General features: G+C 62.5%; 211 protein-coding genes, 2 tRNA genes and 1 pseudogene (1 of these 214 cut by a window edge). 108 read left to right on the top strand and 106 right to left on the bottom strand.

Annotation, left to right across the window (positions count from 1 at the left end; genetic code table 11):
- Both SU48_RS03785 and SU48_RS13900 read left to right on the top strand, forming a co-directional pair.
- Positions 1–835, top strand: the 3' portion of a protein-coding gene (locus SU48_RS03785; RefSeq protein ID WP_231881672.1) for a CAP domain-containing protein. The gene continues 224 nt to the left of window position 1, outside the view; 835 of the gene's 1,059 nt are visible here — the last part of the coding sequence; its start codon lies off the left edge, out of view; the stop codon is at positions 833–835.
- 113 nt (positions 836–948) lie between these two features.
- The gene (locus tag SU48_RS13900; protein ID WP_231881671.1) at positions 949–1,971 is read left to right on the top strand and encodes a CAP domain-containing protein; all 1,023 of its coding nucleotides are present in this window, start codon (positions 949–951) and stop codon (positions 1,969–1,971) included.
- A gap of 39 nt (positions 1,972–2,010) precedes the next feature.
- Here SU48_RS13900 and SU48_RS03775 read toward each other — a convergent pair whose 3' ends face one another.
- Positions 2,011–3,246 carry a sensor histidine kinase gene (locus SU48_RS03775; protein ID WP_231881670.1) on the bottom strand — a complete coding sequence of 412 codons (1,236 nt, stop codon included), beginning with the start codon at positions 3,244–3,246 and terminating at the stop codon, positions 2,011–2,013.
- Positions 3,247–3,272: 26 nt separating this feature from the next.
- On the bottom strand, positions 3,273–3,956 hold the full coding sequence (locus SU48_RS03770) for a hypothetical protein (protein ID WP_231881669.1): 684 nt from the start codon (positions 3,954–3,956) through the stop codon (positions 3,273–3,275).
- Positions 3,957–4,240: 284 nt separating this feature from the next.
- On the opposite strand from SU48_RS03770, the gene SU48_RS03765 reads away from it, so the two are divergent.
- The 5 genes from SU48_RS03765 (at position 4,241) to SU48_RS03745 (ending at position 9,679) form a co-directional block, all read left to right on the top strand.
- Positions 4,241–5,149, top strand: coding sequence for a DUF4384 domain-containing protein (locus SU48_RS03765; protein ID WP_064014088.1), 909 nt, complete (start codon positions 4,241–4,243; stop codon positions 5,147–5,149).
- Positions 5,150–5,623: 474 nt separating this feature from the next.
- Positions 5,624–6,760 (top strand): pyruvate dehydrogenase (acetyl-transferring) E1 component subunit alpha, encoded by a 1,137-nt coding sequence (gene pdhA, locus SU48_RS03760; protein ID WP_064014087.1) that lies wholly within the window; start codon positions 5,624–5,626, stop codon positions 6,758–6,760.
- Between the two features lie 118 nt (positions 6,761–6,878).
- Complete coding sequence (locus SU48_RS03755; protein WP_064014086.1) at positions 6,879–7,892, top strand: alpha-ketoacid dehydrogenase subunit beta; 1,014 nt, start codon at positions 6,879–6,881, stop codon at positions 7,890–7,892.
- Between the two features lie 31 nt (positions 7,893–7,923).
- Positions 7,924–8,424 carry a hypothetical protein gene (locus SU48_RS03750; protein WP_064014085.1) on the top strand — a complete coding sequence of 167 codons (501 nt, stop codon included), beginning with the start codon at positions 7,924–7,926 and terminating at the stop codon, positions 8,422–8,424.
- A gap of 193 nt (positions 8,425–8,617) precedes the next feature.
- Entirely contained in the window at positions 8,618–9,679 is a 1,062-nt protein-coding gene (locus tag SU48_RS03745; protein WP_082869650.1) for a C39 family peptidase, read from the top strand.
- A gap of 124 nt (positions 9,680–9,803) precedes the next feature.
- Here SU48_RS03745 and yidC read toward each other — a convergent pair whose 3' ends face one another.
- From yidC to SU48_RS03700, 9 genes are all read right to left on the bottom strand, one after another.
- A complete protein-coding gene (gene yidC, locus SU48_RS03740) occupies positions 9,804–11,438 on the bottom strand; it encodes a membrane protein insertase YidC (RefSeq protein ID WP_064014084.1) in 1,635 nt (544 codons plus the stop codon).
- Positions 11,435–11,788, bottom strand: coding sequence for a membrane protein insertion efficiency factor YidD (gene yidD / locus SU48_RS03735; RefSeq protein WP_456236269.1), 354 nt, complete (start codon positions 11,786–11,788; stop codon positions 11,435–11,437). The genes yidC and yidD overlap by 4 nt, the downstream gene beginning before the upstream one ends.
- A gap of 10 nt (positions 11,789–11,798) precedes the next feature.
- A complete protein-coding gene (gene rnpA, locus SU48_RS03730) occupies positions 11,799–12,275 on the bottom strand; it encodes a ribonuclease P protein component (RefSeq protein WP_064014083.1) in 477 nt (158 codons plus the stop codon).
- 52 nt (positions 12,276–12,327) lie between these two features.
- A complete protein-coding gene (gene rpmH / locus SU48_RS03725) occupies positions 12,328–12,471 on the bottom strand; it encodes a 50S ribosomal protein L34 (protein WP_019010814.1) in 144 nt (47 codons plus the stop codon).
- A 394-nt stretch (positions 12,472–12,865) separates the two neighbouring features.
- Positions 12,866–13,459 carry an antibiotic biosynthesis monooxygenase gene (locus SU48_RS03720; protein ID WP_064014082.1) on the bottom strand — a complete coding sequence of 198 codons (594 nt, stop codon included), beginning with the start codon at positions 13,457–13,459 and terminating at the stop codon, positions 12,866–12,868.
- Positions 13,456–14,385 carry a drug/metabolite exporter YedA gene (gene yedA, locus SU48_RS03715; protein WP_064014081.1) on the bottom strand — a complete coding sequence of 310 codons (930 nt, stop codon included), beginning with the start codon at positions 14,383–14,385 and terminating at the stop codon, positions 13,456–13,458. Before yedA ends, SU48_RS03720 begins: the two co-directional genes overlap by 4 nt.
- 231 nt (positions 14,386–14,616) lie before the next feature.
- Positions 14,617–15,939, bottom strand: a complete 1,323-nt coding sequence (gene hisD, locus SU48_RS03710; protein ID WP_064014080.1) for a histidinol dehydrogenase — start codon at positions 15,937–15,939, stop codon at positions 14,617–14,619.
- A 234-nt stretch (positions 15,940–16,173) separates the two neighbouring features.
- Positions 16,174–16,833, bottom strand: coding sequence for a DUF3108 domain-containing protein (locus SU48_RS03705; RefSeq protein WP_231881668.1), 660 nt, complete (start codon positions 16,831–16,833; stop codon positions 16,174–16,176).
- Positions 16,815–17,993 (bottom strand): phosphopentomutase, encoded by a 1,179-nt coding sequence (locus tag SU48_RS03700; RefSeq protein WP_064014079.1) that lies wholly within the window; start codon positions 17,991–17,993, stop codon positions 16,815–16,817. Before SU48_RS03700 ends, SU48_RS03705 begins: the two co-directional genes overlap by 19 nt.
- A gap of 172 nt (positions 17,994–18,165) precedes the next feature.
- On the opposite strand from SU48_RS03700, the gene lptB reads away from it, so the two are divergent.
- Together lptB and SU48_RS03690 are read left to right on the top strand one after the other, a co-directional pair.
- Positions 18,166–18,933 (top strand): LPS export ABC transporter ATP-binding protein, encoded by a 768-nt coding sequence (gene lptB, locus SU48_RS03695; protein WP_064015816.1) that lies wholly within the window; start codon positions 18,166–18,168, stop codon positions 18,931–18,933.
- Positions 18,934–18,945: 12 nt separating this feature from the next.
- A complete protein-coding gene (locus SU48_RS03690; protein WP_064014078.1) occupies positions 18,946–20,886 on the top strand; it encodes a DUF3084 domain-containing protein in 1,941 nt (646 codons plus the stop codon).
- A gap of 279 nt (positions 20,887–21,165) precedes the next feature.
- On the opposite strand, the gene SU48_RS03685 is transcribed toward SU48_RS03690, so the two are convergent.
- The 9 genes from SU48_RS03685 to mutS all read right to left on the bottom strand — a co-directional run bounded on the left by SU48_RS03685 (position 21,166) and on the right by mutS (position 30,613).
- Entirely contained in the window at positions 21,166–22,224 is a 1,059-nt protein-coding gene (locus tag SU48_RS03685) for a M42 family metallopeptidase (protein WP_231881667.1), read from the bottom strand.
- A 234-nt stretch (positions 22,225–22,458) separates the two neighbouring features.
- Complete coding sequence (rpmE, locus tag SU48_RS03680; protein WP_019010823.1) at positions 22,459–22,680, bottom strand: 50S ribosomal protein L31; 222 nt, start codon at positions 22,678–22,680, stop codon at positions 22,459–22,461.
- Between the two features lie 98 nt (positions 22,681–22,778).
- Entirely contained in the window at positions 22,779–23,960 is a 1,182-nt protein-coding gene (locus SU48_RS03675; RefSeq protein ID WP_064014076.1) for an amidohydrolase family protein, read from the bottom strand.
- Positions 23,961–24,053: 93 nt separating this feature from the next.
- On the bottom strand, positions 24,054–24,788 hold the full coding sequence (locus tag SU48_RS03670; protein ID WP_064014075.1) for a sporulation protein: 735 nt from the start codon (positions 24,786–24,788) through the stop codon (positions 24,054–24,056).
- A 117-nt stretch (positions 24,789–24,905) separates the two neighbouring features.
- Positions 24,906–25,661: a polyphosphate--glucose phosphotransferase gene (gene ppgK / locus SU48_RS03665; RefSeq protein ID WP_064014074.1), complete on the bottom strand. Its 756-nt coding sequence runs from the start codon at positions 25,659–25,661 to the stop codon at positions 24,906–24,908.
- Between the two features lie 330 nt (positions 25,662–25,991).
- Entirely contained in the window at positions 25,992–26,354 is a 363-nt protein-coding gene (gene rplT, locus SU48_RS03660; RefSeq protein ID WP_064014073.1) for a 50S ribosomal protein L20, read from the bottom strand.
- 5 nt (positions 26,355–26,359) lie between these two features.
- Entirely contained in the window at positions 26,360–26,560 is a 201-nt protein-coding gene (gene rpmI / locus SU48_RS03655) for a 50S ribosomal protein L35 (RefSeq protein WP_019010828.1), read from the bottom strand.
- A gap of 258 nt (positions 26,561–26,818) precedes the next feature.
- A complete protein-coding gene (locus tag SU48_RS03650; RefSeq protein ID WP_064014072.1) occupies positions 26,819–27,838 on the bottom strand; it encodes a TerC family protein in 1,020 nt (339 codons plus the stop codon).
- A gap of 270 nt (positions 27,839–28,108) precedes the next feature.
- Entirely contained in the window at positions 28,109–30,613 is a 2,505-nt protein-coding gene (mutS, locus tag SU48_RS03645; RefSeq protein WP_064015815.1) for a DNA mismatch repair protein MutS, read from the bottom strand.
- Between the two features lie 332 nt (positions 30,614–30,945).
- Between mutS and SU48_RS13895 the strand changes: the two genes are divergently transcribed.
- The 6 genes from SU48_RS13895 (at position 30,946) to SU48_RS03615 (ending at position 35,085) form a co-directional block, all read left to right on the top strand.
- Complete coding sequence (locus SU48_RS13895) at positions 30,946–31,632, top strand: DUF2726 domain-containing protein (protein WP_231881666.1); 687 nt, start codon at positions 30,946–30,948, stop codon at positions 31,630–31,632.
- A gap of 108 nt (positions 31,633–31,740) precedes the next feature.
- Positions 31,741–32,379, top strand: a complete 639-nt coding sequence (locus tag SU48_RS03635; protein WP_231881665.1) for an MSMEG_1061 family FMN-dependent PPOX-type flavoprotein — start codon at positions 31,741–31,743, stop codon at positions 32,377–32,379.
- Between the two features lie 144 nt (positions 32,380–32,523).
- Positions 32,524–33,306 (top strand): CHAD domain-containing protein, encoded by a 783-nt coding sequence (locus tag SU48_RS03630; RefSeq protein WP_064014071.1) that lies wholly within the window; start codon positions 32,524–32,526, stop codon positions 33,304–33,306.
- Positions 33,307–33,696: 390 nt separating this feature from the next.
- A complete protein-coding gene (locus SU48_RS03625) occupies positions 33,697–34,062 on the top strand; it encodes a 4a-hydroxytetrahydrobiopterin dehydratase (protein WP_082869649.1) in 366 nt (121 codons plus the stop codon).
- Entirely contained in the window at positions 34,059–34,532 is a 474-nt protein-coding gene (locus SU48_RS03620) for an acyl-CoA thioesterase (RefSeq protein ID WP_064014070.1), read from the top strand. The genes SU48_RS03625 and SU48_RS03620 overlap by 4 nt, the downstream gene beginning before the upstream one ends.
- A gap of 217 nt (positions 34,533–34,749) precedes the next feature.
- Positions 34,750–35,085, top strand: a complete 336-nt coding sequence (locus tag SU48_RS03615) for a hypothetical protein (RefSeq protein ID WP_064014069.1) — start codon at positions 34,750–34,752, stop codon at positions 35,083–35,085.
- A 4-nt stretch (positions 35,086–35,089) separates the two neighbouring features.
- Here the strand turns inward: SU48_RS03615 and SU48_RS03610 are convergent, their stop codons facing one another.
- Complete coding sequence (locus SU48_RS03610) at positions 35,090–35,722, bottom strand: DUF3885 domain-containing protein (protein ID WP_064014068.1); 633 nt, start codon at positions 35,720–35,722, stop codon at positions 35,090–35,092.
- Between the two features lie 133 nt (positions 35,723–35,855).
- Between SU48_RS03610 and mutL the strand changes: the two genes are divergently transcribed.
- On the top strand, positions 35,856–37,508 hold the full coding sequence (gene mutL, locus SU48_RS03605; RefSeq protein ID WP_064014067.1) for a DNA mismatch repair endonuclease MutL: 1,653 nt from the start codon (positions 35,856–35,858) through the stop codon (positions 37,506–37,508).
- Between the two features lies 1 nt (position 37,509).
- On the opposite strand, the gene SU48_RS03600 is transcribed toward mutL, so the two are convergent.
- Together SU48_RS03600 and SU48_RS03595 are read right to left on the bottom strand one after the other, a co-directional pair.
- The gene (locus SU48_RS03600; RefSeq protein ID WP_064014066.1) at positions 37,510–38,706 is read right to left on the bottom strand and encodes a phosphotransferase; all 1,197 of its coding nucleotides are present in this window, start codon (positions 38,704–38,706) and stop codon (positions 37,510–37,512) included.
- Positions 38,707–38,753: 47 nt separating this feature from the next.
- Positions 38,754–39,236 (bottom strand): hypothetical protein, encoded by a 483-nt coding sequence (locus SU48_RS03595; protein WP_064014065.1) that lies wholly within the window; start codon positions 39,234–39,236, stop codon positions 38,754–38,756.
- A 76-nt stretch (positions 39,237–39,312) separates the two neighbouring features.
- Here SU48_RS03595 and gltX point away from each other — a divergent pair, with 76 nt between their 5' ends.
- Together gltX and SU48_RS03585 are read left to right on the top strand one after the other, a co-directional pair.
- Positions 39,313–40,770 (top strand): glutamate--tRNA ligase, encoded by a 1,458-nt coding sequence (gene gltX, locus SU48_RS03590; protein ID WP_064014064.1) that lies wholly within the window; start codon positions 39,313–39,315, stop codon positions 40,768–40,770.
- A gap of 49 nt (positions 40,771–40,819) precedes the next feature.
- Positions 40,820–41,068 carry a hypothetical protein gene (locus SU48_RS03585; RefSeq protein ID WP_064014063.1) on the top strand — a complete coding sequence of 83 codons (249 nt, stop codon included), beginning with the start codon at positions 40,820–40,822 and terminating at the stop codon, positions 41,066–41,068.
- Between the two features lie 131 nt (positions 41,069–41,199).
- Here SU48_RS03585 and SU48_RS13890 read toward each other — a convergent pair.
- A protein-coding gene (locus tag SU48_RS13890; protein ID WP_157451070.1) for an IS630 family transposase occupies positions 41,200–42,305 on the bottom strand; the annotation gives its coding sequence in 2 pieces (ribosomal slippage) (positions 41,200–41,891 and positions 41,891–42,305; 1,107 coding nt in all).
- 192 nt (positions 42,306–42,497) lie between these two features.
- Here SU48_RS13890 and SU48_RS03570 point away from each other — a divergent pair.
- Positions 42,498–42,935, top strand: coding sequence for a cobalamin B12-binding domain-containing protein (locus tag SU48_RS03570; protein ID WP_064014061.1), 438 nt, complete (start codon positions 42,498–42,500; stop codon positions 42,933–42,935).
- 17 nt (positions 42,936–42,952) lie between these two features.
- On the top strand, positions 42,953–44,125 hold the full coding sequence (locus tag SU48_RS03565; protein ID WP_064014060.1) for an MFS transporter: 1,173 nt from the start codon (positions 42,953–42,955) through the stop codon (positions 44,123–44,125).
- A 92-nt stretch (positions 44,126–44,217) separates the two neighbouring features.
- Here the strand turns inward: SU48_RS03565 and SU48_RS03560 are convergent.
- Positions 44,218–44,307, bottom strand: a tRNA-Ser gene (locus tag SU48_RS03560).
- Positions 44,308–44,391: 84 nt separating this feature from the next.
- On the bottom strand, positions 44,392–44,721 hold the full coding sequence (gene tatA, locus SU48_RS03555; RefSeq protein ID WP_064014059.1) for a twin-arginine translocase TatA/TatE family subunit: 330 nt from the start codon (positions 44,719–44,721) through the stop codon (positions 44,392–44,394).
- Positions 44,722–44,920: 199 nt separating this feature from the next.
- Between tatA and SU48_RS03550 the strand changes: the two genes are divergently transcribed.
- Positions 44,921–45,475 carry a DUF2721 domain-containing protein gene (locus SU48_RS03550; RefSeq protein ID WP_064014058.1) on the top strand — a complete coding sequence of 185 codons (555 nt, stop codon included), beginning with the start codon at positions 44,921–44,923 and terminating at the stop codon, positions 45,473–45,475.
- A 204-nt stretch (positions 45,476–45,679) separates the two neighbouring features.
- Here the strand turns inward: SU48_RS03550 and rpoC are convergent, their stop codons facing one another.
- On the bottom strand, positions 45,680–50,326 hold the full coding sequence (gene rpoC / locus SU48_RS03545; protein WP_064014057.1) for a DNA-directed RNA polymerase subunit beta': 4,647 nt from the start codon (positions 50,324–50,326) through the stop codon (positions 45,680–45,682).
- Positions 50,327–50,532: 206 nt separating this feature from the next.
- Entirely contained in the window at positions 50,533–53,979 is a 3,447-nt protein-coding gene (gene rpoB / locus SU48_RS03540) for a DNA-directed RNA polymerase subunit beta (protein ID WP_064014056.1), read from the bottom strand.
- A gap of 363 nt (positions 53,980–54,342) precedes the next feature.
- Between rpoB and SU48_RS03535 the strand changes: the two genes are divergently transcribed.
- Positions 54,343–55,134, top strand: a complete 792-nt coding sequence (locus SU48_RS03535; protein ID WP_064014055.1) for a tetratricopeptide repeat protein — start codon at positions 54,343–54,345, stop codon at positions 55,132–55,134.
- A gap of 80 nt (positions 55,135–55,214) precedes the next feature.
- On the opposite strand, the gene SU48_RS03530 is transcribed toward SU48_RS03535, so the two are convergent.
- The 9 genes from SU48_RS03530 to SU48_RS03490 form a co-directional block, all read right to left on the bottom strand.
- Positions 55,215–55,475, bottom strand: coding sequence for a cold-shock protein (locus SU48_RS03530; protein ID WP_019012057.1), 261 nt, complete (start codon positions 55,473–55,475; stop codon positions 55,215–55,217).
- A gap of 299 nt (positions 55,476–55,774) precedes the next feature.
- Entirely contained in the window at positions 55,775–56,137 is a 363-nt protein-coding gene (rplL, locus tag SU48_RS03525; protein ID WP_064014054.1) for a 50S ribosomal protein L7/L12, read from the bottom strand.
- A gap of 81 nt (positions 56,138–56,218) precedes the next feature.
- Complete coding sequence (gene rplJ, locus SU48_RS03520) at positions 56,219–56,791, bottom strand: 50S ribosomal protein L10 (RefSeq protein WP_231881664.1); 573 nt, start codon at positions 56,789–56,791, stop codon at positions 56,219–56,221.
- 197 nt (positions 56,792–56,988) lie between these two features.
- Positions 56,989–57,681 (bottom strand): 50S ribosomal protein L1, encoded by a 693-nt coding sequence (rplA, locus tag SU48_RS03515; protein ID WP_064014052.1) that lies wholly within the window; start codon positions 57,679–57,681, stop codon positions 56,989–56,991.
- The gene (rplK, locus tag SU48_RS03510; RefSeq protein WP_064014051.1) at positions 57,674–58,108 is read right to left on the bottom strand and encodes a 50S ribosomal protein L11; all 435 of its coding nucleotides are present in this window, start codon (positions 58,106–58,108) and stop codon (positions 57,674–57,676) included. Before rplK ends, rplA begins: the two co-directional genes overlap by 8 nt.
- 187 nt (positions 58,109–58,295) lie before the next feature.
- Positions 58,296–58,868, bottom strand: coding sequence for a transcription termination/antitermination protein NusG (gene nusG, locus SU48_RS03505; protein ID WP_064014050.1), 573 nt, complete (start codon positions 58,866–58,868; stop codon positions 58,296–58,298).
- Between the two features lie 10 nt (positions 58,869–58,878).
- Positions 58,879–59,058, bottom strand: a complete 180-nt coding sequence (gene secE / locus SU48_RS03500) for a preprotein translocase subunit SecE (RefSeq protein WP_064014049.1) — start codon at positions 59,056–59,058, stop codon at positions 58,879–58,881.
- Between the two features lie 81 nt (positions 59,059–59,139).
- Positions 59,140–59,307, bottom strand: a complete 168-nt coding sequence (gene rpmG, locus SU48_RS03495; RefSeq protein WP_019012050.1) for a 50S ribosomal protein L33 — start codon at positions 59,305–59,307, stop codon at positions 59,140–59,142.
- A 346-nt stretch (positions 59,308–59,653) separates the two neighbouring features.
- A complete protein-coding gene (locus SU48_RS03490; protein ID WP_064014048.1) occupies positions 59,654–60,841 on the bottom strand; it encodes an aminotransferase class V-fold PLP-dependent enzyme in 1,188 nt (395 codons plus the stop codon).
- A gap of 48 nt (positions 60,842–60,889) precedes the next feature.
- On the opposite strand from SU48_RS03490, the gene SU48_RS03485 reads away from it, so the two are divergent.
- The 8 genes from SU48_RS03485 (at position 60,890) to SU48_RS03450 (ending at position 72,494) form a co-directional block, all read left to right on the top strand.
- A complete protein-coding gene (locus SU48_RS03485) occupies positions 60,890–62,284 on the top strand; it encodes an FAD-dependent oxidoreductase (protein ID WP_064014047.1) in 1,395 nt (464 codons plus the stop codon).
- 129 nt (positions 62,285–62,413) lie between these two features.
- Positions 62,414–63,214 carry a hypothetical protein gene (locus SU48_RS03480; protein WP_064014046.1) on the top strand — a complete coding sequence of 267 codons (801 nt, stop codon included), beginning with the start codon at positions 62,414–62,416 and terminating at the stop codon, positions 63,212–63,214.
- Complete coding sequence (locus tag SU48_RS03475) at positions 63,214–66,699, top strand: ExeM/NucH family extracellular endonuclease (RefSeq protein ID WP_082869648.1); 3,486 nt, start codon at positions 63,214–63,216, stop codon at positions 66,697–66,699. Before SU48_RS03480 ends, SU48_RS03475 begins: the two co-directional genes overlap by 1 nt.
- A 91-nt stretch (positions 66,700–66,790) precedes the next feature.
- Positions 66,791–67,474: an SDR family oxidoreductase gene (locus SU48_RS03470; RefSeq protein ID WP_064014045.1), complete on the top strand. Its 684-nt coding sequence runs from the start codon at positions 66,791–66,793 to the stop codon at positions 67,472–67,474.
- Entirely contained in the window at positions 67,471–68,127 is a 657-nt protein-coding gene (locus SU48_RS03465) for an HAD family hydrolase (protein ID WP_064014044.1), read from the top strand. Before SU48_RS03470 ends, SU48_RS03465 begins: the two co-directional genes overlap by 4 nt.
- Before the next feature lie 399 nt (positions 68,128–68,526).
- The gene (gene hrpB, locus SU48_RS03460) at positions 68,527–71,043 is read left to right on the top strand and encodes an ATP-dependent helicase HrpB (RefSeq protein WP_064014043.1); all 2,517 of its coding nucleotides are present in this window, start codon (positions 68,527–68,529) and stop codon (positions 71,041–71,043) included.
- Positions 71,044–71,694, top strand: coding sequence for a class I SAM-dependent methyltransferase (locus SU48_RS03455; RefSeq protein ID WP_064014042.1), 651 nt, complete (start codon positions 71,044–71,046; stop codon positions 71,692–71,694).
- Positions 71,695–71,720: 26 nt separating this feature from the next.
- Complete coding sequence (locus SU48_RS03450) at positions 71,721–72,494, top strand: class I SAM-dependent methyltransferase (protein ID WP_064014041.1); 774 nt, start codon at positions 71,721–71,723, stop codon at positions 72,492–72,494.
- Positions 72,495–72,641: 147 nt separating this feature from the next.
- On the opposite strand, the gene ddrA is transcribed toward SU48_RS03450, so the two are convergent.
- From ddrA to SU48_RS03435, 3 genes are all read right to left on the bottom strand, one after another.
- The gene (ddrA, locus tag SU48_RS03445; RefSeq protein WP_064014040.1) at positions 72,642–73,241 is read right to left on the bottom strand and encodes a single-stranded DNA-binding protein DdrA; all 600 of its coding nucleotides are present in this window, start codon (positions 73,239–73,241) and stop codon (positions 72,642–72,644) included.
- A gap of 187 nt (positions 73,242–73,428) precedes the next feature.
- Positions 73,429–74,295, bottom strand: a complete 867-nt coding sequence (locus SU48_RS03440) for a serine protease (RefSeq protein WP_064014039.1) — start codon at positions 74,293–74,295, stop codon at positions 73,429–73,431.
- Positions 74,296–74,449: 154 nt separating this feature from the next.
- Positions 74,450–76,033: a S8 family peptidase gene (locus tag SU48_RS03435; RefSeq protein ID WP_064014038.1), complete on the bottom strand. Its 1,584-nt coding sequence runs from the start codon at positions 76,031–76,033 to the stop codon at positions 74,450–74,452.
- Positions 76,034–76,941: 908 nt separating this feature from the next.
- On the opposite strand from SU48_RS03435, the gene SU48_RS03430 reads away from it, so the two are divergent.
- From SU48_RS03430 to trpD, 8 genes are all read left to right on the top strand, one after another.
- Positions 76,942–77,400, top strand: a complete 459-nt coding sequence (locus tag SU48_RS03430; RefSeq protein ID WP_231881663.1) for a TetR/AcrR family transcriptional regulator — start codon at positions 76,942–76,944, stop codon at positions 77,398–77,400.
- Positions 77,401–77,628: 228 nt separating this feature from the next.
- A complete protein-coding gene (hisB, locus tag SU48_RS03425) occupies positions 77,629–78,255 on the top strand; it encodes an imidazoleglycerol-phosphate dehydratase HisB (protein WP_064014036.1) in 627 nt (208 codons plus the stop codon).
- Positions 78,252–78,884 (top strand): imidazole glycerol phosphate synthase subunit HisH, encoded by a 633-nt coding sequence (hisH, locus tag SU48_RS03420; RefSeq protein ID WP_064014035.1) that lies wholly within the window; start codon positions 78,252–78,254, stop codon positions 78,882–78,884. Before hisB ends, hisH begins: the two co-directional genes overlap by 4 nt.
- Positions 78,885–78,973: 89 nt before the next feature.
- Positions 78,974–80,956: a 1,4-alpha-glucan branching enzyme gene (locus SU48_RS03415; RefSeq protein ID WP_064014034.1), complete on the top strand. Its 1,983-nt coding sequence runs from the start codon at positions 78,974–78,976 to the stop codon at positions 80,954–80,956.
- The gene (locus tag SU48_RS03410; protein ID WP_064014033.1) at positions 80,943–81,224 is read left to right on the top strand and encodes a hypothetical protein; all 282 of its coding nucleotides are present in this window, start codon (positions 80,943–80,945) and stop codon (positions 81,222–81,224) included. The genes SU48_RS03415 and SU48_RS03410 overlap by 14 nt, the downstream gene beginning before the upstream one ends.
- A 217-nt stretch (positions 81,225–81,441) precedes the next feature.
- A complete protein-coding gene (gene trpE / locus SU48_RS03405) occupies positions 81,442–82,875 on the top strand; it encodes an anthranilate synthase component I (RefSeq protein ID WP_064014032.1) in 1,434 nt (477 codons plus the stop codon).
- Positions 82,876–82,997: 122 nt separating this feature from the next.
- Entirely contained in the window at positions 82,998–83,621 is a 624-nt protein-coding gene (locus SU48_RS03400) for an anthranilate synthase component II (RefSeq protein WP_231881662.1), read from the top strand.
- Positions 83,622–83,667: 46 nt separating this feature from the next.
- On the top strand, positions 83,668–84,684 hold the full coding sequence (trpD, locus tag SU48_RS03395) for an anthranilate phosphoribosyltransferase (RefSeq protein WP_064014031.1): 1,017 nt from the start codon (positions 83,668–83,670) through the stop codon (positions 84,682–84,684).
- Positions 84,685–84,706: 22 nt separating this feature from the next.
- Here trpD and SU48_RS03390 read toward each other — a convergent pair whose 3' ends face one another.
- Together SU48_RS03390 and SU48_RS03385 are read right to left on the bottom strand one after the other, a co-directional pair.
- Positions 84,707–85,216 (bottom strand): endonuclease V, encoded by a 510-nt coding sequence (locus SU48_RS03390; RefSeq protein WP_064015809.1) that lies wholly within the window; start codon positions 85,214–85,216, stop codon positions 84,707–84,709.
- 130 nt (positions 85,217–85,346) lie between these two features.
- Positions 85,347–85,808: an Lrp/AsnC family transcriptional regulator gene (locus SU48_RS03385; protein ID WP_064014030.1), complete on the bottom strand. Its 462-nt coding sequence runs from the start codon at positions 85,806–85,808 to the stop codon at positions 85,347–85,349.
- Positions 85,809–85,988: 180 nt separating this feature from the next.
- Here SU48_RS03385 and SU48_RS03380 point away from each other — a divergent pair, with 180 nt between their 5' ends.
- The 5 genes from SU48_RS03380 (at position 85,989) to SU48_RS03360 (ending at position 90,656) form a co-directional block, all read left to right on the top strand.
- Complete coding sequence (locus tag SU48_RS03380; RefSeq protein WP_064014029.1) at positions 85,989–87,407, top strand: KamA family radical SAM protein; 1,419 nt, start codon at positions 85,989–85,991, stop codon at positions 87,405–87,407.
- A 14-nt stretch (positions 87,408–87,421) separates the two neighbouring features.
- Positions 87,422–87,919, top strand: a complete 498-nt coding sequence (locus SU48_RS03375; RefSeq protein ID WP_064014028.1) for a DUF4274 domain-containing protein — start codon at positions 87,422–87,424, stop codon at positions 87,917–87,919.
- 5 nt (positions 87,920–87,924) lie between these two features.
- The gene (locus SU48_RS03370) at positions 87,925–89,301 is read left to right on the top strand and encodes an acetyl ornithine aminotransferase family protein (RefSeq protein WP_064014027.1); all 1,377 of its coding nucleotides are present in this window, start codon (positions 87,925–87,927) and stop codon (positions 89,299–89,301) included.
- A gap of 258 nt (positions 89,302–89,559) precedes the next feature.
- Positions 89,560–90,075 carry a Panacea domain-containing protein gene (locus SU48_RS03365; RefSeq protein WP_064014026.1) on the top strand — a complete coding sequence of 172 codons (516 nt, stop codon included), beginning with the start codon at positions 89,560–89,562 and terminating at the stop codon, positions 90,073–90,075.
- Between the two features lie 191 nt (positions 90,076–90,266).
- Positions 90,267–90,656: a hypothetical protein gene (locus SU48_RS03360; RefSeq protein WP_064014025.1), complete on the top strand. Its 390-nt coding sequence runs from the start codon at positions 90,267–90,269 to the stop codon at positions 90,654–90,656.
- 2 nt (positions 90,657–90,658) lie between these two features.
- Here the strand turns inward: SU48_RS03360 and SU48_RS03355 are convergent, their stop codons facing one another.
- The 8 genes from SU48_RS03355 to SU48_RS03320 form a co-directional block, all read right to left on the bottom strand.
- Positions 90,659–91,534: an aminoglycoside phosphotransferase family protein gene (locus SU48_RS03355; RefSeq protein WP_197474680.1), complete on the bottom strand. Its 876-nt coding sequence runs from the start codon at positions 91,532–91,534 to the stop codon at positions 90,659–90,661.
- 77 nt (positions 91,535–91,611) lie between these two features.
- Positions 91,612–93,237: a phosphoglycerate dehydrogenase gene (gene serA / locus SU48_RS03350; RefSeq protein WP_064014024.1), complete on the bottom strand. Its 1,626-nt coding sequence runs from the start codon at positions 93,235–93,237 to the stop codon at positions 91,612–91,614.
- A 181-nt stretch (positions 93,238–93,418) separates the two neighbouring features.
- Complete coding sequence (locus SU48_RS03345; protein WP_064014023.1) at positions 93,419–94,315, bottom strand: aminoglycoside phosphotransferase family protein; 897 nt, start codon at positions 94,313–94,315, stop codon at positions 93,419–93,421.
- Between the two features lie 22 nt (positions 94,316–94,337).
- Positions 94,338–94,985: a leucyl/phenylalanyl-tRNA--protein transferase gene (aat, locus tag SU48_RS03340; RefSeq protein ID WP_064014022.1), complete on the bottom strand. Its 648-nt coding sequence runs from the start codon at positions 94,983–94,985 to the stop codon at positions 94,338–94,340.
- A 222-nt stretch (positions 94,986–95,207) separates the two neighbouring features.
- Complete coding sequence (locus SU48_RS03335) at positions 95,208–95,639, bottom strand: PaaI family thioesterase (RefSeq protein ID WP_064014021.1); 432 nt, start codon at positions 95,637–95,639, stop codon at positions 95,208–95,210.
- A 381-nt stretch (positions 95,640–96,020) separates the two neighbouring features.
- Positions 96,021–96,815: a nitroreductase family protein gene (locus tag SU48_RS03330; RefSeq protein WP_064014020.1), complete on the bottom strand. Its 795-nt coding sequence runs from the start codon at positions 96,813–96,815 to the stop codon at positions 96,021–96,023.
- A gap of 105 nt (positions 96,816–96,920) precedes the next feature.
- Positions 96,921–97,388, bottom strand: a complete 468-nt coding sequence (locus tag SU48_RS03325; protein WP_064014019.1) for a DM13 domain-containing protein — start codon at positions 97,386–97,388, stop codon at positions 96,921–96,923.
- A gap of 60 nt (positions 97,389–97,448) precedes the next feature.
- Positions 97,449–98,030, bottom strand: a complete 582-nt coding sequence (locus SU48_RS03320; RefSeq protein WP_082869643.1) for a YceI family protein — start codon at positions 98,028–98,030, stop codon at positions 97,449–97,451.
- A 233-nt stretch (positions 98,031–98,263) separates the two neighbouring features.
- On the opposite strand from SU48_RS03320, the gene SU48_RS03315 reads away from it, so the two are divergent.
- Positions 98,264–98,926: an RNA polymerase sigma factor gene (locus SU48_RS03315; RefSeq protein WP_082869642.1), complete on the top strand. Its 663-nt coding sequence runs from the start codon at positions 98,264–98,266 to the stop codon at positions 98,924–98,926.
- Positions 98,923–100,146: a zf-HC2 domain-containing protein gene (locus tag SU48_RS03310; protein WP_064014016.1), complete on the top strand. Its 1,224-nt coding sequence runs from the start codon at positions 98,923–98,925 to the stop codon at positions 100,144–100,146. The genes SU48_RS03315 and SU48_RS03310 overlap by 4 nt, the downstream gene beginning before the upstream one ends.
- 348 nt (positions 100,147–100,494) lie before the next feature.
- Here the strand turns inward: SU48_RS03310 and SU48_RS03305 are convergent, their stop codons facing one another.
- Positions 100,495–103,938: a DEAD/DEAH box helicase gene (locus tag SU48_RS03305; protein WP_064014015.1), complete on the bottom strand. Its 3,444-nt coding sequence runs from the start codon at positions 103,936–103,938 to the stop codon at positions 100,495–100,497.
- A gap of 381 nt (positions 103,939–104,319) precedes the next feature.
- On the opposite strand from SU48_RS03305, the gene SU48_RS03295 reads away from it, so the two are divergent.
- Both SU48_RS03295 and SU48_RS03290 read left to right on the top strand, forming a co-directional pair.
- The gene (locus SU48_RS03295) at positions 104,320–105,162 is read left to right on the top strand and encodes a hypothetical protein (protein WP_064014013.1); all 843 of its coding nucleotides are present in this window, start codon (positions 104,320–104,322) and stop codon (positions 105,160–105,162) included.
- A gap of 95 nt (positions 105,163–105,257) precedes the next feature.
- On the top strand, positions 105,258–106,763 hold the full coding sequence (locus tag SU48_RS03290) for an alpha/beta hydrolase (protein WP_064014012.1): 1,506 nt from the start codon (positions 105,258–105,260) through the stop codon (positions 106,761–106,763).
- Positions 106,764–106,976: 213 nt separating this feature from the next.
- Here SU48_RS03290 and SU48_RS03285 read toward each other — a convergent pair whose 3' ends face one another.
- The gene (locus tag SU48_RS03285) at positions 106,977–107,885 is read right to left on the bottom strand and encodes a lactate/malate family dehydrogenase (protein WP_064014011.1); all 909 of its coding nucleotides are present in this window, start codon (positions 107,883–107,885) and stop codon (positions 106,977–106,979) included.
- A 116-nt stretch (positions 107,886–108,001) separates the two neighbouring features.
- Positions 108,002–109,525, bottom strand: a complete 1,524-nt coding sequence (locus SU48_RS03280; RefSeq protein WP_064014010.1) for a glycine--tRNA ligase — start codon at positions 109,523–109,525, stop codon at positions 108,002–108,004.
- 564 nt (positions 109,526–110,089) lie between these two features.
- Here SU48_RS03280 and SU48_RS03275 point away from each other — a divergent pair.
- Positions 110,090–110,674 carry a QcrA and Rieske domain-containing protein gene (locus SU48_RS03275; protein WP_064014009.1) on the top strand — a complete coding sequence of 195 codons (585 nt, stop codon included), beginning with the start codon at positions 110,090–110,092 and terminating at the stop codon, positions 110,672–110,674.
- Positions 110,675–110,684: 10 nt separating this feature from the next.
- On the opposite strand, the gene SU48_RS03270 is transcribed toward SU48_RS03275, so the two are convergent.
- The 4 genes from SU48_RS03270 to SU48_RS03255 all read right to left on the bottom strand — a co-directional run bounded on the left by SU48_RS03270 (position 110,685) and on the right by SU48_RS03255 (position 115,479).
- Complete coding sequence (locus SU48_RS03270; RefSeq protein WP_064014008.1) at positions 110,685–111,506, bottom strand: metallophosphoesterase; 822 nt, start codon at positions 111,504–111,506, stop codon at positions 110,685–110,687.
- 121 nt (positions 111,507–111,627) lie between these two features.
- On the bottom strand, positions 111,628–112,209 hold the full coding sequence (locus tag SU48_RS03265; protein WP_064014007.1) for a YcjF family protein: 582 nt from the start codon (positions 112,207–112,209) through the stop codon (positions 111,628–111,630).
- Between the two features lie 297 nt (positions 112,210–112,506).
- Positions 112,507–113,979, bottom strand: coding sequence for a cysteine--tRNA ligase (gene cysS, locus SU48_RS03260; RefSeq protein ID WP_064014006.1), 1,473 nt, complete (start codon positions 113,977–113,979; stop codon positions 112,507–112,509).
- A 480-nt stretch (positions 113,980–114,459) separates the two neighbouring features.
- Positions 114,460–115,479 carry a LysR family transcriptional regulator gene (locus tag SU48_RS03255; protein WP_082869641.1) on the bottom strand — a complete coding sequence of 340 codons (1,020 nt, stop codon included), beginning with the start codon at positions 115,477–115,479 and terminating at the stop codon, positions 114,460–114,462.
- Positions 115,480–115,605: 126 nt separating this feature from the next.
- On the opposite strand from SU48_RS03255, the gene SU48_RS03250 reads away from it, so the two are divergent.
- Positions 115,606–115,923, top strand: coding sequence for a hypothetical protein (locus tag SU48_RS03250; RefSeq protein ID WP_064014005.1), 318 nt, complete (start codon positions 115,606–115,608; stop codon positions 115,921–115,923).
- 86 nt (positions 115,924–116,009) lie between these two features.
- Here SU48_RS03250 and SU48_RS03245 read toward each other — a convergent pair whose 3' ends face one another.
- Genes SU48_RS03245 through hspR form a run of 3 tightly spaced genes read right to left on the bottom strand, consistent with a single transcriptional unit; the run spans position 116,010 to position 118,148 of the window.
- Positions 116,010–116,849 (bottom strand): metallophosphoesterase, encoded by an 840-nt coding sequence (locus SU48_RS03245; protein ID WP_064014004.1) that lies wholly within the window; start codon positions 116,847–116,849, stop codon positions 116,010–116,012.
- Entirely contained in the window at positions 116,842–117,399 is a 558-nt protein-coding gene (locus SU48_RS03240; protein ID WP_064014003.1) for an NUDIX domain-containing protein, read from the bottom strand. The genes SU48_RS03245 and SU48_RS03240 overlap by 8 nt, the downstream gene beginning before the upstream one ends.
- A complete protein-coding gene (gene hspR, locus SU48_RS03235; RefSeq protein WP_064014002.1) occupies positions 117,399–118,148 on the bottom strand; it encodes a heat shock protein transcriptional repressor HspR, fused homodimer type in 750 nt (249 codons plus the stop codon). The genes SU48_RS03240 and hspR overlap by 1 nt, the downstream gene beginning before the upstream one ends.
- Before the next feature lie 293 nt (positions 118,149–118,441).
- Here hspR and SU48_RS03230 point away from each other — a divergent pair, with 293 nt between their 5' ends.
- From SU48_RS03230 to SU48_RS03220, 3 genes are all read left to right on the top strand, one after another.
- Positions 118,442–119,869, top strand: a complete 1,428-nt coding sequence (locus SU48_RS03230; protein ID WP_064014001.1) for a dipeptidase — start codon at positions 118,442–118,444, stop codon at positions 119,867–119,869.
- Positions 119,870–119,969: 100 nt separating this feature from the next.
- On the top strand, positions 119,970–120,545 hold the full coding sequence (gene purN / locus SU48_RS03225) for a phosphoribosylglycinamide formyltransferase (protein WP_064014000.1): 576 nt from the start codon (positions 119,970–119,972) through the stop codon (positions 120,543–120,545).
- A 94-nt stretch (positions 120,546–120,639) separates the two neighbouring features.
- The gene (locus SU48_RS03220; protein ID WP_064013999.1) at positions 120,640–121,116 is read left to right on the top strand and encodes a hypothetical protein; all 477 of its coding nucleotides are present in this window, start codon (positions 120,640–120,642) and stop codon (positions 121,114–121,116) included.
- Between the two features lie 224 nt (positions 121,117–121,340).
- On the opposite strand, the gene SU48_RS03215 is transcribed toward SU48_RS03220, so the two are convergent.
- On the bottom strand, positions 121,341–121,505 hold the full coding sequence (locus tag SU48_RS03215) for a hypothetical protein (RefSeq protein ID WP_157451067.1): 165 nt from the start codon (positions 121,503–121,505) through the stop codon (positions 121,341–121,343).
- A gap of 31 nt (positions 121,506–121,536) precedes the next feature.
- Here SU48_RS03215 and SU48_RS03210 point away from each other — a divergent pair, with 31 nt between their 5' ends.
- From SU48_RS03210 to SU48_RS03190, 5 genes are all read left to right on the top strand, one after another.
- Positions 121,537–122,097: a DUF402 domain-containing protein gene (locus SU48_RS03210; protein WP_064013997.1), complete on the top strand. Its 561-nt coding sequence runs from the start codon at positions 121,537–121,539 to the stop codon at positions 122,095–122,097.
- Positions 122,098–122,197: 100 nt separating this feature from the next.
- A complete protein-coding gene (locus tag SU48_RS03205) occupies positions 122,198–122,716 on the top strand; it encodes a DUF4442 domain-containing protein (protein WP_064013996.1) in 519 nt (172 codons plus the stop codon).
- Between the two features lie 137 nt (positions 122,717–122,853).
- The gene (locus tag SU48_RS03200; RefSeq protein ID WP_064013995.1) at positions 122,854–124,353 is read left to right on the top strand and encodes a YifB family Mg chelatase-like AAA ATPase; all 1,500 of its coding nucleotides are present in this window, start codon (positions 122,854–122,856) and stop codon (positions 124,351–124,353) included.
- 197 nt (positions 124,354–124,550) lie between these two features.
- Positions 124,551–125,651, top strand: coding sequence for a PQQ-dependent sugar dehydrogenase (locus SU48_RS03195; RefSeq protein ID WP_064013994.1), 1,101 nt, complete (start codon positions 124,551–124,553; stop codon positions 125,649–125,651).
- A 49-nt stretch (positions 125,652–125,700) separates the two neighbouring features.
- On the top strand, positions 125,701–126,732 hold the full coding sequence (locus tag SU48_RS03190; protein WP_064013993.1) for a hypothetical protein: 1,032 nt from the start codon (positions 125,701–125,703) through the stop codon (positions 126,730–126,732).
- A 36-nt stretch (positions 126,733–126,768) separates the two neighbouring features.
- Here the strand turns inward: SU48_RS03190 and SU48_RS03185 are convergent, their stop codons facing one another.
- Together SU48_RS03185 and SU48_RS03180 are read right to left on the bottom strand one after the other, a co-directional pair.
- The gene (locus tag SU48_RS03185) at positions 126,769–127,302 is read right to left on the bottom strand and encodes a mismatch-specific DNA-glycosylase (RefSeq protein WP_064013992.1); all 534 of its coding nucleotides are present in this window, start codon (positions 127,300–127,302) and stop codon (positions 126,769–126,771) included.
- A gap of 150 nt (positions 127,303–127,452) precedes the next feature.
- Positions 127,453–128,046 (bottom strand): sulfite oxidase-like oxidoreductase, encoded by a 594-nt coding sequence (locus tag SU48_RS03180; protein WP_064013991.1) that lies wholly within the window; start codon positions 128,044–128,046, stop codon positions 127,453–127,455.
- Positions 128,047–128,329: 283 nt separating this feature from the next.
- Here SU48_RS03180 and SU48_RS03175 point away from each other — a divergent pair, with 283 nt between their 5' ends.
- From SU48_RS03175 to aroQ, 14 genes are all read left to right on the top strand, one after another.
- Positions 128,330–129,250 carry a DUF4032 domain-containing protein gene (locus tag SU48_RS03175; RefSeq protein ID WP_064013990.1) on the top strand — a complete coding sequence of 307 codons (921 nt, stop codon included), beginning with the start codon at positions 128,330–128,332 and terminating at the stop codon, positions 129,248–129,250.
- Between the two features lie 176 nt (positions 129,251–129,426).
- On the top strand, positions 129,427–129,762 hold the full coding sequence (locus tag SU48_RS03170; RefSeq protein ID WP_026299144.1) for an Asp23/Gls24 family envelope stress response protein: 336 nt from the start codon (positions 129,427–129,429) through the stop codon (positions 129,760–129,762).
- Between the two features lie 4 nt (positions 129,763–129,766).
- Positions 129,767–131,386: a DAK2 domain-containing protein gene (locus tag SU48_RS03165; RefSeq protein WP_197474679.1), complete on the top strand. Its 1,620-nt coding sequence runs from the start codon at positions 129,767–129,769 to the stop codon at positions 131,384–131,386.
- Between the two features lie 343 nt (positions 131,387–131,729).
- Complete coding sequence (murF, locus tag SU48_RS03160; protein ID WP_064013989.1) at positions 131,730–133,013, top strand: UDP-N-acetylmuramoyl-tripeptide--D-alanyl-D-alanine ligase; 1,284 nt, start codon at positions 131,730–131,732, stop codon at positions 133,011–133,013.
- Between the two features lie 223 nt (positions 133,014–133,236).
- Positions 133,237–133,968, top strand: a complete 732-nt coding sequence (locus tag SU48_RS03155) for a hypothetical protein (RefSeq protein ID WP_064013988.1) — start codon at positions 133,237–133,239, stop codon at positions 133,966–133,968.
- Between the two features lie 482 nt (positions 133,969–134,450).
- Entirely contained in the window at positions 134,451–135,629 is a 1,179-nt protein-coding gene (gene pilM / locus SU48_RS03150; RefSeq protein ID WP_064013987.1) for a type IV pilus assembly protein PilM, read from the top strand.
- On the top strand, positions 135,622–136,311 hold the full coding sequence (locus SU48_RS03145; protein WP_064013986.1) for a hypothetical protein: 690 nt from the start codon (positions 135,622–135,624) through the stop codon (positions 136,309–136,311). The genes pilM and SU48_RS03145 overlap by 8 nt, the downstream gene beginning before the upstream one ends.
- Positions 136,308–136,961 (top strand): type IV pilus inner membrane component PilO, encoded by a 654-nt coding sequence (locus SU48_RS03140; protein WP_064013985.1) that lies wholly within the window; start codon positions 136,308–136,310, stop codon positions 136,959–136,961. Before SU48_RS03145 ends, SU48_RS03140 begins: the two co-directional genes overlap by 4 nt.
- Positions 136,958–138,463, top strand: a complete 1,506-nt coding sequence (locus SU48_RS03135; protein ID WP_064013984.1) for a hypothetical protein — start codon at positions 136,958–136,960, stop codon at positions 138,461–138,463. Before SU48_RS03140 ends, SU48_RS03135 begins: the two co-directional genes overlap by 4 nt.
- A 3-nt stretch (positions 138,464–138,466) precedes the next feature.
- Positions 138,467–140,683: a type II secretion system protein GspD gene (locus SU48_RS03130; protein WP_064013983.1), complete on the top strand. Its 2,217-nt coding sequence runs from the start codon at positions 138,467–138,469 to the stop codon at positions 140,681–140,683.
- A 162-nt stretch (positions 140,684–140,845) separates the two neighbouring features.
- Positions 140,846–141,994, top strand: coding sequence for a chorismate synthase (gene aroC, locus SU48_RS03125; protein WP_064013982.1), 1,149 nt, complete (start codon positions 140,846–140,848; stop codon positions 141,992–141,994).
- A 171-nt stretch (positions 141,995–142,165) separates the two neighbouring features.
- Positions 142,166–142,936 (top strand): shikimate kinase, encoded by a 771-nt coding sequence (locus SU48_RS03120; RefSeq protein WP_407919265.1) that lies wholly within the window; start codon positions 142,166–142,168, stop codon positions 142,934–142,936.
- Complete coding sequence (aroB, locus tag SU48_RS03115; protein WP_064013980.1) at positions 142,923–144,026, top strand: 3-dehydroquinate synthase; 1,104 nt, start codon at positions 142,923–142,925, stop codon at positions 144,024–144,026. Before SU48_RS03120 ends, aroB begins: the two co-directional genes overlap by 14 nt.
- A 136-nt stretch (positions 144,027–144,162) precedes the next feature.
- A complete protein-coding gene (gene aroQ / locus SU48_RS03110) occupies positions 144,163–144,594 on the top strand; it encodes a type II 3-dehydroquinate dehydratase (protein WP_019011128.1) in 432 nt (143 codons plus the stop codon).
- A gap of 3 nt (positions 144,595–144,597) precedes the next feature.
- Here aroQ and SU48_RS03105 read toward each other — a convergent pair whose 3' ends face one another.
- Both SU48_RS03105 and SU48_RS03100 read right to left on the bottom strand, forming a co-directional pair.
- Positions 144,598–145,005, bottom strand: a complete 408-nt coding sequence (locus tag SU48_RS03105; protein WP_064013979.1) for a hypothetical protein — start codon at positions 145,003–145,005, stop codon at positions 144,598–144,600.
- A gap of 83 nt (positions 145,006–145,088) precedes the next feature.
- Positions 145,089–146,315, bottom strand: a complete 1,227-nt coding sequence (locus SU48_RS03100; protein ID WP_064013978.1) for a hypothetical protein — start codon at positions 146,313–146,315, stop codon at positions 145,089–145,091.
- 293 nt (positions 146,316–146,608) lie between these two features.
- Between SU48_RS03100 and rplM the strand changes: the two genes are divergently transcribed.
- Together rplM and rpsI are read left to right on the top strand one after the other, a co-directional pair.
- Entirely contained in the window at positions 146,609–147,034 is a 426-nt protein-coding gene (gene rplM, locus SU48_RS03095; RefSeq protein ID WP_064013977.1) for a 50S ribosomal protein L13, read from the top strand.
- Positions 147,035–147,036: 2 nt separating this feature from the next.
- Positions 147,037–147,438 carry a 30S ribosomal protein S9 gene (rpsI, locus tag SU48_RS03090; protein ID WP_019011124.1) on the top strand — a complete coding sequence of 134 codons (402 nt, stop codon included), beginning with the start codon at positions 147,037–147,039 and terminating at the stop codon, positions 147,436–147,438.
- A 116-nt stretch (positions 147,439–147,554) separates the two neighbouring features.
- Here rpsI and SU48_RS03085 read toward each other — a convergent pair whose 3' ends face one another.
- Genes SU48_RS03085 through SU48_RS03075 form a run of 3 tightly spaced genes read right to left on the bottom strand, consistent with a single transcriptional unit; the run spans position 147,555 to position 149,570 of the window.
- Positions 147,555–148,157, bottom strand: coding sequence for a hypothetical protein (locus SU48_RS03085; RefSeq protein ID WP_064013976.1), 603 nt, complete (start codon positions 148,155–148,157; stop codon positions 147,555–147,557).
- 2 nt (positions 148,158–148,159) lie between these two features.
- Positions 148,160–148,636, bottom strand: coding sequence for an NfeD family protein (locus SU48_RS03080; protein WP_064013975.1), 477 nt, complete (start codon positions 148,634–148,636; stop codon positions 148,160–148,162).
- A 4-nt stretch (positions 148,637–148,640) separates the two neighbouring features.
- Entirely contained in the window at positions 148,641–149,570 is a 930-nt protein-coding gene (locus tag SU48_RS03075) for an SPFH domain-containing protein (protein ID WP_064013974.1), read from the bottom strand.
- A gap of 62 nt (positions 149,571–149,632) precedes the next feature.
- Here SU48_RS03075 and SU48_RS03070 point away from each other — a divergent pair, with 62 nt between their 5' ends.
- A complete protein-coding gene (locus SU48_RS03070; protein WP_064013973.1) occupies positions 149,633–151,099 on the top strand; it encodes an ATP-binding cassette domain-containing protein in 1,467 nt (488 codons plus the stop codon).
- A 264-nt stretch (positions 151,100–151,363) separates the two neighbouring features.
- On the opposite strand, the gene SU48_RS03065 is transcribed toward SU48_RS03070, so the two are convergent.
- Both SU48_RS03065 and SU48_RS03060 read right to left on the bottom strand, forming a co-directional pair.
- Positions 151,364–152,188: an HAD-IIB family hydrolase gene (locus SU48_RS03065; RefSeq protein ID WP_064013972.1), complete on the bottom strand. Its 825-nt coding sequence runs from the start codon at positions 152,186–152,188 to the stop codon at positions 151,364–151,366.
- Positions 152,189–152,375: 187 nt separating this feature from the next.
- Positions 152,376–152,567, bottom strand: coding sequence for a hypothetical protein (locus SU48_RS03060; RefSeq protein ID WP_157451065.1), 192 nt, complete (start codon positions 152,565–152,567; stop codon positions 152,376–152,378).
- A gap of 246 nt (positions 152,568–152,813) precedes the next feature.
- Between SU48_RS03060 and SU48_RS03055 the strand changes: the two genes are divergently transcribed.
- From SU48_RS03055 to SU48_RS03035, 5 genes are all read left to right on the top strand, one after another.
- Positions 152,814–154,688 carry a circularly permuted type 2 ATP-grasp protein gene (locus SU48_RS03055; RefSeq protein ID WP_064013970.1) on the top strand — a complete coding sequence of 625 codons (1,875 nt, stop codon included), beginning with the start codon at positions 152,814–152,816 and terminating at the stop codon, positions 154,686–154,688.
- Entirely contained in the window at positions 154,688–155,635 is a 948-nt protein-coding gene (locus SU48_RS03050) for an alpha-E domain-containing protein (RefSeq protein ID WP_064013969.1), read from the top strand. Before SU48_RS03055 ends, SU48_RS03050 begins: the two co-directional genes overlap by 1 nt.
- Before the next feature lie 238 nt (positions 155,636–155,873).
- Positions 155,874–156,698 (top strand): transglutaminase family protein, encoded by an 825-nt coding sequence (locus SU48_RS03045; RefSeq protein WP_064013968.1) that lies wholly within the window; start codon positions 155,874–155,876, stop codon positions 156,696–156,698.
- A 117-nt stretch (positions 156,699–156,815) separates the two neighbouring features.
- Positions 156,816–157,016, top strand: a complete 201-nt coding sequence (locus SU48_RS03040; protein WP_064013967.1) for a hypothetical protein — start codon at positions 156,816–156,818, stop codon at positions 157,014–157,016.
- 206 nt (positions 157,017–157,222) lie between these two features.
- Positions 157,223–157,307 (top strand) — tRNA-Leu (locus SU48_RS03035).
- Positions 157,308–157,437: 130 nt separating this feature from the next.
- On the opposite strand, the gene SU48_RS03030 is transcribed toward SU48_RS03035, so the two are convergent.
- Positions 157,438–158,583: a glycosyltransferase family 4 protein gene (locus tag SU48_RS03030; protein WP_064013966.1), complete on the bottom strand. Its 1,146-nt coding sequence runs from the start codon at positions 158,581–158,583 to the stop codon at positions 157,438–157,440.
- A 67-nt stretch (positions 158,584–158,650) separates the two neighbouring features.
- Here SU48_RS03030 and hisA point away from each other — a divergent pair, with 67 nt between their 5' ends.
- Both hisA and SU48_RS03020 read left to right on the top strand, forming a co-directional pair.
- Positions 158,651–159,397 (top strand): 1-(5-phosphoribosyl)-5-[(5-phosphoribosylamino)methylideneamino]imidazole-4-carboxamide isomerase, encoded by a 747-nt coding sequence (gene hisA / locus SU48_RS03025; protein WP_157451063.1) that lies wholly within the window; start codon positions 158,651–158,653, stop codon positions 159,395–159,397.
- A 346-nt stretch (positions 159,398–159,743) separates the two neighbouring features.
- Entirely contained in the window at positions 159,744–160,919 is a 1,176-nt protein-coding gene (locus tag SU48_RS03020; protein ID WP_082869639.1) for a GGDEF domain-containing protein, read from the top strand.
- A gap of 142 nt (positions 160,920–161,061) precedes the next feature.
- Here SU48_RS03020 and SU48_RS03015 read toward each other — a convergent pair whose 3' ends face one another.
- Complete coding sequence (locus SU48_RS03015) at positions 161,062–161,340, bottom strand: DUF427 domain-containing protein (RefSeq protein ID WP_064015805.1); 279 nt, start codon at positions 161,338–161,340, stop codon at positions 161,062–161,064.
- A 95-nt stretch (positions 161,341–161,435) separates the two neighbouring features.
- On the opposite strand from SU48_RS03015, the gene SU48_RS03010 reads away from it, so the two are divergent.
- A complete protein-coding gene (locus tag SU48_RS03010) occupies positions 161,436–164,525 on the top strand; it encodes an alpha-amylase family glycosyl hydrolase (RefSeq protein ID WP_064013963.1) in 3,090 nt (1,029 codons plus the stop codon).
- A 68-nt stretch (positions 164,526–164,593) separates the two neighbouring features.
- On the opposite strand, the gene SU48_RS03005 is transcribed toward SU48_RS03010, so the two are convergent.
- From SU48_RS03005 to SU48_RS02980, 6 genes are all read right to left on the bottom strand, one after another.
- Positions 164,594–165,493: an ABC transporter substrate-binding protein gene (locus SU48_RS03005; protein ID WP_064015804.1), complete on the bottom strand. Its 900-nt coding sequence runs from the start codon at positions 165,491–165,493 to the stop codon at positions 164,594–164,596.
- Positions 165,490–166,344 (bottom strand): type III pantothenate kinase, encoded by an 855-nt coding sequence (locus SU48_RS03000; RefSeq protein WP_064013962.1) that lies wholly within the window; start codon positions 166,342–166,344, stop codon positions 165,490–165,492. The genes SU48_RS03005 and SU48_RS03000 overlap by 4 nt, the downstream gene beginning before the upstream one ends.
- A gap of 403 nt (positions 166,345–166,747) precedes the next feature.
- The gene (locus tag SU48_RS02995; RefSeq protein WP_064015803.1) at positions 166,748–167,566 is read right to left on the bottom strand and encodes a hypothetical protein; all 819 of its coding nucleotides are present in this window, start codon (positions 167,564–167,566) and stop codon (positions 166,748–166,750) included.
- A gap of 69 nt (positions 167,567–167,635) precedes the next feature.
- On the bottom strand, positions 167,636–170,011 hold the full coding sequence (locus tag SU48_RS02990; RefSeq protein WP_064013961.1) for a hypothetical protein: 2,376 nt from the start codon (positions 170,009–170,011) through the stop codon (positions 167,636–167,638).
- Positions 170,012–170,015: 4 nt separating this feature from the next.
- Positions 170,016–170,435, bottom strand: a complete 420-nt coding sequence (locus tag SU48_RS02985) for an ExbD/TolR family protein (protein ID WP_064013960.1) — start codon at positions 170,433–170,435, stop codon at positions 170,016–170,018.
- Positions 170,432–171,142, bottom strand: a complete 711-nt coding sequence (locus SU48_RS02980) for a MotA/TolQ/ExbB proton channel family protein (protein WP_064013959.1) — start codon at positions 171,140–171,142, stop codon at positions 170,432–170,434. The genes SU48_RS02985 and SU48_RS02980 overlap by 4 nt, the downstream gene beginning before the upstream one ends.
- Before the next feature lie 284 nt (positions 171,143–171,426).
- On the opposite strand from SU48_RS02980, the gene sufC reads away from it, so the two are divergent.
- Genes sufC through sufD form a run of 7 tightly spaced genes read left to right on the top strand, consistent with a single transcriptional unit; the run spans position 171,427 to position 176,466 of the window.
- Positions 171,427–172,182, top strand: coding sequence for a Fe-S cluster assembly ATPase SufC (sufC, locus tag SU48_RS02975; protein WP_064013958.1), 756 nt, complete (start codon positions 171,427–171,429; stop codon positions 172,180–172,182).
- Positions 172,179–172,538, top strand: coding sequence for a DUF4377 domain-containing protein (locus tag SU48_RS13885; protein ID WP_082869638.1), 360 nt, complete (start codon positions 172,179–172,181; stop codon positions 172,536–172,538). The genes sufC and SU48_RS13885 overlap by 4 nt, the downstream gene beginning before the upstream one ends.
- A gap of 11 nt (positions 172,539–172,549) precedes the next feature.
- On the top strand, positions 172,550–173,956 hold the full coding sequence (gene sufB / locus SU48_RS02970; protein ID WP_064013957.1) for a Fe-S cluster assembly protein SufB: 1,407 nt from the start codon (positions 172,550–172,552) through the stop codon (positions 173,954–173,956).
- 1 nt (position 173,957) lies between these two features.
- Entirely contained in the window at positions 173,958–174,452 is a 495-nt protein-coding gene (locus SU48_RS14095) for a hypothetical protein (protein ID WP_157451062.1), read from the top strand.
- Positions 174,439–174,699, top strand: coding sequence for a cupin domain-containing protein (locus tag SU48_RS02965; RefSeq protein WP_197474678.1), 261 nt, complete (start codon positions 174,439–174,441; stop codon positions 174,697–174,699). The genes SU48_RS14095 and SU48_RS02965 overlap by 14 nt, the downstream gene beginning before the upstream one ends.
- Before the next feature lie 7 nt (positions 174,700–174,706).
- Positions 174,707–175,063 (top strand): VOC family protein, encoded by a 357-nt coding sequence (locus SU48_RS02960; protein WP_064013956.1) that lies wholly within the window; start codon positions 174,707–174,709, stop codon positions 175,061–175,063.
- A 44-nt stretch (positions 175,064–175,107) separates the two neighbouring features.
- Complete coding sequence (gene sufD, locus SU48_RS02955; RefSeq protein WP_064013955.1) at positions 175,108–176,466, top strand: Fe-S cluster assembly protein SufD; 1,359 nt, start codon at positions 175,108–175,110, stop codon at positions 176,464–176,466.
- A 94-nt stretch (positions 176,467–176,560) separates the two neighbouring features.
- On the opposite strand, the gene SU48_RS02950 is transcribed toward sufD, so the two are convergent.
- The 9 genes and pseudogenes from SU48_RS02950 to SU48_RS02925 form a co-directional block, all read right to left on the bottom strand.
- Positions 176,561–177,103: a DUF4142 domain-containing protein gene (locus SU48_RS02950; protein WP_064013954.1), complete on the bottom strand. Its 543-nt coding sequence runs from the start codon at positions 177,101–177,103 to the stop codon at positions 176,561–176,563.
- 194 nt (positions 177,104–177,297) lie between these two features.
- Positions 177,298–178,620 (bottom strand): annotated as a pseudogene (sthA, locus tag SU48_RS14090) (Si-specific NAD(P)(+) transhydrogenase); the annotation flags it as partial.
- 27 nt (positions 178,621–178,647) lie between these two features.
- The gene (locus SU48_RS14270; protein WP_197474677.1) at positions 178,648–180,411 is read right to left on the bottom strand and encodes a recombinase family protein; all 1,764 of its coding nucleotides are present in this window, start codon (positions 180,409–180,411) and stop codon (positions 178,648–178,650) included.
- A gap of 910 nt (positions 180,412–181,321) precedes the next feature.
- Positions 181,322–181,516 (bottom strand): hypothetical protein, encoded by a 195-nt coding sequence (locus SU48_RS14080; RefSeq protein ID WP_157451061.1) that lies wholly within the window; start codon positions 181,514–181,516, stop codon positions 181,322–181,324.
- Positions 181,517–181,631: 115 nt separating this feature from the next.
- Positions 181,632–183,119: a hypothetical protein gene (locus SU48_RS14075; protein ID WP_157451060.1), complete on the bottom strand. Its 1,488-nt coding sequence runs from the start codon at positions 183,117–183,119 to the stop codon at positions 181,632–181,634.
- 6 nt (positions 183,120–183,125) lie between these two features.
- Positions 183,126–183,242 (bottom strand): hypothetical protein, encoded by a 117-nt coding sequence (locus tag SU48_RS14460; RefSeq protein ID WP_407919268.1) that lies wholly within the window; start codon positions 183,240–183,242, stop codon positions 183,126–183,128.
- A 497-nt stretch (positions 183,243–183,739) separates the two neighbouring features.
- Positions 183,740–183,934, bottom strand: coding sequence for an FAD-dependent oxidoreductase (locus tag SU48_RS02935; protein WP_064013951.1), 195 nt, complete (start codon positions 183,932–183,934; stop codon positions 183,740–183,742).
- 124 nt (positions 183,935–184,058) lie between these two features.
- Positions 184,059–184,361 carry a putative quinol monooxygenase gene (locus tag SU48_RS02930; RefSeq protein ID WP_064013950.1) on the bottom strand — a complete coding sequence of 101 codons (303 nt, stop codon included), beginning with the start codon at positions 184,359–184,361 and terminating at the stop codon, positions 184,059–184,061.
- 222 nt (positions 184,362–184,583) lie between these two features.
- Positions 184,584–185,282, bottom strand: a complete 699-nt coding sequence (locus SU48_RS02925) for a 50S ribosomal protein L25/general stress protein Ctc (protein ID WP_064013949.1) — start codon at positions 185,280–185,282, stop codon at positions 184,584–184,586.
- A 338-nt stretch (positions 185,283–185,620) separates the two neighbouring features.
- Between SU48_RS02925 and efp the strand changes: the two genes are divergently transcribed.
- From efp to accC, 3 genes are all read left to right on the top strand, one after another.
- Positions 185,621–186,178: an elongation factor P gene (gene efp / locus SU48_RS02920; protein WP_064013948.1), complete on the top strand. Its 558-nt coding sequence runs from the start codon at positions 185,621–185,623 to the stop codon at positions 186,176–186,178.
- A gap of 260 nt (positions 186,179–186,438) precedes the next feature.
- The gene (gene accB, locus SU48_RS02915) at positions 186,439–186,981 is read left to right on the top strand and encodes an acetyl-CoA carboxylase biotin carboxyl carrier protein (RefSeq protein ID WP_064013947.1); all 543 of its coding nucleotides are present in this window, start codon (positions 186,439–186,441) and stop codon (positions 186,979–186,981) included.
- Between the two features lie 91 nt (positions 186,982–187,072).
- On the top strand, positions 187,073–188,410 hold the full coding sequence (gene accC, locus SU48_RS02910; RefSeq protein WP_064013946.1) for an acetyl-CoA carboxylase biotin carboxylase subunit: 1,338 nt from the start codon (positions 187,073–187,075) through the stop codon (positions 188,408–188,410).
- 80 nt (positions 188,411–188,490) lie between these two features.
- Here accC and SU48_RS02905 read toward each other — a convergent pair whose 3' ends face one another.
- The 3 genes from SU48_RS02905 to SU48_RS02895 all read right to left on the bottom strand — a co-directional run bounded on the left by SU48_RS02905 (position 188,491) and on the right by SU48_RS02895 (position 190,402).
- On the bottom strand, positions 188,491–188,679 hold the full coding sequence (locus tag SU48_RS02905) for a hypothetical protein (protein WP_064013945.1): 189 nt from the start codon (positions 188,677–188,679) through the stop codon (positions 188,491–188,493).
- A gap of 228 nt (positions 188,680–188,907) precedes the next feature.
- On the bottom strand, positions 188,908–189,969 hold the full coding sequence (locus SU48_RS02900; RefSeq protein WP_064013944.1) for an aminopeptidase: 1,062 nt from the start codon (positions 189,967–189,969) through the stop codon (positions 188,908–188,910).
- 124 nt (positions 189,970–190,093) lie between these two features.
- Complete coding sequence (locus SU48_RS02895; RefSeq protein ID WP_064013943.1) at positions 190,094–190,402, bottom strand: hypothetical protein; 309 nt, start codon at positions 190,400–190,402, stop codon at positions 190,094–190,096.
- Positions 190,403–190,587: 185 nt separating this feature from the next.
- Between SU48_RS02895 and SU48_RS02890 the strand changes: the two genes are divergently transcribed.
- Positions 190,588–191,373, top strand: coding sequence for an exodeoxyribonuclease III (locus SU48_RS02890; protein WP_064013942.1), 786 nt, complete (start codon positions 190,588–190,590; stop codon positions 191,371–191,373).
- Positions 191,374–191,775: 402 nt separating this feature from the next.
- Positions 191,776–195,906, top strand: coding sequence for a ribonuclease R (rnr, locus tag SU48_RS02885; RefSeq protein WP_064013941.1), 4,131 nt, complete (start codon positions 191,776–191,778; stop codon positions 195,904–195,906).
- Positions 195,907–196,026: 120 nt separating this feature from the next.
- Here rnr and SU48_RS02880 read toward each other — a convergent pair whose 3' ends face one another.
- Together SU48_RS02880 and SU48_RS02875 are read right to left on the bottom strand one after the other, a co-directional pair.
- The gene (locus SU48_RS02880) at positions 196,027–197,130 is read right to left on the bottom strand and encodes an App1 family protein (protein ID WP_064015802.1); all 1,104 of its coding nucleotides are present in this window, start codon (positions 197,128–197,130) and stop codon (positions 196,027–196,029) included.
- Positions 197,131–197,338: 208 nt separating this feature from the next.
- Complete coding sequence (locus SU48_RS02875; protein WP_064013940.1) at positions 197,339–198,103, bottom strand: SDR family NAD(P)-dependent oxidoreductase; 765 nt, start codon at positions 198,101–198,103, stop codon at positions 197,339–197,341.
- A 101-nt stretch (positions 198,104–198,204) separates the two neighbouring features.
- Between SU48_RS02875 and SU48_RS02870 the strand changes: the two genes are divergently transcribed.
- A complete protein-coding gene (locus tag SU48_RS02870; RefSeq protein WP_082869636.1) occupies positions 198,205–199,515 on the top strand; it encodes a S8 family serine peptidase in 1,311 nt (436 codons plus the stop codon).
- A 290-nt stretch (positions 199,516–199,805) separates the two neighbouring features.
- A complete protein-coding gene (locus SU48_RS14265; RefSeq protein WP_197474676.1) occupies positions 199,806–199,976 on the top strand; it encodes a hypothetical protein in 171 nt (56 codons plus the stop codon).
- Positions 199,977–200,010: 34 nt separating this feature from the next.
- On the opposite strand, the gene SU48_RS02865 is transcribed toward SU48_RS14265, so the two are convergent.
- The 3 genes from SU48_RS02865 to rraA all read right to left on the bottom strand — a co-directional run bounded on the left by SU48_RS02865 (position 200,011) and on the right by rraA (position 201,810).
- Positions 200,011–200,847 (bottom strand): hypothetical protein, encoded by an 837-nt coding sequence (locus tag SU48_RS02865; RefSeq protein WP_064013939.1) that lies wholly within the window; start codon positions 200,845–200,847, stop codon positions 200,011–200,013.
- Between the two features lie 10 nt (positions 200,848–200,857).
- A complete protein-coding gene (locus tag SU48_RS02860; protein WP_064013938.1) occupies positions 200,858–201,241 on the bottom strand; it encodes a YbaN family protein in 384 nt (127 codons plus the stop codon).
- Between the two features lie 80 nt (positions 201,242–201,321).
- On the bottom strand, positions 201,322–201,810 hold the full coding sequence (gene rraA / locus SU48_RS02855; RefSeq protein WP_064013937.1) for a ribonuclease E activity regulator RraA: 489 nt from the start codon (positions 201,808–201,810) through the stop codon (positions 201,322–201,324).
- Positions 201,811–202,259: 449 nt separating this feature from the next.
- Here rraA and SU48_RS02850 point away from each other — a divergent pair, with 449 nt between their 5' ends.
- The 6 genes from SU48_RS02850 (at position 202,260) to SU48_RS02825 (ending at position 210,339) form a co-directional block, all read left to right on the top strand.
- Positions 202,260–203,240, top strand: coding sequence for a LacI family DNA-binding transcriptional regulator (locus SU48_RS02850; RefSeq protein ID WP_064013936.1), 981 nt, complete (start codon positions 202,260–202,262; stop codon positions 203,238–203,240).
- Positions 203,237–204,466, top strand: coding sequence for an extracellular solute-binding protein (locus SU48_RS02845; protein WP_064013935.1), 1,230 nt, complete (start codon positions 203,237–203,239; stop codon positions 204,464–204,466). Before SU48_RS02850 ends, SU48_RS02845 begins: the two co-directional genes overlap by 4 nt.
- Before the next feature lie 130 nt (positions 204,467–204,596).
- The gene (locus SU48_RS02840; protein WP_082869635.1) at positions 204,597–205,739 is read left to right on the top strand and encodes a carbohydrate ABC transporter permease; all 1,143 of its coding nucleotides are present in this window, start codon (positions 204,597–204,599) and stop codon (positions 205,737–205,739) included.
- A 177-nt stretch (positions 205,740–205,916) separates the two neighbouring features.
- On the top strand, positions 205,917–207,446 hold the full coding sequence (locus tag SU48_RS02835) for a carbohydrate ABC transporter permease (RefSeq protein WP_064013934.1): 1,530 nt from the start codon (positions 205,917–205,919) through the stop codon (positions 207,444–207,446).
- Between the two features lie 241 nt (positions 207,447–207,687).
- Entirely contained in the window at positions 207,688–209,574 is a 1,887-nt protein-coding gene (locus SU48_RS02830) for an amylo-alpha-1,6-glucosidase (RefSeq protein ID WP_064013933.1), read from the top strand.
- Between the two features lie 102 nt (positions 209,575–209,676).
- Complete coding sequence (locus SU48_RS02825) at positions 209,677–210,339, top strand: hypothetical protein (protein ID WP_064013932.1); 663 nt, start codon at positions 209,677–209,679, stop codon at positions 210,337–210,339.
- A 107-nt stretch (positions 210,340–210,446) separates the two neighbouring features.
- Here the strand turns inward: SU48_RS02825 and SU48_RS02820 are convergent, their stop codons facing one another.
- From SU48_RS02820 to SU48_RS02770, 10 genes are all read right to left on the bottom strand, one after another.
- Positions 210,447–211,376 (bottom strand): ABC transporter permease, encoded by a 930-nt coding sequence (locus tag SU48_RS02820; protein ID WP_064013931.1) that lies wholly within the window; start codon positions 211,374–211,376, stop codon positions 210,447–210,449.
- Entirely contained in the window at positions 211,369–212,352 is a 984-nt protein-coding gene (locus SU48_RS02815; protein WP_064013930.1) for an ABC transporter ATP-binding protein, read from the bottom strand. Before SU48_RS02815 ends, SU48_RS02820 begins: the two co-directional genes overlap by 8 nt.
- 79 nt (positions 212,353–212,431) lie before the next feature.
- Positions 212,432–213,091 (bottom strand): hypothetical protein, encoded by a 660-nt coding sequence (locus tag SU48_RS14065; protein WP_157451058.1) that lies wholly within the window; start codon positions 213,089–213,091, stop codon positions 212,432–212,434.
- Between the two features lie 86 nt (positions 213,092–213,177).
- Entirely contained in the window at positions 213,178–214,122 is a 945-nt protein-coding gene (locus SU48_RS02805; protein ID WP_064013928.1) for an aldo/keto reductase family protein, read from the bottom strand.
- A gap of 57 nt (positions 214,123–214,179) precedes the next feature.
- Positions 214,180–214,776 carry a YdeI/OmpD-associated family protein gene (locus SU48_RS02800; RefSeq protein WP_064013927.1) on the bottom strand — a complete coding sequence of 199 codons (597 nt, stop codon included), beginning with the start codon at positions 214,774–214,776 and terminating at the stop codon, positions 214,180–214,182.
- 38 nt (positions 214,777–214,814) lie between these two features.
- Positions 214,815–215,702, bottom strand: coding sequence for an SDR family oxidoreductase (locus tag SU48_RS02795; RefSeq protein WP_064013926.1), 888 nt, complete (start codon positions 215,700–215,702; stop codon positions 214,815–214,817).
- Between the two features lie 566 nt (positions 215,703–216,268).
- A complete protein-coding gene (locus SU48_RS02785; RefSeq protein ID WP_231881660.1) occupies positions 216,269–217,282 on the bottom strand; it encodes a 3-oxoacyl-ACP synthase III family protein in 1,014 nt (337 codons plus the stop codon).
- A 144-nt stretch (positions 217,283–217,426) separates the two neighbouring features.
- Positions 217,427–218,764, bottom strand: a complete 1,338-nt coding sequence (locus SU48_RS02780; RefSeq protein WP_064013924.1) for a F390 synthetase-related protein — start codon at positions 218,762–218,764, stop codon at positions 217,427–217,429.
- Positions 218,761–219,624 (bottom strand): MBL fold metallo-hydrolase, encoded by an 864-nt coding sequence (locus SU48_RS02775; protein WP_064013923.1) that lies wholly within the window; start codon positions 219,622–219,624, stop codon positions 218,761–218,763. The genes SU48_RS02780 and SU48_RS02775 overlap by 4 nt, the downstream gene beginning before the upstream one ends.
- Positions 219,617–220,600, bottom strand: a complete 984-nt coding sequence (locus SU48_RS02770; protein ID WP_064013922.1) for an NAD-dependent epimerase/dehydratase family protein — start codon at positions 220,598–220,600, stop codon at positions 219,617–219,619. Before SU48_RS02770 ends, SU48_RS02775 begins: the two co-directional genes overlap by 8 nt.
- 89 nt (positions 220,601–220,689) lie before the next feature.
- Between SU48_RS02770 and SU48_RS02765 the strand changes: the two genes are divergently transcribed.
- The 5 genes from SU48_RS02765 (at position 220,690) to SU48_RS02745 (ending at position 225,484) form a co-directional block, all read left to right on the top strand.
- The gene (locus SU48_RS02765) at positions 220,690–221,160 is read left to right on the top strand and encodes a (4Fe-4S)-binding protein (RefSeq protein WP_064013921.1); all 471 of its coding nucleotides are present in this window, start codon (positions 220,690–220,692) and stop codon (positions 221,158–221,160) included.
- 600 nt (positions 221,161–221,760) lie between these two features.
- Positions 221,761–222,543: a hypothetical protein gene (locus tag SU48_RS02760; protein ID WP_064013920.1), complete on the top strand. Its 783-nt coding sequence runs from the start codon at positions 221,761–221,763 to the stop codon at positions 222,541–222,543.
- Positions 222,544–222,583: 40 nt separating this feature from the next.
- On the top strand, positions 222,584–223,402 hold the full coding sequence (locus tag SU48_RS02755; RefSeq protein ID WP_064013919.1) for a bacteriorhodopsin: 819 nt from the start codon (positions 222,584–222,586) through the stop codon (positions 223,400–223,402).
- A 209-nt stretch (positions 223,403–223,611) separates the two neighbouring features.
- The gene (locus tag SU48_RS02750; protein WP_064013918.1) at positions 223,612–224,925 is read left to right on the top strand and encodes a thymidine phosphorylase; all 1,314 of its coding nucleotides are present in this window, start codon (positions 223,612–223,614) and stop codon (positions 224,923–224,925) included.
- Between the two features lie 79 nt (positions 224,926–225,004).
- Positions 225,005–225,484: a hypothetical protein gene (locus tag SU48_RS02745; RefSeq protein WP_064013917.1), complete on the top strand. Its 480-nt coding sequence runs from the start codon at positions 225,005–225,007 to the stop codon at positions 225,482–225,484.
- Between the two features lie 169 nt (positions 225,485–225,653).
- Here the strand turns inward: SU48_RS02745 and SU48_RS02740 are convergent, their stop codons facing one another.
- Positions 225,654–226,301, bottom strand: a complete 648-nt coding sequence (locus SU48_RS02740) for a CAP domain-containing protein (protein ID WP_064013916.1) — start codon at positions 226,299–226,301, stop codon at positions 225,654–225,656.
- A 173-nt stretch (positions 226,302–226,474) separates the two neighbouring features.
- On the opposite strand from SU48_RS02740, the gene SU48_RS02735 reads away from it, so the two are divergent.
- A complete protein-coding gene (locus SU48_RS02735) occupies positions 226,475–227,323 on the top strand; it encodes an enoyl-CoA hydratase/isomerase family protein (protein WP_064013915.1) in 849 nt (282 codons plus the stop codon).
- Positions 227,324–227,429 lie beyond the last annotated feature (106 nt).

The raw sequence follows: 227,429 nt of genomic DNA, 5'->3' as shown, positions 1-227,429 counted from the left end.
CGTACCGGGCGGCTACCGCGTGGCGTGGGACTACGGCGACGGGCAAGGCGGCGCGGGCGCAGAGGTGCGGCACACCTATTACCGGGCCGGAAGCTACACCGTGAGAACCCAGATTCTGGATGGGCAAGGGCGCGTGGTCAGCACGGCCACCGGGCAACTGGACGTGCAGAGCAGCGGCGCGGAGCGGGCCGAAGTGACCCTGCTGCTGGGGGCCGGAGAAGTCCGCGTGAGTACGGCGGGCAGCGTGGCTTACGCCCCCGGCACACCCAGCATTCTGGTCAATGGCCGTGAAGTCGGGCCAAAAGCAGTGGCGCTGGCCGCCGGACAACACCGCGTCACCGTGCGCGTGCCCGGCAGCAGCGGAATACTGGAGCGCAGCCTCAGCTTTACGATGGCCCCACTGGGCGGCAGCGTTCCTTACGACGCCGAGGTCTTGCGCCTGACCAACCGCGCCCGCCAACGCGGCTGGAACTGCGTCACCTTGCGGGAAGGTGGCCCGGCCTTGCCTCCACTGGCCCGCAATTCACAGCTTGATCTGGCTGCCACCGCCCAGTCGGCGGGCATGGCCCTCGCCGGATATTTTGATCACCAGAGCGCTCTGGACGGCAGCACCCCGTTTCGCCGGGTACAAGCCACCGGCATGAAGCCCCGCAGCAGCGCCGAAAACATTGCCGCCGGGCAAGATTCCCCCGAAGAAGTGGTGGACAGTTGGCTCCGCAGTCCCGGCCACTGCCGCAACATCATGGGCGACTTCAGTTCTATTGGCCTGAGCTACGTGACCCGGCCCGGTACCAAATACAAACGCTACTGGACGCAGGTCTTTGCCCGGCTGTAGGGGCAAGCTGCCGTTTGAAAAACCCGCGCTGCTCCTCCAGCGCTCAAATCAGGCTTAATGACCAGTCTGCAACATATGACGTGTTTTCAGGGTTCTCATACTATTCTTCATGAATGAAGTTGATGCCGCACGTTGGAACAGGCCAGAGCTGGGGAAAAACGGTCTGCGCTTTAGGGGTACTGCTGCTGGCGGGGCATGTCGTGGGCCTTCAAAGGTCTCCCACACCGCCTCCCCTGGCATTGAGTACCAGCTATGCCGACAGTGAGTTCCGTGCGCCGTTTGCCCTGACGTTAAAAGCCAGCGTGCCCGAAGGCCACCGAGTGCAGTGGGAGTTTGGAGATGGACGCACCGCCACCGAACTGGAAGTGCAGCACATTTACTATCAGCCCGGCGTGTACACCTACAGGGTCAAGAGTTTCGATGGGCACGGCAAGCCAGGGCAAACGATCAGCCGAACCGTGACCATCCAGAGCAGCGGCGCAGAGCGGGCCGAAGTGACTCTGCTGCTGGGGGCCGGGCGGGTGCGGATCAGCACGCTCGGCAGCGTCGCCTACGCGCCCGGCACGCCGCGCCTGCACATCAATGACCGGGAGATTTCTCCGCAGTTCGTGTCTGTTCCCGACGGCCCACACCGCGTCAGCGTGAGTATTCCCGGCAGTGCGGGTTTGCTGGAGCGCACCCTGAGTTTTACGATGGCTCCACTGTACGGCAGCAGTGACTTTGAACAGGAGGTGCTGGAACTGACCAATGCGGCCCGTGCAGGCGGCTGGAACTGTGACACCCAGCAAAGTGGCGGGCCTGCCTTGCCCCCGCTGACGCGCAACACACAGCTAGACATTGCCGCCACCGCGCAGTCGGCGGGCATGGCCCTCGCCGGATACTTTTCGCACGACAGCACGCTGGACGGCAGCACGCCTCTGCGCCGTGTGCAGGCCACCGGAATCAGCGTCAGGCGGGTCGCAGAGAACATCGCGGCTGGTCAAGCCACCCCCAGCAGCGTCATAGACTCTTGGCTGTTCAGTCAAGATCACTGCGCCGACATCATGGGGGAGTTCACCCTGATCGGCCTGAGCTACGTGAATAGGCCCGACACCAATGAAAAAACATACTGGACGCAGGTGTTTGGCCGCCCTTGAGTTGGTTTTCTGCCCGTCTGCTGTGGCCAACCCCTCTTGCTAAGCCCCCGGCTCGGCCAGCAGCGGCGTCCCGAAGCGCACGCGCACCAGCGTTCCCGCGCCGTCTTCGGGGGTGTGCAGGGTCACGTCGCCGCCGTGGGCACGGGCGTAACGGCGCACCAGCGACAGCCCCAGCCCATGCCCCTCGGTCAAGCCTCTTGGGCCGCGCTCGTAAGGCAAAAACACCTGTTCACGCAGTTCCGGGGCAATGCCGGGGCCAAAGTCGCGCACGTCTAGTTCGGGTTGGCCGCTCCGTTCGCCCAGCGTCAGTTCCACTGGCCCGTTCGTGTATTTCAGGGCGTTTTCCACCAGATTTTCGATGACCTGCCGGGTTCGGTTCACGTCCACAGGCCAGATCAGCGGCACGTCGGGCACCTGAGCGGTCACGCGGCCCCCGGCTTCGGCGGCGCGGCGCACCAGCGGGCGGAGATCGGTTCGCATGACCTTCAAGGTCACGTCCAGATACAGGTCGTTCAGGCGGGTCAGGTCGGCGCGGCTGGCCAGTTGCGTGGCGCTGTCTTCGATCAGGGCGAGTAGATGTTGACGCTGTTCAGGCGTATCGGCGTGGCGCATCAGGTCGCTGGCCAGCATCAGCTTTTGCAGCGGGCGGCGTAGTTCGTGGCTGGCTAAATTCAGGGCCTCGCGTTGGCGGGCTTCGCGCAGGCTGCGGCGTTCGCGCTCGGTGCGCCACAGCCACAGCGCCCGCACGGTCAGCAGCATACTCAGCAGGCCCGTGACGACGGCAGCCCCGATCAGGGCAAAGCGCATGTCCGAAAAGGCTCTAAAGTACGCAACGCCCGTTTCCTGCCCAAAATTGTTGGCCTGAGAATTCAGCAAAATGGCTTCGGCTCCGGCAGCCGCCACCGATTCGGGCGTGTCTTCCTGAAGCAGGCGGTTCACTGTCGCCAACCTCGCGTCGCCGTAGCTTTCTACCCTCGCCAACGAAGTGAACTGGCCGGGATTCCCCGCGCTAGATAAGGCCCGGTCACGGACATCAGGCAATTCCTCGGCAGGCTGCGCCGGGTCTAGGCGGGCCACCTGATAGTTCAAAATTTCTTGCACCAACCCCTGATAGGCGTAGGGAGACCAGCCGTTGTCGTTTTCCAGCAACTTGGTGTAGGCAGGCCGCGTGACCAGCGTCAGCAGCAGCACAGTCAGCAGGGCGGGCAGGGCCGCCAACAGCACTTCCCGCGCCGTGACCGTGCGGGACACCCGCTGTGCATAGGCCGGGGCCACGCCTCCCTGTGGTGGCTGGGCGCGGCTCATGGGGCGGGCGAAATTTTGGCGGCGTACCAAACCCAATAGCGCGAGTACAGCCGGGCCGGAAACTGCGTGGCATTGGCCGGAAGCACGATGGTCAGCGGGCCTTTTTGCAGCACCGGAATGGGCTTGCTGCCTGCCGTATGCGCCAACATGATGGGGGTATTCAGGTAGTCTCCGGCCCGGATGATGACCATAAAACCGTTGCTGGCATACACGCGCAGGTCTTTGCCCGCAAAGCCGCCCAGCCGCGCCAGATCGCGCAGGGGCACGCCCTCGTAGGTAAAAGTGCGGTTGAGTTGAGGCTGCTCGGTGGTGTAGCGCATAGTCGGCAAGGCCAGCAACTGTGCGCGCGTCAGCTTCAGGCTGCGGCCCGGACTTTCCAGCGTCAGCAGTACCCGTTCGCCGGGTCTGGCAGCAGGCAGCGCGGCCTTGCCGGGGCGCAGATACCGGAAGCTGCGCGGCGAGGGGCTGGCGCTCGGTAGCGCCGGAATGGACGCGGCCTGACGGGATGCAGGCAACGCAGGCACGCTCTGGGAGAAGGCTCCCGGCCCCATCCCGAACACGCCAACAGTCAGCAAGAACGCCGCCGCGCCGCGCCGCAGAAGCTGAGGATTCAGAAAGCGGCGTATCCGGCTTACCACAACATGGGCCATCTGGGTAAGGCCGGGTTCATGGCGGGTCACTTGAGCAGTCTAGAGGATCGCTTACACAAAAACGTCAACTTGGTTACGTGGTAAATACATTCTGGTCAGTTAAAAGAGCGTGGCTTGACCGAATTGCTTTCTGACCGGGTGGATAGTTTAGAAGACAGGCCGTTCGAGTGTGCTGCTTACTGTCCAGCTTGCAGCACTTGGCATACCAGATAGACAGAGAAGAGCCCGTCATCTGATGTGCCGATGAGAAGAACATCATGATTGAAGGGCGCGCAGGTCAGGCCCAAGTCACGCGGGGCCGTCAAGATAGACGCATGAAGAACAAACTGACCCTCACTGCTGGAGTGACCCTCAGCGCCCTGCTGGCTGCCGCGACGCTCGGCACTGTTCAGGCCGCGCCCCAGATCAGCGCCCAGAGCATCATCGTGAATCCGGTGCCCACCACGGTGAATGTGCGCGTGTGGACAGACCGCGACGCCAGCGGCACGCAGACCCCCAACTACTACCCAGGCGAGAACATTCGCCTGTACGCCAGCGTGTCTCAGGATTCGTATGTGTACCTGTTCAATATTGATCCGCAGGGCCAAGTCGATCTGATTTTGCCCAACGGCTACGCAGGCGGCGCGAACTTTCTGAAGGCCAACACGGTCAAGGTGTTCCCCAGCAACGGCGACGCCTATACCTTTACGATTGCCGCGCCCTACGGCCTGAACAGGGTCTTGGCAGTGGCCAGCAAGACGGCCCTGAACATCGACCAGATCGCCAAAGTGCGGGCAGGTCAGAACAGCTTTGCGCCCGTGAGTCCCGCAGCGCAGGGGCCAGAGCGCTTGGCACAGGCCCTCAGCATCGTGGTGAACCCGGTGCCCCAGAATACGTGGGATTCGGCTACCGCCTTCTATAACGTCGCTCAGGGCAACGTGGCCCCGGTTCGTCCCGCGCCCATTCAGCCCGTGCAGCCCGCTCCGGTTCGCCCCGTCCCGGTTCAGCCTGTGCAACCCGGCTACAGCATCGGCATCACCAAAACCACCTTCAGCAGCAACCGCAGCTTGGGCGACGTGAACAACGAGTACGTGAACCGTCTGCGGAATGAAGGCTTCGTATTGGTCAGCAGCCGCCAGACCGGGAACCACATCCGCAGCGAATTCAAGAGCAACCGGGGCACCGCCAGCCTTGAAGTGAAGCAGCGTGGCAACCGCTTCGACGTAACGATTACCCGCCGCTAAACCTTCTTCAACCCAGTCCGCCGCTTTCCTGCTATGCAGGGGCGGCGGGTTTTTTTTGGTGTGTGTGGACGGTGAAGCAAGGGCGTCTAAGGGCCTGAGAAAAGGTTGCTTAGGCTTTGGCTTTTGTTCCGGGGACAACTCCAGATCGTGGGGCAGCGTCAGCGACGGACTTTCTTAGACGCTTAGACCTTTTGACCCTTAGACCCTAAGACCCAGCAAACGCAACAAACCCCTCCCCAAACGGGCGTTAGGCAGGTCTGGTAGGCTAGACCTCTCAAGCGTTTCAACCAGTCGCAATCCGGGTCACAGAGGGGATGGAATGACCGTTCAGGCACACAACTTGACCGAATTGGCGGTGTTGAGCACACGCCCAAGCTCCAGCACGCGCCTGATGAACCAGCGCCGCGCTCCCTGAGTCGGCCCCGGAGCCTGCCTGTTTGCTGCTTCTTGCCTCTCCCCTTTTCAGGAGTTCCTATGACCAACCTCTCCCCTTCCGACACTGCCGCCTCTGATACTGCTGCGCCCACGCCGGACGCTTTGGCCGACTTTCCCCGGCACGCGCCCGCCACCGACATTCCTTTTCAGTTGCTCGCGCCAGACGGCACCGCGCCCAACCCCGACGCCCTGCCCGATCCTCAGATTCGCCTGAGCCTGTACCGCCACATGCGCCGAATCCGGCACTTCGATGAGCGCGGCTGGGTGCTGTACCGCACGGGACGGCTGGGTGTATTTCCACCGTTTAAGGGCATGGAAGGCAGTCAAGTGGGCACGGCGGCGGCCCTGACTTCTGACGATTGGCTGTTTCCGACCTACCGCGATACGGGCGCGGCCCTGACGCTGGGCCTGCCGATTGCCCGCACGCTGGCCTACTGGCGCACCAGCCCGCACGGGTGGCACATGCCGGAAAATCTGAAAGTCTTGCCCTTTTACATCCCGATTGCCACGCAGTACCCGCACGCGGTGGGCGCAGCCTTGGCCGAGCAGCGCAAGGGAACGAAGAATGTGGCGATGGCCTACATCGGAGACGGGGGCAGCAGCGAGGGCGACTTTCACGAGGCGCTGAATTTTGCGGGCGCACTGAACGCGCCGTGCATCTTTATTTTGCAGAACAACGGCTGGGCCATCAGCGTGCCCACCCGCACCCAGACCCGCGCCGTGAACTTGGCCCGCCGCGCCGATGGCTACGGCATTCCCGGTGTGCGCGTAGACGGCAACGATGTGCTGGCGACCTATCAGGTGACGGTGGAAGCGGTGGCCCGCGCCCGCGCCGGACAGGGGCCAACCCTGATCGAAACCGTGACCTACCGGATTGCCGCGCACACGGTGGCCGACGATCCCACCCGCTACCGCACCGACGCCGATACCGCAGGCTGGGCCGAAAAAGACCCGATTACGCGCCTGCGCCTTCATCTGCTGGCCGAAGGGATTTTGACCGAAGAGAGCGACGCCGCCCTGCTGAAAGAGATTGCCGAGGAGTTTGAAGCCGCGCTGAACGAGGCCGACACCTACCCGGAACCCGAACCCGCCGAGATTCTGGATCATGTGTTTGCCGAGCCGACGCCGCAGCTAGTGGCGCAGCGGGCCGAGATTCTGCGTGAGGTAGGGGAATGAGGGGCGAGCGTAGAGGGTGGATCGTGGATCGTAGAAAAAGCGTCCAGAACGTCCAATCTTTTGCCTTTCAGCCCACGATCTACCTCCCACGATCCACCTTCCAAACCGAGGTTTCCGCATGACCGCCACCCAGACTCCTCCCGCTACTTCCTCCACCACCCGGACGATGGTGGCCGCCATCAACGACGCGCTCGCCATCGCCCTAGAGCGCGACCCCACGACCTACCTGTTTGGCGAGGACGTGGGCGTCATGGGCGGCGTATTCCGCGCCTCGGACGGCTTGCAGGCGCGGTTCGGCACAGACCGGGTGTTCGATACCCCGCTGGCCGAGGCGAGCATCGTAGGCATGGGCATCGGCATGGGACTGGCGGGGCTGCGGCCTATTGCCGAGATTCAGTTCGCGGGCTTCATGTACCCGGCGCTCGATCAAATCTTGTCGCATCTGGGCCGTTACCGCCACCGCACCCGCAGCCGCTACAGCCTGCCGATGGTCATTCGTGCGCCCTACGGCGGCGGCGTGCATACTCCAGAGCAGCACGCCGACAGCCCCGAAGCGATTTTGGCGCACGTGCCGGGCGTGAAAGTGGTGATTCCCAGCACGCCTACCGACGCCAAAGGCCTCCTTCTGGCCGCCATAGAAGACCCTGATCCGGTGTTTTTCTTGGAAGCCATCAAGCTGTACCGCAGCACCAAAGAAAGCGTGCCAGACGGCCATTACACCATTCCGCTGGGCAAAGCTCGGGTGGTGACGGAAGGCGACGACGTGACGGTCATCACTTACGGCGGCATGGTAGAAGTCAGTGTGAAGGCCGCCGAAGCTGCCCGCGCTCACGGCATCGGCGTAGAAGTCATCGACCTGCGAACGCTGGTGCCGATGGACTTGGAAACGGTGCTGAATTCGGTGGCGAAGACGGGCCGCGCCGTCGTCGTGACTGAAGCGCCCCGCACCGGCGGCTTTCACTCCGAAATCAGCGCCAACATTGCTGAACACGCCATAGACAGCCTCCGCGCACCGATCCTGCGCGTGACTGGCTATGACGCACCTTACCCACCGTTTACCGCCATCGAGGACGTGTACCGCCCGAACGCGCTGCGGGTGGCGCGGGCCATTCGGACGGTGATGGGGTACTGATTTGGGATGTGTCAAGAATCAGAATAGGGCTATGCAGTCCAAACCGTTAGATATTGACGTGTACACGCAGCTTTACCGGCTCGATCCATTCAATGTGATGATTTTGCAGGGCTTGGTGGGATGTGCCGTTTATTCTCACCACCACCATGATTTTGAGCTAGGACAGATAACCAAGTTAGTGCTCACAGAAGGCTGGATAGGAAGTGAAGCAACGCTGAATAGGTCACACCGACTCATTCAACGCGCCTTCTCAGGGCGGTTGAAGGGCGCAGACGATGCTTGTGCGCGCCTGATTTCTTCAGCAGTAGACGGCTACCAGCGCCGTAGTTGCGACGAAGGAGACGAAGATTTACCGATCATGTGGGGCATCCAGTGGTTAGAGCAAATCGGCATGGCTGCACACAAAAATCGGGTAGAGATGAATCAAAACATGTTGGCACTTATTTATGAGTTTGAATCGGCTATTTTCGCAGATGTCCCATTGGCTCGTGAGACACAGCGGGCAATCTTAAGTCACATGCCTGCAAAGTAGATTGAACTGCGTTACTCATCGCTCAACTGAATAGTTCAAGCGAAGTAAAAAGCTGGCATGATTTAGAGGCGTTACTTAGTGTACAAACATAAGGGCCAAGAACAGGGTAGAAAAGAAAAATAGGTTTCATCTTCCCGCCTCACCCTCGCAAAACCCACAATCCCACCCCCCCAGACCTGAAACGATAGAGAGCATGAGCCTCCGCTCTCTGTCCTCTTTGCTGCTGCTGACCTGCTCCGGTTTGGCGGGGGCGGCTTCTGCGCTGTCCTCCTCTTCCCTGCCCCCATTTGCCAGCGTGCCCAGCATCCGGCACGAATACCAACGCCTGAACAACTGCGGCCCGGTCACGGTGGGCATGGCCCTGAGTCGCTGGGGCGGCACGCTGACGCAGTATCAGATTGCGCCGGTGCTAAAGCCCAACGGCGGGGACGTGAACGTGACGCCGCCCGAGTTGGCTGCATTTGCCCGCAAGCAGGGGATGCAAACGCACTTGGCAGTCAATGGGAGCCGCGCCCTGCTGAAGCGCCTGTTGGCCGCCGGATTCCCCGTGATCGTGGAAACGTGGTTTGTGACGGCAGACAGCGGCGGCATGGGCCATTACCGCATCCTCAACGGCTACGACGATACCAAACAAAAATTCACGGCACTGGATTCCTACTTGGGCAAACTGAGTTTTACCTATGCCCAGTTGGACGAACTGTGGCGGGCCTTCGGGCGCACGTACTTGGTGGTCTCGCCGCCGGAGCGTGAGGAAGAGTTGCGCGGCTTGCTGGGCTTCCGGGCCGATCCGGTGCTGGCAAAACGGGAAGCCTTGCGGGTGGCGGTGGCCGAAGCAGGCCGCAAGAATGACGCGATTGCGTGGCTGAACGTGGGCAATGCACGGCTGGCCTTGGGTGACTCTCGCGGCGCAGTGCGGGCCTACGATCAGGCTTTTGCCAGCCGCCCCGATGCCACGCTTGATCCCACTCGGCCTGCGCGCACGGTGGGCGGTTTGCCTTGGCGCACGCTCTGGTATTCCTTCGGGCCGCTGGAGGCCTACACCCGCACGGGCCGCACCGCCGATGTGCTGCGCCTGACAAACGCCGTGCTGCAAGACGCCCCCGCCCACGAAGAAGCCCTGTATTGGCGGGGCCGCGCGTTGGCCGCACAGGGTCAGAGCGCCAAAGCCAAAGCCGCCTACCGCGAGGCGCTGAGGGTTAGGCCCTCGTTCGCGGCGGCGCGGGTGGCGTTGGCAGGACTGAACGCGGGAACGTAGATCGTGGAGGGTGGATCGTGGTCTGGCCGTTTCCACGTTCTACGATCCACCCTCCACTCTATGAAACAGCCAAAAGAACGCCGCCCCGACCTATATTGTCGGGGCGGTTCTTTATCGTGCTGCCTTACTTCTTAGGTGCGTCTATCGTCTTAGCGACTTTGGCCGGACGCATCGGCGTTTTCTGTACCACTGTCGTCCCGATGCTGGCGGTTTCCTTCTCGACTTGCTTGTTGATCAGGATTTGCTGACCAATACCGATCAGGGTGCTGAAGATAATGTAGATCGTCACGCCTGCGGGGAAGGTCAGGGCGAAATACAGGAAGATAAGGTAGATGAAGGCCTGTTGGCGGAACATCGCCGGGTTCTTGCGGGTCATCACGTACAACTGGCCGATGTTCACGATCAGGTAGATCAGGGCCAAGATGTACAGCGGATCGGGAATGGCGAGGTCAGGCAGCCACAGGAAGCCGCTGTCGAACTCGAAGTTACGGATGGTCGACCACAGCGCGATGAGGACAGGGAACGGCACGAAGGTACTGAAGCAGCCCGCCGGATTGAAGTTGTAATCGCGGTAGACCTGCTGCATTTCCTGCTGCATCGCCCGCTGCGAGTCGGGGTCTTTGCGGTCTTTGTACTTGTCCTGCACTTCCTTGATCTTGGGCTGCATGACCTGCATCCGGGCGGTGGTGCGGCCCTGCGCCTGCATCAGCGGCCACATCACGAGGCGCAGCAGGACGGTCAGCAGGATCAGCACGAGGCCCCAGTTGGGCAGCACCTTGTACATGGCTTCCATCAGCTTGACGATCCACAGGCTGATCTGACCGAAGATATTGGGGGCGAACAGGCCAGGCAAAGTGGTGTAGCCGCTCTGGTACAGGTGAATCAGTTCGTTGCGGCCACCGAAGACTTCCACGGTGCTGGCGGCGGGCAGGGTCACGCTGAGCAGCGACTGTGCGCCGCCAGTCAGGGTAGCGTCGGCGTTGGTTCCGGCCTGCGGGCGCACGATCAGGGCGTGGGCGTTCTGGCCGGGGCCGAAGGTGCCGCCCACTTCCTGAATCGCGGCGTACTGGATGTTTTGCACGGTGGTGGTGCCGCTGCCCTGCACGCTGGCCGGTTGGCCCCCCACAGGCACGGCCTGCACGCGGGGATTGGCCGCTTTGGCAAGGCCGGGGAACAGCATGGTCACGCGCTCCGGGCCGCCCGTCACGGTGGTTTTTACATCCACCTTGAAGGAGCGGGGCCGCAGCGTCACCGTTTTGGTCACGGTTGCGCCGCCCTGCGTGTAGCGGAACACGGCGTCCTGACGGTTCTGGGGCAGGCTCTGCGTCAGTTGCGGCGCGGTGGCCTCGGCGGGTTGGGCTGGGTCAAGTGGCCCACCGGTGAGCGCAAACGCCCGGCGGTCTGCGGGGAAGGCAGCGGCTCCCTCGCCCTGCACGCTGGGTTGCCCCACCAGATTCATGATGCTGCGCTGCGCTTTCAGGGCCGTGAAATCGTACTTGCCAGTGCTGTCTTTTTTGATGAACGGCGTGCCCGCGTACAACTTGACGTACCAGCCGATGACCTCGCCCCGGTCGTTGAAGACCACGTCTTGAAGGTTGCTGGTGGCAATAAATTCGTCGCCGGGAAGGCCGTCGAAATCGGCCCTGATCCATTCGGGCTTGATCGCGTTGTTGAAGGAAGGAAGCGGGCCAGTAGTACCGCATCCGGTCAGGAGCAGCAAACCTACGGCAGTCAGCGGAAGCAGATGTTTTGGTTTCATGGTTTGGGTTTTCCAGCGGTGGGATGGGCCGGGTCAGCCGCAGGGGTGCGGGCCGCCGAGCCGAGATGGGCCGGGAATGAACTCGGCACCGGGTCGAAGCCGCCCGGCACCAATGGATTGCAGCGCATGACCCGCCACGCGGCCAGCCACCCGCCCCGCACGGCCCCGAAGCGTTCAATCGCCTCTAGAGCGTACTGCGAACAGGTCGGTACAAAGCGGCAAGTGGGTACGGGTTTCAGCGGAGAGAGCTTGCGCTGATAGCCGCGCACCACGCGCACCATGCCCCGCGCCACCAGCCCCGGAGAGGGAACGCGGGCGGCGGGAGCAGAGGTTGGCGCGGTCTGTTTCATGCGGCCTGCTTCATACGGAGGGGTCGCCCGGAGTCACAGCTTGGATCACAGGGACAGGTACGGGCTGAGGGCGGCCAGAGTTCCCGCCCTTTTGCCCGCCCGCGCCTTTTTTGACCCGGCCCGGTGCTTTGGCGAGGCTCCGGATCAGGGCGGCTTGCAGCGCCGGAAACGTGGCCGTGAGGACGCCCGGATTGGGCAGCAAAATAGCCCGGCAAGGCGGCAGGCCCCCCGGCAGGGTTCGCAGCGCCTCACGCACCCGGCGGCGGGCACGGTTGCGGTCTACAGCGCGTTTCAAGGTTTTTTTGGAGATAACCACACCGATGATGGCGCGGGGCTGCCACGTTTCGCCGTGTCGGGGGCGGTACTCGGTGAGGCGCAGGGTAAACAGCGGATCGCGCACCGCCACCCCATGCTGGCGCACTTTACGGAACTCCCGGTCACCACGTAAAGAATCCAGCGCCACCGGACGGCGGGGCCGTTCCTGCATGGCGCTGGACTGATCGGGCGTGACGATAGACGCTTCCTGTACGGGGAGGCGCTTACTCGTCAGCGACGGTGAGTTGCTGGCGGCCCTTCGCACGGCGGCGTGCGAGGATGTTGCGGCCAGCTTTGGTCTTCATGCGGGCGCGGAAGCCGTGGGTCTTGGCCCGTTTGCGGACATTGGGTTGGTAGGTACGCTTCATGCTGCTCTCTCCTTCGTTCGCGGCGGACGGGAGGATTCACGCCCCCGCACCGCTGCTGGCTGTCCCGCTGGGTTCCGGCGGTCTGCTCTCGCGACTGCCTTTCGCCTGCGGCCCTGCCCAGGCCTGTTCGGCCCGCGATCTTGCGCCCCCTCTAGAGGGCAAACTCTGGGAGTGTAGCACGGGGGGCGGCGGGCAGAAAAGGGGGAGCGAGTCCGGTTTCATAGGGGCGCTGTCTAAGGGTCTAAATGTCTAGGGTTCAAGGTGGCGGGGCGGGTTTGCTGCTGAATGTCCCCTCACGCCCCGAGGGAGAGGGGCAAATAAGCGCCAGCGATTGCCCTTGCTTAGACCCTTTGCCCCTCAACCCTTAGACCAAGCCCCCAGAACCCCCAGCCTCCTACCGCCGCAGCCACCCCGCCGCCCAGCGCGTCACCACGGGCATCACCAGATACGTCATGGCCGGAACCACCAGTACCATTTGGGGCAAGGCACGCAGCGGCGCGGGCCAGTGGCCGACAACGGGCGCGAGCAGCAAGCCGAGGCCCACGCTGACCGGATACAGGGCGGCCAACGTGAGCAGTGCCATTTTCCAGCGGGGCGGTTGGCGCAGGTTGGGCGCGGCGGGCGGCGTGAACCAGAACTCTAGGCCGGGTTGTTTTTCAAAGCTGACCTGTCCGTCTACGAGGGCATTCACGCGGGTCAGCCACTCGGCGCGTTCGGGCGAGAGTTCCCATTCGGCGGCGGCGTTCACGGTGTCGAAGCGGGCAATCAGGGTGTATTCGCGCTCGCCGGGAGGTGGACGAATAATGCCAGTTCCCCGGTGTCCCGGCACGCGGGCCAGCAGCGCCCCACCCTCGGTCAGCAGGGTTTCGTATTCAGCCTCGCGCCCCGGCAGAATGCGGCGGCGCACCACCAGACTCACGGGGTCGGTGGGGGCCATCTCGCGCAGGGTCAGGCGGGCCGAATTCGGGTCAGCATCGGGAGCGGTCATGGAGCGGCGGCCTCTGGCCCTGTCTGAGAAGGCATTTTCTTGGGCCACGCCACCAGCATCACCCCAGCCAGAATCACGCCCAACGCCACCCAGCCCAGCGCCCCCAAGGTTTCTCCGCCCAGCCCCACGCCCAGCAGCACGGCCACCACCGGATTCACGTAAGCGTAACTGGTGGCGAGCGCGGGCCGCGTGTGGGCCACCAAATACATGTAGGCGCTGTAAGCCACGAGGCTTCCAAAAATGGTCAGGTACGCCAGCGCCCACAGGCTGGCCGAGGTCGGCGTGCCCCATTGTTCGCCCATCAGCAGGCTGAAGCCGAACAGCAGCACGCCGCCCGTGACCATCTCGGCGGCGCTGCCCATCAGACCGGGGGGCAGCGGCAGGTGGCGTGACCACTGGCTGCCGAACGTCCAGCACAGCGGGGCCAAAATGAGCAGCAGGGCGGCCAGCGGCGTGGCCTGCAATTCGCCCACGTTCAGCAGGGCAATGCCCAGCAGCCCCACGCCGATGCCCAGCCATTCGCGCCCGCCTGTACGCTCGCCCCACAGCCGCGCAAACAGGGCCGCGAACAAGGGGGAAACGGCAATGACCATCGCGGCCACGCTGGAACTGGCGTCGCGTTCGGCCAGCGTGACGAGGCCTGTGCCGCCGCCCAGCAGCAGTAGCCCCACCACCGCACTCGCCCCCCACTGCCGCGCTGTGGGCATGGGCGCACCCCGCAGGCGCAGGAAGGCGAACAAGATGACACCCGCCACCAGAAAGCGGATGCCCAACATGCCCAGCGGCGGCAGGCTGCCAATGGCAATTTTGATGCCGAAATAGGTGCTGCCCCACACCACATACACGATGCCCAGCGCCAGCAGCACGGCGGGAGTCAGGCGGGCAGCGGGGGCGGAAGCAGCGGCGGAAGACACGCGGGAAAGCATACGCCTGCGCGGGGGCCGGGGTCTGAGGATGTGGGACGGTGGGGGTTTTGGGTGGTGTGGCAGCGGTCTAAGGGGCCGAGTCTAAGGGGCGAGGGTCAAAGGGTTTAAGAAAGGGCAAGGGCAATCGCCTTGCTCACTACTCCCGTGAAGGCAGAGAGCAACACCCACCCAAAACCGCCGTCAATCTGCACCTTAGACCCTAGACCTTTAGACCCTTAGAGTCCCCCATCTTCAAACTTCCTCAGCCACTAGCCTGCTTTCAATAGCCCGTGCGTGTGCTTCCAGCCCTTCGGCGCGGGCAAGTAAGGCGGCGGCGGGGCCGATGCGGTGCAGGGTGGCCTCGTTTACGCCGATCACGCTGATGATGTTTTGAAAGTCGCGCACATTGACCGGACTCATGAAGCGGGCCGTGCCGCCAGTCGGCATAACGTGGCTGGGGCCTGCCACATAGTCACCCAAGGCTTCCATGCTCGCTTCCCCGATAAACACGCCACCCGCCCGCTGCACGCGCCCCAGCAGGCTCCACGGGTCGCGGGTCAGCAGACAGAGGTGTTCGGGGGCGTACAGGTTGGCGAGGTCGAGAGCTTCGTGCAGGTCGGCGGCCAAAATGACCTTCATGCGGGCCTGCACGCTATCCCGCGCCCAAGTGCGGTTGGGTTCGGGCAGGTTCTCCAGTTGGCCGCCCAGTTCGGCCTGTACCCGAATAAGAAGGTCACGGCTGGTGGACACCAACACGGGTTCCGCGCCATTGTGTTCGGCCTGTGCCAGCAGATCGGCGGCCACGTAGCGGGCGTCGGCGCTGTCGTCGGCCACCACCAGCGTCTCCGTCGGCCCCGGCAGGCTTTCTATTCCGGTCTGGCCGTACACCAACCGCTTGGCAATCACCACGAAGAGGTTGCCGGGGCCAGCAATCTTGTCTACAGCGGGCAAGGTGGCCGTGCCATATGCCAGAGCCGCAATCGCCTGAGCGCCGCCCACACGCACAATCCGGGTCAGGCCCAATTCGCGGGCGGCCACCAGAATGGCCGGGTGAATCTGGCCGCCCGCGGCAGGCGGCGTGGCAATCACGATTTCGGGCACGCCTGCCACCTGCGCGGGCACAGCGGTATGAATCAGGGTGCTGATCAGCGGCGCGAGGCCCCCCGGCACGTACACGCCCACCCGTCCTAGCGGGCGAATCAGTTGGCCCAGTGCCCCGCCTTCATCGTGGTTGAGGAAGCCGTGCGCGGGCTGCTGCATATAGAAGGCACGCACGCGGGCAATCGCCAGCCGAATTGCAGCGTGGAGGTCGGCGTCTACCGTCGCGTCGGCCAGTTCCTCGGCACTCACTTCCAAGTGTTCGGGGCGCACCCCGTCCAGCCGTTCTGTCCAGTCGCGCAGGGCATCGTCGCCGCGTGCCCGCACATCGGCAATGATTCGCTCCACGACTTGCGTGGGCGTCAGCGCCTCGCCAAACGTGCTTGCTATGCGGGCCAGAACACTGTCAGGCACAGGAATATCGTTGAAGGTGCGGGTCAGGGCGGCGCGGGCGTCGGGGCCTTGAAGGACTTGCATGGTTGCTCCTGCGGAGGTCTAGGGGTCTGAGGGTCTAAGGTCCAGATGTACGGCGGCGGCGGGCGGGGGTGGATCGTGGGAAAGACAGGCAGAGAGCTGAGGCATTGCAGAACTAGGCAGGAGGGTGGATCAATGAGCAACGCAAATGCCCTTCCACACCACCCAAAACCCTACCGCCCCAGCACCTTAGACCCTAGACCTTTAGTCCCTTAGACACCACACTCTCAGACGCCTCTACCCCGCCCGCCGCCGCCGACGTTCCGGCTGGGCCTGCCGCCTCGCTTGGGGCAAATTGGCTTCGACTGGGCCAAAATCGGTGGGCTGAATCAGGCGCAGCAGGCGGTGAGGCGCGTCTTGCTCCACGTACACGTAAGCGTGGCCGGGGCGCAGCAGATACACATGCGCGGGCGTACCGTTCACGTCGCTGCCCTGCGCCGGGTGAAGGGTCTGCACATGCACCCGGCCCCCGGTCAGCCGTTGGGGCGGGACGTCCTGCCCGTGTTGGCCGCGCAGCCACAGCAGTAAGCTCACCGGGTCATGGTGGTCGCCAATCAGCGGGGCCGTGACCTCGTCTTTGCCCTGCCTCAGCGTCAACACGCCGCTTTTGCGGTCAAAGGTCGTTTCGAAACTGGGTTTGCCGCGCCCATCGCCCTCGCTGTAGCTGTGGCTGGCAAAAGTGCGGGCGTGCATTCGGCTGCTCTGCACACGCCGCACTTCGGGCAGCACGCCGCCGAAGTTGGTTTCTACGCGGGCGATCAGGGCGCTGCGTTCGGGGTGAACCGTCCACGTCTGCTCTCCGGCGTAGCGCCCGCCCAACGTTAGCGTCAGGGCGAACGATTCAGCCCCGATCTGGAAAGGCTCTTGGCCCGGATCGTTTATGCGATCTGCGTCCAAAAGCTCTCACCCGGCCCGTCCCAACCAGCGCCCAGCGCGTGTGCGGCGGTGGCCCCCACATCGGCAAACGTGGCCCGCTCGCCCAGATTCACTGCGCCTATGCCGGGGCGGTAGGCCAGCAGCATGCCGTATTCGCGGGTATGGTCGGTGCCGCGCCACGTGGGGTCGTTCCCGTGATCGGAAATGATGACCAGTGCGCCGTCTGCGGGTACGGCGGCCAGAATGTCGGGCAGCGCGGCGTCGAAATCGCCCAGACAGGCGCTGTATCCGGCAGGATCGCGGCGGTGGCCGTATTTGGCGTCGAAGTCCACCAGATTGGTGTAGATCAGGCCAGACGTGCCTTCTTCTGTGGCCTGTTTCATGCGGGCCAGCGTTTTGCGGATGCCATCGGGGTTGTCGTCGGTGTGAATCTCTTCGGTAAAGCCCTGATGCGCGTAGATGTCGGGGATTTTGCCGATGCCGATGACGGCCTGCCCAGCGGCCTTCAGGCTGTCCAGCACGGTCGGCGGCGGCAACAGACTGAAGTCTTTACGGTGTTCGCCTGCCCGCTCGAAGGGATGCTCGCCCCGGAAAGGCCGCGCGATCACGCGGGCCACTGCATACGGCCCCTGCAAAATCTCACGGGCGGCACGGCACCACTCATACAGCGTTTCCAGCGGCACCACGTCTTCATGCGCGGCAATTTGAAACACGCTGTCGCCGCTGGTATACACGATGGGATTCCCGGTGCGGCGGTGTTCCTCGCCGTAATCGCGGATCACGTCGGTGCCACTGTACGGCTTGTTGCACAGGTGCCCGCGCCCGGTGGCGGCGTTGAAGGCGTCCATCACGGCGGGCGGAAAGCCGTCGGGGAAGATCTGGAAAGCGTGTTCAAGCTGCACGCCCATAAATTCCCAGTGCCCGGTGCTGGTGTCCTTGCCGGGGCTGACTTCCAGCATTCGGCCATAAGCGCCCTGTACAACAGTCTCGGCGGGGATGGTCTGCGGACTGGTAGCAACGGTGGGAATGTGGCCCAGTCCCAGCCCAGCCAAATTGGGCAAGTGAACAGGCGCGGCGGCCAGCGTGTGATTCAGGGTGTGTGCGCCCACGTCGCCAAAGCTGGCGGCATCGGGCAATTCGCCCACGCCCACGGAATCCAGAACGATGATGGTGAGGAGCATGCGGGCAGTCTAACGGCACGGCGGATCGTGGATCGTGGACTGTAGGAAAAGACCTGACCACGATCCACGTTCCAGACTCCACCCACCCCTATCGTCACCCCTCTCACGGGCGGCGCGGAGGGCGCGTGGTACGCTTCCAAGCGTGACGCTGCCCGCTTCTTCCCCGCCTGCCATGCCCGACGCCACCCTTGCCAATCCCCCTGCAGGGTTGGGACGGCCTGAGTTGGTGGCAACCGGACTGTCCAAAAGTTATGGACGGCGGGCGGTGGTGCGGGGCGTGGATTTCCGGGTGCGGCCCGGCGAAATCGTGGCGCTGTTCGGCCCCAACGGTGCGGGCAAGACCACCACGTTTTACATGCTGGTGGGCTTTATTCGCCCCGGCGGTGGCAGCATTACCCTCGGAGAACGCGACGTGACGCGCCTGCCCATGCACGAACGGGCACGGCTGGGACTTGGCTATCTGCCGCAGGAACCCAGTGCTTTCCGGAAGCTAACCGCCCGCGATAATTTGTTGGCGATTCTGGAATATGGCCCGCTGTCCCGCGCCGAGCAGGAAGCCCGCGCCGATTCGCTGCTGGCCGAATTTGGGCTGACGCACTTGGCGGGCAGCTTCGCCTACCAACTGTCGGGCGGCGAGCGGCGGCGGCTGGAACTGGCCCGCGCACTCACCACTGATCCCGATTATCTGCTACTGGACGAACCCTTCACGGGCGTAGACCCCAAGAGCATCCGCGAGATTCAGCGCCTGATCCGCGAGCTGCGTGACCGCCGGGGCATCGGCGTGTTTATTACTGACCACAACGTGCGCGAAACCATTGCTCTGACCGATAGGGTGTACCTGATGTTTGACGGAGAAGTGAAATTTGAGGGCACGCCGCAGGAATTCGCGCAAGACGAAGACGCCCGCCGCCATTATTTGGGCGACGATTTCGAGCTGTAAGCGGAGACTGCGATGCTGTGGCTGTTTTTGCCCTTTGTAGTGATCTTGTCGGGCGTAGTGGCCTACGCCGCCGACACGATTGCCAAAAAAGCCGGGCGCAAGCATCTGCGCTGGTTCGGGTTGCGGCCCAAAACCACCGCGCTGATCGTGGCCGTGCTGTCGGGCATGGGCATCAGCGCGGCCAGTCTCGCGGCGTTCTTGGTACTCAATTCCAGCGCCATCAATACCATCGCTCAGGCCGATCAACTGCGCCCGCAACTGGACGCCCTGAAAACCGAGATTCTGAGTGTGCAGGACGACCTCAAAACCGCACAAATTGGCCGCGACACCGCCCAGCGCGAGGCCGAGGCGTTGCGGGCGCAGCAGCAAGCCGCCCTGACCGATCTTCAGGCCGCACGCAGCAATCTGAAAGACGCCCGCACGGCTCAGCAGCGCCTTCAGACCGAAGCTGCTGCGTTGCAGGACAAAGTAGAGGCGTTGACTACTCTGCGAACCGAACTGGAAGCCCGCGCCGTCAGATCGCGCACGCTGCTCACGGCATCCGAGGCGGCGCTGGCTTCCAGTCAGGCCCGTGCAGAGGCGCTGGACAGCCAAGTCATCGACCTGGATACCCGTTCGGCACTGGCAGAACAAGAAGCTAAGCTGGCCCAGAACCGCGCCGCCGCCGCACAGACCCAGACGGAAGCCGCCCAACTCCAGACTGAAGCGGCACAGGCTCGAACCGTACAGGCGCAGGCGCAGGCCGCCGCCGCACGGGCACAGGCCAACGCCGCACAGGCGCAGGCACGGGCTGCCCAAGCTCAGGTGGTGGCCGTCGCCGCACAAGTGGCGCAGGCCGGGGCGCAGGTGCGGCAGGCGCAGGCCAAGGTGCGGCAGGCCGAAGCGCAGGCCAAAGCCGCTCAGGCCAAGGCGCAGCAAGCTGAGGCGCAGGTGGAGCAGACCCGTGGCCTCGCCGCACAGTTGGGGATGCAGGTGCGCCAACTGGAAGCTGACCGCGCCGCAGCCACCAAAGAACGCAATGCCGCCGTTGCTGCCCGCACACAGGCCGAAGCCCAACTCTCCAGCACCCAGAAAGAAAGTGCCCGCCTACTGGCTGAGCGCGACAGGATTGCCTCGGAACGTGACCTCACGGCAAAGGAGCGCGACCAAGCCGCACTGCAACGCGACCGCGCCGCCACCGAACGGGCCAAAGCCGTGCAGGAGCGTCAGCAGGCCACAGCCGAACGTGACCGCGTGCGGGCCGAAGTGACCACGCTCCGCAGCCAACAAGCACAGTTGCGAACCGCCAACGAAGCCTTATCCAAGGATCTGGCAACCGCCCGCGCCACGCTGGGGCAGCTGCAAGACGAATTTTCCAGCGCCCGTAACGAGTTGAGTGCCAGCCGAAACACCGATCTCGCCTTTCCGCGCAACGACCTCGTGTATGCGGGCGTGGTGCCGGGCGTGCGGAACCTCGACGCCTTTTTGCTGGCCGCCGCCAACGCGGCCCAGAGCCGAGGCGCGAAGGGAACCCCCGCCGCCCGCCTGAATCCTGCGGCCCGCGCCGCACTGGAAACCAAACTGCGTGGCCTGAACGCCAGCACCTTCGTTCAGTGCCGCGCCGCCAGCAATGCAGTCGTGGGCTTTTCCGTAGACCTGACCTGCGACGCCCGCCCCAACAGCGTGCTGTACCGCAGCGGCGAGGGCATCCGGCGGGTGAACCTAACCCTCAGCGCCGACACCCGCAGTCTTCAGGCCCAGATCAGCGAGGCCGTGCAGGACGCCGTGCTTGACCTGACTACACGCGGTGTGCCCAGCGAGTACATCAACAATCTGGGGCTGGACGTGAACGAGTTCGTAGACCTGATTACGCGCCTGAACGCCAAAACAGGCCCCACCGCCACCCTGACCATCGCCGCCCGCGACGACGTACGCCCCGGCAGCCGGGTGGACTTGTACGCGATTTTGCCGTAACAGACGGGCTTTACTCAGTTCGTACCGCTGAATCAAGTCTCTAGGAGAACGCGATAGAGAATCGGAAGGCGAGTTGAATCTGGCCGCCTCGCCCTACTCCCGCTGTATCCCATCAAGAGCCTTTCCGGAAATATAAGCCGAGTCACGCAAGATGCGTTCAGGACGAGGTGTTTGCTCCCTCACCCTTGAGGGGGGAGCGCTGGGGAGGGGGTGGACGAAGCGCCCTCCCAGCGCGGCTTAGTGGCTAACCCCCTTCACTTTCCGGAGAGGTTTTAAGCCTTAGCCCAAATAAGCTACCAGCAAATCTATCCCCGCCCGCAAGTCGTCCTCATGCACGGCTTCGACGATGGTATGGATGTAGCGAGTCGGCAGGCTGAGGGTCACACTGGGCACGCCCGCCCGCGATTTTTGGATGGCTGCGCCGTCTGTGCCGCCCAGTGCCAGCACTTCCAGTTGGTAGCGGATGCCCTCGCGCTCGGCCAAATCCACCAGTTCATCCACCAGCCAGCGGGTAGAGATCATGGTGGAATCGAAGACCTTGATGCCGATGCCGTCGCCGAGGCGGGTTACGGCTTCTTCGGGGGCGACTCCGGGGGTGTCTACGGCCAACGTCACGTCCAGCCCGATGCCCAGCGTCGGCTCTATGCCGTAGGCAGCCACAATCGCCCCGCGCAGCCCCACTTCTTCCTGAACACTGAACACGGCCACCACGTCATGGCGGGGCCTCTTGTCTCTAAACTGGCGCAAGACCTCTAGTTGCATAAACACGCTGGCGCGGTCATCCATCGCCTTGCCCACCGTCAGTTTGCCCACCTGCCGCGCCGTCTGATCCAGCGTCACCATGTCGCCAATTCGCACGCGCCGCTTCACTTCTTCGGCGTCTAGGCCCAAGTCCACAAAAAACTCTTTGACTTCGGGAATCTTCTTGCGTTCCTCGGCACTGGCGATATGCACGGGCTTGCCGCCGGGGGTCAGAATGCCGGGCAGTGCGCCGCCCCGCGTATTCACGGTCACGTTGCGGGCAAACAGGTTGCGGGTATCGAAGCCGCCGAGCGCCTGCACGCGCACAAAGCCTCGCTCATCCACGAAGCGCACCAAGAAGCCGATTTCGTCCATGTGGGCGCTGAGCATCACGCGCTGGCGGGGGCTGTCCGACTTTTTGGCTTTGCGTCCGGCGCGGGTGGCGATGATGTTGCCCAGAGCGTCCACCCGCACGTCGTCGGCCAGTCCCTCCAGTTCGCGCAGCACGAAGTCGCGCACGGCTTCCTCGTTGCCGGGCACGCCGTTCAGATCAGAAAGCTGATGCAAAAGTTCCAGCCGCAGTTGAGTTGTAGGCACGCGGCCCAGCATAGTCGGTGCACTGTGCCGGATGTCTTTATGAGCGGGACACTTAGAGCAGTTCTCCGAATGGAGCCACCGAAAAAAGAGACTTTCGCTGGCTCCATTCTCCGTCCTGCTCGGTAAAATTCACTCGCTTCGCTCGGTCATTATGATGACAAATGCTGTAGGCAGGCCATGACCAAAAAACCGCCCCACCGGTGAAGGCAGGGCGATTTCCATAAAGCTTTTGATTTACTTCTTTTTGGCGGTGCGGTAGCTGTCACCGAAGCGCTTGTTGAACTTGTCGACGCGGCCTTCGGTGTCAAGGAAGCGCTCTTCGCCCGTCCAGAAGGGATGCACGCCGCTCCACACATCTACGTGGATTTCCGGCTTGGTGGACAGGGTTTCCATGATGACTTTGCCCTGAAAAATGATTTTGGTGGGAACGGCCTTGGGGTGGATATCTTTCTTCATGAGGTGCCTCCTCCGTTACGTCGACGTGCGTAACGGGCAACTCTAGAACTGTAGCACAAAGCAGCGCGGCGCAGTGCCGGAAACTCAGTGTTGGCTCTTCAGGCCCAAACGAAGGCGTCTTGCCATAGTGCCCCCCGCCGAATGAAGGGGAGCGGCGTTCCAGTGACGCGGTGACCGCCCTTGACGGCTGCCCGCACAATGAGGCGGGGGTCAAGGTGGGGATAGAGCGTGCGGGCAAACGCCACGTCGTCTCGCACGTCCAAGCTGCCGCCACTGGCGACGGAATCGGTGCCGAGGGCGATTTCTACGCCCGCCGCCGCAAACGTCGACCACGGAAACACCCCGCATTCCAAATGGGTGTTGCTACGCGGGCAAGTGACCACGGCGCAGCCTGCGCGGGCGGTGCGGGCAATATCGTCGGGCGTCACGTTCACCATATGCACCAGCGTGGGGCGGGCGGCCAATACGCCGAGTTCATCGAGGTAACGCACGGGCGTCAGGTCGGCTTCAGGGGCGCGTCCGATGACTTCGGCAAAGGTAGCGGGGTACGGAAAGCGGGTCATGCTGTCCCAGATGGGGCCGCCGCCCGTGCGGAACAGTTCCACTTCGGCGGGGTGTTCGGCCACATGGATTTGCAGGGGCAAGCCCTCGCCCGCCGCGTAGTCGGCCAGCAGACGCAGCAGGCGGTGGCTGACCGTAAACGGCGTGTGGGGCGACAAACCGAGGCGGGGGCCGCCGGGACGCTCCAGCTTGCGGTGGCTTTCGATGACTTCCCGAGCCGCGCTGAATACTTCGTCGGCCCGTTCTGGAAAGGGGCTGAGAACCTCGTAATAGAGGACTCCAGAGAGGTCTGTGCGGGCCAAAAGCGGAGCCAACAGGTCTTGCCCATGTGACCAAACGATGTCACCCACCGCGCCCGCGCCCAAAGCTCTCAGGGTGTCGGCCCCGGCCAGAGCGCCCGCCAAGCCGCGTTTGTCTCGCTGGCCCATCGCCACTTCGGGAATCCAGCGAAAATAGGGTAGGGCGCGGAAGTCGTAGGCGCTCATATCGAGGTGCGTGTGGGCGTTCACGGGCGGCGGCGCGATGACGCTTCCAGCCCGGCTCTCGCGGGCGTGCGGAAAGTTGCCGCGCAAGGTGTTGGGGTGGCCTGTGGCCGCAATCACGCCGCCTGACACCACCACGCCGCCCGGCGACTGTGCGCCGCCCATGCCCGTATACAGGATGTCGCAGGTCAGCAGTTCGGGGGTGTGGGCAGACTGGGAGGCGGCAGGATCAGACATGCCCGCTATTGTGCCGCGTCGTAGTGCTCAGTACAGCGGGGCAGACAAAAGGCCGGACAGCCCTTAAGCGCGTCCGGCCACCAGCACCAGCTTTTAGCTCATGCGCTTGATTCGGCCTTCCAGCTCGTGGGCCACGGCGTCCGGCCCCTGCCGCAGCAGATGACCCGGCACGTTCCAGCGGTCTTTGCTCTCGAACTCGCTGGTAAACAGGCTCGCCACACCCGTCGCGCGGCGGTCAACTTCCAGAATCACATCTAAGCCGTCACCGTTGGGGAACATCATCAGTTCCAGTTCGGTCAGTTTGTACTGTCCATGCGGGGGCCTGAAGCTGAGTTCCTGTGCAATCCGCCCGTGCGAATACTCGACTTCACTTTTGGCAAGGCTGAAGCCGAGGCGCTGCGCCGCGCTGATCAGGGTTTCCATGCCCGCGCTGGGCAAAATGGTCAGTTGGTCGTTGTCGCTGGGGTCGGACGCTCCGGCGATATCGGCGTCGGTGACCAGCCAGACCGACGTGCCGGGCAGGGTCAGGGGCGTGCCTGCCGGAACCACCACACTGAAGGGGAATTCCTGCGTCTCGCCGGGCCGGATGACGAAATTGCCGGTGATGGGCTGGGTAAACAGCGTGTGGTTCACGTAGGAATCGTCGTGGCGGTAGCGGGTGGCGATGCCCAGATTGATGCGCTCGATGGTCTGCTCCACCGCGCCGCCTTTGACGACCACCACGCCCGTCAGGGGGTCACCGATCCGCACTGCCCGGTCTCGCAACTGTGCATCCACTTTTGCCGCACCTACGCCCACCGACGCCATCATTTTCTTCAGGAATCCCATACTTCCCCCTTACGCGGCAGGCGTGAGCAAAGTTCCCACCCTGCTTGACCGCCTGAGTTGTCGCCGCCAGTTCAGCTTAAGCGATTTCTCAGAATGGGGCGGCTTAAGATTGTCGGCTTAAGATTTGGCATCCGTTCGGCGCTCGGCGATCATGGCCGCGCCCACGATTCCGGCGTCGTTCAGCAGGGCAGCAGGCACGAATTTGCTGCGCTCCAGCACCAGCGCCGCTTCCCATTTGTCGGCCTTCTTGCTCACGCCGCCGCCGATGATGAACAGGTCAGGCGAAAACAGCAGTTCCAGATGTTGCAGGTATTTGCTGACGCGGGCGGCCCACTGCTTCCAGTTCAGGTCGTCGCGTTCACGGGCGCGGTCAGAGGCCCACGTTTCGGCGTGTTTGTCGCGCAGCCACAGATGACCGAGTTCGGTATTGGGCACCAGCACGCCGTCATGAATCAGGGCGCTGCCGATGCCTGTGCCGAAGGTCAGCACCAACACTGTGCCCGCCACGCCTGCGCCCGCGCCGAATTTAGCCTCGGCCAAGCCTGCGGCGTCGGCGTCGTTGATCAGGGTCACGTTCTGGCCGGTGGCCTCGGTAAAGAGCTTGTCGGCGTCCAGCCCGATCCAGCCCTTGTCTACGTTGGCCGCGCTGAGTGTTACGCCATGCTGCACGATGCCGGGAAAGGTGACACCCACCGCGCCCTTATGCCCGAAGTGCCGCACCAGTTCAGCCACCACCGCCTTCACGTCGTCGGGCCGTGCGCCTTCGGGTGTGGCGATCCGGTGCCGCTCTGCCGTCAGTTTGCCTGTCGCCGTGTCTACTGGAGCGCCCTTGATGCCGCTTCCGCCGATATCGATGCCGAGAATGACCGCCATACCGCACAGCGTACAGGCTCGGCGGGGGAAAGGGGCGACGGAGCGGGACTGTGGGGGGCAGGTCTAAGGGGGCAGTGTCTCAGGGCGGCGGCAGTCTAAGGGTCTAAAGGTCTAGGGTCTAAGGTGCTGGGGCGGGTTCGCTGCTGAATTGCCCATCTGCTCCACAGCTTCTCAAGCCGTCCCGCTACTAGTGCAAGGGCTGTTAAGGGGGTGAATGAGCGCCAGCGATTGCCCTTCCTTAGACCCTTAGACGCCTTTTCCCCTCCAGTTCAACACAACAAAGCCGCCCCTCCAATCGGAAAGGCGGCCCTGCTTGTTCCTGCTCTGGAGTTACTTGTTGTTGCGGGCAGCCTGCGACGCGTCGACCAGTGCCTTGAAGGCGGCGGGTTCGCGGGCGGCGATGTCGGCCAGTACCTTGCGGTTCAGGTCGATTCCGGCCAGTTTCAGGCCGTTGATGAAGTGCGAGTAGTTCATGCCGTGCAGACGTGCGCCTGCGTTGATGCGCTGAATCCACAGGCGGCGGAAGTCGCGCTTCTTGTTGCGGCGATCGCGGAACTCGTAGGTTGCGGCGTTCAGCAGCGTTTGGAAGGCATTACGGTAGGTCTTGGAGCGGGTGCCCCAGAACCCCTTGGCCCGCTTGAGCACCTTTTTATGGCGGCGGCGACGAACAGTACCGGTCTTGACGCGTGGCAACTAAATCACTTCCCCTTCGGCAGCGCGAGCTTCATGCGTGCCCACTCGCTCTTGGCGAGAACGAAACCCTTGCCCTTGCCGCGAATGGTGTCGCCGCTCTTGCCGGTGTTCTGGTGGCGTTTGCCACTCTTGAACGCCATGACCTTGCCCGTACCCGTGATTTTCACACGGCGGGTGGCGCTCTTTTTGGTCTTCATCTTAGGCATGTACTTGCTCCTGTAGCCCGGAAACTCCGCGCACTGCGTCACCTGAGAGGTTGGCTGCTGTCGGGTCGCCGTCTGGGGGCGAGGGCCGTTTCTTCGCCGGGTGCGCTACAGCATCTGCAACACGACTCTGACGGAAACAGTTGGCCGCCCTGTCCCACTTGGCCGACTTGAGAGTATACAGGGCGGCGGGGCAGGGGGGCAAGTGCCCGTTCCCTGCCCCGCCGCCCCGAATCTCTTGCTCAGAGGAAAAAACTCAGATCAGACTGCCGTTTTCGGCCCTTCTCCACGCGTCTTCCAGAGGCTGACCAGAATGCCGCCGACCAGAATGCTGATCGTCACAGCGAGGCTGATGGCGGGATCCATCTTGCCGTAGAACTGGTTGTAGAAGATTTTACCGCCGATGAAGACCAGCACCAACGCCAGCGCGGGCTTGAGGGCGGCGAAGCGGTGGACGAGGGCGGCGAGGGCGAAGTACAGCGCACGCAGACCGAGAATGGCGAAAATGTTGCTGGTGTACACGATGAACGGGTCTTGGGTGATGGCGAACACGGCGGGAATGGAATCTACCGCGAAGATCACGTCTGCGGCTTCCACGATCAGGAGGGCGATCAGGAGCGGCGTAGCATGCAGGCGCATCTTTCCGGCGGCGTCGGGCAAGCGGGTCAGGAACTTCTGGCCGTCCAGCTTGGGGCTGATGGGCACAAAGCGCCGCAGCACACGCACCATGAAGTGATTGGAGAGGTCAGGGGTTTCGGACTCACTCTCTTTGGTAAACAGCAACTTGATGCCCGTGAGCAGCAGGAACGCGCCGAAAATCCACATGATCCAGTCGAACTGCGTGACCAGTGCCGTGCCCAAGCCGATCATGATGCCGCGCAGCACGATGACGCCGAGGATGCCCCAGAAGAGGACGCGGTGTTGCAGGTGGCGCGGAATGGCGAGCGCACCGAAGATGACGCTGATGACGAACACGTTGTCGAGCGCGAGGGCTTTTTCTACGGCGAAAGCAGTCAAGTACTGCATTCCGCTCGTCGCGCCCAGCTCGTACCACACCCAAGCGCCGTACAGGAGTGCCACACCGATATAGAACACACTGAGCTTGAGGCTGGCTTTCACGCCGATTTCTTGCGGATGCTCTGCGCCGCTGGCGGTGGCCTTCTTGACGCGGCGTTTGCCTAGTACGCCCAAGTCGAAGGCCAGCAGAGAAACCACCAACGTCATAAAGACCAGCCACATCCACGCGGGCTTGCCCAACCACAGTTCATATAAGAATTCCATCAGTGACACTCCTTATAGGGAGCGCCACACGGGAGGCCGAATGAAACGTCAGCGAGGGAGAAATCTCGCCAGACATCGACGGACAGGAAACCGTGTAGCGATCCTGTCCGGGTCTGGCCTTTACTGCACGTGACGGAGCAATGCTATTGCTCGTAATGACGTCCACGCACTCCCTACTTCTACTGTTTGGAACCAATAGGCATAGGGCGGTTACTCCCCCGGAGTTGAGAACAGTGAATCATTTAGTGAGGAACAGGTGTGTATCCCAGCTTACGTTACAGCCTCGCTCGGTCTAGACTCCATTTTCCCGCCCACCAGCGCCCGTTGCCAGCCGTGCAGCACCTCTAGCGCCTGCATGGGCGTCAGGCGGCTGAGGTCGAGTGTCGCCAGTTCGCGGGTCAGCTTCTGGTCGTCCCCCTGCGTGTTCAGCGCGGTCAGCAGACGGGCGGCGCGGGCGGTCACGGGGGCGGGGAGTCCGGCAAGGCGGGCCACTTCTACGCCGTAGCTCTGGCGGGCCGCGCCGGGAATGACCTGATGATAAAAGGTGAGGCCGCCCGCATCGGCGTCTTCTTCGGCGGCCACATGCAAATTGATCAAGCCGGGATGGTCGGTTTCCAGCCGGGTCAGTTCGAAGTAATGGGTGGCAAACAGCGTGTGGGCACGGGTGGAATGTAGATGCTCCAGCGCTGCCTGTGCAATGGCGAGGCCGTCGAGCGTACTCGTGCCGCGCCCCACTTCATCCAGAATGATCAGGCTGCGGGGCGTGGCGGCGTGCAGAATGGCGGCCAACTCGCTCATTTCCACCATAAAGGTGGAGCGGCCCCCGGCGAGGTCGTCGCTGGCCCCGATGCGGGTATGAATGGCGTCGTACACGGGAAGCTCGGCGCGGTCTGCGGGCACGAAGGAGCCGATCTGATGCAGCAGCGCACACAGCGCCACCGTGCGGAGGTAGGTACTTTTGCCCGCCATATTCGGCCCGGTCAGAATCTGTGTGTGGCGCGTATCGTCGAGCGTCACGTCGTTGGGCACGAAGCTTCCCCGCGCACTCAGTTCCACCACCGGATGCCGCGCCTGCACAATTTCCGCAAAGCCCGACACGGTTTCGGGACGCGTCCAGCCGCGTTCCACAGCAATTTCAGCGAGGGCAGACAGCACATCCAAGTCGGCGGCAGCTCCGGCAGCTTCCAGCAGCGCGTCGGCGTGCATGGCGAGGCCGTCGCGCAGATCGGTAAAGACCTCTTGCTCTAGGCGTCCGGCAGCGCCTTCCAGCCGCGCAATCTCGCGTTCGTGGTCGCGCAGGTCGGGGCGGGTAAAGCGGGCGCGGTCTTTGAGGGTGGCAATCTGGCGGTAATCGGAGGGCACCTTGCCCAGATGCGCCGACGTGACTTCCAGAAAGTAGCCGAACACGTTGTTGAAGCCGACTTTCAGGCTGCCGATGCCCGTGCGCTCGCGCTCCGAGAGTTCCAGCATGGCGATCCATTCGCGGTGCGCCAAAGCCTCAGCTTTTAACTTATCCAGTTCGGGATGAAAGCCCTCGCGGATCAGGCCGCCGTCGCCTGCCCGAATCGGTGGGTCTTCGACCAGCGCGGCGCGAATTTGCAGCACCACTTCCGGCAGCCCGTTCACGCGGGCACGCACGCCGCCCAACAACCCCTCGTGGCCGTCCAGCAGGCGGGCGGCGTCGGGGAGCAGGTCAAGGGTGCGGGCCAGAGACGCCACTTCGCGTGGGGTGGCGCGGCGGGTGGCGACACGGGCAGCCAAACGCTCCAGGTCGTGAGCGCGGTACAGCAGGGCACGCACCGCGTTTCGCAAATCTGCTGCTCTGGTCAGGGTTTCCACGGCGTCCAGCCGCGCCCGCACGCTCAGTTCGTCCAGCAGCGGCGCACGCAGCCACGCCCGCAGCCTGCGCCGCCCGCCCGCCGTGCGCGTTTCGCTCAGCACGTCCATCAGGGTCATGCCCTGCGGAGCCTGCGGCACAAAGATTTCCAGCGCCCGTGCCGCCGTGTCGGGCAGACGCATGTGTGCCCCCGGCTCGAACCGCAGTACTCGCCGCACCATCTCTAGGCGGCCCTGTTGCGTGGCCCGTGCATAGCCCAGCACCGCGCCGCAAGCCCGCACCAGCGCGGCATTGTTGAGGGTTCCGGGCACTTCGCCCAGCACGGTGTGCAGCTCGTGGCGGGCCGCCGCTTCCTCGAAGTTGCCGGGCGACAGCATGGCCGGAAAGCGGGCCTGAAAATCAGCCATCAGTGCGGCGTTTCCGGCCAGTTCGGGGGCCAGCAGCACCTCCCGCGCCCGCCAGCGCCCCAGTTCGTCATACAGCACCGAGCGGGTATGAAAGGCGGCGCAGCGGAACTCGCCTGTAGAAATGTCGAGCAGGGCCAGCGCGTAGCCGTCGCCCGTTGCCACCGCCGCCAAATAGTTTTCGTCGGCAGTCAGGTGGCGTTCCTCAGTCACGGTGCCGGGGGTCAGCAGTTGCGTCACCTTGCGGTCTACGAGTGCGCCGCCCGGTTCCTCGATCTGATCGGCCACCGCCACGCGCACGCCCGCCTGCAACAGCCGTTCCACGTTGTTGTCGAGTGTCCTGAGCGGGATTCCGGCCATCGGGGTAGAAAAGTCGCGGCTGCTTTTGTGCGTCAGCGCGATGCCCAGAAGCCGCGAGAGGCGTTCGGCGTCCTCGCCAAAGGTTTCGTAAAAATCGCCGCACTGAAACAGCAGCAGCGCGTTGGGCAGTTGCGCTTCGACCTCATCGCGCATCTGTACGTATTGCGTCAGCATCGGCGGCAATGGGCCATGACCCGTGCCCTTCAGCACGCCCTGCGGAACTTCTCTGGGACTCACCCGCCTAGTTTACGTCCACAGCAGATTGAGACGGGAGCAGAGGGCACGTTACGGAGAGGTGATGCGCCCGCACCCGCGCTCCCCGCACACCAGAGAGTGAATCTCTCCCCACCTCGGCCCACGCGACTTTTCCGGACACACAAAACTCCACTATCTTCAGCGTTCAATAATCACAAGGGTGACTCCAACACCACTTTGCCAGAAAATCCACCCTTATCTGGCCCGCTGACAGAGGCCTGTCAGAGCGTGGAGGCCATGCTGGACAGCATATGAGCCTGCTGATGATTTTGCTTGTGGTGGGTGCAGCGCTGGTGGTGTTGGCCGTGATGATGGCGGCGCGGGCCAAGCGCACCCAAAGCCCGACATCTGCTGGTGCTGCCCAGCGTTCTGCGTCTGCCCCGGCCAAACAGCGTTCGGCCAAACAGTTGCCGCAGGGCCAAGTCCGCTTTTCCACTGCCGAGGCCGAGCGCCAACAGCAACTCCGCGAGCAAGAGGAAGCCGCCAGCGTCCACCCTTCGCATGTTCCGGGCGGCATTCCCGAATCTTTGCCCATCAAGCTCAAGGGGTACTTTTTCAGCAAGAGTGAACTGGCCTTTTTTCAGACGCTGGAAGGCGCGTTGCCGCAGGGCTTCCGGGTGTTCCCCAATGTGCGCCTGAACGACTTGTTCCTGATCACTGCGCCCCCGCACCAGCGGCAGGGCACCTACGCCCGGTTGCGCGACAAGCACGTGGATTTTCTGATCGTGGCCCTGCCCGATTTCCGGCCCGTGTGCGCCATAGAACTGGACGGGGCCAGCCATGACCAGCCCCAGCAGCAGTACCGCGACGCCGTGAAGGACGTGGCTTTCCGTAGTGCGGGCCTGCCCCTCCTTCGCCTACGGGCCGAGGGCAACCATACCCGCCAGAGCGTGCAAAAGCTGCTGGAAGGGTACGTGAGACAGCGCACGGTGGCGTAGAGTTCGTCTCATTTCCCTGCCCGCCTACACGTCAGGCGGGCAGTTTTTTGGGCGTTCGAATATTGAGCCGCTGGCCCGTTGAACTCCGGTGCTTGAACTACAGTGAAGATGAACGCCGCTTTCACCTTCTCCCCCGCCGAGGTTCCCATGACTGTACCCGCCGACCCCCACGCCGTTCTGAGTATCAGCGCCCTAGAAAGCCTGTATCCGGCCCCCAATGCCAGCGTTTCCCTGAAGGTGATAGACCACATAGATGACGGGCTGCGCGACAGTTTGGCCCTGTCTCCGCTGTGTTTTCTGGCGACGGCTAGTGCGGCGGGCCACCTCGATTGCTCGCCGCGCGGCGACCCCGCCGGAACGCTGCAAGTGCCCGACCCATACACCCTGCTGCTGCCTGACCGCCCCGGCAACAACCGCCTCGACAGCCTGCGAAATATCGTGGAAAACCCGGAAGTGGGGCTGATTTTCCTGCTTCCCGGCGTGAATGAAGTGGTGCGGGTCAATGGCCGCGCCCGCCTCAGCACCGATCCCGAGTTGCTGGGGCGCTTTGAGGTGTCAGGCAAATTGCCCCGCTTGGTCATTTCCATCGCCGTGCGTGAGGCGTTTATGCACTGCCCCCGTGCCTTTTCTGCCGCCGAACTCTGGAACCCAGAGCGGCATCTGACGCCCCAGCAGCGGCCCGATTTCGTCTCTATTTTTAAGGAGCATGTGGCGCGGAATGCCGCTCTCACAGGCCAAACGCCTTGACGCTGAAGCTGAGATAGCTAGATTCATCAACCCCTGAAACAACACTTCCGGCCCTGTGCGGGGTGCTGACCAGACAGTAGGCTGAGACTGGCCTTCCCCTGCACCACCTGTCCTCACCGGGGAGCCAGAGGAGACCGACTTCAGATGGCCGCACCCTCAGACCAACTGCCAGAACAACAACGCAAGAAGTCCGGCACCAAAAAAACACCCGGCGAACGCCTGAGCAAGTTGCTGCCCGCCGTGCAGGACGGCGATCCCAAAGCCATTCACGAGGCCCGCAAACTGACGCGCAAGGTGGCCGCAGAACTGGCCTTATCTGACGCGCCCAAGAAAGTACGGCGGGCTTGGCGGGACTTGCGCCGCGCCGTGGCCCCCATCCGTGACCGGGACGCGGCGGGTGAGCATGTGCGGGCTGCCCTAGAGGAGCTGAACGCCTCCGCAGCCGAGATCGCGGCGTTCGAGCAGGGCTGGCAGGACAAGCGGGCCGAAGCTTTGGCGGCTCTGCAGTTGCCCAAGCTCATCAAGGATGTGCCGCGCCCGAAGCACTTTAAGCGCAAGGTGCGGGCAGCGTTGGCCGAGCAGAGCGCAGACATTCTGGAAGCCGCCCCCAAGGTGCTTCGGGCCAGAAAAACGGAAACTTGGCACGAATGGCGCAAGACGCTGAAGCACTACCGCTACACGCTGGAGTTGCTGGAGCCTGCGCCGAGCGCCCTCACCGACGTGCTGGACGGACTGGGCCGCCTGCAAGACGCCGAGGTGGTGCTGGACATCCTGACCGGAGAAACGTGGTTGCCCCATTCTCAGAACGCCCTGATAACGCGGGAAAAGAAGGCGCGGCAAGAATCTCAGCGGCAAGTCAGGCAGGCTTGGCCCGCGCTGGAAGCTTTTTTGCACAGCAGACTTCAAACGGGGAAAGCCAGCGGCTAATCCAGAAACCAACAAGCAGGCCCACTTCTTTGTAGAGAAGTAGGCCTGCTCAATCTAAACCTGATGATTATTCGTCGCAGCCCAGTGCCCGCAACAAGTCCAACTCAGTAATAGGAGGCAAGACCTTCTTGACGGGCACAGGACGAGGACGGCGGCCAAACAGGCGAGAAAGGAATGCAGTCATAGGCACCTCGTTAGATGGCGAGAGAAGCGATGGGGTGCAAAAGCACAAGTAAACTGATGGACGACTGATCTTATCCTAAGCTCTCTTCATGAGAAGTGGGTCTATATTACATAGTCCTGACCTGTGTCTAGGAGGAGGTAGCCCCTCCGGTTGAACCGTGTTTCAATCCTGCGCTGCGTGCCTTGCCGCGCTTTACCATGCCGGGTATGGCTTACGACCCCCGAATGGCGTTTGATCCCGAACGCAAGATGACCGATGGAGATGTGCAAGACCTGAAGCCCGACGGCTGGTGGGGCGGCGAAGGCACGCTTTTCCGTGACGTGACCTTCGAGAGCTATGGGGAAGGCGTGGAGTTTGCCGTGCAGGTGGCTGCACTAGCCGAGGCGCAAAACCATCACCCAGACATCACCATTCATTACCGCCGCGTGAAACTGAGCTACTTTACCCACGATGCAGGCGGCGTGACGATGGCCGACATAGAGGGGGCGCGGGCGGTCAATGGATTGATAGAGGCCCTCGGCCAAGGCGACCAGAACAGTACCGATCAGAACAAAGGTGCCGCCGCCGGGTGAAGCTCTCCATTCCTGACGCCGACGTGCTGTGGGACGCCCTGCCCGACTCGCGCAAGCACGCCCTGACCGTTACCGTTGCGCCGGGCGACTTGGATGACTTGTCGCACGTGAACAATACGGTGTATCTGGCGTGGTGCGAACAGGCCGCCCGTGCCCACGCCCTGCGCCTCGATATGGGCACCGACGCCCTGATCGCGCTGGGAGCCGTGCCAGTGGCCCGCCAACATGTCATCGATTACCACAAGCCCGCCCTGCTCGGAGACCGCGTGCGGATTCGCACTGCCCTGACCACCTCGGTAGGGGTGCGGAGCGTGCGGGCCTACACGCTAGACCGCCTGAATGACGGCGACGCGGAAGATACCAACGGGGTGAGGCTGGCCGAATGTCAGACGACGTGGGTGTGGGTCGACCCCGTGAGCGGCAGGCCCAAACGCACGCCGCCGGAAGTGATGGAGCGCTTCGGGTTTTAGTTGGCTGGGGCTGGTCTGAGGGTGCTGTGTCTGAGGGCCAAGGGGCTAAGAAACTAAGAAGGGCGGTGGTGAGGTGCTTCAGCAGCAAGCTATGCTACCCGCCATCTCACCCAATCTTTCCCTCTGACCCTTGACCCCCAGACTGTTTTCAAGTCCCAGCCAAACGGCCAACATCCCTGCTTAGACTCTTAGACCCTCGACCCTTAGACTGCCCCACATGACCGACAATGCTCCTCAGACAGACAAGCCCGCTGGCAAAACCATCGACGCCAATGACCGCGCCCGCCTCGACCAGATTTTTATGCAGGTCATTTTGGACGTGCAGGCGCAGGCCCAGCAAACGCAACCTGCACAGGCCAGCAATTTGGCGGCCATGTTCCACAAAGAACTGGTCACCGACGCGCTTCAGGGCTGCGCCATGCTGATTGCCGGGTGGAATCAGGGTGTGATTGACGAAGCGGGGCTGACGCGCAGTGCCAAAGCTTTGCGCGGGCTGGAGTTGCCCGAACTGGCGGCACGGCTAGAACGGCTGCGGCAGATAGACGAGGCGTAACGATCTACAAGTCACCGAACACCTTGTCCATCCGTTCGCGGTCATGGTCAAGCAAATTGGCGTTGAACGTCTTGTGCAGGCCAGCCAGCACAGAAGCTTGTGGGGCGATCACATCCATTCCGCGATCATCGTAAGGGTGGGCCAGCAGACGCCGCGACACATCGGCAACGTAAAGACTGCACTGAAGTCGGGGGCGAATGCCTAACTCTGATGCCAAGACGCCCCACAGCAATAAGGGCAAGTCGTCCCGCTGAATCTCGAACAAGACAAAGACCCGGTTGAAGATGCCGCCTTCCTCGTCCGAATGCGGCAGGCAGACTTGCTGATGGTTGCCGGGGAGAAGGACTCCACAAGCCTTCAACGCACGCCTGAATCTGCGGCGCTCGCTTACTGTCGGCCCTGAATTTTCGCTGAAATACGACAGTGCAACGATCAGGCGCGGCGAAGTGCCGAAAGCCTGAGCCAGTATTGTTCGGGAGAGATCATAGGCCCGCGTGAACATCCTGATGTATGGGCCGCCCCGCGACAATTCAAAGCGGAGCGCATAAGGTTGCTTGTAAAACAAGCCGAAGGCCAAAGCTTCTGCTCCAAAGACATTTTGAATTTGCGTCCAATAGTCAGTGACTTCTTCTTTCACTTCTGCCGGAGTGTAGCCATTTGACAGGAGCAGAGTCAACAAATAACCAGAGATTCACATAGGACAGGCTGCACTCAAACCCCACCCCAAACGACATTCCCGCCCGCCGCCGCACTCTAGACTGCCCTTATTCATGACCATTCGCGTGCTGCCGCCCCATATTGCCCGCCTGATCGCTGCGGGAGAGGTGGTGTCGCGCCCGCTGGACGTGGTGCGCGAACTGATCGAGAATGCGCTGGACGCCGGAGCCAGCCGACTAGAAATCGAGATTGAGGGCGGCGGCTTGGGGCTGGTGCGGGTGCGCGACAACGGCGCGGGGATTGCCGCAGACGGCGCGGCACTGGCAGCGGTGCGGCACGCGACGAGCAAGCTGGAACCCGACGCAGACGCTGTAGAACGTGTGACGACTTTAGGCTTCCGGGGCGAAGCATTGTGGGCGGCGGCCCAAGCGGGCGAACTGCATCTGGTGTCGCGTCCGGCGGCGCAGGTGGGCGCGTCCGAGGTGCAGGCGCAGGGTGAGGACGTGACGGTGCGGCGAACCTCGGCCCCAGCAGGCACCACGGTCACGGTGCGCCGCCTGTTTGCCCGCCTGCCTGCTCGCCTGCGAACCCAAGCCCCCGCTGCCGCCGAAGCGCGGGAAATGACTGTGCTGGTGGGCCGCTACGTGCTGCATCATCCCGGCCTGCACTGGCGATTGACCGTAGACGAGGAAGCCCGCCTGACCCACGCGCCCAGCGATCACCGGGGCGCGGTAGCCAGCGTGTATGGCCCACTGAACGCCAACCGCGTGCTGAGGGTGCAGGCAGACGGCATTTGCGGCGTGATTTCCGGCCCCGAACTGACCCGCGCTCGCCGTGACCGAATGCATTTTTCGGTGAACGGGCGGCCTATCGTGGCCCCGCCAGAACTGGAAAAAGCCGTGCTGGAAGGCTACGCCGAGTTGCTGCCTGCGGGCGTGGCCCCCCTGACGGTGCTGGACATACAGGTAGCGCCCGAAGACCACAATCCCAACGTGCATCCGGCCAAACAGGTGGTGGCGTTGGCCGATCTGGCGGGGGTGGCGGCGCGGGTGCGGTCAGCCGTACAGACTGCGCTGGCAACGCATCCTTTGGCACAGGCCCGCCTTGCCCCGGCCCTGAGTTTACCCACGCCGCCGCACACGCCCCGCGAACGGGCCAACTTTCCGGCGTTGCGGTTGTCGGGGGTGTTTCAGGGCTTGTACCTGCTGGCCGAGGGCGAGGGCGATTTGTGGGTGATAGACGCCCACGCCGCCCACGAACGCGCCCTGTACGAACAATTTGCCCGCGAACTGGGAGCCGCGCCGCCGCTGGAATTGCCAGAGCCGGAGTTGCTGCACCTGACGCCCGAACAGATGGCCCGCCTAGCGGAACGCGGTGCGGAGTTGCGCGGTTGGGGCCTGACTATCGAAGACTTCGGCGCGGGATTGGCCCGCTTACGGACGCTGCCCGCCACCCTCGCCGCGCTGCCTGTGCCCCGGCTGCATCAGCAAATCATAGACAGTGCGCTGGGCGACCACCCTGACCCCCGGCGCGACGTGCTGGCGCGGCTGGCCTGTGCCCCGGCCCTGAAAGCCGGAATGCTGACCCTAGAGCGTGGCGAAGCGGTACTGGCCGCCTTGAACGCCTGCGAGCAACCGTGGAGTTGCCCGCACGGACGCCCGACGACGCTGCGCATGTCGGAGCGTGAATTGGCTCACGCCTTTGGACGGCGAGGCACGCGGGATGTGGCGCGGGGGCGGGACGAGGCGGAACGGGTGGGGCGCTAGGTCAGTGGGTGAGCGTAGGCAATCGTTGAATTTCCCCCGCTGCCAAACCCAAATAGTAGGGCACATACTGAGGCCGCCAATTCGGAACCGTACCCTGCCAGTCACGAAACTGGGCGTCGTACAGCACGGCTCGGTGCAGCAGGGCCAGCGGGATGCTTTGGGCCAGAAGTTCCGAGGCATCCGGACACCCTAAAGCGTGTAGATAGGCCTCACATAATCGGGATTCTAGGTCTGGATAAGCGATTCTGATAGGCAAGTTTGCCCGCGCTGGGTGCAGGGCAAAGGCCAGAAACCAGCCCGCATCCATAAACGGGTGGGCCGCACTTGCCGCCTCGCTCCAGTCGAACCAGAGGCTTGCGCCTGCGCTGGCTAAAGCATTGCGCGGGTGGGCATCGCCGTGTGCGGGCAAATTGGGGAGGCCGTGTGCCGCCAACGCCCCAAAGCTGGCGCGAATAGCGGGCCGCGCCGCTTGCAGGGTGGCGATTTTTTCAGGTTTCAACCCCCAAGCGGTCAGCGTAGGCGTGTCGGACAAGAAGGCGTCTACGCGCTGCGCCATGTCCAGCAAGGGAAAAGTGGGGCAGCCTAACGCCGCCAGAGCCGGGGCATCGGCGGTGGTGTGAAAGCGGGCCAATTGGTGCAGGGCTGCCATCCAAGCTTCTAGCTCTCCCACGCCGTCCAGCAGGATTCCACCGGAGCGCGTGACCAGCGTATTTGTTGCGGCATCGGCGTGCAGCACGGGCGGAAGCAGGGCTGGGTGCTGCTGCGCCAGATGAGCAGTAACAGCCACCTCACGCGGCTGGGCGCTGACTTTGAGAAACACGGAATCACTTGACGGAGCCGCCTCGACTACCGTCCCCAAATCGTTGCTGGACAGCAGCTTGAGCGGGCCAGCAACAGACAGGCCATGCTCGCTCAGCACGCCTTCCAGTCTGGCCTTCAGGGTAGAAAACCAGCCCGGACGCTGCCATTCCCGCGCACCGGGCAAGGGTGGCACAGCGGCCACTTCCCACGCCAATCCACTAGGAACAACGTCAGACAAAGCTTGCAAGCGGGCCGTACCCTCTAGGCCAAAGCTGAGGCCGCCGTCGTGCAGCAACCATGTTTCTAGGTTCCACTCGGCGCGGATCAGAGCGGGCAAATCGGCCTGCGCTCCAGCAGATAGCAACGGCCAAGCGCCCGCCTGCCGCAGCACCCGCACGCCGTCTGGGTGCCAGACGATCAGGGGCGTGGGGTTATTGGGCGAGCTTATTTCCGGGCCAGTTCTAGGCTGCCGCTGTTGAACTGCACCCGCTCATAGGTTTTGCTCCCGGCATTGCAGACGCTGTGATTGACGTAGCCTGTGGCCCCCGCCCCGCTATAGCGGCTACCCCGGATGAAGGTGGCTTCAATCACGTACCTGTTGGTAAATCCTCCCTCGCAGACGCTGCCGCTGCCCAATTCGGCGGTCATATCGGCGGTAACGGGGCTGGCGTTGTACACGCTGCGGGTGCCCACCACATTAAAGGTTTCTCCTGTATCACGGCTCTTGACCGTGCCCGTCACGCGCAGGTCTTTTTCTACGACAGTCACGTCCAGCAGGGCGCTTTTACCGTCGCTGCCCACGATCCGCCCCACGTAGTCGCCGCTGATGTCGATGTTGGCTTCGTTGGGAATGCTGCCGTAATTGCAGGAAGCGAGGGCCAGAGCGGGCAGCAACAGGGCGGGCAACAGACGGCGCGAAATAGGCATACGGTCATGCTAAACCATGTGGCCCCGGTGTGTTGCCGCATCTGTGCCGCATTCCCAGAGGCCGTATCCTAAGCGAATGTCTGACCCGCTTTCCCCTGCACCCACACGCCCCGTCGTGACCCGAATCGCGCCCAGCCCCACGGGTGACCCGCACGTGGGCACGGCTTATATCGGGCTGTTCAATTACACGTTGGCCCAGCAAGCAGGCGGGAAGTTCATTCTGCGAATAGAAGATACAGACCGCAACCGCCTCGTACCGGGCAGCGAAAAACGGATTTTTACCATGATGCAGTGGCTGGGCCTCACGCCCGATGAAAGCCCCTTGCAGGGCGGCCCCAACGGGCCTTACCGCCAATCCGAGCGGTTTGACCTCTACAGCGACTATGCGCGGCAACTCGTGGCGTCGGGCGCGGCCTACTACGCCTTCGAAACCTCGGAAGAATTGACGGCCCTCCGCGACGCAGCGCAAGCTGAAGGCCACATCATCGCCGTGCCCTCCCGCGAGCTTGACCCGCAAGAAGCGCAGCAGCGCCTAGACGCCGGAGCCGAGGCTGTGATCCGCCTGAAAGTGCCGCACGACGGCGAAACGGTGGTCAGCGACGTGCTCCGCAAGCCGATTGCCTTTCAGAACCGCGAAATTGACGACAAGGTGCTGCTGAAGGCCGACGGCTACCCGACCTATCACCTCGCCAACGTGGTGGATGACCGCCTGATGGGCGTGACCCATGTGGTGCGGGCCGAAGAATGGATCACGTCCACGCCCATTCACGTGCTGCTGTACCGCGCCTTCGGCTGGCCGGAACCCGTGTTCGCGCATATGCCGCTGCTGAGGAACGCCGACAAATCCAAGATCAGCAAGCGCAAAAATCCGACGAGCGTGGAGTGGTACCAACAGCAAGGCTACTTGCCGGGGGCCATGCTGAATTTCCTCGCCACGATGGGCTGGACGCACCCGGACGGCCTAGAAGTGTTCGATCTGGCCGAGTTTCAGCGCGTGTTCCGGCTGGAAGACGTGACGCTGGGCGGCCCGGTCTTTGATCTGGCGAAGCTGAACTGGCTGAATGGCAAATACCTGCGCGAAGTGCTGAGTGAGGACGAAGTGGCCCGCCGCCTCTACGCCTATCTGCAAGACCAGAAACACGAGTTGCCCCTCGACGATTACTTCCGCGCTGTGGTCACGATGCTGATTCCGCGCATGGAAGTCTTCTCTGAGTTTCTGGACAAGACCGGGTACTTCTGGACGGAAGACTATCCGGTCAACGAGAAGGCGCAGAAGGCCATAGACGACGCCCGCCCGCTGCTGCCCGAACTGGCCTCGCGCCTGAAGAACTTGCCTACCTTCGACGCCGCGAGCATCAAGGCCGCGTTCGGCACCTTTGCCGAAGAACAAGGCCTGAAATTGGGCAAAGTGATGCCGCCCGTGCGTGCAGCGGTGGCTGGAACGATGGAAAGCCCGGACTTGCTGTCGGTGCTGGAAACGCTGGGCCGGGAGCGCGTGGTGGCGCGAATAGAACGTGCGGCGCGGCCTGCATGAGCGTCACTACTGGCCCGAACACGTTGCATTCCCGTTCTGGAGGAGAAGTATGGTTGCCAATAGCAGTGGAGTGAGTTTGGAACGCCTCGCCGTGAAGGTGCTGCTGAAGCTTCAGGCCGAGCCGGGGCAATGGACAGCCCGCAGTTTGGCCCGCGAATTGGGCGAAACCGCCAACCGCGTGAACCGAATCGTGCTGGCGATAGAAGCCGAAAGGGGTGTGGAGCGGGACGGCAAATACGGGAATCTGCGGGTGCTGGGTGCTGGCGCGGTGCGGGCAGACGGCGCTAGGGAAGTCTAAGAGTCAAAGGGTCTGAGGGTCTAAGGTAAAGATCGGGCGGGGTGACGGGGGTCTGGGGCGCGTGTGGCAAAGCTTATGCACCAGCTCAAGCGCCTACTAGTGGACAGCCACAGGCATGTCTGTAGTTATTCTCACGCTGGGTAGTGCCGTCCGAGCTTCTCCCGCGCAGCTGGTGTTGAGAATTGCCAGTTCACGCGCACCGCCCGCGCATTGCGGTCGGTTTCCCAGGCATGTATCTCACGCTCGACGGCCTCTTTGCTGGCCAGACGTTGCCCAAGACACTGACGTTGCAGGGCCGACCATTCGAGTTCGGCCATGTTCAGCCAAGACGCATGTTTTGGCGTGTGTACCCACTCAAATCGACGAGTCAATTGCCGGGCTTCCTCTGCCGGAAGATGTTGATATAACGCCGCTGGGCTGTGTGTCGACAGCTGATCCAGGACGAGTGTGATCTTCTCTGCCTCGGGATAGTGTACCTCCAGGCTCTGGAGTTGCGCTGCGAACTCCGCATTTCCTCGTCGCTCGGTCACCGTGACCGTACGTTGACCCGTCAGGGGTTCGAAGGCCACGAAGAAATTCACCGTGCCGCACCGCTTGTATTCATGATCCACCCGTGCCGGGAATCCCGGCACGGGTGGCAATGGCTCACGGACATGATCAAGCAGCTGGTAGGATTTTTCATCGAAGCAGATGACCGGCCGCGAAGCGTCGTAGGGCTGAGCATACGTGTCCAGCACAGCTTCCATGCGCCAGACGAAGTCCGCGCCTACCTGAGCGACACACCAACTTTGAACTTGCCACGGTTTGAGCGCGTTTTTTTCAGTGTGCGCCGCACCGTCTCGTCACTAATACTGTCCACCACGCCTAAGGTCACCAGACGATCAGCCAAGAGCTGCATCGTCCACTTCTCCCGACCCTCAGGAGTCGAGCAGACTTCGGCAATCAGGATCGCCGTCTGCTGAGGATCCAGTTTCGGGGGCTGCTTAGGACGCTCTTTTTCGTACAGGGCAGCCTGCAGGCCGCCCTCAGCGTACTTCTTGCGAATGGATGCCACAGTCGCAGCATTGACGCCCTGACGCTGGGCCACCTCCTGATCGAGGAGCCCTTGCTCGCTCAGCAACAGCAGACGTGCGCGGGTCATGACCCGCGCACTGTGCACGCCTTTGCGCGTCATGTCCGTCAGCTGTTGCCGCTCATCGTCACTCAGCTTCACAACCCACTGCTTCTGTCGTCCCATTCCTGAGTCTAACCCATGTCATGCCTGTGGCTGTCCACTAGTCGCCCTTCTTAAACCCTTCGACCCTTGACCCTTAGACCAACGCCACCACCGCCCCCCTTCCCCCAGCTCGTCCTCTACAATGCAGCCAAACGCTCGTTAGGCAGACCGCTAGGAAGGCTACGACAGGGAGACATGATGGACGGGGAGACAATGGACACAGCACAGACGACAGACCGCCGGATTCGGGTTCTCATTGCCAAACCCGGCATGGACGGCCATGACCGGGGCGCGAAAGTGGTGGCGCGGGCGCTGCGGGACGCGGGCATGGAAGTGGTGTATACCGGGCTGCGCCAGACCGCCGAAATGATCGTGAACGCCGCCGTGCAGGAAGACGTGGACGCTATCGGCCTCAGTGTGTTGTCGGGCGCACACATGCACTATTTCCGCGAGGTCATGGCCCTGCTGCGCGAGAAGGACGCCACCGACATCATCGTGTTCGGGGGCGGCATCATTCCCGATCAGGATTTGCCCACGCTGAAGGAGTTGGGCGTAGGCCGCGTGTTCACGCCGGGAGCCAGCACCGAGGACGCCGCCACTTACCTGAAAACGGCGGTGGCCGAGCGTTGGCAAGCGCAGGGCGAAGCTTAGATGCTCCAGCTCAGGCCATGAGCGCCACCAGCGTCCACACCACCCGCGCCGATTATTTGCGTTTGGCCCCGCTGTACACGGCTCAGGCGCTCGCTACGGGCGCGACCACCGTCAGCACCGTCCTTGCCAGCCTCGTCATGAGCGGGCTGGGCAGCGAACATCTGGCGGGCCTGCCCAGCACCCTGATCAGTGCGGCGGCAGCGCTCTCGGCAGGCGCGTTCGGGGCGCTGATGCTGCGTTCTGGGCGTCGCCTCGGTCTGGGGCTGGCCTTTGCGCTGGGGGCAGCGGGCGCGGTGGTGGGTTTTGCGGGAGCGCGGGCGGGCGTCGTGCCACTGTTCCTGCTGGGCGCGGTCATGATGGGCGGGGCGCAAGGCGGCTACCAACAGGCCCGCTACGCCGCCGCCGAAAGCGTGCCCGAATCGCGGCGCGGCACGGCTCTGGGTGCCCTGATGCTGATGAGCGTGCTGGGTTCATTCCTGATGACGGGCGCGTCTGGGCTGGTGGAAGGCATCGGCGCAGGGCTGGGCGTGAGTGCCGAAGTGGGCGGCTGGCTGATGGGCGGCCTGCTGCTGGCCGGAGCCGCCGTGCTGATGGTGTTCTGGAAACCGCTGGTGGCTCCAGTGAGTTCTGTTGCGGCGGCTGCCGTGCGCCTGCCCCTCCGCGCCGCGATGTCTACGCCGGGCGTGCGTTCTACAGCGCTGGCCGTCGCCACAGCACAGGGCGTGATGGTCACCCTCATGAGCTTGACGCCGCTGCGGGCGCACCATGAGGGCATGGATCACACCGGAATCGCCGTGCTGATTTCGGGCCACATTCTGGGCATGTTCGGCTTCGGCTGGCTGACTGGGCCGCTCATCGACCGCTTTGGGCTGCGGCTGGGCTACATCGGCGGCTCGGTGCTGCTGGTGGCGGCGGCGCTCACGGCTCCTCTGGCGGGTTCGGCGTGGCTGGGGGCCAGCATGTTCCTGCTCGGCCTCGGCTGGAATCTGGCATTTGTCAGCGGCTCCAAAGCCCTGACCCGTTTTCCCGCCGTGCAGGGCGTCACCGATGGGCTGGGTTACGTCGCGGCGGGCACAGGAACGCTGCTGGGCGGCTTCGTCATTGCCCGTGCAGGTTTTCCGGCCCTTGCCTATGCCTGCGCGGTGCTGGCCCTCCTGCCGCTGGTGAGTGCGTGGCGGGTACGGCGGTAACAATGGACGAACAACCCAAGCAGCAGGGCCGCACTCCCCTAAAGGTTTGCGGCCCTGCTGTTGTTCCCACTTACTTCTTAGGCAAGCTCTTTTGGCGGAACGGGAGAGATTCGAACTCTCGAACAGGTTGCCCCGTTACACACTTTCCAGGCGTGCTCCTTCAACCACTCGGACACCGTTCCAGCGCACGCCAATCTAGCGGAGGCGCGGCCAAAAATCAAATGCAGCGTAAGGTGGCTGGCGGGGACAAACAGCTTAAGCGTGTGCTAGACGTGTTCGGGCGCTTTTTCGGTGGCGGTGGGGGTGACGGCCTGCGCGGGCTGAGGCACTGCGCTTTGGGGCGTAACTTCCTTCGCCATGACCACACCGGGCGTCACGGCAGAGGCAACGATGGTCTGCACAGGCGCGGGGGCCACCGATTGGGCAGGGTCACGCATACTGCCTTCAAACTCTTCTTTCAGGCCAGCGGTGCCTTTGCGGAATTCGCGGATGCCTGCGCCTAGGCTTTTGCCCAGTTCGGGCAGCTTGCGGGGGCCAAACACCAGCAGGGCGATCAGTAAAATAACGAGGATTTCTCCGGGGCCGATATTGGGCATACTAGGTACCTCCAAGGCGGGGATAAGGCGGGTAGACGGCGTCGCGCCCCTATCTTACGCCGCACCTCGCCCTCTTAAACGCGGCATGGGTGATAATTTGCCCGCCATTTCAGAGGTTAAGGGGGCAGTGTCAGAGAGATGTCTGAGTGGCAGAGTCCGGATACCTGTCCCGCCGCTCGCCAGCCCTTAGGCTAGAGGCATGGCCGACCCCAGCCTCAACGTCCTGACCGCTATGATTACGCCCGCTGTGCTGATCAGCGGCGCGGGAACCCTGCTGATGAGCACCAGCGCCCGCCTAGGCCGCAGCACTGACCGAGTGCGGGCGCTTACAGCCCGCTTCAAGTTTCTGGTGAGCGAGGAAGGGCAACGGGAGCCGCTGGCCCGCGACGAAAAACGCATGATCATCGAGCAATTGCCGCGCCTGACCCGCCGCACGCGCTATATCCAGCGGTCTATGCAGGCATTTTATCTGGCCGTCACGCTGCTCGTGTGTACCAGCATCCTCATCGGCGCAGGCAGCCTCGGCAAGTTCGACACTGGTCTGGTGCCCATCCTGCTCGCCATTTTGGGCGCAGGCGGGCTGGCCTACGGGGCGCTGCTGCTCAGCTATGAAGCCACTCTGAGTGCCATCACCACCCGGCAGGAAATGCGCTTTTTGGAGAAACTGGGGGCACATTACGCTGGGCTGTACGACGAGGCGGCAGAATTGAAGGCCGAGGGACGGGGGGCAGAAGTCGAAGGGTCGAGGGTCTAAGGGTCAAGGAGAAGATTAGAACGTTGGCTAGCGCTTTTTGCCCTCGCCCCCAGCCAGAGAATGAGCGCCAGCGATTGCCTGCGCCTTTCCTTAGACCCTTCGACCACCCCCCCCAGAACGCCCACCACTCAACATCCCCAAACCAAAAAAGCCCCCACCCGTCTCCGAGTGGGGGTCTTCTCTCCTAACCTAAATGTTGAGGCTTTAGCCGTTGAAGCTGATGGTCGGCGTGCTGGTGGGGCGAGTGTCGTCGTAACGCTGGGTTCCGGTGACGGCGTCGGGGCTGACGCTGCCTTCGCCGTATTTTTCCAGCGTGCGCTCGTCGGCCACCTGCATTTCGCGCACGGTACGGAGGCCCGTTCCGGCGGGAATCAGTTTGCCCAAGATCACGTTTTCCTTCAGGCCGATCAGTTCGTCGACCTGACCCTTCATGGAGGCTTCGGTGAGGACGTGGGTGGTGTGCTGGAAGCTGGCGGCGCTGAGCCACGACTTGGTGGTCAGGCTGCTCTTGGTGATGCCGAGCAGCACGGGCTTCCACGAGCTGGGGGTCTGGCCTTCGGTGAGGGCGTCGTTGGCCTGATCGACTTCCCAACGCTCCACAGTTTGGCCTTCGAGCAGTTCGGTAGAACCGCCGTCGATGACTTCGACCCAGCGCAGCATTTGCCGCACGATGATTTCGATGTGCTTGTCGTGCACCTTCACGCCCTGAGAGCGGTACACGCGCTGCACTTCTTCCACGAGGTAGTGCTGCGCCGCGCCGCTGTCTTTGTAGAGCAGCAAGTCGTGGGGGTTGACTGCGCCGCGAGTCATGGCCTGTCCGGCTTCCACGCGGTCGCCGTCCTTCACGATCAGGCGCAGAGTCTTGGGCACTTTGGTCGCGGTCTTGGCCGAGTACTGGTCGTCGTCGGCTTCGATCTTGATCATGTAGCGCTCTTCTTCTTCCTCGATCCGCACCAAGCCGTCACGGTCGGCCACAACCGCCTGCGTCTTGGGCTTGCGGGCCTCGAACAACTCAATCACGCGGGGCAGACCCATCGTGATGTCGCCGCCGCCTGCCACGCCGCCGGTGTGGAAGGTACGCATCGTCAGCTGGGTGCCGGGTTCGCCGATAGACTCTGCGGCCACCACGCCCACAGCTTCGCCCATGCTCACGGGCTTGGCCTGAGACAAATCGTAGCCGTAGCACTTCTGGCACACGCCAGCTTTCACGCGGCAGTTCAGAGGAGTACGGACATACACGCTTTCCAGAGCGCGGGCCTGCTTGGCGATCAGCTTCACGTCTTCGAGGTTCAGCATTTCGCCGGAAGGCACCACGCGGCCATCTTCGAGGGTCACATCGGCGGTCAGGGTGCGGCCATAGATGCTGGTTTCGATTTCGCTGGCCTTGCGCGAACGCCATTCGCCGGTGCGGTCATCGGTGGCCCCGAGGAAGATTTCGGTGTAATCCGTGCTTCCGCAGTCCACGTCACGTACCACGACTTCGTGGGCCACATCGACCAGTTTGCGGGTCAGGTAACCGGAATCGGCGGTACGCAGCGCGGTATCGGCCCCGCCCTTACGGGCACCGTGCGTGCTGATGAAGTACTCGGCCACCGTCAGACCCTCACGGAAGCTGGCCTTGATCGGCACTTCGATGGTGCTGCCGTCCGGGCGGGCCATCAAGCCGCGCATGCCTGCCAACTGACGAATCTGCTGGGGATTCCCACGCGCACCCGACTGGCTCATGATCCAGAGGGGATTGAAGGGGTAGTTCTGCGAGAAGTTTTCGAACACCGCGTTCTTCACTTCGTCGGTGGTGTCGTTCCAGAGCTGCACGACCTGCTTGTAGCGCTCCTCGTGGGTCATAAAGCCGAACTCGTAGTTCTGCTCGATTTCCTTGAGTTTCAGGTCGGCGGCGGCCAGCAGCGCGGGCTTGCTGGGCGGCAGCACGATGTCGTCGATGCCGATGGTGATGCCCGAAGTCGTGGACAGCTTGAAGCCGCTGTCTTTCAGACCGTCGAGCAGGCCCGCCGTCGCTTCGATGCCGAGGTGCTTGAAGCAGGCCATGACCATGTCTTTCAGGGCGTCTTTTTCGTAGGTGGTATCCAGATCCACCAGCGTATCGACGAGGCTGGCCTGATTGCCCAGAGCCTCCTGCACTATCCGGCGGAAGCTGACGCGGCCCGCGCTGGTTTCGTACATCTTGCCGTTCAGGCGAATCAGGACGTGATCCTGATTGTCGATGGTGCCGCGCTCGACGGCCATGATGGCTTCATCAGGGCTGGAGAACACGTAGCGCAGGCGTCCGGGGCTGGTTTCCTTGCCGCGCAGCATCACGGGGCTGTTCAGGCTCAGAATGCCGCTGTCGAAGGCCGCCAGCACGTCTTGCTCGCTGCCGTACTCGGTGCCCGCGCCGGGAATATCGCGGCGAAGCTGGGTCAGCGTGAAAATACCGAGGATGATGTCGCGGCTGGGCTTCACGTTCGGCTCGCCGTTGGCGGGCGAGAGCAGGTTGTGCGAGCTGAGCATCTGAATGCGGGCTTCGGCCTGCGCCTGTGCGCTCAGGGGGACGTGAATCGCCATCTGATCGCCGTCGAAATCGGCGTTGAAGGCTTCACAGACGAGCGGGTGCAGTTGGATGGACTGGCCTTCCACCAACACAGGCTCGAAGGCCTGAATGCCGAGGCGGTGAAGCGTCGGCGCACGGTTAAGCAGCACGACCTTATCTTCAATCACTTCTTCGAGGGCGTCCCACACGCTGTCGCGGGTGTCGCGGTAGCGCTCCAGCATCTTGCGGGCCTGCTTGATGTTGGTCACTTCGCCCTTCTCTTCCAGCACCTTAAACAAGAAGGGCTTGAAGAGTTCGAGGGCCATGCGCTTGGGCACACCGCACTGGTGCAGGCGGAGTTGCGGGCCGACCACGATGACCGAACGGCCCGAGTAGTCCACGCGCTTGCCCAAGAGGTTCTGACGGAAGCGTCCCTGCTTGCCGCCGAGCAGATCGGTCAGCGAGCGCAGGCTGCGGTCAGAGCCAGGGTTGGTCACGGGGCTGCCGCGCCGTCCGTTGTCGATCAGGGCGTCTACGGCTTCCTGAAGCATCCGCTTTTCGTTGCGGATGATCATGTCGGGTGCGCCCTGTCCGATCAGCTTCTTGAGGCGGTTGTTGCGGTTGATCAGGCGGCGGTAGAGGTCGTTCAGGTCGGACGTAGCAAAGCGTCCACCGTCGACTTGCACCATCGGGCGCAGGTCTGGCGGCATCACCGGAACCGTGTTCAGGATCATCCACGAGGGGTGGTTGCCGCTGCGCTTAAAGGCACGGGTGACTTCCAACCGTTTACGGGCCTTGGCACGCTTGTGACGGCTCGAATCCTTCATCATCTCGCCGAGTTCGGCTTCCAGAATGTCGAGGTCGAGTTCGTCCAGCAGTTCCTTCACGGCTTCCGCGCCCATCTTGGCTTCGAAATCGTAGGACTCGATCACGCGGACTTGCTTGCGAACGAGATCGATTTCGATGCGGCCCGAAATCTCGGAGCGCAGGTTGCCGCTGTCGGCCAGCTCGTCGCCGGGTTCCACGCGGTCACCGATGACCACCAGGGGTTCATCGTTGTAGGGGTAGACCTTGGCTTTGCTGACGATCACACTGGCGGGCGCGTGCAGGGTGATGACCCCGGCGGCCTCGGCTATGATCTCTTCTTCCTTGTCAATCGCGCCGACGACTTTCTGGCCCTTCTTGACTTCGCTGCCGTCGCCGACCAGCACGTGCATGGTGGGGTTGATCGGGTACTCGGCGCGGCGCATCCAGTGGGCCGTGACCGTCACGTCGCCCTTCTTCTTGGGGAAGGTGACGGCGCTCAGGCGGCTGTCGCGGCTGACGCGCAGGCGGCTTCCGGCGCTGGCATCGGCCAACGTGGCACCTGCTTCTACAATCTCACCCTGCGCGACCTGCACGTTCATGCCGTGAGGCAGGTACACACGGGCCAACACTTCGCCCAGCGGCGCGGCGGCCACTTCTTCTTCCTCGTCCTCACTGGGTTCGGGGGCGTCCACGCTGGCGCGGATGTCCACCATGACCGAATCTTCACCGAGGTCGTGCAGGAAGGCGGTGCCGTCTACAGGAGCCGTGATGGTGATGTCGGCTTCCAGTTCGGCCAGAATTTCTCCGGCGCGGAAGGCGTCTTGCTCTACCAACACGTCGGCGGGCAGGGGCAAGGAGGCTTCGACTTCTTCGCTGTACGCGATTTCGGCGCGGCGAGGGAAGCGGTACTGGGCGAGGCCGTCCATCTTGGCGACCACGTTGCCGCCTAGAATCTGTCCGCGCGTCACGTACTCGCCGTCACGGATGACGGCTTCTTGTCCGCCGGGAATGGCGTAGGTTTCCTGACGGCCAAAGCGCAGTTCGCGGTATTCGTCGTCGGTCAGCAGTTCGCCGCGCTTCAGGGGCCGCCCGTCTTTCTGGGCGTTCAGGGGCTGGGTCACGAGGAAAGAGCTGAAGTACAACACTTTCTCCAACTGTCCGGCGCTCAGGTCAAGCAGGGTGCCAATCTTGCTGGGCGTGTCCTTCACGTACCAGATGTGCGCGGCGGGTGTCGCCAGATCGATGTGGCCCATGCGGTAGCGGCGCACCTTGCTGGACGTCACTTCTACACCGCAACGCTCGCAGACTTTGCCTTCGTAACGCTGGCGCTTGTATTTCCCGCAGGCGCACTCGTAATCCTTGATCGGCCCAAAGATTCGCTCGTCGAACAGACCTTCGCGTTCGGGCTTGAGGGTGCGGTAGTTGATGGTTTCGGGCTTTTCGACTTCGCCAAAGCTCCATTCCCGAATCTTCGCGGGGCTGGCGATGGCAATGCGTACCTTGCTGAAATCTTTCAAAGCAGTAGCTCCTGTGGTGGGAGGCGTGGTGGTGTGGCTTGTTCGGCTGGGGCGCGGTCTGAGGGTCTGGTCTCTAAAGTGGTGGGGCGATAGGGATTGTGGGTGAACCCCCCCGTTGCTCCGCAACGCCCCCCCTTAAAGGGGGAGGACAAACCCGTTGTCGTTTTGCCGTTCTTAGACCCTCGATCCTTAGACGCTCTGTCCGCTCAGCGCTTGGGCATCATGCCTTCAAAGATGTCCACGTTCTTGTCGTAGGAGTCGAGCACTTCGACGTCCAGACCGAGCGAGTGGAGTTCTTTGACCAGCACTTTGAAGGATTCGGGAATGGTGCTGCCCGACACTTCTTCGCCCTTCACGATGCTCTGGTAGGCGGCGTCGCGTCCGTCGATGTCGTCGGACTTGATGGTCAGCATTTCCTGAAGGGTGTGCGCCGCGCCGTAAGCTTCCAGCGCCCACACTTCCATTTCCCCGAAGCGCTGTCCGCCGAACTGCGCCTTGCCGCCCAGTGGTTGCTGGGTAATCAGGCTGTAAGGGCCAGTGGAGCGGGCGTGCAACTTGTCTTCCACCATGTGGTACAGCTTCATCACGTACATGGTGCCGACCACGACCGGGCCGCTGATCGCTTCGCCGCTGCGTCCGTCATACAGCACGCTCTTGCCGGTGCGGGCCAGTTGCATCTGTGCGCCGTCGTAATCGCCGTTGGGCGAGTTGATGACGCCGGTTTTGCCCGCACGATCCAGCACTTTCTGCTCGCGGGAATCGAGTTCGAAGCCCTCATCCTTGCGAACCTGCAGGCGTTCGGCGGCGGCCACTTCCAGCATTTCCTTGATGGTCGCTTCGGTCACCGAGTCGAATACGGGCGTTTCGAACTTCTGGCCGGTCAGACGGGCCACTTCACCGAGGTGGGTTTCCAGAATCTGGCCGAGGTTCATGCGCGAGGGCACGCCCAGCGGGTTGAACACCAGATCGACGGGGGTGCCGTCTTCAAGGTAGGGCATGTCTTCGGGGGGCAGAATCTTGGAGACCACACCCTTGTTGCCGTGACGGTTGGCCACCTTGTCGCCCACCTGCAACTGACGTTTCTGGGCCACGTACACGCGCACCATCTCGCGCACGCCCGGCTTCAGGTCGACGCCTTCGTCGCCCCGGCGGAAGCGCACGGTCTTGACGACGATGCCGCCCTGACCGGACTGCACGCGCAACGAGGTGTCTTTCACTTCACGCGCTTTTTCACCGAAGATGGAGCGCAGGAGGCGTTCTTCGGGGGTAGGCTCGGATTCACCCTTGAAGGAGGTCTTGCCCACCAGAATGTCGCCGGGTTTGACTTCGGCACCCACGCGCACGATGCCGTCTTCGTCGAGGTCGCGCAGGGCAGCCTCAGACAATCCCGGAATGTCGCGGGTGATCTTCTCTGGCCCCAGCTTGGTATCGCGGGCTTCGATTTCGTCTTTCTCGATGTGAACCGAGGTGTAGAAATCCTTGCGAATGAGGCCCTCGTTGATGCAGATGGCGTCTTCGAAGTTGAAGCCGTCGAAGGGCATGATGGCGATGGTGATGTTCTGGCCCAGCGCGAGGCGGCCCAAATCGGAGGCGGGGCCGTCAGCGATGACCTGTCCGGCCTTCACTTCGTCGCCCGTGTCTACGATGGGGTGCTGATCGAGGTTGGTGCCTTGGTTGGAGCGGGTAAAGCGCACGAGTTCGAAGGTACGGACGTTGCCCTTGACCATTCCGGCTTCGGCAGAGTCCTCGCTGAGCGTGACCTGAATCACGCGGGCGTCCACGTAGCTCACGCGGCCCGTCACGTCGCTGACCACGCTGGTTCCGGAGTCGGTGACCACGCGGGTTTCCACGCCTGTGCCCACGGCGGGGCTGTCGGCACGCACCAGCGGCACGGCCTGAGACTGCATGTTCGATCCCATGAGGGCGCGGTTGGCGTCATCGTGCTCTAGGAACGGAATAAGCGAGGTGTTGATGGACACGATCTGCTTGGGCGAAACGTCCATGAAATCGACGTCTTCATGCTCGTAGTAGGTCGGGTCGCCTTTCTTACGCGCCAGCACACGCTCTTCTGCAAAGGTGCCGTCGGTATTCAGCGCGGTGTTGGCCTGCGCGATCACGTAGCGGTCTTCGATGTCGGCTGTCATGTAGATCACTTCGTCGCTGACGACGCCGTGATTCACCTTGCGGTAAGGAGCCTGAATAAAGCCGAGGCTGTTCACTTTGGCGTAGCTGGACAGCGAGGAGATCAGACCGATGTTCGCGCCTTCCGGCGTTTCGATGGGGCAGATGCGCCCGTAGTGCGTGCGGTGAACGTCGCGGACGTCGAAGCCTGCGCGTTCACGGGTCAACCCGCCTGGCCCCAGTGCGGAGATTCGGCGCTTGTGGCGCAAATCGGACAGCGGGTTGGTCTGATCCTTAAACTGGCTCAGCTGGCTGCGTCCAAAGAACTCGCGCATGGCGGCCACGATGGGACGGTTGTTGACCAGCTTGGTGGGAGTCGCGGCGTCGGGGTTGCCGAGCAGCATCCGCTCGCGCACACCACGCGCCATGCGGCCCATGCCCACGCGCAGTTGGTCGGCCAGCAGTTCGCCCACCGTCCGCACCCGGCGGTTGCCGAGGTGATCGATGTCGTCTTCGGCCACAGGCACTTCCAGCGCGCCTTCTTCGATCTTGACGGTCTCTAGGCCCTGCTGAAGCGCCAGCAGATAACGGATGGTGTCTACCAGCCCAGCGTCGCTGAACTTGCCGTCCACGAAGGTCAGCAAGGTGCGCTCGGGACGGTTGACGCCCAGCTTGGTGTTCATCTTGAAGCGGCCCGGCTCGCCCAAATCGTAGCGGCGGGGGTCGGCCAAGAGGCCGTAGAGGTACTGAATCGCCTTGTCGCGCTTCGGTGGATCGCCGGGACGCAGCACGGTAAACAGGCGCAGCATGGCCTCGTCGGCCCCCATGCCCGCGCTCTTGTCTTCGGGCAGTTCCAAGTTGGGGTCAAATTCGGTAAACAGCGCCTTCAGGCTGGCGTCGTCGTAGCCCAGCACCCGCAGCAGCATGGCAACGGGGAATTTGCGCTTGTTGACCTTCATTTCCAGCACGCCGCCGTTGGATTCGAGTTCGATCCAGGGGCCGCGCTTGGGCATCGGAATGATCGCGCCCGTGTACATCTTCTTGATGCCCTTGTAGGAGCTGGTGAAGTACACGCCGGGGCTGCGGTGAATCTGCGAAATGACCACGCGGTCTGCGCCGTTGATGACGAACGAGCCGTCGGCGGTCATCAGGGGCAGGTCGCCGAGGAAGACTTGGTCTTCTTTGATCAGGCCGCTGTCTTTGTGGATCAGTTGCAGCTTGGCGTACATCGGGGCCTGATAGGTCAAATCTTTTTCGCGGCACTCTTCGGGCGTGTAGGGCACGTCTCCGAGGCGGTATTCCAAGAAATCGAGAACGAGGCCCGTGCTGCGGCCTTTTTCGGTTTCGTCGATGGGGAACACTTCGCGGAACGCACTTTGCAGGCCCACGTTGTCGCGGGCGTCCGGTGCGCGGTCTGCTTGCAGGAACGCCTCAAAAGAGTTCCTCTGCACTTCGGTGAGATCAGGAAGCGGGATCACTTCGGTGATTTCACCAAAGCGTTCGATGCGGGGCTTCTTACCAATAAAACTCATGCACACCTCGCGGGGCACCCTGATGAACCTTTGCCGTGTTCCGGGGCAGAGAACAGCGCAAACGGGACAGCAACCCTCTGCTTAAACTCGCTGCGGTTGCGTCCCAAACGATCAAATGAGTTGTGAAGTCCAGCCGGTTGCTGCCGTGCTGATTGGCACATCACTCCCGTCCAACCCATCATGGTCGGCCACAGAAGAATATAGGCTATTCAAAAGCGGCTGTCAAGGGGAGGGGTTGGGAAGAAGCTGGTCTAAGGATCTAAGAACCGCTCTCGATTCTGCTCAGAGCTTCTGCCCCCTCCCACTTTCAGACCAGCCTCATTTCAAGACAAGTGACTCACCCACCTTCTGTACAGTGGGGGCATGAATGTCGGTTCCATCTTCAACCAAGCGCCGTGGCTGTTTACCCTGTTCTACGCGCTCAATATCCTGTTTCTGATCCATGCCATCGCCACCCGGCGCGGCGTGATCTGGATAGCCGTCTTGGGGTTCAGCCTGTTCGTCGGTGGATTTTTGGGGCCACTGATCTACTTTTTCTTGGAGTTTTTGCCGACGTTGCGTGGCAGTCGGCGGGCGGCTACCAACGTGCTGCAAAGCGGCCTAGAGGCCATCAAGCCGCTGGATACCCGCATTCGGGAGGCGCAGGAAGAACTTGCAGAAAGCGATACGCTGGCCCACCGCGCCGATTTGGCCGGGTTGCTGGCCCGTGCAGGCCGCAACGACGAAGCGCAGGCTACGCTCAATCCGCTGCTGGCGGGCATCTATGCCGATGATCCGGTGGTGCTGCTGACCAGCGCCGAATTGGATTTGGCACGCGGCAACCCCGCCGACGCCGAAGCCCGCCTGACCCGCGTAGACCTCCGAACCAGTGCCGCCACCCGCACGCGCACGCTGACGTTGCTGGCCCAAGCGCAGGAGAAACAAGGCAAAGTGGCCGAAGCCGATGCCACCTACCAACAGGCCATGACCGCCGCCACCACCGAGGAACCCCGCGCCCGCTACGCCGCTTTTTTGGTCACTCAAGGCCGCCGCGAGGAAGCCGCGCAAGTGCTGGAAGCCCTCGCCAAAACAGAACGCCGCGCCACCAATCTGTATAAGCGTCAGGAGCGCGAGTGGTTTGCCTTGGCTGCCGAGTTGCGGCGGAACTTGAAGTAGATTCTCGCTTCCCCAATAGCAAAATCCCCCGGCCTTTCAGCTGGGGGATCAACATTTAAAATGTCAGAGGGTGTTTGGGATTACCAGCGGTCGTCGCGGCGAGGACGATCGCTGAACGCAGGTGCGGGGGCAGCCTTCGTCACTACGATGTTCTTGGCCTGGGGGCCTTTGCCGCGCTGGCCCTCTTCGACTTCAAATTCCACTTCGTCGCCTTCGTTCAGCTTTTTAAAGCCGCTGCTCTGGATGGCGCTGAAGTGCGCGAACACGTCGGGGCTGCCGGGTGTTTCGATGAAGCCAAAGCCTTTCTCTGCGTTAAACCATTTCACTTTACCTGTAGCCATCTGATACTCTCCTTGCTGCTTCCAGCATTCTCAACCCAGCGGTGTCGGGCGTGCCAAGAGCTTTTCCTGACCTGCCGTCTCAAAAGACCCACCGGAGTAGAACCCGTGAAGAATAGTGTGCCTTCCGGTCACAAAAAGTAGCGTAGGCTACATTGATCAGCATCGCGCCGAAGGGCGTCAGAATTGGGCGGCACAGAGAAAAGTCATAGGGCAAAATAGGAACCCCCAACCACTTGGGCTGGGGGCTGCACTCCCGGTGATGCTCTTAAAACTGATACTGCTAGAGCTAGTTTAGAAGATTACTTGAGTTCGACGCGTGCGCCAGCTGCTTCGAGCTGGGCCTTGATCTTCTCAGCTTCTTCCTTGGGCAGGCCTTCCTTCAGTGCGCCGCCCTTCTCGCTCATGTCCTTCGCTTCCTTCAGGCCGAGGCCCGTGATGGCGCGGATTTCCTTAATGACGTTGATCTTGCTGGAACCGGCGTCGATTAGGATGACGTCGAATTCGGTCTTCTCTTCAACGACGGCGACGGGGCCAGTGGCGGGGCCAGAAGCCACAGCTGCGGTAACGCCCCAAGTTTCCTTCAGGCCGTCGATCAGGTCAGCGAGTTCCATGATGGTGAGGGTGCCCAGTTGGTCGATAAGTGCCTGTTTGTCGTATGCCATGATGTCTTCCTCCGAATATTGGTTTTGGTGGTGCTTGTTAAGCGGGTGCAGAAGCTGGGGTCAAGACGCGCCGGAGCGGTCTTAGACGCTGGCTTCGGGCGCGCTGTCGTCTGCTGGGGCGCTGGCTTCGGCAACAACTGCATCTGCACTGCTGTCCGCAGGAGCGCCCTCTTCGAGCTTGGCTTTGTAAGCTTCCAGAATTCCGACGAAGCTCGACAGGTGGCTGGACAGCACACCCACGAACTCGGACTGAAGGCTCTGCTTGCTGCCGAGGCTGGCAAGGCGCTCGATGACTTTCACATCGACGCGGTTGCCTTCCACGAGGCCGCCTTTCATGGCGGGAATGCCTTTGTCGTTGGCTTTGGCGGCGTCGCTGAGGGTCTTGGCGACGCCAGCGGGGTCTTCATGGGCCAGAACGAGGGCACTGGGGCCTTTCAGGGCGTCGGCAAAGTCACGGCCACCATCCTGAAGGGCGATGTTGATCAGGGTGTTCTTGGCAACGATGAGCTGCCCACCCTTTTCGCGGATGTCTTTACGCAGTTTGCTCAGTTGCCCTGCGGTCAGGCCTTGGTAATCGACGACGTAAAACGTGTCGACGCCCGAAAGGCTGCCCCGAAGGCTGCTGAGGTTCTGCTGGTTTTTTTCGTTCGCCACGCGGTGAACCTCCTTTGTGTCGAACAAGTCCGGGTGCGGTAACTGCGCCCTGACAACTCGGCGGGATGTTTAAACTTGGCAAGAGTCCCCGCTGTCACGGAAGCCGGTCTAACGGTGATGCTGTTAAAAGGTGCAGAAGCGCACCGGGGTGCTGAAGTCAGCGGGGGCAGAGGCCAGAGCCTAGACCCCCGAAAAAGTTACGCCGTGGTGAGCGACAGGGGAATGCTCGGCCCCATCGTGCTGGTCAGGAAGGCGCTCCGAACGAAGACGCCTTTCGCACTGCTGGGCTTGGCGGCTTCAACGGCCTGAATTAGGGCTGCATAGTTGGCCGTCAGGTTGGCCGGATCGAAGCTGGCCTTGCCGATAGGCGCGTGAACCACGCCCGTCTTGTCGTTGCGGAACTCGATGCGTCCGGCTTTCAGACCGCGCACCATGCCCGTGACGTCGGGGCCGACGGTGCCGCTCTTGGGGTTGGGCAAGAGGCCACGGGGCCCCAGCAACCGCGCGAGCTTCTGGCCGACTTGGGCCATCATGTCAGGCGTGGCAACAACGGAGTCGAACTCCATAAAGCCGCCCGCGATGCGCTCGATCAGGTCTTCGCTGCCGACGACATCTGCGCCAGCGGCTTCGGCCAACGCCACGTTTTCACCCTTGGTGATCACGGCCACGCGCACTGTGCGGCCCGTACCGTGAGGCAGGGCAACCGTTCCGCGCACGTTCTGATCGCTCTTGCGGGGATCAATGCCGAGGCGGAAGTGGATTTCCACGGTTTCGTCGAACTTCGCGGTGGCGATGTCCTTGACCAGTGCGGCAGCTTCGTCGATGGTGTACTGCTTGTTGCGGTCAACCTTTTCGGTCAACGCGCGGTACCGCTTACCGTGCTTAGGCATTCGGGGCCCCCTCGATGGTCACGCCCATAGAGCGTGCCGTGCCTGCCACGGTGTACGCGGCGGCCTCGATGCTGCCTGCGTTCAGGTCGGGCATCTTGGTTTTGGCGATTTCCAGCACCTGATCCCAGTTCAGTTTGCCGACTTTGGCTTTGTTGGGGGTCGGGCTGCCCTTGGAGAGCCCTGCGGCCTTGCGGATCAGGTAGCTCATGGGGGGGGTCTTGGTGATGAACGTGAAGGAGCGGTCTGCGTAGATCGTGATCTCGACGGGGATGATCGCGTCACCCTTGTCGGCGGTCATCGCATTGAACGCCTTCGTAAATTCCATGATGTTCGCGCCGTACTGACCGAGCGCGGGGCCGACGGGCGGGGCGGGTGTCGCCTTACCTGCCGGGAGTTGGAGTTTCACCATTCCGGTAATTTTCTTCATGTCTTGCCTCCTTAGCTCCCCCAGAACGCACCAACAGGTGGCGGTGGGGTGCTGACGCTAAGTTCTGCCTGCCCGGTTGAGGGCTTCACCCTTTAAGGATGAATTGGCAGCAACTTTTTGATTTTACCGCCTTTTGCCCCCGTTTGCCTAGTCCCTAGTGGGAAGACAACCGCGGGGCAACGGGGCCTTACTTACTGACCTGCGCGAAATCGAGTTCGACAGGCGTTTCGCGGCCAAAGATGCTGACGAGCACCTTGACCTTGGCCTGCGGAGCATTGACTTCACTGATGATGCCGCTGAAGTCGGCAAAAGGGCCGCCCGTGACCCGAACCATATCGCCGGGTTTGAGGCTGACCTTGATGCGCGGGGCTTCTTCGACGACGGGCTGAGCAGCCACGCCTACCGAGGCCAACAGGCGCTGAACCTCATCGTGGGACAGGGGCACGGGGCGCGTGGCGGTACCGACGAACCCGGTCACGCCGTTGGTGCCGCGCACCACTTCCCAAGACTCGCCCAGTTCGCCGGGTGCGTCATCGTCTTCTACATCCATCTGCACGAACACATAGCCCGGAAACAGCTTGCGCTTGACGGTTTCTTTCTTGCCGCCTTCGCGCAGTTCTACGGCTTCCTCACTGGGTTGCAACACCTGAAAAATCTTGGTGTAGTACATGCCCAGCTTTTTGGCCCGATCCATCAGCTGGTCTTGCACGCGGTCTTCCTGACCCACGTAGGTATGCACGGCGTACCATTCAATACTCATGTCAGCCGCCTTATGGGAGGAGCGCACGAACGGCAAAGCCGAACACGCGATCCATGAAAAACACGATCAGGGTGAGTGCCACGACGAAGATCAGCACGGCCTGCGTGCCTTCCAGCACTTGCTGGCGGGTGGGCCACGTCACGCGGGACAATTCCGCGCGGGCGTCCCGGAAGTACTGAATCAAGTTCATGCGTTCACCTGCGCCTAGAAGAAAGAAAGCCGACCCGGTGGAGCCGCCGAACCCAGATACGGGCAAGGCGGCCCCAGCAGATCAGACTTTCTTCTCCTTGAAGACGACGTGCTTTTTGGCAACGGGGTCGTACTTACGCAGTTCCAGTTTGGTCTGCGTGGTGCGGCGGTTCTTGGTGGTCGTGTAGTAAAAGCCTGTTCCAGCGGTGCTTTCCATCTTCACGATAATACGGGGGCCGTCTTTCGCCATGTTCAAACTCCTTTCGCGGGGGAGGGCGCATGCACCCTGGAACCCTGCTCCCAGCACTCCGCTGCTGCGGGAAAACCGTTGGGGCCGCCCCTTCCATTCTGGTCAGGTGTCCTCTGGTTATGCTGGTAAAGAACCCGCCTTCTGGCGGGCAACATTCCAAGTATAGAGATACAGGGGGCGGGTGTCTAGGGTTGGGTCACGTTTTTGCAGCCGAGTTTGCGTGTAAACCCCCCCGTTGCTGGCGCAACGTCCCCCCTTAGAGGTGGGGACAACTGCTTTTGCGCTCCCCTTGAGGGGGGCTGGCTGCGAAGCAGACTGGGGGGTTTACACGCGATTCCACTCTCCCTTAAACCCGCAGTGCCGCCCAAGCCGCCCCCACCGCTGCGCCGCGCTCCACCTTGACACCTAAGCTGGCAAAGCATTCTTCCATTATTCCGGCAATGCCCAGCGCGTCGTAGCGGTCTGCGTAGCCCATCGTGGACACCCGGAACACGGTGTCTTCGTGCGGAGCCTGACCGGGCAGAGCGCGTTGCCCCATTTCGGCCAAGCGGGCGGAGACTTGGCGGCCCGTGATTCCGGCGGGCGGGGTCAGAACAGCAACGGCGGGGCTGGTGCGGGCAGCCCAAGCAGGCGCACCCAGCGCGGTTCCGGCAGCGATCAGGGCGTCGGCTTGGCGGCGTTTTTCGGCCCACAGCACGTCCAATGGTACGCACAGCAAGCGCTCCAGCGACAGCGAAAGCGCATAAATAAGGTTGATGGCGGGCGTCTGGGGCGTGCTGCCCGCCTTTTGCCCGGTCAATTCGCGGTGCATATCGAGGTAAAACCCACGCGGCGTGTTCTTGATCAGGCGGGTCTGGACTTCAGGGGAAAACAGCACGAAGCCGAGGCCGGGGGGCGTGGCCGTTCCCTTCTGGCTGCCCGACACGATCACGTCTACGCCCCACGCTGCCGGGCGCAACTCGGCCACGCCGTAGCTGGTGATGCAGTCGGCGATGATGATCAGGTCAGGGTTCCCCGCGCGGGCCGCCTGCGAAATGGCCGCCAGATCGTGCAGCGCCCCGGTGCTGGTTTCGCTGTGGGTGATCAGCAGCGTGTGGGCATCTTTGGCGGCGTCGGCCACTTCCTCTGGATCGAGAACTTCGCCCCAAGGCTTTCCCACGATCTGCGCGTCGTACCCCAGCCGCCCAGCCATTTCGCCCCAGCGTTCGCTGAATTTTCCGGCCTGCGCGTTCACGACTTTGGCCCCTTCCGGCACCAGACTGACCAAAGCGCCCTCGAAGGCTCCGGTGCCGCTGCTGGTGGTGATCACGGCGTCGTAGGGATCGCCCAGCAGTTGGGTCAGCTTGGCGCGGGCTTCCATCAGTTTTTCGATGCCCGCCGCTGCCCGGTGGTGCATCTGGGGCTGGGCCAATTCCAGCAGCACGCGGGGGTCAACCTCGACTGGGCCGGGCGCGATCAGGCGTTCCCGGTTGAGGGGGATATAGGCGGGCAGGTCAGCCGTGGTCAAACCGGGGCGGGCAGCGGTATCGGTCATAGGTGCATGGTAACGGTGCGGCAGGCGCGGCGCGGTAGCCTGCTTTGCATGGGCGCAAAATCAGCGGCGGGCAGCACGGGCAGAATCGTGATCATCGGCGGCGTGGCGGCGGGCATGAGTGCAGCCAGCCGCGCCAAACGCTTCGATCCGGGAGCGGAAGTGGTGGTCTTCGAGCGCGGCGACTACATCAGCTACGGCGCGTGCGGCCTGCCGTATGTGATCGGCGGAGAAGTTGAGGACTTTGACGACTTGATCGCCCGGACGCCGGAACGGATGCGCGGCCAAGGCATCGGCATTCGCACCGGGCATGAAGTGACGGGCGTGGACGCGAAAGCTGGCACCGTGACCGTGCTAGACCGCGCCGCCGGACGCACCACCACGGAACCCTTTGACCGCCTCTTGATCGCCACCGGAGTCCGCGCCGTGCGCCCCGACTGGGCACACACCACGTTAAGCGGCGTGCATGTGCTGCGCGACATTCCAGACGGACAGGCGATAGAGGCCAGTTTGCAGGGAAAGGACGGCAAAGCGCCCAAACGCGCCTGCATCGTCGGCGGCGGCTATATCGGGCTGGAGATGGCCGAAGCCCTGCACGCACGCGGCCTGAATGTGGTGCTGCTGGAAAAGGGGCCGGAAGTGGCGGGGCGAATGCTGGATACCCAGTTGCAACGCCGCGTGCGGGCAGAGTTGGAAGCTAAGGGCGTGGATGTGCGCTGTGGGACGGCAGTGGAGGGCCTGACCGGAGAAGGACACGTGACGGGTGTGCAGACCTCGAAGGGATTGGTGCGGGCTGATCTGGTGATCGTGGCAGTCGGTGTGAAACCCAATACGGAACTGGTAAAAGCGGCGGGCGCACGACTCGGCAAAACCGGCGCGGTGGCGGTGAATATTCGGCAGGAAACCAGCGTTCCGGGCATCTACGCGGCGGGCGACAACTCCGAAAGCCTGCACCGGGTCACGCGGCGCAAGGTGCATATTCCGCTGGGCCTCACCGCCAACCGCATGGGCCGCGTGGCAGGCGTGAATATGGCAGGCGGAGACGCCACTTTTCCCGGCATCGTGGGCACGGCCATTTTCAAAGTCTTCGAGTTGGGCGCGGCCCGCACTGGCTTAACACAGGCCGAAGCCGATGCGCTGGGATTGAAGGCCGTGAGTGTAGATGTAGACAGCACCGACCACGCCGGGTATTACGGCGATTCGCGCCCGATTCATGTGCGCCTGACCGCCGAAGTGGGCAGTGGTCGACTGCTAGGCGTGCAACTGGTCAGCCCGCGCCACATCAGCGTGAAGCGGGTAGACGTGGTGGCCGCCCTGCTGCACCGCCGCAGCACCGTTCAGCATCTCTTTGATACCGACCTTGCCTACGCCCCGCCCTTTTCTGGTGTGTGGGACGTCTTGCTGGTGGCCGCCGACAAATTGAACCGCAAGATCAAAACGGCTTAGACTCAGCCCTCAACCCATAAGCACCCGCTCAAGAACACTGAACTTCACACCCAGCATTAACATTCCTGACATTTCGCGTTTAGAATTGGGTGCTTCAACTCCAACTCACTGCTGTTTCCTAAGGACGCTATGAAACGAACCCTGTTGACCCTCACCTTGCTGGCGGGCCTCGTGGCCTGCACGCCCGACCCTACACCCCTTCCCGAACCCACACCTACGCCGAGCGGCACCGCGCCCATCGTGGCCCTGACCATCAACGGCATCGGCACGCAACTTCTGGGCAGCAGCCTGAACGTGGTCAGCGGCAACTTGACCGCGCAGGACACGGCGAACCTGACTTTTACGCTGGACAGTGTTCACACGTTCACTGCCACCGTGAACGGGCAAGATACGCGCCACTTCCACGCGGCCTACCGGGTGGGCAACGTGGGCAGCACGCCGCTGGCCTTCGTGCCCGTGAGCCTGTCGGACGATGCCAAAGTGGACGGCATGGGCAGCCCCCTGACCGAAGGCAACACGCCCTACACGCTGATTCGGCTGTTTAACGGCACCTCTGCGCCTGCCTACGCCTCATCGCTGACGCTGGGCCAGCCCAAGACTTTTAATGCGGCCACAGGCTTGGTAGAAGACGTGACCACTCCCGGCGCGAGCCTATACAACGACGTTTCCCTGACCACCACAGGCGCGAAGAGTCCGGCGGGAACGGTGGCGGGCTACCCAGCGGGCAGCTTTGCCGCAGGCACCTACACCGGAAAAGCCTTCGTCACGCAGGGCACGGGCGCGACCCGGCCCCTGAATGTGGGCCTGACCCTCAACCGCACCGCCCACCCCGGCGCTGAACCCTTTTCCGTCACGCTGCTGCTGGCCGCCGTAGAAACGGCACCGAGCGCCGCCACCCCCCTGACCCTGCCCACACGGAGCGAACAATAATGTCCAGTCCTCTCTTCAGCAACCGCCTGATTCTTGCCGGACTGTTGGCCCTGACCGCCTGCGGCCAACCCAGCGTGCAAGCTCCCAACGCCAACCAACCCGGTGCCAATCAGACCGCCCGCACCGCACCCGCCAACCTCGGCACCTACGAACTGCGCGTGACGGACGCCACCTCTGCCACGCCCACCATCAGCGTGCAGGCCGTAAAGGGACTCACTCCGCAGGCCACCGCCGTCACCGATCTCCTGTACACGCCCCTGTCGGCGGGCACCCTGACCGATGAGGCCAACCGGGTGCGCTACCTGCGGGCTTCCTTCCGGGTGAAAAACACTGGAACCGCCACGCTGACGGCCCCCACCTTCGTGCCTGTAGACACGGCGGGCGGCGACGCCACCAATACGGCCACCGTCTCCTCTACCCCGTTTAAGGACGTGAAGCGGTTCGACGGCTCCCCCGTCCCCGACACCCGCGCCGCCGCCCTGAAACCCGACACGGGCCGCGAACTGACCTACGTGGGCGGCGTGCCCACCTTCGCGCCTGACCCCAAAGCGACGCCGCTGGTGACCGGGCTGAATACAGGGGACTTGGCCGTGACCCTGCCCGCTGGCCTGCAAGTGGCGGGCGTGGCGCATCAGGGCTGGCAGAGTCTGTCCACTCTCGCGCCCGGAGCCGAAACGGTGGTGACCTTTGCCACCCAAATTCCGATGGCCGCCACCGCCGCCGAAGACCCGTTTGCCTTCAGTCTCGTGTTCAGCGCCACCGACAACCCCGGCACCATTGCCCTCAACAACATCGGAGCCGTGCAGGGCAGCACCCCCAGCGGCAACGCCCCCAGCCCGCTGACCGGAGCCGTGACCGTAGAAGGCGTGGTGACCAGCAATCTGGTGGCCGGAACCTTGCGCGGCTTTTTTGTGCAGGAAGAAGGGATAGACGCCGACAACGACGCCCAGACCAGCGACGGCGTGTTCATCTTCTGCGGTTCTACGGGTGGCAATTGCCCCACCCTGACCACCGGAGACCGCGTGCGCGTGACCGGAAACGTGAGCGAATTCGTGACTGCCACGCAGATCAGCCCCGCCAGTGCGGCTGCCGTGACTGTGCTGGCGAATGGAACCGCCCTGCCCGCACCCCAGACCCTCACTCTGCCTCTCCCCTTCTCGGAGCGCGAACGCTTCGAGGGGATGCTGGTGACGGTCAGCGGCACCGTGACCAACAATTTCACGCTGGGACGTGGCGGCAGCTTCGATCTGGCCGACGAGCGCCTGTACACCTTCAGCCAGATCAACGCGCCCAGTGTGGCGGGACTGGCCGCATTCAATGCCAACCTGCCCAACCGCTTTATTCGGATCGACGACGGCACGCGGGCGCAGAACCCCAACCCGCTGATTTTCGGGCGCGGCAACCAACCCCTCAGCGCGGCCAACACCCTGCGCGGCGGCGATACGGCCACCGCCACAGGCGTGCTGAGCTACAGCAACGACGGCTGGACGGGCAGCGGCAGCATCGACACTTACCGCATTCACGCCACCGCCGCCAGCACCACCATTACCGCCACCAACCCGCGCCAGCCCGTGCCCGAAGCGGTGGGCGGCAGCCTGCGCGTGGGCAGCATGAACGTGCTGAACTACTTCACCACGCTGCTGACCACCAATACGGGCTGCACCCCCAACGGCACAGGCAGCACGGCACGCGGGGCCAACAACTGCGACGAGTTCCTGCGCCAGCGGGCCAAAACCGTAGATTCGATTCGCAAACTGAACGCCGATGTGCTGGGCATTCTGGAAATGCAGAACGACTACGCCAAGGGTGCCAACAGCAGCCTCGCCAATCTGGTGAATGCGCTGAACGACCCGGCCACGGGCGGCACGGCGGGCACTTACGCCTACATCAATTCGGCGGCCAACATCGGCACCGACGCGATTACGGTTGCCATGATCTACAAACCCGCCGCCGTAACCCCGGTGGGCAATCTGGCGATTCTGGACAGCACTTTCGACCCGGCCTATATCGACACCTGCAACCGCCCCACGCTGGCGCAGACCTTCCAGAGCAACGCGAACGGCGGGCGCTTTACCGCGGCGATGGCTCACCTGAAAAGTAAGGGCAGCCCCTGCGCGGGCGACACCGATCAGTTGGACGGTCAGGGGGCCAGCAACGCCACACGCCTTGCCGCCGCCGCCGTCATCACCAAATGGTTGGAAACCAACCCCACCGGTGTGGCCGACGCAGACCGCATCCTGTTGGGCGACTTGAACGCCTACCGGATGGAAGACCCGATCATGCGCCTGTTGCGTGGGGCCGACAATACGGCAGGCAACGCCGACGATCTGGTCAGCGTATTTGGCCCCGAAAGCTACTCGTACCAGTTCGACGGCACGTGGGGCAGCCTCGATCACGCCATCGTGAGCCAGAGCCTGAACGGGCAACTGACGGGCAAGACCAAGTGGCACATCAACGCCGACGAACCCGTGATTCTGGACTACAACACGGAATTCAAGGCTGCCGATCAGCAGGCATCCTTCTTCGCACCCGACGCCTTCCGCAGCAGCGACCATGACCCCGTGCTGGTGGGCCTGAACCTGACGGCAGACGCGCCCATCAGCACGCCGATTGCCAGCCTGACCCTGACCCCGGAAACGGGCAACGCCACCGTGACCGTGGGCGGAAGCGTGACCCAGAGCTTTACCGCCAGCAACGTGAACGCCAGCGGCCCCATCACCCTGACCGTGACGCCTAACAGCGGCGCACCCGCCATCGTGACCGTGCCCGCCACCGTCGCCAGCGGCGCAGCCTTCAACGCCACTGTTTCGGCCCCGGCTGGCACGGCCCCCGGCAGCTACCAGTACACCATCACCGCCCGCAACGGCGCACTCAGCGACAGCAGCACCCTGAACGTGACCGTGAACCCAGCAGCGGCAGTGGCAGGCGGCGCACTCGTGATTCGGCAGGTCTACGGCGCGGGCGGCAACGGCGGCGCAACCTTCCTCAGCGACTTCGTGGAGTTGTTCAACCGCAGCAAGCAGCCTGTGAGTACGGCAGGAATGAGCGTGCAGTACGCTTCGGCGGCAGGCACGTTCGCGGCGACGGCCACCGCTTCCATCGCCCTGCCCACCTTCAACGTGCAGCCCGGCCAATCCTTCCTGATCCGCATGTCGGACGGCACAGGCCCCGCGGCGGCCCTGCCCACGCCCGACGCCAACTTCACGGGTACGGGCATTCTGATGTCGGGCACCAACGGCAAAATCGCGCTGGTAGCCAACGCCGCAGCGATTACCGGACTGGCCGATCCCGACGTGCTGGACTTCGTGGGCTACGGCAGCGCCAACGCCTTTGAAGGCGCTGCTGCGGCTCCGGCTCTGAGCAACACCACTGCCGCCACCCGTGCCGGAAACGGCTGCACCGACGCCAATAACAACGCCAGCGATTTTACGGCGGCGGCCCCTACGCCCCGCAACAGCGCAAGTGCAGTGACTCCTTGCCCCTGAGCCTTAAACTCTAACCTCTGACCGCCGCTTCCCTGAATGGGTGCGGCGGTTTTGCTGTGCCTCCACCCGCCAAGTGCGCTAGCGTCTGCCCATGACCCAACCCGTGACCCTCATCACCGGTGCCACTGGCGGCATCGGCGCAGCGCTCGCCCGCGCTTTGGCTGGCGCACACGACCTGATTCTGGTGGGGCGTGACCCAGCCAAACTGGACACGTTGCAGGCAGAAGTGGGCGGCGAAACATTGACCCTTGATCTGACGCGGCCCGAAACGTTTGCGGGGGCTTTGGCTGGATTGGGCCGCGTGACTAACCTGATTCACAACGCCGGAATGGTGGAATTGGGCGCGGTGGCCGAGCAGAATTACGCGGTGTGGACGCACACCCTGACCGTGAACGTGGTGGCCCCCGCCGAACTGACCCGGCTGCTGCTGGCGCGTGTGCGGGCAGAGCGCGGCACGGTTCTGTTCGTGAACAGCGGCGCGGGACTGCGGGCGGGCGCAGAGTGGGCCAGTTACGCCGCCAGCAAGCACGCCCTGAAAGCCTTGGCCGACGCCCTGCGCGACGAGGAAGCGCCCCACGACGTGCGCGTCACCAGCCTCTATCCGGGCCGCACCGCCACCGAAATGCAGCGCAAGGTGCGCGGGCAGGAAGGCGCAACGTATGACCCTACCGCCTTCGTACAGGCCGAAACGGTGGCCGACGCTATCTGCTCTGTGCTGAACTTGCCGCGTGACGCCACCATCCCTGATCTCAGCATTCGTCCGGGGCCGCGTTGACTCCAGTACGCGCCGTTCTGTTCGATCTGGACGGCACCTTGCATGACCGAAACGCCACCGTGCAAAGCTGGCTGAGCGGGCATATGGAACGGTTTGGTCTGCCTGCTGGGTATGCAGAAAGGTTCACCGAGTTGGACGATTTTGGGTACAGAGCTAAGCGGGAAGTTTTCCCAGATTTGATCGGGGAATTTGGCTTACTGCACGACTCCGAGCAGTTATTCCAAGATTTTGCCACCCATTTCCTGACTGCTCCTGCCCTCATGCCATACGCGGTAAACGCACTGGACGAGTTGCGAGCGGCTGGAATCCGAATAGGCGTCGTCACCAACGGCTGGAAGGACGTACAGACCGCCTGTTTGGAAGGCTGCGGTCTCCGGCCCCTTGTCGATGATGTCGTGATCAGCAAGGAAGTGGGCCTGAGCAAACCTGACCCCCGCATCTACACGCTGGCGCTGGAACGGCTGGGCGTGTCGGCGGCGGAAACTTGGTTTGTAGGCGACTCGCCCAAAAATGACGTGTGGAGGCCACAGCAAGTGGGGATGCGAGCAGCCTTCCTGCCCACCGGACACGCGCTGAATGGGGAAACGCCGGATGCGGTGCTGCGCGATTTGCGGGACGTTCTAAGGCTAGAGGGGCTGCCTGTTCCGATATAGAAAACGGCCCAACTGCTGACAGGCAGAAGGGCCGCTGAATATCGGAATTTAGGCACACGCAACCGGAGCGCGAGAGGGCTTAGTTCAGGGCTGTCAGAACCGCCGCCAAGCCCATCAGCAGAGTGCCTACCGCTGCTATGATCGCAGCAACGTCACTCGGCTTGATTGGCTTGCGCGGGCGTTTTGGTGTAACCTTACGGTGTTGAGCCATAAGGAAATCACCTCCTTTTCTGAAGCGCCCGGATCGCAACTCCGGGCGCTTTCACGTCCGTGTTGTACCCGCTCTTGCCCCGGTTGTCATGCGCCGCGTCCCTTGCAGGACGCCGTGAGTGTACACGCTTTTGCTGAACAGGCGTTCCATTCCTCTGCCCGCCCACCCGCGCTAGCATGCCTGCCGAAATGTCTGCTTCTCTCCTGCCGCCCACCGACTTGCCCATTGCCGAAGTGATTCCGGCGGTGCGGGCGGCGCTGCACCATACGGCATTGGTGGTGGTGCAGGCTCCCCCCGGCGCGGGCAAAAGCACGGCGCTGCCGCTGGCTCTGCTTGATGAATCTTGGCTGGCAGGCCAAACCATCGTGATGCTTCAGCCCCGGCGGGTGGCGGCGCGGGCGGTAGCGTCCCGCATGGCCGAAACCTTGGGTGAGGAAGTAGGCCAGAGCGTGGGCTACCGCGTGCGCTTCGAGTCGCGGGTGTCGGCGGCCACCCGAATAGAGGTTGTGACTGAGGGCATTCTGACCCGCCGATTGCAGCGCGATCCTGAACTGGCGGGCGTGGGATTGGTCATTCTGGACGAATTCCACGAACGCAGCCTGAACGCTGATTTGGCGCTGGCCTTACTGCGGGAAGTGCAGGGCGCACTGCGCGACGACCTGCGCGTGCTGGTCATGAGTGCCACCCTGAATGCTGACCTGCCCTCACGCCTGAATGCCCCGCTGATCGAGAGCGCGGGGCGGGCCTACCCGGTGGAGGTGCGCTACCTGAGTGCCGACCCGGTGGGGCGGGTAGAAGACGCGGTGGCGCGGGCCGTGCGCTCGGCGCTGGAGGCCGACCCCGGCGACATTCTGGCCTTCTTGCCGGGCGTGCGCGAGATTCGGGGGGCGGCGGGGCAACTGGCCGATCTGGAAGCAGCGGGAACCGTAGTGTTGCCCCTCTACGGCGACCTACCTTTAACCGCGCAACGGCGGGCGCTCCTGCCTGATCCGAGTGGGCGGCGCAAAGTGGTTCTCGCCACGTCTATTGCCGAAACCAGCCTGACCATTGCGGGCGTGCGGGTGGTCATAGACGGTGGGCAGAGCCGCACCCAGCGCTTCGATCCGGCATCGGGGCTGTCGCGCATGGTCACGGGGCGGGTCACGCGGGACAGCGCCACGCAGCGTGCAGGACGGGCCGGACGCACCGCGCCGGGGGTGGCCTACCGCCTCTGGAGCGAGCGCACGCACGCCCTGTTGCCCGCCGCCAGCCTGCCCGAAGTGCTGGAAGCCGACCTCGCCCCGCTGACGCTGGAATTGGCGCAGTGGGGCACGCCCGACCCGGCCACCCTGCACTGGCTGGACGTGCCGCCCGCACCGCGTGTGGCCCTCGCCCGCACGCTGCTGCACGATCTGGACGCACTGGATGACGCCGGACGGGTGACGACAGCGGGAGCAAGATTGCTGGACTTCCCCACGCATCCCCGCTTGGCGCACCTGCTCAACGGGGCCGAAGATGGAGCATTGGCCGCCGACGTGGCCGCCCTACTGGAAGAACGCGACCCGTTGCCCCCCGGTTCTGGGGCCGATCTGACAGACCGGGTGGCGGCACTGCGGGCGTGGCGACGTAGCGAGCGCACCGCAGCCGACGTGGCCGTGCTGGAGCGGGTGGAACGCCTCTCTAAGCAGTGGCGCACGCTGCTGAAAGTGCGGCCTGATCTTACTCCCCCGGACGGCTACGACGTGGGCGCGTTGGTGGCACTGGCTTACCCGGAGCGGGCGGCACTGGCGCGGGAGGACGGACGCGGGCGGTTTTTGCTGGCAGGTGGACAGGGCGCGGCGCTGCCCGAAGGAGACCCGTTGGCCGGGGCTTCAGCGTTGGCAGTGGCGCATCTGGACGCCACACCCGGCGCAGCAGCCAAATACTCAGGCAGTGCGGAAGGCCGGATTTTTCTGGCGGCCCCATTAGGCCGCGCCGCACTAGAGGCCCGCGCCGAAGCCGCCGACGTGGTGCGTTGGGATTCCCGCACGGGCACGCTGCTGGCTGAGCGGCAACAGCGGGTAGGCGCGTTGGTGCTGAGTAGCCAACCCCTGCGTGAGTTGCCCACCGGGGCGCGGGTGGGCGCATTGGCCGGAGCCATCCGCACCGAGGGATTGCATCTGCTGAATTTCTCGCCAGAAGCCGCGCAACTTCGCGCCCGTGTGGAATCGGTACGGCACTGGCGGCCTGATGACGGTTGGCCCGATTTGTCTGATACGGCGCTGCTGGACACACTGGACACGTGGCTTGGGCCGCACCTCGGCAATGCCCGCAGCCGGGAAGATCTGGGACGCATTCACCTGCTGCCCTCCTTGCAAGCCCTCTTGCCTTGGCCGCTGCCCGCGCAACTGGACGAATTGGCCCCCACGCACCTGAGCGTGCCCACCGGGAGCCGCATCCGGCTGGACTACCGCCCCGGCGATGCGCCCATTTTGGCGGTGAAGTTGCAGGAATTGTTTGGGCTGGCCGAGACGCCCACCGTGAATGGGGGCCGGACGCCCGTGCTGCTGCATCTGCTGTCGCCCGCCGGACGGCCTGTGCAGGTCACGCAGGATTTGCGCTCGTTCTGGAATTCCAGCTATTTCGAGGTTCGCAAGGACTTACGGGGACGCTATCCCAAGCACCCTTGGCCCGACGATCCTTGGACACACGCGCCGATGAAAGGCACCAAAAAACGGGGCGTGTAGGTGCGGGTCTGGGCCTCCATTGCCGCCGCCCTCTACGGCCCAGTCGCGTGGCGGCGGGCGGCAGACTTGGCGGGCCGAATCGCGCCGCATCCCGTTGGCGGGCAGGTGCTCGATATGGGCGCGGGCTCCGGCCACACCGCCGCGCTGCTGAGGCTCTGGCACGGCTTTCAGGTCACGCTGCTGGATGTGCCGCCCCACCCCGGCGCATTCGGGCAACGCTGGATCGCCCAACCGATTGCCGCGCTGCTGGCGCAAAAGTACAGCCTGCCGCGCCACAGCTATGACGGCCACACCGTTCCTTTCCCCGATGACAGCTTCGACACCGTGCTGCTGGCCTTCGTGCTGCACCATTGCCCTGACCCGGAGCGGGTCTTGCGTGAAGCTGTACGCGTGTCACGGGGGCGCGTGCTGGTGTTAGAAGACACGGGCAGCCAGTCACATTGGGTCGACGCCCTGATGAATCTGGAATGGGGGCACCCGCAGCAGGAGCGCACGCGGGCGGAATGGCTGGCGCTGTTTGCCGAATGCGGCCTCAGCGTGCAGCACGAGGAGGGCTGGATTTCGCATTACGGCGTGCGGGTGGCGCATACGCTGTTTGTGCTGGAGAAGTTGGACAGCAAAATCCATTCCTTTGTTCCTCTCAAAAACTAGGCTTTGCCAATGCTTATGCTGTTGCAGTGATCCAAAATCCCTTTCAAAGTGCTGATGGAGCCAAACGGTACGCGGCTGGACGGCCTTACCTCCACCCGCTGTTTATGGAGCGGCTAACTCCTTGGCTGAGTGAAGAGGCACGGGGAAAAGGCGGAGTCGGAGCGGATATCGCCTGCGGCACGGGCTTATCCAGCGTGGCTTTGGCAGAGGTAGTGAATCAAGTCTGGGCCTTTGACCTGTCGTCATCCATGCTGGCCGAGGCCGCCGAGCATGCACGGATCAAGTATGCACAGGCTCCCGCCGAGGAATTGCCGCTCGACGCAAACAGCGTGGATGTCATCACAGTGGCGCAGGGCATCCACTGGTTTGACCGTCCCGCTTTCTTTGCAGAGGCCCGCCGTATCCTGAGACGCGGCGGCGTCCTGTGCGTGTACGACATGTTTTTTCTGGGACACTCGACAGGAGAACCGTTGTTCAATCTGTGGGTAAAACAGCACTACAACACCCGTTATCCTGCCCCGGCACGCTGGCCCTACACCTTGGATGAAGCGCAGGCCACAGCAGAGGGCTTCAGTTTTTGGGAAGAAGAGTTCAAACACGACTTGCCAATGAACCGCACCCAACTCGTGTCCTATCTCCTGACCCAGAGCAACACGATTGCTGCTAGCGACGAAGGCCGGGAAGCATCAGAACAGATTGCCGAGTGGCTTGACCGAGAGTTGCTCCGCTTCCTGCCAGACGAAAAAAATGGGTTCATCAGCTTTGGGGGAATCATCAGAGTGTTGAAGTACCAGAGCTAATAAAAAAACCCGCCCACCGAATACACGGCAAGCGGGGCTATTTTTCTTCCGACTGTTACAGCATCCGGGCAATCGCGCCGCCCAGCAGCATCAGACCCAGCACGGCCAGCATGACCAGTCCGGTCTGGCGGGGCGTGGGAGGCAGGTTCACGCGGCCTGTCCGGTGCCCTGACCGGGGTGAATGCTGCCCAGCGCGGCTTTCAGGTGCTTATACACTTCGCGCTGAAGGTCGAGGTCTTCGGGCAACTCGTAGCGCAGTTGCTCCATCGCCTGCACCAAGTGCGCTCCGCCGGGGCTGCGTTCGTGGTCAGGGCGTGCCCATTCGGGCAGTTCGGGCGGGGTCACGGGTTCGCGCCTCGCGTCGTTCCAGTCGGCCCAGACTTTGGGCAGGTCGTACAGGTAACGGCCAATGCCGAAGTGCACGGCGCAGCGCTTCAGGGCGTCGCTGCTGGCGGCCTTCAGCGTGCCGAGGTCGCCTTCCGGGGCCTCTCCGATGTCCTCACGAATGACGCCCAACACGGTCAGGCGGCCCTTCACGGTGGGGCGGGCGGCCCCGGCGATGACTTCGATTTCAAATGTCCACCCATCGGGGCAGATGGCGTCGAGGCGGTCTTGTACGGCGCGGGCGTCCACGTGGGCGAGCATCAGGGCGCGGGTGCGGTCTTTGGTAAAGGCCTGAGGTTTCCACGCCACCACATGAGCGGGAAACGGGGCTTGGAGTCGTTTCTGAACATCGCTCAGCTTCATACATTTAGTTTATAACAGAATGTGATTATGGTCAAGACATAACGCGGCGGCGTGACTTCCAATTCCACACATCCAGTCTTCACGTTCGGAAGGCTACCGAAACAGAAAGCAGGAGGCGGGATTCAGGCGCACCCACACGCCAAATCCCGCCTCCTGCTTTGCCGATGTACCCAACAGTTCTCTGTGCTTACTGAGCGGCAATTCCTGTTTGCTGGGCGATCCAGTTGATGTAGCCGTTGACGCGGGTATACACGCCGTAGCCTCGGCACTCGACTGGGCCGTAGCTGACCACGCCCAGTACGTACATTTTGCCGTTGTAGGGCGCGGCAAGGGGGCCGCCGCTGTCGCCGTTGCAGGAGTCGCGGCCCGCCGAGTATTTGCCGCAAATGGTGTTGCCAGGGCGCGTGCCGCAGTCGCTCCCTGTGGGCGTAATCGGAATAGTCACTTCACGGAGGGCGCGGGGGCTGGACGCGCCCGTTTCCGTCTTGCCCCACCCACTGACCGTGGCCGACTTGCCGTTCACGTCCAGCACACTCTCGGCGGCGTTGCCGGGCAAGGCGGCGGGCTGCACCGTGCTGCCCAACACGAAAGCGCTGCTGACCTTGATGAGCGCGATGTCGTAGGCGTCGCTGCTGGCGGAGCGTCCGGGATACAAGATGATGCGCGAAGCCGACTTGAGTTGCCCGCTGCTGGTGGTCAGGTCATTGATTCCGGCCCGCACCCGCATGCTGGCCGTCGATTGGCCCTCGACACAGTGAGCGGCGGTCAGCACCCAGTCTTTGCTGATGAGGACGCCCCCGCACCAGCCGCCCGCCAACGAACTGGAAGGCGTAACGCTGACCTGATAGGGCCGAGTGGACACGCTGGTGACCGTGCCATACACGATTTGGGGCTGAAGCCCTGAAAAGGCCAATTCGGTGCCCGTTACAGTTTGTGATTCGGCGGGCGCGTCTAGGGCCACGGCGGGAACCACGCTGGCCGTGTTGCAGGCCGTCAGAGCCAAGGAGCCGAGGGCGATGAGGGAAATCAGGCGGGGCAACGTGGGACGGATCATGGGTTCTCCTGATGCTTGGGGTGGCAGGGTTAAGGGGATGCTGGGCTGAGCAACACTCGCGCGGCTGCCCGGCCCATGCTTTTCGGTACGAACATGCACAGAGCTGCAAGTCGAACGGGCTGACTGTGCGCTTCTCTGTCAGCCCGCCTCAGCTTTACTTGGTTTCTACCAGCGTGTAATTGCCGCTGCCGCTGTAGGCGTACACTTCCCAGCGGTAGGTGCCGCTGCCCGCCGCGTAGCTGATGGCTTCGGTGCTGCTGCTGCCCTCGCTGCTGGCCACATCGGCCCACGCACTGCCGTTGTATTTTTGCAGGAACAGGTCGAAATCGGTGCCGCTGGCCGCGCTCAGGTTGCCCTTGAGGGTGCCGCCCGCGTAGCTGAAGCCGCCCGTGCCTGGTTTGTAGCTGCTGGTGCGGTTGCTGACGCTGCCTGTGTAGGTGGTGGTCGTGCCGGTGGGCGGAGGCGTGGTGCCGCCCGTTCCCGTAAACAGCAGGCGGTTGGGGCTGCCCGTGCCCGCACCCGTGACCTTGTTGGGGGTGCTGGCGCTGATCAGGCTAGACGTGATGGCGCTGCTGCTGCCACTGGGCGTGCCTTGCAGCAGCAGGGCTACCGCTCCAGCCACATGCGGGCTGGCCATGCTGGTGCCGCTGATGGTATTGGTGGCGGTGGTGCTGCCGATCCACGTGCTGGTGATGTCGCTGCCGGGCGCAAAAATATCGACGCAGGAGCCGAAGTTGCTGAAAGAACTGCGGGCGTCGGTGCGGGTGGTGGAACCTACCGTGATGGCGCTGGCGGCACGTGCAGGGCTGACGTTGCAGGCGTTCTGGTTCTCGTTTCCGGCGGCCACCACCATCACGAGGTTGCGCGAGGAAGCCGAGTTCACGGCGTCGTCTACGGCTTGGCTCGCGCCCCCGCCGAGGCTCATGTTGGCAACGGCTGGCCCGGTCTTGTTACTTACAGCCCAGTTGATGCCCGCGATGACGCCCGAATTGCTGCCGCTGCCAGCGCAGTCCAGCACTTTCACGGCCACGAGTTTCACGGCCTTAGCCACGCCCCAAGTTGCGCTGCCTACCGTTCCGGCCACGTGTGTGCCGTGTCCCTGACAATCCGAGTTGTTGCCGTCGCCGGTGGTATTGGTGCCCCACACTGCCCGCCCGCCAAAATTGGTATGCCCGATATTGATGCCCGTATCGATGATGTAGGCCGTGACGCCGCTGCCGGTGGGCGTGTAGCTGTAGCTGCCGTTCAGGGGCAGGTCACGCTGATCGATGCGGTCAAGGCCCCACGTCGCGCCCGTCTGGGTGGCGTTGGCCCGCATCACGCCGTCCTGCTCGATGTATTTCACGCGGGGATCAGCCCGCAACGTCTGGAGGTTCTGGGCGCTCAGCTTGCCCGCAAAGCCCTCGATGGCCTGCGTGTACACCTGCTGTACCGTCACGCCCTGCGGATCGAGTGACAAGGCACGAATCAGGCTTCCGGCATTCTGGGCGCTCAGGCCTTGGGCACTTAGGCCGCTGACGCTGCCCTCACTCATCACCACGATGTACTGGCCGGGAATGGCGTCTGGGTTGGCCGTGCCGAGCAGGGGCGCTTCGATACGGGCCGCACGGTCAGGGCCAGCGGCCTGCGCTGCATCAGGCGCGGCGAGTGCAGTTTCGGTGGGCTGGGAACCGCAGGAGGCGAGCAAAAGGGTGAGTGCCAAGGTACCAGCCGAAACAATAGGGGTCAGACGTGCCATCACAAAACCTCCAAAAGGTAGATGGAATGCGGGTGGAACCGTTGAATTATGCCGACGCGGGAGGTCTATCACGTTTAGAATTGGCCGACTGTTACAAACAGCTAGACAACTTAACAAACGTAACCTGTGACATTTCATATGAAGCGTTATGTCCAGAAAGAGGAGTCAAATATAAGGAAGTATCGGTTATAATTGGCGTAAGAAAATTAGTCGAGAGCAGAGTACGCAGGGTTGTGATGAAGCTGTGATGCATAAAATCCGATAAAGTAAGACAGAGGCTTGATGTTTTGTAATAGGAACAAATTCTTATACAGTTGGCGTAAGTGTGTGCTTTTACACTGGGCCAAGGCTTTTGAGAGCAGATAGGCAAATCGTTCCATTCATTGTAGCGGGCCGCACATTTTTGAATCGATATAGCTCGGCAATCGCAGTGGTTCTTCTGTCGAAGGTCGGCGCATTGCCCAGTTCAGTATAAATATCTATGTGGAATATTTCACTGGCATGGTTTCGTAAAGTTGTCAAGATGAGAGAGGCCAGTTACAACTGTTGTGCTGTAAAGAATGCTTCATGAACGGTCTACTAGTTGTTCGATGTAGGTCAGCTTCAGGCTTGTGACCCTGAAAAGTAAGGACGTACCAGTCAGTTTCAGTACCGAGCGTTCTAATAGGACGGCGCGGGGCTGTATCTGACGCGAAGTGCATTACAGTCACTAGATCGCTGAAAACTGACCATCCCGATCCTTGATTGTGTGAAATTTCCTACTGGCGATGAAGTTCTGATCTAAATTTGACTTCATCTACATGGTATAGCTATTTTCGATTTCAAGGCGCAGAATTGACCCATAGAACTAAGTCACCCATTGTTCAGCTGAAAAAATGAAATGCTGTTCAGCAGAAAGGCGGTCTAATATGAAAATATCCGATGTCATGACAGAAGAACGCTCCAAACGTACCCGCGCCCGTTCTCCACAGGCCAAAGCCGCCATGCGAACTCGCCTTCTCGACGCGACACTTGCCTCGCTGCATCACGCTGAGGGCTGGAGTGTCAACGCCGCCGCCCGTGAAGCAGGCCTGAGCAAAGGCACGGTGTACTTGTATTTCGACAACGCCGCCGCGCTGTATATTGCCCTGCTGAAAGAAGTGATCGAAAACCGAGACAATACTCAAGAAGCCGCGCTGGTGCTGCGTCATGCCCACGTGCTGGCCGATGCCAGTGAGGACGAGCGCCAAGAGGCGGCCCGCCTCGTGCAGATTCTGGAGTCGCGCCTGACTGGGCAGCCTGCCCCTGACGACGGCAACTGGCCCGCCTGCGCCGCGCTGATCGGCAGCACCATATTCAAAGAAAGCGGCCTGCGCGAACTGTCCTAAGTACCCTAGCGCCAGCATCAGCCAAATTGTCTTCGGGCAGTTTGGCTGATTCCATATCAGGCTCGCCGCAACACAGAGTATGTGTCATGCAAGAAATGTGGCCCCCTCGCTCTGCGAAGCCCTCGGCCACAAAGGGCGAGGGAAACACACCCCTTTCTTCTCTCCAATGCTCAGAGCTGTCCATGTTTCGGCCCGCACACGCTCCCCGTTCCGCCGTAGCATAGAGGTATGAGCCACCCGGCCACCCCCACTCCTTCCTCCAGCGCTTCTGGCCGCAGGGGCAGCATCAACCGCCGCACCAGCGAAACCGACATCACGGTCAACCTTGATCTGGACAGTGTTTCTTATCCGCCGCCCGCCACCGGGCACGGGTTTTTTGACCATATGCTGGACGCTCTGGCGCGGCATTCCCGCATCGGGCTGACTGTTCAGGCCACCGGAGACCTGCACATTGAGCCTCACCACCTGATCGAGGACACCGGGATTACCTTGGGGCAGGCGTTGGCGCAGGCCCTTGGAGACCGCAAAGGCATCGAGCGCTACGGCAGCGCCTTCGTGCCGATGGACGAAACACTGGCTCATGTGGTGCTGGACTTGTCGGGCCGCGCCCACCTCGCCTTCGAACCCGAAACGCTGGACGTGTGGGGCACGGCGGGCGGTATGAGCCACTACCATCTGCGGGAGTTTTTGCGGGGGTTTTGCAACCACGCCGGGGCCAACCTGCATGTGCGCGTGCTGGCAGGCCGTGAGGCGCACCACGTGATAGAGGCGATTATGAAAGCCTTTGCCCGTGCCTTGCGCGACGCTGTACAGGTCACGTCGGACGGAGTGGCGAGTACGAAAGGAAGCCTATGAGTGACCAACCAGAAGTTTTGCTCCTCGACTACGGCGCAGGTAACGTTCGCAGCGCTGCCAAAGCTCTGGCACGGGCTGGAATGCGCGTGCGGGTCAGCGCCGATCCCGCCGACGTGCCGGGAGCGCGGGCGGTGGTGGTGCCCGGACAAGGCCACTTCCGGCAAGTGATGGAGGCCTTCGAGAGCAGCGGATTCCACGCCCCCGTGATGGCCGCCGCGCACGCGGGCACACCCATTTTGGGCATCTGCGTGGGCATGCAAATGCTGCTCACTGATTCCGAGGAAGCGCCGGGCGTGGCGGGCCTGAACCTGATTCCCGGCACAGTTCGCAAATTTGAGGCCGTGCCCGAGCGCAAAGTGCCGCAGATGGGCTGGAACTCGATGCGGAGCGTGGGCGACAGCGCCCTGCTGCGCGGGTTACCTGCTCCGGCTCACGCCTACTTTGTGCATAGCTATTACGTGCCCGCCACCGTGCGGGTCGATCACGGCGCACTGACCGACTACGGCGTGCCGTTTTGGGCGGCGTTCAGCGTGGGCAATCTGCACGCCACGCAATTCCACCCCGAAAAAAGCGGGGCGGTAGGACTGGCGATTCTGGAACGCTTCCGGCGCAATGTGCTGGAAAACTGAACGGGGGGCACCTCCATAAAGTCTTCATAACTGCCGGACGTATGCACGCCGCATCTTCTGGAGAGGGGGCTTCCCGCTAAACTCCCTCTATGAGCCAAATCCTGCCCCTCGATCATGCCCATCTTCAAAAGCTGGTGACCTCCGATCTGGTGCGCCCCGATCAGATGTTGGGGGCACACCAAGTCACCGAAAACGGCGTGGCGGGCGTGCGCTTCGGCGTGTGGGCACCGAACGCCCAGCATGTGAGTGTGGTGGGCGATTTCAACGGCTGGAACGGCTTCGACAACGCCATGCAGCGCCTTGATTTCGGCTTCTGGAGCGCGTTCGTGCCCGCCGCCCTGCACGGCCAACGCTACAAGTACCGCGTGACCGGGGCCAGCGGCCTCACCGAAGACAAGATGGATCCTTACGGCACCTTTTTTGAAGTACGCCCCAGCACCAGCTCGATTGTTTGGGATCAGCCTTTCGACTGGACAGACGGCGCGTGGATGGAGAACCGCACCCAGAATTTTGACCGCCCGGTGAGTGTGTACGAGGTTCACGCGCCCTCGTGGGCCAAGCGCGACGACGGCTGGTTCCTGAATTACCGCGATTTTGCCCACCGCCTCGGTGAATACGCCAGCTATATGGGTTATACGCACGTGGAACTCTTGGGCGTCATGGAGCATCCGTTCGACGGCTCGTGGGGCTATCAGGTCACGGGGTATTACGCGCCCACCAGCCGCATGGGCAGCCCCGAAGACTTCAAATACCTCGTGGATCACCTGCACGGGCTGAATATCGGCGTGATTCTGGACTGGGTGCCAGGCCATTTTCCCACCGATGTGGCGGGCCTCGCCAATTTCGACGGCGGGCCATTGTTCGAGTACGCCGATCCGCGCAAGGGCTACCACAACGACTGGAACACCCTGATCTTCGATTATGGACGCAACGAAGTCGTGATGTTCCTGGTGGGCAGCGCCCTGAAATGGCTGCAAGACTTCCATGTGGACGGCCTGCGGGTAGACGCGGTGGCTTCTATGCTGTATCTGGACTTTTCGCGCACCGAATGGATTCCTAACATTCACGGAGGCCGCGAAAACCTAGAAGCGATTGCCTTCCTCAAGCGCTTGAACGAAGTGACGCACCACTTGGCCCCCGGTTGCATGATCATTGCCGAAGAAAGCACCAGCTTTCCGGGCGTCACCACGCCTTCTCCGCACGGATTGGGCTTCGATTACAAGTGGGCGATGGGCTGGATGAACGACACGCTGCGTTACTTTGAAGAAGACCCGTTGTGGCGCAAGTACCACCACCACGCCCTGACTTTCTTCAATGCTTACCGCACCAGTGAAAACTATGTGCTGGCCATCAGCCACGACGAAGTGGTGCATCTGAAGAAGTCGCTGGTGGCGAAAATGCCCGGCGACTGGTACATGCAGCGGGCCAATTACCGCGCCTTTTTGGCGATGATGTGGACGACTCCGGGCAAGAAACTGCTGTTTATGGGACAGGAATTTGCTCAGCCCACCGAATGGAACCATGATGCAGGCCTGCCCTGGTATCTGGCCGATGTACCCGATCACCGGGGCATCATGAATCTGGTGCGCCGCCTGAACGAACTGTACGTGGGCCGCACCGACTGGCACGCGGGCGATACGCTGGACGAAGGGTTGCAGTGGATCAGCGCCGATGACGTGGAAAACAGCGTATACGCCTATGTTCGCCGCGATCCGGGCAGCGGGGCGTGGTCTCTGGTGGTGGCGAACATGACGCCCGTGTACCGCGACCTGTACCCGGTGGGCGTGCCCGAAGCCGGGGAATACCGCGTGCTGCTGAGTACCGATGACGGCGAATACGGCGGCTTCGGCACGCAGCAACCCGACCTGAGCGCTAAAGCCGAAGCGTGGAACGGCCAGAGCCACCATCTGCGCCTGAGCCTGCCGCCTACGAGCGTGCTGGTGCTCGAACCCGTGGAAGCTGCCGCCGTGACGACCACTGCCCTGAAAAGCAGGGGCGCGGTGCAAAAAGCCGTAGATATCGAAGCCATGCTGCCCAAATCCTTGCAGGTCACCTCCATTGAACCCGTCTGAGCCACCGCCCACACCCTCACGCCCCGACGCCCTAACCGTCGCCAGTTTCGTGCTGCTGGGGCTGGTGGCTTTTGCGCTGCTGCTTCCGCTGCTGGGCGGCCCCACGCCCAGCCCTTATCTGGTCATCGTGCTTCTGATCGGACGCTTGGGCGTGCAGTTTCTCCGCTCGCGCCGTAACCCCGACCTGCGCCGTCCGGCCAGTTGGGCCTTCGACGTGATCCTGATTGGATTGCTGTTTTACGTGGCTTCTAATCAGCCGGGGGGATGAGCGTTTTGGGGATGGGCAACGTGCCCAAACACGCCTTCCCGCTCTGGCCCTCGCCGCGCTACTATGCACCCATGACCGTACTCGGTGCGTGGTGGTGGCCCAGCTCTGCTTGGGCTTAAGCCGCGCTGTCCTTTTTTGCCGACTGCAACGCGCCCAAGTGGAGATCAATCCACTGGGCGCGTTCTCTGTTGATCCTTTCCCCCATCCAAGGAGCCCTATGACTGCACCTTCCGTCCCTGCCCCACGCACCGCCCTGACTGTGGCCGTGCGCGAACTGAATGCCGATCTGGACACCCCCGTGACCGCCTACTTGAAGGTAGCGCAGGGCGAGCGCGTCAGCTTTTTGCTGGAGAGTGTGGAGGCGGGCGAGAAACTGGGCCGCTATTCATTTATTGGCGTGGGCGAAAGCGGGCGCTTTGAGTACCATGCCGGACAGGTGAAGAGTACGGGCGCATTTGGTGACTACGAGGGCGCGGAGGCTGATCCGCTGGCCCGCCTGTACCATTCGGTGACGCGACCCGTGACCATTCCCGCCGGACTCCCTGCCCTGATCGGCGGCGCGGTGGGCTATGCTTCTTACGACATCGTCCGGGCCTACGAACGCCTGCCCGACACCAACCCCGACGAATTGCAAGTGCCCGACGTCCTGTTTATAGCGCCGCGTGGCATGGTGATTTATGACCACTTGCGGCACCGTTTGTTGGCAGTGGCAACAGCTGAGGCGCAGGAAGAGGCCGAAGCGCAGGCCGACGCCCTCTCGGTGAAGCTGCGTGGGCCGCTGCCCGCCGAGATTCCCGGTACGGAAGCCACCCAAGCCCCCCAGTTTTCCAGCAACTTCACGCCGCAGGGGTACATGGACGCCGTAGAGCAGGCGTTGGAATACATCCGCGCCGGAGACATCTTTCAGGTGGTGCCCTCGCAACGGTTTAGCGCTGACCTGACCGTGCATCCCTTCGCACTGTACCGGGCGCTGCGCCGCGTGAATCCCAGCCCCTACTTAGGCTATTTGGCGCTTGGAGACGTGACCCTTGTGGCCAGCAGCCCCGAAAGCCTGCTCAGAAGCGACGGCCAAACCATCATCACGCGGCCCATCGCGGGTACGCGGGTACGCGGCCAAACCGACGAGCAGGACGCCGCCCTCGCCGCCGAGTTGCTGGCCGACGAAAAGGAACGCGCCGAACACCTGATGCTGGTGGACTTGGGCCGCAACGACATTGGCCGCGTCAGCACTTACGGCAGCGTGCGCGTGCAGAACGCCTTTTCTATCGAGAAGTACAGCCATGTGATGCACATCGTATCTACCGTAACGGGGCAGCTCCGCGAAGGCCAAACCCCGCTGAACGCGCTTGCCAGCGTGCTGCCGATGGGCACCGTGTCGGGCGCACCCAAAATCCGGGCCATGCAAATTATCGACGAACTCGAACCCACCCGGCGCGGGCCGTATGGCGGTTCTTTCGGCTACATCGCCTTCGACGGCAGTTTGGATATGGCCCTGACCCTCAGAACGATGGTCATTGCGGGCGGCAAAGTGCATATTCAGGCCGGAGCCGGAATCGTGGCCGACAGCGATCCCGCCAGCGAAGAGCAGGAAACGCGCAGCAAAGCGGCGGCACTGATGCGGGCGGTGGAAATGGCAGCAGGTGGGCTGTGAGTGGGTTGTCCCTGACTGCTTCTGATTGACCTCAGTGCCTCACGCGTCCCGCCCCTCAGAGGCTTAGACCGCTTCTGCCTCACGCTTCACTCCTCTAGCCTTCCCTCTCAGGAGACCCCACTGTGACTTCTTCTCTCCCTGCCATCCGTGTCTTGCTGATAGATAATTACGACTCTTTTACCTACAACCTCGTGCAGTATTTCGGCGAACTGGGCTGCCAACTGACCGTGTGGCGCAACGATGAATTTACGCTGGAGCAGGTGCGGGCGCTGAACCCGGATGCCATCGTGGTGTCGCCGGGGCCATGTACGCCGCTGGAAGCAGGCCTGAGCGTGAACGTGATCCGCGAACTGGGGCCAAGCGTGCCGATGTTGGGCGTGTGCCTCGGTCATCAAAGCATTGGCGAGGCATTTGGGGCGACGGTGGGGCGGGCCATCTTACCCGTGCACGGCAAAACCAGCCCCGTGCAGCACGACGGCTCCGGCCTGTTCGCGGGGCTGGAAAACGGCGTGACGGTGACCCGCTATCACTCGCTCGTGGTGCGCGACTTACCGCCCGAATTGGTGGCGACGGCGTGGACGCAAGACCCGCAGGAACAGATCGTGATGGCGCTGCGTCACCGGGACTTTCCTGTGTACGGCGTGCAATTTCACCCCGAAAGCATTGCTACGGAAGGCGGTATGGCGATGCTGGGCAACTTTTTGGACGTGGTGCGGGAACACCGAGCGGCTAAGGTGGGGGCATGATCTCGGACTGTGCAGGAGCTTGCGCCCCCACTCCATCGGAGTTGTTATGATTCATACCCGCTTGATGAACGGCGAGCAACTGACGCAGGAGGAAGCGGCGGGCTTTATGCGCGAGGTGATGGCGGGCGACGTGAGTGGCGTGCGGTTGGCGGCGGCGTTGGCGGCCTTGCGCGTGCGGGGCGAAACACCCGCCGAAATTGCCGGGTTTGCACAGGCCATGCGGGAAAGTGCCGTGCGCGTGAACGTGATCCCGCGTGAAGTCTTGCTGGATGTGGTGGGCACGGGCGGCGACGGGGCGCATACCTTCAATATCAGTACCACGACGGCTTTTGTGGTGGCGGGCGCGGGCGTACCCGTCGCTAAGCACGGCAACCGGGCCGCCAGCAGCCGCGCCGGAAGTGCCGATGTGCTGGAGTCGCTGGGCGTGAATCTGGATGCCGGGCCAGACGTGATTGCCGAGGCCGTGAATACGCTAGGCGTGGGCTTCATGTTCGCCCGTAACTATCACCCGGCCCTGAGACACGCCGCGCCCGTTCGCGCTGATCTGGCGGCCCGCACGGTGTTCAACATTTTGGGGCCGCTGTCTAATCCCGCTGGGGCCACCCATTTAGTCGTCGGGGTGTACAGCCCCACCCTCACCCGCCCGATGGCCGAAGTGTTGCGGCTCCTCGGAACAAAAGGCGCGATGATCGTGAACGGGAGCGGGCTGGATGAATTCACGGTCAGCGGCCCCAATACTCTGACCACGCTGCACGGCGGCGAACTGACCGATTCGGTGCTGCATCCCGAAGAGGTGGGCGTGAGCCTGCACCCCAAAGAGGCGATTGTAGGCGGCAATCCTGCCGATAATGCCGAGATTACCCGCGCCCTGCTGACGGGCGGCGGCACCCCGGCCCAGCGCGACATCGTGGCCCTGAATTCGGGGGCGGCCCTGTGCGTGGCCGGACAGGTCGGCAGCATCCGCGAAGGCGTAGCGCAGGCGCGGGCCGTGATGGCAGGCGGGCAAGCGTGGGACTTGTTGCAGCGGTACGCGGCGTTCACGCGGGGGGAAGCGCTGGCGTAGAGTTGTATCGCCTGACGCGGTATCAGGGTGCGGCTCGGCAGGCCCGGTCTACCCGCCCCAGCAACGTGGGGATGCGGTAAGGCCCGGCCATCTGCCGAACATGCTCCGCTGCGTCCAGCACGTCTATTCCGGCGGCGGTGACATAGAGTGGATTGCTGGCTGCCCCACGCTGCACCGCCTGTGCATGGGCCGATCCTCGGAAAGCCGTTTTAGCCACCCCGATGATCGGAATTGTCCCGCCCAACGCCTCAAACAGATACCAGCCCAGGCCGGGGCTTCCTTCCGTGTCCAGCGTCACGTAGCCGTCTATGACAATTGCGTTCAGTTGCGAGGCCAAAGGCTCCAGCACAGGCAACAGGCAGGGCAATTCACGCTTGTAAAACGCACCCGGTTCGTAGGGCGCGGCCAGTGGGACAGTATGCAGCCGGAGTTCTGTTTCTAGCTCATCACTCCAATGTTGGAACAGCAACGCGGCGGTGCGGGCGCTGCCATCTTCGCGGTAATCCACGTCTACGCAGGCCAGAACACTCATACGGATTCCGTCCGATTCCCGGCCACCCAGCACCACACCGGGTGTCCGTCCATCTTCCGGAATCCCTGTTCTTTCCCACTCGCTTTGCTCGAATTGAAGCCCAAGAAACGGGCTTCAATCGGAACTCCTCTCACTTCGGCGGCAGCATCAGCTTGCCTTCCAGCGGGGTACTCAGCACGATGCTGGTATCGCAGGTAAAGCCCATCTGAATCAATTCGCCCAGCATGGTTTCCAGTGCGCCCACATCGGGCACGGCCACTTTCAGAATGCAGGAATTATCGCCCGTGACCGAATGGCATTCCAGCACACTGTCACTGCGAGTGGCCCAGCGCACCAGCGTCGGATCGTTGCGCCCACTGTCCTGCACGCCAATAAAGGCGGTAATGGTGCGGCCCAGCGGTTTGGGAGCCACGCGGATGCCGTAGCCGAGGATGATTTCGGCGTCCTCTAGGCGGCGCACACGCTCGGTGACGGCTGGGGCACTGAGGCCCACGCGCCTGCCCAGTTCGCGCATAGACAGGCGGGAATCGGTTTGGAGTTCTCCCAAAATGCGGTGGTCAAGAGGATCGAGCGACCCGCCGGAATGCTTCATCCGTGCAGCCTAGCACCCTGTGTTGGCATATGAAAAGTCCAGCATGGCGTTTGAGAGTTTTCTGTGCGCCAGACCCACTGCTCTGCCCGGTGTGCGCTCCTTCCAAGTTGGGCGGCGAAAGGCAACAATAAAGGTCAATCAGATCACGTTTTCCTTCTCCCAGACACCCCGGAGGCGTCCATGCCCAGTGCCCACACCCTGCACCCCCAAGCCACCACCCGCTCCCAAATGATGCTGCCCCGCAACCACCGCGCTCCCAAATGGGCCGACGTGCCCGACGAGCAGTGGTACGACTGGAAATGGCAACTGAAGAACCGCATCAATACGGTAGCCGAACTGGAAGAAGTCATTCGTCTGACTGAATCCGAGCGCATCGGGGCCAGCGCGGAAGGCATTTTCCGGCTGGACATTACGCCGTATTTTGCCAGCCTGATGGACGCCGAAGACCCGACCTGCCCGGTACGGCGTCAGGTGATCCCGACCCACCACGAGTTGGAACCGTTCATGTCGATGATGGAAGACAGCCTCGCCGAAGACAAGCATTCGCCTGTTCCCGGCCTTGTTCACCGCTACCCAGACCGTGTGCTGATGCTGGTGACGACGCAGTGCGCCAGCTATTGCCGCTACTGCACCCGCAGCCGAATCGTGGGCGACCCCAGCGAAACCTTCAACCCTGCCGAGTACGAAGCGCAACTGAATTACCTCCGCAACACGCCTCAGGTGCGCGACGTGCTGCTGTCGGGTGGCGATCCGCTGACGCTTGCGCCCAAAGTGCTGGGCCGCTTGCTGGCCGAACTCCGCAAGATCGAACACATCGAAATCATCCGCATCGGCACCCGCGTGCCCGTGTTCATGCCCATGCGCGTAACGCAGGAACTCTGCGACGTGCTGAGTGAAAACCACCCCGTCTGGATGAACATTCATGTGAACCACCCCCGCGAAATTACGCCGGAAGTGGCCGACGCCTGTGACCGCCTGACGCGGGCGGGCGTGCCACTGGGCAACCAGAGCGTGCTGCTGCGCGGCGTGAACGACCACGCGGTGATCATGCAAAAGCTGCTGCGCGAACTGGTCAAAATCCGCGTGCGGCCCTACTACATCTACCAGTGCGACCTCGTTCACGGCGCGGGCCACCTGCGAACCACCGTCAGCAAGGGGCTGGAAATCATGGAAAGCCTGCGCGGGCATACCAGCGGTTACAGCATCCCAACCTACGTGGTAGACGCGCCCGGCGGCGGCGGCAAGATTCCGGTGGCCCCTAATTACGTCCTCTCACACAGCCCCGACAAGCTGATTCTCCGCAACTTTGAAGGCTACATTGCCGCCTACAGTGAGCCGAACGACTACACCGGGCCAGATATGGCCGTGCCCCCGGAATGGCAGCGCAAGGAACCCGGCCAGAGCGGAATCTACGGCCTGATGGAAGGCGAGCGGATTTCGATTGAACCCAAAGAATTTGCCGAAAGCCGCCACCGCCCCGGCTCCACGCAGCACCGCCTGAACAGCCGCGAAGACAAATGGGCCGCGCACGGGATCGGGGTAGAGGTGACAGATACAGCCCCGGATGGGATGGTTCAGGTGCCGGTGAGTGGGGACTGAGCCAGAATGGAACAATGAGCACATACAGCCGCTTGATGCTGGATTTTCTCCCTACTGCGTCCGATGCAGAGTGTATGGTTTTTGTGTGTACGTCAAACTTTGACGCCAATAAGGAAGTTTTGCAGTGGATGGTCAGCCAAGCGCAATGTCCCGGCTCAGTGGCGCTGGCTACTTACTGGTACATGGATCCGGATTTCTTTTCGTCATACACCGCCGATACCATTGATGAATGGGCCAGAGACGATTTCAATATGATGAGATTGATCGAGTCGAACAGCGAATCTGGATTCTATAAGTCGTCAAAAATCGGATTTGATCCGCGAGCCGACCCAATTGCCGATGAAGACTGGGTTGACGAGCATGCAGCCGAAGGCAACGACAATATCCCGGCGCATATGTTTCTGCCGATACCCGGCCAACTACTGACGAACGAAGATATCCCGGAAGGCTGGGATAACGGAATGCCCCCACATATCGTAGAAGCCGTCTGGAAAGAGCTAGACGAGGAGTAAATCAAATGACCACCATTCCCAAACCCCGCCAGCCCATCCTCAAAACCTCGCTCCCCGGCCCCAAGACCGCCGCCATCATGGAGCGCGACAGCAAGCATCTGTCTACGTCCTACATGCGCCCCTACCCCTTCGTGCCCGATCACGGCGAAGGCGTCTGGCTGACCGATGTGGACGGCAACACGATGCTGGATTTCTTCGCGGGAATAGCCGTAAGCACCACCGGACACGCCCACCCGCATGTGGTGAAGGCCGTGCAGGAGCAGATCACCAAGTTTGCCCATGTCTGCCTGACCGACTACCCGCAGGAAATTACGACCAGCTTGGCCGAACGCCTGATCGCACATGTGGAAAAGCCCGGCGAGAAATGGCGCGCCTTCTTCGGAAACAGCGGGGCGGAAGCGGTGGAGGCTGCCGTTAAGCTAGCCCGCAACCACACCGGGCGCACGCACATTATTTCTACGCTGGGCAGTTTTCACGGGCGCACTTACGGCGCAATTACGCTCACGGGCAGCAAAACCAAGTACAAGCGCGGTTTCGGGCCACTGCTGCCGGGCGTGTCGCATGTGCCGTACCCCAACCCCTTCCGCCCGCCGCTGGGCAGCGACGCCCAATTTTGCGGCGACGCCGTGCTGGATCACATCAAGCTGCTGTTTACCACCGTCATTCCCGCCGATGAAGTGGCCGCCATCATCATCGAGCCGATGCAGGGCGAAGGCGGCTACATCATTCCGCCGATGGGTTTCCTGAAAAAATTGCGTGGCCTGTGCGACCAGCACGGCATCCTGCTTATTTTTGATGAAGTGCAGTCGGGCATGGGGCGCACCGGGAAGATGTTCAGCTTCCAGCAATTTGAAGAGTACGGCGGCGTGCAGCCCGACATCATCACTATTGCCAAGGGGATCGCGTCGGGCATGCCCATCAGCGCCATGCTCGCCAAGGAAAGTGTGATGACGTGGCCGGTGGGATCGCACGGCAGCACCTTCGGCGGCAATCCGGTGGCTGCCGCCGCCGCGCACGCCACGCTAGACCTGCTGGAAGGCGTGGTCAAGCACCCCGGTTGCGGTTCCGACCTGATGACCAACGCCGCGCAAGTGGGCGACTACATTCTGAGCGAGCTTCGACAGATGCAGACCGAGTTCCCGTTTTTGGGCGACGTGCGCGGCAAGGGGTTGTTTATCGGCATGGAGTTTGTGAAACCCGATGGTTCCCCAGACGGCAAACTCCGTGACGCGGCCAGCATGGCGATGTTTGAACGCGGCCTGCTGAACTTGGACTGTGGTGAATCGGTGATCCGAATCAGCCCGCCGCTGACCCTGACGCGCGAGGAGGCACAGACCGGATTGGAAATTATGCGGGAGGCGCTGAGAGGGCTGGGAGAGTAGGGCTGAGTTTGAGGGTGACCCCCCCGTTGCTGGCGCCACGCCCCCCCCTTAAAGGGGAGGACTTTACAGCTGTTGCGCTCCCCTCTAAGGGGGGCTGGCTGCGAAGCAGACTGGGGGGTTTTGCGGGGCTGGGTTTCATCGGGGCTTGGTCTGAATCAGACCCGGCTCCCAAACCTTTTCGCCCTGCCCGTGTTACGCTGTGGTCAGAACGGCGCACGCCTTAGCCCCTTACTCATGCCCCCAGAAAGGAGGACTGCCATGACCGCCACCCAGACCGAAGCCCCCGCCGCGCCCGTGTACGGCGACCCGGCACGCACCGGGTACGCTGCCGAGGTGGTGGCGAATGCCTTTCTGGAATTGGCACGGGCAGAGGGCCGCACGCTGACGCAGATGCAGGTCAACAAACTGGTGTTCATCGCGCATGGGTGGGCCTTGGCACTCATGGGCCGCCCGCTGACTTACAACACCTTTCATGCGTGGCAGCGCGGCCCGGTGGCCCCAAGGTTATGGGAGCATTGGCGCACGCTGGGGCGGCAGCCCATTCGTGAAACGTTGCCCGTGTCGGCAACCGAACCCCGTCTGGAAGACGACGCAGACGCGCTGAACCTGATTCGGGGCATCTGGGCCACCTACGGGCAAAAGAGCGGCGAGGAACTGTCTAATCTGACGCACCTGCAAGGCAGCCCCTGGGCACGGACGTACGGCCTCTCCAACGACCTGATTCCCAACGAGATCACCCGTGAGTACTACGTGGATCTCCTGCGCGGCGCGTGACAAAAAATTGTGATGAGGCTAAGCCGAATCCGACCAACGGGAGCAGCAACCGTGACCGGAGTGCGGCGGTGGAAAGCCGTTCGGTGGTCTTCCCGAATGGCTTGTAACCAGAGAACTCCGGTATGACTTCGGAGCCGCCTAGCACGCAAGCGACAGGGACGCCTAGCCCAACCTCTCCCCCATCCACCCTCATGCAAACGCTGCAAGGTGGCCTGAACCGCGAGGAACAGCGCACCCAGCAGCAGCGGCAATTGGATTTGGCCCGCCGCACCGAGGAGTTCAACCAATTTCGCGCCCTGTATCGTTGGCGGCTGTGGATCGGCAGCGCCGTGTTTCTGATTGCGGGCACGTGGCTGGTGGCCGATGTGGTGCTGACGCTGGCGGTGGGCTGGGGCACCCTGAACGGCTCGCCCTTCCGGCTGGAGAGCAGCGTGGTCATCGCATTTTTGACGACCAGCACGGCAACGGTCATCGGTCTGTTTTTGGTCTTCCTGCGTTGGCTATACCCGCAAGGGCCAGAGCGGAGTAACGAGCGCCCAGAACCGAGAGACGAACCGAAGGGGACTGACCGGGCGGGCTGAAGCTAGAGCAGCCTCTGGCCCAACACTTCAGCCAATACCCGCCGCGCTTCCGCCGCCTTCACCCCGTCACTAACCCGGTATTCGGCCAGCGTAATGAGCGCCTTCCAGAGTGCCCAGCCTCGGCCCCGCGCCCAGGTGCCTGAGTCCAGTGGCAAGGCGGCGCGGAAGACTTGGCGGCTCTGGCCTTCAAACAGCGTCCAAGCGATGCTGAGGTCACAGGCGGGATCGCCCACACCTGCACAGCCGAAGTCGATGACGGCGCTCAGTCGGCCCCCTTGCACCAGCAGATTTCCGGCGGCCACATCGCCGTGAAACCAGACGGGCGGGCCGTGCCAAGTAGCAGACAGGGCCGTGTCCCAAACGTCTAGCGCGGCCTGTGCGTCTATCTCGCCGTCCAAATCGGAGATGGCCTGCCGGGTTCCGGTGTCCCAGATGGTCAGTGGCCCGCCGCGAAATTGGCTATGCACACCGGGCGGCGGGCCAGCAGAGGCGTCTATGCTTTGCAGGGCGGCCAGAAACTTAACTAGGGCCATTGCAAACGCGGTCAAATCGCTGGGAGGCCGTTGCAGCGCACTCTCCCCTTCCAGCCAACCATAGACCGACCAAGGCCAAGGGTAGCCATCAGCAGGCGCACCCAAGCCCAGCGGCGCGGGAATTGGCAGCGGCAAGTGCGGAGCCAATACAGGCAGCCAGCGGTGTTCCTTGGCGACTTGCGGCGCGTAGCCCTCGGCACTGGGCAAGCGCACCAGCAGCTCTGACCCTAAATGGAAGGTTCGGTTGTCCCAGCCGCCCCACTGCACGGGCGCTACGGGCAGGCTCGCCCACTGGGGAAATTGCCCCGCCACAAGTTGCCGAACCAACGAAACGGTGATGTCCAAGATGGGGCCAGTGTAGGGCCGGGAAGCCAAATCAGCTTCAGCCAGATGGCTTGCTGCCCCCCCTTTTGTAGACGCTCCTACACCCGCACGATATACGCCGAATCGATCACGTCCAGATCACGGATGGCCTGCAATTGCTCTTGGGTCAGGCCGTCATCGAGGGTCAGGGTAAACAGCGCCTCGCCGCCCTTCTGTGCGCGGCCCAGCGCCATGCCTGCAATGTTTACACCCCACGTCCCCAGCAGGTTGCTGAGTTTGGCGACGGCTCCGGGTTTGTCCTGATTGGAGGCGATCAGGATGAAACCTTGTGGCTCCAGTTCCACGCGGTAATCCCGCAGGCGCGTCAGGCGGGGGCTGCGGCCGAAGACCGTGCCGCCCACCGTGCGGGTGCGCTCTTTTTCTTCGCCGCCACCACTCAGAACCTTCACGATCACTTCGGTCTGGTAGTCGGGACTGTCGGCCACTTCGCGGATCGCCACGTTCAGGCCGCGTTCTTTGGCCAAGGCACGGGCATTGATCATGTTGGGCAGTTCGTCGGTGCTGCCGCTGAGGTAGCCCACCAATACTGCCGTGACTACCGGAGCCGGGTCTGCCGGGAATTCGCCCTGAAAAGTTACTTCTATGTCGTGTGCGCCGGGCAGCAGTTGCGCCAGAATGCGGCCCAATTTGCCGCCCAAATCCAGATGCCCGCCCAGCAATTCCAGCGTTTTGGCGTCCAGCGCGGGGGCGTTCACGGCTCCCTTGCTCACGTCGCCTTGCAGGGCGGCCAGCACACGGGCCACGATCTCCGCGCCCACCCGCTCCTGCGCTTCTCGGGTATTTGCGCCAAGGTGCGCGGTAATGCCCAAATTCGGGGCCGAGAGGAAAATATGATCGGCGGTGGGCGGCTCGTCTACGAACACATCCACGCCCGCGCCGAACAGGTGGCCGGAATGCAGCGCGTCCACAAGGGCCTGCTCCTCGATAATCCCGCCGCGTGCCGCGTTCACCACGATGGAATCGGGGCGCATGAGAGCCAGTTCGCGTGCGCCGATCATACCTGTGGTCTCGTCGGTCAGGGGGGTATGCACGGTCAGGAAGTCCACTTGGGGCAGCAGTTCATCCAGCGTGGCGGCCCGTTTTACGCCTAGGCGCTCAAATTTGCTGTCGGGCACGTAGGGATCGAAGGCCACCACATTCAGGCGCAGGCCCTGTGCGCGGTCTGCCACGATGGAGCCGATGCGCCCCAAACCCACGATGCCCAGCGTGCGGTCTTTGAGTTCCAGCCCCAGAAATTTGCGATCCCACACGCCCTGCCGGGTCTTGCTGTCGCTGCGGGTCAGGCCACGCGCGGCGGCCATCAGGTGCATAATCGCCAGTTCTGCGGCGCTCACGTTGTTGCTTTCAGGGGCATTCAGCACCAACAGCCCGCGCAGGCTGGCGTAGTCCAGATCAATGTTGTCTACGCCCACGCCGCCGCGTCCGATCACTTTCAGGCGCGGGCCAGCGGCGTCAATCAGTTCGCGGTCTACTTTGGTACGGCTGCGGGTAATCAGCGCGTCGTATTCGGGCAGACGGCGCAGGGTTTCCTCGCGGGGCATATTGCCCTCGTAATCAATCTCGAAGCCGTCATGCACGAGGTTTCCGGGGTTCATCTCGTCGCAGATCAGCACGCGCAGTGGTGTGACGGGCACGGCAGGAGCAGTGGGCAGGGGCGCAGTCATAGCGTCAGGGTAAGCGTCCGCGCGGCGGCGTGCCGGTAGATGGCTAGGGTATGCGTGGGTTTCTCTGCACTCGGCCCTCTCATGAAGCCTGCTTGCGGCTGCTGGAAGGTCTAAGGGTCAAGGGTCTAAGCGTCTAAGGAAGGACGGAAGCTCCGGCCAGAGCGCCTCTCCCACTCACCAATTACAGCCCCTCATCCTCCAGCACGGCCTGAACAGTCCCCCGCGCAATCTCGGCAAACGCGGGATTGGTCTGAATGTAATACGGCAGGGCGCTGAGGGCGATGACCAGCGCCAGCCCCCGCGCCCGCTGCCATGTGCCGTCATCTATGTTCAGGGCTTGCCGGAACACCTGCCGCGCTTCTGGCGGGAGAATGCTCCACGCCACGTTGAAATCGCTGGCCGGATCGCCTGTGCCCAAGGAACCCATGTCTATGACGGCACTCAAGCGCCCATTCTGAATAAGCAGGTTGCCGGGGAGCAGGTCGGCGTGAACCCACACGGCCTGCCCGTTCCACGCCGGAGCCAAGAGCGCCCGCTGCCATGCCTGCGCTGCGGCCTGCACATCTATCAGGCCATGCGATTGGGCCAAGGCTTCTTGGGCGGCAGTGTCCAAGTCGGCAAGACTTCGGCGGCCACGACTGGAGGGCGGTGCGCCGTGCGTGTCCAGCGATTGCAGCGCGGCAATGAAGGCAGCCAACTGGGCGGCAAAAGCGGGCGCGTCGGGCAACTGTCCCGGCACTGGGTTTTCTCCGTCCAGCCACGAATAAATAGACCACGAGCTGGGGTAGTCGGATGTGGGTTCGCCCCTTGTCAGTGGGGTGGGAATCGGCACGGGCAGCAGCGGGGCCAAGCGGGGCAGCCACTCGTGCTCTTTGTCTATTTCGGCGGTGTCCACGCCAATTCGGGGCAGACGCACCACCATGTCATTCCCTAGGCGGTAGAGGGCATGCACCGTGCCGGGCGACAACACGCGGCGCAGCGGCAGGCCCGCCCACTGCGGAAATTGCCCCGCCAGCAAGCGTTCCACCAGTGCCCCGCTGATGTCAAATTCATTGGCGTGCAGCTTGGGAACGCTCATCGGGGGCAGTGTAGCGCCTGCCCTACTTCAGCACGCCCAGCGCTTCTCCGGTCAGACTCACGTCCTGCGCCAAGGCCACAACCAACTTGCTCCGGTACGCTTTGGCACCGATTTCGTGTACGCCCAAGCGGGCCAGATGCGGATTCTGAATCTGGGCATCGAACAGAGAAAAACCCTGCCCATGCAGATGCGCCGCCAACTGCACCAGCGCGACTTTGCTGGCATTGGTGACGCGGTGAAATTTGCTTTCGGCAATAAACGCGCCGCCGAGGGCCAAGCCCAAGATGCCGCCTGCCAGTTCGCTGCCCTGCCAGACCTCGAAAGAATGGGCCAGCCCTGTAGCGTGCAAGTGGCTGTACAGGTCGGCCAATTCCTCGCTGATCCACTCGCCGTCGCGGGGAGGCGCACCGGGCAGCAGGCCCCGGCAGCCCTGCACCACGTCGTCGAAGGCCGTATCTATGCGGACTTCAAAGCGCCCCAATTCACGCCTCAGCCGCCGCGCGATGTGCAGGCCTTCTTCTTCGGTCAGCGGTACCAATGCCCGCGTAGACACCGTGTACCACTGCAAGCCGTCGCCGTTGTCCATTAGAAATGCGCCGCCCGCATACTCCCGCGCCACCTCGCGGGTGAGGGGATCGGGGTGGCGCAGGAAGGGATCAGCGGTGGGCATGGGTGAGGGAGGGCAGGCAGGAGAAGGGAATCAAGTTGCCCTGAATCTACCTGATGTTCCCGCTCCATACACCCCACTGATACGGACTTCGATTGAATCCTGCACTTCTTTTAGGATTCAATCCGAGCGGAGCGAGTAGGAAAAACTACGGGCTACGCGATATGGAGCCGTATCCGGTGCGGTTCCGGATACGGCGGAATGGAGCGGAGTCCGTATGACCACTTACGCCTTGTACAACACCGCCTGCGTACACCGGAACAGCGCCATCACTTTGCCGTTCGGTGAGCGCACTTCGGCGTCCCAGACTTGTGTGGTGCGCCCGGCATGGACGCTGCGGGCCTCACAGGTCAGCGTGCCTTCGCGGGCCGTGCCGAGGTGGTTGCTTTTCAGCTCGATGGTGGTAAAGCCAGTCGCCGTTTCGGGCAGCAGCAGGCGTGTGCCGTAGCCGCACGTGGTATCGGCCAGCGCAATCACGGTCGCGGCGTGAAGAAACCCGTTGGGGGCCAACAGTTCGCGGCGCAGGGTGAGTTCGGAACGCATCAGGCCCGCCTCTGCGTGCGTAAAGCGGATGCCGATGAGTCCGGGCAGCATGCCTTCACCTTGCGCGTTCAGTTCATCGAGGGTAGGCAGCGGGCGGGTGGGGGGAATAGACATGGGGCCAAGGTTAGCGTGACTGGGCGGGGCAGGGGGCTGAGTTTGCTGGGCCTAGGTCTGAGGGAGGGCAATCGCTGGCGCTCACTCACCCCCTCCCAACCTCCCCCCTCAAGGGTGGGGAGCTAAAACCACGACACCGCCACTCCATAACGTCCCCGCCCAAGTGCGTGTGAGGCCGTCGTCCACGCAGTGGGCGGGCCAATTCCAGTGTTGAGACGACTGGCAATTCCGCTTCAAATGGACGGACTAGGCGAGTTTGGAAGCGACAAGATCAATCCTCCCGAGCGGAGCGACAAACTCCCCTGCTCCCTTTGGGGGCGGGGGCTGGGGGGTGGGGGAGTCCAACGTGGGACAAGCCCAAAAATCCCCAATTAAACCAACCTAATGCCTAGGCCCAGCCGACTCCTCCCCCGCCCACATCCCCTGCCGCTTCAGGGCCGCTCGCAACCCCGGTTCGCGCCCCTCCATGCCGCCACCCGCACCAAAGTACGAACGCAGCAGCCGCAGCCAATCGCCGGGTTTACCCTCACGTGCGGCAATCGGATTCATGATTTCTATGCCTGCCAAGAGTTCTTCGGGAGCGGCGGGGCGGTAAGCGTCGGTATGAATGACCAGTTCGCGGGGCAGGCGTGGGCGGTGCGGGGCTTCCTCGGCGGGCGTGCCGATGGTCAGGGCGGCAAAGGGCAACACTCCGGCAGGCAGCGCCAGCACGTCTATCAGGCCGTCCAGCCCATTCATGACGCCGCCGATCCAGCAGCCCTGATAGCCCAAGAGTTCGGCGGCCAGCAGCAAGTTTTGGCCCGCCAGTACAGAATCTCCAATGCCAAAATGCACGGCGATAGCGGGAAAGTCTCCCCCGGCATGCCCGCCCACTTCCAAGAGCCGCGAGACCCGGTGAACGTCGGCGCAGACCACGAACGCCTCGGAAGCGGTGGCGATGTGCGCGTTGGTGGTCAGGGCGGCTACTGCCTGCCGCGCCGCTGGGCTGCTGAGCCGAATCAGTGAATACAGTTGCGCGGTGGCGTCGGTGGGCGCACGCTGCGCGGCGTGCAGGATGACCTCTAGGTGTTCGGGCGGCAGGGGCAGCGGCGAGCCGTCTTCCTGCGTGCGGTACTGCCGAACGGTGCGGTGGGCATCAAAAAAGGCGCGGACTTCTTCGGGAGTGCGGGGAAGCATGGGGGGAGTGTAGAGAATTGGGGTGTGGGACGCGGGTTATCGGCAGTAGGAACAGCAGACGCAAACAGCATCTGTTGCCCTTTCCACAACCCACGTCCCACACCCTTACTTCAGATTGGCAATCGCAAACCCCGCCGCCGCCTGATCGCACCAGATGACGACGCTGGTGTATTTGGCGAGATCTTTGCTGGCAATCTTGTAGGTAAAGTTGCCGCTGAATTTCTTCAGCTCACCCACTTGCAAGTACTTGCCCGCGACTTTGGGATTGGCACCTGCGCTGGTCAGGTTGCCCGCGAATAGAAGGATCTTCAGGTCTGGGCCGGGTTCGGTTTTCAGGCCCGTCAGGGTCAGCGTGTATCCGGTGGCGGTTTTGGTCAGGGCGGCCTTGCCCTGCGTGGGAGCTTCCAGGGCGCGGAAATTGCCCTGCCGGACGGCCTTCATGCTGCCCGACATGCTGCTTGTCATGGGCGCGGTGTCCTTCATGGGCGTGTCGGTCATGGTCTGGGCAACGGCGGCGGTGAGGGTCAGGGCAAGGGCGGCGGTCACGGTGCGGAAAAAGTGAATCTGGGTCATGGTGGTTCTCCTGTGTAATAAGCGCGCGGGAATGAGAGGGCGGGGAAAAGTGGGCTTGGATTACTTGGCGGCCACGGCGAACATCAGCCGGACGTCGGTGTTTTTATCGGCCCCGCGAATCTGAACGCCGTACTCCCCCAGCGGAATGTCGAACTGGGTGGCAACGGTGATGCGGCCCGATGCTTCTCGCCGCAGCGTGACAGGCGCGGAAAGTGGACGCGTGACCCCGGCCAGCGTGAACTCTCCGTTGACCCGCCCGCTGACCTCTTGCCCCACCGGAAGCGCGGTAATGCCGCTGAGCTTGCCCACCCGGAAGGTGGCGAGGGGGAATTGCCCCGCCTTGAGGTAATTGCGGGCGTGTTCGTCGCGCAACTTGATGCCCGTCATCAGCGTTTTCAGGGGGACTCGCACGGTTCCGGTCACGTCCTGGGGCCGCAGTGGGTCAAGCTTTAGGGTGGCGGTGACTTGCTGCACCCGCCCCGGCACCGGAATCAGCGTGACCCGGAAATTGAACTGGGCCTGAGGTGTGCCAGCAGCGGTCACGGCGGCGTAGGAAGTGGCCGTTTGTGCTGCGGCCAGGCCGCCAAAAGCAAGGGTCAGGGTCAGCACAGCGCCGAAGGCTGCGCCCATTGGGGGCTTCATAACTGTTCTCCTTTGGAGCGGATCTACTCTTGAAAGCTTGTACGCCGGGGGTGGGGCAAAAGGTTCAAAGCCTGTGTTTCAAAGCCTGGGCTGCGCCCCACCGGGCCTGTCCTGCTGATGACCTGTACGCGGGGGCGGGGGCAAAGGTTCAATTCCGGCGCGGCGGCCTTCGCCCTGAACTTTTCCGGCGCGGCGGGCGTATAGGTTTGTATGAGGACGGGGCGTGGGCGGCAATGTTGAGCGTGTATGGCGGGGGCAGGCATCCGGCAGCGGCCAGTTCGGTTAGTGTGTCCGTGATGCGCCCCAGCGAGCAGGTGCCTAGCCTTCAGACCCTGCCAGACGAACCCGACGCGGCGCTGCTGGCCCGCTTTACTCGGCGCGACGAGGCAGCATTGGCAACGCTGTATGACCGCCACAGCCGCGCCGCCTATGGCGTTGCGTTGTACATCCTCAAAGACGCGGCTCAGGCGCAGGACATCGTGCACGACGCCTTTCTGAAGGTTTGGGAGAAACCGGGCTTGTTCGATCCGGCGCGGGCTTCGTTTCCCACCTTCTTTCTGACGGTGGTGCGCCATGCGGCCATTTCCAAGCTGCGTGGCGGGCGCGTTCACCTGCCGCTGGACGACGCCGAGGGGCTGCCCCTTCCCTTCCCCGATGAGCGCGTGAACTTGCAGGCCACCGCCGAGGAACGCGCCCGCGCCGAACAGATTCAGGCCGCGCTGCACACTCTGAAACCTGTACAGCGCGAAACGGTGGAGCGGGCCTTTTTTCGGGGCGAAACACGTGAAGACATCGCGGCGGCCATGTCGGTTCCGGTGGGCACGGTCAAAAGCCGCTTGAAGTACGCGCTAGACCGTCTGCGCGGGGTGCTGGGCCAGGAGGGAGAGAGCTTATGAACGGGCAGGAATGGAGCGGACAGGGCATCAACAATTCAGACTGTGAAGCTTGCCGCGAAGACCTGAGCGCCGTGCTGCTGGGCATCGCCTCTGAAGCGGAAACGGAGCGCGTGCGGGCACACCTGCAAACCTGCGCCGACTGCCAGCGTGAGGCCGCCGAACTGCGGCAAGTGCTGGGCGGCGTGCTGCAAGCTGCCCCCGAAGTCGCGCCACCTGCCGAACTGCGTGCGCGTGTGCTGAACAGCGCCCGCAACAGTATTCAGAGCATTAACCCCGCCCCACGAAAGCGCCCGAACCTTGCCCTCTGGCTGCCCACTAGCCTTGGCCTGGCTGCCGCCGTCGCCGCCTTTGTGCTGTGGCCCCAGCCTGCGCTATTGCGGGCCGATGTGGTGGTCAGCGCCGGAGACAGCGTGGTGTTTGCCTCCAGCAAAAGCTCCGGCGCTCCGCTGGTCATTCGCGCTCCGGACGGCAAACTGCGCCGCGTGAGCCTAGAGACCGCTCAGCCCGCGTGGTTTACCGAAGCCGTATACGCGGGGGGCCGCGCTTACCTGCTGGACGCCGCCAACAGCCAATTGATCGTGCTGAACGTGGCGCAGGGCCAGGTAGAACGCCGATTCGCCACACCGGGCGGCGCAGCGGGACTTTCGGTAGACGCTGGACGAATCTTCGTGAAAACAGCGGCCAGCGGGGAACTGTTGGTGTTTGGCGGCCCGAATGATGCAGATACCACTCGGCGCGCTTTGGCCCAAGCCGCCCCCATGCCCGAAGCCGAATACATGGACGCCGTGCTGCACGTCGGGAACCGCCTGCTGGCCACTAGCCACAGCACCGGGGAACTCTTTGTGCTGTCGGGCGACGGGGGGCAACTGCTGGACACCTACGCGGTGGGCGGCGCACCTGTAGGTCTAGAGCAGTGGGCAGGCGGCGTGCTGGTGCTGGACGTACAGGGCCGCCTGCTGGAACTGGCCGACGATGGACAGGTGAGGCGCACGCTGAAACTGAAGGGCAATCCAGACAAATTCAGCGTGATGGACGGCAAAGCCTACCTGACAGACCGGGGCGGCACGGTGAGCGTAGTCGATCTGCAAAGCTTCCGCGTGACCCGCCAGCGCACCTTCGGCACCCCGATGGACATTGCCGCCCTGCCAGATGGACACTTGGCCTTAGCCGACGCCACGCGCGGCCTACTGATGCTGATGCCCGATCTGAGCGACGTGTAAGCGGGCGGGATCGTAAACCTGTGGATCGTGGAGTGAATAATTCGGACTGATAGGCGGTGGCAAGAGCTTGGTTTCCCTTGTGGCACACCAAAAACACCGCCGCTGATTCCATGTGAGGCCGTCGTGCGTGCAACGCGCGGGCCAATTCCAGTGTCAAGACGACTGGCAATTCCGCTTCAAATGAACGATTTAGCCGAGTCTGGATGCGACAAGATCAATCCTCCTCAGCGGAGCGACAAACTCCCCTGCACCCTTTGGGGGCGGGGGCTGGGGGGTGGGGGAATCCAACGTGGGACAAGACCAACAACCCCCAATCCCACCCGCCTTTCCCCCGCAGACGCCCCTGCCCTAATCCTCTTCCCCATCCTCCAACGGAGCAAACAGACCGTCTAAGTCATGCGTCGTCAACTGCGTGGCGTCACTCAGACCGCCATCCAGAATCCCGCGTGCCAGCGCTGCCTTCCGCGCCTGCAAATCCAGAATCTTTTCCTCCACACTGCCCGCCGCGATCAGCTTGTACACGAACACAGGCTTGTCCTGCCCGATGCGGTAGGCCCGGTCGGTGGCCTGATCCTCGGCGGCGGGATTCCACCACGGATCGTAGTGGATGACCGTATCGGCGGCAGTCAGGTTTAGGCCCACGCCGCCCGCCTTGAGCGTAATCAGGAACACGTGCGTCTCTCCCGACTGGAAGGCGTCGATCTGCTCCTGACGCTTCTGCGTCTGCCCCGTGATTTTGGAATAAGGAATGTTGCGGGCCTTGAGGGTGTCTTCCAAGTGGCCCAACAAGGTGGCGAATCCGCTGAAAATCAGGACGCGGCGGCCTTCCTCGATCATCTGGGGCAGGTTGGATTCCAGCCAGTCCAGCTTGGCATTGCCCTTGACCTTGCGGGCGGCGTCCAACTTCACGAGGCGCGGATCGGTGACGGCCTGCCGGAGTTTGAGGAGGGCGTCCAGAATGGCAATCGTAGACCGCGCCAGCCCACGCGCCTGCAATTCTTCCCGCACCCGGCTTTCCATCGTCACGCGCACGGTTTCGTAGAGGTCGCGCTGATCGCCGTCCAGTGTCACACGCACCGGAATCTCGGTTTTGGGTGGCAACTCGCGGGCCACATCGCGCTTCTCGCGGCGCAGGATAAACGGGCGCACGCGGGCAGCAAGGGCGGCGCGGCGGTGCGGGTCGCCCTTCTTCTCTATGGGCGTGCGGTACAGCTCGCGGAAGGTGCGCTCATCGTGCAGCAGCCCCGGCGCGAGGAAATTGAACTGTGACCACAACTCGCCCAGATGGTTTTCCAGCGGCGTTCCGGTCAGGCACAGGCGGTGGCGGGCGTCCAGACTTCCGGCGGCTTTGGCGGCTGCCGTCTTGCTGTTTTTAATGTTCTGGGCCTCATCCAGAATCAGCATGTGGAAGGCGTGCCCGCTGAGGAGTTCCACGTCGCGGGGCAGCAGCGGGTAAGTGGTCAGGATCAGGTCGGCGTCGGGAATGCGGCCAAATTCGCCCCGGCGATCCTTGCCGTGCAGGGTCAGCACGCGCAGGCTGGGGGCAAAGCGGGCGGCCTCGGCCTGCCAGTTGCCGATCACGCTGGTGGGGGCCACCACCATGCTGGGGCGGTCTGCACGGCCCGCCGCCTTCTCGGTCAGCAGGTGGGCGAGGGTCATGACCGTTTTGCCCAGCCCCATGTCGTCGGCCAAAATGCCGCCCAGTTCGTACTCGCGCAGGAATTGCAGCCACGCCAAGCCCTGCAACTGGTACGGGCGCAACTCGGCATTCAGGGTCACGGGCGGCTGGACGGGCTGAATGCCGCCAAAGTCGCGCAGCTTGCGCCCCAGCTCCAGCAGGCGTTCCGCGCCCACCCAGCGGGCCTGCACCGCGCCTTCCAGTTGGGCCAATCGGGCGGCGTCCAGCAGGGGCAGGCGCAGGGGGCCATCGGGAATGTCGCGCAGGTTCAGTTCCACCAACACGCTCAGGATGGCCCGCACCCGTCCGGCAGGCAGCGCCACGCGGCGGCCATCGCCCAGCGCGGCGTAAATGCTTTCGTCGTCCTTCAGGTCGTTCAGGGCTTCTACCGTAAACAGGTCGGGCTGGCGGGCGATCAGGTCGGCCAGCACGGGAATCAGGCTCACGCGCTCGCCGTCTACGACGATGCCCAAATCCAGCGTAAACCAGCCGTTGCCGCCGCCTTCCTCGGTTTCGCCGTACCAGTCGCTGATTTCGGCCACCGCCAGAGGGAAGTCGGGGTGAATATGAATGGTAAAGCCCCGCGCTTCCAGATCGGATCGGCCCTCCCGCATAAATTCCAACCAGGATTCATCGTCGCCCAACGTCAGGTGATCGCGGAGTTCTCTGGGCACGGCATAGTCTTCGCCGTACACGTCCTGCATGGTGGCAAAGCCTGCGCGGGACAGGGCGCGGGTGGCCTGTTTCTCGGCAGCGGGGTCGCGGGGCACACGGGTCAGGATGCCGTCGCGGTACACGGTGGGTACGGGCAGGGTGGACACGTCGCGCCCCGCATCGCGGCCCCGGTTGGCCGCCGACACCACCGGCTCCTGCGGGATAGGCAAACCCCCGTAGGCAGGGCGCAACTCGGCTAGAGGGAAGGTTTCGGTTTTCATCACCATCGTCCAGCGTTCGTAGGTGGGAATGGTCACGGTGCGGCCCATCAGGTGCAGTTGAGGGGTGAAGGGCAGGCGTTCCTCGCGCACCTGCACGGTTTGAGGCACGGGCAGGGGCGCACCCGCCGCCGTAATCGCATGGGCCAACGCCGCAGCCTGCGCGGGCGATACGGTGGGGCCAGCCAGAAAACGGGCCACCTGTTCGGGCGCGGTGTGGGTGGTGACGCGCACCAGCTGGGACTCGGTGGGGCGCACCAGCCAAGGCCGGGGCAAGGGTAAAACCACGCCGCCCTGTATTCCCTCTCCCGCACCCTCAACCGTCAGGGTCGGAAACTGCATGCCGCGTTCGTCGGTGGCCCATCCCGGCATCCCCTCCACCGATTCGCCCCGGTGCAGCACGGCGTCGGCGGTTTCCCAGCACAGGCGGCCCGAATCCAGCATCAGCTCTATCAGCAGGTCGGTGGCCGGGTGGTCGCCCAGCGCGTGCAGGGTTTCGTCCCAGCGGCCCGGCAGGTGTGCGGCGGTGGCAGCCACTTCCAGCAGGCGCAGTAAATCGGCGTCGCGGCGGGCAAAGGCCGGAGCCGCCGACAGGTTGCGCGGCAGGCTGTAATGCTCGGCAGAACGCACCTCGGCCACGTCGCCGCGCACCGGCACGCGCATCACGCCCACCGCCACGCGCCGGATGCTGCCGGGGCCACCCTGAGAAGTCACGGGCATGATCCGCAGTACGTAACGCAACTCGTATTGCCGCCCGCGTCCGCCGGATTTTTTGTCGTCAAAGCTGGCGAGCCACTGCTGGGCGCGGGCATCCAGCGGTTCTACGGCGGGGGCGCGGGCTGGCCCCCCCTCGCCTGCCGCAGCCGCAGAACCCGCTCCCACACCAGATTTCATGACCGGGCGCGGTGCATCGGGCGGATCGGCAGACAGCACCAGCGCCGCCACATGACGGCAGCGGTAGCGCCCGCAGGTGCAGGACGTAGAGCGCAGCACCGGATCGGGCGGCGGCGTCAGTTCGGCCATCGCGTGAAAGTCGGTGCCGCCGTCGCGCACGGTGGCGGTGGCCTTCCAGCCCGCGTCTGTCCACTCGCGCTCCACGTCCGACACGGCTTCTTGGCGCAGCGCCAATGCCTGCGCCGCCGTATCCAGCCCAAATCCGGGCGGCAAACGACTGAGTTTCACCGCAACACCCTGACCAGCAGGAGTCGCTCTAGACGGCAGGCAGCAAGAACAAACACATCCTGAAGTCTAGCGCACACCGGGCTAGAAACTGCTTGACTTGATTCCTTTTGGGGGAGTTGGGCTGGATGGCGTGTAACCCCCCCCTTTTGCTTCGCAACGCCCCCCTTATAGGGGAGGACAACAGCTCTTGCGCTCCCCTTGTCTGGTACAGCCCGAAGGGAGGGGGCTGGCTGCACAGCAGACTGGGGAGTTCACACGCCAACATCAACTCCCACCCCCTGTCCAGGATCAGACGTGAGGCAAAGCTCAAGGCCCAAGCTCCGGCCCGATTCGTAACCCAAGCGGCAACTTTTCACACCTGAGGCGCGTACTTTAGGGAATATGCCGGACATCAACGCTGCTACCATCGTCACTGTTGCCCGCACCGGCTCCCGTGTGGTGCGGTATCTGATTCGTCCTGCACAGCGTTTGCCCAATAGCTCAGTCGTCCTGATGACGGGCGGGCGCGATCCTTGGCTGCCCGCGCCCACCGGGTCTGCCGCTGAGACCATGAGCCGTGCCCGCCGAGCCGGAAGCCGGGTGCGGCGCATGCTGGGGCTGGTCGCTCTGCTGATTCTGGGCGTGCTGGGGGCGTTATTGGTGGGGCCACTGCTGCTGCTGCTGGGCATCGGTACGGCTTCGGGCAGCGACGTGGCCGGAATCCTGCTGGCGCTCACGTTGGTAGCGGCGGCGTTCGGCGCGTACTGGACGGCTCGCCGTGCCCGCGCCATTTTGCATGCGCCGGAAGACACGGTGCCGCCCACAACGCTTGATCTGGCCGGAGCCGCCGCCCACGACGAGGCCGCGCTGCTGGCCACCCTGCGCCTGCACGAGCGCACGCTGCCTACTCCGGCCCGCGCCGCGCTGCATGCCACCGCCATCGCCACCCGCGACGCCCTGCGCGTCACCGCCCACGATCAGGCCTTGGGCCGCGACACCTACGACGCCCAGCAGGCCGCCCGCCGCGATCTGCCCGACCTCCTGAGCGCCTACCGCGCCGCCCCGCCCACCTCTGCCGCCGATGTGGAACTGTTGATGCAACTGGGCCACATCGAGCGCCGGATGCGGAGCGTGAGCAGTGACCGCGCCGGGCAGGGACAGCGCAAACTGGAAGCCCACGGACGCTACCTGAAGGACAAATACAGACTCAGCGAGGGCACCGACGACCAGAACGCCAAACGGTGAACGCTCTGGCGTGAGGGCCAGCTTCAGGCTTGATCTAGACGGGATGTTGATGAGGGTACGGTCTGCCGGGCCGCGCGGCCTCATCCTGAAGTGTGATGTTTTTCTCGCTGCGTGTCTCTTCTTCCCTCACCGCCTGCTTGCTGTTGGGCGCATTCACTTTGGCCCAAACTGGTCTGGCACAGGCCCAGGCTCCCGCCGCACCCACCGAAGCTGCGCTGGACGCTGTGCCCGCCGTGCGCGTGGTGCGCCCCGGTGAAGCTGTACCCGGCACACCCGCCGACCTGAACGCCAGCATCACGGTGCGCTACGGGCCAGCCAAGCCGAACGCCGTGCTGCTGCTGATGCCGGGATTCTTGGGCGGTGCGGGCAGTTTTGATCGATTGGCACGGCAAATCGTGGCGCTTGATGGAGGTGTGGCAGTGTGGGCCGTAGACCGCCGGTCTAATCTTCTGGAATCGGGCGCGGCCATTGCTGATGCTGACCCCGCCGGACTTGTCCGCATCGTGCAGCAGGGCATTCCGGCTCGGCCCACCTCCGATCTGACTTTTATGAAGAACTGGGGGCTGGATACCACCCTGCGCGATTGGCGCGAAGCCGTACGCGAGGCCCGCGCCCTGACGCCGAATGTCTTCATCGGCGGGCATTCGCTGGGCGGCACCCTGACCAGCCTGTATGCCGGGTACGACTTCGGGAATGCCCCGTTTGGCGCGGCTCCTACCCCCGACGACCAGATCGGATTTAAAGGCGTGCGCGGCCTCCTGATGCTGGACGGCGCACCGGGCAACACCACTTCTGACCCGATCAGTTGGGATCAGTACCAGAACGGCAGCGTGGGGCGGCTGGGCTACGTGCCGGGCGTCAACAAACTGGGTGAAATGCCCTATGTCAACAGCCTGATCTTCAATCCGACGTTTGCCAGCCGTGCTGCGGCTCAGGCCCGACTGGCGGCCACTGCGCCCGATGCGCTGGCTCCGGCAGGCGGCCTCGTTTCGTATGCCGCCACCAACCTCGCGGCGGGCCTGTCGCAACTGGAGCAGCAATATTCGCTGCTGCCGTTCCTGACGCTCAGAACCGGGCAGGCCACCAACGCCGCCGCCATTCCCAACCCGCTGCCGCGCCTGCTGGGGGCCACAGAAAACAGCCAGTTCGTGCTTGGGTCAGCCGACCCCAGCCGCCCGGTGGGTTGGAAGGCCGACGCCGACGCTGCCACCGATCCGCACGATTTCGTGGGCCGATTCTGGAATCCGGTCAGCGACTATGCCGAGTGGTACTTTCCCATGCGCCTGAGCGTGGATGTGGGCGCGGCGCAACTGGACACGGTGGGCACGCCGTTTGCGACGACTTTACGTGTGTGGCACACCCGTGCCGTGTCTACTCCGATTCTGGGCATCGCCGCCGAACACGGGATTACCACCGAAAATGACTACCGCCGATTCGCCGCCTTTACCCGCGCCACCGTGACTACGCGCACGCTGCCGGGGGCCAGCCATCTGGATATCACGGTCGCCAAGAGCGATCAGGTGGCCCGCTGGACGCTGAATTGGATGCGCGGGATTACCGGGCCAGCGGCAGTGCAGGTGGCGCAGACTCCAAGCCCCTGATACGCAACTCTCCATTTGACTTGGCTTGGCAACAGGTCGCAATGTCAAGCTGGAAGGTGAACCCCCCGTTGCTGGTGCAACGCCCCCCTTAGAGGTGGGACAAAAGCTTTTTCGCTCCCCTCTGAGTGGGCTGGCTGCGAAGCAGACTGGGGGGTTCGCCCGCAATCGTTAACTCTCCACGCTTTCCGAACCTAGCAAGTCTTGGATATTGATCTAAGCCGAGAGTTCCGGCAACCCCTTCGCCGCTTCCATCAACACCGCTGCGCTGCGTTCCAGTGCGGCCTTTTCTCCTTCCGACAAATCGGGCGTGAGCGTGGCCCCGATGCCGCCCGCACCCACCACACGCGGCAGGCTCAGGCAGGGGCCATACGGCGACGGCCCGCTGACGGTGAGGACGGCGCGGCGGTCTCTCAGCACGGCTTCGGCAATCAGAGCCAACGCCGCGCCTACGCCGTAGTTGGTGGCGTGCTTCCCGGCAATAATTTGGGCCGCCGCGCCGCGTGTGCCGTCTTCTATCTCCTGTTTTATAGCGTCGGTGAGGTCAATCACCTGCGCTAGTGGCACGCCGCCCACGCTGGCGCTGCTCCAGCCCAACACCTCGGAGTCGCCGTGTTCGCCCAGCACCGAGGCGTAAACATGTTGCGGCGCAACGCCCACTTTGGCGGCGATCAGGGCACGGAAGCGGGCGCTGTCCAGCACCGTGCCTGACCCGATGACAGGCTGATTCGGGGCAAGTTTGGCGGTCAGGGCCGTCATCAGGTCAACTGGGTTGGTGGCGACCAGCAACACCGCGTCCGGCGCGGCCTGTGCAATCTGCGGCACCATGTCGCGGAAAATATCGGCGTTGCGCTTCAGCAAACTCAGGCGGTTTTCGCCGGGTTTCTGGTTCGCGCCCGCCGTCAGGATGACCACGCTGGCCCCAGCCAATGCCTCAAATCCCCCGCTGCTGACTCGCACCGGATGAGACACCGGCGTGGCGTGCGAGATGTCCTGCGCTTCGGCCTGCGCCCGCGCCGCGTCTTTGTCGACCAGCACCAATTCGGTGCAACTGCCCCGCAGCACCAGCGCAAAGCCCGCCGCACTGCCCACCATGCCCGCCCCAACCATGCCCACTTTCGTCATGCCGCTAGCGTAGGGGAACGAGTGGGGGCGGAATGTCAGGATGAAGGAACGGGTGGGAGTGGGAAGAAGAAGCCCCCGCGCTAGGCAGGGGCAACATTTTTGATTCAGGGAAACATCTACTTCAAATGCGCTGCAATCCAACCCGACAATTCACTGATCTTGATTCTTTCCTGCGCCAACGTGTCGCGGTCACGGATCGTCACAGTGTCTTTCAAACTTTGGTCTGCACCTTCCGCACTCTGGCCGATGGTGTCAAAGTCTACGGTCACGCAATACGGCGTGCCGATTTCATCATGACGGCGGTAAGCCTTGCCGATGTTGCCGCTGTCTTCCAACAAAATGCGCCCCAGCCCCAGCTTTTGCAGATCCGATTTAATAGAACGGGCCAGCTCCACCAGTTCGGATTTGTTGCGGGCCAACGGAATCACGGCCACTTTAATAGGCGCAAGGTGCGGCTTCAGCTTCAGCACGATGCGTTCATTGCCGTTTTCGAGTGTTTCTTTGGTAAATGCTTCGCTCAGAACGGCCAACAGTGCCCGGTCTACACCCGCAGACGGCTCGATCACAAACGGCACGACGGGCTTATTGGTTTCCGGATGCGGAATGGTCAATTTGGCAATGCTGTCATTGTTCTCTTCCACGCGGGCGGTCAGGTTCAGCTCATTCTGCGCCTTGGTGTGGCTGCCCAAATCGTAGTCACCCCGGTTGGCAATGCCCTCAATTTCCTCGTAACCCAGCGTAGGGTAGTCGTACATCAGGTCGTAGGTGCGCTTGGAGTAGTGGGCCAAATCCTCTTTGGGCACGTCCAGAATGTCGATCTTGCTGCGCGGGATGCCCTGCGCTTCCCACCAACTCAGGCGTTGTTCCAGCCAGTGCTGATGCCACGTTTCGTCGGTGCCGGGGGTACAGAAGAACTCGATTTCCATCTGCTCCAGTTCGCGCACCCGGAAAATAAAGTTGCGGGGCGTGATCTCGTTGCGAAAGGCCTTGCCGATTTGGGCGATGCCGAACGGCAAGCGGCGAGAAGTGCTGTCCACGACGTTCTTAAAGTTGACGAAGATGCCCTGCGCGGTCTCGGGGCGCAGGTAGCCGTAGCTTTCCTCATCGGCCACCGGGCCAATCGTGGTCTTGAACATCATGTTGAAGGGCTTGGGTTCCGTCCAGTCGCCCACTTCGCCGGAAAAGGGATCGCGCACGCCAGCGGTTTTTAGGGCAGCGCTGGCTTCGGCGGGCTTTTTGTTCAGCGCCGCCACCACTGCCGGAAAGTTTGCCACGTCTTCACCGATCAGTTCCGCGACTTTGGCGATCACATCGGCTTTCTGATCCTTCACCAGATGATCGAGGCGGTAGCGCTTGTTGTTCTTCTTGTTATCGATCATGGGGTCAGAGAACGTGGCTTCGTGCCCGCTGTGACGTAGGACTTGGCGGTGCATGATGATGCTGGCGTCTAGGCCTTCCATATCATCGCGCTCGTAGACGTTGGCCCGCCACCACGCGGCTTTAATGTTGTTCTTCAGCTCTACACCCAGCGGGCCGTAATCGTAGAAGCCTTGCAGGCCGCCGTAAATCTCGGAGCCTTGAAAAATAAAGCCCCGGCGTTTGCACAAACTGACCAGTTCTTCCATAGACGTTGCGGGCATGGTTGCTCCTTTTGGCCGCCCGCCGGGGCAAAACGAAAAGAACACGCCCCGGCGATTGGCTCGCCTGGGGGCGCAGTGTGGGCCTATGCAGCCCTGCGCGGTTCCACCCCAGTTCCCCGAAACGCTGCCGGGGCACTCTGAAATATTGTCGGGCCAAGTTCTCGCCCGCGCTCCCCGTTGCCCTTCACGGCCCGACTTCCCGCCTGACTCTCACCGCCACAGGCTCGCTCTTGGGGTCGTGTGCCGCTACTTCTGCGGATCGACGCTGCCGCCAGTGTGCCGCACCGCCCGCTCCCCGGTCAAGCGGTAGCCAAGTAACAGCCAAGTAACAGGCAAGTGGCAGGGGGGAACGAAAGGTGTCAGATTCCCCCTTGTGCAGCTCATCGTTGGAGGGTACGGTATAGGAAGGTCTTTCAATGTAGAGGAGTTCTCACCGTACAGCCCTGCCTCCGGGTGTTTCAGTTGGCCTCGCCTACGGTGCCGCACCTGTTTTGCCTGTCCTCTGCCGATTCCTGCTTTGTGCCGCGCCCGATTGCCCCACCAACTTGCCCCGGAGGAACCGCCATGACCCAGCACACCCAGCCCGAAGACCAGACCGCCGCCGCTGCCACCGACACCAAGACCAACAGCACCCAGCCCGATCTGAACCGCCGCACCGCCGTCAAATTGGTGGGCGGAGCCGTTCTGCTGACCGGGTGCGCCCCGATGATGCAGCCCATGATGAGTACCGCCGCGCCCGCTGCAGCCCCCGCCACACCTGCTCCAGCGGCAGCGACTCCAGCAGCGGCCCCGGCTGCCACGCCTGCTGCCGCTGCTCCGGCGGCCACCTCCACCTTAGGCGCGTTTCCGGCAGTGGGCAGCACGCAACTCGTGCAGGTGGGCGGCAAAGGCGTGCTGCTGGCCCGTATTCCTGCGGCTCAGGCGGGCGCGGCCAGCAGCGGCGACGTGCATCTGCTGGCGCTCAGTGACCGCTGCACCCATAACGGCTGCGGCGTACAGGCAGCGGGTACAGGCGCGGCCACCGCCTTCAATTGCCCCTGTCACGGCTCGGTGTTTACCCTCACCGGAGACGTGGTCAAAGGCCCCGCCGTGCGCCCGCTAGACCGCGTTGCCGTGCGAATTGACGGCCAGAATGTGTTTGTCGGCTAGAGAGTAAAACTCAGTGCTTGACCGGGGTGAGATGCGGCTTCATCTCCCCGGCTTCATCCACCAGCATCAGCGCCAGCTTTTGCCGTGCTGGGGCCAAATCCAACTGATACGCCGGGTTGTCTTCGCTGTCCAGCAGCGTCCAGACTTCCGGCGTTTCCATGTGTCCGTGCAAACTGGCAATGAATCCGGGCAGCAGCAGGGGCAGGGAGCGCAGGCGTGCGCCGTTGTCACTCTCCAATCCCAGTGGAAACCACACCACGTCGTCGTCCCCGTCGCTGGGCAGCAGGTCGGTGGCCCGATTCAGGCCGCTGGCATACCGCTGGAGCGTGGGCCGCGTGGCGTGTGCGAGCAGGAGTGTCGCGCCCGGCGGCCCGATGTTGAGCCACAACCGGGCATGCTCGCGCAACCAGCGCAGATCAGCCATCAGCGCTGGCGGGTCGCCCCGGCCATCCCAGCCATACGACGCGGCGGCTTCCCGACCTCCCACCTTCCACCACAAATTCATCAGCGGGCGGTGATCGTCCAGCACACTCGCGGCGGCCATCACCTCATGGTTGCCCAGCACCACTTCAGCGCGGCCCGATTCCACCAACCCGCGCACGGTTTCTAGCACCAGACGCGAATCGTCGGCAGTGCCGGGGCTGGGCGGCGCACGGCGGGCCAGTCGGCGACGCGGGGAATCATCGATCAGGTCGCCCAGAAAGACCAATTTGGACGCCCGGAAGTGTTGCGCCGATTTCAGGGCCGCATCTAAGCGGGCCGCGTGGCCGTGTAGGTCGGGAATGACCAGCCAAGAGCCGTCCCAGTCGGTTTCGTTCCAGAGTTTGGGCATGGGGGATTATGGGCTGTTGCGGTGGAAGGTGAACCCCCCCCGCTTAGAGGTGGGGACGAAAGCTGTCGTACTCCCCTCTAAGGGCGGCTGGCTGCAACACAGACTGGGGGGGGTCTGGCCCTCAGTTCATGCTGCTGGGGCCGTTGCCTTTGCTTTTTTCTTCGGCACGGCGGCGCAGCTCGGAAGCCAGATCGGTGAAATCTTGTGCGCTGGGCAGGGCGCGGCGGGTTTGCTGCTTGGCTTCTTGCACCACCTTCACCTGATCGGGCCGGGCAAAGGGGAGGCCCTGACGCTTGCGCTCGAAGTAATTCTGAGCTACGCGCCCCAACGCAAACGTCCAGCCGTACACGGCAGGGGCGGTAATGATACCGCCGATGACGGGCAAGGCCAGTTTTGCCAGTCCCCGCATGACCTGACGGGCCGCCATGCCGTAAGCCAGCGTGACACCGAGTTCCTGCGCGATTTCGCGGGCGCGTTCGGCGGTAATGTCGAAGCCGTAGATTTTACCGATGTGCAGTACCATTTTGGCTTGCAAGGGCGTAATGAGGAGCATGTCGGCAAAGGGAATCGGCTCTACGGCAATCGCGCCAGCCAACAAGGAAGCACTCTTGATCACTTCGTCGGTGTTTTCTTCCGGGGTGCGCTCGGAATCCACGTCGAAGTTGAAGTTATCGAGTACCTGCCTGACGAGCGGAGGAAGCATAGAGAAAGTGTACGCCCACTGACCAGCCGTGCGGTGAAGTGAAAGATGATACTTGGTTCACATAGTCGGGGGTCGGCCCGCTTCTTCCCCACCACAAGCCAAAAAGCGGGCACGCCTAAAGGGGGGGTGGCGTGCCCACGGGGGGAAGAACGAATGACGCTGCGTCACCGCTCGGCCCTTAGCTTAGCGGGCCAAGTTGACAAGGTTCTGACAAAGAGGTGAGGAAGTCTCATGGGCGGCTTTACCCGGACTCTCATTCACGCTGCTCTGCGGTACAAGTCGCTCCTTGACACGGGGCTATTTGCGCCAGCGGGGGCCGTCTTTGGTGTCCTCTACGGTTACGCCTACGCGGGTCAGCGTTTGGCGAAGTTCGTCGGCCTGCGCGTATTGCTTGTTCAGCCGGTAGTTCTGGCGGGCCTGCAACACCAGTTCCATCAGGGCGTCTACGACTGGGGCTTCATCGGCCTGCGCGGCTTGCCCAGTGGATGACCCAGAGAACAGCCCCAGCACGCCGCCGCCCAACGTGCGGTATACCTCGCGGGCGGCGTCCAGCGTGGCCGCGCCCACCGGGCCAGCGTTGATGGCGGCGTTCATGTCGGTGGTCAGACCAAACAGCGCGGCAATAGCTTTGGGCGTATTGAAATCGTCGCGTAGGGCATCCTCGAATGCCTTGCGATGGGCGGCAATCTTGGCGTCCAGAGCAGCGTCGGTTCCTGAGGGAGCGGTAGGCAAGTGGCGCTCTATCTCGTGCAGGGCCTCACTCAGTCGGCGGTACCCACTGCGGGCGCTCTCGAAGGCCCCGTCGCTGAATTCGGTGATGGAGCGGTAGTGGCTGGACACCAACAGGTAACGAATAACCATCGGGTCGTGCTGCATCAGCAAGTCTTTGAGGGTCGTAAAGTTGCCCTTGCTTTTGCTCATTTTTTCGCCGTTGATGGTCAGCATGTTGTTGTGCATCCAGTAGCGGGCGAAGGCGTGCCCCGCCGCTTCCGACTGCGCGATTTCGGCCTCGTGGTGCGGGAATTGCAGGTCAAGGCCGCCGCCGTGAATATCAAAACCCTCGCCCAAGTACTTCAGGCTCATGGCGCTGCATTCGATGTGCCAGCCGGGAAATCCTACGCCCCACGGCGAATCCCAGCGCATGATGTGGCCCGCCTCGGCCTTCTTCCAGAGCGCGAAATCACGCGGGTCACGCTTCTCACCGCGCACCTCTTCCCGCGTTCCCTCGGCCTGATCGTCCAGCTTGCGGCCCGACAATTTGCCGTAGTCGGGCCAACTCCGCACATCGAAATACACACTGCCGTTGGAGGCGTAGGCATGACCGCGTGAGATCAGTTCCTCAATCAGCGCAATCTGCTCGGTAATGTGCCCGGTGGCGCGGGGATTGATGCTGGGTTTCAGGATATTCAGGGCGTCCATATCGCTGACAAACGACCAGAAATACTTGTCGGCCACTTCCATCGGCTCCAACTGCTCTAGGCGGGCGCGGGCCAGCAATTTGTCCTCGCCGTCGTCGGAATCGTTTTGCAGGTGGCCCACATCGGTGATGTTGGTCACGTAGCGCACGCTGTACCCAAAGTGCATCAGGGCGCGGCGAATCACGTCAAAGGCGACTTCTTTTTTGGCATGGCCCAAATGCGCGTCGCTGTACACCGTCGGCCCGCAGAGGTACATGCCCACGCGGCCCGGTGTGGTGGGCACGAACCGCACTTTCTGGCGCTGCATGGTGTCGTACAGGAAAATATCGGGGTCAGGTCGTGTCTGGGTCATGGGCGCTCCGGGGTGGCAATTCAAATGAGAAGATAGAAAAACGCCGCGCCAGACAACTTGGCGCGGCGACAGGCAAGCGTGCCCTGCTTTACCGCAAGGGCAGACAACACAGGGAGAGGGAGGGCACGCGCTTCATGGGGGGAGTGTAGCAAACTGGCGAGTTGAGATTGCGGGTGAACCCCCCCGTTGCTGACGCAACGCTCCCCCTTAGACTTGAAAAGCTCCGCAGGAGAGGTGGGGACAACAGCTTTTATCCCTCCCCTTGAGGGGAGGTGGCCCGAAGGGACGGAGGGGTTTGCACGCAACTTTAACCCAAAGTGGAAGGTGAACCCCCCCGTTGCTCCGCAACGCCCCCCCTTAGACTTGAAAAGCTCCGCAGGAGAGGGGAGGACAAAAGCTGTTGCGCTCCCCTTTAAGGGGGCTGGCTGCGAAGCAGACTGGGGGGTTCACCTTCCAACGCTGAATGCAAACCCCCCGCCCTCAGTGCCGCACCCGCCCACTCCCCTTCCCCTCCCCTACCACCACTTCCGGCACACTCGGAGTCAGGGCGGCCTGCGCCTGCACGCTGTCGAGCAGCACCCGCGTGAAGGCCCGCACCAACGGCAAACCCGCACGCTGAGGCAACACCGCGAGTGATAACGGACGCGCCAACGGTTCGGGCAGCGGAAGCGCGATCAATCCGGGCGGCAGTGGCGATAGCGCCAGCCGGGGCATCACGGTAATGCCGAGGCCGTAGCGCACCATACTCAGGGTCACGCTGTCCTGCTCGACTTCCATCAGGTCGGTGAGGGGAATGGCGTGGGCCTCCAGATAACCGCGCACCCGCTCGAAACAGGGGTCTCGGTGGGGCGGCAAAATCATGGGTGCGGCGGCAAGGTCGGCCCACGAGACCGGGTGCAGGCCGCGCGATTCTGGGGCCACGTACAGGTATTCATCTTCGGCCAAGGGGGTCAGCAGCAGCCCCGGCACTTGCCGCCCCACCACCACCGACAGATCGACTCGGCCCGCTCGCACCGCCGATTCACTGCCGCCGTGCGCTTCGCTATCGAGCAGCATGACCGTGACGCCGGGATAAAGAGAGCGGAAAGCCGACAGCGCGGGCGGCAGCAGATGCGTGGCTGTAGACCGGAACGACGACAACCGCAGGCGGCCCGACAATGCGCCCTCATCCTGCGCGGCCAACAGCACATCGGCGGCGGCCTGTACGGCAGCGCGGGCATGCACCAGCACCCGCAGGCCCGCCGCAGTGGGCACGGTTCCGCCCTGTGTGCGGCGCAGCAGTGGCCTCCCCACCGCCGTCTCCAGCTTACTCACCGCTTCACTCAGGCTGGACTGAGACACGCCCGCTTCGGCTGCCGCCTCGCCAAAGCCGCCCGCCTCTGAGACCAACAACAACGCCCGCAATTGGGCCAGTGTGGGTTGGGCTTGCTGCGGCTGGATCTGTTGAGTATGTGCAGGAACCAGATCGACAGGCGGCGATTGCTGACGGCGTTGGCTCATTCCTTATTCTAGGCCTATTTGTCCCGCCTCTATCGGTAAACCCGATGCCCGAATCAGTACGTCCTGCACGCTACCGATGTCCTGTAACGCCGCAAAAGCGCAAGCTATGGGCAGGAGGTTTCACCCATGACTTACCACGTTCCCCGCCCCGCCACTGCCCCCATGCCCGTCTTCAACCGCGCCCCTGTGGCTCCCCGTGTGGCCCGGCCCGACTCGGCCCTGTTCGGCGCATTCGTGCTGGAAATCACCACGCCCGACAGCACCCTGACCGTTCCCGCCCTCGCTGGCTGGCAACTGCGCGTGTGGCCTGTGGCCCGCCTCGGAGACGCCACGCTGGAAGCCCGTCCGGTAGACGCCCACCAGAACGCCGCCGACTTGGTTCAAGCTCTGCACGCGCACGGCTACGGCACGCTCGGCCCGGTTCGGACTCGCAAAGCATGCTGATAACCCGTCACTTCACCCTTCACCCCCGCCGGAGAGACTCCACGCGGGGGCTTTTTTTGGCTCTGGATTGAGGTCAATCGGCCCGCTCAGTGCAGCGGTGCGCCACTGGGAAAAGTCACGACTTCGGCAATGCCCGTGCCGTCCAGCCGCGCTATAAATCCGGCGTCGTCTCGGTAGGCCATGCCGCTGTCCATCGCCACGCACAGCCGCCCCGCGTAGGGAATCGGTGCGCCGGGGCCGAGGGTGGGGCCGTGCATGTTTTCATCGAGCAGGATGTACACCGGCGTATGCCCATGCACCAGCCGGTCTCCGCCGAGGGTTCGCAGGAGTTGCCACGCGGATTTTTCTCCGCCATTCAAAGAAAAGGCGAAGCGGTCAGCGAAAGCATTGGCAAAACTGCCCCACGCTTCGGGTTCGTTGGTTTGAAGCAGGGCGCTGATGGCCGCGTTGATCTCCTCGATTGTGCCGCCGAAGCGGGTGTACATGCGCGTGTCGGCGTGCATGAGAAGCCAGTTCCCTGCGCGGGCCAAGGCGGGGCGCTCGCTGAGCCACGCATGGTCGCCCGCTTCCATCCGGGCGGCGTCGCGCATCTGCCCGCCGTTGCTGATCCAGTAGTCGTTGAAGCCGTATTGGTCGTCCGGGTCGGTGCGCCGGAACCGCTGGGCCGCCAAGAACATCACTTCATGGTTGCCGAGGAGTGCCGTGACCTGCCCGCCCGCCAACCGCGCCTGAATCTCCAGATTCCGAATAAAGCGCACCACGCCGAGGCCGTCTGGCCCCCGATCCATGTAGTCGCCCAAAAACACCAGATGGGTGTCTCCTGCTGTCCACGCGCCGTCGAAATCGATCAGGCCAGCCCTTAGCAAAATGGCCCGCACTTTGTCGTAAGCACCGTGAATATCGCCCACCACCCAGAGGTCAGGCATGCGCGGCCCCGGTTTGGGTTTGCCCAGTTTGCGTCTGAATCAGGGCCAGATACCGCCCAGCAGCGGGGGAAAGACCGGCGGGCAAGGCGTCCAGCGGATACCACGCCACCTGTGCGGCGTCATCGTCTGCACGCGGGGACTGACCGTTCCACTGGGCAGAAAACAAGACTGTGACCCATTCCACGACGTTGCCATCGGGATAGGTATGCTGGAAGGTTGGCCCACTGAACACGCCCCGCAGTGTAAGGGTTGCAGCCTCCACACCCGTTTCTTCGCGCAGTTCGCGTCGAGCGGCGTCCTCCACCACTTCGCCCGACTCTACTGCCCCGCCCGGAATGTCCCACAGGCCGTTGTCGGCGCGGCGAATCAGCAGGATGTTGTGGTGGTCTAGGACAGCCACGCCCGCGCCGACACGCTGTTTTGGGACACGGCCTGAATCGGCGCGGGCAAGAGGCAAGGCCCGGCGAATCCACGCGCTGATCGCCGCGAACTTGAAGAGCCGAAAGCCGGAACTTGGCGTGCGGGCCGCGCCGTCCACCACTCCCGCCATCAATCGCCGCCTTTGAGTGCTGGAGCGGGTCTCTGCTCGTCGGCTGGCTCATGCGCCTCTGCTTCCGGCGCAGGCAACTCGCGCCACAAGGTCATGCGTTCGGTGATGTCGTTTTGCAGCTTTTGCACGTTGCCCTCTAGGTGCGTGCGTGCGCCGTCCAGCGCGTGCCGGAGCCGCATAATTTCTTCTACACCCGCCAGATTTACGCCGAGTTCCTGCGTCAGACGGCGGATTTCGCGCAGATGGTCTATATCGCGCTCGCTGTACAGCCGGGTTTTGCCGCTGCTGCGTCCGGGCCGGATCAGTTGCTTGCGCTCGTACAGGCGCAGCGTTTGCGGGTGCATGTCCACCAGTTCGGCGGCAATAGAAATCACATACACCGGACGGTCACGCGGATCTAGTTTTTCGCCGGGGGCAGGCAAGGCTTTTTGCTGCACCTGCTCGCGCAACTCGCCCTCAATTCGCTCGATCTCGGCCTCGAACTCGCCCTGCATATCGTCAAGTTCGTGTTGCAGGCGCATGACTTCTTCCACACCCGCCAAATTCACACCAAGCTCCTGTGTCAGGCGGCGAATTTCGCGCAGATGCTCGATGTCGCGTTCGCTGTACAGGCGCGTTTTACCGGTGCTGCGGCCCGGACGAATCAGCCCTTTGCGCTCGTACAGCCGCAGCGTCTGCGGATGCATATCCACCAGCTCTGCCGCGACAGAAATCACGTAGACCGGACGATGCTTAGACTGATTTGCCATACCTTCCCTGAGTATACCGGAAGCAAGATTGCTGACCGTGATGAGCAGCAGAAAACCCAATGAAGGGTAGTGGGGCGGCGCACTGTTCGGCCAGTCCAGACGCCCCATACGGACTTGCTCTGATTCCCGAACATCCGCAAAGGCACCGGATGTTCGTCCATCGCCGCCAGCCCGTACTTTTTGCCACTCGCTTCGCTCGGATGATTTTCGCAAATCATCGCAATTTGGTATCAGCCGCGTGGCAGCGGCCTATGGCCTCTCTCCCAGCCACCGTTGCCGCTATGATTCCGAGCATGACCACCTCTGAGCATCTGCCGGGTTCTTCCGATCTGTCGGCCCACCTTGACCGCGCCGGGGCCGAAGCCGAATTGTTTGAGCTGCTGCGGATTCCCAGCGTCAGCGCCGATCCCAGCCACGTGCCCGATATGGCCCGCGCCGCCGACTTTTTGCGGGCCAAGCTGGAAACGTTGGGCTTTACGGTGCGCGTGGACGCTACGTCCCACACGGGTAAGGGCGGGCAAACAGTGGCTGGACATCCGGTGGTGTTTGCCGAGAAGCAGGTGGATGCCAGCAAACCCACCGTGATGATCTACGGCCATTACGACGTACAGCCCGAAGCGCCGCTGGAAGAATGGGTCTCGCCGCCCTTCGAACCCACCGTGCGGAATGGCCGGGTTTATGCACGCGGCAGCACCGACGACAAGGGGCAGGCCTACGCCCATGTGCGCGGCGTGGAACTGCTGCTGTCTCAGGGCGCGTTGCCCGTGAACGTCAAGTTTTTGCTGGAAGGTGAGGAAGAAGTGGGTAGCCCCAGCCTCGCGGCATACCTGCGGGCCAACGTGGAGGCGCTGAAGGCCGATGTGATCGTGATTTCGGACGGCAGCCGCTTTGCCCCCGACGTGCCCACCGTGACCTACGGCCTGCGCGGCCTGAGCTACGTGGAAATTCATGTACAGGGCGCAAACCGTGACCTGCACAGCGGCAGCTACGGCGGGGCCGCCCCCAACCCCATCAATGCGCTGGCCGAGATCATTGCCAAACTGAAGGATGACCAAGGCCGCGTGACCATCCCCGGTTTTTATGACGGTGTAGAAGAAATCACGCCCGCCGAGCGCGAAATGTGGGCCAAACTGCCGCAGGACGACGCCGCGTTTGCCGCGTCCATAGATGTGCCTGCCTTGCCCGGAGAGGCCGGATACAGCGTGCTGGAACGCCTCTGGGCGCGGCCCACGCTGGACGTGAACGGCATCTGGGGCGGTTATCAGGGCGAGGGCAGCAAAACCGTGATTGCCGCCAAAGCCGGAGCCAAAGTGAGCATGCGCCTCGTGCCGGGGCAAGACCCGGAGCGGATTACGCAGCTCATCACCGATTACGTGCCCACCATCGCCCCCGCAGGCGTGAAGGTAGAAGTGAAGTCGCTGCACGGCGGCCAGCCGATTAAAGTGGACGCCGATTCCCCGTTCGTGCAGGCGGCGGGCCGCGCCCTGAAGCGGGTCTACAACCGCGACGCCGCCTTTGCCCGTACCGGGGGCAGCATTCCCATCGTGGCCGACTTCCGCTCTATTCTGGGTGCGCCCGTACTGCTCGTCGACTTCGGCCTGAACGAAGACGCGCCCCACTCGCCCAACGAAAGCTTCGCGCTGGAGGATTACCACAACGGGATTCTGACGGGGGCTTATCTGCTTCAGGAGTTGGGGCAGGTGGGCGAGTCGGAGCAGTGAACTTGAGAGCAGTGAGACTGACCGAACGTGGAACGTGGATCGTGGAAGCAGCCCAAACCACGATCTACGATCTACACTCCACTGACGGCGTGCAGCACCTATGAAGTTGGCTTTCCTCGCTTCGCACGGAGGAAGCGCCGCCCGCCACATCGCTTCGGCTTGCGCTTCCGGTGCGCTGAACGGCGTTCCGGTGGCGCTGGCCTCCAACAACAGCCGTTCTCCGGCGCTGCTGTGGGCGCAAGAATCGGGCCTGAAGTGGGCGCATCTCAGCTCGGCCCGCACGCCCGACGCCGACGCGCTGGACGCCGCCATTCTGGACTTTTTGCTGGAATCGGGGGCCGATACGCTGGTGCTGAGCGGCTATATGCGCGAGTTGGGGCCGCGTGTGCTGGGGCAGTTTGCGGGGCGCGTGGTCAACGTGCATCCCAGCCTCTTGCCCCGGCACGGTGGGCGCGGCATGTACGGAGACCGGGTGCATGAGGCGGTTCTGGCGGCGGGCGACACGGAAAGCGGCGCGACGGTGCATCTGGTCACGCAGGGCATAGACGAGGGGCCGATTCTGGCCCAGTCGCGGGTGCCCGTGCTGCCCGGAGACACGCTGGAGAGCCTGAAAGCCCGCGTGCAGGCCACCGAAGGCGACTTGATGTTGGAGGCGCTCAGGACATTGCAGGAGTAGGCCACCCCACAGGCGGCTCAGCTCTTGGGCGTGTGGGCTAACGGGTTCAGCTTATCTGCTGGGCCTCTGCGCGACATGCCTTAGGCTGTGGAGAATGACCCCCGCTCCAACGGATCGCGCGGCCCTGTGGCCTGCACTTCCCGCCCTCCCCCTGACTTGGGAGGCGCTGCCCCAAAACGGTGTCACGCTGCCTGACGGCACCCACCTCCGGCCCAGCGACGCGCCCGACGGCACGCTCTATCTGGCCGTGACGCTTCACGAGTCCGAAGACTTTCAGGAGTTACTTGATGGACGCGGCGACTACACCGAAGAGGAGCTGGAAGACCCTGACGCGGTGATTGACCAACGCTGGCAGGAGGCGAGCGCGGTGATGCAGACCCTGCTGGCCGAGGCGGTGCAAGTCCTCGGCGCACCCGATCAGGCCGGGGCAGACTCCACGGGGCAAGTGCACTGGTTGCGGGCTGACCGGACGATCTCGTTGGGGTTGTTTCAGGCTGACAAGGACTGCCCGATTGAGGTTCGCTTGTGGCTGCTGCCCGCTGGCCTGACCCCCCGCAGCTTGGAGCTGTGAGGGCACGCAGGAGAGGAATGGTCTAAGCTTCACCGACCAGTACCAGACTTCGCGTCATCCAAAGGGGACTTCATCTCCGCCTAAATGCGCTCGCAAGGCCGGTGAGGCCGGGGCCGGGAGTATCGCCCTCGTCTTGGCCCAGAATATCAGCGGCGCTGCCCACTTGCCGCACATATTTCTAAATCTGCACCGAGTTTCTGAAACTGCACCGGGGCCGACTGCTGTCAACGTTCGGCATCACCCTGACGCGGCGTTTCTCCACTCTGCTGAATTTGCTGCTGTGCTGCACGCGATTGCTGCACGCTGCCCCAGACACTCAAGCCGCCCAGCAAGGCCAGCATGCCCAGCAAACTCAGCCACAGGCGCAGGCTCCGGGTTCGTCCATTCACACCTGCATGGTAAGGGAATAGGCTCAGCGGCATGAAACGCAAGATTTTTGACCTCCGCCCTTGGGCACGGGTGACCGCCCACACGCAGACCCAGACCGTCATTCCGGGGTACGTGATTCTGGACTTCACGGCCCACACGGTCATCAGGCCGCTGGATGTGCCGCGCCCCGCCGGGGAGGGCATCGTGCGTGTCCTCGATAACGGCTTTCGTTGGGTGCGTGCCCACCCCACCGGAACGGGAGAAGGCGTGATGGGCAGCGCCCTGACGGTGCAACTGGACGAAACAGGGCGGCCCGTGCAGTTTTACGCCGACATCCACACGGGCGAGGGCGTGGGCGAAGACGGCCTGCCTTGGCACGACGACCTGTATCTGGACGTGATCGCGGAACCCCAAGGGGGCGGCTGGGGTGTAGCCCACACGAACATCATCGATGCCGAGGACTTGGAGGAAGCGGTAGCGGCGGGGCTGGTGACACCCGAACTAGCAGAAGTGACGTGGGCACAGGCGCGGGCCGTAGAAGCCGAACTACACGCCGGAACGTATGCGCCACTGGCGGTGCTGCAGCGGTATTTGGAAGACCCGTATACCTGAGAGGGAGTGTGGATCGTGGTTTGGGCTGTTCCCACGATCTACCGTTATACTCAGTTCAAAATTGTCAGCTTGTCCCCACTTCTCCCCCGGAGGTTCCCCCATGACCCAGCCTGACCTTGCTCCTGACCCTGCCGCCACCCGTCCTGCCCTGCCCGGTTTTGCCGTGAAGGCCGTAAAAGCTGCACTGCACGCCATTCCTATGAATGCGACGGTGGGCGTGCAGATCACCGATGCGGGTGTGGGCTGGGCCGAGGGGGCGTGCGCCGATACCGCGCCGTTTCGCAACCACTTGGGCACCATTCATGCTGGGGCGCAATTTTTGCTGGCCGAAGCCGTGAGCGGGGCCGCCTTTGCCGGAGCCTTCGCCGCGCAACTCGCTCAGGCGGTGCCCCTGATAGAAAAGCTGGAAACGCATTACGTAGCCCGCGCTCGGGGCGACATTACGGCGCAGGGCCAAATTGATCCGGCCACCTTACCCGCCGCCTACGCCGAGTTCGCCGAACACGGGAAGGCCCGATTAACCGTCAATGTGACCGTGAAGGACGCTGAAGATAAAGCGGTGATGCGGGCGGTGGCCCACTGGTACATCCGCGCGTCGGGCCAGAAGCAAGGCAGCTAGAACTTACTCAAGCTCAGGACACCCCCAAACGGCCCCATATACAGCGTGTAATCTTTTTCTCATTTCGACTCTAAACTGACGGGTGTGACATTCCTGCACCGTGTTCTGCTTGCCGCCCCCCTCTCTAGGCGCGGCTGATGCTGGCGCGGGCGCGGAGTGTGGCCCTGATCGGTGTGGACGCGGTGCCAGTCGAAGTGGAAGTGGATGTCAGCCCCGGCCTGCCCGCCTTCAATGTGGTGGGCCTGCCCGATCAATCGGTGAGCGAGGCACGGGAACGGGTGCGGGCGGCGATTCGGAATGCGGGGCTGCCCTTTCCAGCGGCGCGAATTACGGTCAATCTGGCCCCTGCCGATCTGCGAAAAGAAGGCCCGCTGTACGACTTGCCCATCGCTTTGGGGCTGTTGGCGGCGCAGGAACTCTTGCCCGCGTCGGCGCTGGAAGGCACGCTGGTAGCGGGCGAACTAGCACTGGACGGCACCTTGCGGCCTATCGCGGGGGCGGTGAATCTAGCCTTGTTGGCCTCTAGCCTCGGCCTACCTGCCCTGCTGCCCGCTGGAAACGCCCGCGAAGCCGCCCTGATCGACGGCGTGACCGTGTTCGGGGCCGCCAATTTACTGGAAGCCGTGCGCCACCTGAGCGGGCAAGCCCTGCTGAGCGCCACCGACCCGCCCCTGCCCGACGCTCCCAGCGACCTGCACCCCGATCTGGCCGACCTGAAGGGCCAAAGCTCGGCCCGCCGCGCCCTGGAAATCGCACTGGCAGGCGGCCACAACCTCCTGATGATCGGCTCTCCGGGCAGCGGCAAAACCATGCTGGCCCGCCGCGCTCCGGGCTTGCTGCCACCGCTCACACGGGCCGAGGCGCTGGAAGTCACGCGCATCCATTCGGCGGCGGGCCTGCTGACGGCGCGGGGCACACTCACTTTGGCGGCTCCGTACCGCACGCCGCACCACACCGTGTCCGACGCCGGATTGATCGGCGGGGGCAGCGTGCCGCGTCCGGGGGAAGTGTCGCTGGCCCATCGGGGCGTTTTATTTTTAGACGAATTTCCTGAATTTAGCCGTAAGGCACTGGAAACGTTGCGGCAACCGCTGGAAGACGGCACCGTCACCATCAGCCGGGCGCGGGCCAGCGTGGAATATCCAGCCCGGTTTCAGTTGCTGGCCGCCATGAATCCGTGCCCCTGCGGGCATTTTGGCGACCTCGAAAAAACCTGCACCTGCACCCCCCTTCAGCGCACCCGCTACGCCGCACGCCTCAGCGGGCCTTTGCTAGACCGAATTGACCTTGTGGTCAGGGTTCCCCGCTTGACTCTGGATGAGCTGACGCGTGCGCCGGAGCCGGAAGGCAGCGCCCCGGTTCGCGCCCGAATTACTGCCGCCCGCGACCTGATGCTGGAGCGGCAGGGCGGGCGAAATACCGACCTTGCGGGCCAACACCTTCGCAAGCACGCGCCGTTGAATGCTGGCCCAGACGCCTTTCTGCGGGCAGCGGCGCGGCAACTGGGCCTGACCGGGCGCGGCTTTGACCGAATCTTGCGGGTAGCCCGCACGGTGGCCGACTTGGCGGGCGGCGGCGACATCCGCGAATCGCACTTGGCCGAAGCCGTGACCTACCGTCCGCGTGACTTGACCTAGAGGATTTGTCCGAATTACAGCGTCAGAAAAAAGACTCCTGACGCTTCCATTCTGCCAAACCCTCACTGAAATTCACTCACTTCGTTCGGGCAACATAAACAACTCTTTTGACAAATGCTCTAAGCCCTCCCCTCCGTCAATCCCCGTTTACCTCTCCCCCGCTCCTTTCTCACCCGGCTTTGCTCTACTGCCCCTATATGCTTCGCCCCCTCCTGCTTTCCGGCGCACTCGCGCTGTCAGCTTCTGCCTGTGCCCAAACCCCTTCCCCATCGCCGTTTACTGTGCCGGACGGTTTCCGCGTCAACCTCTTTGCCGAAGGGTTCAAACAGCCCCGGTTTATGGCCGTCGCGCCGGGCGGAGACGTGTTCGTCTCGGATCAGGGGGCGGGCACCGTGACCGTGCTGGCCGATGCCAACCGTGACGGCAAGGCGGACGGCAAAACCGTGTTCGCATCGGGCCTGAACCGCCCGCACGGATTGGCCTTTCACGGCGGGTTTTTGTACGTCGCCAACACCGACGGCGTGGTGCGCTTCAAGTACATGCCGGGCGACGTGAAGGCCAGCGGCGCGGCGCAAAAAGTGGTGGATTTGCCGGGCGGCGGCGGCCATTCCACCCGCACCGTAGAATTTGGGCCAGACGGCAAAATGTACGTGTCGGTGGGCAGCACCTGCAATGTCTGCGAGGAAAATGACCCCCGCCGCGCCGCCATCTGGGTCTACGACGCCGAGGGCAAAAACGGCAAACTCTTCGCGTCGGGCCTCCGAAACGCGGTGGGCTTGGAGTGGAACGGCGGCACGTTGTACGCCACCAACAACGGGCGTGACCAACTGGGCGACGATATTCCGCCTGAGGGGTTTTACCGCGTGCAGGCGGGCGGATTTTACGGCTGGCCGTACTGCTTCACCACGCAAGCAGGCAAAGCCCAAGTCTGGGACAGGGATTTTGGCCGCAAAAATGCCAGTACTTGTGCCAACGCCACGCCCGCCTTTGCCCTGACCACCGCGCATTCAGCCCCGCTGGGACTGGCTTTTTACACCGGAAACACCTTTCCCACCGCCTACCGGGGCATGATGTTTTCTGCCCTGCACGGCAGTTGGAACCGCTCGCAAAAAAGCGGCTACAAAGTAATTATGATTGACCCCAAAACGGGCAAAACCACGGATTTCCTGACCGGATTCCTGTCGGGTCAGAGAGTGCTGGGGCGGCCTGTAGACCTCGTGGTGGCCGCCGACGGAGCCATGCTGCTGACCGACGACGGCGCGGGTAAGGTGTGGCGCATTCAGTACACCGGGAATTGAGCCTCTAGCAATTGGTACACACCGCCTGACACAGGCTTAAACTTGGGGCATGACCACCCTCCATCCCGCTGCCGCGCCCGCCGCTGCCACAGACCGGGCTACCTCTACCCAAAACTTGGTCACGGTAGGCCTCGGCTGGTGGCTGATGGTAGGTATTTTTGTAGACGGGTGGGCGCACAACAACTTGGGCGAGAGCCTAGAAACCTTCTTTACGCCTTGGCACGCGCTGTTTTATAGCGGCTTTGCGGCGGTGGCAGGCTGGACGCTGTGGCTGACTTGGCAGGGCCTGAAGGCTGGGCGGCGCGGCGTGGCGGCCTTTCCCGACGGCTACTGGCCCGCCGCGTTGGGCGTACCCGTCTTCGCACTGGGCGGTCTGGGCGATTTGCTCTGGCACACCGTTTTTGGCATAGAGGTAGGCATAGAAGCCCTGCTGTCGCCCACGCACCTCCTGCTGTTCGCGGGTTCGGTGCTGATCCTAAGTGCCCCGCTGAACGCCTCGTGGCGGATGCCGACGCCGCGCCGCGCACCCGCCGGAGTCGTGTGGCCCGCGTTGATGGCAGCCACCGCCATTCTCTGTTTCACGTCGTTTATGCAGATGTACTTGTGGGGATTGTTGCGTGCGCCGCAGGGCATCGGCTACGTGCAACTGCGGGCCGAGTTGGGCGGCACCTTGCTGACCGCGCTGATTCTGGCGGCCCCCGTGCTGCTGCTCCTGCGGCGTTTTCGGTTACCATTCGGGGCCATCACCGTCATGTACGGCCTGAATACCCTGCTGATGACGCTGATGTTGGTGCCGGGAACGTGGCGCGAGCCGCTGCTGATGCTGGCGTGCGGATTGGTCTTGGATACGCTGCTGCTGTGGCTCGATCCCTCGCCGCGCCGTCCTGCTGCTTTCCGCGTGTTCGCCTTCCTGCTGCCGCTGCTGGTCTGGGCACCGTATCTGGCCCTGAATGTCTGGCTGGGCCTCAGCAACCTGAGTCTGGAACTCTGGCTGGGCGTGGCCGTCATGGCCGGATTGGGCGGGCTGGCGCTGAGCGTGCTGGTGCTGCCGCCCGCATTGCCTTCAGAAGCCGAGCACTAATAACCAACTAGGGCGGGACAACTAAAACCGAACCAATTAGCCGGAGCTTCTGAGCGCCCCTACCCGTTCTCCCAGCGCTTGCCAAGGCTCCAGCACAAAATGGGTGTGTCCCAGTGGACTCGTAGACGGCAGCACCCACACTTCCGCCCCTTCCAGCAAGTCGGGCTGCACGCCGTAAGGCAAGCGCCCGGTGGCTTTGCCCAGCACCTCGGACGCGCCGCGTTTGCTGGTGAAGGCGACCAGTTGCGGCGCGTGGGTGCGTATTTTCAGGCGCAGTTCTTCGGGTGCCCACGCTTCGGCGGGCAGGGCGGCGTCTACGCCTGAATGCCGTTTGGCCACATCGGTGAGGCCGATTCCCCAACTGGGCAACAACGCGTACTCGTGGGGCGACAATTGCCGGGGCGTGAGGCCCACGCTGTGCAGCACGCTCCAGAACTTGTTTTGAGGGTTGGCGTAGTAGGCCCGCGCCCGCGCACTGATCTTGCTGGGGGCCGTGCCGATCAGCACCAGCGTCAGCCCCGGCTGCAACACATCAGGGACGAGGTAGGGGGCGCGGTCTAGCCCGCTCATACGGACTCCCCTTCATTACCGCACGTCCAGCACCCCACTGGCCGCGCGTCCATTCCACGTAGCCCGTATTTGTTCCTACTCTGCGCTGCAGCTCTACGAGTCCTTCCAGTCGGATTGAAAGCCAAAATGCACGGCTTCCAATCGGAATTCTTAGTCGCTGTACCGCTCATCTTTAAACGGATCGCCGCGCATGTGATACCCGTTGCGCTCCCAGAATCCGGGCTCATCGGCGGCCATAAACTCTAGGCCCGTCAGCCACTTGGCACTCTTCCAAAAGTACAGGTGCGGCACGACCATTCGCAGCGGCCCACCGTGTTCGGCTTCCAACGGTTCGCCGTCAAATTCGTAGGCCAGCAGGTTTTCGGGGCGGGTAAAATCTTCGAGGCTGAGGTTGGTGGTGTACCCGCCGACGCTGTGCTGCATGACGTGGGTGGCCCCCGGCTTCAGCTTCAGGTGTTCCATCAGGTCGACGACCCGCACGCCCGTCCACGTGGTATCGAGTTTGCTCCAGTGAGTTACGCAATGAATATCGTAGGTCAGGGTGGTTTGCGGCAGCGCCATCAGCTCGGCCCACGTCAGCGTTTGTTCCTCGGCCAGCCCGGTAATACGGATCACCACATCCTGCGCGGCGTAGCGCTGGGCCGGGCCATAGGTCAGCACCGGAAAGCGCGTGGTGAGGGTCTGACCGGGCGGCACGCGGCCTCCCATATCGTTCTCCGGCTTCTTAAAAAATCTGCCTAACATGGGGGGTATTCAACGCCGCCCACACGCTCTCAGCTAGAGGCGAACCCTCAATTCTGGGTGGGCGGGGTCAGTGTTAAGGCTTCCGATAGATCAGGACTGGGGCGCAGGAGCGGCTGGGCGCGGCAGCAGACCGGCACCTGACCAGACTTGTCAGGATGGGGTAAGGGCAGGGCACGTATACTGGTCTCAAGTCCGGGGCCGATTTCTTGTTCCCCGGAGAAGCGTTGCCCTTGGTCTTAGCAGTTCCGCCCACTCAGGTAAGAGCTGCGAGGAGTACACCACCATGCACGCCAACAATCAGGCCAGACATGAAGTCGAACGTGCCCGCTTACTCGCCGATGTGCGCGACCTGCTGGGCATCTTGCGCCGTGAACCCAATGAACTCTTGCCCTTCGACTGGATGAAACATCTCGGCCCTCAAGGTGAGCACCAGTTGGGCTTGCAAGCTATTCCCGTCGATCAGATCACCGGTTCTGTTGACCGGTACCGCGAATTTGACCGTCACTATTTGCCCAAAGAAAAACACCTCGACGAACGCTGGATCGGCGTCCGGAGTGCCCAACTGGAAGGCAAGGAATTGCCACCCATACAGGTCTACAAAGTGGGCGACCTCTACTTTGTCAAAGACGGCAACCACCGCGTCAGCGTGGCGCGTCGGCAGGGTCAGAAATACATAGACGCCAACGTGATCGAATTGAACGTGACCGTGCCGCCCGAAGAGCACGACACCCTCAAGGATTTGATCATCAAGGGCGAATACGCGCACTTTTTGCGTGAAACCAACCTTGACCGGCTCGTGCCCAACCACAGCGGAATTCTCTTTACCACGCCGGGTCGCTACGACCGCCTGCTGGAGCACATCCGCACCCGGCAGTATTTCCTAGACCGCAAGCCCGGACGCGAAGGCCTGCCGCCCGTGACTTGGGAAGAGGCCGTGGAAAGCTGGTACAAGCGCCTGTATTGCCGAATCCTAGAGAACATCGACAAGCACGACGTGATGAAGCGCTTTCCGGGCCGCACCGAAGCCGATCTGTACCTGTGGATCATGGATCACCGTTACTTTCTGACCACCCAAGAAGGCCACGACATCGGCAGCGAGGAAGCCACCAAGGATTTCCGCGCCCACTACGCGCCGCCGCTGTACAAACGCTTGGGCCAACGCGTGCAACTGCTGCTGAAAGGCGAACTTGATCCAGTGACGTAAGGCGGTGACAAGGAACGTGGACTGTAGGCGAAAGCGGCTTGCAGTCCACGGTTTTTGGTGGCTGCACTTGCTGTTTCTAGCCCCTTAGACCCTCGACCCTTAGACGGCGCACCCTAGTACCCCCATTAAACCGCCCCCCCGCCCCAATCTGCCCGGCCTGTATACTGCCGGGTACTGTGACTGGCTCCATCCATATTACCGAGGCGGCCCTCGCCTCGCTTATCGGCCTGACGGCCCACGAAATTCCGGGCGTGGTGGGCATGGCCCCTGCGAATCTCAAAGAAGGGCTGTCCCGTGTGCTGGGCCGCGCCAACGTCAGCGACGGCGTGGTGATCTCCAAAGACGCGCAGGGTGGCCTCACCGCCGACCTGTATATCGTGGCGGCCTACGGCGTCAGCATTCCCACCGTGGCCCGCAATATCGTTGACCGCGTGGTACACACTGTGCGCGGGCAAGCAGGCATAGAACTGAAAGCCACCCGCGTTCATGCCGTGGGGGTTCAACGTGCATAAGCCTATGAATAAAGAGATGTTGACGCTTTCTCCGGCAGATTTGGCGCACATGCTGAGAACCGCCACCGACTGGCTGGGCGTGTACCGCGAACAGGTGAACGCCCTGAACGTGTACCCCGTGCCCGACGGCGACACCGGCACCAACATGCACCTGACCATGCAATCGGTGCGCCGCGAACTCGATACCTGCGACGAAAACTTGATGCCCAGTGTGGCCCGCGCCATCAGCTACGGCGCACTCTTGGGCGCTCGCGGCAACAGCGGCGTGATCCTGTCTCAGCTTCTGAAAGGCTTTGCCGAAACGCTGAAAGACCAGAAAACGGTGGACGCGACCACGCTGATCGCCGCCTTCGCCGCTGCCCAAAAAGCCGGATACGGGGCCGTGATGAAGCCCGTGGAAGGCACGATTTTGACGGTGGCGCGGGGTGTGGCCGATGGAGCCGCCACCGTGAAGGATAAGGCCGCCACCATCGACAAGGTGCTGGAAGAATCGCTGTTCGGCGGCCAGAAGCTGCTGGATCAGACCCCCGAAATGTTGCCCGCGCTGAAGCAGGCAGGCGTCATCGATTCGGGCGGTCAGGGCTACTTGTATTTGGTGCAGGGCATGTTGGCGGCCCTACGCGGCGAGGCCCTCCCCGAAGCCCCCGACGTGACCAGCTACGCCCAGCAGCAGTTCGACAACGAGGAGTTCGGCTACTGCACCGAGTTTCTGATGAGTGAGGCCACCAAGCCCATTGAAGAAATCCGAGAACTGGTGACGCCGTTTGGCGACAGCCTGCTGGTGGTGGGCGCGGAAGGCTACGTGAAGGGCCACATTCATACCAACGAACCTGACGCGCTGCTGGCGATGGTGGGCCGCTACGGGCGCATGCTGAAAACCAAAGTGGAAGACATGTCCGAGCAGCACACCGAAATCTTGGGCATGGCCGGAGCCGCCGCCCGCGCCGAAGAAGAAGTGCCGGAGTCGGGCCTCGTGGCGGTGGCCAGTGGCTACGGTTTGGTCAAACTGTTCCGCAGCCTCGGCGCACGCATCGTGTCGGGCGGGCAGACGGCCAACCCCAGCGTGCAAGACATCGTGGACGCGGTTCGCAGCGTGAGCGCCAAGAAAGTGCTGATTTTGCCCAACAACAAAAACGTGCTGATGGCCGCCGAAAAAGCGATGGAACTGATGGAAGGCCGCGCCGTGGTGGTGCCGACGCGCACGCTGGGGCAGGGCGTGGGCGCAGCACTGGCGTTTAACGCCGACGCCGACGCCGAAAGCCTGAAAGCTGAGATGACCGAAAGCGCCGCGAAAGTCACGACGTTTGAAGTCACGCGGGCCAGCCGAACCACCAACATCACCACCAAAGATGGCCGCACATTGGCGATTGCCGAGGGCGACATTATTGGGCTGCAAGACGACGAATTGGTGCAGGCAGGCGGCAGCCCCGAAGACAGCGTGCTGGAAATGCTGAACCGGGGCTACAGCGGCCAAGAAGTGATCACGGTGTTTGGCGGCCCCCAAAAAACCTTGGAAGATTTGGAAGCTTTATCGGGCCGCATAGAAAAAGAATTCCCGATGGCCGAACTGGAAGCCCACGCGGGCGGGCCGGATTTGTATGACTACTTGGTGACCATCGAATGAGCGGGGCTAGCGGGGCAGGGCTGATCTGACGGAATTGATGCGGAGACTGCGGGGCTGGAGTGTCATACGAGCTTAAAATGAGTCGAAGACGAATTTCCAGCGAAGCGAGTAGAAGAAACGACGGGATGGCGGCGATGGACGACCCTATCGGTGCTTTTGCGGATGTTCGGGAATCAAAGCCATCCCGTATCACAACTCTGGCCCCGCACTTTTCTCGGCAACTCCTGACCGAAAGCAGGCTGAAGCAGTCGCGCTTGCCGGATGGTTTTCCGCAGGTTTGGCCGCCCTCCCCGCTCTACGCCCTTTCGGCTCGCCTCCCTTTTCCCTCTGCTACCTTCTCCCTATGCTCGATCCGCACGCTGCCCTCCCCTTTGCCGCCGCCGTTCATTCGCTGGCGCGGCCCGCCCTGCGCCTGACTTGGGATTCCCGCCAAGCCTCGCCGGAGGTGGCGTTCGTGGCGTTACCCGGCGAAAAAATGCACGGCAACCGCTTTGTAGAGGCGGCGCTGGCGGCGGGCGCACCCTTCGTGCTGACCGATTTGGACGTGGAGCGGGCCGTGCGCGTGCCCGACGCACAGGAGGCGCTGTTTGCGTGGGCGCGGCACGAGCGGGCCAAAAATGCGTTGGTGGTGGGCATCACGGGCAGCGCGGGCAAAACCACCGCCAAAAGTTACGTGGCCGCCGCGCTGGACGCCCAGTTTATGCCCGTGTTCAATACGCCGCCCGCCATCGCCTGTTTTCTGATCGAGTGTGGGGCCAGCTTTAGGCCGCTGGTGGTGGAAATGGGCATAGACCGCGTGGGCGAAATGGCCGAACTCGTCGACCTCGTGCGGCCCGATGTGGGCGTGATTACCACCATCGGGGCCACACATCTGGAGGCGCTGGGAACGGTAGACAACGTGGCGTTCGAGAAAGGGCACATTTTGCGCGATGTGGCAGGCCAGCCGATTCGCTCTTTCGTGGGCGCACAGGCCGCCGCCTACTTTCCGGGTGTAGATACTTACGGATTCGGGGGCGCGACTCTGGCTGGACAAGAGTTAGAGGTGACTGCGGAAGGTGCGAGCTTCACCTATGCGGGCCAAGCCGTGAGCCTGCCGCACGCCGCCACCGTGCAGGCCGAAGCCGCCGTGCTGGGGCTAGCGCTGGCGCAGGGGGCAGGCATTGCGCTGAATGAGGCCGCTGGGCGCATGGCCGCCGTGCAGGTTCCGGGCGGGCGCTACCGGGTGCATCCGGGCCGCTACACGGTCATAGACGACGCCTACAACGCCTCCCCCATTGCCGTAACCGCCGCGCTGGACGCCCTCAGCGGCTTTCCGGGCCGCCGCGTGAGTGTGTTGGGGCGAATGCTGGAACTGGGCGACACTGAACGCGCCCTGCACGCCGAAGTCGGGGAGCATGCGCGGGCCAAAGCCGACGTGACCTACGGCGTGGGCGCATTCGCCACCGAACTGGGCGAGCGGGCCTACCGCACGGTGCCCGAACTCTTGGCCGCGCTGACCGCCGATACCAAAGACGGCGACGTAATTTTGGTGAAGGCCAGCCGGGGCATCAGCTGGACGCTGGAGCGGCGGGCAGCGGAAGGGGTGGGGCTGGATACGGTGGTGGGGGCGCTGCTGGCGGGGCGCTGAGGAGAGGGGCTGAGGATCTAAGTCAAGGGTAATCGCTGGCGCTCACTCACCCCCTCTGCTAGCGCAGCTCTGCGAGTCCCAACCTCCCCCCTCAAGGGTGAGGAGGCTAACCAGACTCCAGCCCTTGAAGTTTGCCCTCATCCCAGCCCCTTTACACCTGCCCTCTCACCTCCCCATCCCCTAATCCTCACCCACCCCACCTCCCCATAGGCTGAAATACACCATGCCCCGCCTCTTGCCCATCCTTGCCCTGCTGCTCTCGGCCTGCGCTCCGGCCTACTCTCCCCCTACTGGAGACGCGGCGTTCCGGGCGGCGTTCAGTGCCGACGGCGTAACTTGGGTGGCAGGTGGGCGGGCGTGTGTGGCACGTGCGCCGGGGTTCCGGGTGGTGTGCCCCAGCCTACCCACCGCTGTAGATGTGGCGTGGAACAAGGGCGAAGCGTGGGCTGCCGTACCGGGTGCGGGCGTGGTGGTCACGCTAGACCGGGCCGCCCGCAGCGTGGCGGTGGGCCGGGTGGTGGCCCTCAGCAGCACGCGGGCCTACCGGGAAGACGGCAGCGCCGTGACCTATGAGGGTGCGGTGGCGGCGGGCGTGGTGGGCGCACCCTTGGCAGCCATCACCGGGGGCGACGGCGCAGATTATGTGCTGCTGGCCGGAAACCTGCGGCGCGTGACCGACGACGTGGTGACCGAAGTCAACGCCGCGCCGTTTCTGGTGGCGCTGCCTACAGGCGCACGCAGCGCCGCTGTGCCCACGAGCGTGACCCCCACCGGAACCTACCGCCTTGCCAACGGACGCTTGGAGCGCGGCGATGGCACAGGCCGGATTCTGAACAGTGTGGGGCACGGGGCAGGCCGGGTGGGACAAGTGGGGAGCACTACCGTGACCGTTTCGGCAGAGGGGAGCATCAAAGTGTTCACCGAGAATCTTAATCTTCTGAATGAGGGTCGGTAAGTTTGAGATTGACCACTCTTCATGAGGAGATGATTACATCAGACCCCTAAGCCCATGTCAGAAACGCGGATCATTATGAAGGCAAACGGTTGAGCTTCCAGTACCGCTGAATATTAAGATCAGAATGCCATTTTGTTCACAAAAACGTTGCTGATTTGACAGCAATGGGGGGCCACTCAAGCCAACGGGCCGATTTCTTCATGGCTGCAACGCCCGCGTCCCTTCACAGTTTGGGGGTGAAGCACCGCGTACAGCAGCGACTGGAAACGTACTGGACTGCCTGCATATCTGGGGTATGGTATGCGTGCTAGACGGCTGTGGAATAGCTCTCACCTGTCAGAGTTAAGTAAGTCGGCGAGTGATTGCATGAACTGTTCATGTCGCTCCCAGACCTCGGCCCGCACCCTCACCTCTCATCTTCCTCTGGTCGCAGACCGTGCCAGATGAGTGAATGCTAAAATCTGTCTGACTCTGGAGGGAGAATGTCGAGCTTCTTGAACCGCCTACTTAATCCGCGCCCATCTGCAATCGGTGTGGAAATTGGCACGAGCGCCATCAAGGTTGTCGCGCTGCGTCCCGGCTCTCCCCCTTCCCTGCTGCATGCCGTCATGGTGCCTACGCCCATCGGCAGCATGCGCGACGGGATGGTGGTCGAGCCTCAGGCCGTGGCCACCGAACTCAAGAACCTGCTGGCCCAACACCGGATTACCACCAAATACGCCGTGACCGCCGTGCCCAACCAGTCGGCGGTCACGCGCAACATCATGGTGCCGCGCATGGAACGCAAAGACCTTCAGGAGGCCATCAAGTGGGAGGCGGAACGCTACATTCCGTACCCCATCGACGAGGTCAGCCTTGATTTCGACGTTCTGGACGACATCAGCACCATTCCGCCCGACGGACAGATGGAGGTCGTGATTGCCGCCGCGCCCACCGAAGCCATTGCGCGGCAGGTGGAAGTGTTGCGGCTGGCCGGGCTAGAACCCACCGTGATTGACCTGAAGAGTTTTGCCACCCTGCGTGCCCTGCGCGGCAACCTGCTGGGCGAACACCTGACCAAAAGCACCCTGACCGGCACCAACTACACGGAAGCCGGAGAGGTGGCCTTGGTCATGGAAATCGGCGCGAGCAGCAGCGTGATCAATCTGGTGCGCGGTGACCGCGTGCTGATGGCCCGCAACATCAACGTGTCTGCCGACGACTTTACGACGGCCCTGCAAAAAGCCTTCGATCTGGACTTTACCGCCGCCGAAGACGTGAAGCTGGGCTACGCCACCGCCACCACGCCCACCGAGGACGAGGAAGACCTGCTGAACTTCGATATGGCCCGCGAACAGTACAGCCCCGCCCGCGTGTTCGAGGTGGTGCGCCCCGTGCTGGGCGACCTGATCACCGAGATTCGCCGTTCGCTGGAGTTTTACCGGGTACAAAGCGGCGACGTGGTCATTGACCGCACGTTCCTTGCAGGCGGCGGGGCCAAATTGCGCGGACTGGCCGCCGCCATCAGCGACGCACTGGGCTTCCGGGTAGAAGTGGCGAGTCCGTGGCTGACGGTGCAGACCGATCAGGCCAACGTGGATACCGGCTACCTGCAAACCAACGCACCCGAATTCACGGTGCCGCTGGGCCTCGCGCTGCGGGGGGTGATGAACCGTGGTTGAGATCAACCTGCTGCCTCAGCAGTACCGCAAAAACAACGAACCGAACGGGTGGCGGCTGGCGACGTATGCCCTGATTCCCGTCACCATCGCCGCTATCCTGATTCCCGAAGTGGTGACCGCGACCCGCGTGGGCGACCTGCAAAAGCAGTTGGGCGCTTTGCAAGGAGAAGTGGTGGCCCTCACGCAGGCCAAGCAGGAGTTTGACGCCCTGACTGCCACCGAAACCCAACTGAAGCAGGTGACCGATATTGCCACCCAACTGCGTGACCGCAAAACGTACTGGTCAAACGATCTGGCGACCTTCACGGCGCAGCTTCCGGCGGGCGGTAACGTGGCCCTGACCAGCATGAACGTGCGCCCCGTGGAGGCCACCGCCCTGACCGGACTGCAACAGACCGGCGTGTACATCGGCAAAAACGTGCAGCGTGAAATAGAACTCTCCGGCACGGCCCGCAGCCAGCAAGCGGTGGTGAACTTCCTGAACGCCTTCGAGACCAATCCTAAATTCGGCGTCAATTTCCGCAGCTTGCAAAACGACCAGGCCACCGGAACCTACACCTTTGCCGCCACAGTGGGCTTAGTGGGCGCAGAACCTGTTGCCGCCGCGCCCACAGACGCCGCAGGCGCAGCCGGGACACCTGCCGCCGCTCCTGTGGCACCGGCTCCGGGGGCCACCCAATGACCGCCAGCAAACTCGATGCCCGCTCTATTTTCCTCATCGCGCTCGTGGGGTGCATGGCCGTGATCGCCGGGTGGTATTACCTGCGTTTTCAGCCCCGGCAGGCCCAGATCGCGCAGCTTCAGACCGAGGTCGAAACCACCCAGACGCAGGCCGACCTGTACCGCAGCGCCTCCCAGCGGTTGCCCGATCTGCGTACCCGTGTGGCCGCGCTGGAAGTCGAGCAGAGCCAGTTCTTGCGGGCACTTCCCGACGCCGCGCAGTTCGGCACCGTCCTCGATGAAGTCCGGCGCAACGTGACCGCTGCCGGAGCGCAACTGAGTTCGTTCAATGTCCAGACGGGCGCGGGCACCGACTTGCCCAGCGGCGTGCGGCCTATTTCTCTCACGGTGGGCGTGGGTGGGCAGTTTACGCAGGTGTTTCAGGCGATCCGCTCCATAGAAACGATGAACCGCTTCACCAACGTCACGGCGGTGGGCATTCAGGTGCCGCAGGCGTCCAGCTTCAATCCCCCCCTAGAAAGCACGATTGGTCTGACGGTCTACACCTTCGACGCTTCGCAGGCCACGCCCGTCGCAGCGGACGGCACACCTGCGGCTCCGGCAGCAGCGGACGCACCCGCCACCGACCCCGCATCTGGAGGTGTCCGGTGACCCGCACCCGCGCTCCACTGAACTTTAAGCCGTCCCGCGAAATGAAGATTCTCCTGATCTTGCTGCTGATGGTGGGCCTGATCGGCGGCTGGTACGTGTGGACGAGCAGCCGAACCAACAACGTGGTCGCCAACGGCGAAAGCGGCAGCGGCCCCGTCCCTGTCGAGGGTGCGCCCGCTGGCGGAGAGGGCAGCACAGCGGGAGGAAACACGGGTGCAGAAGGCAGCGGCACGGGCAATGGAGGAACTGGCACCACGCCCGATCCTCTGGCCTCCGGCAGCACCGGAACCCCTGTTGATCCGGCAGCCAGCGGAAACGCTGGAACGACCAACCCGGACGGCACCAATCCTGATGGCACAGTTGACCCGGACAGCGCCGGAGTTCCCGCCGGCACGGTGACCATTCCGACTCTGCCCCCGCTGGGCAACGCCGAGGGCACTCTGGTCGGCCCCAATGGAGAAGGTACCACCGCCGTTTCGCCCAAACCGGGCGGCATCAACCCCGACACCCCCTTGGTGCTGCTGCCCGGCGTGAATCCCTTCCGCCCCCTGACGGTAGATGCCGCCGCCGCTGGCACCACGCCTGCGGGCAACGTGACGGCCAATACGCCGCCCGCGACCAATCCCCCGGTCAACACAGGCAACACAGGCAGCGTCGCCAACACCGACACCAGCAGCGGCCTTGATCCTCTGGGCACCAACGGCGGCGCATTGCCCATCTCCCCTATTCCCGGTTCGGGCGATACCGTTCCTGCCGATTCGGTAGATGTCGCAGGCGGCGCGTTCCCCCTGCCCACCATTCCGGGTGCAGACGGCAATGCTCCAGACGATTCCGGCACAGACGACGTGATCATTACACCCGGCCCGCCCAGCGTGACGCCTGACATCGTGACTGCCGACAACGGCGGCAACGGCACAGGCAATAGCGCAACCGGAAGCAACGGAACGAGCAACGCGGGCAATCCAGACGCTGGAAATGCTGACACTGGCACGAACGGAACCGACATCATCCCAGTCGAACCCCCCCTGCCGCCCATCAAGCCTCCCGTTGCAGGCGTCAGTGTGCCCGGTGTAAACCGCGTACCCAACCTGACGGCCAATGCTGGCAGCGGCGGCACCGGAGCCACTTCCGGCGCGAACGGCACGGGCACTGGCGCAGCGGGAACGGGCACAGGGACGGGCGTCACCGCCTCCTTGCCCACCGCCGCCCCGCGTCCCGGCACGCCTCAAGTGATCACGGAATTGGCTCCCCTCAGCACGGGCACGCCCGCCGAAACCACTCGCCCGCTGGATCAGAGCATCGCTGCCCGCGAACTGGCCTTCAATGCCGTGGTTCTCGGCCCGGTCAACACCGCCATCTTCCGCTCTAAAGACGGCTTCTTGGTGGTGTCGGTGGGGCAAACCCTGCCCGATTCCGACATCGTGATCAAAGAAGTGACGGCGACCAGCGCCACCCTCGCACTCGGCAATGATACCCAGACCCTCGAACTGGACAAAAGGTGAGCCATGAATAAACGTCACGCCCTCCTCCTGACCGCCGCACTCGGCATGGCCGCCGCGCAGACCACCACCACTCCTCCCGCCGCCTCTCCCGCCGCTTCCACACAGGCCGCCACCATTGCCCCTGACCCGCAACTCTCGAAAGCCAGCGTGACTGTGAATGTGGGCGTGTACTCCGGGCCGCTGTCCAGCCTGCTCGCGGCCCTCGCCAAAGCCGCCGGATACGAAGTCATTTTTGATGCCAACGTGGACAGCCTGAACGCGGCTGCGAATCTGGCCGCCGCGCCTGCCGCCGGAGTGGCTGCCATTCCCGCGACCCCGGCTTCCGGCGCGGCCACTGGTAGCACCGCCCGCCCACTGGTGCTGTCCTTTACCGACAAGCCCTTCAACGAAGTCTGGCCCCTGCTGATGGACGTGTACGGCCTGAGCTACCAGACCCTACCCCTCGGCGGCAAAACACTGCTGCGCGTGGGCAATACGCCCCCCACCGTGCAGCGCATCTACACGGCACGCGGCACACAGGCCGACGTGTTGGCGCTCCTGACGGCGCAGTACCCCACACTCCGGGTCTCGGCAGTGGGCCAAACCGGACAACTGGTACTCAGCGGCCCGCAGACCCAGATCGAGTCGGCGCTGGCGTTGCTGGCCCAAGTTGACCGTCCTGTCATCAGCTCTGTCGATACCTCACCCGCCGTGCAGCGCGTATACACCGTGAACGGGCAGCAGGCCGACGTGCTGGCACTGCTGACGGCCCAGTTCCCCACCCTGAAAGTGACGGGGGTAGGCCAAACCGGACAACTGGTACTGAGTGGACAGCAGAGCCAACTGGACGCCGCAACCGCCCTGCTGGCGCAAGTTGACCGCGCCCCGACTCCGGTGCCCACCGCCGAAGTCAGCCCAACCGTGCAGCGCGTGTACTCCGTCAAGGGTCAGCAAGCCGATGTCAGCGCCCTGCTGACCACCCAGTTTCCGGCCTTGAAAGTCACGGGGGTGGGCCAAACCGGACAACTGGTGATCACTGGCCCTCAAGTGCAGTTGGAAGCAGCGTTGGCGTTGTTGGCCCAAGTAGACCGTCCTGCACCAGTGGCCGCCCTGACCACCCAGCGCGTGTTTACGCTGGCAAATGCCAAGGCCGAAGAGGTCAAGGGCGTGTTGGAAAATACGCTGGCCGCGAGCAGCAGTGCCAACAGCAATGTTCAGACTGCTGCCGGAGGCGCGGCGGGCAGCGGCGGCATCGTGACCGGGGTCAATGTGGGCGGCACGCCTGCGGCCCAACCCACTGCGGCGCAGCCCGCCGCGACCCAGACACCTGCCAACGCCCTCGGCAGTCTGCTGGGGCAGGCCGGCAGCACCGCTGGTTCAGAACAGGTCAGCCCCGCCACCATCATTGCCGACAAGCGCACCAACACCCTGATCGTGCGCGGCACGGCGCAGCAGGTCGCGCAAGTGGCCGAATTGATCCCCACCCTCGATGTGCGCGTCCCCCAGATCAATCTTCAGGTTCGCATCAACGAAATTACCGAAACGGGCCTGCGAACCCTCGGCGTAGGCTACAAGGCCTCGCTGGGCGGCTTCAACGTGTCGCTCACCAACGGGCAACTCGCCGCGTCCTTCGATCCTCTGCGGGCCTTCACGGGCTTTAACCTCGGCGCAACACTGGACAGCCTAGAGCAGCAGGGCATGACCAAGCGCGTGTACGACGGCACCGTGATGATGCAGAGCGGCCAGACCAACGGCAGCGGCGCGGGCGGCGGTACCTTCCGCTGCGGCAGCCCCGACGACCAGAGCAACATCGCGGCGGCCTCGCTGCAATCGGGCGGACGCCTCGACATCAACATTCCCGGCTCAGGCGGCAGCGCTCCTGTGGTTCGCACCATTCCCTACGGCGTCAACATGTACTTCCTTGACCCCAGCGTGAATGCCGACGGCACCGTCAGCGTACGTCTGTGCGGTCAGGTGAACCAACCCCGCACCGCCATTACCAATACGCTGCCCAACCTGCTGGACTTTGCCAACAGCAGCGCCCAGACGGTGGTCAGCTTCAAAAACGGCGAAACGTTGCTCCTCAGCGGCCTGCTGGGTTCCAACGAAGTGTCTACGCGCAAAGGCCTGCCCTACGTCAGCAGCATTCCGGTCATCGGCGCACTCCTCGGCGGCAGCGAGAACGTGACCAAAGACAGCACGCAGCTCTTGGTCATCGTGACCGGAACTGTCGTCAAGTAAATCTCCTCACCTCCTCTGCCCGGACGCCTTCCCAGTTGTGGGGGCGTCCGAGTTCGTTTGGCTGGGTTGATCTGCTGGGGTTTGTTTGGCTGTGTGTGCTTGGCTGGGTTTGTTTGATCATGGCCGCTGTCCCGTCTTCACGTGGGCGCTAAAGTCGGAGGTATGAGGTATTTGACCGCCGGAGAGTCGCACGGGCCGCAATTGACGGCCATCATCGAGGGGTTGCCGTCGCAACTGCCGCTGGGCAAGGCCGACATAGACCCTTGGCTCCGCAAGCGGCAGGGCGGCTATGGGCGCGGGCGGCGCATGGTCATCGAAACCGACGAGGCCGAGATTCTGAGCGGCGTGCGGGCCGGACGAACGACAGGTGCGCCCATCACGCTGGTGATTGCCAACAAGGATCACCGCAACTGGACGGAAATTATGTCGCCGGAACCGGGCGGAGAGCCGCGCAAGAAGGCCCTGACCGACGCCCGCCCCGGACACGCTGACCTGACCGGAGGCATCAAATACCGTCATAAAGACCTGCGCGACGTGCTGGAACGGGCGTCGGCACGGGAAACGGCGGCGCGGGTGGCGGTGGGTTCGGTAGCCCTCAAACTGTTATCGGAACTGGGCGTGCAGGGCGCAAATTACGTGTCCAGTTTGGCCGGAATAGAAACGCGGCAGGGCTTCAGCTGGGACAACCTGGAGGCCATCGAAGAATCCGACCTGCGTACCCCCGACGCCGACGCCGCCGCCCAAATGCGCGAACGGATCGATCAGGCCAAGAAAGACGGCGACACGTTGGGCGGCATTCTGGAGGTGCGCTTCCGGGGTCTTCCGGTGGGCCTCGGCAGCTACGTGCATTGGGATCGCAAACTGGATGGCCGCATCGCGCAGGCCTGCCTGAGCTTGCAAGCCATGAAAGGTGTGGAAATCGGGCCTGCCTTCGAGAACGCCCGCAAGCCCGGCAGCGGTGTTCACGACGCCGTGTATTACCGGGACGGCACCTACGCCCGCGATACCAACGGTGCGGGCGGCCTGGAAGCGGGGATGACCAACGGCGAAGAACTGGTGATTCGGGTCGCCATGAAACCGATTGCCACGCTGATGAAGCCGCTGCCCACCGTGAACGTGGTGTCTCATGAGGCCAGCGACGCGGCGCGGGAACGCAGCGACACCACCGCCGTACCCGCCGCCGGAGTGATCCTCCAGACCATCATCGGCTGGGTCATCGCCGACGCCATTCTGGAAAAATTCGGCGGCGATACCCTGCCCGAATTGCAGGAGCGCGTGGCCGCCGCACACGCCTTTTCGCGGGATTTCTAGGCTGTGCTGGCAGGCGTTTCGGCGGAACAGATAGAGGCGGGGCTGCACGCCTACTTGCAGGAGCCACCCGAAGACCCGGACTGGGCAGAAGGGGGCCATAGTGTTGATTCGGGCGGGCCAGACCGTGCCGCCGTCACGCCGGGGCGGGGCCAGTCTCGTACACTGTCCTCCATGACCGTCCCGCCCGATTCCATGTCGCCTCAAGTTGGGCCACCCCTGTTTGGGCCGCCTCAGCTTGGGCCGCCCATGTTCGGGATGCCTGAATATGGGTCACCCGATTCGGAATCAAGCCAAGCAGATCAACATGAGGCGGAGGCGAATGCGGGGGCCTCCCGGCCTGCTCCCAATTTCAGCATGGGCCTGATCGAGCGCCCGGTGAGCTGGGTGGCGCTGGCGGGCTTTATGGGCACCGGCAAAAGCCGCGTGGGCTGGGAACTGAGCCGCGCCCTCGCGCTGCACTTCGTAGACACCGACAAGCTGATTACGCGGGTGGTGGGCAAAACCATTCCCGAAGTGTTCGAGCAGGAAGGGGAAGCCTATTTCCGCGCCTGTGAGCAGGAAGTGGTGCGGCGCGTGTCCCGGCTGGATCACGCGGTGGTGAGCCTAGGGGGGGGCACCTTTATTCACGAGGAAAACCGCCGCACCCTGCTGGAACGCGGCCCGGTGGTGGTGTTGTGGGCCACCCCCGAAACCGTGTACCAGCGCACCAAACACAGTGACCGCCCCCTGCTGGCGACTGCCGATCCGTTGTCACGCATTCGCAGCCTGATGACCGAGCGCGAGCCGTCCTACCGTCAGGGCACTATTCACGTGCACAGCGACGGGCGGCCTTCCGAGGAAATCGTGGAAGAAGTGATCGAGCGATTGTGGGACTGGGCCGACGTGAACGCCGCGTGGGGCGAGGACAGCGACGGTGGAGAGGGGGAACGTGCAGCCGACTGAGACTCTTCATCTCCGGCAGGTTGAAGTGGGCGGAAACGTTCCTTACACCGTTGAAGTCGGCCCCGGCGTGCTGTCGCGTGCCCGTGTGGAGGCCCGTCAAATCGCCCTGATTCACGACGAAGCCGTGCCTCAAGTCTGGATAGATCGGCTCTCGGCGGCGCTCTCGCCTGCCTTGCTGCTGACCATTCCTGTGCCGCAAGGCGAGGCCTGCAAAACGTTGGAGGTCTTGGCGGGCGTGTTGTCCAAACTGGCGGCGGCCAACTTGCCCCGCGACGGCGCGGTGGTGGGCTTGGGCGGCGGCGCGGCAACCGATTTGGCAGGCTTCGCGGCGGCCAGCTACTTGCGCGGCGTGGCGTTTTATACGGCCCCCACCACGTTGCTGGGCATGGTCGACGCGGCGGTGGGTGGCAAAACGGGTGTGAATCTGCCCGAAGGCAAAAACTTGGTGGGCGCATTTCATCCTCCCCGCGCCGTGTGGTGCGACACCGACACCCTGACCACCCTGCCGCCCGCCGTGTTCCGAGAAGGAGCCGCTGAAGCCTACAAACACGGCCTGATCTCTGATCCCAGCCTGATAGACCGAGTGTTAGCGCCCGATTTTGTGCCGGGGTCAGCCACGTTTACCGACACCTTGGCCGACGCTATTGCTGTGAAAGCAGGCGTGGTGACCCGCGATCTGCTAGAGGCAGGCGAACGGGCCTACCTGAACTTCGGGCATACGCTGGCGCACGCGCTGGAAGCCGTGACCCAGCACGCCGTGCCACACGGAGACGCGGTGGGCTACGGGATGCACTATGCGGCGCTGCTGTCGAAGGCACAGGGCGGCGAAGATTTGACGGAATACACCCGCGCTTTTTTGCGGTGGCAACAGCCCGCGCCCCTTCCGACTCTCACGTATGACGATGTGCAGCCGTACATGGCCCGCGACAAAAAAGCCGACGCGGAAGGCGTGCGCTTCGTGCTGCTCCACGCGCTGGCCCGCCCGTACCTGACCCGCGTGCCGGACGCCGTGCTGCGCGAGCAATTTGGGGTGTGGCAAGTGGAGATTTGGGGGGGAGGCTGGCTCGGAGCCGTGGACTATACGCCCTGAAGACCACTCCCAAAGTCTGACCAGAACGCCTTGCCCACCGATTTCACAGCTCAGAGTTTACGGCCCAGAATTTATGGCGCAGAGTTTATGGCGCAGAGCCTCAAGAATCGCCCCACCCCTTCCCGGAGGTTTTCCCTTGCTGCTGATCATCAACGGCCCCAACCTGAACCGCCTCGGCCTGCGTGAACCGGGCGTGTACGGCCTGCAAACCATAGAAGACCTAGAGCGGCAATGCGAAACGTGGGGCGCGGAGTTGGGCGAACCCGTGACGTGCCGTCAGAGCAACTTTGAGGGCCAGATTCTGGAATGGGTGCACGAGGCGCAGGAACAGGGATTTGGCGGCATCGTCATTAATCCGGGGGCGCTGACGCACTACAGCTACGCCCTGCGCGACGCGATTGCCAGCCAACCGCTGCCTGTGGTGGAAGTGCATATCAGCAACGTGGACGCCCGCGAGGAATTCCGGCACACCTCCGTGACTGCCGCTGTCTGCCGGGGCAAAATCAGCGGCTTAGGCTTCGTGGGCTACCGCCTAGCGATGGAGTATCTGACGGAATTGGAAGGCTAGAGCTTACGGCTGCCGCGCCCGCAACAACTCGCCCACTGGCACTGGCAAAGTGACCGTGCTGGTGCGTTCTTCCTCTGCGGGCATCTCCAAACGCACGCGGCATTCTTGCGGGCTGGCTTCCACGATGAACACCGAACGCCATTCCCACGACGGCTGAGGCTGGAGGGGATCGGTGTCTGTGCCTAGCACCACCTCTGGCAAGAGGCACCACCACCGCCCGTTGAGAGTCATCAGGCCGCGTTCGTGTAGCAGAGCAACGGCAGTAGCGTTGGCCTGTGCTTCACCCAGCGGCGTGCCGATCAACGTGACAGGAATGACCTGTTCTCCAGCGGACATGAGGTAGCCGACGAGTTCGTCATCGTCTGTATCGTCGTTTGGGCGACGGCATTCTTGCCACGTGGGAGGAATCATGGGGGCAGCGTAGCAGGGCAAGAGAAAGGGCGGCATGGCGCAAGTGGCCTACCGCCCCCTTCTGTTGTGCTGCCAATATCCGGTCAGTTCAGCGCCACTTTGCCCTGAAACACTGCTTGCAAATTGGTCACGATCAGCTTGCCGCGCAGCACGAACTGCACGTTGGTCTGGTCTCCGGGCAGCAAGTCAGCGTCGGCTCCATCGGCCAGCGGGCCAAAAGCACTGAGTACCGCTTTGCCGTTGTGCTGGGCACTGGCGCTTAGCGTCCCGGTGACTTTGGAGAATGGATTGCTGGCCCTGAGTTCGGTGTCGCTGAACACCACGTTGGTCAGGTCGCGCAGTTTCAGGTCGGCGCTGGCCGTGTTGCCCGGCACACTGACACTGGCGCTCAGGTCGGCTCGGGTAGGTGTAAAGGCAAAGGTGGCGGGCGTGCAGCGGTTGGCCGTGCTGCCGCTGATGCTGGAAGTCATGGAGGCACTGGCGCGGCGGCTGCGTGTCAGGTAAGTGGCCTCGGTGCTGGTAGTCACGCCCGTTGCCGTCCAAGCGTGGCTAAATTTCAATTGGGCGGGCGGATTGGCTTCGCGCCCTGCCCACGCCGTCAGAGTGAGGGCGTCGGGGCCAGAAATGCCGATGCAAGCGCCGGGAGTCATAGTCATCTGGGCGGCGGCCCGCTTCACCGCGCCTCTGGTCAGGGTTACGCGGGCGTTGGTGGGCACTTCTACCCGCATCGCCACGCCCGTCAGGGTGCCACTGTCGTCAATTAGCACCGTTTTACTGCCGCCCACTTCCCATTCGGCGGTCAGGGTGATGGCCGTGCCAGCCGACATCAACACGTAGCCGTCCGCAGGCTGGGCGCTGGTTTTGGTCAACTGGCCTTGTGCGCCCACCATCCAAGTGCCGCGTGGCAACAGCGTGGTGGTGGCGGTCAAGTTACCCAAGCCAGAGCGGGAACGGGCGGTGAGCATCGCCTTGATCTGATTGCCCAACTGCGCGGGGCTTTGAACTTTCAGAGATTGCATTTGCACCGGCTGGCCCATCATCACGCCACCCAAACCTTCCAGCACGGCGGCCAAATCGGGGTCGAAGTCAGCGCTGGCCGGGTTCAGCATTTCGCTGAAGGTGTTGGCGGCTTGCTGGGTCACCGCTGGCAGGGTCTGAATCTCGGTGGCCTGACCCACCACAGGCGCGGCGGGCTGGGTAATCACCTCGGGCTGAGGCTGCGGGAGCGGCGTGACGATAGGATCGGGATTGCAGGCAGACAGAGCGAGCGACAAACCGAGGAGCGCGGCCAGCGACTGAATTTTGGGCATGGTCTGGTTGTATCAGGCAAATGGAGAGTTGTCGCGCAGATGTGACCAGAGGCCGTTCCGCACCGCCGCTCCCCTTGCCCCCGCCTCCCCATCTCTGGTACATTGGCGTTTAGTGTCTCGCGCTTGGTAGAGCCGAGATAACCGGGAGGCTCCCGGACGCGCACGACCCTTTTCCCCCAGACGAGGCGGGGCGCGCTCACAGCCACGGTGCAAGACCCGCCAGATGCCAGCGTTGTTGGCAGACCGCAGGAACTCTGCGCCACCAAATCCCACTTTTTTTACGGAGCAAAACGGTGAAAACCTACACCCCCAAAAACGACGAGCAAAACTGGATCGTAGTCGACGCCACGGGCATTCCCTTGGGTCGCCTCGCCACCTTGATTGCCAGCCGCATTCGTGGCAAGCACCGCCCCGACTTCACGCCCAACATGATTCAGGGCGACTACGTCGTTGTCCTGAACGCCTCGTTGGTGGCCCTCACCGGCAACAAGATGGACGGCAAGGTCTACACCCGTTACTCCGGCTACCAAGGTGGCCTGAAGACCGAAACCGCCCGTGAAGCCATCGCCAAGCACCCTGAGCGCGTCATCGAGCACGCCGTGTTCGGCATGTTGCCCAAGGGCCGTCAGGGCCGCCAGATGCACGGACACCTGAAGGTGTACCCCGGTTCCGCCCACCCCCACGCCGCGCAAAAGCCCCAGAAGCTTGAGGTCAGATAATCATGGCGATTCAACAAGTTGAGCAGTTTTATGGCACGGGCCGCCGCAAGACCGCCGTTGCCCGCGTGTTCCTCCGCCCCGGCGAAGGCAAAATCATCGTCAACGGCAAAGAGTTTCAGACCTACTTCCGTGGTCTGCTGCGTGCCGTTCACGCCCTGCAAGCCTTCCGCGAAACCGGAACTGCTGGCCGCTACGACGCCGTCATTACGGTGGCAGGCGGTGGCCCTACCGGTCAGGCCGACGCCATCAAGCTCGGCATTGCCCGCGCCCTACTGAAGGTCAACCCTGACTTCCGCGCGATGATGAAACCCAAAGGCCTCCTGACCCGCGATCCCCGCGAAGTCGAGCGCAAGAAGTACGGCCTCAAGAAGGCCCGCCGCGCTCCTCAGTTCAGCAAGCGCTGAATTCAGAACTACAAAGCATCCCCTGCCGTTTGGTGGGGGATTTTTTTGGTTTGGCTGGAGCGCGGGCGGTCTAAGGGTCTAGGGTCAAAGAGTCTAAGAGAGGCAACTGCTGGCGCTCACTCCCCGATCCACACTCGCCCGCGCTCCAGCCAATACACTGCTCCGCCTGCCCGGAGTGGGGTGATTCGGTGGGGCCGACTGCTCAGCCACGCGCCGCCGTCATCCGGCAAGTCTTCGGCCAGCAACGGGTATTCGTCCAAGCTCTCGCGCCAGTTCAGGGCAGAAAGATTGGCGTGCAGGGCGGGCGTGAGGCCCAACGCATTCGGCAAAGGCTTGGATTCTTCGAGTACCGGATGGAGGGCGCGGTAATACTTGGCCTGCTCCCCCGTTGCCAGCACCACCTGAGACTCCATGAAGTTCGGCCAACCGACCCACACGGCCAGATACTCCGGCGGCTGATGAGCAAAGGCTTCGGCCCAAGCTGCCCGGACATCCAGCATGGCAGCCAGCATTTGGCGGCGCAAACGGGCGGGCGGGGTGCGGCGATCAAGGCGATACCAAGGGTCGAGCGTGAGCTTGGCGTAGTCGCACCCGTAGGCTTCCAGGTGATTCAGGTCAGGCATTCGGTGCGCCTGCCGCCACGCTTCCACCCGCGCCGCCTGACGTTTGCCGCCGCGCACTTTCTTTTTGTTGCTCAGCTTCTTACTAAACAATTCCACGCTTACTTCACGCCTTCCAGTAGGGCTTCCGGCACGACTTGCACGGTGCTGCCGTCTGCGCCCACCACCCGCACGCGGCTTCCGGCGGGGGCGTCCGGCCCAGTGGCCCGCCAATCGCTGTCGCCCACGCGCACGCGGCCTATGCCGTTTTCTATGGCAGTGGTCACGGTCACGGTGCGGCCCGTAAAGCGGTGTGCGCCCAAATTCAGGTTGTCGCCCTCCTCGCCGCCCACAGGCAAGCGGCCCACGTAGCGCCTGCCCAGCAGCACAGCGGCCAAGCTAAATCCCCCGAACAGCAGCAGTTGCAGCACCACCGGCATAGGAAGCACGAACACGATGAGTCCGACGCTAAAGGCCGAGAGCGCCAGCCACACGAAAAACACGCCGGGGGCCGCGACTTCCAGAATCAGGAGGATAGACCCCAGCACCCACCAGTGCCAAGGTTGCACCCGCTCCAGCGTGGGCAGCCAGTCCATCATGGCCCTAGCCTCGGCCCTTGCCCGCGCCGCCGAAGGCTTCCTTGGCAATCTCGGCGATGCCCTGCAAACTCCCCAATACGGCGGTGGCTTCGATGGGCAGAATAAGGGTCTTCTGGTTGGGAGCAATGGCGATTTCCTTCAGGGCGTCCACGTAGCGCTGGGCGATGAAGTAGTTGACGGCCTGCACGCTGCCGCCCGCGATGGCGTCGCTGACCACGCGGGTGGCCTCGGCCTCGGCCTGCGCCTGCCGCTCGCGGGCCTCGGCTTCCAAAAAGGCGGCTTGGCGGCGGCCCTCGGCGTTCAGAATCTCGGCCTGCTTTTCACCCTCGGCCTTCAGGATGGCGGCCTGCCGGAAGCCCTCGGCGTCCAGAATATTGGCCCGCTTTTCGCGCTCGGCCTTCATCTGGCGGGCCATGCTTGCTACCAAATCGGCAGGCGGTTTAATGTCTTTGACCTCGATTCGTGTGACTTTCACTCCCCACGGCTCAGTGGCCTCATCGACAACCATCAGCAAGCGGGCATTGATCTGATCTCGGTTAGACAAGAGTTCATCTAAGTCCATGCTGCCCATCACAGTCCGAATGTTGGTCATGGTGAGGTTCAGGGTGGCCTGCTCTAGATTGCGAACCTCATAGCTTGCTTTGGCGGAGTCCAGTACTTGATAGAACACCACGCCGTCTACCGTGACCAGCGCGTTGTCTTTGGTAATGATCTCCTGACTAGGAACGTCCATGACCTGTTCCATCATGTTCACGCGGCGGCCTATGCGGTCAATATACGGAATGATGATGTTCAGCCCCGGTTTGAGGGCACGCTGGAACTTGCCGAAGCGTTCCTGAGTCCATTCGTAGCCTTGCGGCACGCTCTTGATGCCCGACAATAGGGTGACGAACACGAGTAAAAGCAACACCACCACAAAAATTGTAAATCCCATGCTAGAGGTACGCGGCGAGAAGGGCGGAAGTTCCCGGTTGGCGTGGGGCTAGACTGGCCGAGATGACGGCAGAGACGGCGGCGGGCGCACAAGCAGAAATACATTTCCGGCCCCTGATAGACCTGCGCGGCGTGCGCGTGGTGGCGAGCGGGCGCACTCTACTGGACGGCGTAACGCTGACGCTGAAGCGGGGCGAGGCGTTGCGACTGGCGGGGCCGAACGGGGGCGGGAAAACGTCGCTGCTGCGGCTGTTGGCGGGTGAATTGGCTCCGGCAGCGGGGGAACGGCTGTATCATTTTAAGAGCCAGCACCTGAATGGGCAGACCCAGCGCCACGCCGTCCATGCCCGCCGTACCTTGAGCGTGGTGGGGCCGGACGCCGAAGCCTTCTACCTGACCCGCGAGTGGGAACAGACCGTGCAGGACGTACTGCTGGCCGGATTTGAAGGAGACACGCTGCGGCTGTGGGAACCCACGCCGGAAGCGTTGGCAAGGCTGGCCGAAGTAGTGGCCCTGACCGAGTTAGAGCCGTTGCTAGAGCGAGATTTCCGGATGCTGAGTCATGGGCAGCGGCGGCGGGTGGTACTGGCCCGCGCCCTGATGCCCCGCCCCGAAGCCCTGCTGCTGGATGAATTCACGGACGGCCTGAGCGCGGGCGCACGCTATACGCTAGGGCGCGTGCTGGAGCGGGTCTATGCGTCGGGCGTGGCCGTCGTCCTCGCCACCCACCGCCCCGAAGAAGCCCCCGATTTGCCTTGGCGCACTGTCCGGGTTGATGGTGGACGGGTTTTGCATGAGGATGCATCCGCAGTTCTGGCCCCCAAAACACCCATTTCCCTGCCCCTTCCCCCCGGCAGCGGTGACCTGATCCGGCTGCGGAATGTGACCGTGTACCGCAACGGACACGCCGCGCTGGGGCGGCTGGACTGGACGTGGCAGGCGGGACAACACTGGCTGGTCACAGGCGAGAACGGCAGCGGCAAAAGCACGCTGGCACGGCTGATTGCGGGAGAGTTGAATGCGGCGTTGGGCGGAACGGTCGAACGCCCGTATTTGCAAGCTTTAGGCAAACGCGACCTCCTCAGCACACGCCGCCGCACTATCGGCCTGATTGGGGCAGAGGTGGGCATCCGCCAGCGCCGAGACTGGACAGGAGCCGACATCTTGGCGAGCGCGTGGGACGGCACCGAGGGCTTCGCACCCACACCGACGCCCGCGCAGGCCGAAGCTGTGCAACACCTCGCCGCCCGCCTGCACCTGCAAGACCTGTTGCCCCGCACCGCCGACACGCTTTCGCAGGGGCAGTTGCGCCGCCTGCTGCTGGCCCGCGCCGTGCTGCACGCGCCCAAGCTCTTGATTCTGGATGAAGGGCTGGATTTTTTGGATACGGCGCACCGAGAACGGTTTCTAGCACTGCTGCCCGAATTGGCTGAGGCTGGCACGCACCTGATGGTCATTGCCCACCGAGAGAGTGACGCGCCGGGGGGGATGACGCATCATTTGCATTTGGAAGGGCGTCTAAAGGTCTAGGGTCAAAGGGTCTAAGAACAGAGGCCCACTTCCTGATACTTGCTTGGGTTGGCAATGCTGAGAGGCTTTGGCAGAACAACCCCCCCCGTTGCTGACGCAACGCCCCCCTTAAAGGTGGGGAGAAAAGATTTTGCGCTCCCCTCAAGGGGGGCTGGCTGCGGAGCAGGCTGGGGGGGTTGCCCGGAATCGTTAACTCTAGTTGCTTGCCAAACCCAACAAGTATCAGAGGTTGCCGACTCGCACAGGGATTAACAAGAGTCCCACTTACTGCCCCTCTACCCGCTCCGCCAACCCGTTCAAATACTCCGCCAATGCCAGATGATTCGGCACTTGCTGATGCGCGTGCTGGGCCAACAGGGGCAGCGTGCCCACCTGCACGGCGTGTCCGGCCACTTCCAGCATCGCTTCGTCGTTGTCGCTGTCGCCAAAGGCAATCGTGCGCTCCAGCGGCACGTTCAGCGCCTGCGCGATCAGGGTCAGGGCCGCACCCTTATGTGCCCCGTCAGGCGTGACGGTCAGAAAGTGAGGATAGGGCGGCTGCGCTCCGGTCAGCACCAGATGGGGATGAGACTGGCGCAGGCGGCCCGCCAAAGCCGCCACGTCCAGATGGTAGAACCCCACTTTCAGAATGTCGTCGTGTGGCGCTTCCGAGAGCGGTTTGTGCGTGCGGAGGAGCATCCACGGCTCTGGTTGCACACCTTCCGGAATATCGAAATAGATGCAGTCGGCGGCAAACAGCACGATGCGGGCGTCATCCAGTTCATGCGCCAACACCGCTTCCAAATCCCCCGGCCCGAAGCGCGACTCCTGATGCAGCGTGCCGCCGATTTCGATACGTCCGCCGTTGTTGGTGGCAACGGCATCGGGCTGCACAGCCTCGCGCACGGCATCGGGGGGCAGGTCGCGGCCTGTGATGATGGCGACTTGCACGCCCAACGCCTTCAGGCGGGCCAAGGCCTCAGCCGTCGCCACCGGAATATCCCGCGCTCCATCGGCAATGAGCGTGCCGTCCAGATCGAAGGCCACCAGCAGGGGCAGCGTGGCGGGAGGCTGACGGGAAAAGTCATCGGTGGGCGGGCGGCGAGTCACGTTGGCTAGGGTAGCAGGCCAAATGCCGGGGGAAAGTCAGCCTGAAGCGTTGGCCTAGGCTTTGGTTAGAACATTGGTCAAAAGAGTTGTTTGTTTTGACCGAACGAAGGGAGTGAATTGCAGCGAGCAGTTACGAGAATGGAAGCGTCAGGAGTCTTTGTCTGATGCCGTAGTGCGGACAACTGCTCTAGCCTTCCGCCTTGTCCAGCGCCCCATAAATCAGCACTTCGCCCACAAAGAACGCCCCCACGATCCAGCCGCGCAGGTGTGAAATGCCCAAAGCATCAGCAAACAGGGCCAACGCGCCGCAGGCCAGCGCCCACAACACCAACCAAGGGAAGGACTTTTTACGGAAGATTGATTTGGAAGAAGAGGTCACGCCGGGGAGCATAGCAGTGAACTGACCGGGCATCAAGCAGAGTTGCGGCGGCGGGTCATCCTTGATACGTCAGCCCATCACAATCAGAGAAACCTCGATACCCAGCGGAGAAAGCTGCATCATCAAGCCCTGGCCTGCCCTCCCCATCTGCCTCTTGTCTGACTGCCGAGTGATGCATTTTTTTTCGTCCGCTATCCTGAGGCATCTAGTCACAGCGAGGGAAACCTCACTAGAGGAGGCGGGAACATGAAGTACGAGCCGGGAGACAGGTTCTTTGACGAGATGTTCACGCCAGATGGACAGGTTCGCCCGCACTATCAGGGCGTCGAGGAATACATCAGTGATCTAGGGGTGGCCGAGTTCGAGCGGCGTCACCGCCTGCTGGATTTGGCGTTTCGCAATCAGGGCATCACCTTTACTGTGTACGGCGATTCTCAGGGCACCGAGCGCACCTTTCCCTTTGATCCCGTGCCGCGCATCATTCCGGCGGGCGAGTGGTCACACGTAGAAGCAGGCCTGACGCAACGGGTGAAGGCGCTGAATGCCTTCCTGCGCGACATCTACGGCGACGCACAAATTCTGGGCGACGGCGTGATGCCCGCCGAACTGGTGTATACCTCGGCCCACTTCCGGCGCGAGGTTCACGGCGTACAGGTGCCGCAGGGCATTTACACCCACATCGTCGGTACCGACCTGATCCGCAACGAACAGGGCGAATATTTGGTGCTGGAAGACAATTTGCGCTCGCCCAGCGGCGTGTCGTATCTGCTCGCCAACCGGCAGGCCATGACCCGGATTTACCCCGGCATGTTCGAGGCACAGGGCGTGCGGCCCGTGCAGCACTACGCCACCGCGCTGCTGGAAGTGTTGCAGTCGGTGAGCCCCCGCGACAACGGCACGGTGGTGGTGCTGACTCCCGGCATGTACAACAGCGCGTATTTCGAGCACGCCTACTTGGCCCAGCAGATGGGCGTGGAACTCGTGGAAGGCCGAGACCTGTTCGTAGACGCGGGCCGGGTCTGGATGCGCTCTACGGGCGGGCGCAAGCAAGTCGACGTGATCTACCGCCGTATCGACGACGATTTCCTTGATCCGCTGGCTTTCCGCCGCGACAGTTCTCTGGGTGTGGCCGGACTGGTGGAGGTGTACCGTCAGGGCCGCGTGGCTATTGCCAACGCCATCGGCACCGGCGTAGCCGACGACAAGGCCGTGTACGCCTACGTGCCCGACATGATCCGCTACTACCTGAACGAAACGCCGCTGCTGAACAATGTGCCCACCTACCTCGGCTGGAACGCCGACCACTTGGAATACATGCTCGCCAACGCCGGAGACTTGGTCTTCAAGGCGGTGGGCGAGGCAGGCGGCTACGGCATGTTGATCGGGCCGTATGCCACGCGCGACGAAATAGACGCCTACTTGGTGAAAGTGCGCCTAGAGCCGCGTGAATTCATCGCACAGCCCGTGGTAGGCCTCAGCCGCCATCCTACTTTTTACCCGGACGCCACCAAGTTCGAAGGCGCTCATATCGATCTACGGCCTTACGTGCTGTACGGCACCAAAGACGTGACCATCGTTCCCGGCGGCCTGACCCGTGTGGCCCTTCGGCGCGGCAGTCTGGTGGTCAACAGTTCTCAGGGCGGCGGCAGCAAAGACACGTGGGTGCTAGACCACGACGGCCCCGCCACACCGCAGGGCATGAGCCAAATCATGCACGGCGACGGCCAAACGACACAGAATCAGGCCCAGAGCCAGTTTCAGGGCGGCTTCGGAGCGGTTCCGGTGGGCGGCCAGAGCCAATCTCAGACCCAAAGTCAGGGGCAAACTCAGTCTCAGGGTCAAACACAGGCGCAGGGCCAAAGCCAGAGCCAAGCGCAACCCAACTTCAGTCAGGCCCGCGTACAGGCCAGCGAGGAAGCCCAGATCGAGGCGTATGGGCAAAGCCAGAGTCAGGGCCAAACACAGAGTCAGGCGCAGAAACGGACTTCTGGAGGCACGCTACCGCCGCCCGCACCCGAATCGCCGGGGCAGCATTCTTATCAGCAAGAACTGGAAAAAGACCAACTGGACGGCGACGAACCGGGCCAACCTCATGACCAGACCAAGGAAGGGGAACGCTGATGCTGTCTCGCCTAGCCGAAAACCTGTTCTGGATCGGGCGCTACGTGGAACGCGCCGAGAATACCGCCCGGTTGCTGAACGTCAACTATTACGCCACGTTGGAAATGGCAGGCCGCGCCCGCGAATACTGGATGCCGCTGCTGGAACTGACAGGCGGCGACGCCGATCTGCGGGCCAAATATGGCCGCGTGGATGCCCGCAGCATCAGCGCGTGGCTGGCCTTTGACCGCGACAATCCCGCCAGCATCGCCACGAGTGTGGCCCGCGCCCGCGAGAATGCGCGTGGTCTGCGTGACCGGATTCCCTCCGAGATGTGGGAGGCACTGAACACCACCTACCTGAAGCTGTGTTTTGAGAACGACTCGGTGTTAGACCGCGACGGCCTGTTCGAATACTGCGCCGCCGCCCGTGATGCCAGTCAGTTTTTCTTCGGGATCGCTTTTGCCACCCTGCCACGCGACGAGGGTTGGTCGTTTATGCGGGCGGGGCAAATGCTGGAGCGCGGCGACAATACCCTGCGCGTGCTGCAAAGCCGCTACCGGGGCATAGACGCCCGTCCAGTGGAAGACCCCGGCCAGCGGGCCATGCAGGATCAGCGCTGGGTGAGCGTGCTGAAGGGAGCCAGCGCCTACGAGGCCTACCGCAAGCGCGTTCATAGCGGTATAGACCCCCAGACCATCGGAGATTTCTTGCTGCTGGACGAGTTTTTTCCTCGCAGCGTGCGCTACAGCGCCGAGAATCTGGAAGCGGCCCTGATGCAGATCGAGCGTCACCATCCCGGCGCACATCCCGAAATTCCGCGCCTGTCGCGCTGGCTGGTGGCGAGGCTGCAATATGCCCGCGTGGCCGACATTCTGGATGAAGACAATCCTTCATTGGAGGAATTGTTGGGCGACTTCAACCGGGTGGGCGCGTCTATCACTGCGGCGTACTTTCAACAAGAATGAACGGAATGGCAACGGTAGGGCGGCCACTCCTCCAGATTGCTGCCCCCAGTGGCCCCACCCATTCGGCCCGGCCCGCACCCAGACGTCTTCCTGTGCCTTTGCCTGCGCTGGGGCGGGCCAAGTCGTCTGCTCTACGTGACAGTGTCGTGCGGCCTCGCGTGTCAGACTGCCGCCGGAACGTCTCCCTGCGCCGCCCCCGGCCCGGCAGTGGAGACGCAATCAGGATGAGGCCCGAACCATGCGCTGCGAAATAAGGCATACCACCGAATACCACTACCCCGAACCCGCTTGGGATTCGTTTAATCAGGTGCGCCTGCACCCAGCCCGCGAGGTACGCCAAAGCGTGCGCTCCTTTCACCTTCAAGTTGAACCCGAAGCCGAAATTACGTCTCACAAGGACTATTTCGGGGCCATCGTGCATCATGTGCATGTGCACGAACCGCACCGCTACCTGAAAATAGAGGCGCAGGCGATTGTGGACACCCATGCCGTGACCATGCCCGCGCCGTCGCCATTCAGCGTGCTGCGCGAAGTGCGGGCCAGAAATACCGAGTTTCTGGTCTCCAGCCCCCGTGTGCCGGGCGGAGACTGGCCTGAAATCTTCGGCGTGGCCCGCCCCCGCCCCGGCGACGATCTGCCCACTTTTCTGATGGATCTCACCACCCGTCTGAACCGCCAGTTTTCTTACGACACCAAAGCCACCGCCGTGAATACCCCGTTGGCCGAGTTTGCTCAGCACGGGCGCGGCGTGTGCCAAGATTTCACGCACGCCATGTTGGGCATTACGCGGCAGCTCGGCATTCCGTCGCGCTATGTCAGCGGCTACCTGTACAGCGGCGGCGACATGTTGGGCGCGGAAGCCACCCACGCTTGGGCCGAGTGCCTGATTCCCGAATACGGCTGGCTGGGCTACGATCCTACCAACAACTGCTTGGCGGGCGAAAAGCACATCAAGATCGGTCACGGTCGCGAATACGGCGACGTGTCCCCGGTGCGCGGCACCTATTTTGGCGGCGGGCGCGGGAAATTGGATGTAGAGGTGAGGGTGTACGGGGAGCAGTAGCGCCCGGTCAGTCCACCGGGTATCGGGAGCGGCACACGTTGCACGCTCCCTTTACCTTGCCTTTACTCCGGGCCTCCCCCCAGCAACTTTCCCGCCCGCCTCCCCGTACTTGGTGGCATGAAAACTTCCCGCTCCAGCAGCCTGAAGAAACTCGCCGTGTTCGCACCTATCGTGCTGGAAATCATCAGTGCGGTTCGGCGGGGCAAAACCGGGCAGCGCAGCAAGTACAGCAAGGCCCGCAAGCGTGACCGCACCCTAGACTTTTTGCTGGCACAGGCCAAAAAACGCTTTGGCGCAACGCCCACGCGCCGCCGCTGATTCTTACGCCCTCCAAGCCGGAGAGACTCCATAGCCGAGTTTCTCCAGCTTTAGGCTGTGCCAGCGGGCCAAACTGCCCCAGCGTGGCCCTAAGCTAGATGGCTTCCCAACTAGATCGCGGGCGCTTGCCTGTTGACAGTTGGGGAAGTCGCGGCTAAAGTAAACAAGCCCTGAAACGCGCCCTGCGCGGGCGCAACCAAGATGATGCCGAGGTGGCGGAATTGGTAGACGCACTAGTTTCAGGGACTAGCGCTTCACGGCGTGTGGGTTCAAGTCCCATCCTCGGCACCACAGATCTAGCCCCCAGCAGCAATGCGGGGGCTGTTTTGCTATGTGTGCGGGCAAAAGCATAGGTTGTAGTCCTTCCTTAGACCCTTTGACCCTCGACCCTTAGACGCTTTTACGCCCCCATACCCCATCCTCAGCGACGTTTGCGTGCAATGGCCCGCAGATACACCCCTTCCAGCGCCTGGGCACGCACCCGCAAATCGTACTGCTGGGCGCTGTGGCGTGCGCCTGCTTGCAACTGGGGCAGGTGGGCCGGATACAGCACCTCCAGTAGTCCGGCGGCCAAAGCGTCGGCGGTGGCGTCGCGCACGGTGCCGTTCACGCCCTCCTGAATCAGGTCTAAGGCGGCGGGGCTACGGGCGGCCACCAGCGGCGTGCCAGCGGCCAGCGCCTCAATCATGCTCATGGGCAGTACTTCGGAAGTGCTGGCCGTGATAAACGCGTCGGCGGCGGCCAGAGCGCTCGGCACCTGCGCGTAGGGCACTGGCCCAGTCAACGTCACGGCGTCGGAGGCCAATGCCTGCGCTTCTGCGCGGCTGGAGCCGTCGCCCACCACCAGCAGGCGCAGATCGGGGCGGCTGGCGCGGGCCTGCTCGAAGGCGTGCAGCATCACGGCCAGATTCTTTTCGGGGGCGAGGCGGCCCAAGTACATCGCCAAGGGCGCGTCAGGCGGAATGTGGTACTTGGCGCGGAAAGCCGTCCCATCGGCCTGCTGAAAGGCCGTGAGGTCTACTGGATTGGGAAACAGGTGCACGTCTCCGGTAAAGCCGTATTCGCGCAGCATGTCCTGCATGGCGCGGCCCGGAGCCAGCACCGTGTCTACACGGCGGGCGAACGCGGCCACATGCGGGCGCAAAATGGCGCGGCCCACCCGCCGGGGCATAGGTGTGTAGTGCAGATATTCCTCGTACTGCGTGTGGGCCGTGAACACCACCGGAGCGCCCGACAGCCGCGCCCAGTTCAGGGCCAGCCGTCCGGCCAAAAAGGGATGCATGGTGTGCAGCACGTCCAGATCGCGCAGCGGCAGACGCGAGGTCAGCAGCGGCCCCGGAGCCAGCATCACCGGATAATCGGCGGGAGCGCCCATGGCCCGCGCCCCGGCAAACGAGGAATTCAGGCGGTACACGCCCGGCTCGTGGGGCGGCATCAGTGGGTGGCGCGGCGCAAACACGCTGACGCTGTGGCCGCGTTCGCGCAGGCCCTGTGCAAACAGCGCCGTACTCGTGGCAACCCCGTTGCGTGAAGGCTGGTAGGTGGCAGTCACAATCCCGATTCGCACGTCAGGGGCAGTGTAACCCGGTTTAGGCAGAAGAAGACCGCACAGTGAAGCCGCTATGCTGGCCCGCATGACGACGCCCGCTTCTGGCCCCACGCCCAAGCCTTTGCCCCTGATCATTCCGTGCGTAGACATTCAATCGGGCCGCGCCGTGCGCCTGTACGAGGGCAACCCAGACCAAGAAACCGTGTATTTCGAGTCCCCGCTGGATGCGGCGCGGCACTGGGCGGCGTTGGGGGCCGGGCTGGTGCATCTGGTGGACTTGGACGCCGCCACAGGCCGGGGCGAAAACCGCGCCGTGATTGCCCAAATTACCGCAGACTTGGGCGTGCCTGTAGAAGTGGGCGGCGGCATCCGTGACCGAACAAGCGCCGAAGCCCTTCTGAAAGCGGGGGTAGACCGGGTGGTGATCGGTACGGCAGCCGTGAAGAACCCCCAACTGGTGGCCGAACTGATCGCCGCACACGGCCCCGAACGGGTGGTGGTGAGCCTTGACGCACGCGGGCTGGAAGTGGCGACGCACGGCTGGGCGCAGGGCAGCGGCCTGATGGTGGCCGACCTGACGCCCCAGTTGGCCGACGCGGGCTTGGAAACCCTGATCTTTACCGACGTGACCCGCGACGGCACCCTGCGCGGCCTAGACCGGGAACTGATGCGGCAGGTGCGCCAGCTGTGGGTCAATACCCTGATCGTGGGCGGCGGCGTGGCGAACTTGGACGATGTGCGCCTGCTGGCCGAAGAGGGCATTCACGGGGCCATCGTGGGCCGCGCCATCTACGAGGGCACGCTGCCCTACCCGGTTCCGGCGCTGGACTGATGGGGTGGGTGTGGGGCTGAGGTTGCTGGGGCTTGGTCTCAGGGTCTAAGAACTGATTTCAAAGTCTGCCCAGAATGGAGGCGGCACTGGACAACACCCAGCAACCGCCCTCGCCCCAGCACCTTAGACCCTTGACCTTCAGCCTTTTGGACGATTCCCACCTACTCCCGCACTCTGCCCAGAACGCCGCCTTCACACAGGCTTTTAGGGGGTGCTGTCAGGGTCGGGTCAGAGGCGGGGTGCTTTGCTACCCCCATGAAGGTTGCGGTGTGTCGGTGTGACGGCTCTGGAGAGAGGGACAGCGGGGCAGTGGACTGCACGCACAGGAGCTTTAGACGGGTTGTTGATGTCCGGTAGGTCAGACCGCGCCGTCCTCGGGCCAGACGCGGTGACCACCCCCAAAGGCGGCAGTGTGTTCCGGCTGGGCCATGATCGCCGCGCCACCTACTGCCTGACCCTGCCCTTGGCGGCGGTAGGAGCGCTGGCCTCGCTGGTGTTGGAGTTGGGCCGCGGAAACGCTTTTGACCGATTTGGGCTGCCCGCGCTGGTGATGCTGATTCTGGGGCTGTGGGTGCTGGCCTGCACGCGCCGCGCCTCGGTGCGGTTCATAGACGGCGTGCTGCTGGTCAGCGCCTGGGCTTTCTTGCTGGGGCGCGTCGGCTTTACGTTGTTTGCGCCCGGTGTGGCCGACCGCGCCGAACTGGTGGCCGCCACCGCGCCCTGGCTCCCCATTTTGCTGATGGCCCATTCCTGGGGCCTGAGCGAACGGCGGGCACTCGGCCTGAGCCTGACGGCGTTGGCGGCCACTGGTCTGTTGGTGCTGGCCTACGCACTGGGCAGCCCAACACCGGATGCTGTAGCTAGCGCCAACAGCGGCATGCTGAATACCTTGGTACAAATGCTGCTGGCAGGCGGCGTGACCGTGCTGGGCCAGCGGGCCTTGCTGCGCCACATGCGCGACCAAGCCAGTGGCAGCCGCGCTTGGCTGGCCACTCGCGGGGCCGATCAAGACCCGCTGACCGGGCTGCCCAACCGCGTGGCGCTGGAAAAACTGTTGACTGGCCTGACTGCCCGCCGTCCATCCGGGCTGGCAGTCGCTGTGCTGAGTCTGGATCATTTGGGGCGCGTGCAAGAGGAGCGCGGCGAGGCGTTTACCGAGCGCCTGACCGCGCATGTGGCCCGCACCCTGAGCGCCACCGTGCGGGATCAGGATGTGGTGGGTCGCCTGAGCCATACCGAATTTGCCCTGCTACTGCGCGTGCCCGATGACCGCGCCGCGCGGGCCGCCTGCGAACGCCTGCGCGTGCGTGTGGCCTCGTTGCCCCTCGACGGCGTAATGCCCACCATCAGCGTGGGCGTGACCGTATGGGCGCAGCATTTGGGCAGCCAAGACATGCTGGAAGACGCCGCCCGCGCTCTGCGCCAAGCCCAAGATGACGGGCGCAACCGCGTTCAGTTGGCCGGAAAACTGCGCACGCTTCCCACCGATTTGGAAGATGTGGAGGAAGCGGCGGCGGTGTGAGGGAAGTTTGAGTGTATGGGTACACCCCCCCAGTCTGCTCCGCAGCCAGCCCCCCTTAAGGGGAGCGCAACAGCTGTTGTCCTCCCCTCAAAGGGGGCTTAGTGCCAGCAACGGGGGTGACCTTTCAAGCTACAACCAAACTTCAGCTCACCGTCACGCCCTTCCAGAAGGCCACCCGTCCGGCGATTTGCTTGGCGGCGTCCTTGGGGGCAGGGTAGTACCAAGCGGCGTCTTTGTTGGTTTGGCCGTCTACAGTCAGGCTGTAGTAGCTGGCCTCTCCCTTCCAAGGGCAAGTGGAGTGGGTGGGGCTGGGCTGCAACACGCCCGCCTGCACACTGTCTATGGGGAAGTAATGGTTGCCTTCGACGACCACCGTATCGGCAGATTCGGCAATCACTTGACCATTCCATTCGGCCTTCATCATTGGGGACATGGTATAGATTAAGCCACCCACAAGGCCTCAAATAGTCAGGGAATTGACAGGTTGCCCTGCGGCGTTGTTCATTGAATACACACATGACAAAAATTCCGTCTGTTGGACGCTTCGGCGTGCTGTCGGCCATCACCTTGTCCTTGGCCCTGTCTTCCTGCGACCTGACCAAGCCGCCCGCCCCCGTGGACGCCCGCGACTGGCGCGACGAGGTGATCTACTTCGCGATGACAGACCGTTTTGCCAATGGAAGCGCCTCCAATGACCTTGGCCCCAACCGCAACCCCGGCGACGCCACCGACAAGACCAATCCGCTGGGCTGGCACGGCGGCGATTTTGCCGGACTGAAGGCCAAGATCAACGAGGGGTACTTCAACCGCATGGGCTTTACGGCGCTGTGGATTACGCCGGTGGTGCTGCAAGTTCCGGCCATTCCGGTGGGCGACGGCCCCAACGCGGGCAAACAGTTCGCAGGCTATCACGGCTACTGGGCCGAGGATTTCTTCAAGACCGACCCGCATTTTGGGACGCTGGCCGAGTACAAGGACTTGGTGGCCGCCGCGCACGCCAAGGGCCTGAAGGTGATTCAGGATGTGGTGGTGAACCACGCGGGCTACAACGCCAAGCTGGTGGCCGACCACCCCGATTGGTTTAATACCAAAGCCGACTGCGACAACGCCAAGCCCGAAGACAAGGTGACGGCCTGCGACCTCGCCGGACTGCCCGACTTTAAGCAGAGCGTGGAGGGTGTGACCAAATACCTGAATGATTTCGTGACCTACTGGCGCGAGCAGTCGGGCATAGACGGCCTGCGAATAGACACCATGAAGCATGTGCCCGACGCCTACTGGAAGCAGTTTTTTGCAGCGGGCGGCGCGGGTGATCCCCAGAAGATCTGGTCTGTGGGCGAGGTCTTCGACGGCAACCCAGCGTTCTTGGCCCGCTTTATGGATGACCTCGGCTCGCCCAGCGTGTTCGATTTCGCGCTGTACTTTGCCATCAAAGACCAGCTGAGCAGCGCGGGCGGCGACCTCGGGCGCGTGGCCGACGTGTTCGCACAGGACGGCGCGTACAAGGACGCTTCCCGCCTGACGACCTTCGTGGACAACCACGATGTCAAGCGGTTTGTGAGCGAAGTGACGGGCAAAGGCGGCACGGCAACGCAGGCCGCCGAGCGTCTGGACACTGCTCTGAGCCTGATCTATACCTCTCGCGGCACGCCCAGCGTGTATCAGGGCAGCGAAATCGCGCAGGCGGGGCAGGGCGACCCCTACGGCTATGTGCTGGGGCAGGGCAACCGCGAAGATATGGATTTTGGCGCACTGGCGACCAGCCAACTCGATGAACGGCTGGCGGCCCTCGCCTCGGCCCGCAGCAAGTACCGCGTGCTGACACGGGGTGCACAACAAGAACTCTGGCGGCCCAACGGCGGCGCACCGATCCTGTCTTACCGCCGCGTAGCGACAGACGGCAAGGGCGGGCAGCCCGTCGTGGTGGTCATCAACAACGGCGATACGGCAGTCGATTTGGCGACCCTCAGCGGAGGCGGAATCCCGCTCTTGGGCACCTTCAGCGGCTCTGCCCTGACTGAAATTACAGGCCGCGCCAATCCGCTGAGCGTGAGTGGGGGCAAACTGGTAGGCACCCTGCCGCCCCGCACCACGCTGGCACTTTCAGCCACAGCGGGCGGCGGCGCAGCGGGCAGTATCAATCCGGCCTTGCCCGAACTGAGCGGCCTGACTGCGCGTGCGGGCGACGGAGCCGTAGAACTGACGTGGACGCCCTCCACCCAGCCCCTCGTGACCGGCTACCGCGTGTACGCGAAGACGGCGGGCGGCACCGAGCGCCTGCTGAACTTTGCCCCGCTGCCCGCCACGCAGGCCCGCTACCTCGCCACAGGCGTTCGCAACGGCGAGGCCGCCACCTTCCGCGTGGTCACAGTGGATACCAATGGCGCGGAAAGCAAAGGCACCAGCGTAACCGCCACCCCCAGCGCCAGCAACACGGTCAAGGTGACGTTTACGGTAGACGCCCGCAGTCAGGGCAACGGCCCCATCGAACTGCGGCGCTTCGATACGGGCAGTCAGGTGGAATACCCGATGACACAGGTCAGCCGGGGCCAGTGGAAAACCGAAATTGACCTGCCTCTCTTCCGCGACATCAAGTTCAAGTTCGGCAACGATGGCCCCGGCGCAAAAAACAGCGGTTACGAGGGGCCGGGACAGGGAGACCGCGTGTACGTGACGGGCAGCACCCCCAATCCCACAGGCACGCCCGCCAACACCTACAGCGGCACCTATGACTTTATTGATAAACCCGTGCCAGCCAGCATTGAAGGCAAGGTGACGGGTGCGGGAACGGCGTTGGCAGGCGCATTGGTAGAAGCCACCACCGCCGATCCCAACCTGAACTACGCCCTCACCTTCCCCGACGGCAGCTACACGCTGTTTGCGCCCGCTGGAGCGCACACGCTGAAAGCCAGCGCGGGCGGCTTCCTAGAGGCCACACGCGCCGCCACCGCACCCCAGACGGGCGCTGACCTGAATCTGGCCCGCGATGACCGCACCAAGTACGCCATAGACGGCAACCTGAGCGACTGGACGGCCCCCGCCGTGAAGCTGGACAGCCCCGCCGAGGGTGTGTTTGGCGCAAACAACAACTGGCTGACCTTGCAGGCCGACAGCGACGCGCAATACCTGTATTTGGCCTACACCTACCGCGTGTCGGGCAACAGCGGGATTCTGTATCTGGACTACCAAGCGGGCGGCGCAGCACAGGCCGACAACTTCGAAGCTTGGAAGCGGGCGGCTACCTTTGGCGGCAGCGTAAACGGCGTGGACGCCTTCGTGGCCCGCTACGAAAACCAGAGCGCTCAACTGCGCCGCGTGACCAGCGACACCGCCACGCCCGAAGTGAACGCCGCCGACTACAAATACGCGGCGAGTGGAACCCTGCCCGCCCAGACGGTAGAACTGGCGATTCCGTGGACTTCGCTGGGCCTGACCGGGAAGCCTGCCGGGGGCGTGAACATCATGGGCGGCGTGTTCGGCGGAGACAACTACGGCGCGGGCGACATCGTGCCGGATGCGGGCAGCACGCCAGCCGGGGCCAACACCATCGGCACCGATGCCCAGCAGCGGCGGGCCACCTTTACGCAGGGGCTGAAGCTGCCCTAAACCAGTTCGATTCTGTCCGAGCAGCGGCGTTCCCTTCACGGGAGACGCCGCTTTCTTTGGCTCTGCGCCTACCCCACGCGCACGCTTTCGCCCGTACACTCTCTTCCCCGCAGCAGATCGGCCAGCACCGCCGCGCCGCGCACCACGCCGAGGCTAGGGCGGCTGAACTGCGCGTTGGCGTCCACAGCCCACACTTCTCCGTTTTTCACTGCCCGTAAGTCGGTGCGGGTCAGCAGGCTGCGGGCAAACTCTGCATTGTCGGCTAAACCGTAGCCGCAGCACATCACCACGATGATGTCCGGGTCTAGAGCAGCGATCTGGGGCCAAGTGGCCCGGCCAGAATCGGTGCCTGCCGCGCCCAGCACGTTCACGCCGCCTGCCTGCTCCACTTGTTCGGGAACCCAGTGGCCTCCATAAAACGGCGGCTCCACCCATTCCAATGTCAGTACACGCGGGGCGTGGGCAGCGGGAACGATGGCCTGCCAGTCGTGCAAAGCTTCGGCGGCAAGTTGTTCGCCCTTCTCCCCCACCCCGGCGGCCAGTGCCAATGCCCGCAGATCGTCCAGAATGCCCGCCACGCTGCGGCCTTCCAGACTGAGGACGTGGGCGGCGGGCAGGCAACCGGGCAGGTAGCGCACGGCAGCGTCGATGGTTCCGGGCGTGACGGCGCACACTTCGCAGACGCCCTGCGTGACCACCAGATCAGGATTCAGGCGGTCTAAGAGTTCGCCGTCGACTTGATATAGCGCCCGCCCCTCGCGCACTGCCTCGCTGACGGCACGGTCTATGTCGGCTTGCGGGGCATCGGGAGACACGATAGAGCGCGTGAGAATGGGCAGTCCCGCCGCGCCGGAGTGATCGCAAGAGTGGCTGACGCCCACCACGCTGCCGCCTAAGCCCAAGTCGAACAGCAAATCAGTGGCGCTGGGGAGCAGACTCACGATCTTTAAGCCAACACCGCTGCTCATGCCCGCACTCCGGCTCGGCTGGCCCACAGTTCTACCAAGCCGCGCAGGGTCAGGGTTTCATCGTAATGGTCTATTTCGCGGCAAATGCCCTCAATGGTGCGGGCAAAACCGCCTGTGGCGATGGCGACGGCGGGCGCAGGCAACTCGGAACGGATGCGGCGCAGCAGGCCGTCCACCATTTCGGCATACCCGAAGACGAGGCCCGATTGCAGCGCGTGAATGGTGTTTTTGCCGATGGCGCTCAGGGGAGCCTCTAAGGTAATCCGGGGCAATTTGGCCGCCCGCGAAAACAGAGCGTCGGCGCTGACCTGTGCCCCGGTTGCCAGCACACCGCCGATAAACCGCCGTCCGCGCCCGATCACATCAAAGTTGGTGCTGGTGCCGAAATCCACAACCACCGCGTATTCATGCGTGCCCAGATACTTTTCTGCGCCGAACAGGTTGCACAGGCGATCTGCGCCCACCGCGTCGGGAATATCGAGTTCCACGCGCACATCGGGCAGGGCGGCGGCAGAGACTTCTAGGGCCGTGATGCCGAAATGCCGCTTGAGCGCCAGCGCGTAATTCTGGCCCACTGGCGGCGCAACGCTGCTGAGAACCGCCGCACGCGGCCCCGCCACACCTGCACCGCCGAGTCCCGCCAAGTCGAACAGGCCACGCAATTGCAGGGCCAGATCGTCGGGCAACACGTCGCGGTTGGTGCGAACCCGCCAAGTGTGGGTCAGGTTCAGGCCTGCATCGGCTAGGCCCAGCACGGTGCTGGTATTGCCGATATCGACGACCAGCAGCGGAAAAGCGGAAGCAGGGGCAGATTCTGGAGGCAGGGACGCGGAGGCGGACACGTCCGGCATTGTACGGAGTTGGCGGCTGTGGGTTGGCGGTGAGATGGGGATGCGTGAGGGCGGTCTAAGGGTTGAGGGTCTGAGGGGCTAAGGAAGGGCAATCGCGTTGCTCACTTCCCCCCTACCGCTGTTTCACAGCGCCCTCCCCCGCAAGGGGAGAGGGAGAAACAAGCCCAAACCGTCCCCGCCCAAGTGCGTGTGAGGCCGTCGTCCACGCAGTGGGCGGGCCAATTCCAGTATCAAGACAACTGGCGATTCCGCTTCAGGTGAGCGATCTAACCGAGTTTGAGCGCGACAAGATGAATCCTGCCTAGCGCAGCGCTGCTCCCCCTACCCGGTGGGGTAGGGGGCTGGGGGGTGGGGCAAAACGTGGGACAAGCCACGTAACCTCGCCTTCCCCAAAATTCAGCCCTCAGCTAAAGCTCCCCAAATCCAGCGGCACGCTATACGCACAGTTGGTATCCGCTTCCGTCCTCAGCAGCAATTCCACCTTGTCGCTAGCGCCGATGCCCGCCTTCAGAGGCTCGAAGTAGTAGACCAAAGTGCCCTGCCAAAGACCGTTTGGACTCGCCGTCAACGTAGTCGTTGCGTTAGTCGTTGTAGTGTTGCCCGACGTGGTTGTGATTGCAGTCGTTGTAGCCGACACATTCAAAGATTGCCCTACCTGATTTGAGCCATCTATCAACTTGAAATCGTTGACGAAAGTGGCCCGTATAGGCGCGATCATTTTGCCGTCACTTCCCTTCAGACGGACGTTGTAGGCCTGCCGCGCCTTTTCGCTGGCGAGGCCCTTCACGGCGATGTCGACGCGCAATTGGCCGTCTGGCATGCGCTTGCTGCTCAGGTCTGCGGCCAAAGCGTCGGCGGCGGTCAGGTTGCCGAAAGCGTCGCGGGCGGCCTGCGCTTGAAAGTACAACTGATCGGCCTGACCGATGACCGTGATGGTCTGCGGGCGGCTTCCGGCGGCAAATTCGGTGGGGGCGGCCAACCAGTCGGCCACGCACTTCTCACCGCCCGCAAAAGCCGTCACGGTTCCGGCGGCGAACTTGCCTTCCTTCACAGTCAGATCAAGGGTCTGAAAGGTGGGCACGGGATCACGGCGGCCATACGCGCCGTCTATGACGTTCTTGGCGGTCACTTCTTCCAGCTTGGGTACCCACGCGAGGGCCGGGGCCGACAACAGGACGGAAAGGGTCAGCAGGATGGGCTTGCTCAGAGTGAATTGGCGCATGTTGGACTCCATTGAACAGGGATTGAATGACGGCTGGCTGATGCTTCGGCACAGGCGATTCGGGCGGGGTCAGGGCGCTTTGAGATACACCACGCGGCATGCCTGCCCCGCAGAACGGAATTGGGCGGCGGCGGCAGCGTCCAGCACGGCATCGGTGAACACCGTAGACCGGGGGGCGAGGCGGTTGGGCTGAACCCGGTTGGCCGTCAGGCGCGTGATGTTGGCAAAGCTGCCCAGCGCTCCCTCGTTGGTGACGTAGGTGTGCAAGTTGCCTTCCTGCACCAGTTGGCTGCTGACGCCCCGAACTAGCGCCGCATCGGGCCAGAGTTGCGTGCCGCCCGCGTCGTACACGAAGCTGGTCATGTCGCGCTGAAATTTGGGGAAGGCCCGAACGTCCAGCACCACCGTGCAATTCAGGGGCCGATTTTCCGTGCCGCCTGCCGCGCCTGCCCTGCCACCAGCACGGGCCACTTCCGCGCCGCCTTCTGCCGGGCCGGTGCCTGTGCTGGCCGCGCCTGCACCAGTTCCAGCGCCGGGGCGAGCGGCTCCCGTTTCGCCTGTCCCTGCTTGACCGGGGCCAGATTCACCTGTTCCACTTCCACCAGTCCCACTTCCACCAGCACCGGGGCGAGACACCGCTGCCGTGTCACTGCCGCCTCCCCCAGCGGGCGCGGGGGTACGGCCTGCGTTGGGAGCCGCCGTTTCTGCCGCGCTGCCAGCAGGAGCGTTGCCAGAGGCGGGCCGGGTGCTGGCTGCGGCGTCTGGTGTCCCCGTTGGAGCCGAGGCTGCTGCGCCGGGTGTGCGGGCGGCTGGCGCGGCGGCTTCGGCTGAACCTGCGCCGTTGCCAGCACCGCTGCCCGGTATGCGTGCCGAGGCTCCCGGTGCTGCCGCTTCCGCTGGGGCCGAGGTTGCGGGTGTGGCACGGGCCGCCGCGTCTGGGGCAGCATTCGCAGCGGCGCTGGGTGCGGTGCGGGCGGGCGTGCTGCTGGCCGGGGCTGCCGCCTCTGCTGCTGGCGTGCGGGCGGCAGGACTTGCGCTGGCCTGTCCCTGATTCGCTTGGGCTGGGTTCGCTTGGGCCGGGGCCGCTGCCGTGCGTGTGGCGGGCACGTCGGGCGTTTCTGCGCTAGGGGCAGGGCGGGTGGCAGGCGTGCGGGCCGCTGGATTAGCCGCTTCAGCCGTTGCCGCAGCGGGAGCCACCGCTCCGGCACGTCCGGCTTCGGCTTGCGGAGTCACGGGAACGGGCGTGCCCCGCGTGCCTGCCGAGGTTTCCGGTGCGGCGGCCTGTGCGCCTGTTGAAGCTTGTGGCCGGGCCGGAATACGGGCCACTGGGTTGTCTGGGAGGCCGCCGTCGTCCTGCGGGTTAGCGGCTGACGTGGAATTGCGGGCTGGGGCCGCCTCGCCGGGGTCAGGGGTTTCGCTGCGGGCAGGCTGAGCATTGGCTTGGGCGCTGGCTTCAGGAACCCTGGCTTCAGGAACCCTGGCTTCTGGGGTGCTGGCTTCGGGGGTGCTGGCCGAACTGCTGTCCCGCCGAGGCAAGGCCGACACCGTTTCGGGTTCCGCGTTGGCGGTGGGGGCAGCGCTGGCGGCTTCGGCGGGTTGTTCTGCTGCTGGCGCTTGAGCCTCAGCACGAGCCGTTTCGGGCGCGGTTTCCGGCGCTTGGGCGGTGGCCGTTGGATTGGCCTGCGCTGGGTTTGCCTGCTCCGGCATAGCTTGGGCCGATTCCGCCTGACGTGGCAACGCGGCTACAGGTTCGCTCTCTGCCGGTGCTGTCTGGGCTTGGGCTGTTTCGGCTTGGGCTGTCTGGGCCTGCGCTGCGGCTGCTTGGGCCTGAGCTACCGGGGCCACATTCGGGGCCGTTTGGGGCTGAGTTGCTGGAGCTTGGTTCGCCTGTGCCGCTGGCGCTGAACTGGCGGGCGCAGCACTTCCGGCTTGCGGGGCTGTTTGTCCGGCTGGAGCGGCGGCGGCGGGCTGAGGCTGGGCAGCAGGCGTGGCTGGCCGAGCAGCGGGAGTAGGCGCGGCAGGTGCAGGCCGAGGCTGAGCCGCTTGAGTCTGCGCGGCTTGGGGTTGGGCCGCTTGGGGCTGAGGCGTTCGAGGCTGGGCGACTGGAGGTTGGGCCACTGGGGGCCGTGCCGCCTGAGCTTGCGCCCGCGCTGCATTTTCCCTCGCCTGCTGTTGGGCCTGCTGCTGCGGGGGCGTCAACGTGGCGGCGGGTGTCGTCGGCAAAGCGTCCGGGGACGGGGCGAGGGTCAGCACTTCCATCGGGGCGCGGGTAAAATCGGTGGGAGCGCGGTTGTCGGCGGTGGGGGCACTGGGGCGCAGCGCCAACAGTCCGGCCAGCAGCGCCACATGCACGGCCACCGTCGCGGCCACCGCACGCACCCGCTCGCGCTGTTCGGGGCTGGCGGGTTGGCGGGGCGGGGGCGGGACTCCGGGCAAGGCAGTCATGCCCTCAGTTTCCCTTGCGCGTGCCCAGCGCCAAGCGTTCGCCGCCCGCCTGCTTAATCGCGTCCATCACACGAACGACTGTGCCGTAATTGCCGCGTTCATCGGCCCGCAAGCCCACCACGCCGCCCGACGTTTTCAGCAGAGGTTTCAAGCCCGCGCCCAACTTGGTCAGGGTGGTTTCCTTGCCGTTCAGAAAGAGCTTCCCGGCCCGGTCTACGCTCACAATCGGCAGGGCAGGGGTTTCTTGCACGGTAGTACTGGCACGCGGCAAATCCAGCGGCAGGGCATTCTGGCGTGCGCCGAGGCTGCTGGTCAGAAAAAAGAAGATGAGCAGCAGCAGCACGATGTCTACCATCGGGGCAAAGTCGAAGGTCACGCCGTCTCCCCCTTCCCGAAATCGGCGGCGCAGGGCGGGCCGGGTCATCCCCGTACCGTTCCCACAGGAAGGCTGTCGAAGGACAGGGCCACTTCGGGCAGGGTGTCGGCTGTAGGGCGGAAACTGCCCACCGCCAGCGGGCGCGACAACCACGAGGGCAATTCCTCGCGCACCCGTTCGGCCTGCACCGCGATCCGGTCTGCGCGGGCACGCAGGGCGTTGCGGGCCACGTAGGCGATGATCGCCACCACAAGACCTGCCGCCGTGTTAATAAGCGCCTCGCTGATGCCGGTGGCCAGTTGCGCGGGCGTGGGCGCAGCGGTGGTGCTGAATACCAAGAACGAGCGCACCATGCCGATGACCGTGCCCAGCAACCCCAGCAGCGGGGCCACCTGAGCCGCCGTGCCCAGCGCACTCAGGCCCGCGTACAGCCGCGCGTCTTCGGCCAACAATGTGGCATTCATGGCCGCGAGGCTGGCGTCCGGCCCCCGGTCAGCGCGGAGCAGTCCGGCCCGCAGCACGTTGGCGGCAGGGCTGGCGCGGAGATCGGTGGCCCGGTCTACTTCGGCCAAGGCTGCCGCTGGCCCACTTTCGGCGGTGACGGCGCGGGCACGCTCGATGAGGGCGGAGGCATCTTGCCCCAGCCGGGACAACGCTTGGGCGCGGGCAGCCGCCAAATACACCACGTACACCGACAGCGCCAGCAGCACCCACAGCAGCGGCCCAGCGTTCCGGAGAAGTTCAGAAAAGGTCATGTGTATCACGGGTAGCACGTGGGCACGTGGCAAGCGTGAAAATAGGCCACCACGTACTCATAAACTCCCTCTGGCCCATGAAGAAACACCTTGGCGTCAACGCTTTTGCGTGAGGTCTAATCCATACCAACGCACTCGACTTTCCATCCCCAGACGGGTAGAATGGGCCTGTAAGTAGGAATCATTCTCAAGAAGGGTTCCTCAAGTTCAAGCCACCCGCTCTCTTTCAGATGTCAGCAGCGCCGTCCCAAAGACGCCACCTAGAGCCGCCACAAGGAGTTTTCATGACCTATCAGATCGAAATCCGCAACCTGCACGCCTCCGTGGGCGACATGCCCATTCTCAAGGGCATCAACCTGACCATTCCGCGTGGCGAGTTGCACGCCGTGATGGGGCCGAACGGCAACGGCAAAAGCACCCTCGCCAAAGTGATGGTAGGCGACCCAGAATACACCGTGACCGAGGGCGAAGTGCTGGTGGACGGCGTGAACATTCTGGAGATGGAACCCGACGAACGCGCCCGCCTCGGCCTGTTTTTGGCCTTCCAGTACCCCGTGGAAATTCCCGGCGTCACCATCGCCAACTTCCTGCGCCTTGCGATGCAAGCCCGCAAAGCCGAGGGCGAAGAAGTTTCTTTTAGCGAGTTTTACGGCAAGTTGCTGGCCGCCCTGAAGGTGCTGGAATGGGACGAGAGCATCGTGGAACGCTACCTGAACGCGGGCTTTTCCGGCGGCGAAAAGAAGCGCAACGAGATTTTGCAGATGCTGATGCTCGACCCGACCTACATCATCATGGACGAAACCGATTCGGGCCTGGATGTTGACGCCCTGAAGATCGTCGCCAAAGGCGTGAACTCTATGCGTGGGCCGAATCTCGGCGGTCTGATCATCACCCACTATCAGCGCCTGCTGGATTACATCGTGCCTGACCGCGTTCACATCATCGTAGACGGCAAAGTCGTGCAATCGGGCGGCCCCGAACTGGCCAAGAAGCTGGACAGCGAAGGCTACGACTGGGTGAAAGAGTTGGCGCTGGCATGAAACGACTGGCAGCACTGAGCGTGATAACAGCCTTAGTTCTTGCCAGTTGTGCAACGCAAGTGATTGTGGAGACTGAAATTATTGTTGCTCCCAACAAGGTTATCTGTGGCACGAACAAAGACCTTGAGTGCAATTTAATTAAGCAACTTTACAACGGCAATTTTTCATCGTATTCCGTCTTAGGTGTACCCATCGAGGGATTTGATTACAAGCCGGGAATTCGCTACCACCTTTCAGTGACCCAGTATGGATATCTACCCGGAGTAGTAGAGACAAATCTACGCCATTACTACAAGCTTAAGCAGGTTATAGAGGCAGTTCCAGACAGCAAGGTTTACTACGAAGGTCAGTACTAAGAGGAGCAATCATGACCATTAATCCTGAAGTCAATGACATCAACAACGGCTATGAATACGGCTGGAGCAACCCCGAGCGCTACGCCGTCAAAGCCCCTAAGGGCCTGAGCCGCGAAGTCGTGGAAATGATCAGCCGCAACAAGGACGAGCCGCAGTGGATGCTGGATTTCCGCCTCAAGGCACTGGAAATCTTCTACAGCAAGCCGATGCCAACTTGGGGCGCAGACCTGAGCGGCCTGAACCTTGACGAAATTTATTACTACATCAAGCCCGAAGGCATGAACGCCCGCAGCTGGGACGACGTGCCCGACGACGTGAAGAAGACATTCGAGCGGCTGGGCATTCCCGAAGCCGAGCGGGCCATGCTGGCAGGCGTGGGCGCACAGTACGAGTCGGAAATGGTGTACCACAACCTCAAAGAAGAGTGGGAAAAGCTGGGCGTAGTCTTCCTGAGCATCGAAGACGGCCTGAAGCAGTACCCCGACTTGTTCCGCGAGCACTTTGCGACCATCGTGCCGCCGGAAGACAACAAGTTTGCAGCCATCAACAGCGCCGTGTGGTCTGGCGGTAGCTTTGTGTACGTGCCCAAGGGTGTGAAGGTGGACATCCCCCTGCAGACCTACTTCCGCATCAACGCGGAAAGCAGCGGCCAGTTCGAGCGCACGCTGATCATCATCGATGAAGGCGCACAGGCCCACTACATCGAGGGTTGCACGGCCCCCGCCTACAACTCCGACTCCTTCCACTCCGGCGTCATCGAGATCGTGGTGAAGGAAGGCGCACGCTTCCGCTACTCCACCATTCAGAACTGGAGCCACAACGTCTACAACCTCGTGACGCAGCGGGCCGCCGTGTACGGCCACGGCGTGATGGAATGGGTGGACGGCAACCTCGGCAGCAAGGTGACCATGAAGTACCCCGCCTGCTACTTGCTGGAAGAGGGCGCACGCGGCGAAGTGTTGAGCATCGCGATGGCCGGACGCGGGCAGCATCAAGACGCGGGCGCGAAGATCGTGCATTTCGCGGCCAACACCAGCGGCAGCATCGTGTCCAAGAGCATCTCTAAGGATTCGGGCCGCAGCTCTTACCGTGGACTGGTCAAGATTTACGAAGGCGCACGCAACGCCAAGACCAACGTGGAATGCGACGCCCTCTTGCTGGACGAAGAAGCCCGCACCGACACCTATCCTTACATTGAAATCGAGGAAAAGACCGCCCGCGTCGGCCACGAAGCCACCGTGTCCAAAATCAATGACGAGCAGATTCTGTACCTGCAAAGCCGTGGACTCAGCAAAGATCAAGCAGCAGGCCTGATCGTGCGCGGCTTCATTGAGCCGATTGCTAAAGAGTTGCCTCTTGAGTACGCCGTGGAACTGAACCGCCTGATCGAGTTGGAGATGGAAGGCAGCGTCGGCTGATTTGATACCTGACCCCGAAAATATCAGCATAGCGGTCACAAAAGATTCATGGCGACGACGCTTTGAGCTTCCTAAGAAACGGTCTGTTTTAGATTTTTCTCGTACTTATACTGCTGATGAATTCCGTCTAATTATTCAAGGCTTCAAGCCAAGAGAGATGGAAGATAAATGGTTCATCTATTTTGAATCACCTTACCTTTATGTGCATCGTAGCTGGACGGGTTATTGTATTTTCTTAACTGAATTCAGAAAAAGCAATGATGGAATACAGATTGTAGAAGCTCTAGTCAATGCAGATAAAAAGCAGTATGACTCATCTGACTTAAACTACAGTCAAGAACTTCTGGACTTTCTTATTTCAAGGATTCTGCTTAAGAAGTCTGTTTCATTTCCTACACCTCAAGATGTTCCTCTAGAGGAAAGAGCTATTTACCAACATTCTGTCAGTGGCACAGGTATTACAGAAGAAATAATTGCCAATGATGACGAATCATGATTTTTCTCCAACGCTCCTCACCACACAAGAAATTAAGCATAAGCATTCGCGGGTGCGCCAGTTTTTCTATGTCCTGAGCGGTGAACTGACGCTCGAATTAGAGGGCGAAGTTTTCAAGCTGAGGCCGCAGCAGGGGCTAGAGATTGCCCCGCAGCTGGTGCATCAGGCACGGAACGAGGGCGAAAATCCAGCCGAATTGATCGTGATTTCAGACGGTATTTCACGAGAAGATAGACCGAACATCTAGGAGACACTTGAAACTCAACCACATCAACCTAGGCGTCACAGATGTTCCCGTAGCCGTAGAAATCTTCGAGCGTTACTTTGGCTTGAAGCAAGCGGACGGGATGCCGCGTAACGACAACATGACTTTTCTACGCGACGATGACGGCTCTCTGATCTCTGTCTTCAAAAGCAAAGACGTGAATTACCCCAAAGTCTTCCATATCGGCTTTTTGCAAGACACGCCGGAGCAAGTGCGGGCCATTCACGCCGAATTGACGGCGGGCGGCTACCAGATTCCCGGCCCCAGCGAGAATCACGGACGCCTGACCTTCTATTTCAATACACCGTTCGGCGTCATCGTCGAAGTCGAATCGTTTTTCGCATAATCGAAGCCTCTGCTGGCTCATGTGGCTGCGTTACAGGAGAATCAATGACCCAAACCCCCTTTACCACTGAACTGCTTGCGGCGGGCGGCCCTGATTGGCTAACCAGCAAGCGCCGTGAAAGCCTAGACCTTTTCAATACGCTGGAAGTGCCGCATGAAGGCGTGGAAGCGTGGAAATACACGCAAGTCACTGTGGATTTCAATGAACTCCGGCCCCACGGCAAGCGCGAAGTTGTGGCCGATGTCGCCTCGTTGCCTGCCAGTGTGCAGGAGCGCCTCAACGGAACTGATGTAGGCGCGTTCCTTGTACTGGACGGCCCTGACGTGGTGTACCGCACCGAACTCCCTGCCGAACTGGTGGCCAAAGGCGTGATCTTCACTGACCTGAAAACTGCCGTGGAGCAGCACGCCGACAAGGTGCAGCAGTACCTCTACAGCGTAGTTCCTGCCGAGGTGCCCGACGACACTACCATCGCCGCCCCCGGCACCACGCCCAGCAAGTCGCCTGACCCCAGTGAAGGCAAATTTAGTGCGCTGGCGGCGGCCCTGTGGACGAACGGCGCGTTCGTGTACGTGCCGCGCGGTGTGGAAGTGGAATTGCCGCTGGGAAGCTTCCGCGTGATGAGCGAGGCCGGAACCTACACGGCGACCCGTACTCTGGTGGTGGCCGAAGCCAACAGCAGCGTCACCTTCATTGACGAGCAGGACAGTGAAGACCTGCCCGGCACCTACGCGATTGGCGCGGTGGAACTCGTGGTGGGCGACGGCGCACGCCTGCGCTACGTGTCCATTCAGAACTGGGGCAAGGGCGTGACCCACATTCAGCGGCAGCGCGGCGACGTGGGCAAAGACGCCACCCTGAACAGCCTCGTGGTGACGATGGGCGGGACGCTGAGCCGCACCGAGATGCAGAGCTACCTACGCGGCCAGGGCAGCGATTCCGAGATGCTGGCGCTGTACTTTGCCAACGAAGACCAGCACTTTGACCACTACACTTTGCAGCACCACGCCGCCGCCAACGCGCACAGCGATCTGCTGTACAAGGGCGTGGGCGATGACCAGAGCGTCGGCGTGTTCAGCGGCATGATCAAGGTAGACCTGCACGCCCAAAAAACCGACGCCTACCAGAAGCACCGCACCCTGATGCTGTCCAGCGACGCCCGCAATTACAGCGTGCCACAGCTGGAAATCAACGCCAACGATGTGCGCTGCTCTCACGGCAGCACCACCGGGCCAGTGGATCAGGAGCAGCTCTTCTTCCTGAAGTCTCGCGGGATTCGCGAGGAACAGGCCGAGAAGATGCTGGTCACGGCCTTCCTTGAGGACGTGCTGACCCGTGTGCCTCTGAAGAGCGTAGTGGGCTATATCGAGGGCATTATTGCCAAGAAAGTCGGCGCAGCTTAAGGTTAAAGCCACAACAAAAAGCGGCCCGCTCCTGAATTGGAGTTGGGCCGCTTTCTCGTGAAGTTCTATCAGCTGCTTGTGTTCCAGAATCTTTTTAGGAACCGGGCAGCATCCTCGCGTGTTCCAGATGCTCTGCGACCACAGGCTGGGTTTTGGCGGCGTAGGCAGCGGCCTGTGCGTCCTTAGCAACAGTGCGGTACGTTTGGATCAACTTCAGGGTCATGGCGTGGCCGTCCACCTGCACCTTCTTGTATTCAGCGTCGAAGGCGGCCCCGGACAGGGTGGTGAGTTTGTTGTATTGCAGGCGCTGATCTGCACCGGGCTTGTCGGCCAGCTTAATGCCTTTGGCCTGCGCGATGGCGTTCAGCTCGGCCTGAGCTTTGGTGTGTTCCACAATCATTTCCTGAGCAAAGGCCCGCACTTCGGCGTTGCTACTCTTTTGCAAGGCCAAGCGCGAGGTTTGAATCTCGGTGAGGTTGCTCATGGTCATGACTTCCATGAACAGCACATCGGTGTCGTTGGAGACTTGGGCGGTACTGACCGCCGCCACTGGGCTGTTTTGTGCGCCGCCTGCCAAGGAAGCGGGAACACAGAGAGCAAGACAAGTCGTCAGGGCCAACAGAGAACGCTTTTTCATAGGAAAACCTCCGAGAAGTGAACTCCCAGAGGGTTTCATGGCAGGGCGGGGCAAAGATGACAAGGACTTTCGCTGAGGCTTGAGCTGCCACTGAGCTGATGTTAAGTAGAACTGTTGCTGGTCTAAGAATGGGCCTGAGACTTATTGGGCGTCCTCAAATCTGGTCATCTTTGCTACAGTCTTGCCTCTGATTCTTAAACGACTTCGCCAACCGCCGCCGCAGGTTCCAGCTTCGGCTCTAGAGCGGGCGAGCTTCCCAGCCTGTTGATGCCGTCGAAGGCCGCTGTTTTGTAGCATTCGGCCAACGTGGGGTAGTTGAAGACCGTATTCACGAAGTAATCCACGGTTCCGCCAAAGGCCATGACCGCCTGACCGATGTGAATCAGTTCGCTTGCACCCGTACCGATGATATGAACGCCCAAGAGTTCGCGGGTTTCGAGGTGGAAGATCAGTTTCAACGTACCCTGCTCGTCACCAATGATTTGGCCGCGTGCGATTTCCCGGTATTGGGCCTTGCCAATTTCGTAAGGTACACCCGCCGCCGTCAGTTCTTCCTCGTTTTTGCCCACCGTACTGATTTCGGGAATGGTGTAGATGCCGTAGGGGAACAGTTCCGGCACGCTTTGGGTGGGAATGCCGAAGGCGTGGCAGGTGGCGAGGCGGCCCTGCTCCATGCTGACGCTGGCTAAGGACGGAAAGCCGATCACGTCGCCCACCGCGTAGATGTGATGCACCGCCGTCTGGTAGTGCGCGTTGACGGTAATTCTGCCCCGGTCATCGGCGCTGAGGCCCGCTGCCTCTAGGTTCAGTTTGGCGGTGGCCCCGACGCGCCCAATGGAATACAGCACCATGTCGCTCACGATCTCTTTGCCGCTGGCGAGCGTGACGCGCACGCGCTGGCCCAACTGGTCGGTGACTTGTTCCACCGTTTTTACGGCCTCCCCCAGCCGCAGGGTCATGCGGTTTTGGCGCATCTGGTAGGCCAGCACATCCGTAATTTCAAAATCCACGAATTCCAGCAGACGTGGGCGCTTGTCGATCAGGGTCACGCGCACGCCCAGCGCGGCGAACATGCTGGCGTACTCGCAGCCGATGACGCCGCCGCCGATGACGGTCACGGTACGCGGCAAGTTCTGCAAGTCCAGAATATCGTCGCTGATGATGATGCGCTTGCCGTCGAAGGGAATATTGCGGTCACGCGCCGCCTTGGTGCCCACCGCAATGACGATGGTGCGGGCCGTCACGTCGCGCCACGCATCGCCCTGACCGCGCACGTCGCGCAGCCGCACCGTGTTGGGGCCGATAAACGACGCCTCGGCATTGATGGTTTCCACGCGGTTGCGGTGCAATTGGTGGCGCACCACATCCAGTTCGTGCGCCATCACGCTGCTGGTTCGCAGGAGCAAATCCTGCACGGTAATGTCGTCTTTGACCGAATACGACGACCCGTACAGGCCGCGCTGGTTGTAGCCGCTGAGGTGCATGATGGCTTCTCGGAAGGTCTTGGACGGAATCGTTCCGGTGTTGACTTAAGTCCCTTAGGACTACTCCACTAGGGCTAGACCCTTACCCTTACGTATGGCCGATTTCATGGGCGAGAAGTCCACCGTTACCCTTATGTCTGTTCGTCTCTTATCCCTATCAGTTTGGGCAAAGGGAACAATTACCCACACGCCTAACTCTGCTAACGCTGGATTCACATAAGCCCAGTCTTCATCCTTAATGGCCTGTCTAATAGCTGCTATACGATTGTTTAAGCTATCAAGATTGTCATAGATACGGGAATCAAATAGGTCTGTTCTCATCTGTTCCCGTACCGTACTCACCTTAAAGGCGTGCATAGACTCAAATAGGTATTCTTGATTGTTATAAGTCACAGTTACCTGTCCACTCTCTAGGGTCTTAGCTGTAGGCCGTTCATAGTGTTCTGTGCTTAAGCCTAGGCGAGTCAGGATAAGGCGTGAACTACTCACACTCTCTGACACTTTCTTAATTGACTCTGTGACCTTAGATAAGGCTGTGTCTATCTCTGCTATCTGCTTAGCAAACTCTTTGATAATGCCTGAGAACTCAGGGTTACGGGCTAACTCTGTAATAGTTTGCATGATATTAGACTTATTCTCTTCATGCTTAAGGCGTGCTGCTTTAAGGCGTTCTAAGGCAGATAGGCGAGAGTTATAGTCTTCTAGCTGTTTCGTTAGTGCGGATTCAAAGGCTGTAATAAAACTATCTTCATCTGTCTTCTCAAAGAATGTTTCTAGGGCAGCAGTCATATAGCTAATCCTGACGTTATGGCAGCACTTAGGTTTATCTTTAATTGCGCCCAGTGTCTTTAGTCTCTTATAGGTTGAATATGAATCACAGCTAAACCCATATGAACGGGCATAATGCAGTCTAGCGGGAACCATACTAGCCCTAGCATTCATACCGCACTTACATTTAACAATCCCTGCTAAGGGAGTTATGTTAGTACTCCGCTTACGGGAATAGGCAGAAAGATAAGCCATTGTCTTAGATGCCGTCTCTATGTCTAAAATAGGGTCATATCTAAACTCCCTAGTATGCCCATTGAATGATTCTGTTACGGGCAGTCCAGCATAGGACATGGCATTACTCAGGATACTTTTTAGATTCCGCCTAAGTGTCTCTCTTTGCTGGATTAAATCGGGAAACTCTAGATTCATAGCCCTAACGGTTGCACCTTCAGACTGTGTGTCATTAAAGACCTGAAATAGGCGGCGTATTGCTGCGGCCTTAGCAGGATTAATAACAGCATGAGTCACCCTAATCTGTTTCCCGTTTACATTCCTAAGCACTTTCTTAGTATCGTATCCAGCAATAGGGCGTTTAATTACGCCGCCGTTCTGAAACTGATAGACCTTACCCGACATAGTACGTTCAATGATTGTGTTTCTCTCATATTCACTGACTGCTAACTCCCAGAAATTATCCTGAATGCAAGCATAAGCAGTCTCATATGAACGGCCTTTATGGGAAATACTGACTTTTACATTCTTGTCATACAGGAATCTAATTAACTCTTTTACTTCACCGTCTCTGCCCGTTCTGTCTATCTTGTAAAAGATAACGTCAGTGATTTCACCCGACTCTGCCACAGATTTAAGTTCTGTGATTCCTTTGCGGTTTTCCCAGTCCACAGCAGACTGTGAGTCATGAATCCAGTCCACAAAGATAAGTCCGTTCTCTTCTCCGTAAGCCTTACAAGCAGCTAGCTGGACGTGCTGAGACGTGTTCTCTGCCTGCTTGCCCAGTGTGCTGACCCGTGTGTAAACGTAATAGCGGCGCATGGGCGGATATTAGCAGGGTCAAAGGCGCATTAGGGCTACTAATTGGGACTGTGAATTATCCAGCATTACCGCCGTTGATAATGACGGTTATCGAAGGGTAGCCCATTACCAGTAAGGATTAAGGTTAGATAAGCCCTAGACCCTAGACAAACGGTGAATCACTAAATGGGCGTGCTGTACGGGTTTTTTCTGCTTAGCGGGAATGAGTGCATGATTTCAGGGTCTAATGTGTAATCTATGCACAATCCTAAAAGAATCATGATTCATAGGGTTTTTAATCGTAGGCAGACTGCTAGCGGGATATATCTGTTAGTTAATTATTCTGCTTATCTAACATTTCTAGCCCTAGTCCAGCTTAAAAGGCAAAAGACTAGAAATAATGGGATTAATAACGATTCTGTTAGTACTCAGGATTGTATGATGAATCACACTATCTATACTCTTATGTCTTCTCTTTTGCTATTCCTTTTGATTAGTCAGTGAGTCGGTTTTAGTCTTACTATTTCAAGGGAGTTTAGCAATTGTGAGTGCGGTTACATGTTCTGGGATTATGCTGTGACTGACAGAGAATAACGGGTGATAATTCTCTGTCATGACGTAACTAACCGATTACCTAAGGGTCTTCAATTCTTCCCTGAGTGCATCTCTTTCTGCTAGCAGTGCTTCACTCTCTATTCTGTTCTCTTCCGTTCTAGGTTCATAGGCTAAATGCATGAGTGTCTGAGTAATTCGGGTGCATCTTGTCTCTTTAATCTCTCTTTCTGTTGGCTTATAGGGTTCAATGATAAGTTTCTCCTGTACGATTCCTTTTGTTTGCTGTTCAAAGATTAGTCTACGGCGTCTTAGTTCTGCTTGATTATTCATAGTGTTTCTCCTGTGTATGTTTCTTTGCGGGATTTTTAGTGCTGTATTAATCTAAAGTTCTCTTATTTTCCTTGATTATCTCGCCATATTCATCAAACCAAAAGGTAATTCTCCAATATGGGTCTTCAAATATCATCTTGGTTATGAATGACATGCCGTTACTGCTGAAATTACTAGTTTCTTGTTCCACAAGCGGGATTTTGGGTAAGAGTGCTTGTGTGTGTGCTGGGAATGGTTTCATGGTTAGTTCTCCTGTGTTGGTAATTGTGAGTGCGCTTACATCTTATCCGTTCTTATCGTGTGGAACGCTAAGAACAGTCAAGATTATTGGTGTCATGCCGTAACTATCCAGAGTCCTATAGCATCCCATAAGCCTGAAGTGTCTTAGGTAGGAGAATCGTTAGGTCTAGGGCGTGCATTCTCTTCTCTAGTACGTTCTCTAGGGCTGGATTATCCCTAAAGGCTAGAGAGTCGGGAACGGGCCAAGGCAGAATATGAGATATGTCATGAATCTTCCCTACCTTGTGCCAAGTATTTCTAGGGATTAAAGCTAGTCCAGTTCTCTCACCATAGCTAGGTTTACGCATACGTTTAGTTAGGGCGGGATTTTCATAGAGATAACTCTTTAAGTCATCTGTTTTAGCTGAATAAAACCTACCATAGTAATTACTAAAGGTTATAAAATACTCTGATTTAGTCTTGAATAGTCCAGCATTACAGGTCTCTGACCAATTACTCAGAATTATATCTGAAGGGTTTTTAGAACTATCCCAGATAGGAATAGGGACATTAGGTAAGCTGCTAAAGTCTGACTTTATCTCTAGACTGGTTATCTTGTCTGTCTTGGTATTTAGACTAAGGATGTCAAAGTCAGGGAACGGGCCATTAATTATGTGTCCCATAATCAAAGGCATTCTATCCTGAGAGATTAAATAAGCCTGTATTACTCTCTCCGCATACATACCCTTAGCATTCTCTTTGTTGAATCGGGTTTTATTGAATTGTGTTTTTTCCATTGTGCTAATTTCCTTGATTTCAGGCCCATTTAGTGATAAACTGTTATCGTTAAACCAGTTAGGGAGTGTGTCTGAAATGAACTGCCATGTTTGTGAAGGTGCTTTATATTGTGTCTTTTTACCCGTCTTTCTGTGATTCTCTTTGTTTCTTTGATTCTGGACATACCATAGACCTATTTCATATAGGGCTAATTCAAAAGGGCAGAGTAAACGATTAGTCTTCATGTCTTTTTCTACTCTTTGTCCAGCGGGTTTAGACAGATAAGCCATCATATCTACTACGCCTTTACTTAGATTTTTGTACTTTAATCGCTTATAGCAGGATTTATCAGGCTTATAACCCTTAGGGAACAGCACAATGCCTTGATTGTGTAATTCTCCCTTACGTGTTCCAGCACTCTCTAACTTCATAAGTCTGGGAATACTCCCATGTTTAGCGGAGTCGTAAGCCTTAGCCTGCTTAATCGTATTGGGTGAATAAACGTTATCCTTATCAGTGTGCGGGATAAACTCACAGTATTTCCACGGGATTAAGTTATTAGACTCCGCTAGTTCGATGAATCTTCTCACAGCGGGTTTAATTCTTCTCTTTAAGTTAAGAGTTTCTCTTAGGTCTCTTCTCAGGGCGGTTTCTACTTCATGAACCTTTTCATACCTTTTGTACTTTGAATCGTGTAGGGCGTCAGGAAAGAATGTGCGCCCATTGACACTAGACACACCTAGAACAATTTGACCAACTTCATGTAATTCAACCTTCCCAGAAAGAATGTCTTTAGTTGACAGATTGTAAGTTTCTTTAATGGCCCTAGATATTGCGTCTAGGGTCATTTTCCATTACACTCCTAGGCTGCTTACGCCTTTAGGGATTTCAATAACGTATCTAAGCCTTTGCCCAGCACTTATAGATTTAGCGGGTAGTCTACCGTCTTTAATCATTCTGTTTACGGTCATACGACTCACGCCCATAATCTTTGCTATCTCTGTAGCACCAATCAATACTGTGTCATCATTAATAATCATTTCTTATCACCTTTCTCCTTAGTTGTTACTACAGTATCATAATTATGAGAAGTATAAAGTAAGCCAATATACATTCACACCATAAACTCATAAAAGGTTGTTATAGGTCTAGAGATTCAATCGGGTTAGGTTCCCTGTATTCCCTGTCTGATACTGCCTTTCTTTTCTATATTGTTAGCTGAATAAGGGTTAAGATTATGAGAGATAGAATCACCTGTTTCTCATGGGAATTACTCCATATGGACGGTATAGGCTTAAGGCGTGTGTAAGGGCTGTGAAGGCTAGGGACAGGTGTAAGCAGAGTCTCTGTCTAATCGTATAGCTGCTAAGCCTTTAAGGGCTGTTCTGTGCGGCTGGATAGGGTCAAAGAGTCTGGGATTTCTCCGCTGACAAGGGCAGTCTAGGGTTAGGGATTTAGATTAGTAGTGCTAATGCGCTTGAGTCTTGATGCAGACCCCGCCCACAACCGACTTGCGCTCCACGACGGCCACTTTTTTGCCCAGTTTGGCCGCCTGAATCGCTGCCCGCTGCCCACCGGGGCCGGAGCCGATGACGAGCAAGTCGTAGGTGAATTCTTGGGGCGTGCCCTGCACCGGGGTAGACGGGGAAACGGTCTGCATCATAGGGAAACCTCGCGCGGAGAAGGAACATACCGCTGGAACATGCAGCCCTCAGCCGACAAGCGCTGAGGTGACGTTGTGAAGAAGGTCATTGTGCCACGCCCAGATTTCGCATGTGAACAGGCGTCTACATGATCTGCGTTGCTGCGCCCGCTTCCCACGCCGTGATGCTCAGGTCATTCACGCCCATGCCCTGCACGGCGGCCACCGCTTGCCCCACACCCGGCAACGCCAGATGCGTCTGCATGTCGGTCATGCTTTCCCACTGTTCGGTAATGAAAAACTGCCCCGGCACTTCCAGATTCTCGGACACCAGATACAGCAAGCAACCCGGTTCGGTGCGCGTGTGGGCGGCCAATCCCTGCAACATCTGGCGGCCTGTGTCGTGGTGGGCGGCGGGGAAGGTCAATCGGGCATGCGAAAGAATCATCTGGGGCCTCCGGGAAGTTGGATTGCGGTTTTGGACTGTTGGTGCTGTGTGTACCTTGCCGGATTTGTAGGGGAAGGCGGCGCAAGCTCTATCACACTTGCCCAGAACTGGCCTGCTCTGAACCGGCCTACTGTGAATCGGTACAGCTGAATCGGCACAACAAAACCGGAACACCCACGTGGGGCATTCCGGCTGAGCTTGAGAAGTTGAGGTGGCTTAGGCTTACGCCTCGCTGCCCTCTTCCGTGGCTTCGGCGGCGGCTTCGGCCTTGACTTCCTCGAGGCTCGCGTCGCCTTCCAGCACGGCAGCGGCGGCTTCTTCGGACAGTTCGCCCGCAGCGACCATGCCCGCGACCTGCACGGCCTGCGTTTCGGCGGCCAGTTCGTCGGCGCTCATGCGGGGAGCCAACAGGCTGATGACGACGGTGTCTTCATCGACGGCCAGCTTCACGCCTTCGGGGAGTTTCAGCTGTCCGGCGGTGATGTGGTCACCGATGTTGAGCTTGCTCACGTCCACCGAGATTTCTTGGGGAATGCGGCGCGGGCCGGGGGCGATGATGGCGAGGTTGTGAACGACGATGTCCACGAGGCCGCCCATGACTTCGCCTTGACTCTTGCCCTTGGTGTGCACGGGCACGCTGACGGCCACAGGCTCGCCGTAGGTGACCATGTAAAAGTCGACGTGGATGGGCACGCGGCGGCGCTTGTCCATCTGCACGGCTTTCACGAGGGCGGGAAAGGCTTCGCTGCCTTCGACGGTGATGTCGAAGATGCCCGTCGTGCCCTGCTTGCGGAAGGCGCGGTCAAAGGCCTTCAGGTCGAGGGTAAAGGAGACGTTCGCGCCTTTGTGGTAGGCGACTGCGGGGATCAAGCCTTCGGCCAGTTTTGACTGAGGAATGCGGGGTTGGGCGTTTAGTTCCATGCTGGGTGACTCTCCTTGGGGGTGTCTCTCGTCTGGCCGCCTCGCTCTCTTCCGTACCCTAGCTTCACAGCGGGGGCGCGGGGGCGGGCGTCAAGCAACCGTGACAGTGTAGCAAAACTGGGGGATGGGGGGAAGGGCCAGCCGGAGACCAAAAAAGAACACTCTGGCCGGGAATGCGGGATCGCGCTGCTCGGAAAGCTTAGGCCTCTGCTAGAATCGTTCCTGTTGCCGCGAGGCCCCCCGCAGTGCTGCCCTTATCGGGCGGTGGCGTGCCCCAACACTGGGCACCTACAACACTGGGCACGGAGGCGGCCCCGGCCCGCACAAGGAGAACCAACATGATCAGCGTAACGGAACTGAGAAACGGCACCAAAGTGGAAATGGACGGCGGCCTGTGGGAATGCCTCGACTACTCTCACCTGAAAATGGGACGCGGCGGCGCGAAAGTGGTGACCAAGTTCCGCAACATGGAAACGGGCAGCATCGTAGACCGCACCTTCAACAGCGGTGAAAAGTTGCAGGACATCTTCGTAGAGGGCAAGAAGATGCAGTACCTCTACCGCGACGGCGACGACTTCATGTTCATGGACATGGACACCTACGACCAAGTGAGCCTGCCCCCCACGCTCGTGGGCGACGCCGCCAAGTTCATGAAGGAAAACACCGACGTGGAAGTGCAGGTGTACGGCGACAAGGCCCTGAAGATCACGCTGCCCAACATGGTGGTGCTGAAAATCACGCAGACCGACCCCGGCGTGCGCGGCGACACCGTCTCGGGCGGCACCAAGCCTGCCACGCTGGAAACGGGCGCAGTGGTGCAGGTGCCCCTGTTCGTGGAGCAGGAAACCAGCGTCAAGGTAGACACCCGCACGGGCGAATACCTCAGCCGCGCCTAACGTTCGATTCATCCGCCTAACTGAATTCGCCTAAAATTGCCGCCCTGCACGACGTGGGGCGGCTTTTTTAGACTGGCGTGTTGACCGGGCAACCCCAGCGGCGTTTGTCGTTAGACTCAGTGCAGACAACCCACTGTTTGCCTCACCTCTGCTGTCCTCTCACCGTTTGCGCGGCATGATGAGCGGCGACGTTTCATTTTCAGTATCTCTTTTGAGCAGCACTGTCAGTACCACATCCACACAGTTTCACAGGAGGGGCCATGAACCCAGAAGACCTCAAACGAATCCTTGACGCCCTGAGCGCCGCCGATGTCCGTGAATTCAGCCTGAAGACCGGCAGCTTCGCGCTTGACCTGAAACGCGGCCCGCAGGCGATGGGCGGCCCAGCCTTTGCCCCCAGCGCCAGCGCACCCAGCGGCCCCGCCGCGCCCCAGCCGCCAGCGTTTGCGCCTGCACCCGCCGCCAGCGCGCCCAGTGGGCCTTCAGCACCCGCAGACGTGGCCCCCACCCCTGCGGCGACTCCAGCCGCGCCAGAAGCGCCCACCGCCCCTGCAAAGGCCGTCAGCGCCGGAACGCCCGTCAAGGCCCCCATCGTGGGCACGTTCTATGCGTCCAGCAGCCCTGACGCCGCGCCGTTCGTCAAAATTGGCGACAGCGTCAGCGCGGGGCAGGTGCTGTGCATCATCGAAGCCATGAAGCTGATGAACGAAATCGAGGCCGAAACGGGCGGTGTGGTGCGCGAAATTCTGGTCAAGAACGCCGATCCGGTGGAATACGGCCAAACGCTGTTCATTATCGAATAACCCAGAGATCGTGCAGGGTGGAGCGTGGATCGTGGGAAACAGCGGTCTTTCGACGATCCACGCTCCACGATCTGATCTTCTCGGAGGCACAATGTTCAAAAAAATCCTGATTGCCAACCGGGGCGAAATTGCCCTGCGCGTGATTCGCACGGCCCGCGAAATGGGCATCAAAACTGTGGTGGTGTACTCCACCGCCGATGAAAAAAGCCTGCCCGTGCTGCTGGCCGATGAAAGCGTGTGCGTGGGGCCGCCTGCCAGTAACGCCTCCTATCTGAATATTCCCAACATCTTGTCGGCGGCCATGATGACGGGCGCGGAAGGCATTCACCCCGGTTACGGCTTTATGGCCGAAAACCCCGATTTTGCCGAGATGTGCCGCGATCACGGCATCGTGTTCATCGGCCCCACGCCGGAGAGTATGCGGGCGTTGGGCAGCAAGGCGGGCGGGCGCGAAATCGCCGCGAGCAGCAACGTGCCTGTGGTGCCCGGAACAGGCGTGCTGGAAGACGTGGACGCCGCGCTGCTGGCGGCCAAACAAGTGGGCTATCCGGTGCTGCTGAAGGCCAGCGCAGGCGGCGGCGGACGCGGCCAAAAAGTCGTTCGCACGCAGGAAGAACTCAAGTCGGCCTTCAATCAGGCGCAGGAAGAGGCGCGGCTGTATTTTGGCGATCCCGCCATCATCATGGAAAAGTTTTTGGAAGAATTCCGGCACGTGGAAGTGCAGGTCATGGGCGACGGCAACGGCCACGTGATCCACATCGGCGAGCGCGACTGCTCTATTCAGCGGCGCAACCAAAAGCTGATCGAGGAAGCGCCCAGCACCTTGCCCGCCACCCTGCGGCAAGAAATATTGGATGCAGCAGTCAGGCTGGCCCAGCACGTGAACTACGCTGGAGCGGGCACGCTGGAATTCATCGTTGACCGCGACGGCAACTACTACTTCATGGAGATGAACACCCGGATTCAGGTGGAACATTGCGTGTCCGAGATGATTTCCGGGCTGGACTTCGTGAAGATGCAGCTTCAGATCGCGGCGGGCGAAGGCCTCCCGCTGAAGCAAGAAGACGTCATTTTGCACGGCCATTCCATCGAATGCCGCCTGAACGCCGAAGACCCTGACAAAGATTTCCGCCCTGCGGCGGGCAAAATAGACGACGTGCATTTTGCAGGCGGCCCCGGGGTGCGCGTGGACAGCCACGTGTACACGGGCTACGTGATTCCGCCGCACTACGATTCCCTGATCGGCAAACTGATCGTGCACCACGATACCCGCGAGCAGGCCATTGCCCGCATGAAACGTGCGCTGGAAGAAACCGTGATTCAGGGGCCGAAAACCACTATTCCGCTGTACATCAAGATCATGGACAACCCGTTTTACAAACGCGGCGCAGTCATGACCAACTTCCTAAAAACTCGCATGGAGATGTAAAGCGAACGGCACAACAGAAGAACTGGCCTCACGTGTAGGCCAGTTCTTCTTTGTTGTGGTCAGTTTCTTCGGCTTTCGCCTTACATCTTGCGGTCTTCAGCAATCTTGCCGAGGATAAAGAAGGTGGGTGCCCAGTGACCGACGAACAAGCCGTCGCGCTCTTTGGTGGCTTCTTCCTGACCGTCTTCGGACTTGCCCTTGAGATAGTTGGCGGCGGAAAGAGCAATGGAGGCGAAACCGAGGATGTACAGAAGGTTGGAAATTTTCATGAGGGCACCTGCTTTTGGAGTGGAGGGGTTTGGAACGATAGGCGGAGCGGGGAAACAAGCCGCTGCTGGCGCTAGAGCTTGGATCGGCCCTGCCTGCAAACGAACACGGCCCAACTTTGGCCCGGCTGGGCACCGTCAAACGTGAGGCGGCACAGCATGTAAAGACTGCGTGCAGATTGGGTCAGAAAAGATTAAACACGGCAGGAAGGGACGCTCAGGGCATTGACCTTATTCGCCGCGCAGACACGCCTGCCGTTCGGCGTGTGGCTTGGCCGCGCAAGCTTTGGCCCCGGCGATGAAGGCGGGAAGATCGCCGCCCACACGGGCCAGAAGGCGCTGAAAATCGGGCACCAACGCGCTATAGGCGGCCACCGCCCCCAGCGAGGCATTGTTGACGCCGCGTGCAAACCAGCCGTCGTACCCGCTGTAGCCACCCCAACTGGCTTTCAGGGCAGTGTATTGGGCCTGCAAGCCGTCCAGCACGGTCTGTTTGCCTGCCCGCATCTGCTGGGGCGAGAGCGGTTGGGCGTAGAGGCGCTCCAGTTCAGCGCGGGTTCGCAGCAACAGTTCCTCGAACCCCGCCGCCCGTTCCTGTGCCAGACGGTCTTGCTCGCGCAGTTCGGGCGTGCCGTAAGCTGCCAGCCAACGCCGCATCCCCTCTTCTTCTATGGCTACGGCGTAGGATTCGTTAAAAATGGTGTCGCCTGCCACGTACAGACTGGGGTGCGCCAACTCGTGAATGACCGTGCGGATCAGGCTGGCATCGGGGACGCTGAGCATGCTGGACAGCACCGGATCGCGCAGGTAGCCCAGCGTGCTGTAAGCGCTCACGCCGCCCACCGTCACGTCTTCGCCCGCTGCCCGCCGCGAGGCTGCGTAGACCCGCGCATCGGCTTCTGCAAAGTAGCCCCGGTAGCCCACACAGCCCGCGATGGGAAAGCAGGAGGTGTACAGGGCTATGCCCAGTTCGGGCGCACGAAACACGTTCCAGACCACCGCAGGCCGTCCCAGTTCCACATAGGTCTGATAGGAGCCGTGATCAGGCAACTTCAATTCTGTAACAGCAAAAGCCCGCACCCGGCCCACCAATTCCAGCTTGCGGCGGGTTTCGGCGGGGGTCTGCGGATCGGCCAGCACCGCCGCCACCGGACGCGCCCGCCGCACCAAATCCAGTTGCCCGCCCGCCGCCTGAGCCAGGTAGCGCACATCGGCGCAGCCTGCAAGGAGGGCCGCAAGGCCAGCAAAAGCCGCCAGCACCAGCCAGCGGGGGCGAACAAAAGAACGGGCCATGACGGCCAGTGTAGGCGTCGTGACCCGTGGGGAGGTTGGGTGCTGTGTTGTGGAACGGTGTAGAGAAAAGCGTCTAAGGGTCTAAGAAGGGCAATCGCTGGCGCTCGGCCTTGAGACCCATAGCCTATTTATCGAACTTGCCGTACCCCGCCGCACTCCGGCGCTGCGCCCCACGCGCATAGTCCATCTGCATCTCTACGGTTTCGTGTTTGCCGTCCGTGAAGGTGCTGGAGTGAATCCAGTAGTTCAGCTTGTCTTCGCCCAACTGCACCCAGAATTTGTGCTCGTCTTCAGGGTCACGCCAGAACACCACATGCTCGAACCCGTTCTTTTGCGCCCAAGCATTCACGTCCGCCAGAACACGGATTGCCTTGGGGTGAGGCATCTGAAAATCGCTGCCGTCGGACTCGTTGCGGAACTTGATGTCGGCCATATGACCTCTAGCCTAAGCGATCCCCAGTGAACTGAGGGCATAAATTGACTAAGCGTCTGCTAAGTATCAGCCTAAGCCGTTGCCCTTGACAGGTCAGAAAGCGGCGCTGAGTGGGCCTTGTTCGTCAGGTGGTGCGTGATAGACAGGGGGCGTGAAATGGGCACAGGGCGCTATGCTGCTGGCCGATGACGCCGGAACTGCCTCAAGCCACCCTGAAAGTCGCCACCCTGAACGTGAACGGCCTGAGGAGTGCGCTCCGAAAGGGGCTGGCCGACTGGGTAGAACGCACGGCCCCCGACGTGTTGCTGCTTCAGGAGGTACGGGCCGACCCGATGCCCGACGCGCTTTCCGGCTACCAGAGCGTGTGGTTTCCCGCCCAGAAGCCGGGTTACAGCGGCGTATCTATCCTCTCTCGCTTCCCCCTGACCGACGTGCGCGTGGGGCTGATGCACGGCGCTCTGGATGCCGAGGGGCGGGTGCTGAGCGCGGTTGTTCAGGGCGTGCGTTTTGCCAGTGTGTACCTGCCCAGTGGCAGCCGGGGCGAGCGCCAGATCTTCAAGGATGAGGCCCTAGTGGTGTTTCAGGGCTGGACAGAAGCGCTGCTGGCAGAAGGCACGCCGCTGGTCATTGGGGGCGACTACAACGTGGCCCACCAAGAACTCGACCTGAAAAACTGGCGCAGCAACCAGAAAAACAGCGGCTTCCTGCCCCACGAGCGGGCGTGGATGACGGCGCACTTGGCAGGCGGCCTGACGGATACCCACCGCGCCAGCTTGGGCGAGTTGCCCGCCTACACGTGGTGGAGCAACCGTTCCGGGGCGTTCGACAATGATGTGGGCTGGCGCATCGATTACTTGCTGGCCGCTGGAATAGCGGTGCAGAGCGTGCAGGCAGATCGGTTCGCCCGCCTCAGCGATCACGCGCCGATTGTGGGCACAGTGGTGTTGAGTGAGGGCAGTGGTGTTGAATGAGGGCAGTAGTGTCGAGTGAGCCGAATGCCTGAGCCGGAGGCAAATGGAACCGTCCAGCACCTCTTTCCTGCTGCATACACCCCACTCCCTGCACCCTCCCCGCCGTCCCCCATTCTTTAAGCGTCGGCATAAGCTGGGGGTCAGGAGCGTGGGCAGGAGCATGTGTTAAACTGGAGGTGCTTCCGGGTGGTATGAGGAAAGCGCCCCCGCAAGACCAGCAGGCCCGCAGCGGTTTCTTGGTCAAACGGATGCAGGGCGGCCCCCCGTGACAAGCGATCATCTATCCCCGTGGGCGGCCAGTGCTGACCGGGGCGTGCGCGGCAAACAGGGCCAGTAGGCCGGGGCCGCGTGCCCCACACAAAATGAGAACCCACGGGCAGCAAGCTAGACCCCAGGTGCGGAATGCCTAAAGTAAACAAGGGGGGTGCGGCGCAGAACGCAAGCAGCGTCAGCGCCGACTCCGAACAGACAACGAAGCCCGGCACGGCGCAGGCCGCAAAGGGACAGCAAGGCAAGCGGCAGCGCACGGCGACTACGCCCGCGCAGGCCGCGCCACAACCGATGGCGGATGCCGTCAATTCTGATCAGAACAGGAAGCCCAGCACGAAACCGAGCAAGAAGCCCAGCAAGGCCAAGGTTGCGCCTGAAGCAGAGCCGCTGTTGACGGTGCCCGCCGAAACGCAACCCACCGAAACTGCGCCAGCACGCGCCAAACAGGGCCGCAAGGTTCCAGCCAAAGCGGCGGCGCAAGCTGAAGCAGATGTGCCGGAGCCTCAGGCCGAAGCCCCCGCAACGGTGGAGCAGCCCAAAGCCGCCGCACCCAAGCGGGGCCGCAAGGGAGTCGTGGAGGCCGCGCCCGCCGAAGCTGCCGCCTCTCCTCTGCCGGAAGCAGAAGCTGTAGAAGCCGCCCGCGTTGAACCCGAGGTGGCAGAAGTGGCAGTGGCCGAACCGGAAGCGCCCCAGCCCGCTGCAAAAGCCAAGCGTGGGGGCCGCAAGACCAGTGCGCCTGCCGTGGAAGTGGCCGAAACAGAGACAGCCGAAGCAGACGTTGTAGAAGAAGCTCCGGTGGACATCGCGCCTGTAGAGGTCAGTTCCGCCCCTGCCAAGCGCCCGCGCAAGGCTAAAGCCGACGCGCCCGCACTGGTGCTGACGAGCGGCATGGCAGACAGCAACACGGTAGAAACGGCGGTGCTGGAACTGGCCGAAGCCGTGACTCCAACAGCCACCGACGACGCCGCACCCCCTGTGGCCGCCGAACCAGTCCTGTTGGAAGTCCCCATCAAGCCCCGCAAAGGCCGCAAAGCCAAAACGGTAGTGGCGGATGCCCCCACTGAAGAAGTCCCTCTGACCGAGGTGCTGAGCGGTGTGGAAGCTGTGCCAGTAGAGGCGCAGGCAGAAGCTCAAGCAGTGTTGGACGCCCCCATTGCCAAACCCAGCCGTGCAAAGGGCAAGGGCCGGGGCAAGCAGGCCGAAGCCGAGCCTGTGGCTGAAGAACAGCCCGCGTCTGTGGAGCCGGAAGAAGCCGCGCCAGCCGAAGCGCAGGCCAACGCTTCCGACAAGCCGGACGCTGACGACGGCGAAGACAACCAGAATCCCGCCCGTGACATCGTGATCGCCCAGCTTCGGAAGTTGGGACGGCCTGTGCATGTGCGCGATCTGGAACGCACCTTCACGCGCCAGACCATTTCGCGGATTGGCGACTGGCGCACTCTGGAAGCCCTGCTGGACACCCTGACGGAAGCGGGCGAAGTGGTGCGGACTCGCCGCCATACCTACGGCCTGCCCGAAGCGATGAGCCTCGTGCGGGGGCGCTTTCAGGCGTCGGCAGCGGGCTTCGGCTTCGTGGTGCCCGACAGCGGCGGCGAAGACTACTACGTGGCCGAGGGGAACACGATGGAAGCTTGGAACGGCGACATCGTGCTGGTGCGGATGGAAGGACGCGGCGACACTGGGAATGGGGGCAACGGCTACGGCAACAGCGGGAGCAAGGGCGGCCCTCGCCGGGGCCAACGCGGAGACGGCAGCCCCCGTGCCAGCGTGGTTCGCATCGTGCAGCGGGCCTACAAACAGCTCGTGGGCACGCTGGAATTCCATCACGGTCACCCCATCCTCAAGCCTGACGACCACCGCGCCCGGCACCGGATTCTGGTGTTCCCGGAGGGCATAGAAGGACTGGAGCAGGGCGCACGGGTGGTCACGGAACTTTACTGGCCCGAACACACCGGAGAGGATGAAGTCTTCGGCCAGATCAAGCGCGTGCTGGGCAATGAGGACGATCCCGAAACCGAAACGGAAGCCGTGATCGTGAAATTCGGTCTGCGCGGAGAGTTTGCGCCGGAAGCCGAGGAGCAGGCCAACGCCATTCCCGCCGAGATTCCGGCAGAAGCGCTGGCAGGACGCCTCGATCTGCGGAGTTACAACATCTTTACGGTAGATGGCCGCGACGCCAAGGACTTCGACGACGCGATTCATATTCAGCCGACGCCGGAGGGAACGTTTGTGGTGGGCATTCACATTGCCGACGTGAGCCACTATGTGCCCGAAGGCACGCCGCTGGACGAGGAAGCCTACGCCCGCGCCACCAGCGTGTATTTGCCGGGGCGGGTGCTGCCCATGCTGCCCGAACACCTCAGCAACGGCGTGTGCAGCCTCGTGCCGTACCAAGACCGCCTGACCATGACGGCCCTCGTGGAACTCTCGGCAGAGGGCGACATCCTGAAGGTGCAGCTTGCGCCCAGCGTCATCAACTCTAAGGCCCGCCTGACGTATGACGAGGTGCAGGCGTACAGCGAAGCCACCGCTACGCTGCCCGAAGCCGCTCGCCAACTGGAAGGCGACCTGCACTTGCTGCTCAAAATTACGACCAAGCTGCGCCAACGCCGCCTGCGCGAAGGTTCGCTGGATTTCAAGATGCGGGAAGTGAAGGTGGACGTGGGGCCAGATGGCCGCATGGAACTGACGCCGATCCGCGAAGAAACCGCACGCGGCATGATCGAAGATTTGATGCTGCTGGCGAACAAAGTCGTGGCTCATTATCTGCTGGAGCGCGAGATTCCGACCCTGTTCCGTATTCACGAAGAACCCACCCTGCAACGCTTTCAGGATGTGACGGCGGCGATTGGACGCTTGGGCTTCTCGTTCCCCGGCGGCGAACCCACCCCGCAGGCGTATCAGGCGGTGCTGAAGCAGGTACGCGGTACGCCCCGTGAAAGCGTGGTGAATACGCTGCTGCTGCGCTCTATGCAACAGGCCAAATACGCCGGAGAAAATCTGGGTCACTTCGGGCTGGCGTTCGAGGAATACCTGCACTTCACCTCTCCGATTCGCCGCTACCCCGACCTGATGGTTCACCGGGCGCTACGGGGCGTCCTGAGCGGTGAGCTGAAGGCCGGAAGCCGCGCTGTGGGGCAGTTGCAGGCCAAGCTGCCCGACATGGGCACGCACACCAGTGCCCGCGAACGCACCGCCAGCGAAGCCGAACGCGACCTGACCAAGTACTATCAGGCGAAGTGGGCGCAGGAACATCTGGGCCAAACCTTTGCCGGAAACGTGTCGGGCGTAGTCGCCAGCGGCCTGTTCATCGCGCTGGAAAACGGCGTGGAAGGCAAACTGCACATCAGCAACTTGGATGACGACTATTACGTGTTTATCGAAGATGCTGGGATGCTGCGCGGACGCAGCCGGGGCCGCAGCTACCGCCTCGGAGACGCCGTGAACGTCACCATCAGCACGGTCAATCCGCTGGCCCGTCAGACCGACTTCACCTTGCAGAGCAGCCTAGACACTCAGGAGAACGACATGGATTCCGAACATAAACCCCGCGCCCGCCGCCGCGATGACCGCGAGCAGGAACGCCGCGAGAAGTTGCAGAGCGTGCCCACCAGTGCGCCGCGCAAGTTCACGCTGGATGACCCGGCTCCCGTCACTCCAGCTTCTGCTGCCTCTCCTGCCCGTCCCAGTGGCCGGGGACGGTACGAGCGCGGCGAGAGAAGTACGCCGGAACGGGGGGGCGAGGGCGCGACTTTTGGCGGCCAGCCCATGAACGGCGCACGTGGAAACAGCCGCCCCGCCGCTCCTTCAGGCAACGTGGGCGGCGGACGGCCCCGGCGCGTGATTACGCTGGAGCGCCCCCGCAACGAACACCTGCGCCCCGTGAACATCACCGTGCAGCGCATGTATTTCGGCGACTGGACGCTGGATCACATGCCGCCCGAAGAAACTCAGGGTGGGCGCAGCAGCGGAGGCCGCAGCTTTGAGCGCGGCGGCGGCAGCGAGCGGGCTTCCTCTGAACGCGGCGGGCGCGGCTATACGCGCGGCGGCAATGATCGGGGAGCCGTGCAGCGCGTGAATGGCCGTCAACAAAGCACTCCACGCCCGCAGCAAGCCGCTGCACCCCAAGCTCAGGCCGCCGCACCCGCGCAGGCCGCATCGGTACAAAGCGCACAGGCTCAGGCGGCCCAAGCCGACGATGCCAAACGCCGCCGCCGTCGCCGGGGCCGCCGGGGTGGGAACGGGGGGCCAGCGTCAGGGTAAGGAATAGGAAAAGATGACAACCGCCGGGGAAGCTTGGCGGTTGTTTTCTGCTTATTTTTTCTGCTGCCAAGAAGTGTGGAAGACAGAGTTGTCCTTCCCAGACCCTTAGTCTGCCCTACCTCAGCTTTCGTAACTCCGGGCCACACTCGTCAGCACGCTGCGGTATTCATTGGGCGTAATCAGGCCCATCGCCATCGCGTGACTGGCGGCATTCAGACTGTCGGAGGCCAGCACCAGATCCACACCGTCTTTGCGAACTTCGGCCCGCAGTTTGCCGACGCCCTCATCGCGGCCCGCGTCCGTTACGTCGCGGATATACACGGCCAGAATGCGTCCGGGGTGCTTGCGAACCACTTCGGCATAGATTTCAGGGTCTTTTTCGCCGCTGTCGCCAACCAACACAAAGTTCAGATCGGGGAAACGGGCCAGAATGCGCTCTATGACGCCGTGTTTGTAGCCGCCGTGTCCGCCCAGCAGATCAAAGCCCCAATTGCGGAGGAACATCGGCCCCAGCGGAATACGGCGGTAATCCAGAAATTGCCACAGCAGATCGAAGAAATTCCACGGGCTGCTGGACACGTAAAAGATGGGATTGCGGGTTTCGCCGTCTCGGGTGAGTGCGCGGTACAGCGCCCCCACGCCCGGAAACGGCAGGCGGCTGCGGGCATTTCCGGTCAGGCTGGTCATTAGCATGCGAGGCAGGCTGGTCACGTCCGACTGAATTACGGTGTCATCCAAGTCACTGATGATGCCGAAGCGGGCGTCGGCCACCACCTGCACGCGGGCGCGGGTGGTTCCTTCGCGGCCCTCTATGCTGAGGCTCGCCTCGTGCCAGCCGCCCGGCAGCGGCGTCGGCGGCGCGAACACCAGAGTAAAATAGCCGTCGTGATCGCTGACACCACTCACAGAAAAGCCGTTCAGGACGCCTGAAACCTTGACGCCGCCCACCTCGCGCGAAAACAGGCGGCGCAGAATGTTGCGGAAGTTGCGCCAGCGGGCGTCGCCCTTTTTGGCCGGAGCCAGCGTGCGGGGCAGCAGCACCCGGCCCGTGAGTTCCGCTTGCTGCGGCGTGCCCCAGCCCACGTAGGGTTGCAAGATCATTTTTCCGCGTGCCCGGCGGGGTTGCACGTAACCGCTGAAAGCGTGGTCTAGGGCCACCACCGCCCGCTCCAGCACCGGAAGCAGCACCTTGAAGGCCGTTTTGAAGGGGCTGACCCTAGGCAGCGCGGGTGCAGCAGAGGCATTCGGGGAGGAACTGGAAGCCGGATTCACGCAAACAGTCTAGGGGCCAGAGTGCGCCAGTGGTCAGCGGTGAGGTTGAGATTTTGTGAACGTGCCCGACTGGTCAACTCCGCCCCGAGGCCCCAGAAGGCGTGACCCATCGCTGAAAATCCCTCTGACCTGTAGACGCCTTTCCCCTGCACGAGTACCCCTATCGCCGCCCGATCATTAGCCGCACCGCCAAGTCGCCCACCGGCGGAAACAGCGTGTTCAGCAGCACCAGCACGGCGTAAAACCGGGGGACGATCACTTCTGCACGCGGGCGCTCCAGCACGTCGGCCACGGCGCGGGCCACCACTTCCGGCCCCGGCATGGGCAGGCGGGCCGAGGCCGTCATTTCACTCCGGACGAAACCGGGGGCGATCAGGCTGACCGTGACGCCTGTGCCCAGCAGTTCCCGCCGCAGCGCCAGAGAAAACCCGCGCAGACCGTACTTGCTGGCAGAGTACACCCCGTTGCTGGCCACCCGCCCCGCCACCGAACCGATGTTGACGATGTGGCCTGCACCGCGCCGCCGCATGTCGGGCAGGGCCAGCCGCGTCAGTTCTATGGGCGCTTCCAGATTCACGCGCAGCACGCGCAACGGGTCGGCGTCGTCCCACCACCAGCCCTGCTCCACAGCCACACCAGCATTGTTGACCAGAACGTCTACCCTGCCAAAATGTGCGGCAGCGGCGGCCAGCAGCGCCCGGCGCGAGGCGTCGTCGGTCACGTCGGTGGGCACAGCGATCACGCGCCCACCTGTGGGATCAAGTTGGCGGGCCAGCAGGCCCAGTTCGTCGGCGCGGCGGGCGGCCAAGACCAATCGGTACCCCCGCGCCGCCAGTTCTACGGCGGTGGCCCGCCCGATCCCGCTGGAAGCGCCCGTCAGTACCACGACTTTGCCCGTGCTGGCCTGCCCTGCAGTTGCTGTCATGGGGGCATGCTACAGGCACACGGCACGGCTGCACCCGGAAGGTAGGCAATGCACAAACGCTGTCTCAGACGAGCATCAGGCGGGCGGGGCAGACTGGCGGGATGAAGAATCGTTTTGGAGGCCGGTTCCGCGCTGCCCTCCTCGGTGGCCTCCTGCTGGGAGCGGGCCTTGTGCCTGCCGCCCAGTCCATCAAGGCCATTCCTGCCTTGCCGCCCCGCAGCACGCTGCCCCCGCCCATTCCTCCCACGCCCCTTCCTCCCACGCCTAGGCCGCCCAGCACCTTGCCTGAATTGCCACCTGTTTCCCCCACACCCATCCCATTTCCGGAATTGTCGCCCACCAAACCAGCAACGCCCACGCGCCCCACTCTGCCCACTCCCACCATTCCCACCCCCCAGTCCGGCCTTCCCCGCCCCACCGATCCGCTGTATTCGCGGCAAGGCAACTTGCAGACCATCGGTCTAGAGGGCGCGTGGGCGCTCCTTCCGGCTGTCCTCTCCCCCGTCACGGTGGCAGTGCTGGACACCGGATACATCGCCTCACCGGAACTGGCGGGCCGGGTCGTGGGCGGATACGATTTCGTGTCGGACGCGGCGCGGGCAGGCGACGGCAACGGGCGCGACGCCGACGCCGCCGGAGCCGGGGCGCTGGCCTACCATGCCGAGGTGGTGGGCAACATCATCGGCGCGGCCCACGATGGGCGCGGCATGGCGGGCATCGCGCCGCGTGTGCGGGTGGTGCAGGTGCGTGTGGCGGGCGTGGACGGCCTGATAGACCCCCAAGATCTGGCCGACAGTCTGCGCTGGGCGGCGGGCCTGACCGTAGCGGGTGTGCCCACCAATCCCAATCCCGCCCGGATTCTGAACCTGAGCCTGTACGCCGATTTTATTCCCCTGACCCGCTGCGACGCCCGCGTGCAGGCCGCCGTGGACGCCGTGACCGCACGCGGCACACTCGTGATTGCCGGGGCCGCCAACGACGGCAAAGATGCGGCTGGGTATTCTCCGGCGGGCTGCCGCAACGTGCTGACCGTGACCAGCGTGACTGGTGCGGGCGTGCGGCCCGGTTACGCCAACTGGGGCCGCGCCGTGGCATTGGCCGCGCCGGGCGGAGAAGTCGGGCGCGGCTTGGTGGTCAGCAGCCTGAGCGGCGTGGGGAGCAACGGAGGGAGCGGCGTGCGCGAACTCAATGGCACCAGTTTTGCCGCCCCACACGCGGCGGGCGTGGCGGCCTTACTCCTGAGCGTGCGGCCCAAGCTCTCGCCCGCGCAACTGCGGAGCCTCCTGACGCGCACCGCCACCCCCTTTCCCGGTGGACAGTGCGACCCTGACCCCGCCCGAACCTGCGGCACGGGTACGCTGAATGCCGAAGCTGCACTGCGGGCGGCGCTGGCTTCTTCACTGGGAAAGTAGTGGAGCGAAATGATTCTTCTCCATAAATAACGCCAATCTGACCAACCATTCAGACCTTCTCACCCGGTTTTTGTGCGTCTCATACGGGCTTGGCGCATTCTACATACAGACGCCGCACACCCACTTGCTCCGGGGGCGTCTTGAGAATCTGACCATGTGCCCGGAACGCGCATGGACGACCAAGTCGAGGCCGGGAGATGAACGCCCCGGCTTCATTTTTGTTTGGCTCGGTTCGAATGGGACGTGTCGCCCACCATTTTTGCCTAAGATAGAGTCATGAGGATTTTTTCGTGAATGCCCCGGCGTGGCGGGTGTGGCTGGTGGTGGCGCTGGTCTGCGGCTGGGGCATCCTCAGCATCCGTTTCGTGCAGCGCCAAGAATGGCCGATGGCGGGCCTGTGCCTGCTGCTGTTGATTACCAATGCCGTGACCCTCTGGCGGCTGACCAAACACGGCAAGTAGATGGATTGAGTCGAGCCTGTTTATCTGAGACTGTTTAGTTGAGTCTGTGCCGCTCTAGGCGGTGTCCGGGCGTGCGGTAAGCGCGAATGAGGGCGCGGGTGGGCAACACCACACGCGGCGTCATCCACGACTGCGAGGGCTTATGGAGCGCCCAATCACCGCCTAACGTGACGGCGGCGTGTTCCACTTGCCCGCCTGCACCCCGCCAGACCAACAGCGTACCGGGTCGGTCATCCTTGCCGCCAGACCGCGTGCGGGCCGCCAAGAACGCCTCGAATGGATCGCGCTGCATCCATTCTAGTTCCGCACCTGCAATGCCTGCGGCGGCCATGACCGTGCCAAAGCAGTTGGGGCCACTGCCCCCGGCAAAGGTTCCCGCCAGAGCGCGGGCACGCGGCAGCAAAGCTTCGGCAGCTTGCCACACGGCATCCGGCACCTGTTCGCGCTGGCAGGCCAACGATTCGGCAGACACGGCACGGGCCACGATTTCGGGCGTCAGCATGGACGACCACCACACGAAGCGCCCCCGCTGAGGCTCTGGCAACAGGTCGGCAAAGGCTTTGGCACGGGGCAGATTGCCACGCCCATACGCGATTTGCAGACGTAGCAGTTGGCGGCGCACAGAGAGGCTCAAGCCGTTCCAGTCGGCTTCGGAGAGGAGTGACACCCGGTGTGCAGCGGCAGACAGACCCCACAGGGCAAACGTGTCGCGCAGTTCGGGAGACGGGTTCCACTCGGCGTAGACAAGGGTGGGCAGGTCAAACGCAGTTGCCTCTGCCTCACTGAGAAAGAAGGGCTGCATCGGCGGGGCCAGCCATTCCGCCCAGCGTGCCAACACGTCCGGCGAAACTGGAATATTCAGCACGTGCATATCGGCCACCCTACCCCCGCTTGGTGGGCACGCGCCACACGATGTACACCACGCCCAGCACGCCAAGCATCATCCACGCCACTTGCCCCACCAGCACCGGAATACGCCCCAGACTCAGGCCCACCGCCAGCACGATGCACACGCAAGCAAACCATTTGGCCCGCAGCGGCATTCCGCGCCCAGAGCGGTAGTCGTCGACCAGTTGCCCCACCACCGGACGCGACAGCAGCCACGCTTCCCAGCGCGGATCGCCCCGCGCAAAGGCGGCGGCGGCCAGCACGAACCAGACGGTGCCCGGAAACCCCGGCAGAATCAGGCCCACGAAGCCCAGCCCACTCAGCACAAATCCCACAATGACCCACAGCGGGCGAATGGGGCGGGGCGGAATGGACACACGGGCAGCCTAGCGCACGGCTGTTCTGTTAGAAGAATGCCGCAGTGTTGGCCGCCCGCCTACCCTCTCTTCCGCTGCTGTCAGCCTCGCCCGGGCAGCACCAGAATCCCGTCCTGATCGGCGTAAATCTGATCGCCGGGGTCAATGGTCACGCCCGCAAACGTCACAGCCACGCCCACTTCACCCCCGGCCACCTTGCCGCTGCGCCGGGGGTAGGCCGCCAACGCCCGAATGCCGATGGGCAGCGCCCGGAGTTCGGCGGTGTCGCGCACGCAGCCGTGAATGATAATGCCCGCCCAGCCATTCTGCACGCCGAATTGCCCCAGCATTCCGCCCAGCAGCGCACAGTTCAGGCTGCCGCCGCCGTCGACGACCAGCACGCGCCCCAGCCCCGGCGTTTCTAGCCTAGAGCGCACCAACGGGTTGTTCTCGAACACCTGCAGGGTGAAGGCAGGCCCACTGAAACACGGTTGGCCGCCGTAGTCTCGGAAAATGGGAGCCAGAATCTGCGCCTCCGGGTGCGCGTCGCTGAGATCGGTGGTGGCAAAGACGGCGGACGTGTCGGTCATGGCTGATCCTACCGGGAAGGAGGCCCACTCCAAGGGTACTGATGTGGGAACGGAACGCGGGCGGTCAGCCTCTCCCCTCCCGTGCGGCACACTGTATAGACACCTGAATTTGCCCACAGCAAGACCTCTCAACAATCCCCCAACACAGAAAAGAGTGAGCTTTTCGACGTTGCTATAAGTTCCTACCGCGTCACCGGAAAAATGTCTTGAACGATTCAGTGTTCAGGCTTCAAAAAGTCGTGAATGGCTGAACCGAGTCAATAGCCGGAGCGGGGGCTTGACAGGTGAAAAATTAAGCGCACAATGGTCTTGTAACCGATTACAAAAACTTGGCGTGACCATCTGGGGTCACATCGGGCCGTTCTGTGGATGCTCCGCTGCATCACGTTCTTTTCTTCTGCTGGCTGTGTAACCGGTTACGTGTTCTCAAGGAGAGCTAAAACATTCGTATGTCTGACGCCCTGATCCGCCCCACCATCGACGATATTGCCCGCGCTTCCGGCGTGAGCAAAGGAACCGTGAGCCGCGTGATCAATGGGCATTCCACTGTGGCCGAGCGCACCCGCGCCCGCGTGCAGGAAGTCATTGCGCGGCTGGACTACACGCCTGACCCCGCTGCCCGCAACCTGAGTTGGCGCACCGGGCAAACGCTGGGGCTGTCGCTTGACCGCGACGATCCTATGCTCAGCCCCTATCAGGTGTTGTTCCGGCGGGCGCTGGAGGCCCACACCGCGCCGCTGGGCGTGCAACTGCTGGATTTGCGGGCCGATCTGACCCGCATGGCCCGGCTGCCCAGTGCCGTACTGGTGATGCACGCGGTAGAAGGCGACCCCCGCTTGTCGTTCTTGCAGCAAGTGGGCGTGCCAGCCGTCCTGATCGGGCATCATCCGGCGTCATTTTGGGTGGCTCCGGACGATGAAGGCGGGGCGCACCTAGCGACCACGCAACTGCTGGAAGCCGGACACCGCCACTTGGCGTACTTGGGCGCTGGCCCCAGTCAGGTGGCGCAAGACCGCCAGCGCGGATTCGAGCGGGCGGCCCGCACGGTGGGAGCCAACACGCAACTTCTGGCCGCCGATTTTACGGTGCTGGGCGGCTACCGGGCGGTGCGGCGGGCGTGGGAATCGGGGCTGCGCTTTACTGGCCTGTTTGCCCAAAGCGACGAGAGTGCCATTGGCGCAGTCGCCGCTCTGGAAGACTTGGGCATCAACATTCCGGGGGACGTATCGGTGGTCGGTTTTGACGGCCTCCCCGAACTGCCCTTGCCCTACTCGCTCACCACCGTTTCTCAAGATATTCCCCGCATTGCCAGCACCGCGCTCACCCTCGTTCAAGAGGCCATTTCGGGGCAGAGTCCCCGTGGCGAATTCATCCCTGTTCAGCTTATTTCCGGCGCAACCGTTGCGCCTGCCCCCGGAGGGTCACCATGAAGATTCAGAACGCACTCCTGCTCAGCCTCGCCGTCCTCGCCTCCAGCGCCGCCGCCCAGACCACCATCAAGATCAACGGCTACGGCGGCACCGACCCCGCAGTGGTGGGCGACCTGATCAACAAGTTCGTGAAGCCCGCGCTGGCCAAAGACAAGATCACGGTGGTCTACGAGCCGCTGCAAGGCGACTACAACAAGTCGCTGACCACCCTCTTGGCTGCCGGAAACGCGGGCGACGTGTTCTATCTGCCCGCCGAAACCCTCAGCGGCTTCGTGGCCACCGGCAAAGTGCTGCCCCTGAACGGCGTCGTGAACACCAGCCCCTACATCAAGAGCCTGAACACGGCCTTTACGCAAAATGGCCGCGTGTACGGCATCGCCAAGGATTTCAACACCCTGACGCTGGTCTACAACAAAGACCTCTTCGACGAAGCCAAAGTCGCCTACCCCGACAACAACGATACTTGGACAGACCTGCAGACCAAGCTGACCACCCTCAAGAAGAACCTCGGCAACGAGTACTACGGCATCTGCCTTCAGCCCAACTTTGACCGGTTCGGCGCGTTCGCTTACGCCACCGGCTGGAACCAGTTCGATTCCAAGGGCAAGACCAACCTCGCCGATCCCCGCTTTGCCGAAGCCTTCAACTTCTACACGGGCCTCGCCAAGAACAAAGTCGGCATCACGCCCAGCGAAGTCTCCGAAGGCTGGACGGGCGGCTGCCTGAAGACCGGTAAGGTCGCTGTGGCCATCGAGGGCGGCTGGGTCGTGAACTTCCTGCGCGACAACGCGCCCAACCTGAAGTTCGGCACCGCGCTGATGCCCAAGAACAACAAGACCGCCAAGCGTGGCAACTTCCTGTACACCGTGGGCTGGGCCATCAACTCCGGCACCAAGAACAAGTCCGCCGCCACCAAGGTGCTGAACATCCTCACCAGCCCCGCCGTGCAGCAGTACGTGCTGGAGCAGGGCCTCGCCATTCCTAGCCGCATCGCCCTCGGCGAAAACGCCTACTTCAAGAAGACCGACGCGGGCGCAGTGAACAGCCGCCTCGTCTTCCAAGGTGCGTCCGACGGCAACGTCAAGGCCTTCAACTTCGGCCCTCAAGGCCCCGATTGGAGCAAGCCCATCAACGACGCCCTCGCCGCCGTTCTCAGCGGCCAAAAGAGCAGCGCCGACGCCCTGAAAAAAGCCCAGCAGGACATGAACACCTTCCAGAACCGCTGATCTTTCTTTAACGGGAACAGGTCTGTTCAGAGGGTCGGGAGGCGAGCGTTGCCTGCCCCCGGCCCTCTGTCATTGTTTTTACGAATGCCGCATCAAGTCGTTTCTGCTGGGTTTCACCGCTGGAGGGTGTATGACCGTTACCAATCCCACTGCCAAAAGACCCAAGGCCGCCCGCTCCAAACAGAGCCAGACCACCACGACGGCCATGCTGTTCTTGGCCCCCTTTCTGATCACCACACTGATCTTCTTTTTCTATGCGTTTGGCCGCGCCATCTATTATTCGTTTACCGATTTCAACCTGTTCAATACGCCCAAACTGATCGGCATCGAGCCTTACCGCGACGTGCTGGCCGATCCGTCGTTTCGGCGGGCACTCGCCAACAGCCTGATTTTTGCCATCGTGACGACTACGCTGCAAACGATTTTTTCGTTGCTGATGGCTGTGGCGCTCAATAACAAGATTCGCGGGATAGCCTTCTTCCGCTCGGCGTGGTACATGCCTTCCATCACGTCCAGCGTGGTCATTACCCTGATTTTCCTGTGGCTGTTTCAGCGGCGCGGCATTGCCAACTACCTGATTACGCAGTGGCAGGCCTACCAACCCATCGTTCTGACGCTCCTTGGCGTGCTGATCGTGGTGCAGATCGCGCAGGTGCTGTGGGAAAGGTCTCGCAAGTTGCCCGCAGGCTGGCTCGATCCGGCATTGGCCGCCGTGAGTGCGCTGATTGCCATCATCGTGGTGCTGATTCTGAACACCACCGGGCTGGTCAGTGTGCGCGAAGTGGCCCCCTACGACTACCAATACTTTGCCGACAAGTGGATCAGTATCGGCGGCGTGCGGGTGCTGAGTATTCCGCTGCTGGTCATCATTATTCAGAACACCTTTACCACCGTGCCCACGCTGATGCTCTTTTTCCTTGCCGGATTGCAGAGCATTCCCGGCTCGCTGTACGAGGCCGCCGACATTGACGGCGCGACGCCCTTCCAGAAACTGATGAACGTGACGGTTCCCATGCTGCGCCCCGTGACCTTTTACGTGGTGACGGTGGGCCTGATCGGCACCATGCAGATGTTTGACCAAGTGGCCGTGATCGGTTCGGCGGCCCCGCAGGACACGCTGATTACGCTGGCCTTCTACGTGTACACCAACACCTTCAAAAACGGCGCGGCCCCGGTGAATATGGCGTCGGCGGCGGCCATCGTGCTGGCCCTGATCATCCTGAGCATGGTATTCGTGCAGCGCAAATTCTTCGTGGCACCCGAGGCCAACTAGGATGACCCGTATCAGCTTCTTATCTCTATACGGATTCCGTCCGATTCCCGTACAGTCGGAACCACACCGCCTGTCCGTCCATCTCCCAGAATCCGTACCTTTCCCACTCGCTCCGCTCGGATTGAATCCCAGAACGGACGGGATTCAATCGGAATCAACTCATCAGGAGGCGGCAGCATGACGGCAATTCAGACAGAACGTAGGGCGGCGGCCTCTAACCACGACGCATGGCTCACGCGGCGGCGTTGGGCGCGGGCAGGCTGGCTGTACGTGTTCATGCTGGTCATGAGCTTTTTCTTCCTCGGCCCGTTCCTGATGGGTCTGCTGAGCAGCATGAAAGACAACCCCAACGAGTACCCGCCCAAAGTGATCATTCCGCAGCTGACGGCGCAGTACGTGAGCCGCGCCTACAACCTTGGCATTCAGGGCGGCAACAGCGGCTGGAACGGTGGCCTGACTCCGGGCCGAGAAGTGAACTTTGACGTGTCGGTGCGCTCTCCGGCAGACGCCCCCAAAGACGCGCCTGTGGTCAGCCTGTTTCCGTACCAGCCCGTGAGCTTGGTGGCTATTGCCCGTCAGGCGCAGGCCAAAGATTACGCCCAACTGAAGACGGTGCAAGTGTCTCAGACGGGAGATACGCGGGTATACCGCACCACCGTGACCTACCCCTCGCTGACGGCGCAAACGGGCGAAGTGATCCGGGCCAAGCTCGCCACCCCCGACGCCGACGTGCGGGCCACCCTGCCCAGCGGCGAAACCGTGAAAGTAACGCTGGACACCCCCGCAGCACAGGCCAAGCAGTACGAACTGAGCGAGTCGCAGCGCGTGGAACTGGTCAAGGCAGGCGAGAACTACTACTTGCGCGGGCCACTGTTCGAGCGCACGCCCATGCAGGTGGATGTGCAGCGCGGGCAGAGCATCGTGAACAGCACCCTGCCGCCCAGCGACAAGCAGAATTTTGACCGCTCGTTCGCCTTCCGCAACATCACGCCCGGCATTCTGGGTTACACCTTCAACAACTACCGCCGCGCCTTCAACGAAACGATGGATCCCAAGTCGGGCCGCAGCCTGTTCTTTTCTTGGGTGCTGAACTCGTTCCTGTACGCCTTCCTGCGCGTGGCCGCCGCCGTGATCTTCTGCTCGCTGGCCGGATACGCGCTGGCCCGCTTCGACTTTCCCGGCAAAAACCTGATCTTCTTGGGCGCGGTGTTGTTCGTGCAGATGGTGCCCAGTCAGGTGAACTTGGTCAGTAACTACGTGCTGCTGAAGGATTTAGGGCTACTGAATATTTGGGGCCTGTGGTTCAACGGCCTCGTGGCGGCAGGCGGCGTATTCCTCATGAAGCAGTTCTTCGAGGGCATGCCCAAAGAGCTGGAAGAATCGGCCTCGATTGACGGCGCTGGCCCCTTCACCACCTTCTGGAAAGTGATGTTGCCGCAAGCTGGCCCCGCGCTGATTGCTCTGGCCATCACACAGTTTCAGGGCGCATGGAACGACTTCTTCTGGCCCTTGGTGCTGCTGCGCCAAAACACCGACTTTACCCTCACGGTGGGTCTGTCCAGCTTCTCGCAGTTGTACGGCGGGCAGGGCGACTATGGCCTGATTCTGGCAGGCGCGATCCTATCGGCCATTCCCGTGATCATCATCTTCATCATCTTCCAGCGGTACTTTGTCGATACCGGCTCGGACAGCGCCGTAAAAGGCTAGTCGGGCGAAAGTGAGGCGGGCGGCGTTGGGGCTTTCTCCTTGGAGGCTGCCTGACCCTGCCCGCCCGTTTTCCTTCTCAAACCCCCCGGTATCTGACAGACTGTTCGGGATCTTCGCCCCGCTGCCCGCACACGGCGCACCCCGCCCGCTGTAACCGCTTACAATCTGAGCGTCCGCGCCTGATCTGCCTCCTGATTCTCCGCCCTCACCCCCCGCCACACGCCGCCCCCAAGGAGCGTCCATGCTCAATACCCGCACTGTTCTCAAAGAAAATGACCTCTATCTGGTGGGCAACCGCCACTACAAAATTGCCGAGGGCGAAAGCGGGCTGTACCGCCGCGACACCCGCTTCCTCAGCCACTACGAATGGCGGCTGGACGGCGAGCGCCCGCAACACCTGCTCCAGCACGAGCGCTACCCCTTTTGGCTGCACGAGCATAGCGCCAACGCCAACGTGGGCTACACCATGAAAGTGGGCATTTCCCGCGACCTGACCGTGACGGGCCATGAGGTGCGCGACACCCTGACCGTGACCCGCTACCTCGGAGAAGGGCCGCAAGTCGTGACGCTGGCCTTGGCCGCCGATTTCGTGGATATGTTCGAGGTACGTGGTTGGCCCGGCGGCCTCGGAGAGCGCACCGTGAGGACGCAGGAAGTTCCCGGCGGCGTGGAATTCAGCTACACCGCTGGCGACGGTCTGCACAGCCGCGCACTCGTACAGGTGTCGCCCGCTGCCGCGTGGGACGGCGAGAAGCTGACTTGGACTCTGACCGAAACAGAGGCCCAGATTCAGGTGAGCGTGTTCCCATTGCAGGGGGACGAGCAGCCCACGCCCGGCGACCCCGCTGCGTTGGCCGCCGAATACGACGCGCTGCACGGGGCGCTGAACCTGCGCCTCTCCGATCCGCTCGACCAACAAGTGCTGGATCAGAGCATCGAAGACTTGCGGAGCCTGTCGTTTCAGACCGAACAGGGACGCTTTCCGGCGGCGGGCCTGCCTTGGTTCGTGGCTCCCTTTGGCCGCGACAGCCTGATCATTGCCATGATGGTGAAAGACCACATGCCCGAAATGGCCCTCACGGTGGCGCGGTATCTGGCCGCACGGCAGGGCAGCAAATACGACAAGGCTACGCTGGAAGAACCCGGCAAGATTTTGCATGAGGAGCGGATTGGCGAACTGACCCGCATGGGCCGCACGCCGCACCGCCCCTACTACGCCACCGCCGACGCCACGCCGCTGTTCGTGTGGCTGGTGGGCGAACTGAGCGCCGCGCACCCCGACATTGCCCGCGAACTGCGCCCGCAATGGGAGGCGGCCCTGAACTGGTGCCTGACTGACGGTGACCCTGACGGCGACGGTTTCATCGAGTACACGCCCGACGAGAGCGGCATCACCAACGCGGTCTGGAAGGACAGCGGCGACTCCACGTTTACGGCTGAGGGTGTGGACATCAGTGGGCATGTGGCGGTGGTGGAAGTACAGGGCTACGCTTACGCCGCGTACTTGGCCGCCGCCCGGATGTACCGCCTGCTGAACGATGAAGGGCAAGCGGTGGAGTGGGAGACCCGCGCCGCCAGCCTGCGCGAACGCTTTCATGCAGCCTTCTGGTGGCCCGAGCGCGGCTACTACGTGCATGGGCTGAACGGCGACAAGAAGCCCCTGAACGTGCTGGTCAGCAACCCGGCCCACACGCTCTGGACGGGCATTATTCCGCCCGAATTCGCGCCCCAAGTGGCCGCTACCGCCTTGGGCAGCCAACTCTGGAGCGGCTGGGGCATTCGCACGCTGGGCGAGGGCGAAATTCGCTACAACCCGGTGTCTTACCATAACGGCAGCGTGTGGCCGCACGACACTGCCGCCGCCGCGCTGGGCATGCACCGTTACGGCCTGAACGCCGAGGCCGCGCAAGTGGCCCGCGCCCTGTTCGACGTGGCCCGCGCCGCCGATGACCGCCGCCTCAGCGAATTGCTGGCCGGATTCCGGCGCGAGTCCCACACGCCGCCTGTGCCCTACCCCGCCGCCTGCCATCCGCAGGGCTGGGACGCGGCTATTCCGCTGGCGCTGGCGCATTTGCTGAGGCACGGGCAGGAGCAACAAGCGAGGAAGTTGGAAAACGAACTGGCCTAGGCCGCTCGCCCCTGCCCCCTGCTTCTTCATCCCGCCTGCTCACCGTGCTTTCTCTAAACCGCCCCTCACCCATTGCCGGGTGCGGGGCGGCAAACTTGGCGCATGCTGGATAACATTCTGAACAGTGTGCGCCGGGGAGCCGAACGCGTGCAGCGCCGGGGCGAAGAAGTCGCTCAGGTGACCAAACTCCGTGTCGAAGTGTTTCAACTGACACGGGAGCAAGATGGCCTATTTGCCCGTCTGGGCCGCTCCTATCATGCTGGGGCCGATACAAGCGTGCTGCAAACTGTGCAGGAAGACATCCGGCGCATAGACGAAGAAATCAGCGCCCGCGAACGCCTGATTCAGGAACTGAACACGGCGGCGGCGGAACCTGTGGACAGCGGCGCTGTAGACAGAGGCGCAGTGGTGCAGCAGGAAGGCAAGATTCAACCTATGTCCCCGCAGAGTGGCATGACGGAACCTACCGTGCCAGACGCCATGCCGCGCCCCAGCCAGAGCGTGCAGAGCAACGCGGTGCAGTCCAACTCCATGCAGTCCAACCCCGTGCAAATCAGCAAGGAGGCCCACCCCATGACGCAGAATGACGACAAGCCCACCTCTACATCCAACCCCACCGTGCAGCACAGCGACGAAAAACTGCCCGTGACCGACGCCGCTGTAGGCGTAGGCGACGAGGCAGGCCGCGACAAACTCTACCGCCGCCCGAATCATTTGGAAGAGGCCGAGAACGCCAGCAAGCACCCCGACCCACTGGATATGTAAGCGCCTTGGCCGTCTGGAGGGGTGTCTAAGACTCTAAGAAGGGAAGAAAGATAAAACAGGGCGGGGGCGAAAGGCTGTTGCACACAGCATCGCCCCCGCCCAATCGCCTACAAATCCTTGCGGCTGAAGCGCCACATGGCCGCCAGTACCGCCAGCACCGCCAACGCCGAGGCCCACAGCACCAGCCCAGTGGCAATAGGGGCATTGCCGAAAATGGGGTTGGCCCCGCGTGCCATTTCTCCAAGTTGCAGCACCGATTCGTTTTGCAGGTGGTAGCTGGCCCCCAGCCACAGCGCGTTGGTGGGCATCACGTAGTTGGCGACCCGGCCCAGCGTGACCAGCGTCGGGCTATCGGCAAACGAACCGATGGTGCTGAGAATGCCGCCCGCGAAGCCCACGCCGTATAACACGAACACGCCGATACCGTTGGCGAGTGTGCTGAACAGGGTGCTTCCCAGAACGGTCAGGCCCGTGATGACTACGATAGCGAGCAGGATCAGGCCCACAGCGGGCAGCGGCGCGGGCGGCAGGAACCCGGTGATCAGGTAAATGCCGGTCAGCAGGGCCGTGCTAATCAGCGCGATATACGACACGTTGACGATGGTGAAGCCCAGCCAGCGCCCCAGCACCAGCGCGGCCCGTGTGATCGGGCGGGCAATGACGCTTTGCATCACGCCGTTTTCTACGTCGCCACTGACCGCGCCCACCGTGGACAGCACGGCCATGAGCGAGCCGAGGAAGAAGACCAGATACATGCCGAACGCCGAGGCATACACGATGGGCGCGTTGGCCAAGCCGCTGATGCTGCGGCCCTCCAGCCCCGCGTCTATGGCGCGTTGATCCAGCGTGCCTTCCAGCCGGAAGATGCCGTAGAGATAAAAGCCCACGAACGCCCCGGTGAGAACCAGCAGCACGATAACCAACCGCTTGCGGACGGCTTCGCGCAGAGAAAGTTCAGCGATGAGCAGGGTGTTGCGCCAAAACGACGGCGTGTGGGGTGCAGATAGAGTTGTCTCGGAGCGAGTGGCTTCAGACATGGGCGGCCTCCTTACGCGGCGCAACAGTTTCGGGCGTGCCTTCCATCAGTTCTAAGAACATGGTTTCCAAATCGGGCTGGCGGGGCGTCAGAGCGTACAGCCTCGCGCCCTGTGCATGAACGGCGTCGGCCAGCGCGGGCACGTCTTCGCGGCGCTGCACCCACAGTTCTATGTCGGTGTGTTCGGGATTCTGGGTGTCGGTGTGGCGCACCTCGCCTATGCGGGCCAACGCCTCCAGCAGCGGCGGCGTCAAGCGGTCTACGCGCACGCCTACGGGCAGCACGTCGCCCATCAGCTCGCGCATACTGCCCTGCCGCAGCACCCGCCCCGCCTTCACGAAGGCCACCCGGTCACACACCTGCTCCACTTCCGACAGCAAATGGGAATTGAGAAACACAGCCACGCCCTGCGCCCGCAGCCCCTCGATGATTTCGCGCACTTCCACGCGCCCAATCGGGTCAAGGGCGCTGGTGGGTTCATCAAGGAACACCAGTTGAGGCCGCGCCAAGATTGCTCCGGCCAGCCCCGCCCGCTGCAACATGCCTTTGGAATAGCCGCCCAGCGACTCGGTGCCGCGCCCGCCGAGACCCACCGTTTCCAGCACCTGCGGAATGCGGACGCGGAGTTCATCGGCCCGCAGACCTGCCAGCCGTCCGTGAAAGCGCAGGAATTCTTCGGCGGTCATCCACGTCTGAAAGCGGAACTGTTCGGGCAGAAAGCCGAGGCGAGAGCGCACGCCAGGGTCAGAAGGATGGCCGCCCAGCACGCGCACTTCTCCGCCGCTGGGATGAACTAGGCCCAGCAACATTTTGACGGTGGTGCTTTTGCCCGCGCCGTTGGGGCCGAGGAATCCGAACACCTCGCCGGGTTGCACCGTCAGGGTGAGGCCGTCCACGACTGCCCGCCCCCGGTACACTTTCTGAAGTTCCCGCGTTTCTATGGCCGCTGTTGAGGAGGTGGCCCGCTGCTGCGTCATCCGGTCAGCATAGGGCGTGGGGCGGCGCAAGGAGAGCGGCTAAAGTTGCAGATTGGCAGAAGAGCCAACAGATCAGCACTTAACTCCTACTCTTGAGAAACTGATCTGGATACGCCGCTGAAGCTATTTGCAATGGAGAGAGATCGACAGCGAAGTCGGTGTCATCGTCTTCAGCATCCTGACGCTTCTTCCAAGCCACGACTATCTGAGCATGGCAGACTTCGCCACGCCTCAAAGCTGGATATTTGATGGCTATTCCGGTTGAATCAGCCCGAACCGATATCAATTCCGCGGCACCAAACCAACGCTTCGGCAAAGTAAAGAATGGGCTATCGGCATAGGCAGCCAAGCCCTCATCGGCGCTGAGTGTGCCCACATTGACCTGAATCAATCCGCGTGACCAAGAATGACCCTCTACAGTTTGCCCGGAGTGCCTGCCATGTTCCGTCCAGCAGGAGTCATTGCCCCAACAACAAGCCAACCCCAGATGACAAGTTTCGGGCCAGTCATCCAACGCTTCCACTTGCCAACGCACGCCGTAGCACGCCTTTACGCTCTGCTGTGGCAGAAGGTGAGGATCGACAGGGCCAAGCAGGACATTCCCACGTGCTTGTGGAATAGCAAAAGCCCGTGCCGAGAAGTGAGAATCAGCAATGGATTCTGGTTGTCCAAGATCAACACGCGCAGGGCCGAGAGCCGTCCGAAAGTGCAATGACCCCAACGGCGTAGAGATCTGCATAATTGACACCCAAGATAACCAAGAGACTGGCACAAATTGAACCCCGACTTCCCAACAGAGGAAAGTCGGGGACTTGTTCTATTGTCTCAGCGCCCCAATACCGCCTCGATCTTGCCACTCACGTCTTCGCTGAGGCGGACTCCAGCGGCCTTCACGGTGTCCTCGATCTGGCTGACTTTGGTGGCCCCGGTAATCACGCTGCTGACGCCCGGCTGGCGCAGAATCCAGGCCAGCGCCAATTGCGCCCGCGTAATTCCCAAATCGTCGGCAATGGGCTTCAGGTCACGCACCTTCTGAATGTTTTCGTCGGTCAGGAAGTTCTTGCCCCAGTTCTCGTTTTCGGTCAGGCGTGCGCCTTCGGGCTTGCCTTCGTCGTATTTGCCGGTCAGCAGGCCCATCGCCAGCGGACTCCAGACCACCAGGCCCACGCCCGCATCCTGGGTGTACGGCAAAATTTCTTTTTCCACGCGCTCGCGGCGCAGCATGGAGTATTCGGGCTGCTCGGTGACGGGGGCGTGCAGGCCGTGTGCGCGGGCAAATTCTACGGCCTGTGCAATGCGGGCGGCGGGCCACATGCTCGTTCCCCAGTACATGGCGCGGCCCGAACGCACGACTTGATCGAACGCCATCACAATTTCTTCCATCGGTACACTTTCGTCGTAGCGGTGGGCAAAATAGATGTCGAGGTAATCGGTGCCCAAGCGCTTCAGGCTCTTGTCGATGCTTTCCAGCACGTGCTTTCTGCTGAGGCCCCGGTCATTCACGTCGTCACTCATGGGCCAGAACACTTTGCTGGAAATGACCAGCGTGTGGCGGGGCAACTCGCGCAGCACCGCGCCCATCATCTCTTCGGACTTGCCGCGCGCGTACACATCGGCCTGATCGAAGAAATTCACGCCTTCCTCGTAGGCCTTCATCACGATATCGCGCACGAGTTGCTCTTCGTTCACGCTGCGGCCATACGTTTCCCAGCCGCCCAGCGCCACTTCACTGACTTTAAGACCACTCTTGCCCAAGTTCCGGTATTCCATGCGGGTACTTTACCGAATAAAGCAGGAGGCAGATTGGAAAGGCGAATTATGGAAAGGTTAACGCCCCGGCTTCCAAGAGTTGGCCCGGATGCCTTGCGCGGCCAATTCCGCCGTTTGGGCAATACGTTTCGCGCGAGTCGGCGCGGTTTTGGCCTGCACGATCCATTGCAAGATGCCCTTCTTGGCGCTGTCGGGGAAGCCGTTCCAGCCGTCCAGTGCGCCGGAAACCGTACTCAGAGCTTCAGCCAGATCGTCCGGCACCTGTAGGGCTTCCACGCTGTCCAGCAGCGCCCACGAGCCATCCGCTTTGGCGGCGTCTATGCGGGCCTGCCCTGCCGCCGTCATTTGGCCTGCCGCAACGAGCCGTTCTATATGGTTCTTATTGACCGCGCTCCAGCCACTCCCAGCCTTGCGCGGCGCGAAATACAGCGCCGAGCGCGTGTCGTCCATCTTGCGCGGCTTGCTGTCTATCCAGCCAAAGCACAGGGCTTCCTGCACGGCTTCGGCCCACGTCAGGTTGGGCACGGGCGCGGCCTTTTTGCGGAGTACCAGCCACACGCCCCGCGCCGAGGCATGATGCTGACTCAGCCATTCTCGCCACCCGGCGCGGTCTTCCGGTTCGAAGTCTGCGGGCGCGGGCAGGTCTGGGGACATGAACTCAGGATGACAGAGGGAACCACATCCCGCAAAGCTCAGAGCCTCGGCTTCACCTTCTCCCGGTACCAGTTGCCCCAGTGCGGTTTGCTGCCGTCCAGATCGCTGAAACCATATTCATCCATCAGTGTCCACGAGGCCAAAGCCCCAGCATTGAAGCGGTGCTTTTGGGGGTCAGCCGCCAATGCTGCTATTCCCCGGCCCACCAGATGCGGCGTTTCGGACTCGGCAAAGTCAGGTTCCTGCTTCACGGCGTCCCGCCAAGTCTCTGCGGTGACGCCGAAATGGGCCAGCATTTCCTCACTGCGCAGGAATCCGGGCGTGACGGAAACGCTGGTGATGGCGCGGGGATCGTCTTTCAGTTCGCTGGCCCAGTTCTGAGCAAGGCGCATCACGCCCGTTTTGGCGAGATCGTAGAAGAAACTGCCCCGGTAATACCAGCCGTCGCCATCGGTGATTTCGGCAATCAGGCCACCCGCCCGCATCAGTGGCAATCCCGCATGGCCCGTAATAACGTGCGTCCAGATGGCCCGCTCCAGCATCATTCGGCCCCTGTTCAGGTCGAGTTCCCAGACCTTTTTGCCCCATTCCATCAGCGATTCGCCGCCCCAAATATCGTTGATCAGGATGTCGAGGCCCCCGTATTTGGTTTGAAGATGGGCCATGAGTGCTGCCACCTGCGCCGCGTCGCTGTGATCGCAGCGCCACGCGACGCCCACGCCGCCCGCTGCCGTGACCAAGTCGGCGGTGTCTTCGATGGTTTCGGGGCGGCACAGATCGCTGGAGCTGGCGCGGGTGCTGCGGCCCGTGCAGATCACGGTGGCCCCCAGTGCGCCCAGTTCGGTGGCAATCCCGCGCCCCGCGCCGCGTGTGGCTCCGGCAACGAGGGCAACTTTTCCGGTCAGCGGCACGGGTGGGGTGGGCATGGAAAAAGAATGACAGATCAGATTTTACTGACCCATTTACCGGCCCCATTTATCTGCAAGTCTGAATATCGACGGTGGTACTCGCCTGCTGCACTACGGCGTTGTTGGCGTCCAACATCTCGTACTTTAGGGGCAACGTGTCGCCTTGAGGCAATTCCTCACAGGGGTTAGATGTGAACCAATAATAAGAATGTGGCTTGGTCAGATCGGGGGTTCGGTTGGCCGGGAACGTCTTGTCCCCCACGACAAATACAACGTGATCGACTTGACTGCGGATGGCCTCGGCAGCAGGTTCCGTCTCAAGAAAGATGGATGAATACGGCCCTACAAACGAGAATCCCTGAGCTGAGGGGAAACTGCTAATGGTGGCTCCTCCGGGCATCAATCGCGGACTATCGCAAGCAGCCAGAACAAGGGGAGCGAGCAGAAGCGGGAGAAGATTCAAACGCATAACAACCTCGTGGGTCAGCTTAACAGGGTCTGGCGTGTGTCGTTGCCGAATTCGTATGAATCTACCAGCGGCAAGGGTCAAACAAGCATGGAGGGAAGGGAATAGAGTCGAATCTTTACACCTCAAAAATAATCCCGCCCGCCGTGAGGCCCGCGCCTGTGCCCACCAGTAGCAGCGTGTCGCCCTCCCCCGCCCTCCCGCTGCTGAGCGCCCCATGCAGCGTGAGGGGCAAACTCGCGGCGATGACGTTGCCGAGCGTGGGCAGGGTCACTTCTACCCGGTCTGCGGGCCAGCCGTAGCGGCGCAGCAAGTCCAGCCCCACTTTGCTGGCCTGATGCGGAATGACGCGCGAAATGCCCACCAACCCGCTGCTGAGGCCGGGGCGCAGGCGTTCCAGAAAGGCGGGGACGACGCGGCTGGCGAGTTTCAACACGCCCAACCCCTGCATATCGAACAGGTATTCTGCGGGCTGCACGGCGGGATCGCGGGGATGGCGCAGGGTGCCGCCGCCCACGATGCGGGTGTGGTCTGCGCCTTCCGGGTAGGTCTCTATACGGGCCGCGTGCAGGCCCTGGCCGGGGCGCACCGCCTGCCCCAGCACCACCGCCGCCGCGCCGTCTCCGATCAGCAGGGCGCTTTCGGGTTGATTCATGTTCAGGCCCACGCTGCCGCCCTCTGTGCTGACGATCAGGACATGCCGCGCTTGGCCGGATGCGATGAGCAGTGAAGCGTGTTGCATGGCCAACAGAAAGCTGAGGCAAGTGCCGTGCAAGCTGTAGGCCGCCCGCCCGCTCAGCCCCAACTCGCGGGCCAACAGCGCTCCACCGTCGGGAATCGGCTGGGCCTGAGACCCGCTGGCATTCAGCAGCACGTCTATGTCTTCCAAATCCAGATTCGCCGCTGCCAGCGCGTTCCGGGCGGCCTCGGCTCCCAGCGTCAGCGCCGTCTCTGCCCCCGACAACCAGCGGCGTTCGCGCACCCCGGTTCGGGCTTCGGCGGCCTCGGCAGTCAGGCCGCCCGATGGGTCACACAGGGCGGCCACCTCGGCGGTGGAGACGACGCGGGTGGGCAAGGCTTGGCCGGTGCCCAAAATGCGGACGGGGAGAGCGGCGGGCGGGGAACTCATCATGAATTGACCTCTGGAGCGGATTCCGGTTGGCTCCCATCTGTTGTGGGAGTCAATCCGAGCGAAGCGAGTGGGAAGAAAGTGGGATTCCGTGAAGTGGACGCGCAGACAGTGAGGTTCTGGATGTGTGGGAACGGAGCGGAATCCTTACGAAACAGGAACACTGCGGCGCAGCACCCGGCGGCGTTTGGTTCCCGGTGGCGCGGGCAGCAGCGGGCCGAAGCACAGGCGAACGCTCTCAGCATCAGCTCCGGCGCGGGCCAACGCCGCCTTCACTTCGGCAGCGGCAGCAGTACGAATGGGGGGCAAGTCTGGATCGAGCAGCAGCCAGAGCGTATCCGGGGCGCTCTGTTCGGCGCGGTACTCCCTCAGCCCCGGCACGCGGTTCAGGGCCGCCCGGAGAAAGTCGGGCCACACGGTCACGGGCTGCCCCGAAGCATCGGCAAACACCAGCGCGTCGTCTTGCCGCCCCTCGATCCGCGCCAACCGCCGCGCCACGCTGCCACAGGCGCAGGGGGTATCGTCAAGCTGCAAAATGTCGTCTAGGCGGTGCCGGATCATAGGCTGCACGCGGCGGCGTAAATCGGTGATAATGGGCCGCCAACGCCCGTCGCCTAGCGGTTCAAGGTCAAAGTGGACGTGGGCTTCGTTCAGGTGCAACGTTCCGTATCGGCAGGGCAGGGCCAGCAGCCCCTCGGTGGCCTGATACACCCCCACCACCGGGCCAAATCCGGCTTCTAAGGCGGCGCGGTCTGCCTCTTCCAGCACCTCGGCCACACAGACCACGCGCTCTGGATTGGCCTGTGCCCCGGCCTCCAGCAGGGCACGTAGCACACTGGGCGGCCCCACCAATAGGGTTGGATCGGCAGCGGTGAGGGCGGCAGCCAAGTCGGGCACGGGGCGCAGCAAATCCAGAAACGTGAAGCGGATGCGGCGGCTCTGCACACTGCGGTAAAGCGCACCCTCGGCCCGCAGCAGGAAGGCCACCCGTTGAGAGCGCAGCAGACTGCGGGAAAAAGGCGGCGGAAGCAGATGCCGCAGCATCACGCCCGCCCAACGTTGCCGCTCCTGCACACCTACCAAAAACGCGCCCTGTGTGCCGCTGGTGCCGCTGGACAGTCCCACCGTCACGGCCTGCCCCGCGAAAGCCGACGCTGCCGCCCCACGCAACTGGCCGGAAAAATCGCGGTGATCTTCCGCAGCGCGAGCCAGTGCCAACACATCCGACAGGCGCAATCCGGCGGTGTTCAGGCGGTCAAAGTCGGCCATCATCTCGGCCTTTCCGGTGGGCGGCAACTCGCGCCACTGGCTGAGGCCGAGGCCTGCCTTCAAAAACCTCTGAGCGACGGCGGGGCTGTGGGCGGCCACCCAGCGCAGATGCCCCCGCGCCAGCCGTTCCTGATGTCGCTCCAACGCAACGCGGGTACGGAACTGCAGACGGCCTTCCGCGAGGGCGTACCAGACGGCGGCGAGGGCGTCGTTCATGCCCCAAGATTCCTTGCTTCCGGTACACGGTCTTCTGGAATATCGTGACTGACGATCACGCGGGCGCGGGGATGGCGGGCCAGCCAAGCTTGCAACTGCTGACGGCTGCGGCGCTCCTGCTGCACGTCAAAAAAGGCGTTCTGGGCCAGTGGATGAACCTCCCCACCTTCCCGCAAGGCCCGCACACTCCACGCCGCGTCGGTGGCGAGCAGTGTCCATTCCGAGCCGTCCTCGCCTGCCGCCGCCTCGCGCACCACTAGGGCGATCATGCCGGGGGCGTGACCAGGCACCCGCACCGCCCACACGCTGCCGTCTTCGAACACATCGGCGGCCTCGGCAAAGGGGGCCAGCCACGCGGGGGCCGGGGCAAAAGGCAGGGCGTCCGTGCGGGCCTCGAAATCGGGCGGCAACAGTTCGGGGAGGAAGGCCCGCCGCACCGCCCGGAGTCCACGCAGGCCGCGCAGGGGCGGATAGGCCGCGCCATCCAACAGGAATCGCGCCGCTGGAAACGCCCGCAAGTCGCCCACATGATCGGCGTGCAGGTGCGACACGATGACTGTTTTGACGCTCCGAATATCCAGCCGCAAGCGGGCCAGTTGCGCCGCCGCCGTGCCGCCTGCCGCCAAGCGAACGGGGGTAATCAGGCCGTAGAGGACGCCGGGCCAGCGCCGCATCAGCCGGGGCACCTGCGGGCCGTAACCCGTGTCCAGCAGCACCGGGCCAGACGGATGCAGCAGCAGCGCGAACCCCGCCGGATACGCCTGCACCCGCCACGCCGCGCCCCGCTGCGTCAGCGCCGCCAAGTTCAGGCACTCGCCCGCCGCGAGGGGAATGACACGCACAGTGACTGGCTCAGGCATGGGCTACCGCTCCTATCGCTTCCTCTAACCCCTGATCGGGATGCACCACAGGCACATACCCCAAGCGTTCACGGGCGCGGGTCAGGTCTAGGGTCATTCCCCGCGTCAGCAATCTCACGCCGCTGGCGGTCAGGGGCGGTTCGGGGCGGCGGGGATGCAGGGCATACACAGCTTCCAGCACGCGGGCCACCGCTTCCAGCGTGCGGGGGTTGGCCTGCCGGGTGGGGCGAGGCACATCTAGCGCATCGGCCAAGCGGTCTAGGGTGGCCCAAATGGGAATGGTGACGCCGTCGGTGATGTTGTAGAGGCCAGGGGCGGGCCGCGTGAGCGCCAGAGCGATAGCGTGCGACACGTTCCGCACGTGCGTCAGTTCGGTGTGAACCTCGCCCCCACCATGTAATTCAGGGTCGTCTAAGCGCGGCAACCGTCCAGCCCGCAACGCCCGCGCCAGCCGGGGCAAAATACTGGTATCGCCGGAGCCGTAAATGCCGCGTGGCCGTAACAAAGTCGCTTCTGGGTAAATAGCCTGCACTTCCAGTTCGGCCAAGTATTTGCTGCGGGCGTAGAGAGAGTCGAAGCGCGGGCCGACAGAAAGACTTTCTGGGATATTCCGGGTGTGCCCGGTGGCGTTGTACACGCTGGGTGTGCTGATGTGAACGAGGCGCACGCCCGCCCCGGCACAGGCCCGCGCTACTGCCGCGCTCACCTCGACATTGTCGGCGTAAAAGTCGGCCCAGCGGCCCCACAAGGTAGACCGCGCCGCCGAATGTACCACCGCATCGGCTTCAGCTATCAGCTGTGCTAGTCCTGTGCCCCCTCGCAACTCCAGCGGCACGAAGCGCACGCCGTCTCTTTCTAGCGCCTGCCCCCGCACGGCGTCGCGGCCCACGCCCCAGACCTCGTGGCCGGACGCCGCCAGTTGGCGGGCCACCACGCCCCCCAAAAAGCCCGTTGCCCCCGTGACCAGTACCCGCATAGGTGCAGGGTAGCCTACCGGGCGGAAAGCTCTACGGAATGGGGACGCAGACCAACGGTAACGTGCTGACGAGTCGGTTAAACTGGGCCATGACCCAGCCCCAGAGCGCCACCACCAGCGGCAAGGCTTACACCGCCCCCGGCATCACCGTGTATTACGACGCCGTGCGCTGCCGTCATGTGGCGGCCTGTGTGCGCGGGCTGCCGAATGTGTTTGACCCGCAGGCCCGCCCGTGGATTCAGCCCGCCAACGCGGAGGCGGGGGCGGTGGCCGCTGTGGTACGAACCTGCCCCACCGGGGCGCTGCATTACGTGCTGGAGGGTGGCCCCGCCGAAACACCCGACCCAGCCACCACCATCGCCCCGCTGCCCAACGGCCCCCTGATCGTGCGAGGCGACCTGACCCTGATGACTGCGGGCGGCCCCGTGCGGGAAGTCCGCGCCGCCCTGTGCCGCTGCGGAGCCAGCACACACAAGCCGTATTGCGACGGCACACACGACAAAATCGGCTGGCGCAGCGAACCGGAAGCCGAGGGCACAACAACCACATCAGCAGGCTGAACGACTGGAGCGGGCTGAATCTTGGCCTGCAACTGGTTTGAAACGACACCTGAAACGAACAGCGGGGCAATCGGGAGCAACAGTATCGGTTGCCCTCTTTGCTGCCCCTCTTTGCTGCCCCTCTTTGCTGCCCCGCTTAGCTGCAATCTCCTCACTCCAATGTTCTTTATCGCCCCCGAATACCATCGCGGGGCGTTCTCTTAAAACTCCAAGCAAATAAATCAGTGCGCGTGAGGATACATGAACTGACCAGAGCCTGACTTGTGGTCATCAACATGGCCCTGATCATCTCTTTGACTGCCGTTCGGCACAGGTGAACCGGTTTCATAAAGGGTTTGGGCGTCGGCCTTAAGAATTCGGGTGAGGGGGTGTAAATGTAGGTAAATCACCCGATTGGTGAGGCAGCTTCTCAATAAATTGTCATCTAGCTTTCATCTATTCCGTAGGCCATTCAACTGAACAACTGTAGCCCCCAATGGGTTTTTGGGTGGTCAGGCCAAACTTGTGCCTTCCTGCTGCTCCAGAACCTCCCCATTCACAAAGGAAAGACGACGTGTGACTTCCATTCAACCTTCCCCACTGACAAGTACCGTTCTGGACATGTTGACCAAGCAGCGCAGCATCGTGACTTACGGGGCCAACATGCTGGCCGCCGTGCTGGGCCGCGCCGCCCTGCTCGAGCAGGATCTGCTGCTGGAATTGAGCGGGCCGGGACACGAACCCGGACACCTGATCTTTCAGGGCGGGCGCGTGGTGTACGCCCAGTACGAGGAACAAGCGGGCCAATTCGCCCTAGAGGAACTGAACCGCCCGCGCCCCCAAAGCACGCTGCGCCTGTTTGCACTGGACGCGACGCTGGCGGTGCTGGCCTTCGCTGCCGTAGACGGGCAACCCAGCGGCAGCGAACACATGGATCAGTGGCAGATCAATGACCGCCTGACTCACCTGATGACCGCCGAATTTTCGGGCGTGGTGGCGGCCCGCGTGCGCTCCAGCCTCGTGGTGTGGCATCTGGTCGATGGCCGGATTCAGAGCAAGCAGGACTTGCTGGCAGCAGGCTCCTTCCGGTCTGTGCTTCAGCTGGCGTGGCAGCAGCGCCAGTTGCCCACGCTGGGGCCAACGCTGGGAGTGCCGCCGACCCCCGCCGCCTCTCCTGCGTGGCGCACCCGTGCCGCCGCCCTGCCCGACAACGCCGTCATGTGGGCTTTGTTCGAACACGTGCTGCAAACCCATTTGGGCGTGGCCGCCGAGCGCGTGGTGCGCCTGATGAAAACCAAGCACGGCAACGACAGCGGCGTGCAGCTGCGCGAATCGCTGGCCCTCCAGATAGACCGGGTGGCAGGCCCCGCCGAGGGACGGCAGTTCCGGCATCAGCTGTCCTAACCACCCTATTCCGCTCCTTGTCCCCTTCCGAGGTACCGCCATGACCGATCTGTTTACCCTCACGCCGACCCAATACAGCCTTGTGCTGAATGTCCTGAACCTGTCCATCGGCGCGTTCGGAGCGTTTACCCTGCTGTTTATCCTGCTGCGGCGCAATGTGGCCCGCAACTACAGCATCGCCATTTCTCTGATGGCCGCCGTGACCACGATGGCCGCCTACCATTACTTCCGGCTGTACGGCAGTTGGCTGGATGCTTACGCCCTGCAAGGCGGCCAGCACATTCCCACCGGAGCAGCGTTCAATTACGTGCTGCGCTACGCCGACTGGCTGGGCACCGTGCCGCTGCTGCTGTCGGCCATTATGCTGGTGCTGGATTTGGGCCGCCAACAAAGCGCCAGTCTGGTCACGCGCATGGCGACCTCTGCCGTACTGATGATCGGGCTGGGCTATATAGGCGAAGTGCAGGGCGACAATTTGGGCGGGCGTGCGGTGTGGGGCCTGCTGGCCTGCATTCCGTTCCTGTACATCCTGTATGTGCTGTGGGGCGAAATGAGCCGGGTGCTGTCGTTCGAATCGGTGCGGGTGCGCCAACTGTTTTCGCGCCTGCGCTGGGTGCTGCTGGCCTCGTGGATCTTTTATCCGGTCATCTACGCGCTGCCGATTCTGGGCATTTCTGGCCCCAACGTGCTGACCTTGGTGCAGGTGTGCAACAGCGCCGCCGACTTGCTCGCCAAAGTGGGCGTGGGCCTCCTGATTCTGGGCATCGCACGGGAAAAGACCGAAGAGGACTTGGCCGCCGCCAGCCGCACCGAAAAAGCTCAGACGGCGGGAATGCCTGTACCTGTAGCCGCCGATTAAAGAACTCTGACTCCTTAGGCTTTGCTCCCTCTCCCTTGAGGGGGGAGGGTTGGGGAGGGGGTGAGTGAGCGAAGCGAATAGCCTTTCTTAGACCCTCAAACCACAGACCCTTAGACGCCTTCCCCACCACACAACCAATTCACCCATACCAGCGGGCCGGGGGCGAGAGTTTTACAGCCCCCGGCCCGCTTTGCCCCGTACACTGCCGTATGACTGCAACCACGAAACTTCACATTCCTGACCTGATTCAGAAAAAACGCGACGGACACGAGCATTCCCGCGCAGAACTGGAAGCGTTGGTGCTGGGCTATACGCGGAATGAGGTGCCCGATTATCAGGTGGCGGCGTGGCTGATGGCGGTGTACCTGAAGGGCATGACGCCCCCCGAAACCGCCGCCCTGACGCTGGTGATGGCGGCCAGCGGCGATCAGATGAACCTTGGCGACTTGCCGCGCACCGTAGACAAGCACTCTACAGGCGGCGTGGGCGACAAAACCAGCCTGATTCTGACGCCGATGCTGGCCGCGCTGGGCCTGACGGTAGCCAAAATGAGCGGGCGCGGGTTGGCCCACACGGGCGGCACCATCGACAAACTGGAAAGCATTCCGGGCTGGACAAGCGAGCTAGATGAAGCCCACTTTCTGGAACAGGCCCGCACGATTGGGCTGGCGTTGGTAGGCCAAAGCAAAGACCTCGCGCCCGCCGACGGCAAGTTGTACGCCCTGCGCGACGTAACGGCCACCGTGGATTGCCTGCCGCTGATCGCCAGTTCCATCATGAGCAAGAAGCTGGCATCGGGGGCGCATACGGTGGTGCTGGACGTGAAAGTCGGCGCGGGCGCGTTCATGAAGACGCTGGAAGACGGACGCGGGCTGGCGCGGGCGATGGTAGACATCGGCAAGCATTCGGGGCGGCAGGTGCGGGCCGTGCTGACCGACATGGACGCGCCGCTGGGCTTTATGGCGGGCAACAGTCTGGAGGTGCTGGAGGCGCTGGATACCCTGCGCGGTCACGGCCCCCACGACCTGACCGAACTGTGCGTGTCTTTGGCCGTAGAGGCGTTGGCCGCACAGGGCGAAGATGAGCAGCAAGCCGAAGCCCGCGCCCGAGCCACGCTCAGCGACGGCTCGGCCCTCGCCAAATTCCGGGCCTTTATCGAGGGGCAGGGCGGCGACCCGACCTACGTAGACGACCCCAGCCTGTTTGACGTGGCCCCCGGACGCGAGGAGATTCTGGCGACCAGCAGCGGCTTCGTGGGCAAGATAGACGCCCTGAGCGTGGGCCGCGCCGTACTGGTGCTGGGCGGTGGGCGCGAGCGCAAAGGCGAAGCGATTGATCACGGTGTAGGCGTGGAACTCCTGAGAAAACCCGGCGACGCGGTACAGACCGGAGACCCCGTGCTACGGCTGTATCACCGGGATGGGCGGGGGTTGGATGTGGCCCGCGGCCTGCTGACGGCGGGCTTGACCCTGCAAGCCACCCAACCCGCGCAGGAAGCCTTGATCCTTGACCGCGTGAACTGACTCACCGACTCCTTTCCGTGAACTTTCTCGCAATCTTGCCCCGGCCCGTTGCCCCAGCCGGGGTGTTACCTTGCTCTATATGCGTACCATTGTCCTGATCGTCATCGTGGTGTTGCTGGTGCTGTTCGGCATCCTCAACATCAACGCCCTGACCTTTCCCCACACCCTCAGCCTGGGTTTCGTGACCTACACAGGCGTGCCGCTGGGCATGATTTTGCTGCTGCTGGGGCTGGTTCTGGCTCTGGTGTTCTACTTCTGGGCAGGCGTGACAGGACTGCGGGCACAGGCCGACAGCGCCAAATTGCTGCGCGACATGGAAGCCTTGCGCGTGAGCCTCGACAGTCAGGAAGGCAGCCGCTTTGCCCAGTTGCAAACCCACATTGACCAGCGCCTCGGCACGCTAGAAACCCAGATGCAAGCGCCGAAAGCTTTGGGCATGGGTAAGGAACTGAGCGCCTCCGACTTGGCTGCCACCAACGCCCGCATAGACGCCTTGCAGCGCGACCTGAACTTGCAACTGGCGCAACTGGACGACTACCTGAAACGCAAACTGGGCTGAAGGTAGGGAACACACAGGCAGGACGGGGCAGAGTTGCAAACCCGTCCTGCCTTTTCGTGGCCGCTCTCTTTGAAAGCGCTTACTCGGGAACCCTCACTCAAGCATTCCCACTCCGACGTACTGTCTTCGATACTCGCTCCGCTCGGTTAATCTGTAGATTAACTTCGACCTACTTAACAACAACGCCGCCCACGTCCAGCACCCACGCCACCGTCTGCCCGCGCTGGCCCCGCGCCGCACTTCCATCGGTTGCCCCGTCAAATAGGGCGGCGCAGTGGCGCACGCTGGTTTTCCATGCGGCAATCACTTCGGTAGGGTCGTCTATGCCCAACGCGATGGATTCCAGAAAAACGGCTTTTGTGCCCGAAGTCGGGAGCGGCGTGTAGCCAGCCTCGACCATGCGGCGGGCCGGGGTACTCCCATTTTCACCGATATGGCTGAGGGTGGTGCTGGTTTGGCTGGTGACAATGTGGGCGGCATGTCCGGTGGCCGCAGCGTGCAAGTGGCCTTCGAAGATCAGGGGAGCGCGGACAGGAAAAGCCACCGTGCCGCCTCCACTGGTCGGGCAAACACCGCCGCGTGCGCGTTCGGTATTCACAGCCTCTAGCATCTTGGCTTCGGCGGTAGATCGCGGGGCCACCGACAACGGAGCGCGGGCCGCCTGAAAATTGTTGGAGACATAGGTAAAGTCCTGCTTGGTATCAAAATCGGTCACATCAACCCGCACTCCAGAGGGTGGCGGCGTAGAGCCGGGGCAGGCGGTCAGCACGGCGCAGAGGGCAAGCAGGGCAGCAGGCAGGCGAAGGAATGCACTCATACGTTAGGCCTCCAAATTAAGATGCAGTCTGGTCAGCAAAGAAACACCCTTAAGGTAAGCCTGTTCTGCCGGCCTGGTGCGTTATATGGCACACACCCAAATGGGGGCAATAGAAGGCAGCACTCTGGTGATTTTGCTCATCAATCCGGTTCTATCTGTACTAGCCTCAACCCATGACTCCCCATTTTTTCGGTCAGACTCCCAGCGTGGCCCAACTCACCGCACCCGGCGCTTATCCCGGCCTGCGCCTCCAGATGCACGACGGCGGGATTCTGGAAGTGGTGCTGCAAAATGACCGCACCCTAAACAGCGTGAACGCCGCCGCCCACCGCGCCCTGACCGTCGTATGGCGCGATATAGACGCCGCAGAAGGCGTGCGCTGCGTGCTGATTCGGGGTGAAGGCCGAGGCTTTTCGTCGGGCGGAGACTTTGAACTGATCGAAGAAATGGCGTCGGACTTTACAGCGCTGGCCCGCGTGTGGCGCGAAGCCCGTGACCTCGTGTACAACGTGATCAATTGCGGCAAACCTGTGGTCAGCGCGATTCACGGCCCCTGCGTGGGTGCGGGACTGGCGGTGGCCCTGCTGGCCGATGTGAGTGTGGCGGCCAAAACAGCGCGGTTGCTGGACGGCCATGTGCGGCTGGGCGTAGCGGCAGGCGACCACGCGGCAATCATTTGGCCCTTGCTGTGCGGCCTGAACAAAGCCAAATACCACCTGATGACCGGAGAACCCGTGTCGGGCGAGGAAGCCGAGCGGATTGGGCTGGTCAGTTTGTGCGTGCCAGACGAGGAACTGCTTGACCGCGCTTGGAAGGTGGCCCGTCAACTGGCCGCCGGAAGCCCCACCGCTGTGCGCTGGACAAAATACGCCCTGAACAATTGGCTCCGTGCGGCAGGCCCGACGTTTGACGCCAGCCTCGCCCTAGAATTCTTGGGCTTCACTGGCCCCGATGTGCGCGAAGGCTTAGCCAGCCTCCGCGAAAAGCGCGAGCCGAACTTTGCGGAGGATGCACCGATTTAGGGATCGTGGAGTGAATGACTTGGATGGATGGGCGGTGGCAACAGCTCAATTCGCCGTGTGGCAAACCTAAAACGCGCCACCCGAATGCATGTGAGGCCGTCGTGCG

Origin of the sequence: Deinococcus puniceus, assembly GCF_001644565.1 — a bacterium.
Taxonomy (GTDB): Bacteria; Deinococcota; Deinococci; order Deinococcales; family Deinococcaceae; genus Deinococcus; species Deinococcus puniceus.
Note: the sequence above shows the minus strand (reverse complement) of the source record. Positions and strands in the feature narration are given on the sequence as shown.

Excerpts from the sequence above, each read along its gene's own strand:
- SU48_RS13900 (WP_231881671.1), top strand. The coding sequence starts at position 949 with ATGAAGTTGATGCCGCACGTTGGAACAGGCCAGAGCTGGGGAAAAACG.
- SU48_RS03765 (WP_064014088.1), top strand. The coding sequence starts at position 4,241 with ATGAAGAACAAACTGACCCTCACTGCTGGAGTGACCCTCAGCGCCCTG.
- pdhA (WP_064014087.1), top strand. The coding sequence starts at position 5,624 with ATGACCAACCTCTCCCCTTCCGACACTGCCGCCTCTGATACTGCTGCG.
- SU48_RS03755 (WP_064014086.1), top strand. The coding sequence starts at position 6,879 with ATGACCGCCACCCAGACTCCTCCCGCTACTTCCTCCACCACCCGGACG.
- SU48_RS03750 (WP_064014085.1), top strand. The coding sequence starts at position 7,924 with ATGCAGTCCAAACCGTTAGATATTGACGTGTACACGCAGCTTTACCGG.
- SU48_RS03745 (WP_082869650.1), top strand. The coding sequence starts at position 8,618 with ATGAGCCTCCGCTCTCTGTCCTCTTTGCTGCTGCTGACCTGCTCCGGT.
- yidC (WP_064014084.1), bottom strand. The coding sequence starts at position 11,438 with ATGAAACCAAAACATCTGCTTCCGCTGACTGCCGTAGGTTTGCTGCTC.
- yidD (WP_456236269.1), bottom strand. The coding sequence starts at position 11,788 with ATGAAACAGACCGCGCCAACCTCTGCTCCCGCCGCCCGCGTTCCCTCT.
- rnpA (WP_064014083.1), bottom strand. The coding sequence starts at position 12,275 with ATGCAGGAACGGCCCCGCCGTCCGGTGGCGCTGGATTCTTTACGTGGT.
- rpmH (WP_019010814.1), bottom strand. The coding sequence starts at position 12,471 with ATGAAGCGTACCTACCAACCCAATGTCCGCAAACGGGCCAAGACCCAC.
- SU48_RS03720 (WP_064014082.1), bottom strand. The coding sequence starts at position 13,459 with ATGACCGCTCCCGATGCTGACCCGAATTCGGCCCGCCTGACCCTGCGC.
- yedA (WP_064014081.1), bottom strand. The coding sequence starts at position 14,385 with ATGCTTTCCCGCGTGTCTTCCGCCGCTGCTTCCGCCCCCGCTGCCCGC.
- hisD (WP_064014080.1), bottom strand. The coding sequence starts at position 15,939 with ATGCAAGTCCTTCAAGGCCCCGACGCCCGCGCCGCCCTGACCCGCACC.
- SU48_RS03700 (WP_064014079.1), bottom strand. The coding sequence starts at position 17,993 with ATGCTCCTCACCATCATCGTTCTGGATTCCGTGGGCGTGGGCGAATTG.
- lptB (WP_064015816.1), top strand. The coding sequence starts at position 18,166 with ATGCCCGACGCCACCCTTGCCAATCCCCCTGCAGGGTTGGGACGGCCT.
- SU48_RS03690 (WP_064014078.1), top strand. The coding sequence starts at position 18,946 with ATGCTGTGGCTGTTTTTGCCCTTTGTAGTGATCTTGTCGGGCGTAGTG.
- rpmE (WP_019010823.1), bottom strand. The coding sequence starts at position 22,680 with ATGAAGAAAGATATCCACCCCAAGGCCGTTCCCACCAAAATCATTTTT.
- SU48_RS03675 (WP_064014076.1), bottom strand. The coding sequence starts at position 23,960 with ATGTCTGATCCTGCCGCCTCCCAGTCTGCCCACACCCCCGAACTGCTG.
- SU48_RS03670 (WP_064014075.1), bottom strand. The coding sequence starts at position 24,788 with ATGGGATTCCTGAAGAAAATGATGGCGTCGGTGGGCGTAGGTGCGGCA.
- ppgK (WP_064014074.1), bottom strand. The coding sequence starts at position 25,661 with ATGGCGGTCATTCTCGGCATCGATATCGGCGGAAGCGGCATCAAGGGC.
- rpmI (WP_019010828.1), bottom strand. The coding sequence starts at position 26,560 with ATGCCTAAGATGAAGACCAAAAAGAGCGCCACCCGCCGTGTGAAAATC.
- SU48_RS03650 (WP_064014072.1), bottom strand. The coding sequence starts at position 27,838 with ATGGAATTCTTATATGAACTGTGGTTGGGCAAGCCCGCGTGGATGTGG.
- mutS (WP_064015815.1), bottom strand. The coding sequence starts at position 30,613 with ATGCTGACGCAATACGTACAGATGCGCGATGAGGTCGAAGCGCAACTG.
- SU48_RS13895 (WP_231881666.1), top strand. The coding sequence starts at position 30,946 with ATGAGCCTGCTGATGATTTTGCTTGTGGTGGGTGCAGCGCTGGTGGTG.
- SU48_RS03635 (WP_231881665.1), top strand. The coding sequence starts at position 31,741 with ATGAACGCCGCTTTCACCTTCTCCCCCGCCGAGGTTCCCATGACTGTA.
- SU48_RS03630 (WP_064014071.1), top strand. The coding sequence starts at position 32,524 with ATGGCCGCACCCTCAGACCAACTGCCAGAACAACAACGCAAGAAGTCC.
- SU48_RS03625 (WP_082869649.1), top strand. The coding sequence starts at position 33,697 with ATGGCTTACGACCCCCGAATGGCGTTTGATCCCGAACGCAAGATGACC.
- SU48_RS03615 (WP_064014069.1), top strand. The coding sequence starts at position 34,750 with ATGACCGACAATGCTCCTCAGACAGACAAGCCCGCTGGCAAAACCATC.
- mutL (WP_064014067.1), top strand. The coding sequence starts at position 35,856 with ATGACCATTCGCGTGCTGCCGCCCCATATTGCCCGCCTGATCGCTGCG.
- SU48_RS03595 (WP_064014065.1), bottom strand. The coding sequence starts at position 39,236 with ATGCCTATTTCGCGCCGTCTGTTGCCCGCCCTGTTGCTGCCCGCTCTG.
- gltX (WP_064014064.1), top strand. The coding sequence starts at position 39,313 with ATGTCTGACCCGCTTTCCCCTGCACCCACACGCCCCGTCGTGACCCGA.
- SU48_RS03585 (WP_064014063.1), top strand. The coding sequence starts at position 40,820 with ATGGTTGCCAATAGCAGTGGAGTGAGTTTGGAACGCCTCGCCGTGAAG.
- SU48_RS03570 (WP_064014061.1), top strand. The coding sequence starts at position 42,498 with ATGGACACAGCACAGACGACAGACCGCCGGATTCGGGTTCTCATTGCC.
- SU48_RS03565 (WP_064014060.1), top strand. The coding sequence starts at position 42,953 with ATGAGCGCCACCAGCGTCCACACCACCCGCGCCGATTATTTGCGTTTG.
- tatA (WP_064014059.1), bottom strand. The coding sequence starts at position 44,721 with ATGCCCAATATCGGCCCCGGAGAAATCCTCGTTATTTTACTGATCGCC.
- SU48_RS03550 (WP_064014058.1), top strand. The coding sequence starts at position 44,921 with ATGGCCGACCCCAGCCTCAACGTCCTGACCGCTATGATTACGCCCGCT.
- rpoB (WP_064014056.1), bottom strand. The coding sequence starts at position 53,979 with ATGAGTTTTATTGGTAAGAAGCCCCGCATCGAACGCTTTGGTGAAATC.
- SU48_RS03535 (WP_064014055.1), top strand. The coding sequence starts at position 54,343 with ATGAATGTCGGTTCCATCTTCAACCAAGCGCCGTGGCTGTTTACCCTG.
- SU48_RS03530 (WP_019012057.1), bottom strand. The coding sequence starts at position 55,475 with ATGGCTACAGGTAAAGTGAAATGGTTTAACGCAGAGAAAGGCTTTGGC.
- rplL (WP_064014054.1), bottom strand. The coding sequence starts at position 56,137 with ATGGCATACGACAAACAGGCACTTATCGACCAACTGGGCACCCTCACC.
- rplA (WP_064014052.1), bottom strand. The coding sequence starts at position 57,681 with ATGCCTAAGCACGGTAAGCGGTACCGCGCGTTGACCGAAAAGGTTGAC.
- rplK (WP_064014051.1), bottom strand. The coding sequence starts at position 58,108 with ATGAAGAAAATTACCGGAATGGTGAAACTCCAACTCCCGGCAGGTAAG.
- nusG (WP_064014050.1), bottom strand. The coding sequence starts at position 58,868 with ATGAGTATTGAATGGTACGCCGTGCATACCTACGTGGGTCAGGAAGAC.
- secE (WP_064014049.1), bottom strand. The coding sequence starts at position 59,058 with ATGAACTTGATTCAGTACTTCCGGGACGCCCGCGCGGAATTGTCCCGC.
- rpmG (WP_019012050.1), bottom strand. The coding sequence starts at position 59,307 with ATGGCGAAAGACGGCCCCCGTATTATCGTGAAGATGGAAAGCACCGCT.
- SU48_RS03490 (WP_064014048.1), bottom strand. The coding sequence starts at position 60,841 with ATGACCGATACCGCTGCCCGCCCCGGTTTGACCACGGCTGACCTGCCC.
- SU48_RS03485 (WP_064014047.1), top strand. The coding sequence starts at position 60,890 with ATGGGCGCAAAATCAGCGGCGGGCAGCACGGGCAGAATCGTGATCATC.
- SU48_RS03480 (WP_064014046.1), top strand. The coding sequence starts at position 62,414 with ATGAAACGAACCCTGTTGACCCTCACCTTGCTGGCGGGCCTCGTGGCC.
- SU48_RS03475 (WP_082869648.1), top strand. The coding sequence starts at position 63,214 with ATGTCCAGTCCTCTCTTCAGCAACCGCCTGATTCTTGCCGGACTGTTG.
- SU48_RS03470 (WP_064014045.1), top strand. The coding sequence starts at position 66,791 with ATGACCCAACCCGTGACCCTCATCACCGGTGCCACTGGCGGCATCGGC.
- hrpB (WP_064014043.1), top strand. The coding sequence starts at position 68,527 with ATGTCTGCTTCTCTCCTGCCGCCCACCGACTTGCCCATTGCCGAAGTG.
- ddrA (WP_064014040.1), bottom strand. The coding sequence starts at position 73,241 with ATGAAGCTGAGCGATGTTCAGAAACGACTCCAAGCCCCGTTTCCCGCT.
- SU48_RS03440 (WP_064014039.1), bottom strand. The coding sequence starts at position 74,295 with ATGATCCGTCCCACGTTGCCCCGCCTGATTTCCCTCATCGCCCTCGGC.
- SU48_RS03435 (WP_064014038.1), bottom strand. The coding sequence starts at position 76,033 with ATGGCACGTCTGACCCCTATTGTTTCGGCTGGTACCTTGGCACTCACC.
- SU48_RS03430 (WP_231881663.1), top strand. The coding sequence starts at position 76,942 with ATGAAAATATCCGATGTCATGACAGAAGAACGCTCCAAACGTACCCGC.
- hisB (WP_064014036.1), top strand. The coding sequence starts at position 77,629 with ATGAGCCACCCGGCCACCCCCACTCCTTCCTCCAGCGCTTCTGGCCGC.
- hisH (WP_064014035.1), top strand. The coding sequence starts at position 78,252 with ATGAGTGACCAACCAGAAGTTTTGCTCCTCGACTACGGCGCAGGTAAC.
- SU48_RS03415 (WP_064014034.1), top strand. The coding sequence starts at position 78,974 with ATGAGCCAAATCCTGCCCCTCGATCATGCCCATCTTCAAAAGCTGGTG.
- trpE (WP_064014032.1), top strand. The coding sequence starts at position 81,442 with ATGACTGCACCTTCCGTCCCTGCCCCACGCACCGCCCTGACTGTGGCC.
- trpD (WP_064014031.1), top strand. The coding sequence starts at position 83,668 with ATGATTCATACCCGCTTGATGAACGGCGAGCAACTGACGCAGGAGGAA.
- SU48_RS03390 (WP_064015809.1), bottom strand. The coding sequence starts at position 85,216 with ATGAGTGTTCTGGCCTGCGTAGACGTGGATTACCGCGAAGATGGCAGC.
- SU48_RS03385 (WP_064014030.1), bottom strand. The coding sequence starts at position 85,808 with ATGAAGCATTCCGGCGGGTCGCTCGATCCTCTTGACCACCGCATTTTG.
- SU48_RS03380 (WP_064014029.1), top strand. The coding sequence starts at position 85,989 with ATGCCCAGTGCCCACACCCTGCACCCCCAAGCCACCACCCGCTCCCAA.
- SU48_RS03375 (WP_064014028.1), top strand. The coding sequence starts at position 87,422 with ATGAGCACATACAGCCGCTTGATGCTGGATTTTCTCCCTACTGCGTCC.
- SU48_RS03370 (WP_064014027.1), top strand. The coding sequence starts at position 87,925 with ATGACCACCATTCCCAAACCCCGCCAGCCCATCCTCAAAACCTCGCTC.
- SU48_RS03365 (WP_064014026.1), top strand. The coding sequence starts at position 89,560 with ATGACCGCCACCCAGACCGAAGCCCCCGCCGCGCCCGTGTACGGCGAC.
- SU48_RS03360 (WP_064014025.1), top strand. The coding sequence starts at position 90,267 with ATGCAAACGCTGCAAGGTGGCCTGAACCGCGAGGAACAGCGCACCCAG.
- serA (WP_064014024.1), bottom strand. The coding sequence starts at position 93,237 with ATGACTGCGCCCCTGCCCACTGCTCCTGCCGTGCCCGTCACACCACTG.
- SU48_RS03345 (WP_064014023.1), bottom strand. The coding sequence starts at position 94,315 with ATGAGCGTTCCCAAGCTGCACGCCAATGAATTTGACATCAGCGGGGCA.
- aat (WP_064014022.1), bottom strand. The coding sequence starts at position 94,985 with ATGCCCACCGCTGATCCCTTCCTGCGCCACCCCGATCCCCTCACCCGC.
- SU48_RS03335 (WP_064014021.1), bottom strand. The coding sequence starts at position 95,639 with ATGTCTATTCCCCCCACCCGCCCGCTGCCTACCCTCGATGAACTGAAC.
- SU48_RS03330 (WP_064014020.1), bottom strand. The coding sequence starts at position 96,815 with ATGCTTCCCCGCACTCCCGAAGAAGTCCGCGCCTTTTTTGATGCCCAC.
- SU48_RS03325 (WP_064014019.1), bottom strand. The coding sequence starts at position 97,388 with ATGACCCAGATTCACTTTTTCCGCACCGTGACCGCCGCCCTTGCCCTG.
- SU48_RS03320 (WP_082869643.1), bottom strand. The coding sequence starts at position 98,030 with ATGAAGCCCCCAATGGGCGCAGCCTTCGGCGCTGTGCTGACCCTGACC.
- SU48_RS03315 (WP_082869642.1), top strand. The coding sequence starts at position 98,264 with ATGTTGAGCGTGTATGGCGGGGGCAGGCATCCGGCAGCGGCCAGTTCG.
- SU48_RS03310 (WP_064014016.1), top strand. The coding sequence starts at position 98,923 with ATGAACGGGCAGGAATGGAGCGGACAGGGCATCAACAATTCAGACTGT.
- SU48_RS03295 (WP_064014013.1), top strand. The coding sequence starts at position 104,320 with ATGCCGGACATCAACGCTGCTACCATCGTCACTGTTGCCCGCACCGGC.
- SU48_RS03290 (WP_064014012.1), top strand. The coding sequence starts at position 105,258 with ATGTTTTTCTCGCTGCGTGTCTCTTCTTCCCTCACCGCCTGCTTGCTG.
- SU48_RS03285 (WP_064014011.1), bottom strand. The coding sequence starts at position 107,885 with ATGACGAAAGTGGGCATGGTTGGGGCGGGCATGGTGGGCAGTGCGGCG.
- SU48_RS03280 (WP_064014010.1), bottom strand. The coding sequence starts at position 109,525 with ATGCCCGCAACGTCTATGGAAGAACTGGTCAGTTTGTGCAAACGCCGG.
- SU48_RS03275 (WP_064014009.1), top strand. The coding sequence starts at position 110,090 with ATGACCCAGCACACCCAGCCCGAAGACCAGACCGCCGCCGCTGCCACC.
- SU48_RS03270 (WP_064014008.1), bottom strand. The coding sequence starts at position 111,506 with ATGCCCAAACTCTGGAACGAAACCGACTGGGACGGCTCTTGGCTGGTC.
- SU48_RS03265 (WP_064014007.1), bottom strand. The coding sequence starts at position 112,209 with ATGCTTCCTCCGCTCGTCAGGCAGGTACTCGATAACTTCAACTTCGAC.
- cysS (WP_064014006.1), bottom strand. The coding sequence starts at position 113,979 with ATGACCCAGACACGACCTGACCCCGATATTTTCCTGTACGACACCATG.
- SU48_RS03255 (WP_082869641.1), bottom strand. The coding sequence starts at position 115,479 with ATGAGCCAACGCCGTCAGCAATCGCCGCCTGTCGATCTGGTTCCTGCA.
- SU48_RS03250 (WP_064014005.1), top strand. The coding sequence starts at position 115,606 with ATGACTTACCACGTTCCCCGCCCCGCCACTGCCCCCATGCCCGTCTTC.
- SU48_RS03245 (WP_064014004.1), bottom strand. The coding sequence starts at position 116,849 with ATGCCTGACCTCTGGGTGGTGGGCGATATTCACGGTGCTTACGACAAA.
- SU48_RS03240 (WP_064014003.1), bottom strand. The coding sequence starts at position 117,399 with ATGGCGGGAGTGGTGGACGGCGCGGCCCGCACGCCAAGTTCCGGCTTT.
- hspR (WP_064014002.1), bottom strand. The coding sequence starts at position 118,148 with ATGGCAAATCAGTCTAAGCATCGTCCGGTCTACGTGATTTCTGTCGCG.
- SU48_RS03230 (WP_064014001.1), top strand. The coding sequence starts at position 118,442 with ATGACCACCTCTGAGCATCTGCCGGGTTCTTCCGATCTGTCGGCCCAC.
- purN (WP_064014000.1), top strand. The coding sequence starts at position 119,970 with ATGAAGTTGGCTTTCCTCGCTTCGCACGGAGGAAGCGCCGCCCGCCAC.
- SU48_RS03220 (WP_064013999.1), top strand. The coding sequence starts at position 120,640 with ATGACCCCCGCTCCAACGGATCGCGCGGCCCTGTGGCCTGCACTTCCC.
- SU48_RS03210 (WP_064013997.1), top strand. The coding sequence starts at position 121,537 with ATGAAACGCAAGATTTTTGACCTCCGCCCTTGGGCACGGGTGACCGCC.
- SU48_RS03205 (WP_064013996.1), top strand. The coding sequence starts at position 122,198 with ATGACCCAGCCTGACCTTGCTCCTGACCCTGCCGCCACCCGTCCTGCC.
- SU48_RS03200 (WP_064013995.1), top strand. The coding sequence starts at position 122,854 with ATGCTGGCGCGGGCGCGGAGTGTGGCCCTGATCGGTGTGGACGCGGTG.
- SU48_RS03195 (WP_064013994.1), top strand. The coding sequence starts at position 124,551 with ATGCTTCGCCCCCTCCTGCTTTCCGGCGCACTCGCGCTGTCAGCTTCT.
- SU48_RS03190 (WP_064013993.1), top strand. The coding sequence starts at position 125,701 with ATGACCACCCTCCATCCCGCTGCCGCGCCCGCCGCTGCCACAGACCGG.
- SU48_RS03185 (WP_064013992.1), bottom strand. The coding sequence starts at position 127,302 with ATGAGCGGGCTAGACCGCGCCCCCTACCTCGTCCCTGATGTGTTGCAG.
- SU48_RS03180 (WP_064013991.1), bottom strand. The coding sequence starts at position 128,046 with ATGTTAGGCAGATTTTTTAAGAAGCCGGAGAACGATATGGGAGGCCGC.
- SU48_RS03175 (WP_064013990.1), top strand. The coding sequence starts at position 128,330 with ATGCACGCCAACAATCAGGCCAGACATGAAGTCGAACGTGCCCGCTTA.
- SU48_RS03165 (WP_197474679.1), top strand. The coding sequence starts at position 129,767 with ATGAATAAAGAGATGTTGACGCTTTCTCCGGCAGATTTGGCGCACATG.
- murF (WP_064013989.1), top strand. The coding sequence starts at position 131,730 with ATGCTCGATCCGCACGCTGCCCTCCCCTTTGCCGCCGCCGTTCATTCG.
- SU48_RS03155 (WP_064013988.1), top strand. The coding sequence starts at position 133,237 with ATGCCCCGCCTCTTGCCCATCCTTGCCCTGCTGCTCTCGGCCTGCGCT.
- pilM (WP_064013987.1), top strand. The coding sequence starts at position 134,451 with ATGTCGAGCTTCTTGAACCGCCTACTTAATCCGCGCCCATCTGCAATC.
- SU48_RS03140 (WP_064013985.1), top strand. The coding sequence starts at position 136,308 with ATGACCGCCAGCAAACTCGATGCCCGCTCTATTTTCCTCATCGCGCTC.
- SU48_RS03130 (WP_064013983.1), top strand. The coding sequence starts at position 138,467 with ATGAATAAACGTCACGCCCTCCTCCTGACCGCCGCACTCGGCATGGCC.
- aroC (WP_064013982.1), top strand. The coding sequence starts at position 140,846 with ATGAGGTATTTGACCGCCGGAGAGTCGCACGGGCCGCAATTGACGGCC.
- SU48_RS03120 (WP_407919265.1), top strand. The coding sequence starts at position 142,166 with ATGACCGTCCCGCCCGATTCCATGTCGCCTCAAGTTGGGCCACCCCTG.
- SU48_RS03105 (WP_064013979.1), bottom strand. The coding sequence starts at position 145,005 with ATGATTCCTCCCACGTGGCAAGAATGCCGTCGCCCAAACGACGATACA.
- SU48_RS03100 (WP_064013978.1), bottom strand. The coding sequence starts at position 146,315 with ATGCCCAAAATTCAGTCGCTGGCCGCGCTCCTCGGTTTGTCGCTCGCT.
- rpsI (WP_019011124.1), top strand. The coding sequence starts at position 147,037 with ATGGCGATTCAACAAGTTGAGCAGTTTTATGGCACGGGCCGCCGCAAG.
- SU48_RS03080 (WP_064013975.1), bottom strand. The coding sequence starts at position 148,636 with ATGATGGACTGGCTGCCCACGCTGGAGCGGGTGCAACCTTGGCACTGG.
- SU48_RS03075 (WP_064013974.1), bottom strand. The coding sequence starts at position 149,570 with ATGGGATTTACAATTTTTGTGGTGGTGTTGCTTTTACTCGTGTTCGTC.
- SU48_RS03070 (WP_064013973.1), top strand. The coding sequence starts at position 149,633 with ATGACGGCAGAGACGGCGGCGGGCGCACAAGCAGAAATACATTTCCGG.
- SU48_RS03055 (WP_064013970.1), top strand. The coding sequence starts at position 152,814 with ATGAAGTACGAGCCGGGAGACAGGTTCTTTGACGAGATGTTCACGCCA.
- SU48_RS03050 (WP_064013969.1), top strand. The coding sequence starts at position 154,688 with ATGCTGTCTCGCCTAGCCGAAAACCTGTTCTGGATCGGGCGCTACGTG.
- SU48_RS03045 (WP_064013968.1), top strand. The coding sequence starts at position 155,874 with ATGCGCTGCGAAATAAGGCATACCACCGAATACCACTACCCCGAACCC.
- SU48_RS03040 (WP_064013967.1), top strand. The coding sequence starts at position 156,816 with ATGAAAACTTCCCGCTCCAGCAGCCTGAAGAAACTCGCCGTGTTCGCA.
- hisA (WP_157451063.1), top strand. The coding sequence starts at position 158,651 with ATGACGACGCCCGCTTCTGGCCCCACGCCCAAGCCTTTGCCCCTGATC.
- SU48_RS03020 (WP_082869639.1), top strand. The coding sequence starts at position 159,744 with ATGTCCGGTAGGTCAGACCGCGCCGTCCTCGGGCCAGACGCGGTGACC.
- SU48_RS03015 (WP_064015805.1), bottom strand. The coding sequence starts at position 161,340 with ATGAAGGCCGAATGGAATGGTCAAGTGATTGCCGAATCTGCCGATACG.
- SU48_RS03010 (WP_064013963.1), top strand. The coding sequence starts at position 161,436 with ATGACAAAAATTCCGTCTGTTGGACGCTTCGGCGTGCTGTCGGCCATC.
- SU48_RS03005 (WP_064015804.1), bottom strand. The coding sequence starts at position 165,493 with ATGAGCAGCGGTGTTGGCTTAAAGATCGTGAGTCTGCTCCCCAGCGCC.
- SU48_RS03000 (WP_064013962.1), bottom strand. The coding sequence starts at position 166,344 with ATGCCGGACGTGTCCGCCTCCGCGTCCCTGCCTCCAGAATCTGCCCCT.
- SU48_RS02995 (WP_064015803.1), bottom strand. The coding sequence starts at position 167,566 with ATGCGCCAATTCACTCTGAGCAAGCCCATCCTGCTGACCCTTTCCGTC.
- SU48_RS02990 (WP_064013961.1), bottom strand. The coding sequence starts at position 170,011 with ATGACTGCCTTGCCCGGAGTCCCGCCCCCGCCCCGCCAACCCGCCAGC.
- SU48_RS02985 (WP_064013960.1), bottom strand. The coding sequence starts at position 170,435 with ATGACCCGGCCCGCCCTGCGCCGCCGATTTCGGGAAGGGGGAGACGGC.
- SU48_RS02980 (WP_064013959.1), bottom strand. The coding sequence starts at position 171,142 with ATGACCTTTTCTGAACTTCTCCGGAACGCTGGGCCGCTGCTGTGGGTG.
- sufC (WP_064013958.1), top strand. The coding sequence starts at position 171,427 with ATGACCTATCAGATCGAAATCCGCAACCTGCACGCCTCCGTGGGCGAC.
- SU48_RS13885 (WP_082869638.1), top strand. The coding sequence starts at position 172,179 with ATGAAACGACTGGCAGCACTGAGCGTGATAACAGCCTTAGTTCTTGCC.
- sufB (WP_064013957.1), top strand. The coding sequence starts at position 172,550 with ATGACCATTAATCCTGAAGTCAATGACATCAACAACGGCTATGAATAC.
- SU48_RS02965 (WP_197474678.1), top strand. The coding sequence starts at position 174,439 with ATGACGAATCATGATTTTTCTCCAACGCTCCTCACCACACAAGAAATT.
- sufD (WP_064013955.1), top strand. The coding sequence starts at position 175,108 with ATGACCCAAACCCCCTTTACCACTGAACTGCTTGCGGCGGGCGGCCCT.
- SU48_RS02950 (WP_064013954.1), bottom strand. The coding sequence starts at position 177,103 with ATGAAAAAGCGTTCTCTGTTGGCCCTGACGACTTGTCTTGCTCTCTGT.
- SU48_RS14270 (WP_197474677.1), bottom strand. The coding sequence starts at position 180,411 with ATGCGCCGCTATTACGTTTACACACGGGTCAGCACACTGGGCAAGCAG.
- SU48_RS14080 (WP_157451061.1), bottom strand. The coding sequence starts at position 181,516 with ATGAAACCATTCCCAGCACACACACAAGCACTCTTACCCAAAATCCCG.
- SU48_RS14075 (WP_157451060.1), bottom strand. The coding sequence starts at position 183,119 with ATGACCCTAGACGCAATATCTAGGGCCATTAAAGAAACTTACAATCTG.
- SU48_RS14460 (WP_407919268.1), bottom strand. The coding sequence starts at position 183,242 with ATGACCGTAAACAGAATGATTAAAGACGGTAGACTACCCGCTAAATCT.
- SU48_RS02935 (WP_064013951.1), bottom strand. The coding sequence starts at position 183,934 with ATGATGCAGACCGTTTCCCCGTCTACCCCGGTGCAGGGCACGCCCCAA.
- SU48_RS02930 (WP_064013950.1), bottom strand. The coding sequence starts at position 184,361 with ATGATTCTTTCGCATGCCCGATTGACCTTCCCCGCCGCCCACCACGAC.
- SU48_RS02925 (WP_064013949.1), bottom strand. The coding sequence starts at position 185,282 with ATGGAACTAAACGCCCAACCCCGCATTCCTCAGTCAAAACTGGCCGAA.
- efp (WP_064013948.1), top strand. The coding sequence starts at position 185,621 with ATGATCAGCGTAACGGAACTGAGAAACGGCACCAAAGTGGAAATGGAC.
- accB (WP_064013947.1), top strand. The coding sequence starts at position 186,439 with ATGAACCCAGAAGACCTCAAACGAATCCTTGACGCCCTGAGCGCCGCC.
- accC (WP_064013946.1), top strand. The coding sequence starts at position 187,073 with ATGTTCAAAAAAATCCTGATTGCCAACCGGGGCGAAATTGCCCTGCGC.
- SU48_RS02905 (WP_064013945.1), bottom strand. The coding sequence starts at position 188,679 with ATGAAAATTTCCAACCTTCTGTACATCCTCGGTTTCGCCTCCATTGCT.
- SU48_RS02900 (WP_064013944.1), bottom strand. The coding sequence starts at position 189,969 with ATGGCCCGTTCTTTTGTTCGCCCCCGCTGGCTGGTGCTGGCGGCTTTT.
- SU48_RS02895 (WP_064013943.1), bottom strand. The coding sequence starts at position 190,402 with ATGGCCGACATCAAGTTCCGCAACGAGTCCGACGGCAGCGATTTTCAG.
- SU48_RS02890 (WP_064013942.1), top strand. The coding sequence starts at position 190,588 with ATGACGCCGGAACTGCCTCAAGCCACCCTGAAAGTCGCCACCCTGAAC.
- rnr (WP_064013941.1), top strand. The coding sequence starts at position 191,776 with ATGCCTAAAGTAAACAAGGGGGGTGCGGCGCAGAACGCAAGCAGCGTC.
- SU48_RS02875 (WP_064013940.1), bottom strand. The coding sequence starts at position 198,103 with ATGACAGCAACTGCAGGGCAGGCCAGCACGGGCAAAGTCGTGGTACTG.
- SU48_RS02870 (WP_082869636.1), top strand. The coding sequence starts at position 198,205 with ATGAAGAATCGTTTTGGAGGCCGGTTCCGCGCTGCCCTCCTCGGTGGC.
- SU48_RS02865 (WP_064013939.1), bottom strand. The coding sequence starts at position 200,847 with ATGCACGTGCTGAATATTCCAGTTTCGCCGGACGTGTTGGCACGCTGG.
- rraA (WP_064013937.1), bottom strand. The coding sequence starts at position 201,810 with ATGACCGACACGTCCGCCGTCTTTGCCACCACCGATCTCAGCGACGCG.
- SU48_RS02850 (WP_064013936.1), top strand. The coding sequence starts at position 202,260 with ATGTCTGACGCCCTGATCCGCCCCACCATCGACGATATTGCCCGCGCT.
- SU48_RS02845 (WP_064013935.1), top strand. The coding sequence starts at position 203,237 with ATGAAGATTCAGAACGCACTCCTGCTCAGCCTCGCCGTCCTCGCCTCC.
- SU48_RS02840 (WP_082869635.1), top strand. The coding sequence starts at position 204,597 with ATGACCGTTACCAATCCCACTGCCAAAAGACCCAAGGCCGCCCGCTCC.
- SU48_RS02835 (WP_064013934.1), top strand. The coding sequence starts at position 205,917 with ATGACGGCAATTCAGACAGAACGTAGGGCGGCGGCCTCTAACCACGAC.
- SU48_RS02830 (WP_064013933.1), top strand. The coding sequence starts at position 207,688 with ATGCTCAATACCCGCACTGTTCTCAAAGAAAATGACCTCTATCTGGTG.
- SU48_RS02825 (WP_064013932.1), top strand. The coding sequence starts at position 209,677 with ATGCTGGATAACATTCTGAACAGTGTGCGCCGGGGAGCCGAACGCGTG.
- SU48_RS02820 (WP_064013931.1), bottom strand. The coding sequence starts at position 211,376 with ATGTCTGAAGCCACTCGCTCCGAGACAACTCTATCTGCACCCCACACG.
- SU48_RS02815 (WP_064013930.1), bottom strand. The coding sequence starts at position 212,352 with ATGACGCAGCAGCGGGCCACCTCCTCAACAGCGGCCATAGAAACGCGG.
- SU48_RS14065 (WP_157451058.1), bottom strand. The coding sequence starts at position 213,091 with ATGCAGATCTCTACGCCGTTGGGGTCATTGCACTTTCGGACGGCTCTC.
- SU48_RS02805 (WP_064013928.1), bottom strand. The coding sequence starts at position 214,122 with ATGGAATACCGGAACTTGGGCAAGAGTGGTCTTAAAGTCAGTGAAGTG.
- SU48_RS02800 (WP_064013927.1), bottom strand. The coding sequence starts at position 214,776 with ATGTCCCCAGACCTGCCCGCGCCCGCAGACTTCGAACCGGAAGACCGC.
- SU48_RS02795 (WP_064013926.1), bottom strand. The coding sequence starts at position 215,702 with ATGCCCACCCCACCCGTGCCGCTGACCGGAAAAGTTGCCCTCGTTGCC.
- SU48_RS02785 (WP_231881660.1), bottom strand. The coding sequence starts at position 217,282 with ATGATGAGTTCCCCGCCCGCCGCTCTCCCCGTCCGCATTTTGGGCACC.
- SU48_RS02780 (WP_064013924.1), bottom strand. The coding sequence starts at position 218,764 with ATGAACGACGCCCTCGCCGCCGTCTGGTACGCCCTCGCGGAAGGCCGT.
- SU48_RS02775 (WP_064013923.1), bottom strand. The coding sequence starts at position 219,624 with ATGCCTGAGCCAGTCACTGTGCGTGTCATTCCCCTCGCGGCGGGCGAG.
- SU48_RS02770 (WP_064013922.1), bottom strand. The coding sequence starts at position 220,600 with ATGCGGGTACTGGTCACGGGGGCAACGGGCTTTTTGGGGGGCGTGGTG.
- SU48_RS02765 (WP_064013921.1), top strand. The coding sequence starts at position 220,690 with ATGACCCAGCCCCAGAGCGCCACCACCAGCGGCAAGGCTTACACCGCC.
- SU48_RS02760 (WP_064013920.1), top strand. The coding sequence starts at position 221,761 with ATGTTGACCAAGCAGCGCAGCATCGTGACTTACGGGGCCAACATGCTG.
- SU48_RS02755 (WP_064013919.1), top strand. The coding sequence starts at position 222,584 with ATGACCGATCTGTTTACCCTCACGCCGACCCAATACAGCCTTGTGCTG.
- SU48_RS02750 (WP_064013918.1), top strand. The coding sequence starts at position 223,612 with ATGACTGCAACCACGAAACTTCACATTCCTGACCTGATTCAGAAAAAA.
- SU48_RS02745 (WP_064013917.1), top strand. The coding sequence starts at position 225,005 with ATGCGTACCATTGTCCTGATCGTCATCGTGGTGTTGCTGGTGCTGTTC.
- SU48_RS02740 (WP_064013916.1), bottom strand. The coding sequence starts at position 226,301 with ATGAGTGCATTCCTTCGCCTGCCTGCTGCCCTGCTTGCCCTCTGCGCC.
- SU48_RS02735 (WP_064013915.1), top strand. The coding sequence starts at position 226,475 with ATGACTCCCCATTTTTTCGGTCAGACTCCCAGCGTGGCCCAACTCACC.